240 protein-coding genes, 2 tRNA genes, 2 pseudogenes and 1 riboswitch (2 of these 245 cut by a window edge) are annotated in these 220,269 nt (G+C 66.3%); of the genes and pseudogenes, 142 read left to right on the top strand and 102 right to left on the bottom strand.

The window, feature by feature from the left end:
* From ppc to EV283_RS06240, 3 genes are all read right to left on the bottom strand, one after another.
* A protein-coding gene (ppc, locus tag EV283_RS06250; RefSeq protein ID WP_130323525.1) for a phosphoenolpyruvate carboxylase crosses the window boundary here: on the bottom strand, positions 1–677 show its start. 1,999 nt of this gene lie to the left of the window's left edge; 677 of the gene's 2,676 nt are visible here — the first part of the coding sequence; it begins with the start codon at positions 675–677; the stop codon falls past the left edge of the window.
* A gap of 90 nt (positions 678–767) precedes the next feature.
* Positions 768–1,160, bottom strand: a complete 393-nt coding sequence (locus EV283_RS06245) for an EF-hand domain-containing protein (RefSeq protein ID WP_130323523.1) — start codon at positions 1,158–1,160, stop codon at positions 768–770.
* 25 nt (positions 1,161–1,185) lie between these two features.
* A complete protein-coding gene (locus EV283_RS06240) occupies positions 1,186–1,752 on the bottom strand; it encodes an HNH endonuclease (RefSeq protein ID WP_056418900.1) in 567 nt (188 codons plus the stop codon).
* An 89-nt stretch (positions 1,753–1,841) separates the two neighbouring features.
* Here EV283_RS06240 and gluQRS point away from each other — a divergent pair, with 89 nt between their 5' ends.
* Positions 1,842–2,666 carry a tRNA glutamyl-Q(34) synthetase GluQRS gene (gene gluQRS / locus EV283_RS06235; protein WP_130323521.1) on the top strand — a complete coding sequence of 275 codons (825 nt, stop codon included), beginning with the start codon at positions 1,842–1,844 and terminating at the stop codon, positions 2,664–2,666.
* Positions 2,667–2,691: 25 nt separating this feature from the next.
* Here the strand turns inward: gluQRS and EV283_RS06230 are convergent, their stop codons facing one another.
* The gene (locus EV283_RS06230) at positions 2,692–3,042 is read right to left on the bottom strand and encodes a DUF3147 family protein (RefSeq protein WP_130323519.1); all 351 of its coding nucleotides are present in this window, start codon (positions 3,040–3,042) and stop codon (positions 2,692–2,694) included.
* Positions 3,043–3,125: 83 nt separating this feature from the next.
* Between EV283_RS06230 and EV283_RS06225 the strand changes: the two genes are divergently transcribed.
* The 4 genes from EV283_RS06225 (at position 3,126) to egtD (ending at position 6,385) form a co-directional block, all read left to right on the top strand.
* Positions 3,126–3,356 (top strand): twin transmembrane helix small protein, encoded by a 231-nt coding sequence (locus EV283_RS06225; RefSeq protein WP_130323517.1) that lies wholly within the window; start codon positions 3,126–3,128, stop codon positions 3,354–3,356.
* Positions 3,357–3,500: 144 nt separating this feature from the next.
* Positions 3,501–4,085 carry a cob(I)yrinic acid a,c-diamide adenosyltransferase gene (locus EV283_RS06220; protein WP_130323515.1) on the top strand — a complete coding sequence of 195 codons (585 nt, stop codon included), beginning with the start codon at positions 3,501–3,503 and terminating at the stop codon, positions 4,083–4,085.
* A 54-nt stretch (positions 4,086–4,139) separates the two neighbouring features.
* On the top strand, positions 4,140–5,408 hold the full coding sequence (gene egtB / locus EV283_RS06215) for an ergothioneine biosynthesis protein EgtB (RefSeq protein WP_130323513.1): 1,269 nt from the start codon (positions 4,140–4,142) through the stop codon (positions 5,406–5,408).
* Positions 5,408–6,385: an L-histidine N(alpha)-methyltransferase gene (egtD, locus tag EV283_RS06210; RefSeq protein ID WP_130323511.1), complete on the top strand. Its 978-nt coding sequence runs from the start codon at positions 5,408–5,410 to the stop codon at positions 6,383–6,385. Before egtB ends, egtD begins: the two co-directional genes overlap by 1 nt.
* A gap of 44 nt (positions 6,386–6,429) precedes the next feature.
* Here the strand turns inward: egtD and EV283_RS06205 are convergent, their stop codons facing one another.
* Positions 6,430–7,146: a hypothetical protein gene (locus EV283_RS06205; RefSeq protein WP_130323509.1), complete on the bottom strand. Its 717-nt coding sequence runs from the start codon at positions 7,144–7,146 to the stop codon at positions 6,430–6,432.
* Between the two features lie 194 nt (positions 7,147–7,340).
* Positions 7,341–8,489 carry a DUF1176 domain-containing protein gene (locus EV283_RS06200; RefSeq protein WP_130323507.1) on the bottom strand — a complete coding sequence of 383 codons (1,149 nt, stop codon included), beginning with the start codon at positions 8,487–8,489 and terminating at the stop codon, positions 7,341–7,343.
* 71 nt (positions 8,490–8,560) lie between these two features.
* On the opposite strand from EV283_RS06200, the gene EV283_RS06195 reads away from it, so the two are divergent.
* The 3 genes from EV283_RS06195 (at position 8,561) to EV283_RS06185 (ending at position 11,000) form a co-directional block, all read left to right on the top strand.
* A complete protein-coding gene (locus tag EV283_RS06195) occupies positions 8,561–9,442 on the top strand; it encodes a 3-hydroxyacyl-CoA dehydrogenase NAD-binding domain-containing protein (RefSeq protein WP_130323505.1) in 882 nt (293 codons plus the stop codon).
* Between the two features lie 879 nt (positions 9,443–10,321).
* Positions 10,322–10,630 carry a hypothetical protein gene (locus tag EV283_RS06190; RefSeq protein WP_130323503.1) on the top strand — a complete coding sequence of 103 codons (309 nt, stop codon included), beginning with the start codon at positions 10,322–10,324 and terminating at the stop codon, positions 10,628–10,630.
* A 145-nt stretch (positions 10,631–10,775) separates the two neighbouring features.
* The gene (locus tag EV283_RS06185) at positions 10,776–11,000 is read left to right on the top strand and encodes a hypothetical protein (RefSeq protein ID WP_130323501.1); all 225 of its coding nucleotides are present in this window, start codon (positions 10,776–10,778) and stop codon (positions 10,998–11,000) included.
* Between the two features lie 76 nt (positions 11,001–11,076).
* On the opposite strand, the gene EV283_RS06180 is transcribed toward EV283_RS06185, so the two are convergent.
* Positions 11,077–11,613: an energy transducer TonB gene (locus tag EV283_RS06180; protein ID WP_207223040.1), complete on the bottom strand. Its 537-nt coding sequence runs from the start codon at positions 11,611–11,613 to the stop codon at positions 11,077–11,079.
* A 365-nt stretch (positions 11,614–11,978) separates the two neighbouring features.
* Here EV283_RS06180 and EV283_RS06175 point away from each other — a divergent pair, with 365 nt between their 5' ends.
* The 19 genes from EV283_RS06175 to EV283_RS06090 all read left to right on the top strand — a co-directional run bounded on the left by EV283_RS06175 (position 11,979) and on the right by EV283_RS06090 (position 27,621).
* Entirely contained in the window at positions 11,979–12,653 is a 675-nt protein-coding gene (locus tag EV283_RS06175) for a hypothetical protein (protein ID WP_130323497.1), read from the top strand.
* Positions 12,650–13,987, top strand: a complete 1,338-nt coding sequence (locus tag EV283_RS06170) for a terminase family protein (protein ID WP_130323495.1) — start codon at positions 12,650–12,652, stop codon at positions 13,985–13,987. The genes EV283_RS06175 and EV283_RS06170 overlap by 4 nt, the downstream gene beginning before the upstream one ends.
* Before the next feature lie 113 nt (positions 13,988–14,100).
* Entirely contained in the window at positions 14,101–15,222 is a 1,122-nt protein-coding gene (locus tag EV283_RS06165; protein WP_130323493.1) for a phage portal protein, read from the top strand.
* On the top strand, positions 15,222–15,527 hold the full coding sequence (locus EV283_RS06160; protein WP_207223039.1) for a DUF6127 family protein: 306 nt from the start codon (positions 15,222–15,224) through the stop codon (positions 15,525–15,527). The genes EV283_RS06165 and EV283_RS06160 overlap by 1 nt, the downstream gene beginning before the upstream one ends.
* Complete coding sequence (locus tag EV283_RS06155; protein WP_130323984.1) at positions 15,527–15,952, top strand: HK97 family phage prohead protease; 426 nt, start codon at positions 15,527–15,529, stop codon at positions 15,950–15,952. Before EV283_RS06160 ends, EV283_RS06155 begins: the two co-directional genes overlap by 1 nt.
* A gap of 289 nt (positions 15,953–16,241) precedes the next feature.
* Positions 16,242–17,243 carry a phage major capsid protein gene (locus EV283_RS06150; protein WP_130323488.1) on the top strand — a complete coding sequence of 334 codons (1,002 nt, stop codon included), beginning with the start codon at positions 16,242–16,244 and terminating at the stop codon, positions 17,241–17,243.
* A 124-nt stretch (positions 17,244–17,367) separates the two neighbouring features.
* Entirely contained in the window at positions 17,368–17,928 is a 561-nt protein-coding gene (locus EV283_RS06145; RefSeq protein ID WP_130323486.1) for a hypothetical protein, read from the top strand.
* Positions 17,925–18,308: a DUF3168 domain-containing protein gene (locus EV283_RS06140; protein ID WP_130323484.1), complete on the top strand. Its 384-nt coding sequence runs from the start codon at positions 17,925–17,927 to the stop codon at positions 18,306–18,308. The genes EV283_RS06145 and EV283_RS06140 overlap by 4 nt, the downstream gene beginning before the upstream one ends.
* Positions 18,309–18,346: 38 nt before the next feature.
* A complete protein-coding gene (locus EV283_RS06135; RefSeq protein ID WP_130323482.1) occupies positions 18,347–18,754 on the top strand; it encodes a phage major tail protein, TP901-1 family in 408 nt (135 codons plus the stop codon).
* A gap of 143 nt (positions 18,755–18,897) precedes the next feature.
* Positions 18,898–19,212, top strand: a complete 315-nt coding sequence (locus EV283_RS06130; protein WP_130323480.1) for a gene transfer agent family protein — start codon at positions 18,898–18,900, stop codon at positions 19,210–19,212.
* Positions 19,209–19,400, top strand: a complete 192-nt coding sequence (locus tag EV283_RS06125) for a phage tail assembly chaperone (protein WP_130323478.1) — start codon at positions 19,209–19,211, stop codon at positions 19,398–19,400. Before EV283_RS06130 ends, EV283_RS06125 begins: the two co-directional genes overlap by 4 nt.
* Positions 19,390–19,938, top strand: a complete 549-nt coding sequence (locus EV283_RS06120) for a tail tape measure protein (RefSeq protein WP_207223057.1) — start codon at positions 19,390–19,392, stop codon at positions 19,936–19,938. The genes EV283_RS06125 and EV283_RS06120 overlap by 11 nt, the downstream gene beginning before the upstream one ends.
* Before the next feature lie 117 nt (positions 19,939–20,055).
* Complete coding sequence (locus EV283_RS06115) at positions 20,056–22,329, top strand: DUF2460 domain-containing protein (RefSeq protein WP_130323474.1); 2,274 nt, start codon at positions 20,056–20,058, stop codon at positions 22,327–22,329.
* Positions 22,330–22,524: 195 nt separating this feature from the next.
* Complete coding sequence (locus EV283_RS06110) at positions 22,525–23,328, top strand: DUF2163 domain-containing protein (protein ID WP_130323472.1); 804 nt, start codon at positions 22,525–22,527, stop codon at positions 23,326–23,328.
* A gap of 20 nt (positions 23,329–23,348) precedes the next feature.
* Entirely contained in the window at positions 23,349–23,696 is a 348-nt protein-coding gene (locus EV283_RS06105; protein WP_242615806.1) for a C40 family peptidase, read from the top strand.
* A gap of 1 nt (position 23,697) precedes the next feature.
* Positions 23,698–23,916 (top strand): hypothetical protein, encoded by a 219-nt coding sequence (locus EV283_RS19395; protein WP_242615805.1) that lies wholly within the window; start codon positions 23,698–23,700, stop codon positions 23,914–23,916.
* Positions 23,917–24,006: 90 nt separating this feature from the next.
* Positions 24,007–25,854 carry a phage tail protein gene (locus EV283_RS06100; protein WP_242615804.1) on the top strand — a complete coding sequence of 616 codons (1,848 nt, stop codon included), beginning with the start codon at positions 24,007–24,009 and terminating at the stop codon, positions 25,852–25,854.
* A gap of 22 nt (positions 25,855–25,876) precedes the next feature.
* Positions 25,877–26,380, top strand: a complete 504-nt coding sequence (locus EV283_RS06095) for a DUF2793 domain-containing protein (RefSeq protein WP_130323468.1) — start codon at positions 25,877–25,879, stop codon at positions 26,378–26,380.
* A 119-nt stretch (positions 26,381–26,499) separates the two neighbouring features.
* Positions 26,500–27,621, top strand: a complete 1,122-nt coding sequence (locus EV283_RS06090; protein WP_130323466.1) for an OmpA family protein — start codon at positions 26,500–26,502, stop codon at positions 27,619–27,621.
* A gap of 397 nt (positions 27,622–28,018) precedes the next feature.
* Here EV283_RS06090 and EV283_RS06085 read toward each other — a convergent pair whose 3' ends face one another.
* Positions 28,019–28,762: a folate-binding protein gene (locus tag EV283_RS06085; protein ID WP_242615803.1), complete on the bottom strand. Its 744-nt coding sequence runs from the start codon at positions 28,760–28,762 to the stop codon at positions 28,019–28,021.
* A gap of 81 nt (positions 28,763–28,843) precedes the next feature.
* Here EV283_RS06085 and pyrC point away from each other — a divergent pair, with 81 nt between their 5' ends.
* Positions 28,844–29,881 (top strand): dihydroorotase, encoded by a 1,038-nt coding sequence (pyrC, locus tag EV283_RS06080; RefSeq protein ID WP_130323464.1) that lies wholly within the window; start codon positions 28,844–28,846, stop codon positions 29,879–29,881.
* A gap of 146 nt (positions 29,882–30,027) precedes the next feature.
* Here pyrC and EV283_RS06075 read toward each other — a convergent pair whose 3' ends face one another.
* Complete coding sequence (locus EV283_RS06075; protein WP_130323462.1) at positions 30,028–30,372, bottom strand: hypothetical protein; 345 nt, start codon at positions 30,370–30,372, stop codon at positions 30,028–30,030.
* A 155-nt stretch (positions 30,373–30,527) separates the two neighbouring features.
* On the opposite strand from EV283_RS06075, the gene EV283_RS06070 reads away from it, so the two are divergent.
* From EV283_RS06070 to EV283_RS06030, 9 genes and pseudogenes are all read left to right on the top strand, one after another.
* Positions 30,528–33,020 (top strand): helicase-related protein, encoded by a 2,493-nt coding sequence (locus EV283_RS06070; RefSeq protein ID WP_130323460.1) that lies wholly within the window; start codon positions 30,528–30,530, stop codon positions 33,018–33,020.
* Positions 33,013–33,276 (top strand): annotated as a pseudogene (locus EV283_RS06065) (S4 domain-containing protein); the annotation flags it as partial. The gene EV283_RS06070 and the pseudogene EV283_RS06065, both read left to right, overlap by 8 nt.
* A gap of 285 nt (positions 33,277–33,561) precedes the next feature.
* Positions 33,562–33,903: a ferredoxin FdxA gene (fdxA, locus tag EV283_RS06060; protein ID WP_031393648.1), complete on the top strand. Its 342-nt coding sequence runs from the start codon at positions 33,562–33,564 to the stop codon at positions 33,901–33,903.
* 206 nt (positions 33,904–34,109) lie between these two features.
* Positions 34,110–34,643 (top strand): CarD family transcriptional regulator, encoded by a 534-nt coding sequence (locus EV283_RS06055; RefSeq protein WP_056018441.1) that lies wholly within the window; start codon positions 34,110–34,112, stop codon positions 34,641–34,643.
* A gap of 324 nt (positions 34,644–34,967) precedes the next feature.
* Positions 34,968–35,279, top strand: coding sequence for a hypothetical protein (locus EV283_RS06050; RefSeq protein WP_055882210.1), 312 nt, complete (start codon positions 34,968–34,970; stop codon positions 35,277–35,279).
* 56 nt (positions 35,280–35,335) lie between these two features.
* The gene (locus tag EV283_RS06045; RefSeq protein WP_242615802.1) at positions 35,336–36,106 is read left to right on the top strand and encodes a hypothetical protein; all 771 of its coding nucleotides are present in this window, start codon (positions 35,336–35,338) and stop codon (positions 36,104–36,106) included.
* Positions 36,107–36,133: 27 nt separating this feature from the next.
* Positions 36,134–36,484 carry a Rap1a/Tai family immunity protein gene (locus EV283_RS06040; protein WP_130323458.1) on the top strand — a complete coding sequence of 117 codons (351 nt, stop codon included), beginning with the start codon at positions 36,134–36,136 and terminating at the stop codon, positions 36,482–36,484.
* Between the two features lie 133 nt (positions 36,485–36,617).
* Positions 36,618–37,349, top strand: coding sequence for a head GIN domain-containing protein (locus EV283_RS06035; RefSeq protein WP_130323456.1), 732 nt, complete (start codon positions 36,618–36,620; stop codon positions 37,347–37,349).
* Between the two features lie 36 nt (positions 37,350–37,385).
* A complete protein-coding gene (locus EV283_RS06030) occupies positions 37,386–38,108 on the top strand; it encodes a DUF2807 domain-containing protein (protein WP_130323454.1) in 723 nt (240 codons plus the stop codon).
* Positions 38,109–38,127: 19 nt separating this feature from the next.
* Here EV283_RS06030 and EV283_RS06025 read toward each other — a convergent pair whose 3' ends face one another.
* On the bottom strand, positions 38,128–38,532 hold the full coding sequence (locus EV283_RS06025) for a DUF1489 domain-containing protein (RefSeq protein WP_056418834.1): 405 nt from the start codon (positions 38,530–38,532) through the stop codon (positions 38,128–38,130).
* Between the two features lie 31 nt (positions 38,533–38,563).
* Positions 38,564–39,973 (bottom strand): magnesium transporter, encoded by a 1,410-nt coding sequence (gene mgtE / locus EV283_RS06020; RefSeq protein WP_130323452.1) that lies wholly within the window; start codon positions 39,971–39,973, stop codon positions 38,564–38,566.
* A 108-nt stretch (positions 39,974–40,081) separates the two neighbouring features.
* Between mgtE and EV283_RS06015 the strand changes: the two genes are divergently transcribed.
* Complete coding sequence (locus tag EV283_RS06015; RefSeq protein ID WP_056418828.1) at positions 40,082–40,540, top strand: peptidylprolyl isomerase; 459 nt, start codon at positions 40,082–40,084, stop codon at positions 40,538–40,540.
* Positions 40,541–40,828: 288 nt separating this feature from the next.
* On the opposite strand, the gene EV283_RS06010 is transcribed toward EV283_RS06015, so the two are convergent.
* Positions 40,829–41,713 (bottom strand): LysR substrate-binding domain-containing protein, encoded by an 885-nt coding sequence (locus EV283_RS06010; protein WP_056418825.1) that lies wholly within the window; start codon positions 41,711–41,713, stop codon positions 40,829–40,831.
* 266 nt (positions 41,714–41,979) lie between these two features.
* Here EV283_RS06010 and EV283_RS06005 point away from each other — a divergent pair, with 266 nt between their 5' ends.
* Positions 41,980–44,253, top strand: a complete 2,274-nt coding sequence (locus EV283_RS06005) for a CDC48 family AAA ATPase (protein ID WP_130323450.1) — start codon at positions 41,980–41,982, stop codon at positions 44,251–44,253.
* Positions 44,254–44,298: 45 nt separating this feature from the next.
* Here EV283_RS06005 and EV283_RS06000 read toward each other — a convergent pair whose 3' ends face one another.
* From EV283_RS06000 to EV283_RS05985, 4 genes are all read right to left on the bottom strand, one after another.
* On the bottom strand, positions 44,299–44,928 hold the full coding sequence (locus EV283_RS06000; protein ID WP_130323448.1) for a response regulator: 630 nt from the start codon (positions 44,926–44,928) through the stop codon (positions 44,299–44,301).
* On the bottom strand, positions 44,918–46,357 hold the full coding sequence (locus tag EV283_RS05995; RefSeq protein ID WP_130323446.1) for an ATP-binding protein: 1,440 nt from the start codon (positions 46,355–46,357) through the stop codon (positions 44,918–44,920). The genes EV283_RS06000 and EV283_RS05995 overlap by 11 nt, the downstream gene beginning before the upstream one ends.
* Before the next feature lie 276 nt (positions 46,358–46,633).
* Positions 46,634–47,959 carry an MFS transporter gene (locus EV283_RS05990; RefSeq protein ID WP_130323444.1) on the bottom strand — a complete coding sequence of 442 codons (1,326 nt, stop codon included), beginning with the start codon at positions 47,957–47,959 and terminating at the stop codon, positions 46,634–46,636.
* Positions 47,956–48,216 carry an antibiotic biosynthesis monooxygenase gene (locus tag EV283_RS05985; protein ID WP_347400204.1) on the bottom strand — a complete coding sequence of 87 codons (261 nt, stop codon included), beginning with the start codon at positions 48,214–48,216 and terminating at the stop codon, positions 47,956–47,958. Before EV283_RS05985 ends, EV283_RS05990 begins: the two co-directional genes overlap by 4 nt.
* Before the next feature lie 243 nt (positions 48,217–48,459).
* Between EV283_RS05985 and EV283_RS05980 the strand changes: the two genes are divergently transcribed.
* Entirely contained in the window at positions 48,460–49,074 is a 615-nt protein-coding gene (locus EV283_RS05980) for a methyltransferase (RefSeq protein ID WP_130323440.1), read from the top strand.
* Positions 49,075–49,265: 191 nt separating this feature from the next.
* Here the strand turns inward: EV283_RS05980 and EV283_RS05975 are convergent, their stop codons facing one another.
* Positions 49,266–50,426 (bottom strand): phosphatidylserine/phosphatidylglycerophosphate/cardiolipin synthase family protein, encoded by a 1,161-nt coding sequence (locus EV283_RS05975; RefSeq protein WP_130323438.1) that lies wholly within the window; start codon positions 50,424–50,426, stop codon positions 49,266–49,268.
* A gap of 119 nt (positions 50,427–50,545) precedes the next feature.
* Between EV283_RS05975 and rpoZ the strand changes: the two genes are divergently transcribed.
* Positions 50,546–50,890 carry a DNA-directed RNA polymerase subunit omega gene (gene rpoZ / locus EV283_RS05970; protein ID WP_055882033.1) on the top strand — a complete coding sequence of 115 codons (345 nt, stop codon included), beginning with the start codon at positions 50,546–50,548 and terminating at the stop codon, positions 50,888–50,890.
* A gap of 433 nt (positions 50,891–51,323) precedes the next feature.
* Here the strand turns inward: rpoZ and EV283_RS05965 are convergent, their stop codons facing one another.
* Positions 51,324–51,995, bottom strand: a complete 672-nt coding sequence (locus tag EV283_RS05965; RefSeq protein ID WP_130323436.1) for an RlmE family RNA methyltransferase — start codon at positions 51,993–51,995, stop codon at positions 51,324–51,326.
* Positions 51,992–53,047, bottom strand: a complete 1,056-nt coding sequence (locus EV283_RS05960) for a Ppx/GppA phosphatase family protein (RefSeq protein WP_130323434.1) — start codon at positions 53,045–53,047, stop codon at positions 51,992–51,994. The genes EV283_RS05965 and EV283_RS05960 overlap by 4 nt, the downstream gene beginning before the upstream one ends.
* Positions 53,048–53,233: 186 nt before the next feature.
* Here EV283_RS05960 and EV283_RS05955 point away from each other — a divergent pair.
* The 8 genes from EV283_RS05955 (at position 53,234) to EV283_RS05920 (ending at position 58,890) form a co-directional block, all read left to right on the top strand.
* A tRNA-Gln gene (locus EV283_RS05955) sits at positions 53,234–53,307 on the top strand.
* Positions 53,308–53,823: 516 nt separating this feature from the next.
* On the top strand, positions 53,824–54,189 hold the full coding sequence (locus tag EV283_RS05950) for a hypothetical protein (protein ID WP_242615801.1): 366 nt from the start codon (positions 53,824–53,826) through the stop codon (positions 54,187–54,189).
* Between the two features lie 65 nt (positions 54,190–54,254).
* Positions 54,255–55,667: a mechanosensitive ion channel gene (locus EV283_RS05945; protein WP_130323425.1), complete on the top strand. Its 1,413-nt coding sequence runs from the start codon at positions 54,255–54,257 to the stop codon at positions 55,665–55,667.
* Between the two features lie 34 nt (positions 55,668–55,701).
* Complete coding sequence (locus EV283_RS05940; RefSeq protein WP_130323423.1) at positions 55,702–55,986, top strand: CsbD family protein; 285 nt, start codon at positions 55,702–55,704, stop codon at positions 55,984–55,986.
* A 234-nt stretch (positions 55,987–56,220) separates the two neighbouring features.
* Positions 56,221–56,742: a hypothetical protein gene (locus tag EV283_RS19080; RefSeq protein ID WP_165391698.1), complete on the top strand. Its 522-nt coding sequence runs from the start codon at positions 56,221–56,223 to the stop codon at positions 56,740–56,742.
* A gap of 4 nt (positions 56,743–56,746) precedes the next feature.
* Entirely contained in the window at positions 56,747–57,187 is a 441-nt protein-coding gene (locus EV283_RS05930) for a YetF domain-containing protein (protein ID WP_165391697.1), read from the top strand.
* A 181-nt stretch (positions 57,188–57,368) separates the two neighbouring features.
* Complete coding sequence (locus EV283_RS05925; protein ID WP_130323417.1) at positions 57,369–57,881, top strand: hypothetical protein; 513 nt, start codon at positions 57,369–57,371, stop codon at positions 57,879–57,881.
* Positions 57,882–57,915: 34 nt separating this feature from the next.
* On the top strand, positions 57,916–58,890 hold the full coding sequence (locus EV283_RS05920; protein WP_207223038.1) for a DMT family transporter: 975 nt from the start codon (positions 57,916–57,918) through the stop codon (positions 58,888–58,890).
* Positions 58,891–58,947: 57 nt separating this feature from the next.
* On the opposite strand, the gene EV283_RS05915 is transcribed toward EV283_RS05920, so the two are convergent.
* Positions 58,948–59,481, bottom strand: a complete 534-nt coding sequence (locus EV283_RS05915) for a MarR family transcriptional regulator (protein ID WP_347400203.1) — start codon at positions 59,479–59,481, stop codon at positions 58,948–58,950.
* Between the two features lie 232 nt (positions 59,482–59,713).
* Here EV283_RS05915 and EV283_RS19390 point away from each other — a divergent pair.
* Positions 59,714–59,848 (top strand): annotated as a pseudogene (locus EV283_RS19390) (recombinase family protein); the annotation flags it as partial.
* Positions 59,849–59,904: 56 nt separating this feature from the next.
* Here EV283_RS19390 and EV283_RS05905 read toward each other — a convergent pair.
* From EV283_RS05905 to EV283_RS05885, 5 genes are all read right to left on the bottom strand, one after another.
* Positions 59,905–60,375 (bottom strand): hypothetical protein, encoded by a 471-nt coding sequence (locus EV283_RS05905; RefSeq protein WP_130323415.1) that lies wholly within the window; start codon positions 60,373–60,375, stop codon positions 59,905–59,907.
* 55 nt (positions 60,376–60,430) lie between these two features.
* Positions 60,431–60,886 (bottom strand): hypothetical protein, encoded by a 456-nt coding sequence (locus tag EV283_RS05900; RefSeq protein ID WP_130323413.1) that lies wholly within the window; start codon positions 60,884–60,886, stop codon positions 60,431–60,433.
* Positions 60,887–60,907: 21 nt separating this feature from the next.
* Positions 60,908–61,255: a hypothetical protein gene (locus EV283_RS05895; RefSeq protein WP_130323411.1), complete on the bottom strand. Its 348-nt coding sequence runs from the start codon at positions 61,253–61,255 to the stop codon at positions 60,908–60,910.
* Between the two features lie 34 nt (positions 61,256–61,289).
* Entirely contained in the window at positions 61,290–61,829 is a 540-nt protein-coding gene (locus EV283_RS05890) for a helix-turn-helix transcriptional regulator (RefSeq protein WP_130323409.1), read from the bottom strand.
* Positions 61,830–62,119: 290 nt separating this feature from the next.
* A complete protein-coding gene (locus tag EV283_RS05885) occupies positions 62,120–62,698 on the bottom strand; it encodes a TlpA disulfide reductase family protein (RefSeq protein WP_242615800.1) in 579 nt (192 codons plus the stop codon).
* A 67-nt stretch (positions 62,699–62,765) separates the two neighbouring features.
* Between EV283_RS05885 and argH the strand changes: the two genes are divergently transcribed.
* Genes argH through EV283_RS05860 form a run of 5 tightly spaced genes read left to right on the top strand, consistent with a single transcriptional unit; the run spans position 62,766 to position 67,411 of the window.
* Positions 62,766–64,148 carry an argininosuccinate lyase gene (gene argH / locus EV283_RS05880; protein ID WP_130323972.1) on the top strand — a complete coding sequence of 461 codons (1,383 nt, stop codon included), beginning with the start codon at positions 62,766–62,768 and terminating at the stop codon, positions 64,146–64,148.
* Positions 64,145–64,387, top strand: a complete 243-nt coding sequence (locus EV283_RS05875) for a hypothetical protein (protein ID WP_130323405.1) — start codon at positions 64,145–64,147, stop codon at positions 64,385–64,387. Before argH ends, EV283_RS05875 begins: the two co-directional genes overlap by 4 nt.
* Before the next feature lie 11 nt (positions 64,388–64,398).
* Positions 64,399–65,661 (top strand): diaminopimelate decarboxylase, encoded by a 1,263-nt coding sequence (lysA, locus tag EV283_RS05870; RefSeq protein WP_130323404.1) that lies wholly within the window; start codon positions 64,399–64,401, stop codon positions 65,659–65,661.
* The gene (locus EV283_RS05865) at positions 65,658–66,461 is read left to right on the top strand and encodes a bifunctional precorrin-2 dehydrogenase/sirohydrochlorin ferrochelatase (protein WP_242615799.1); all 804 of its coding nucleotides are present in this window, start codon (positions 65,658–65,660) and stop codon (positions 66,459–66,461) included. Before lysA ends, EV283_RS05865 begins: the two co-directional genes overlap by 4 nt.
* Positions 66,458–67,411, top strand: coding sequence for a CorA family divalent cation transporter (locus tag EV283_RS05860; protein ID WP_130323400.1), 954 nt, complete (start codon positions 66,458–66,460; stop codon positions 67,409–67,411). Before EV283_RS05865 ends, EV283_RS05860 begins: the two co-directional genes overlap by 4 nt.
* A gap of 3 nt (positions 67,412–67,414) precedes the next feature.
* Here EV283_RS05860 and EV283_RS05855 read toward each other — a convergent pair whose 3' ends face one another.
* From EV283_RS05855 to EV283_RS05770, 18 genes are all read right to left on the bottom strand, one after another.
* The gene (locus EV283_RS05855) at positions 67,415–67,813 is read right to left on the bottom strand and encodes a flagellar protein FliS (RefSeq protein WP_056412994.1); all 399 of its coding nucleotides are present in this window, start codon (positions 67,811–67,813) and stop codon (positions 67,415–67,417) included.
* Positions 67,810–69,255 carry a flagellar filament capping protein FliD gene (gene fliD / locus EV283_RS05850; RefSeq protein WP_130323398.1) on the bottom strand — a complete coding sequence of 482 codons (1,446 nt, stop codon included), beginning with the start codon at positions 69,253–69,255 and terminating at the stop codon, positions 67,810–67,812. The genes EV283_RS05855 and fliD overlap by 4 nt, the downstream gene beginning before the upstream one ends.
* A 57-nt stretch (positions 69,256–69,312) precedes the next feature.
* Positions 69,313–70,455: a flagellar type III secretion system protein FlhB gene (locus EV283_RS05845; RefSeq protein ID WP_130323396.1), complete on the bottom strand. Its 1,143-nt coding sequence runs from the start codon at positions 70,453–70,455 to the stop codon at positions 69,313–69,315.
* 15 nt (positions 70,456–70,470) lie between these two features.
* A complete protein-coding gene (gene fliR, locus EV283_RS05840) occupies positions 70,471–71,244 on the bottom strand; it encodes a flagellar biosynthetic protein FliR (protein WP_130323394.1) in 774 nt (257 codons plus the stop codon).
* 241 nt (positions 71,245–71,485) lie between these two features.
* Positions 71,486–71,755 (bottom strand): flagellar biosynthesis protein FliQ, encoded by a 270-nt coding sequence (fliQ, locus tag EV283_RS05835; RefSeq protein WP_055874447.1) that lies wholly within the window; start codon positions 71,753–71,755, stop codon positions 71,486–71,488.
* Positions 71,756–71,909: 154 nt separating this feature from the next.
* Entirely contained in the window at positions 71,910–72,860 is a 951-nt protein-coding gene (fliP, locus tag EV283_RS05830) for a flagellar type III secretion system pore protein FliP (protein WP_130323392.1), read from the bottom strand.
* Positions 72,857–73,111, bottom strand: a complete 255-nt coding sequence (locus EV283_RS05825) for a flagellar biosynthetic protein FliO (protein ID WP_055874442.1) — start codon at positions 73,109–73,111, stop codon at positions 72,857–72,859. The genes fliP and EV283_RS05825 overlap by 4 nt, the downstream gene beginning before the upstream one ends.
* Positions 73,112–73,116: 5 nt before the next feature.
* A complete protein-coding gene (fliN, locus tag EV283_RS05820; RefSeq protein WP_056054132.1) occupies positions 73,117–73,407 on the bottom strand; it encodes a flagellar motor switch protein FliN in 291 nt (96 codons plus the stop codon).
* Positions 73,404–74,366, bottom strand: a complete 963-nt coding sequence (locus tag EV283_RS05815) for a flagellar motor switch protein FliM (protein ID WP_056412982.1) — start codon at positions 74,364–74,366, stop codon at positions 73,404–73,406. The genes fliN and EV283_RS05815 overlap by 4 nt, the downstream gene beginning before the upstream one ends.
* A gap of 3 nt (positions 74,367–74,369) precedes the next feature.
* Complete coding sequence (locus EV283_RS05810) at positions 74,370–74,996, bottom strand: flagellar basal body-associated FliL family protein (protein WP_130323390.1); 627 nt, start codon at positions 74,994–74,996, stop codon at positions 74,370–74,372.
* A 15-nt stretch (positions 74,997–75,011) separates the two neighbouring features.
* Positions 75,012–76,871 (bottom strand): flagellar hook-length control protein FliK, encoded by a 1,860-nt coding sequence (locus EV283_RS05805; RefSeq protein ID WP_130323388.1) that lies wholly within the window; start codon positions 76,869–76,871, stop codon positions 75,012–75,014.
* A 47-nt stretch (positions 76,872–76,918) separates the two neighbouring features.
* On the bottom strand, positions 76,919–77,338 hold the full coding sequence (locus EV283_RS05800) for a hypothetical protein (protein ID WP_130323386.1): 420 nt from the start codon (positions 77,336–77,338) through the stop codon (positions 76,919–76,921).
* Between the two features lies 1 nt (position 77,339).
* The gene (locus tag EV283_RS05795; RefSeq protein WP_130323384.1) at positions 77,340–78,665 is read right to left on the bottom strand and encodes a FliI/YscN family ATPase; all 1,326 of its coding nucleotides are present in this window, start codon (positions 78,663–78,665) and stop codon (positions 77,340–77,342) included.
* Positions 78,665–79,423 (bottom strand): FliH/SctL family protein, encoded by a 759-nt coding sequence (locus tag EV283_RS05790; RefSeq protein WP_056412968.1) that lies wholly within the window; start codon positions 79,421–79,423, stop codon positions 78,665–78,667. Before EV283_RS05790 ends, EV283_RS05795 begins: the two co-directional genes overlap by 1 nt.
* Positions 79,416–80,426: a flagellar motor switch protein FliG gene (gene fliG / locus EV283_RS05785; protein WP_130323382.1), complete on the bottom strand. Its 1,011-nt coding sequence runs from the start codon at positions 80,424–80,426 to the stop codon at positions 79,416–79,418. The genes EV283_RS05790 and fliG overlap by 8 nt, the downstream gene beginning before the upstream one ends.
* The gene (gene fliF / locus EV283_RS05780) at positions 80,423–82,096 is read right to left on the bottom strand and encodes a flagellar basal-body MS-ring/collar protein FliF (RefSeq protein WP_130323380.1); all 1,674 of its coding nucleotides are present in this window, start codon (positions 82,094–82,096) and stop codon (positions 80,423–80,425) included. Before fliF ends, fliG begins: the two co-directional genes overlap by 4 nt.
* 1 nt (position 82,097) lies before the next feature.
* On the bottom strand, positions 82,098–82,460 hold the full coding sequence (gene fliE, locus EV283_RS05775; protein WP_056412962.1) for a flagellar hook-basal body complex protein FliE: 363 nt from the start codon (positions 82,458–82,460) through the stop codon (positions 82,098–82,100).
* Positions 82,457–83,764 carry a sigma 54-interacting transcriptional regulator gene (locus tag EV283_RS05770; protein WP_130323378.1) on the bottom strand — a complete coding sequence of 436 codons (1,308 nt, stop codon included), beginning with the start codon at positions 83,762–83,764 and terminating at the stop codon, positions 82,457–82,459. Before EV283_RS05770 ends, fliE begins: the two co-directional genes overlap by 4 nt.
* Before the next feature lie 272 nt (positions 83,765–84,036).
* On the opposite strand from EV283_RS05770, the gene EV283_RS05765 reads away from it, so the two are divergent.
* From EV283_RS05765 to EV283_RS05755, 3 genes are all read left to right on the top strand, one after another.
* A complete protein-coding gene (locus EV283_RS05765; RefSeq protein ID WP_130323376.1) occupies positions 84,037–84,909 on the top strand; it encodes a flagellin in 873 nt (290 codons plus the stop codon).
* 304 nt (positions 84,910–85,213) lie between these two features.
* Entirely contained in the window at positions 85,214–86,086 is an 873-nt protein-coding gene (locus EV283_RS05760; protein WP_130323374.1) for a flagellin, read from the top strand.
* Between the two features lie 175 nt (positions 86,087–86,261).
* Positions 86,262–87,053 carry a DUF72 domain-containing protein gene (locus EV283_RS05755; protein ID WP_207223037.1) on the top strand — a complete coding sequence of 264 codons (792 nt, stop codon included), beginning with the start codon at positions 86,262–86,264 and terminating at the stop codon, positions 87,051–87,053.
* 63 nt (positions 87,054–87,116) lie between these two features.
* Here EV283_RS05755 and EV283_RS19075 read toward each other — a convergent pair whose 3' ends face one another.
* The 4 genes from EV283_RS19075 to hemC all read right to left on the bottom strand — a co-directional run bounded on the left by EV283_RS19075 (position 87,117) and on the right by hemC (position 89,991).
* Positions 87,117–87,269: a hypothetical protein gene (locus tag EV283_RS19075; RefSeq protein WP_156359533.1), complete on the bottom strand. Its 153-nt coding sequence runs from the start codon at positions 87,267–87,269 to the stop codon at positions 87,117–87,119.
* 158 nt (positions 87,270–87,427) lie between these two features.
* Positions 87,428–88,363, bottom strand: coding sequence for a hypothetical protein (locus EV283_RS05750; RefSeq protein ID WP_130323372.1), 936 nt, complete (start codon positions 88,361–88,363; stop codon positions 87,428–87,430).
* Between the two features lie 18 nt (positions 88,364–88,381).
* Positions 88,382–89,089, bottom strand: coding sequence for a uroporphyrinogen-III synthase (locus EV283_RS05745; protein ID WP_130323370.1), 708 nt, complete (start codon positions 89,087–89,089; stop codon positions 88,382–88,384).
* Positions 89,086–89,991, bottom strand: a complete 906-nt coding sequence (gene hemC, locus EV283_RS05740) for a hydroxymethylbilane synthase (RefSeq protein WP_130323368.1) — start codon at positions 89,989–89,991, stop codon at positions 89,086–89,088. Before hemC ends, EV283_RS05745 begins: the two co-directional genes overlap by 4 nt.
* Positions 89,992–90,051: 60 nt before the next feature.
* Here hemC and tsaD point away from each other — a divergent pair, with 60 nt between their 5' ends.
* Positions 90,052–91,170, top strand: coding sequence for a tRNA (adenosine(37)-N6)-threonylcarbamoyltransferase complex transferase subunit TsaD (gene tsaD / locus EV283_RS05735; RefSeq protein WP_130323365.1), 1,119 nt, complete (start codon positions 90,052–90,054; stop codon positions 91,168–91,170).
* Positions 91,167–92,144: an NAD(P)H-dependent glycerol-3-phosphate dehydrogenase gene (locus EV283_RS05730; RefSeq protein WP_130323363.1), complete on the top strand. Its 978-nt coding sequence runs from the start codon at positions 91,167–91,169 to the stop codon at positions 92,142–92,144. Before tsaD ends, EV283_RS05730 begins: the two co-directional genes overlap by 4 nt.
* 141 nt (positions 92,145–92,285) lie before the next feature.
* On the opposite strand, the gene EV283_RS05725 is transcribed toward EV283_RS05730, so the two are convergent.
* Positions 92,286–94,115, bottom strand: coding sequence for an AsmA family protein (locus EV283_RS05725; protein WP_242615798.1), 1,830 nt, complete (start codon positions 94,113–94,115; stop codon positions 92,286–92,288).
* Positions 94,116–94,354: 239 nt separating this feature from the next.
* The gene (locus tag EV283_RS05720; protein ID WP_082445075.1) at positions 94,355–94,513 is read right to left on the bottom strand and encodes a DUF1674 domain-containing protein; all 159 of its coding nucleotides are present in this window, start codon (positions 94,511–94,513) and stop codon (positions 94,355–94,357) included.
* Positions 94,514–94,619: 106 nt separating this feature from the next.
* Between EV283_RS05720 and EV283_RS05715 the strand changes: the two genes are divergently transcribed.
* From EV283_RS05715 to EV283_RS05690, 6 genes are all read left to right on the top strand, one after another.
* Entirely contained in the window at positions 94,620–95,909 is a 1,290-nt protein-coding gene (locus EV283_RS05715; RefSeq protein ID WP_130323359.1) for a transcription antitermination factor NusB, read from the top strand.
* A 167-nt stretch (positions 95,910–96,076) separates the two neighbouring features.
* The gene (gene rpe, locus EV283_RS05710) at positions 96,077–96,736 is read left to right on the top strand and encodes a ribulose-phosphate 3-epimerase (RefSeq protein ID WP_165391696.1); all 660 of its coding nucleotides are present in this window, start codon (positions 96,077–96,079) and stop codon (positions 96,734–96,736) included.
* Entirely contained in the window at positions 96,733–98,481 is a 1,749-nt protein-coding gene (locus tag EV283_RS05705; protein ID WP_242615797.1) for a heparinase II/III family protein, read from the top strand. Before rpe ends, EV283_RS05705 begins: the two co-directional genes overlap by 4 nt.
* Before the next feature lie 186 nt (positions 98,482–98,667).
* The gene (purH, locus tag EV283_RS05700; protein WP_130323355.1) at positions 98,668–100,230 is read left to right on the top strand and encodes a bifunctional phosphoribosylaminoimidazolecarboxamide formyltransferase/IMP cyclohydrolase; all 1,563 of its coding nucleotides are present in this window, start codon (positions 98,668–98,670) and stop codon (positions 100,228–100,230) included.
* A 295-nt stretch (positions 100,231–100,525) separates the two neighbouring features.
* Positions 100,526–100,864 (top strand): P-II family nitrogen regulator, encoded by a 339-nt coding sequence (locus EV283_RS05695; protein WP_056053652.1) that lies wholly within the window; start codon positions 100,526–100,528, stop codon positions 100,862–100,864.
* Between the two features lie 26 nt (positions 100,865–100,890).
* Positions 100,891–102,240 (top strand): ammonium transporter, encoded by a 1,350-nt coding sequence (locus EV283_RS05690; RefSeq protein WP_130323966.1) that lies wholly within the window; start codon positions 100,891–100,893, stop codon positions 102,238–102,240.
* Between the two features lie 499 nt (positions 102,241–102,739).
* Here EV283_RS05690 and EV283_RS05685 read toward each other — a convergent pair whose 3' ends face one another.
* The 3 genes from EV283_RS05685 to recQ are packed head-to-tail and all read right to left on the bottom strand — an operon-like array spanning position 102,740 to position 105,329.
* Positions 102,740–103,138 (bottom strand): hypothetical protein, encoded by a 399-nt coding sequence (locus tag EV283_RS05685; RefSeq protein ID WP_130323353.1) that lies wholly within the window; start codon positions 103,136–103,138, stop codon positions 102,740–102,742.
* Positions 103,135–103,563, bottom strand: a complete 429-nt coding sequence (locus EV283_RS05680; protein ID WP_056412914.1) for a TIGR01244 family sulfur transferase — start codon at positions 103,561–103,563, stop codon at positions 103,135–103,137. The genes EV283_RS05685 and EV283_RS05680 overlap by 4 nt, the downstream gene beginning before the upstream one ends.
* Positions 103,560–105,329 carry a DNA helicase RecQ gene (recQ, locus tag EV283_RS05675; protein ID WP_107956517.1) on the bottom strand — a complete coding sequence of 590 codons (1,770 nt, stop codon included), beginning with the start codon at positions 105,327–105,329 and terminating at the stop codon, positions 103,560–103,562. The genes EV283_RS05680 and recQ overlap by 4 nt, the downstream gene beginning before the upstream one ends.
* An 89-nt stretch (positions 105,330–105,418) precedes the next feature.
* Here recQ and EV283_RS05670 point away from each other — a divergent pair, with 89 nt between their 5' ends.
* Positions 105,419–106,327 (top strand): hypothetical protein, encoded by a 909-nt coding sequence (locus tag EV283_RS05670; RefSeq protein WP_130323351.1) that lies wholly within the window; start codon positions 105,419–105,421, stop codon positions 106,325–106,327.
* 83 nt (positions 106,328–106,410) lie between these two features.
* Here the strand turns inward: EV283_RS05670 and EV283_RS05665 are convergent, their stop codons facing one another.
* A complete protein-coding gene (locus EV283_RS05665) occupies positions 106,411–108,240 on the bottom strand; it encodes an ABC transporter ATP-binding protein/permease (protein WP_130323349.1) in 1,830 nt (609 codons plus the stop codon).
* 121 nt (positions 108,241–108,361) lie between these two features.
* Here EV283_RS05665 and EV283_RS05660 point away from each other — a divergent pair, with 121 nt between their 5' ends.
* Positions 108,362–108,592 (top strand): hypothetical protein, encoded by a 231-nt coding sequence (locus tag EV283_RS05660; RefSeq protein ID WP_130323347.1) that lies wholly within the window; start codon positions 108,362–108,364, stop codon positions 108,590–108,592.
* Between the two features lie 20 nt (positions 108,593–108,612).
* Here EV283_RS05660 and EV283_RS05655 read toward each other — a convergent pair whose 3' ends face one another.
* The 4 genes from EV283_RS05655 to crtY form a co-directional block, all read right to left on the bottom strand.
* Positions 108,613–109,563, bottom strand: a complete 951-nt coding sequence (locus tag EV283_RS05655) for a phytoene/squalene synthase family protein (RefSeq protein WP_130323345.1) — start codon at positions 109,561–109,563, stop codon at positions 108,613–108,615.
* A gap of 151 nt (positions 109,564–109,714) precedes the next feature.
* Positions 109,715–110,296 carry a TIGR00730 family Rossman fold protein gene (locus EV283_RS05650; RefSeq protein WP_130323343.1) on the bottom strand — a complete coding sequence of 194 codons (582 nt, stop codon included), beginning with the start codon at positions 110,294–110,296 and terminating at the stop codon, positions 109,715–109,717.
* A 188-nt stretch (positions 110,297–110,484) separates the two neighbouring features.
* Complete coding sequence (locus EV283_RS05645) at positions 110,485–111,963, bottom strand: phytoene desaturase (RefSeq protein ID WP_130323341.1); 1,479 nt, start codon at positions 111,961–111,963, stop codon at positions 110,485–110,487.
* A complete protein-coding gene (gene crtY / locus EV283_RS05640) occupies positions 111,960–113,126 on the bottom strand; it encodes a lycopene beta-cyclase CrtY (protein WP_130323339.1) in 1,167 nt (388 codons plus the stop codon). Before crtY ends, EV283_RS05645 begins: the two co-directional genes overlap by 4 nt.
* A 302-nt stretch (positions 113,127–113,428) precedes the next feature.
* Between crtY and EV283_RS05635 the strand changes: the two genes are divergently transcribed.
* A complete protein-coding gene (locus EV283_RS05635; RefSeq protein WP_130323337.1) occupies positions 113,429–113,986 on the top strand; it encodes a GNAT family N-acetyltransferase in 558 nt (185 codons plus the stop codon).
* Here EV283_RS05635 and EV283_RS19070 read toward each other — a convergent pair.
* Entirely contained in the window at positions 113,970–114,146 is a 177-nt protein-coding gene (locus EV283_RS19070) for a hypothetical protein (RefSeq protein ID WP_156359531.1), read from the bottom strand. The two genes, EV283_RS05635 and EV283_RS19070, sit on opposite strands and share 17 nt — an antisense overlap.
* A 177-nt stretch (positions 114,147–114,323) precedes the next feature.
* Here EV283_RS19070 and EV283_RS05630 point away from each other — a divergent pair, with 177 nt between their 5' ends.
* From EV283_RS05630 to thiC, 7 genes are all read left to right on the top strand, one after another.
* Positions 114,324–115,124, top strand: coding sequence for a sterol desaturase family protein (locus EV283_RS05630; protein WP_130323335.1), 801 nt, complete (start codon positions 114,324–114,326; stop codon positions 115,122–115,124).
* Complete coding sequence (locus tag EV283_RS05625) at positions 115,063–115,479, top strand: DUF2141 domain-containing protein (protein ID WP_347400202.1); 417 nt, start codon at positions 115,063–115,065, stop codon at positions 115,477–115,479. The genes EV283_RS05630 and EV283_RS05625 overlap by 62 nt, the downstream gene beginning before the upstream one ends.
* A 69-nt stretch (positions 115,480–115,548) precedes the next feature.
* Positions 115,549–116,412: a MipA/OmpV family protein gene (locus EV283_RS05620; RefSeq protein ID WP_130323331.1), complete on the top strand. Its 864-nt coding sequence runs from the start codon at positions 115,549–115,551 to the stop codon at positions 116,410–116,412.
* A 370-nt stretch (positions 116,413–116,782) separates the two neighbouring features.
* Positions 116,783–117,802, top strand: a complete 1,020-nt coding sequence (locus EV283_RS05615) for a ferritin-like domain-containing protein (RefSeq protein ID WP_130323329.1) — start codon at positions 116,783–116,785, stop codon at positions 117,800–117,802.
* Between the two features lie 50 nt (positions 117,803–117,852).
* On the top strand, positions 117,853–118,881 hold the full coding sequence (locus EV283_RS05610; RefSeq protein WP_056412872.1) for a ferritin-like domain-containing protein: 1,029 nt from the start codon (positions 117,853–117,855) through the stop codon (positions 118,879–118,881).
* A gap of 85 nt (positions 118,882–118,966) precedes the next feature.
* Positions 118,967–119,839, top strand: coding sequence for an outer membrane beta-barrel protein (locus EV283_RS05605; RefSeq protein ID WP_242615796.1), 873 nt, complete (start codon positions 118,967–118,969; stop codon positions 119,837–119,839).
* A gap of 116 nt (positions 119,840–119,955) precedes the next feature.
* Positions 119,956–120,101: riboswitch (TPP riboswitch) on the top strand.
* Positions 120,102–120,139: 38 nt separating this feature from the next.
* Positions 120,140–122,068: a phosphomethylpyrimidine synthase ThiC gene (gene thiC / locus EV283_RS05600; RefSeq protein ID WP_130323327.1), complete on the top strand. Its 1,929-nt coding sequence runs from the start codon at positions 120,140–120,142 to the stop codon at positions 122,066–122,068.
* Positions 122,069–122,124: 56 nt separating this feature from the next.
* Here thiC and dprA read toward each other — a convergent pair whose 3' ends face one another.
* On the bottom strand, positions 122,125–123,216 hold the full coding sequence (gene dprA, locus EV283_RS05595; RefSeq protein WP_242615795.1) for a DNA-processing protein DprA: 1,092 nt from the start codon (positions 123,214–123,216) through the stop codon (positions 122,125–122,127).
* The gene (gene plsY / locus EV283_RS05590) at positions 123,209–123,802 is read right to left on the bottom strand and encodes a glycerol-3-phosphate 1-O-acyltransferase PlsY (protein WP_130323323.1); all 594 of its coding nucleotides are present in this window, start codon (positions 123,800–123,802) and stop codon (positions 123,209–123,211) included. Before plsY ends, dprA begins: the two co-directional genes overlap by 8 nt.
* A gap of 143 nt (positions 123,803–123,945) precedes the next feature.
* Here plsY and murI point away from each other — a divergent pair, with 143 nt between their 5' ends.
* Together murI and hemA are read left to right on the top strand one after the other, a co-directional pair.
* Positions 123,946–124,734 carry a glutamate racemase gene (gene murI, locus EV283_RS05585; protein WP_130323321.1) on the top strand — a complete coding sequence of 263 codons (789 nt, stop codon included), beginning with the start codon at positions 123,946–123,948 and terminating at the stop codon, positions 124,732–124,734.
* A 136-nt stretch (positions 124,735–124,870) separates the two neighbouring features.
* A complete protein-coding gene (gene hemA, locus EV283_RS05580) occupies positions 124,871–126,133 on the top strand; it encodes a 5-aminolevulinate synthase (RefSeq protein WP_130323319.1) in 1,263 nt (420 codons plus the stop codon).
* A gap of 3 nt (positions 126,134–126,136) precedes the next feature.
* Here hemA and EV283_RS05575 read toward each other — a convergent pair whose 3' ends face one another.
* From EV283_RS05575 to EV283_RS05555, 5 genes are read right to left on the bottom strand one after another with little or no spacing between them, the layout of a single operon-like run.
* Complete coding sequence (locus EV283_RS05575; RefSeq protein WP_130323317.1) at positions 126,137–126,709, bottom strand: Uma2 family endonuclease; 573 nt, start codon at positions 126,707–126,709, stop codon at positions 126,137–126,139.
* 31 nt (positions 126,710–126,740) lie between these two features.
* The gene (locus EV283_RS05570; protein WP_130323315.1) at positions 126,741–127,217 is read right to left on the bottom strand and encodes a DUF3429 domain-containing protein; all 477 of its coding nucleotides are present in this window, start codon (positions 127,215–127,217) and stop codon (positions 126,741–126,743) included.
* Positions 127,217–127,915: an anti-sigma factor gene (locus EV283_RS05565; protein WP_242615794.1), complete on the bottom strand. Its 699-nt coding sequence runs from the start codon at positions 127,913–127,915 to the stop codon at positions 127,217–127,219. Before EV283_RS05565 ends, EV283_RS05570 begins: the two co-directional genes overlap by 1 nt.
* Positions 127,908–128,477 carry a sigma-70 family RNA polymerase sigma factor gene (locus tag EV283_RS05560; RefSeq protein ID WP_130323311.1) on the bottom strand — a complete coding sequence of 190 codons (570 nt, stop codon included), beginning with the start codon at positions 128,475–128,477 and terminating at the stop codon, positions 127,908–127,910. The genes EV283_RS05565 and EV283_RS05560 overlap by 8 nt, the downstream gene beginning before the upstream one ends.
* Before the next feature lie 10 nt (positions 128,478–128,487).
* Complete coding sequence (locus EV283_RS05555; protein ID WP_242615793.1) at positions 128,488–128,955, bottom strand: hypothetical protein; 468 nt, start codon at positions 128,953–128,955, stop codon at positions 128,488–128,490.
* A gap of 110 nt (positions 128,956–129,065) precedes the next feature.
* On the opposite strand from EV283_RS05555, the gene rpiB reads away from it, so the two are divergent.
* The 5 genes from rpiB to EV283_RS05530 all read left to right on the top strand — a co-directional run bounded on the left by rpiB (position 129,066) and on the right by EV283_RS05530 (position 132,789).
* A complete protein-coding gene (gene rpiB / locus EV283_RS05550) occupies positions 129,066–129,500 on the top strand; it encodes a ribose 5-phosphate isomerase B (RefSeq protein WP_130323307.1) in 435 nt (144 codons plus the stop codon).
* Positions 129,497–130,807, top strand: a complete 1,311-nt coding sequence (gene glyA / locus EV283_RS05545; protein WP_130323305.1) for a serine hydroxymethyltransferase — start codon at positions 129,497–129,499, stop codon at positions 130,805–130,807. Before rpiB ends, glyA begins: the two co-directional genes overlap by 4 nt.
* Before the next feature lie 5 nt (positions 130,808–130,812).
* Complete coding sequence (locus EV283_RS05540; protein ID WP_130323303.1) at positions 130,813–130,992, top strand: hypothetical protein; 180 nt, start codon at positions 130,813–130,815, stop codon at positions 130,990–130,992.
* Complete coding sequence (nrdR, locus tag EV283_RS05535; RefSeq protein ID WP_056412833.1) at positions 130,993–131,457, top strand: transcriptional regulator NrdR; 465 nt, start codon at positions 130,993–130,995, stop codon at positions 131,455–131,457.
* Between the two features lie 195 nt (positions 131,458–131,652).
* Positions 131,653–132,789: a TrmH family RNA methyltransferase gene (locus EV283_RS05530; RefSeq protein WP_130323301.1), complete on the top strand. Its 1,137-nt coding sequence runs from the start codon at positions 131,653–131,655 to the stop codon at positions 132,787–132,789.
* A gap of 121 nt (positions 132,790–132,910) precedes the next feature.
* On the opposite strand, the gene EV283_RS05525 is transcribed toward EV283_RS05530, so the two are convergent.
* Positions 132,911–133,210 carry a chorismate mutase gene (locus EV283_RS05525; protein WP_130323299.1) on the bottom strand — a complete coding sequence of 100 codons (300 nt, stop codon included), beginning with the start codon at positions 133,208–133,210 and terminating at the stop codon, positions 132,911–132,913.
* A 193-nt stretch (positions 133,211–133,403) separates the two neighbouring features.
* Between EV283_RS05525 and rpsD the strand changes: the two genes are divergently transcribed.
* The 3 genes from rpsD to EV283_RS05510 all read left to right on the top strand — a co-directional run bounded on the left by rpsD (position 133,404) and on the right by EV283_RS05510 (position 136,758).
* On the top strand, positions 133,404–134,018 hold the full coding sequence (rpsD, locus tag EV283_RS05520) for a 30S ribosomal protein S4 (RefSeq protein WP_056017869.1): 615 nt from the start codon (positions 133,404–133,406) through the stop codon (positions 134,016–134,018).
* A 130-nt stretch (positions 134,019–134,148) separates the two neighbouring features.
* Positions 134,149–135,780: a M28 family peptidase gene (locus EV283_RS05515; protein ID WP_130323297.1), complete on the top strand. Its 1,632-nt coding sequence runs from the start codon at positions 134,149–134,151 to the stop codon at positions 135,778–135,780.
* Complete coding sequence (locus EV283_RS05510; protein ID WP_130323295.1) at positions 135,781–136,758, top strand: agmatine deiminase family protein; 978 nt, start codon at positions 135,781–135,783, stop codon at positions 136,756–136,758.
* Positions 136,759–136,933: 175 nt separating this feature from the next.
* Here the strand turns inward: EV283_RS05510 and EV283_RS05505 are convergent, their stop codons facing one another.
* The 8 genes from EV283_RS05505 to EV283_RS05475 all read right to left on the bottom strand — a co-directional run bounded on the left by EV283_RS05505 (position 136,934) and on the right by EV283_RS05475 (position 143,013).
* Positions 136,934–137,803 (bottom strand): class I SAM-dependent methyltransferase, encoded by an 870-nt coding sequence (locus tag EV283_RS05505; protein WP_130323293.1) that lies wholly within the window; start codon positions 137,801–137,803, stop codon positions 136,934–136,936.
* Positions 137,800–139,200 (bottom strand): threonine synthase, encoded by a 1,401-nt coding sequence (gene thrC / locus EV283_RS05500; RefSeq protein ID WP_130323291.1) that lies wholly within the window; start codon positions 139,198–139,200, stop codon positions 137,800–137,802. The genes EV283_RS05505 and thrC overlap by 4 nt, the downstream gene beginning before the upstream one ends.
* Positions 139,201–139,210: 10 nt before the next feature.
* Complete coding sequence (locus tag EV283_RS05495) at positions 139,211–139,843, bottom strand: SURF1 family cytochrome oxidase biogenesis protein (protein WP_347400201.1); 633 nt, start codon at positions 139,841–139,843, stop codon at positions 139,211–139,213.
* Complete coding sequence (locus EV283_RS05490; protein ID WP_130323289.1) at positions 139,840–140,223, bottom strand: DUF983 domain-containing protein; 384 nt, start codon at positions 140,221–140,223, stop codon at positions 139,840–139,842. The genes EV283_RS05495 and EV283_RS05490 overlap by 4 nt, the downstream gene beginning before the upstream one ends.
* A 240-nt stretch (positions 140,224–140,463) precedes the next feature.
* Complete coding sequence (locus tag EV283_RS05485; protein WP_130323287.1) at positions 140,464–141,390, bottom strand: cytochrome c oxidase subunit 3; 927 nt, start codon at positions 141,388–141,390, stop codon at positions 140,464–140,466.
* A gap of 29 nt (positions 141,391–141,419) precedes the next feature.
* Positions 141,420–141,971 carry a cytochrome c oxidase assembly protein gene (locus EV283_RS05480; protein ID WP_130323285.1) on the bottom strand — a complete coding sequence of 184 codons (552 nt, stop codon included), beginning with the start codon at positions 141,969–141,971 and terminating at the stop codon, positions 141,420–141,422.
* Positions 141,971–142,117 carry a hypothetical protein gene (locus tag EV283_RS19065; protein ID WP_165391695.1) on the bottom strand — a complete coding sequence of 49 codons (147 nt, stop codon included), beginning with the start codon at positions 142,115–142,117 and terminating at the stop codon, positions 141,971–141,973. The genes EV283_RS05480 and EV283_RS19065 overlap by 1 nt, the downstream gene beginning before the upstream one ends.
* A complete protein-coding gene (locus EV283_RS05475; RefSeq protein ID WP_130323283.1) occupies positions 142,114–143,013 on the bottom strand; it encodes a heme o synthase in 900 nt (299 codons plus the stop codon). The genes EV283_RS19065 and EV283_RS05475 overlap by 4 nt, the downstream gene beginning before the upstream one ends.
* Positions 143,014–143,585: 572 nt before the next feature.
* Between EV283_RS05475 and EV283_RS05470 the strand changes: the two genes are divergently transcribed.
* Positions 143,586–144,287, top strand: coding sequence for a hypothetical protein (locus tag EV283_RS05470; protein WP_130323281.1), 702 nt, complete (start codon positions 143,586–143,588; stop codon positions 144,285–144,287).
* Between the two features lie 147 nt (positions 144,288–144,434).
* Here the strand turns inward: EV283_RS05470 and ctaD are convergent, their stop codons facing one another.
* Positions 144,435–146,099: a cytochrome c oxidase subunit I gene (gene ctaD / locus EV283_RS05465; RefSeq protein ID WP_130323279.1), complete on the bottom strand. Its 1,665-nt coding sequence runs from the start codon at positions 146,097–146,099 to the stop codon at positions 144,435–144,437.
* A gap of 1 nt (position 146,100) precedes the next feature.
* Entirely contained in the window at positions 146,101–147,252 is a 1,152-nt protein-coding gene (coxB, locus tag EV283_RS05460) for a cytochrome c oxidase subunit II (protein WP_242615792.1), read from the bottom strand.
* Between the two features lie 345 nt (positions 147,253–147,597).
* Between coxB and pyrE the strand changes: the two genes are divergently transcribed.
* From pyrE to EV283_RS05435, 5 genes are all read left to right on the top strand, one after another.
* On the top strand, positions 147,598–148,182 hold the full coding sequence (gene pyrE / locus EV283_RS05455) for an orotate phosphoribosyltransferase (RefSeq protein WP_130323277.1): 585 nt from the start codon (positions 147,598–147,600) through the stop codon (positions 148,180–148,182).
* Complete coding sequence (locus EV283_RS05450; RefSeq protein WP_130323275.1) at positions 148,179–148,919, top strand: pyridoxine 5'-phosphate synthase; 741 nt, start codon at positions 148,179–148,181, stop codon at positions 148,917–148,919. The genes pyrE and EV283_RS05450 overlap by 4 nt, the downstream gene beginning before the upstream one ends.
* 135 nt (positions 148,920–149,054) lie before the next feature.
* The gene (acpS, locus tag EV283_RS05445) at positions 149,055–149,480 is read left to right on the top strand and encodes a holo-ACP synthase (protein ID WP_130323273.1); all 426 of its coding nucleotides are present in this window, start codon (positions 149,055–149,057) and stop codon (positions 149,478–149,480) included.
* Entirely contained in the window at positions 149,477–150,460 is a 984-nt protein-coding gene (lepB, locus tag EV283_RS05440) for a signal peptidase I (protein ID WP_130323271.1), read from the top strand. The genes acpS and lepB overlap by 4 nt, the downstream gene beginning before the upstream one ends.
* 1 nt (position 150,461) lies before the next feature.
* Positions 150,462–151,523: an AI-2E family transporter gene (locus EV283_RS05435; RefSeq protein WP_130323269.1), complete on the top strand. Its 1,062-nt coding sequence runs from the start codon at positions 150,462–150,464 to the stop codon at positions 151,521–151,523.
* Here EV283_RS05435 and EV283_RS05430 read toward each other — a convergent pair.
* The gene (locus EV283_RS05430; protein WP_130323267.1) at positions 151,513–152,577 is read right to left on the bottom strand and encodes a glycosyltransferase; all 1,065 of its coding nucleotides are present in this window, start codon (positions 152,575–152,577) and stop codon (positions 151,513–151,515) included. The two genes, EV283_RS05435 and EV283_RS05430, sit on opposite strands and share 11 nt — an antisense overlap.
* A 159-nt stretch (positions 152,578–152,736) precedes the next feature.
* Here EV283_RS05430 and EV283_RS05425 point away from each other — a divergent pair, with 159 nt between their 5' ends.
* Genes EV283_RS05425 through EV283_RS05415 form a run of 3 tightly spaced genes read left to right on the top strand, consistent with a single transcriptional unit; the run spans position 152,737 to position 155,371 of the window.
* Positions 152,737–153,660 (top strand): hypothetical protein, encoded by a 924-nt coding sequence (locus EV283_RS05425; protein WP_107956554.1) that lies wholly within the window; start codon positions 152,737–152,739, stop codon positions 153,658–153,660.
* The gene (locus EV283_RS05420) at positions 153,657–154,187 is read left to right on the top strand and encodes a DUF2141 domain-containing protein (RefSeq protein ID WP_130323265.1); all 531 of its coding nucleotides are present in this window, start codon (positions 153,657–153,659) and stop codon (positions 154,185–154,187) included. The genes EV283_RS05425 and EV283_RS05420 overlap by 4 nt, the downstream gene beginning before the upstream one ends.
* A complete protein-coding gene (locus EV283_RS05415) occupies positions 154,187–155,371 on the top strand; it encodes a glycosyltransferase (RefSeq protein ID WP_130323263.1) in 1,185 nt (394 codons plus the stop codon). The genes EV283_RS05420 and EV283_RS05415 overlap by 1 nt, the downstream gene beginning before the upstream one ends.
* On the opposite strand, the gene EV283_RS05410 is transcribed toward EV283_RS05415, so the two are convergent.
* Entirely contained in the window at positions 155,313–156,824 is a 1,512-nt protein-coding gene (locus EV283_RS05410; protein ID WP_242615791.1) for a glycosyltransferase family 39 protein, read from the bottom strand. The two genes, EV283_RS05415 and EV283_RS05410, sit on opposite strands and share 59 nt — an antisense overlap.
* 149 nt (positions 156,825–156,973) lie before the next feature.
* Positions 156,974–157,714, bottom strand: coding sequence for a bifunctional 2-polyprenyl-6-hydroxyphenol methylase/3-demethylubiquinol 3-O-methyltransferase UbiG (gene ubiG, locus EV283_RS05405; RefSeq protein ID WP_130323261.1), 741 nt, complete (start codon positions 157,712–157,714; stop codon positions 156,974–156,976).
* A gap of 52 nt (positions 157,715–157,766) precedes the next feature.
* Between ubiG and EV283_RS05400 the strand changes: the two genes are divergently transcribed.
* The 9 genes from EV283_RS05400 (at position 157,767) to pal (ending at position 166,454) form a co-directional block, all read left to right on the top strand.
* A complete protein-coding gene (locus EV283_RS05400; RefSeq protein WP_130323259.1) occupies positions 157,767–159,020 on the top strand; it encodes an aspartate kinase in 1,254 nt (417 codons plus the stop codon).
* A gap of 198 nt (positions 159,021–159,218) precedes the next feature.
* Entirely contained in the window at positions 159,219–160,238 is a 1,020-nt protein-coding gene (locus tag EV283_RS05395; protein WP_130323257.1) for a nitronate monooxygenase, read from the top strand.
* A 315-nt stretch (positions 160,239–160,553) separates the two neighbouring features.
* A complete protein-coding gene (locus EV283_RS05390; RefSeq protein WP_130323255.1) occupies positions 160,554–161,312 on the top strand; it encodes a hypothetical protein in 759 nt (252 codons plus the stop codon).
* A gap of 111 nt (positions 161,313–161,423) precedes the next feature.
* The gene (locus EV283_RS05385; RefSeq protein ID WP_107956560.1) at positions 161,424–161,882 is read left to right on the top strand and encodes a YbgC/FadM family acyl-CoA thioesterase; all 459 of its coding nucleotides are present in this window, start codon (positions 161,424–161,426) and stop codon (positions 161,880–161,882) included.
* Positions 161,879–162,571 (top strand): protein TolQ, encoded by a 693-nt coding sequence (tolQ, locus tag EV283_RS05380; RefSeq protein WP_056412755.1) that lies wholly within the window; start codon positions 161,879–161,881, stop codon positions 162,569–162,571. The genes EV283_RS05385 and tolQ overlap by 4 nt, the downstream gene beginning before the upstream one ends.
* A gap of 183 nt (positions 162,572–162,754) precedes the next feature.
* Entirely contained in the window at positions 162,755–163,192 is a 438-nt protein-coding gene (gene tolR / locus EV283_RS05375) for a protein TolR (protein ID WP_055882060.1), read from the top strand.
* Positions 163,193–163,205: 13 nt separating this feature from the next.
* Entirely contained in the window at positions 163,206–164,279 is a 1,074-nt protein-coding gene (locus tag EV283_RS05370) for a cell envelope biogenesis protein TolA (protein ID WP_130323254.1), read from the top strand.
* Positions 164,280–164,458: 179 nt separating this feature from the next.
* On the top strand, positions 164,459–165,874 hold the full coding sequence (tolB, locus tag EV283_RS05365; RefSeq protein WP_242615790.1) for a Tol-Pal system beta propeller repeat protein TolB: 1,416 nt from the start codon (positions 164,459–164,461) through the stop codon (positions 165,872–165,874).
* Positions 165,875–165,926: 52 nt separating this feature from the next.
* Positions 165,927–166,454 (top strand): peptidoglycan-associated lipoprotein Pal, encoded by a 528-nt coding sequence (gene pal, locus EV283_RS05360; protein WP_056412750.1) that lies wholly within the window; start codon positions 165,927–165,929, stop codon positions 166,452–166,454.
* Between the two features lie 184 nt (positions 166,455–166,638).
* On the opposite strand, the gene EV283_RS05355 is transcribed toward pal, so the two are convergent.
* From EV283_RS05355 to EV283_RS05340, 4 genes are all read right to left on the bottom strand, one after another.
* Positions 166,639–167,502: a S1/P1 nuclease gene (locus EV283_RS05355; protein ID WP_130323252.1), complete on the bottom strand. Its 864-nt coding sequence runs from the start codon at positions 167,500–167,502 to the stop codon at positions 166,639–166,641.
* Complete coding sequence (locus EV283_RS05350) at positions 167,499–168,419, bottom strand: isoaspartyl peptidase/L-asparaginase (protein WP_130323250.1); 921 nt, start codon at positions 168,417–168,419, stop codon at positions 167,499–167,501. The genes EV283_RS05355 and EV283_RS05350 overlap by 4 nt, the downstream gene beginning before the upstream one ends.
* Complete coding sequence (locus EV283_RS05345) at positions 168,416–169,555, bottom strand: acyltransferase family protein (RefSeq protein ID WP_130323248.1); 1,140 nt, start codon at positions 169,553–169,555, stop codon at positions 168,416–168,418. Before EV283_RS05345 ends, EV283_RS05350 begins: the two co-directional genes overlap by 4 nt.
* 108 nt (positions 169,556–169,663) lie before the next feature.
* Positions 169,664–170,185 carry a DUF1993 domain-containing protein gene (locus tag EV283_RS05340; protein ID WP_130323246.1) on the bottom strand — a complete coding sequence of 174 codons (522 nt, stop codon included), beginning with the start codon at positions 170,183–170,185 and terminating at the stop codon, positions 169,664–169,666.
* 129 nt (positions 170,186–170,314) lie between these two features.
* On the opposite strand from EV283_RS05340, the gene ispG reads away from it, so the two are divergent.
* Genes ispG through EV283_RS05315 form a run of 5 tightly spaced genes read left to right on the top strand, consistent with a single transcriptional unit; the run spans position 170,315 to position 173,521 of the window.
* Positions 170,315–171,454: a flavodoxin-dependent (E)-4-hydroxy-3-methylbut-2-enyl-diphosphate synthase gene (ispG, locus tag EV283_RS05335; RefSeq protein WP_130323244.1), complete on the top strand. Its 1,140-nt coding sequence runs from the start codon at positions 170,315–170,317 to the stop codon at positions 171,452–171,454.
* Between the two features lie 36 nt (positions 171,455–171,490).
* A complete protein-coding gene (locus tag EV283_RS05330; protein WP_130323242.1) occupies positions 171,491–171,775 on the top strand; it encodes an AbrB/MazE/SpoVT family DNA-binding domain-containing protein in 285 nt (94 codons plus the stop codon).
* Positions 171,772–172,152: a type II toxin-antitoxin system VapC family toxin gene (locus EV283_RS05325; RefSeq protein ID WP_130323240.1), complete on the top strand. Its 381-nt coding sequence runs from the start codon at positions 171,772–171,774 to the stop codon at positions 172,150–172,152. The genes EV283_RS05330 and EV283_RS05325 overlap by 4 nt, the downstream gene beginning before the upstream one ends.
* Positions 172,149–173,048 carry a DMT family transporter gene (locus EV283_RS05320; RefSeq protein WP_130323238.1) on the top strand — a complete coding sequence of 300 codons (900 nt, stop codon included), beginning with the start codon at positions 172,149–172,151 and terminating at the stop codon, positions 173,046–173,048. The genes EV283_RS05325 and EV283_RS05320 overlap by 4 nt, the downstream gene beginning before the upstream one ends.
* Positions 173,045–173,521 carry a GNAT family N-acetyltransferase gene (locus EV283_RS05315; protein WP_130323236.1) on the top strand — a complete coding sequence of 159 codons (477 nt, stop codon included), beginning with the start codon at positions 173,045–173,047 and terminating at the stop codon, positions 173,519–173,521. Before EV283_RS05320 ends, EV283_RS05315 begins: the two co-directional genes overlap by 4 nt.
* A gap of 46 nt (positions 173,522–173,567) precedes the next feature.
* On the opposite strand, the gene ppa is transcribed toward EV283_RS05315, so the two are convergent.
* The 3 genes from ppa to EV283_RS05300 form a co-directional block, all read right to left on the bottom strand.
* Positions 173,568–174,146, bottom strand: coding sequence for an inorganic diphosphatase (ppa, locus tag EV283_RS05310; protein WP_055875064.1), 579 nt, complete (start codon positions 174,144–174,146; stop codon positions 173,568–173,570).
* Between the two features lie 75 nt (positions 174,147–174,221).
* Positions 174,222–176,093 carry a M61 family metallopeptidase gene (locus EV283_RS05305; protein WP_207223056.1) on the bottom strand — a complete coding sequence of 624 codons (1,872 nt, stop codon included), beginning with the start codon at positions 176,091–176,093 and terminating at the stop codon, positions 174,222–174,224.
* Positions 176,094–176,268: 175 nt separating this feature from the next.
* Positions 176,269–177,204, bottom strand: coding sequence for a DUF808 domain-containing protein (locus EV283_RS05300; RefSeq protein ID WP_130323232.1), 936 nt, complete (start codon positions 177,202–177,204; stop codon positions 176,269–176,271).
* 133 nt (positions 177,205–177,337) lie between these two features.
* On the opposite strand from EV283_RS05300, the gene EV283_RS05295 reads away from it, so the two are divergent.
* The 5 genes from EV283_RS05295 (at position 177,338) to EV283_RS05275 (ending at position 184,091) form a co-directional block, all read left to right on the top strand.
* Complete coding sequence (locus tag EV283_RS05295; protein ID WP_242615789.1) at positions 177,338–178,363, top strand: adenosine deaminase; 1,026 nt, start codon at positions 177,338–177,340, stop codon at positions 178,361–178,363.
* Positions 178,360–179,340: a bile acid:sodium symporter family protein gene (locus tag EV283_RS05290; protein WP_130323230.1), complete on the top strand. Its 981-nt coding sequence runs from the start codon at positions 178,360–178,362 to the stop codon at positions 179,338–179,340. The genes EV283_RS05295 and EV283_RS05290 overlap by 4 nt, the downstream gene beginning before the upstream one ends.
* 46 nt (positions 179,341–179,386) lie before the next feature.
* Complete coding sequence (locus EV283_RS05285) at positions 179,387–181,576, top strand: histidine kinase dimerization/phosphoacceptor domain -containing protein (RefSeq protein WP_242615788.1); 2,190 nt, start codon at positions 179,387–179,389, stop codon at positions 181,574–181,576.
* Positions 181,577–181,691: 115 nt separating this feature from the next.
* On the top strand, positions 181,692–182,807 hold the full coding sequence (locus EV283_RS05280) for an alpha/beta hydrolase (RefSeq protein WP_242615787.1): 1,116 nt from the start codon (positions 181,692–181,694) through the stop codon (positions 182,805–182,807).
* Between the two features lie 105 nt (positions 182,808–182,912).
* Positions 182,913–184,091, top strand: a complete 1,179-nt coding sequence (locus tag EV283_RS05275) for an MFS transporter (RefSeq protein ID WP_130323228.1) — start codon at positions 182,913–182,915, stop codon at positions 184,089–184,091.
* Between the two features lie 222 nt (positions 184,092–184,313).
* Here the strand turns inward: EV283_RS05275 and EV283_RS05270 are convergent, their stop codons facing one another.
* Complete coding sequence (locus tag EV283_RS05270) at positions 184,314–185,645, bottom strand: MFS transporter (RefSeq protein ID WP_056412707.1); 1,332 nt, start codon at positions 185,643–185,645, stop codon at positions 184,314–184,316.
* 276 nt (positions 185,646–185,921) lie between these two features.
* Here EV283_RS05270 and EV283_RS05265 point away from each other — a divergent pair, with 276 nt between their 5' ends.
* The 11 genes from EV283_RS05265 (at position 185,922) to EV283_RS05215 (ending at position 196,093) form a co-directional block, all read left to right on the top strand.
* Positions 185,922–187,073 (top strand): ubiquinol oxidase subunit II, encoded by a 1,152-nt coding sequence (locus tag EV283_RS05265; RefSeq protein ID WP_207223055.1) that lies wholly within the window; start codon positions 185,922–185,924, stop codon positions 187,071–187,073.
* Positions 187,074–187,082: 9 nt separating this feature from the next.
* Positions 187,083–189,083, top strand: coding sequence for a cytochrome o ubiquinol oxidase subunit I (gene cyoB / locus EV283_RS05260; protein ID WP_130323224.1), 2,001 nt, complete (start codon positions 187,083–187,085; stop codon positions 189,081–189,083).
* Between the two features lie 4 nt (positions 189,084–189,087).
* Entirely contained in the window at positions 189,088–189,726 is a 639-nt protein-coding gene (gene cyoC / locus EV283_RS05255; RefSeq protein ID WP_242615786.1) for a cytochrome o ubiquinol oxidase subunit III, read from the top strand.
* Entirely contained in the window at positions 189,723–190,115 is a 393-nt protein-coding gene (cyoD, locus tag EV283_RS05250) for a cytochrome o ubiquinol oxidase subunit IV (RefSeq protein ID WP_130323222.1), read from the top strand. Before cyoC ends, cyoD begins: the two co-directional genes overlap by 4 nt.
* Positions 190,115–190,837: an SURF1 family protein gene (locus tag EV283_RS05245; RefSeq protein WP_130323220.1), complete on the top strand. Its 723-nt coding sequence runs from the start codon at positions 190,115–190,117 to the stop codon at positions 190,835–190,837. Before cyoD ends, EV283_RS05245 begins: the two co-directional genes overlap by 1 nt.
* Positions 190,834–192,147, top strand: coding sequence for an ATP-binding protein (locus EV283_RS05240; RefSeq protein WP_130323218.1), 1,314 nt, complete (start codon positions 190,834–190,836; stop codon positions 192,145–192,147). Before EV283_RS05245 ends, EV283_RS05240 begins: the two co-directional genes overlap by 4 nt.
* An 8-nt stretch (positions 192,148–192,155) precedes the next feature.
* Positions 192,156–192,689, top strand: a complete 534-nt coding sequence (locus EV283_RS05235; protein ID WP_056490014.1) for a response regulator transcription factor — start codon at positions 192,156–192,158, stop codon at positions 192,687–192,689.
* Between the two features lie 36 nt (positions 192,690–192,725).
* The gene (locus EV283_RS05230; RefSeq protein ID WP_130323216.1) at positions 192,726–193,784 is read left to right on the top strand and encodes a spore photoproduct lyase family protein; all 1,059 of its coding nucleotides are present in this window, start codon (positions 192,726–192,728) and stop codon (positions 193,782–193,784) included.
* A 76-nt stretch (positions 193,785–193,860) separates the two neighbouring features.
* On the top strand, positions 193,861–194,655 hold the full coding sequence (locus EV283_RS05225; protein ID WP_130323214.1) for a class III extradiol ring-cleavage dioxygenase: 795 nt from the start codon (positions 193,861–193,863) through the stop codon (positions 194,653–194,655).
* 9 nt (positions 194,656–194,664) lie between these two features.
* Positions 194,665–195,237, top strand: coding sequence for an NAD(P)H-dependent oxidoreductase (locus EV283_RS05220; RefSeq protein ID WP_130323212.1), 573 nt, complete (start codon positions 194,665–194,667; stop codon positions 195,235–195,237).
* A gap of 1 nt (position 195,238) precedes the next feature.
* Positions 195,239–196,093 carry a pirin family protein gene (locus EV283_RS05215; protein ID WP_130323210.1) on the top strand — a complete coding sequence of 285 codons (855 nt, stop codon included), beginning with the start codon at positions 195,239–195,241 and terminating at the stop codon, positions 196,091–196,093.
* Here EV283_RS05215 and EV283_RS05210 read toward each other — a convergent pair.
* On the bottom strand, positions 196,090–196,956 hold the full coding sequence (locus tag EV283_RS05210) for a peptidylprolyl isomerase (RefSeq protein ID WP_130323208.1): 867 nt from the start codon (positions 196,954–196,956) through the stop codon (positions 196,090–196,092). The two genes, EV283_RS05215 and EV283_RS05210, sit on opposite strands and share 4 nt — an antisense overlap.
* 88 nt (positions 196,957–197,044) lie before the next feature.
* Here EV283_RS05210 and EV283_RS05205 point away from each other — a divergent pair.
* From EV283_RS05205 to EV283_RS05165, 7 genes are all read left to right on the top strand, one after another.
* Positions 197,045–197,135, top strand: a tRNA-Ser gene (locus tag EV283_RS05205).
* Between the two features lie 406 nt (positions 197,136–197,541).
* The gene (locus EV283_RS05195) at positions 197,542–198,159 is read left to right on the top strand and encodes a hypothetical protein (RefSeq protein ID WP_130323204.1); all 618 of its coding nucleotides are present in this window, start codon (positions 197,542–197,544) and stop codon (positions 198,157–198,159) included.
* Positions 198,159–198,446 carry a hypothetical protein gene (locus EV283_RS05190; RefSeq protein ID WP_130323202.1) on the top strand — a complete coding sequence of 96 codons (288 nt, stop codon included), beginning with the start codon at positions 198,159–198,161 and terminating at the stop codon, positions 198,444–198,446. Before EV283_RS05195 ends, EV283_RS05190 begins: the two co-directional genes overlap by 1 nt.
* Positions 198,443–198,880, top strand: coding sequence for a hypothetical protein (locus EV283_RS05185; RefSeq protein WP_130323200.1), 438 nt, complete (start codon positions 198,443–198,445; stop codon positions 198,878–198,880). The genes EV283_RS05190 and EV283_RS05185 overlap by 4 nt, the downstream gene beginning before the upstream one ends.
* Before the next feature lie 279 nt (positions 198,881–199,159).
* Positions 199,160–199,861, top strand: a complete 702-nt coding sequence (locus EV283_RS05175) for a hypothetical protein (RefSeq protein WP_130323196.1) — start codon at positions 199,160–199,162, stop codon at positions 199,859–199,861.
* 167 nt (positions 199,862–200,028) lie between these two features.
* Entirely contained in the window at positions 200,029–201,909 is a 1,881-nt protein-coding gene (locus EV283_RS05170) for an AAA family ATPase (protein WP_165391694.1), read from the top strand.
* Between the two features lie 748 nt (positions 201,910–202,657).
* Positions 202,658–203,002 (top strand): hypothetical protein, encoded by a 345-nt coding sequence (locus tag EV283_RS05165; protein ID WP_130323192.1) that lies wholly within the window; start codon positions 202,658–202,660, stop codon positions 203,000–203,002.
* Between the two features lie 233 nt (positions 203,003–203,235).
* On the opposite strand, the gene EV283_RS05160 is transcribed toward EV283_RS05165, so the two are convergent.
* The 3 genes from EV283_RS05160 to EV283_RS05150 all read right to left on the bottom strand — a co-directional run bounded on the left by EV283_RS05160 (position 203,236) and on the right by EV283_RS05150 (position 204,656).
* Positions 203,236–203,775: a hypothetical protein gene (locus EV283_RS05160; protein WP_130323190.1), complete on the bottom strand. Its 540-nt coding sequence runs from the start codon at positions 203,773–203,775 to the stop codon at positions 203,236–203,238.
* A gap of 372 nt (positions 203,776–204,147) precedes the next feature.
* Positions 204,148–204,351: a hypothetical protein gene (locus tag EV283_RS05155; RefSeq protein WP_130323188.1), complete on the bottom strand. Its 204-nt coding sequence runs from the start codon at positions 204,349–204,351 to the stop codon at positions 204,148–204,150.
* Positions 204,352–204,380: 29 nt separating this feature from the next.
* A complete protein-coding gene (locus EV283_RS05150; RefSeq protein ID WP_207223034.1) occupies positions 204,381–204,656 on the bottom strand; it encodes a hypothetical protein in 276 nt (91 codons plus the stop codon).
* Between the two features lie 489 nt (positions 204,657–205,145).
* On the opposite strand from EV283_RS05150, the gene EV283_RS05145 reads away from it, so the two are divergent.
* The 4 genes from EV283_RS05145 to EV283_RS05130 all read left to right on the top strand — a co-directional run bounded on the left by EV283_RS05145 (position 205,146) and on the right by EV283_RS05130 (position 207,843).
* Positions 205,146–205,733, top strand: coding sequence for a hypothetical protein (locus EV283_RS05145; protein ID WP_130323186.1), 588 nt, complete (start codon positions 205,146–205,148; stop codon positions 205,731–205,733).
* A gap of 387 nt (positions 205,734–206,120) precedes the next feature.
* A complete protein-coding gene (locus EV283_RS05140; RefSeq protein ID WP_130323184.1) occupies positions 206,121–206,822 on the top strand; it encodes a hypothetical protein in 702 nt (233 codons plus the stop codon).
* A gap of 13 nt (positions 206,823–206,835) precedes the next feature.
* Positions 206,836–207,411, top strand: coding sequence for a hypothetical protein (locus EV283_RS05135; protein WP_130323182.1), 576 nt, complete (start codon positions 206,836–206,838; stop codon positions 207,409–207,411).
* A gap of 33 nt (positions 207,412–207,444) precedes the next feature.
* Positions 207,445–207,843, top strand: coding sequence for a phage tail protein (locus tag EV283_RS05130; protein ID WP_130323180.1), 399 nt, complete (start codon positions 207,445–207,447; stop codon positions 207,841–207,843).
* Here the strand turns inward: EV283_RS05130 and EV283_RS19060 are convergent.
* Positions 207,840–207,977, bottom strand: coding sequence for a hypothetical protein (locus tag EV283_RS19060; protein ID WP_165391693.1), 138 nt, complete (start codon positions 207,975–207,977; stop codon positions 207,840–207,842). The two genes, EV283_RS05130 and EV283_RS19060, sit on opposite strands and share 4 nt — an antisense overlap.
* Before the next feature lie 85 nt (positions 207,978–208,062).
* Positions 208,063–208,269, bottom strand: coding sequence for a hypothetical protein (locus tag EV283_RS05125; RefSeq protein WP_130323178.1), 207 nt, complete (start codon positions 208,267–208,269; stop codon positions 208,063–208,065).
* Between the two features lie 173 nt (positions 208,270–208,442).
* On the opposite strand from EV283_RS05125, the gene EV283_RS05120 reads away from it, so the two are divergent.
* Together EV283_RS05120 and EV283_RS05115 are read left to right on the top strand one after the other, a co-directional pair.
* Positions 208,443–209,681, top strand: a complete 1,239-nt coding sequence (locus EV283_RS05120) for an ATP-binding protein (RefSeq protein ID WP_130323176.1) — start codon at positions 208,443–208,445, stop codon at positions 209,679–209,681.
* A 176-nt stretch (positions 209,682–209,857) separates the two neighbouring features.
* On the top strand, positions 209,858–210,049 hold the full coding sequence (locus EV283_RS05115) for a hypothetical protein (RefSeq protein WP_130323174.1): 192 nt from the start codon (positions 209,858–209,860) through the stop codon (positions 210,047–210,049).
* A 531-nt stretch (positions 210,050–210,580) separates the two neighbouring features.
* Here EV283_RS05115 and EV283_RS19385 read toward each other — a convergent pair.
* The 3 genes from EV283_RS19385 to EV283_RS05095 all read right to left on the bottom strand — a co-directional run bounded on the left by EV283_RS19385 (position 210,581) and on the right by EV283_RS05095 (position 211,776).
* Complete coding sequence (locus tag EV283_RS19385; protein ID WP_242615785.1) at positions 210,581–210,922, bottom strand: hypothetical protein; 342 nt, start codon at positions 210,920–210,922, stop codon at positions 210,581–210,583.
* Between the two features lie 35 nt (positions 210,923–210,957).
* Entirely contained in the window at positions 210,958–211,353 is a 396-nt protein-coding gene (locus EV283_RS05100) for a hypothetical protein (RefSeq protein WP_130323170.1), read from the bottom strand.
* 198 nt (positions 211,354–211,551) lie between these two features.
* Positions 211,552–211,776: a YozE family protein gene (locus EV283_RS05095; protein WP_130323168.1), complete on the bottom strand. Its 225-nt coding sequence runs from the start codon at positions 211,774–211,776 to the stop codon at positions 211,552–211,554.
* A gap of 135 nt (positions 211,777–211,911) precedes the next feature.
* On the opposite strand from EV283_RS05095, the gene EV283_RS05090 reads away from it, so the two are divergent.
* Genes EV283_RS05090 through EV283_RS05075 form a run of 4 tightly spaced genes read left to right on the top strand, consistent with a single transcriptional unit; the run spans position 211,912 to position 214,421 of the window.
* Entirely contained in the window at positions 211,912–212,115 is a 204-nt protein-coding gene (locus tag EV283_RS05090) for a hypothetical protein (RefSeq protein WP_130323166.1), read from the top strand.
* A 3-nt stretch (positions 212,116–212,118) separates the two neighbouring features.
* Complete coding sequence (umuD, locus tag EV283_RS05085; RefSeq protein ID WP_207223033.1) at positions 212,119–212,595, top strand: translesion error-prone DNA polymerase V autoproteolytic subunit; 477 nt, start codon at positions 212,119–212,121, stop codon at positions 212,593–212,595.
* A complete protein-coding gene (locus EV283_RS05080) occupies positions 212,592–213,860 on the top strand; it encodes a Y-family DNA polymerase (RefSeq protein WP_130323164.1) in 1,269 nt (422 codons plus the stop codon). The genes umuD and EV283_RS05080 overlap by 4 nt, the downstream gene beginning before the upstream one ends.
* A gap of 36 nt (positions 213,861–213,896) precedes the next feature.
* A complete protein-coding gene (locus tag EV283_RS05075; RefSeq protein WP_207223032.1) occupies positions 213,897–214,421 on the top strand; it encodes a type II toxin-antitoxin system antitoxin SocA domain-containing protein in 525 nt (174 codons plus the stop codon).
* A 468-nt stretch (positions 214,422–214,889) separates the two neighbouring features.
* On the opposite strand, the gene EV283_RS05065 is transcribed toward EV283_RS05075, so the two are convergent.
* The 6 genes from EV283_RS05065 to EV283_RS19310 form a co-directional block, all read right to left on the bottom strand.
* Positions 214,890–215,081: a hypothetical protein gene (locus tag EV283_RS05065; protein ID WP_130323162.1), complete on the bottom strand. Its 192-nt coding sequence runs from the start codon at positions 215,079–215,081 to the stop codon at positions 214,890–214,892.
* Between the two features lie 320 nt (positions 215,082–215,401).
* Positions 215,402–215,692 (bottom strand): hypothetical protein, encoded by a 291-nt coding sequence (locus EV283_RS05060; protein WP_130323160.1) that lies wholly within the window; start codon positions 215,690–215,692, stop codon positions 215,402–215,404.
* 591 nt (positions 215,693–216,283) lie between these two features.
* A complete protein-coding gene (locus EV283_RS05055; RefSeq protein ID WP_130323158.1) occupies positions 216,284–217,180 on the bottom strand; it encodes a flagellin in 897 nt (298 codons plus the stop codon).
* 185 nt (positions 217,181–217,365) lie between these two features.
* The gene (locus EV283_RS05050; RefSeq protein ID WP_207223031.1) at positions 217,366–217,935 is read right to left on the bottom strand and encodes a hypothetical protein; all 570 of its coding nucleotides are present in this window, start codon (positions 217,933–217,935) and stop codon (positions 217,366–217,368) included.
* 210 nt (positions 217,936–218,145) lie between these two features.
* Positions 218,146–219,339, bottom strand: a complete 1,194-nt coding sequence (locus EV283_RS05045; RefSeq protein ID WP_130323156.1) for a site-specific integrase — start codon at positions 219,337–219,339, stop codon at positions 218,146–218,148.
* Positions 219,340–219,622: 283 nt separating this feature from the next.
* Positions 219,623–220,269: the 3' portion of a nuclease gene (locus EV283_RS19310; protein WP_207223030.1), read on the bottom strand. It continues 343 nt past the right edge of the window; 647 of the gene's 990 nt are visible here — the last part of the coding sequence; the start codon falls outside the window, past its right edge; its stop codon occupies positions 219,623–219,625.

Here is a 220,269-nt window from a genome sequence, read left to right as displayed (position 1 = left end):
GCGCGGTCCCAGCGCTGGTAGAGCGCGGGGAGCGCGGGGAGGAACACGTCGCGCAGGTAGCTAAGCGCGGTGTCGACCTCGTCGGTGACGTAGAGCCGGTCGCGGCGCAGCACGCGAGTCTGCCAGAGGAGAGCGATCTGGCGGAGGATGGCGTCGTCGACGCTGTCGCCATCGGGCGTCGTGTCGCGGCCGAGATCGCGCAAGGCCATCAGCTCGGCGATGCGGTTGCGGTGGTCGATCATGCTCTTGCGCCGGACTTCGGTCGGGTGCGCGGTGAGCACGGGCGCGATCAGCGCGTGGTCGAGCAGCGTGCGGATTTGCGCGCGCGAGATGCCCTCGGATTCGAGCTGGGCAATGGCAGAGGCTAGGTCGGCGCCGTCCTCTGCGGCGATTCCCTGGCGGTCCTCGGCGAGATTGGCGAGCATCGAGAACAGCATGAAGCCGCGGACGAAATCGAGCGTCTCGTCAAGGCTGAGCTTTTCGAGGCTGAGATCGACCGCGCGATCGTCGCCAGGCTTGCCTTCGGAGGCGTCGCGGTGGCGCTCGACCGAGGCCTTGCGGATCGTTTCGGTGGCCTCGAACAGGCGCTCGCCGCCATAGGCGCGGATGACGTCCCCGAGCAGTTTGCCGAGGAAGCGGATGTCGGAATTGTTCGCGATTGCGGGAAGGCTGGCCATGATTCCCTGCTGCGCTGCGGCAGGGATCAGGTCAACCTCGCACGGTAGATTTGTCGTGCAGACGTGCCGCTGCACGACAGATAATTTCGCCTATTGGCGCTTGCGCGACTCCGCACGCTCTTCGGATGTCACGGTGCCGTCGCGGTTCAGGTCCATCCGGTCGAACCAGGCGAGCGTGCCTTCGCTCCACTCGATCGCGGTAATGACGCCGTCCTTGTTCCGGTCGAACGCCTTGATGCGCGCGTTGGGCGAGGGCAGCTCGTCCTTGGTGACGCGATCATCGGCGTTGCGATCGAGCGTGCGGAAGCGGCGTTCCATGCTGGCGCCGAAATCGAGCCGTGACGTCACCGACGGCGGCACGAAGCCCACCGCATTGGCATCGGCCTGGGCCCGCTGCGCATCCTTGTCGCCACAGGCAGACAGCAGTGCGCTCGACAGTATTAGTCCTGTCGCAGCAAAAGCTGCTCCGAGTCCGATCCGCATAGTATCTCCCGTTGATGAAAAGCCCTCAGGCTTCGAGCTCAACGTCCCAATACAGCCAGTCGTGCCATGTGTCGTGCAGGTAGTTGGGCGGGAAGCTGCGGCCGTGTTCCTGCAGATGCCAGTTGGTCGGGCGGATCGGTTCGATATGGAGCGGCATCGCCGCCTGTCTGGGCGTGCGCCCGCCCTTTTTGAGGTTGCAGGGCGAGCAGGCGGTGACGACGTTCTCCCAGGTGGTACGGCCGCCTTGCGCGCGCGGTACGACATGGTCGAAGGTGAGATCGCGCAACTTGCCGCAATATTGGCAGGTGAACCGGTCGCGCAGGAACAGGTTGAAGCGGGTAAAGGCGGGAAATTGCGACGGTCGGACGAACTGCTTGAGCGCGATCACCGAGGGCAGTTTCAGCGCGAAATTGGCGCTGCGGACTTCGCGTTCATAGGTGGCGACGATGTCGACACGATCGAGGAACACCGCCTTGATCGCGGTTTGCCACGGCCAGACGCTGAGGGGATAGTAAGAAAGCGGCGTGTAATCGGCATTCAGCACGAGCGCCGGACAACCATCCGGGTGGCGTATCAGGTCGGGGTGAAACACGGCTCCTCCCACTCAGGCTTCGCGAAACGCCCTATGGACGACAGCGATGACAAGGACATGACAGCACGGCGCATGGCGTCAGGTCAAGCATCGTGACCGTTATCACGCGGTTCGCGCCCAGCCCGACGGGGCGGCTGCACGAGGGCCATGCGGTGTCGGCGATCCGCGCGCACGACTTTGCGCGCGATCGCGGCGGGCAGTTCGTGCTGCGGATCGAGGATATCGACGGGACGCGGAGCCGGCCCGAATTGGTCGACGGCATTATCGAGGATCTGGCGTGGCTCGGGCTGCGCTGGGATGCACTGGTGTTCCAGTCGGCGCGGCTGGCGACCTACGAGGCGGCGCTGGAAACGCTGAAGACACGGGGGCTGGTCTATCCGTGTTTCTGCACGCGCGCCGAGATCGCGGCGAGCGCGTCGGCGCCGCAGGGCGACGTCGGGCCCGCCTATCCGGGGACGTGCCGGGGGCTTTCGGCCGAGGCGATCGCCGCACGGACGGACGCGCGGTGCTGGCGGCTGGATATGGGCAAGGCGCTGGCGGAAACGGGCACGCTGACGTGGCATGATGCGGCGGCTGGCCGCGTCGTCGCCGATCCGATGCCGCAGGGGGACGTGGTGCTGGCGCGCAAGGATGCGCCGGCGAGCTATCACCTCGCGGTGACGATCGACGATGCCGCGCAAGGCGTGACCGACGTGGTGCGCGGGGTGGATCTGTTCGCGGCGACGCACGTCCACCGAGTGTTGCAGGCGCTGCTCGGGTTGCCGGTGCCGGCTTATCATCACCATCCGCTGGTGGTGGATGCAGAAGGACGGCGGCTGGCGAAGCGGGACGGGGCGCCGTCGCTGGCGGCGATGCGCGCGGCCGGAGAGGACGGGCTGGCGCTCGCGGCTCGGGTGCGCAACCGACTGCTGTAGCAACGCCGCGGGGGCGGTTATGTCGCTACAGCTGGATCCCGAGGCGTGGCGCGGCCCAAGTCATTGCCGCGTAGAGCCCGATCGTCAGCATGCAGCCCGCGAGCAGCGACAGCCAGAACGGTGCGCCGTGGCGGAGCATCGCCGGGATCAGCAGGAACATCGGCAGCGAAGGCAGCACGTACCAGAAGGTGGCACCGGCGTGCGCGGCCATCGTTCGCGGGTCCGGCTTGTCGTGCCAGAGCCAGATCATGCCAAGGACCGAGACCAGAGGCAGCGAGGCGACCAGCGCGCCGACGCCGGGATAGCGCTTGGCGATCTCCGATGCCGCAGCGATCAGCACGCCCGAAATCATGGCTTTCAGCGTCAGGTATAACATAGGGTATTTGCGCGCATCATGCGGTCCTTCACAATATGCTACGCGGCATTGCTAGCGTTGGCGCGCGCGCTTACATTCGATCCATGAACACTTTCCTCGTCATCCTCCTGATCGCGGCCATGATCGCGACCGTCGTGGCTCTGGTGCGGGGCGTCGTGTCGTTCCTGCAGGAGGGCAGCGCGCAGGTCCGCGACGGCAACGGGCCAAGCGCCGCGTCGCTGAAATCGAATCGGATGATGCAGCAGCGGATCTTCTTCCAGGCGCTCGCGATCCTGATCGTGGTGGTGATCCTGTTTGCTGCCGGGCGTAACTGAGGCACTCTTTCCTTTGCTCATCCCCTCCTAGTCGTTCCGGCTTTCGTTGGAATGGCGAGGAGGGTGCAGTAGCTTCGACCGCGGCATGGCTCGAACCGAAGACCCGGCGGTCCTCCAAATCGATCGCACTGAAGGAACCGACCGGTGGTCAAGCTCAACACGATTTACACGCGCACGGGTGATGCCGGGACGACCGGTCTGGTCGACGGGTCTCGCGTGTCGAAGGCCAGCGCGCTGATCCAGGCGATCGGCGACGTCGATGAGGCGAACTCCGCGATCGGCGTGGCGGCGGTCGCGTTGGGGGAACATCCGTTGGCCGCCGCGCTCGCGCGGATCCAGAACGACCTGTTCGATCTCGGCGCGGATCTAGCGACGCCCGCCAGCGAGGGGGCGGACGATGACGCGTTCGCGCCGTCCGAGATGGTGTTGCGGATCGTCCCGTCGCAGGTCGCGCGGCTGGAGCGCGAGATCGATGCGATGAACGATCACCTCGCGCCGCTTCGCAGCTTCATCCTGCCTGGTGGATCGCCGCAGGCGGCAGCGCTGCATTTGGCCCGCGCGATCACGCGGCGCGCCGAGCGATCCGCCGTCGCGGTGGAGTCGCGGCTGAATCCGGCGGCATTAGCGTATGTTAACAGGCTGTCTGATTTCCTGTTTGTTGCATCGCGGGCGGTGAACCAAAATGGGGCCGGCGACGTTCTATGGCAACCGGGGGCTATGCGCGACTAGGTGTGCGCCTCCGTTCGAGCGCTGCGCGGAAAGTGCCGGATAGAAGGAAAGCCGATGCCGGATCCCGTTCGCTCCACAGTGTCCCCGTCGCAGCAGTCCGAATTAGCGGGCCGCTTTGCCAAGGTTCGTGCGCTGTCGCTGGACCTGGCCGCGCCACTGTCGGATGCGGATGCGACGGTGCAGTCGATGGCCGATGCGTCGCCGACGAAATGGCATCTGGCGCATACAACCTGGTTTTTCGAAACGTTCGTCCTGCGCGATCATGTCGCGGGTTACGCGCTGCACGACGATCGTTTCCCGTTCCTGTTCAATAGCTATTACGAGGCCGAGGGCCGTCGGCATGCGCGCGATCGGCGCGGGATGGTGACCCGGCCGTCGCTGGACGAGGTGCGGGCGTATCGCGCGCATGTCGACGCGGCGGTGCTGGCGGCGCTCCCGGACCTGTCCGCGGACGCGCACGCGTTGGTCGCGCTCGGCTGTCATCATGAGGAGCAGCACCAGGAATTGCTGGTGACGGACATCCTCCACATGTTTTCGGAGAATCCGCTCGAGCCTGCGATGTGGCCGGCGGCGCGTAAGGTGCCGGTCGAAATGCCGGGCGCGATCGGCTGGATCGCGAAGGATGGCGGGATCGTCGAGGTTGGGCATCGGGGCGACGGGTTCGCGTTCGATTGCGAAGGGCCGCGGCATCAAGCGCTGCTGGCACCGCATGCGATCGCGGACCGGACGGTGACGAACGGCGAATGGGCCGCGTTCATCGCGGACGGCGGCTATACCGAGGCGCGGTACTGGCTGGCGGACGGTTGGGCGTGGGTGAAGGCCGAGGGCATCGTCGCGCCGCTCTATTGGGAAGAAGGCGAGTCGGGCTGGACCCGGTTTGGGCTGGACGGGCGTCGCGCGATCGATCCGGCGGCGCCGGTGACGCATGTCAGCTTTTTCGAGGCGGATGCGTATGCGGCCTGGGCCGGCGCGCGCTTGCCGACCGAGTTCGAATGGGAGGCGGCGGCAGCCTCGCACGATGCGAGCGGTGGCAACCAGATGGATGTCGCAGGCCCCGTCGAGCCACGGCCATCGACCGGTGGTCCGGGGTTCTTCGGCGATGTCTGGGAATGGACCGGCAGCGCGTATCGGCCCTATCCGGGGTTTGTCGCGGCGGCGGGTGCAGTCGGCGAATATAACGGCAAGTTCATGACGTCGCAGTTCATCCTGCGCGGTGGCAGTTGTGCCACCCCGCGCGGCCATGCGCGCGCAAGTTATCGCAATTTCTTCTATCCGCACCAACGGTGGCAGTTCACCGGCGTGCGCCTGGCGAAAGATATCTGATGTTGAAGCCTGAGATCGAGGACGGCCAGCAGACGCTCGCCGACCCGCAATTCCGTGCGGACGTGCTGGACGGGCTGGCGCGGCGGCCGCGTGCGATCCCGGCGCGGTGGTTCTACGACCGGCGCGGATCGGAACTGTTCGAGGCGATCACCGACCTGCCCGAATATTATCCGACTCGGACCGAGCGTTCGATCCTCGAGACGGCGTGCCCCGAGGTGGCGGCGATCGCCGGCGCGGGGCGGGCAGTCGTCGAGTTCGGCTCCGGATCGTCGACCAAGACCCCGATCCTGCTCGATGCGGTGGCGCCGTCCGTCTATGTGCCGATCGACATTTCGGGCGACTTCCTGCGCGAATCGTCGAAGGCGCTGGGCCAGCAATTCCCCGATCTGCTGGTGCTGCCGTTCGAGGCGGATTTCATGCGGCCGCTCAGCCTTCCCAAGACGATCGCCGACACGCCGAAATTGGGGTTCTTTCCGGGGTCGACGATCGGCAACATGATCCCGCTGATGGCGGTCGACCTGTTGCGCGCGATGCGCAGTTCGCTCGGCGTTGGCGCAATGCTGTTGATCGGGATGGACCGGATCAAGGGCGCGGACGTGCTGGTGCCGGCCTATGACGATGCACAGGGCGTGACGGCGGCGTTCAACATGAATTTGCTCGAGCGGATCAACCGCGAACTGGGCGGCGACATCCCGCTCGACGCGTTTGCGCATAAGGCGGTGTGGAACGACGATCGCGCGCGCGTGGAGATGCATCTAGAGGCGGTGCGGGACGTCGCTTTCACAGTCGACGGGCGGTCATTCGAAATGTCTGCAAGTGACACTATTCACACGGAGAATTCGCACAAATATGGTGCGCGGGATGCGCGGATCTTGTTGCGGTCGGGGGGGTGGACGCCGGTGGCGGAGTGGACCGACCCCGAAGGGCTGTTCGGTGTGTATCTCGCCGAGGCGCAGGTGGAGCGGCCGGCGCCGTAAGCAAGGGGTGCCTCGTGGCAGGGGCTACGAGGCACCGATGACGCTCAGGCCTTGTCGATCCGGAAGCTGAACAGGTGCCGCTCGCCGTTTATCTCGACCGCGAGGACGACCATCTCGCCGACCTTCGGCTTGTTCACCTTCGAGCAGACGATCCGCCCGCCATACCCGCTCTCCGGATCGAGCGTGGTGGTCTGGACATACTCATCGTTGAGCATTTCCAGGGTCTTGTTCAAGCCGATCTGGCTGAGCGCGATCGCACCACCGCCAGCGGCGACGGTTGCAAGCTGCCCATCGCTCAGGCCGGGGCGATCGATAACCGTCCGATAGATGCGCCCGCCCGGTGCGTACGTCGTCACGGTCGTATTATTGTCCTGAGCCGCCGCAGCCGCCCCGGCGAGCATTGCATAGCCGATCTGCGACCACATTGCCCGCTTCTTGGTCTTGGATTCCACCTGCTCCTTAGTGAAGACGGATAGCGTTTCCTGCGCGTAGGAGAACGACATGTTCTCGACGCCAATGTTGATGGGTGATTTCGACTTGTTGTATACCGCGACGCGGAACGTCAGGCTTCCATGATCGAGGCCAGGAAGCGGAACGACACGTACGGCGGCCTGCTGATCGGCAAGATCTTCCTCGATCGTTGGAACGCCGCGATCGAAGCGAACGATTTGAGCAGACGTCGGCGCCGGCTTGATTTCTAGTTTGGCGAACGCAGGCGTCGCCGTCAGCGCGAACGCGCTGAAAATAACAAGATACTTCATTATGCCCCCATAAAACGCGGATCCCCATCCGCGTCTGGCGGCACTACCATAGCGTATTGAACGCCATCAACGTAGCAAGACTTACAAAATCTTGATCCATTTCGAGTTTAACTCGGGGGAGACTTTTGGAGGCATGGGGGATTTAGGAGATCGCGATTGCCAGCAGCGCGACAATAGCTTGTGTCCCTTGGCCGTCAGCGCACCACCCTAGTGCGCCAGGTGGTGATGTAGTCGATGTTGCCGCGGCATTCGCCCATGTCGGCTTGCTCGGACAGGCGGAAGCGGGTGCCGTCCCAGACGAAGCTCTGGTGCGAGCCGCAGTCGCCGAGGCCGCGGCCCTTGGCGTAGCTGGTGAGGACGCCGTTCTCGAACGCGCCGTTGACGACGCTCTGGACGGGCGTGCCCGAGTCCGCGCCGGTCGCGTCGAAGCCCGCGGGCGCGTCGGTGCGGGCGGGGGTGACGACGGCGCCCTCGACGATGAACAGCGCGCCGATCAGATTATACGCGCCGGTCGAGCAGGGGAGGAGCACGAGCGACTTGCCGTCGCCGAGCGCGTGGACCTCGGGCGCGAACAGCGTTGGGTCCCCGCCACCCTCGGCGCCACCGAGATCGCACTCGCCGCGCTTGCGCATCGTCGCGATCTGCGCGGGGGTGAGGCTGGAGGCGGCGCCGCCGGGGGTGATCGCGGCGATGACGGGGAGGGCCGGGGTGGGCGCACGCGACGGGGCGGGGCCTTTCGCGACGATCGCGTCGACGCTGCCCGCGCGGCCCTGTTGCGCGTCGATGTAGCGCAGCGCGGCGGCGGCGCCCTTCAGCGACAGCGTGGCGAGCGTGCCGCCTTTCGCGTCGAGGATCGCGAGCGACGCGGCGTTGGCCATCCGCGCGGCGAGCGTGGCGGCGTCGTGCAGCGCCACGGGCTTGCCGTCGACGGCGAAGCTGGCGGGCGGGCGCGTGGTGGCGGCCTCGTCGTTGCGGGTCTCCAGCGCGAGCGAGACCGTGCCGCCGCCGCGCGCCACGGCGCCGGGTTCGCGCATCAGGTTCAGCGTTATCATGTCCTCGCTAAGCCCCTGCTCGGGGAGCAGCGAGGCGAGCGTGCAGCGCAGCGTGGTGTCGCAGCCGACGGTCCAGTCGGCGAAGGTCTTCAGCGTGCCGGGCGTCGGACTGGCGTGCGAATCGGTTGCGGGCGCGGGCGGGCGCGGCGTGGCGGGGGTTGCCCTTGGTCCGGGCCCGGGCTCCGGCACGGATTTCTGCGCGGATTGCGGCGTGGGCTGGCTTGGCGAGCAGGCCATCAGCGGCAGCACGAGGGCGGCGGCCAGCGCGGAAAAGATCGGTTTGCACGACATGGCCACAGCCTAGCGCGGTGGCAGCGCAGGGAAAAGCCGCTAGGGAGGGCGCAACAAAGCAGGAGAGAGACATGAGCGGGACCGGGCAGACGATCGGCGTGATCGGCGCAGGGCAGATGGGCGCGGGGATCGCGCAGGTGTCGGCACAGGCTGGCTTCCACGTGCTGCTGGCGGACGTATCGCTGGAGCAGGCCGAAAAGGGCAAGGCGGGGATCGCCAAGGCGCTCGCGCGGCTGGTCGAGAAGGAAAAGATCGGGTCGGACGCGCGTGACGGCGCGCTCGCGCTGATCGAGCCGGTCGCCAGCGTGGCGGACATGGGCGACTGCGCCATCGTCGTCGAGGCGGCGACCGAGCGCGAGGCCGTCAAGCGCGCGATCTTCGCCGAGGTCGGCAAGGTGCTCGGGCCGGACGCGATCCTGGCGTCGAACACGTCGTCGATCCCGATCACGCGGCTGGCGCAGGCGGCCCCCGATCCGGCGCGGTTCATGGGCGTGCATTTCTTCAATCCGGTGCCGGTGATGCGGCCGATCGAGCTGATCCGCGGCCTCGCGACGTCGGACGCGACGGTGGCGGCGGTCGAGGCTTATGCCGAGCGCCTCGGCAAGCAGGTGGTGCACGCCAACGACGCGCCGGGCTTCATCGTCAACCGCGTGCTGATGCCGATGATCAACGAGGCGTGCTTTGCGCTCGGCGAAGGCGTGGCGAGCGTGCGCGACATCGATCTTGCCTGCCAGCTGGGGCTGAACCATCCGATGGGGCCGCTGACGCTGGCGGATTTCATCGGGCTGGACACGTGCCTGGAGATCACGCGCGTGCTGTTCGAAGGGACGGGCGATCCCAAGTTCCGGCCCGCGCCGGTGCTGGTGAAATATGTCGAGGCCGGTTGGTTCGGGCGCAAGACCAAGCGCGGGTTTTACGACTATTCGGGCGCGGAGCCCGTGCCGACGCGGTGAGGGAGGGGCGGATGTGTCGGGGGGGGGGGGCGACACAAACGCCCACATGCGGTCGTTCGATGATCTTCAAGCATCCACCGATTGCAGACATTAGTTTATGCTGGCAGTCTTACTGGATGACGTGGAAACGAATTAGTCTTGCCACTTTGCTGGGCACTATTGCTCTCCCCACGGGCTTCTACCCAATGAAGGTGGCTCTGACTGAGTGGTACTTGCATACCGCTCCTAACGACGGGCTGTCCGGATTAGGGGTACTCGCAGGAAGTCTTTATTTCGCTCTGGCTTGCGGACTTGTGACTTTCGGAATCGTTCTGAGCCTACGCCGTCAGCGTCCATAGCGTCCGTACTGTCCATTTCGTTTTTGCCCAAACGCGGTCGTCAGAAGTTATTGAACTTACCTTTGAGCAACATCCACCAACCGATAGAGGGGGGATAGCGCGACCAACCACAAAGCGAGCGTCGCCCAGAGGTGATCGCCGTTTTGATTTAAAAGGACATCGGAAATCGACCCGGTCCATCCTGCGAAGAAAGCTACGGGGTACCAGGCCAAAACGGTCCACGCAGCTACGACTCCGCCACCTAGGATTCGGCTCGTACGTGTTTTGTCTCGACCCATCCTATGACGTTAGCATTCGAATGTCATTTTACGAACTCAGTCGTCCCAAAAGCCGTCGGTCCGCTTGCCACCACCAAGGGACGTTCGCGCCCCCTTTGGCGGCATCCTGAACGAATGGCTGATTACCGCAAGCGCGGCCCGAAAGCGGCCGTTCCGCTATCCTCTCCATTCCGGACATTCCGATTACGCCCAATCTCGGCCACTCATGGCCCCCGCTGCCGTTACCAATTGCGGACATTGCTAAATTGGCTACCTTGTTCCCTATGCCAGCCGCCCGTCCACAGGCCGCGCCGATCGCTCCGCTTCCTCTGACTGGGGAAGAAGCGAGGTTCATCAGCGAAACGATTCGGCGGTTTCTCGGCGATGACGTCGTGCTGCGTAATTTCAGCGGAAACCCTGAATGTATTGCCATTCATGTGGAAACTGACCGGGAGGTCAGCATGGAAAAGTATGACTGCCTCGGCGTACTAATGACTCGAATAGATCGCCCGATAGGGATCATGGTAACGCGGCGCGGAACGCGAGTTCGCGGCACTGCCAAGCTCGCCTATCGGCAGGGCATCATCATTTAATCGTCTGCTTTAAGCAGCGTTCAGCCAAAAGCAGCCTTTCCGCTTCCCTCTCCATCTCGGCCATTCCGCGGTTGCCCACAAGCGGCCACAAGACGCATAATTCGATGCCGTGCTACGATGCCGACGGCGGAGGGGAGTGCGGACGGTGAAGACACCAGATGACTTGATCGAGTGGGCGAACGAGCAGCGCGAAGAGGCTTTGCGACAGGTCGATCTCTTCAGTACCGGCGGCGTGAAGGCGCAGCTCGTCATGCCGGATGGAACGACGCACGACATTACTGCCGGGGTGCTTTCGCATCAGAAAGCGAACATAGACGCTTTCACGCATCTCGTGTCGGCGTTGAAGAGTTTATGTCCGCTTTTCTCATAGCAGCGGACAGTGCGAGACCCTAGTCTTTGGATATGTGCGAAGCGGTAGCGTGGTCGGGTAAGCGTTCTCGCCCTTCTCATTCTCCCGGCAGGAATCCCGGGCGCATATTCCGGGTCTCTTCCTGGGCATGGAGATATTGCATCTGCCACTGCGCGCGCGTCAGGCAGATGCGCGTGCTGGCGATGAGCGAACCCGTGGTCGCCTGCGGGCGGCAGATCTTGCGGTTCGGATCCGCCGATTTCGTATTGAGCGCCAGCGTTGTGGCGGGCTTGGCGATCGGGCCCTTATAGTCCTTCGGCAGCGCCCAGATGACCTGGCCTTGCTGGCGCGTCACCACGCCGCCGCCATTGGGCGCGAGCCAGGGCTTCATCTTCAGATGGGTAATGAGGAGGTCGCACGTCGCCTCGTCCAGCGCGGGAAAGCCGCTGCTCTTCGATACCGCGCAGGACCGTAGCCGACCTTGCCGGTCGGTCGTGACGTCGATGCCGACGGTGCCCTGTTCGCCTCGTGCGAGCGAGCCGCGCGGGTAATTGGCGAACTGGATTTCGCCGTTGGTTCGCCGGGTTACCTCCTGCGGAGTCTCCTGTGCACTTGCGGCGCCGGCTAGCAGCACCAGGGCAAATAGAGCTGGGATCCTTTGCATGCTAACCCCTGTCTTTGTCACAAGCTGGTTCGAGCTGTTGGGAGTATGTCTTGTCAGCCCTTCGGTACAGGTGTGATTCTTACTGTCGAATACTACTCAAAACTGCGGCCTCTCTCAAGTGTAGCGCATGTGGTGGGGGAGATCGCTTGCAGGCGTAGGGTTGCAGTGACGGTCTATGAACCATATCGGTTAAAAAGCTTGACATCGTCACGCTCGTTTTGTACACAACAGGAACGCTGAAGCATTGCGAGTCGGGCCGGGACGGTCGGGGTGGGAGCCTCGGGTGTCGCCGGCCCTTTTGCGGTCTGGCGGGTCCTGTCGGGGGGAGAGCGGGGATGGTGCGGCTGGTGGCGGGGGAGAAACGGATCGTGCAGTGCGCCGCGGTGCGCAAGGACGGCTGGACCAAGGCGCGGCGCGCCGGGTTCTTCGCGATGCTGAGCGCGACGTGCAACGTGCGCGCCTCCGCCGCGGCGATGGGGATGACCGATTGCGGCGCCTATTATCTGCGGCGGCGCGATCCGGTGTTCGCGGCGCAGTGGCAGGAGGCGCTGGCGGAGGGCTATGGCCGGCTCGAACAGGGGTTGATGGCGCTCGCGCTCGAGGGGATCGACCCGTCGCCCGCGATCGAGGCAGGGATCGCGCAGGCGCGCGATGCGACGTGCGCGCATGCGAAGACCGAAGGGTTCGGCGCGGCGCGGCGGAAGGCCGCCTCGGATGCGCGCGCGGTTGAGGGGGCGAGGGATGCGGTGGTGCCCGATGCTGGCGGGGGCGCGCGGTCGGCGGGTATCACGTCGGTCGATCTGGCGTTGCGGTTGCTGGCGCGGAATGCGGACCGGGTCGCGGGGACGGCGGGCGGGCGTGGGCGGAAAGCGCGTGCGTCGGCGGAGGAGACCGATGCGGCGCTGATCAAGCACCTCGACGCGCTGGCGAAGCGGATCGCGGCGGCGGAGGTTAAGCGGGTGGGGGGCAAGGTGATCGAGCATGATGCGCACGACGAGCCTTCGGCATGAGCGAGGCGGGTGGTCGTGATCCGGTGGCGGAGCTTGCGCTGTTGCCGCGGAGCCGGGCGGACTGGGTGCTGGGCGCGCTGACCACGGCGCAGCGGCGCGAGCTGCAGGAGCGCTGGGCGGTGTGGGCGCATCCGGGGCAGCATATCGGGGCGGGATCGGCGGGGGCGGACTGGCGGATCTGGGTGATCCTGGCGGGGCGCGGGTTCGGCAAGACTCGCGCCGGGGCGGAATGGGTCAGCCAGATCGCGCGGGACAATCCGGGCGCGCGGATCGCGCTGGTGGGGGCGACCAGCGAGGATGTGCGGCGGGTGATGATCGAGGGCGAGAGCGGGTTGCTCGCGGTCGCGCGCGACGACGAGGATCCGGTCTGGCGGTCGGGCGCGGGCGAGCTGCGCTTTGCGAACGGGGCGCTGGCGTCGGCCTATTCGGCGGAGGCGCCGCAGAGCCTGCGGGGGCCCGAGCATCATGTCGCGTGGTGCGACGAGGTGGCGAAATGGCGCAACGGTGATGCGACATGGGACAATCTGATGATGGGGCTGCGGCTGGGGACGCTGCCGCGGATCGTGGTGACGACGACGCCGCGGCCTGTGGCGCTGCTGCGGCGCATCCTGGCGCTGCCGGGGGTGGTGCGCTCGCAGGGGCGGACTCGCGACAATGTGCATCTGCCCGCGAGCTTCGTCGAGGCGGTCACCGCGAGCTATGCGGGCACCCGGCTGGGGCGGCAGGAGCTGGACGGCGAGCTGATCGAGGATGTCGCGGGGGCGTTGTGGACGCGGGACCTGCTTGAATCGCGGCGGGTGGCGTGCGCGCCGGCGGTGGCGCGCGTCGTGGTTGGGGTGGATCCGCCCGCGGGCAGCGTGACCGGCGGGCCGGGCGATGCGTGCGGGATCGTTGCGGTGGCGTTGGGCGGCGACGGCTTTGGCTATGTGCTCGAGGATGCGAGCGTGGCGGGGGCCAGCCCCGAGGGCTGGGCGCGCGCGGTGGCCGAGTGCGCGGCGCGGCACGGCGCGGACCGGGTGATCGCGGAGGCGAACCAGGGGGGCAAGATGGTGGCGAGCGTGCTGGCCGGCGCCGACCGCGCGATGCCGGTGCGGCTGGTGCATGCGTCGCTCGGCAAGACCGCGCGGGCCGAGCCGGTGGCGGCGTTGTACGAGTGCGGCCGCGCGTGGCACGTGGGCGCGTTCCCGGCGCTGGAGGACGAGCTGTGCGGGCTGATCGCAGGTGGCGGCTATGAGGGGCCGGGGCGGTCGCCGGATCGCGCGGATGCGCTGGTGTGGGCGATGACCGAGGTGATGCTGGGGCCGCGGGCAAAGGTTTCGGTGCGGGTTTTGTAGGGCGTTTCGGGGCGGATCGTCCGAGCCTCACCGCCCCTCACCCTCCCCCGCGCAAGCGCGCGTGGGCCCCTCCCTCTCCCCGGCGGGGAGAGGGGACGTTTCAGGAGAGCGACATGAAATTGTTCGGGTGGAAATCCGGGCGCGATGAGTCGCGTCCGGTGTTGTCGCGGTCGGCCACTGGCGTGGTCGGGGGCGCGGCGTTTGGGGAGTGGCCGCGCAGCTACGAGGCGCAGGTGCGCGAGGCGTATCTCGACAATCCGATCGCGCAGCGCGCGGTCAAGCTGGTGGTGGAGGGCCTGGGGAGCGCGCCGATCGTCGCGTCGGACCCGGCGTTGCTGGCGCTGGCGATGGCGCGGTCGGCGGGGCAGACGCTGATCGAGACGGTGGCGGCGCACCTGATGCTGCACGGAAACGCGTATGTGCAGGTGCTGCGCGACGTCGAGGGCGGCGCGGCCGAACTCTATGCGCTGCGTCCCGAGCGGGTGAGCGTCGAGCCCGATGCGGGCGGGTGGCCGGCGGCCTACCGGTACCGCGTCGGCGAGCGGGTGACCCGGCTGCACGCCGATCCGGTGCGGCCCGAGGTGATCCACCTGAAGACCTTCAACCCGGTTGACGATCATTATGGCCTGGGGTGCCTGGGCGCGGCGTCGGGCGCGGTGGCGATCCACAATGCGGCGTCGCGGTGGAACAAGGCGCTGCTCGACAATGCGGCGCGGCCGTCGGGGGCACTGATGTACGATGCGAAGGATGGCGCGACTCTGTCGACCGAGCAGTTCGAGCGGCTGCGGAGCGAGCTGGAGGCGAGCTTTGCCGGGGCGGGCAATGCCGGGCGGCCGATGCTGCTGGAGGGCGGCCTGCGCTGGCAGACGCTGAGCCTGACGCCCGCGGACATGGATTTCATGGGGACCAAGGCGGCGGCGGCGCGCGAGATCGCGCTGGCGTTCGGGGTGCCGCCGATGCTGCTCGGGCTGCCGGGGGACGCGGCCTATGCGAATTACCGCGAGGCCAACCGCGCGCTGTGGCGGCTCGCGATCCTGCCGCTGGCGACCGCGGTGCTCGGCGGGATCGCGCAGGGGCTGCAGGGCTGGTTCGAGGCGGCGACGCTGGCGGTCGATCTCGACCGGGTGCCCGCGCTCGCGGAGGACCGCGCGCGGCTTTGGGGGATGGTGAGCGGGGCTGCGTTTCTCAGCGATGCGGAGAAGCGCGCGCTCCTCGAGATACAGGAGGCGACGTGATGGATGGGGCGGTGTTGGCGCAGTTGATGCGGCAGGGGGCGGAGCGCGGGGTGGACCTGGTGACGCTGCGCGCGATCGCCGAGGAGGCGGGCGAGCTGGGCGCGGCGCGCGCGCTGGCGCGGGTGGCGCTGAGCGACGAGCGCGCGCGGGAGGACGTCGCGGAGCTGCGCGAGCTGCTGGCGGCGTGGCGCGATGCGAAGCGGTCGGCGTGGAAGGCGGTGATGGGGTGGATCGCGCGGCTGGCGATGGCGCTGCTGCTGGCGGGGCTGGCGGTGAAGCTGGGGTTTGCCGCGTGGCTGAAGTGATCCCTCGATATGCCGTCTCGACAGGCTCGACAGCTACTCGGGACGAACGGGGAGGGGGCGCGGTCGCGTTCGCGGGCTATGCCGCGGTGTTCGATGTCGTCGACCGGGCGGGGGACGTGATGCGGCGGGGGGCCTTTGCCGATGCGCGCGTGGTGCCGCTGTTGTGGCAGCATCGCGGGGGCGCGGTGGGGACGCTGTCGCTGGTCGGCGAGGATGCGCGCGGGTTGCGGGTCGAGGGGGTGGTCGCGGATCTTGAGCTTGCCCGGCTGGTGCGGTCTGGGGGGGTGGCCGGGCTGTCGGTGGGGTATCGGGCGACGTCGGTGCGGCAGGGGGCTCGGCGGGAGCTGCTTGCGGTGGTGCTGGTGGAGGTGAGTTTGGTGGCGGTGCCGATGCAGGCTTTGGCGCGGGTCGAGGTGGTGCCTTAGCGACGTGCCCTCATCCTCCCACGACTTCGCCGCGGGCCCCTCCCTCTCCCCTGAAGGGAGAGGGGTAGGGGGGCTTGTCCCTCTCCCCGGAGGGGAGAGGGAAGGAGGCGCCGTAGGCGACGGGAGGGTGAGGGGTTTTGGGGGGCGCGTTCCTAGCCTCACGCCCCTCACCCTCCCACGTGCAAGCGCACGTGGGCCCCTCCCTCTCCCCGGAGGGGAGAGGGGTTTTTGGCAGTTTCTTGAGGCGTCCTGCGGGGCGCCTTTTTTCGTTTCTGTGGAGGAGATCGACATGGGTGTTGTGGACCGGCCGGTATTGGAGGGGGTGGCACCCCTGGGCGTGAATGCGGCGTTTGCGGGGTTCGTGCGGACTGGCGCGACGCTGGAGATGAAGGCGTTTACCGGGGTGACGGGGGATGCGGGCGGCTTTGCGGTGCCGCGCGAGATCGATGCGCAGATCGATACGTTGCTCAAAGGGATCTCGCCGCTGCGCGCGCTCGCCAACGTCGTGAAGGTGGGCAGCGCCGGGTATCGCAAGCTGGTGACCACGGGCGGCACGCCATCGGGCTGGGCGGCGGAAAATGCCGCGCGACCCGAGACGGCATCGCCGGTGTTCGTCGAGATCGCGCCGCCGACGGGCGAGCTGTACGCCAATCCCTCGGCGAGCCAGGCGATGCTCGACGATGCCGCGTTCGATGTCGAGGCATGGCTGGCGGGCGAGATCGCGATGGAGTTCGCCAAGGCGGAGGGCGCGGCGTTCGTGTCCGGATCGGGGGTGGCGCGGCCCAAGGGGTTCCTGACGTCCGCGACCGCGACGACCGCTGACGGCGTGCGCGCGTTCGGGACTCTGCAATATCTGGCGAGCGGCACCGCGGGCGACTTTTCGGCCAATCCGCAGGAGCGGCTGATCGATCTGGTCCAGTCGTTGCGCGGACCCTATCGGCAGGGCGCGAGCTTCGTGATGAATGCGGCGACGCTGGCGCGGATCCGCAAGTTCAAGACGACCGATGGCGCGTTCGTCTGGGCGCCGAGCCTGGCGGCGGGGCAGCCGGCGACGCTGCTCGGCTATCCGGTGGTCGAGGCCGAGGACATGCCCGATATCGCGGCGAACGCGCTGGCGATCGCGTTCGGCAACTTCAAGGCGGGCTACCTCATCACCGAGCGCGCCGAGACCGGGATCCTGCGCGATCCCTATTCGAACAAGCCGTTCGTCAGCTTCTACGCGACCAAGCGGGTCGGCGGGTGCGTGACGAATTCCGAGGCGATCAAGCTGATGAAGTTCTCGGTGGCGTGATCGGCGGGGGGGTGAGGGGTTTGGGGCGGGGCGTTCCTGGCCTCACGCCCCTCTCCCTCCCACGCGCAAGGGCGCGCGGGCCCCTCCCTCTCCCCGGAGGGGCGAGGGAAAGAGGAGAAGTTCGATGGGTGGGTCGGCGATTTCTGCCGGGGTGATCGCTGAGGTGGTCGTCGCGGCGCGGGCTTTGTTGCGCGTGGAGACGGGGGAAGACGCGGTGCTGTCGCGGTTGGCGCAGACGGCGGTGCTGCTGGCGGAGGCGTTTCTGGGGGCGGCGGTGATCGTGCGGCCGTTCGAGGATGTCGTGACCAATGCTGCCGGGTGGCAGCGGCTGATGGTGGCCCCGGTCAGCGTGATTGCCGGGGTGACCGGGTTGCCGGCGGAGGGCGCGCCGTTCGTGCTGGGGGTCGGCGCCTATGCGGTCGATATCGACGCGGATGGCGTCGGGTGGGTGCGGGTGATCGCGGCGGGCTCTGCGGGGCGGGTGGCGGTGGCGTATTCTGCCGGGCTGGCGGCGAGTTTCGAGGCGGTCCCGGCGCCGATCGCGCAGGGCGTGGCGATGCTGGTCGCGCATCTGTTCGATCACCGCGAGAGCGATGTCGCGCCGCCCGCGGCGATCGCGGCGCTGTGGCGGCCCTATCGGCGGATGCGGCTGGGGCCGGCGATCCACCTGGGGGTGTCGGCATGAGCGCGCGGGGCGTGCTGCAGGCGGCGATCGTCGCGCGGTTGACCGCGGTGCTGGACGTAAGCGTGTTCGATGCGCCGCCGGCGCGTGGTGGGCTGCCTTATGCGGTGGTCGACGAGCCGGTGCTGTCGGACTGGAGCACCAAGAGCTGGAGCGGGCGCGAGGGGCGGGTGGTGCTGACGCTGCACGATGGCGGCGAGCGGCCGGTACGGCTGCGCGGGCTGCTGGCGGCGGCGGAGGACGGGCTGGACGGGCTTCCCGCCGACCTGGGCGAGGGGTGGCGGGTGGTGCGGCTGGCGCTGGTGCGGTCGCGCGTGCTGCGGGTCGGCGATCGGTGGCGCGGGACGAGCGAGTTGCTGGTGCGGATGTACCGCGAGAGTTGAGCGTTTCGGTGGGACACGGGCTTTGAAAAGGGGCTGACATGGCGGTGGAGAAGGGGAGTGCGTTCCTGCTGAAGGTGGGGAACGGCGCGGCGACGCTGGTCTATGCCACGGTCGCCGGGCTGCGGACGACGCAGATGTCGGTGAACGGCGAGGCGATCGTCGTCACGACGAAGGATTCGGGCGGGTGGCGGCAATTGCTGTCGGGCGCGGGGGTGCGCAGCGTGTCGGTGTCGGGCGCGGGGGTGTTCACCGGCTCGGCGGCGGAGCTGCGCGTGAAGGCCAGCGCGCTGAGCGGCGTGCTCGACGATTATCGGCTGGCGTTCGAGGGCGGCGATACGATGACGGGCAAGTTCCTGGTGTCGCGGCTCGACTATGCCGGGGATTTCAACGGGGAGCGATCCTACACGCTGAGCCTGGAGAGTTCGGGGGCGGTGGTGGTGGCTTAGCGGGGCGCGTTTTTTGAGGGGGGCGTGTGCTGGGGTTGGCGTTGCGCGCGTTGCGCGCCTCACGCCCCTCACCCTCCCACGTGCAAGCGCGCGCGGGCCCCTCCCTCTCCCCGTGGGGGCGAGGGAATCAGGAAGGACATTTTATGACGGATCTGGCGAATGCGGTTCGGGGGGAGGCGTCCCTTCGGGTCGCGGGGGAGAGGCTTGTCCTGCGGCCGAGCTTTGCCGCGCTGGTGGCGGCGGAGGGGGAACTGGGGTCGTTGTTCGCGCTGGTGGAGCGTGCGGCGGAGGGCAATCTCGGGATCGGCGAGATGGTAGGGCTGTTCTGGCATTGCCTGCACGCAGCCCCCGAGGGGATCACGCGCGATCGGCTCGGCGAGGCGGTGGTGGAGGCGGGGCTGGCCGCGGCGACGCCGGTGCTGCGCGTGCTGCTGCGGCAGATCCTGGCGGGGACGTGACGTTCTGCGACAGCGCCGCGCGGCTGGCGGGGTTTGCGGGGGCGGTGCTGGGGTGGACGCCCGAGTTGTTCTGGGGCGCGACGCCCGCGGAATTGGCGGCGATCGTCGGCGCGTTGGTGGGGGACGTGACGGTCCCGCCCGATGCGTCGACGATCGCGCGGTTGAGGGGGGCTTTTCCTGATGGATGATCTGGACACCGCGCTGGTGAGCGTGCGGGCGGACACGACGGGCTTTGCGCGCGACGTGGCGGCGATGCGCGGCGAGCTGGAGGACGTGCTGGGCGCGGGGGCCGAGCGTGCGGCGCTGCGGCTGGAGGCGGGGCTGCTGCGCGCGGTGCGCTCGGGCAAGCTGGGGTTCGAGGAGCTGAAGGGGGTCGCGCTGTCGGCGCTGGATGCGATCGCGGCGGCGGCGCTGAAGGCGGGGGTGCAGTCGGTACTCAGCGGCGGGGGCGTGAGTGGCGCGCTGGCGGGGCTGGTTGGCGGGTTGCCGGGGCGGGCGACCGGTGGGCCGGTGTCGCCGGGGCGCGCCTATGTCGTGGGCGAGCGCGGGCCGGAGATGTTCGTGCCGTCGAGCAGCGGGCGGGTCGAGACGGGGGGCGGCGGCGGCGTTCGCGAGGTGCGGGTGGCGATCACGGTGCATGCTGGCGGGGGGAGCGCGCCGGGGGTGCTGGCGCAGTCGGGGCGGCAGGTGGCGCGGGCGGTGAAGGCGGCGTTGGCGGTCGGGTAGGGGGGGAGGGCTTGGCGCGGGTTTCGAGCCTCGTGCCCTCACCCTCCCACGCGCAAGGGCGCGCGGGCCCCTCCCTCTCCCCGGAGGGAGAGGGGAAGTTACAGGTAGGAGGCGGTGATGGCGCAGTGGCTGTGTTCGGCGCGGACGGTGCAGGTCGAGGGGGTGGTGTCCCGGTTCGATCCGCGGTTCTGGACGGTGGATTTTCCGCGGCCGATGATGGCGTGCGTCGTCTCCACCGCGCCGGATGCGCTGCGGGTGGATGCGGTGTTCTACAAGGCGGACGATCTTGCGGGCGTGATCTGGGCGGCGGAGGACCGGTTCGATCATCCTTTGCTCGCATACGAGACGTCGCGGGATTTTCGCGCGTGCCGGCTGCGGTTTCGGTGGCGGTCGGGTGGGGTGATGGCGCTGGATGCGATCAATGGCCCGACGCTGACGATCGAGGCGCGCGACGAAGCGGGGGTCGCGCGGTCCTGGTATGTGCGGCTGTGGAATTATGCGGTGGGGTCGCCCGAGGATGCGGTCGTGTCGCTCGATTTCGGCGCGATGGTCGGCGGGTTCGACCTGCCCGAGGACGGCGATCCGGTGTGGGCGGGGGATATCGACCGGATGTTCGTGTCGGTGGTGCCGCCCGACTATTCGGGGGCGGACGTGCCGCTGGCCGCGCCGCGCGAGGGGTGGGTCGAGTGGACCGGTATCGTCTGCGAGGGGGCGGGCGCGGTGCTGGCGATCGGCGATACCGTCGTGCCCGAGCACGGGTTCCGGATCGCGGGCGGGTATGACGACAGCTATAACCTGACGCCCGCGCGGTTGCTGCGTACCGCGCTGCATCTCGGCTATCGCGGGAGCATCACGCATTATGTCGGGATGAGCCATTATTTCCGGCTCGAGCAGGTGGGCGGCGGGTTCTACGTGTCGGCGGCGGGGGGCGTGCTGAACGCGGCCTGCGCGGCGTGGCATCGCGATTTCGCGGCGCGCGCGGGCGTGCTTGGCTATGCCGTGATCTGGTCGCTGAGCTACGAGCTGTTCGACGCGCATTGCTGGAACGACTGGAAGCAGCGCGCGGCGGACGGCGCGCCGGCGCTGACCGGTTGGGAGCCGCCATCGACGCTGCTGTCGCCCGCGCATGGCGGGGCGATGGCGTATCTGCAGGCGGTGGCGCGCGCGTTCCTAGGGATCGCGGTGGCGGCGGGGCTGGCGCCGAGGTTCCAAGTGGGCGAGCCGTGGTGGTGGATCATGCCCGACGGGCGGCCCTGTCTTTATGACGCGAGCGCGGTGGCGGCGTTCGCGCCGGTGGCGATTGGGAGCATCGCGGGGCCGAAGACGCCGGCAAGGATTGCGACGCTGGATGCGGCGGGCGCGTGCCTAGCTGCGTCGACCGCGGCGCTGGTGGCGGCGGCGCGCGCGCAGGCGCCGGGCTGCGTCACGCATCTGCTGACCTATCTGCCGACCGTGCTGGATGCGGCCGCGCCCGAGGCCAAGCGCGCGAACATGCCGCTGGGATGGGCGAGCCCGGCGTTCGACGTGCTGCAGCTGGAGGATTACGACTGGGTGACCGCGGGCGATTCCGCATCGTCTGCCGAGGGGGTGGCGATGGCGTTCGCGCGGCTCGGCTATCCGGTCGACCGGCAGCATTACCTGTCCGGGTTCGTGTTGCGGCCCGATCAGGCGGCGCAGTGGGGGCTGATCGAGGCGGCGGCCGAGGCGGCGCGCGCGCGCGGCGTGGCGGAGACCTTCCTGTGGGCGCTGCCCCAGGTGATGCGCGACGGGTTCGTGCATTTCGATACGATGGGAGACGAGGCCGTGGATGCGTTCGACGACGTGCTGTTCCCGCTCGAGCTGGGGCGCGAGGCCGAGGTGGCGCCGGGATTTTCGACCACGATCCTGACGAGTGCCGGGGGGCGCGAGGCGCGCAATGCGGGCTGGGCGGAGGCGCGGACCTCGTACGACGTCGGGCCGGGACTGCGCAGCGAGGCGGATATCGGCGTGCTGCTCGCGTTCTTCCGTGCGCGGATGGGCGCGGCGCGGGGGTTCCGGTTGCGCGACCCGTTCGACTTTGCCGCGGCGGGCGAGGTCGTGGGGGTCGGCGACGGCGTGGCGCGGCGGTTCGCGCTGGTGAAATCCTATGGCGCGGCCGAGCGGCGGATCACGCGGCCGGTCGCGGGAAGCGTCGTGGTGGCGGTGGACGGCATCGCCACGTCGGCGTTCTCGGTCGAGGCGGGCGGCTGGGTGGTGCTGGACGTGGCGCCGGCCGTCGGCGCTGTGGTGACCGCGGGGTTCACGTTCGATGTGCCGGTGCGGTTTGCCGAGGATCGGTTGAGCGTGGCGCGGGCGACGTTTTTGGCGGGGATGGCGGCTTCGGTGCCGTTGATCGAGGTGCGTGAGGGGTGATGCGGCGCGTGGGGTGCGCGTTCCGAGCCTCACGCCCCTCACCCTCCCACGCGCAAGGGCGCGTGGGCCCCTCCCTCTTCCCGTGGGGGAGAGGGGGTCTTGGGGTGCGCGTTCCGAGCCTCTTGCCCTCACCCTCCCACGCGCAAGGGCGCGTGGGCCCCTCCCTCTCCCCTGGGGGGAGAGGGGTTTTAGGAGATGGCGATGTTTCTTGAGGGTGAGCGTGCGACGGTTGCGCTGTGCTGGCGGATCGAGCGGCGTGACGGGGTGACGGTGGGGCTGACCGCGCATGATCGCGACCTGGTGGTGGCGGGGCTGGTGCACCGGGCGGCGCCGGGGATGACTCCATCGGCGATCCAGCGGTCGGACGGGCTGGAGGCGGATACGATGGACGTCGCGGGGGCGCTGACCTCGGCCGTGATCGGTGAGCGCGACCTGCTTGGGGGGCGGTGGGATGGGGCGCGGGTGGTGCTGTTCGCAGTGGACTGGACCGACCCCGGCGCGCGCGTCGCGCTGGGCGAGGGGATCATCGGCGCGGTCGAGCTGGGGGAGGCGGGGTTCACCGCCGAGCTGCGCGGGTCAAGCGCGGCGCTGGAGCGGCCGGTGGTGGAGGCGACGTCGCCGGAATGTCGCGCGGAGCTGGGCGATCGGCGGTGCCGGGTGGCGATGGCGGCGCGGCGCAGGTTCGCGCGGGTGGTCGCGTGTGCGGGCGCGCGGGTGACGCTCGATGCCAGCGCGGCGGGACTTGGCGGCGGGCTGTTGCGCTGGTTCGCCGGCGCGAATTGCGGGCTGGAAAGTGCCGTTGCGCGAGGGGACGGGATGACGGTTACGTTGCGCGCGGCGCCTGCGTTCGTGGTCGAGGCGGGCGTGCTGGTCGAGCTGGTCGAGGGGTGTGACAAGAGCCTGGCGACGTGCGCGGGGCGGTTTGGCAACGCGGTGAATTTTCGCGGGGAGCCGCATCTGCCGGGGATCGACCTGCTCACGCGGTATCCCGGCGCGTGAGTGCGGTGGCGGATGCTGCGTTGCGGGCCGTTGGCACGCGGTTTCGGCTGCATGGGCGGGGGGCGGACGGACTCGATTGCGTCGGGCTGGTCGCGCTCGCGCTGCGGGCGGGCGGTTACGCGGGCGCGGTGCCGACCGGATATGGCCTGCGCGGCGGCGACTGGGGGGTGCTTGACCGGGTGCTGGTGCGCGTGGGGACCGCGGCGCCCGGCGACGTGCTGCTGATGGCGACGGGGCCGGGGCAGGGGCATCTCGGGATCCGGACGGCGGCGGGGTTCGTGCATGCCGATGCGGCGCTGCGGCGCGTGGTGGAGCGACCGGGGCTGCCGCCCTGGCCGCTGATCGGGGTCTGGCGGATGGGGGTGTGACATGGCGACCTTGGTACTGACCGCGGTGGGGAGCGCGGTGGGCGGGCCGATCGGCGGCGCGATCGGCGCGCTGATCGGGCAGGCGGTGGATCACACGGTGTTCGCGCCGGCGCGGCGGGAGGGGCCGAGGCTGGTCGAGCTGGCGGTGCAGACATCCTCCTATGGCAGCCAGATCCCCAAGCTGTTCGGGACGATGCGCGTGGCGGGGACGGTGATCTGAGCGACCGACCTGATCGAATCCCGCGCGACGTCCCGGTCGGGCAAGGGGCAGCCGAGCGTCTCGACCTATTCCTATGCGGCGTCGTTCGCGGTGCTGCTGTCGGCGCGCGCGGTGCTGGGGGTGGGGCGAATCTGGGCGGAGGGCAAGCTGCTGCGCGGGGCGGCGGGCGACTTCAAGACTTCGACGGGGTTCCGGTTGCATCTGGGCGGCGAGGACCAGGCGGTCGACCCGCTGATCGCGTCGGCGGAGGGCGCGGCGACGCCCGCCTATCGGGGATCGGCCTATGCGGTGTTCGAGATGTTGCAGCTGGCGGATTTCGGCAACCGGATCCCGTCGCTGACGTTCGAGGTGATCGCCGACGACGGAATAGTACTGGTGTCGACGATAGCCCGCGCGCTGGCGGCGGAGGTGTCGGGGACGACGGCGCTGGCGGTGGGCGGGTTTGCTGCGGCCGGCGGGAGCGTCGGCGCGGTGCTGGCGATGCTGGGGGAGGCCGGCGGGGCCTGGTTTGCGCCATCGGGTGCGGGGCTGGTGATGCGCGATGCGGCTGCGGCGACCGTCGTGGTGGCCGATGAGGGGTTTGCGGCGTCGGGGAAGACGGGTGGCCGGCGGGCGCGTGCGGTGGCGGCAATCGAGACGGTGCCGCGGACGGTGAGCGTCGGCTATTATGATGCGGCGCGCGATTACCAGGCGGGCGTGCAGCGCGCGCGTCGGCCGGGGGCGGGCCTGCGCGACGTATCGGTCGAGGTGCCCGCGGTGCTGGAGGCGGGGGCGGCCAAGACGGTGGCGGAGGCGATGCTGGCGCGGGCCGAAGCCGGGCGCGTGCGCAGGACGCTCGCGGCTGGGTTTGCGGCGATGGGAATAGCGCCCGGTGCCTGCGTGAGCATCGCGGGGGAGAGCGGCGTCTGGCGGGTGGCGGATAGCAGCATCGAGGGGATGGTGACGACGCTCGGGCTGGTGCCGCTGGTACCCGCGTCGCTGCCCGCCAGCGCGACGAGCGGGCGCGTGTCGGGCGCGGTCGATGCGGTGATCGGCGCGACGATCCTGCACGCATTCGAGGTGGCGGGGCTGGACGATGCGGCGTTGAGCGCGCCGCGGATGACGGTGGTCGCCGCCGGCACGGGCACGGGCGCGGCGTGGCGGCAGGCGGCGCTGCTCTACAGCATCGACGACGGGGTGAGCTGGGTCGCGGCGGGGGCGACGGCGGCGCCCGCGGTGCTGGGGACGATCGCGGTGGTGGCGCCGGGACCGCCGACGACGCTGGTCGATCTGCGCGGCGCGTTCGAGGTGATCCTGGCGCAGGCCGACATGGAGCTGCGCGATGCGGATGCCGCGGCGCTCGACCGCGGCGTCAACCTGGCGTTGCTGGGCGACGAGCTGGTGCAGTTCGGGCGGGCGGAACCGCTGGGGGCTACGCGGTGGCGGTTGAGCGAGTTGCTGCGCGGGCGGCGGGGGAGCGAGGCGGCGGCGGGCGCGCAGGCGATCGGCGACCGGTTCGTGCTGATCGAGGCGGATGCGGCGCGGACGTTCGACCTGCCGGTGTCGGTACTGGGTCGGACGGTGCGGGTGATGGCGTCGGGGGTGGGCGACTCGACGCCGGCCGAGACGCGGTGCCTGATGGCGGGTGCATCGGTGGTGCCGCCGTCGCCGGTGCATCTGGTGTGCGCGGGCGAGGCGGACGGGAGTGCGACGGTGCGCTGGACCCGGCGCAGCCGGGCGGGGTGGCGGTGGATCGACGGAGTCGACTCGCCGCTTGCCGAGGAAAGTGAGGCCTACCGGGTGACCGTCTCGACGCCGGCGGGCACGCGCGACGTCGAGGTCGCCGCGCCGATGGTGTCGGTGAGCGCGGCCGAGCGGGCGGAAGGTGCTGTCGTGACGGTGCGGCAGCGCGGCGTGTTCGGCGAGTCGCTGGCGGCGGACCTGATCGTACCGGCGTGATTCACCAACGGGGGAACGAATTATGAGCGACGAACGCACATCGCGGCTGGCATTGCCGTTGCTGCAGCCTGGCCAGGCGCAGAAGGAAACGACTCACAACGAGGCGCTCGCGCTGCTCGACCTGACGGTACAGGCGAGCGTGCTGACCGCGGGAACCAATACGCCGCCGGGCGCGCCGGTCGCGGGGAACGCCTGGATCGTCGGCACCGCGCCGACCGGCGGCTGGACCGGGCAGGCGCGGGCGATCGCGGGGTGGACGAGTGGCGGGTGGCGGTTCGTCGCCCCGCGCGAGGGGATGACGGTGTGGAGCATCGCCGACGGGCAGCCGATGCGGTTCGGCGGGGGCGCGTGGACGCTGGGCGTGCTGGCCGGGACTCGCGTGTCGATCGGCGGAGTCGACGTGGTCGGCGCGCGGCGTGCGGCGATTCCCGACCCGACCGGCGGCACCGTCGTCGATAGCCAGGCGCGGGCCGCAATTGGCGCCATATTGGGCACTTTACGGGGTCACGGGCTGATTGGCGGCTGAAACACCCCAAAAACTGTGTCGTTCCAGCAACACCTCTAACTTTTGTCAGCTTGCGTGGAAACAAGCCCGAGGATAGGGAGTTTGCGATGTCCGTGTGACACTCATGAAAGGGGATTAGTATGCGGAAGCTTGCCGTCGTTCTGGCACTCGCCTCCACCGCACTCGCCACTCCCGCCCTCGCCCGCGACAAGTCGTGGTACGTAGGCGTCGAAGGCGGTGCGATGATCGTTGAAGACATCGACTATGATATCGGCGCATTGAACAATGCCGGTTCGGTCGATCATGACTATGGTTACGATGTCGACGCCGTAATGGGCTACGACTTTGGCGGTTTCCGCCTCGAAACCGAAGTCGGCTACCGCAAGGCAACCGTGGACGGCTATTCGTCGACCACGACCACGCCGGTATTCGGCGCAACCGGCGTCCGCGGCAACGCAAACGCTGGTAACTACGACTATGCTGGTGGTTCGTCGTCGGCGCTCAGCTTCATGCTGAACGGCCTTCTGGACTTCGGTCCGGACGATGGCATCCAGGGCTTTGTCGGCGGTGGTGTCGGTGTTGCTCGCGTCAAGGCGCAGTACGCACTCAACAACAACGGCGACTTCCTGAACGACTCGGACACCGTGTTCGCGTATCAGGGCCTGGCCGGTATCCGTGCACCGCTGACCGACCACATCGACGCAACGCTGAAGTATCGCTTCTTCAACGCTGAGAACGTCAAGCTGGTCGACGTTTCGAACCGCGTGTTCGACGGTCGTTATCGATCGCACAGCATCCTTGGTGGTGTGACGTACAACTTCGGCGAGCCGGCTGCACCTCCCCCGCCGCCGCCCCCGCCGCCGCCGCCGCCGCCTCCTCCCCCGCCGCCCCCGGCGCCGGTTGAAGTCGTCTGCTCGCCTGGTCCGTTCATCGTGTTCTTCGAATGGGACAAGTCGGACATCACGCCAGAGGCAGCGTCGATCCTCGACAACGCGATCACGCAGTACCAGTCGTGCGGCAACGCACAGGTCATGCTCGCAGGTCACGCGGACAAGTCGGGTTCGGCTTCGTACAACGTCGGTCTGTCGCAGCGCCGCGCAGATGGCGTGAAGGCATATCTGTCTTCGCATGCCATCCCGGACAGCGTGATTTCGACGGAAGCATTCGGCGAGAGCCGTCCGCGCGTCGAGACCGCCGATGGCGTTCGCGAAGTGCAGAACCGTCGCGTGGAAGTCACCTACGGTCCGGGTTCGGGCCAGTAAGACTTTCGCCAGTCGATCCTCGGATCGGCTACGGAATGAAGATCGGGGAGGTCGGTGCAAGCCGGCCTCCCTTTTCTTTTGTCTGCTGTCCGCGGCTTTTCGCGGGGGGAGCGTGCTGTGCGGCGGTGATGGGTTCGCGCAGAGGCGCGGAGGCGCGGAGACGGTCCGTTCGGGGGGAAGCACACCCGCCCTGCCGGCGGCATCGATTTTCCGAACCGTAGATGGGCTCACGTGAAGGCGCGAAGATAGCTTTGGCGGCGCGGCGTTGCCCGGCTTCCAGATATCGTGGAGCACTGGCGTGCGTGGTCGTGGATTGGATTCGGACGCTGGCGCGAGCGCACCATCTTTGCCCCTTCGCGCTTTCGCGTGATATCTACTTGTGGGCGAAGTGCAGCGGCTATGCCGCGCTTGGGTCGCTCTCTGCCAAAGCCGCGGCGAGCCAGGTCGGGATGAGCGCGTCGCCGAGCGCCTCGACGCGGCGGAGTTCGATCATCAGGGCGCGTTCGGGATAGGTGGTGCGGGTGCGGTTGCTCGGCTCGGTAAAGGGCGCGACGACGAGGCGGCGGTTGACCTTCGAACGGTGGTGCATCCTAGCAGTGTTCTCTTGCCCGACATAACAGCCCTTGGTGAAGCTGACGCCGCCCAGTTCGCGCGCGTTGCATTCGAGCCACAACGTCTCGCCCGCGCCGAGTTCGGCTACGCCTTCGCACACGCCGAGCGACAGGCGGTGCGTATGCCAGTCGGTCGCCGGTTCGCTCGCCGGGGCGAGCCAGCGCCTGCCGAGCGATGCAAGACGTGGGTCGGGAACGCCCCGGTCGCCGGTCGGGGACCAGTGGACTTTCGTGTCGTCCGGCTGGAGCGTTATCTTGCGGCGCAGGCGGTAGAGCGAGAGACGCTTCGTCAGTGCCTCGGCCTGCGTCGCCTCGGCGTCGATCAACACGTCGTCGCCGTCCGCCCAGAGGATGAAATCGAACAGCACCTTGCCTTGCGGCGACAGCAAAGCGGACCAGGCGGGCGCGTCGGGGGTTAGCAGCGCGGTGTCGGCGGTGACCAACCCCTGCAGGAAGCCGCGCACGTCTTCGCCTGCGACGCGGATCACGCTGCGGTCCGCGAGCATCGTTCCGGGAATATGCTGGTCCATCCCCACCACCTAGTGCGTGTGTCGCGATTTCCAAGCACCGCGCGTCTGGCGCCGCCGGCTGCGCGCCGATAGGAGGGCGGCATGACCGACCGCCTCACGATCCGCCGCCCCGACGACTGGCATGTCCACCTGCGCGATGGCGCGATGCTGGAGGCGGTGGCGCAGCATACCGCGCGGCAGTTCGCACGCGCGATCATCATGCCCAATCTGACGCCGCCAGTGACCTCGATCGAGGCGGCCACGGCGTATCGGCAGCGGATCATGGCGGCGCTTGGCGAGGGGGCGACCTTCACGCCGCTGATGACGTGCTATCTGACCGACGGTACCGATCCGGCCGAGCTCGAACGCGGCCATGCCGAGGGCGTGTTCACCGCGTGCAAGCTCTACCCCGCGCATGCGACGACCAATTCGGCGCACGGCGTCACCGACATCCGCGCGCTGACCGGGGTGCTGGAGACGATGCAGCGGATCGGCATGCCGCTGCTGATCCATGGCGAGGTGACCGACAAGTCGATCGACATCTTCGACCGCGAGGCGGTGTTCGTCGAGCGCGTGCTGACGCCGCTGGTGCGCGACTATCCGGGGCTGAAGATCGTGCTGGAGCATATCACGACCGCGGAGGCGGCGGCGTTCGTCGCCGAGGCGGACCACCCGATCGCGGCGACGATCACGCCGCAGCACCTGCTGATCAACCGCAACGCGCTGTTCGACGGGGGGCTGCGGCCGCACGCTTATTGCCTGCCGGTGCTCAAGCGCGAAAAGCACCGGCTTGCGGTGCGGCAGGCGGCGGTGTCGGGGTCGCCGCGGTTTTTCCTGGGGACGGACAGCGCGCCGCATGTCGTCGGCGCGAAGGAATCCGGCTGTGGTTGCGCGGGGATCTTCAACGCGCCGTTCGCGCTGGAGGCGTATGTGCGCGTGTTCGACGAGGAAGGCGCGCTCGACAAGTTCGAGGGGTTCGCCTCCGAGCATGGCGCGCGCTTCTACGGGCTGCCGCTCAATGAGGGCAGCATGACGCTGGTGCGCGACGATGTCGAAGTGCCCGCGTCGATCGGTACGGGCGAGACCGCGGTGGTGCCGTTTCTCGCCGGGACGAATGCCGGGTGGCGGTTCGAGGGGTAATCCGGGTCTGTCACCCTGCCCTCCTACCGGTCCTCCTAAGCCCTACCGTCATCCTGACTTTCGTCAGGATGACGGCGTGGGTCGTCGGGACGGCGGCGTGGGTTTCGGGGTGACGGCGCGGGGCGTCGGGGTGACTGTGTGGGTCGTCAGGACGGCGGCGTGTTGAGCCGGTCTAGCCACAAGCGCGCTTCCTTTTGTTCGCCGACCGCGCTGGCCTTGACCGGGCCGCGCGCGGCGAAGAAGTCGCGGTGGAGTGTGAACGGCTCCATCATCAGGCGCTCGCGCATTGCGGCGATGTCGGCGCCCATCTCGGCGAGCGAATCGATCGTCGGGGCGATCGCGGCGCGGACGCGGCGGTCCGTGCTGCGGTCGAACAGGCCGAGCGCACCCGCCGCGGTCTTTTCCAGCGCGGCGACGAGCGTGTCGCGGTATTCGGTTTCGAGGTCCTCACGCTGGGCGTCGAGACGGGCGAGGCGGTCGGGTTTTGCCATTCCCCCGACGTAGCGCGCCCGGCGGGGCGGTCAACGCATCTGGCGATGTCCGCGGGGAGCCACGCGCGCCGAGTAGCGCCAATCGGGCGACCGCCGATCAGGCAATTGCGTACAGGTCATTGCACCGGCGCGGTTTACCCCCGATGTTGTCTGTCATGAGCGACGACGCGTCCGGTGGTATCACCGCGGTCCTGGGGCCGACCAACACGGGCAAGACGCACCTCGCGATCGAGCGGATGTGCGCACATTCCAGCGGGATGATCGGTTTTCCGCTACGATTGCTGGCGCGCGAAGTGTATGACCGCGTCGTCGCGATCAAGGGGGCGAACCGCGTCGCGCTGGTCACCGGCGAGGAGAAGATCGTCCCGCCCGATGCGCGCTGGTTCCTGTGCACCGCGGAATCGATGCCCGACCGCGACGTTGCCTTTGTCGGTCTCGACGAAGCGCAGCTCGGCGCGGATCCCGAGCGCGGCCATGTCTTCACCGACCGCTTGCTGCGCGCGCGCGGCAGAGAGGAGACGATGATCCTGGGGTCGGAGGCGTTGCGGCCGATGATCAAGGCGCTGGTGCCCAAGGCGGAGATCGTCAACCGGCCGCGCTTTTCGACGCTGACCTATGCAGGCGCCAAGAAGATCAGCCGGTTGCCCAAGCGATCGGCGATCGTCGCCTTCTCGGCCGAGGAAGTCTATGCGGTCGCCGAGATGCTGCGGCGGCTGCGCGGCGGCGCTGCGGTCGTCATGGGTGCGCTATCGCCGCGGACGCGCAATGCGCAGGTCGCGATGTTCCAGGCGGGCGAGGTCGATTATCTGGTCGCCACCGACGCGATCGGGATGGGGCTCAACATGGACGTCGCGCATGTCGCGTTCGCCAGCCTCAACAAGTTCGACGGCAAGCGGCAGCGGCGCCTGACGGTGGCGGAGATGGCGCAGATTGCGGGGCGCGCGGGGCGGCACCAGCGCGACGGCACGTTCGGCGCGCTGTCCGATGACGGGCCGGGCGCGTTCCTGCCCGAAGAGGTGCTGGCGATCGAGGAGCACCGGTTTCCGCGGCTCGAGAATCTGTACTGGCGGCAGGGCGCGCCCGACTTCGCGAGCATCGACGCGCTGGTCGCGAGCCTCGAGGCGCGCCCGCCCGCGGGTGTGTTGCGCGCCGCGCCGCAGTCACTCGATCTCGGCGTGCTCAAGCGGCTTGCCGAGGAAGGCTGGGTGCGCGAGCGCGCGCGACATCCGGCGATGGTCGCGCGGTTGTGGGCGGCGTGCGGCGTGCCCGATTTCCGCAAGGTGGGCCTCGATCCGCATGCGCGCTTCGTCTCGCGGGTGTTCGGGCATCTGAGCGAGGGGCGCGGGCATATTCCGCACCAGTGGTTCGCCGACGAGATCGCGCGGCTCGATACGGTCGCAGGCGACGTGCCGGTAATCGCGGGGCGGATCGCGGCGACGCGGATCTGGGCGTATATCGCGCAGCGTGCGGACTGGCTGGCCGAGCCGACCTTGTGGGCGGCGCGGACCGCGGCGCTCGAGGAGAGGCTGTCGGATGCGCTGCATGCCAGCCTGACTCAGCGCTTCGTCGACAAGCGCACGACCGCGCTGATGCGGCAGATCGGCGCGGATGCGGGGGCGCTGCCCGTGGTGATTGGGCCCGAGGGCGAGGTGATGGTCGAGGATCATCCGATCGGCCGGCTCGACGGGTTCCGATTCACCGTGGCGGCGGATGCGCGCGCGAGCGACAAAAGGCTGCTGCTCGCGGCGGCGGAAAAGCGCCTGACGGGCGAGCGATCGCGGCGCGGGCAGGCGCTGGTCGATGCGGCCGATGCCGATATCGCGCTCGACGATGCCGCGCAGATCGTCTGGGCGGGGCATCCGGTGGCGAAGCTGGGGGCGGGGCCATCGTTTGCGCGGCCCAGGCTGATCCTCGATCGGTCGCTCGACTGTCTCGACAAAGCGGCGCGCGAGCGGATCGAGGCGCGGCTGGTGCGGTGGCTCGCGACGATGCTCAAGCGGCGGGTGGCGGTGCTGGTCGAGCTTGCCGAGACGAGCCGCGACGCGACCGCGACGCCAGCGTTGCGCGCGGTGGCGAGCGCGATCGAGGAGGCCGGCGGGATCCTGCCGCGGCTGCCGATGCGGCTGGCGCTCGACGCGATCGATCCCGACGCGCGCAAGCGGCTGCGCAAGACCGGCATCACGATCGGCGCGCTCGACCTGTTCGATGCGCGGTTGCTCAAGCCCGAATCGGCGCGCTGGCGGCGGGTGCTGGCGGCGGCGCGGGGGGGCGTGATCGCGGCGCCACGCGACGGGGCGACCGTGCTCGCGCGCGGCAGCGACGGCGCGACGCTCGATGCGGGGTTCCGCCCGCTCGGGCTGCAGGCGGTGCGGGTCGACCTGATCGAGCGGATCGCGCGCGCCGCGCATGATTCGCGGCAGGGGCGCACGCCGTTCGCGCCCGATCCGGCGCTGGCCACCTCGATCGGGGTCGATCCGGCGTCGCTCGAGCGGTTGATGGCCGAACTCGGGTTCAAGGCGCTGGCGGGCGACACGCCGCGCTGGGTGTGGCGCGGGCGTCCGCCGGCGCGCCCGGCGCCGCCGGTGGCGATCGATCCGTCGCGGCAGAACGCGTTTGCCGGGCTTGCCGCACTGGTTCGCCATGGGTGAAGGCGCGATGCGGATCGACCGGTTCCTGTGGTTCGTGCGGCTCGCCAAGACCCGCAGCGCGGCGCAGGCGATCGCCGAGAAGGGGCGCCTGCGCATCGACGGGCGTCCGATCGACCGGGCGCATTGCCCGGTGCGGATCGGCAACGTGCTGACCTTTGCGGCGTACGACCAGGTTCGCGTCATTCGTGTGGAGGCACTGCCGACGCGCCGCGGACCGGCTCCGGAGGCGCAGGCCTGCTATCAGGATCTGGTCGCGGGCAGCACGCCTGCCGGGGCGGTGCGCGATCCTGCGCAGGGAATGCTGGACGCGGACATCCGTCATCCTGACGAAAGTCAGGACCCAGAGCCAAGCCGGGCAGCCCTTCGCAACTCTGGGTCCTGACTTTCGTCAGGATGACGGTGGAGGGGGGGGAGGATTTAGGGGACGGGAAAGCTTGATAACGTCTCGCAGAAGGCTTGCTATGATTGACGCGAGGGGCAGGCGGGCATAGTCGCTGCCGCATTCGTCGCCGGAAAGGAATCCGGCCCAGGAGTTCTCATAATGACCTACGTCGTCACCGACGCCTGCATCCGCTGCAAGTACATGGACTGCGTGGAAGTGTGCCCGGTCGATTGCTTCTACGAGGGCGAGAACATGCTGGTGATCAATCCCAGCGAGTGCATCGATTGCGGCGTGTGCGAGCCGGAATGCCCCGCCGAAGCGATCCTGCCCGACACCGAGAGCGGGCTTGAGCAGTGGCTCGAGCTCAACACGACTTTCTCGGCGCAATGGCCCAACGTCACGCGCAACGACAACCAGACACCCCCCGACGCGGATGCGATGAAGGGCGTCGAGGGCAAGTTCGACAAATATTTCTCGCCGGAACCCGGTGCAGGCGACTGATATCGCATACGAATTGCCGGATGGGGCAAGCCGACTGCCATGTTCGGCTGGTAATTTTGTTGCAAAGCTGCTATTCGGGTCCGTGACGGGTGCGATGACGATAGTCGTGCGCCTGGCGTGAGTTAGACCTATCCCTCCCCCCGATGCAGCAGCGACGAGCCCTTCGTCGAGGCGTCGCGTGGAGGCCTGATCCGGAAAGGCCCCAAATGGCTGCCAAGGCACTGTCCTTCGATGTCGGTGATTTCGTCGTTTATCCAAAGCACGGGGTCGGCCGTGTGATCGAGCTCCAGCGCTCGGAAATCGCCGGCATGACACTGGAACTCTACGTCCTGCGGTTCGAGAAGGAGCGCATGACTCTCCGCGTGCCGACCAACAAGGCCGAAAGCGTCGGCATGCGCAAGCTGTCGTCGGACAAGACGATGCGCGAGGCGATGGACACGCTCAAGGGCAAGCCCAAGGTCAAGCGCACCATGTGGTCGCGCCGTGCGCAGGAATATGAGGCGAAGATCAATTCGGGCGACCTGGTGTCGATCGCCGAAGTGGTCCGCGACCTGTTCCGTGCCGACGACCAGCCCGAGCAGAGCTATTCCGAGCGCCAGATCTTCGAAGGCGCGACCAGCCGGCTCGCACGCGAACTGGCCGCGATGGAAGAGATTGACGAGCCCAAGGCGCAGGAGAAGATCCTCGACATCCTTCGCGCGGCGGCTGCGATCTACAATAAGGACAAGGTGCCGGCGTAACGCCCGGGCATCTTGCCGAGACGAAAGGGGCGGTCCTGCGGGGCCGCCCTTTTTCGTTGTGCGCGGCTTTTAGAAGCAGTGGCGCGGGCCGGGGTGGCATATTCAAGTATATGTTCGACTCGGCGAGTCGAGAACTGCTTATCTGAACCTAAGCTTGCTATAGGCAAAGAAAGCAACTGCCAGACTCGTTGCACCTGCAATGCTGTCCTAGATACCGGTGCCGACCAACTCTCACCGCACGGTACGAACGTCTCGCCGGATATCGATTGTCATTCCGCCGACTCTCCGCTGACTGACGCCATCCAGTTTTGGAAGGATAAGTTTATGCGTTCGAATCTCCCGAAATACCCGACGGTTGCCCTGATCCTGATCGCCGGGATCGGTCTGAGTGGCTGCGCCACCAAGGGCTTCGTCCGTGAGCAGATCGCCGTGGTCAACACGCGCATCGACGGCCTGGACGGCCAGCTGCGGACCGTCGAGGGCACGTCGGGCCAGGCGCTTGCCCAGGCCCAGGCTGCTGCCGGCCAGTCGCAACAGAACGGCCAGCGGATCGACCAGATCAACAGCCGCGTCGATGGCCTCGACCAGCAGATGCAGATGCAGGCCAAGCAGCGCCAGCGCAAGCCGCGCGGCTAAGCCATCATCGCGAACGCCTGCATCGACGGACGGCCCGGCCGGACATCCGCATCGTGATGTCCGCCGGGGTGTCCCGTCGCGCGTGTCGTACAGGCTTCGGCCTGGCGCTATCGCTTGCCCTCGTCGCGCCGCAAGTGGCGTCGGCGGGGGCGGGCACCGTTACTGCTGCGACCAAGTCGCGCAAAGCCAAGCCGGGCGTGCAGCCAAAGCGTGCGCGCGCCAAGGCCGCCAAGGTTGTGGCGCCGCCGCTGGTGTTGCCGCGGCAATCGGAGCCGGCGAGCCGCATGATCGCCTGGATCGCGGCCGAGCATGACAATGGCGGGCTGCCTTATGTCGTGATCGACAAGCAGGCGGCGTCGTTGCTGCTCTTCAGTGGCAAGGGCGACTTCATGGGCGTGACACCCGTCCTGCTCGGCGTCGGCATCGGCGACGACTCCTCGCCGGGCATCGGCGCCAAGGACCTGGCCGATATCGGTCCGGCCGAGCGGACGACGCCCGCGGGGCGGTTCGTCGCGAAGTTCGGGCGCGCCTTTGGTCGGCAGCGCGTGATCTGGGTCGATTATTCGAACTCGGTGGCGCTGCATGCGGTGATCACCACGCACAAGAGCGAGCACCGGGTCGAACGGCTGTTGTCGCCGTCGCCCGACGACAACCGGATCAGTTTCGGCTGCATCAACGTCGGCACCAAATTCTATACCGGCACGCTGACGCCGACGTTCCAGAAGAAGGGCGGCGTCGTCTACATCCTGCCCGACACGAAATCGCTCGACGACGTGTTCCCACGCGTGCGCCTGCTGCCCTATGTCAGTGCCGCCGTCGCGCGCTGAAGTGCGGTCCGGCGCGAAGGGAAAACGATGATCCTGCTGATGTTTGCCGCACTTACCGCGGCCGATCGAGCCCCTAAACGCGTGGCCGATCGACCGGTGGTGGTGAGTTCGCTCACGACCCAACAGCTGCTCGAATTCTGCCAGGGCAAGGACAGCGATCCGAACGCGAATTTCTGCACCGGGTACATCCTCGGCGAGTTCGACGCACTGTCGCTGGCGGGCGACATCTGTCCGTTGCCGGCCAGTGTCTCGAACATCAAGGTCGCGGCCACCGTGCGCAGCTATCTGCGCGCGCGGGCCAAGAAGACGGGCACCGGTGCGCCGTCCTTCGTCGTGCGCGATGCGCTGCGCGACGCCTATCCGTGCAAGCGCAAATAGCGCGACGATCGGTCCTGGCATCACGCCGCTGACCGGGGCGTATCGCCACCATCCCCTGTAATCCTCGCGCGCAAATCCGCTTGGCACCGCTTCCGATCAGGTGTATTGTTCTAGCAACACACAGGAGGATGCGATGAACTTTCTTGCGCTTGGGCTGATCATTCCTCTCGCGGCCTGCTCGTTCGGCTGGGACAGCGACTCGGAAGGGTCGGGTGTCGCCGCCTTGGGGTCGGGCACCACGCGCACCTTCCAGATCGCCGATTTCGACCAGATCGACCTGCGCGGCTCGGACGATGTCGACGTTCGCGTCGGCACGGGCTTCTCGGTCCGCGCGGAGGGGCCGACCGAGCAGCTCGACCGGCTGCGTATCGCGCGCGACGGCGCGACGCTCGACATCGGCCGCAAGAACGGGACGGGGTTCGGCTGGAGCAAGGGGCCCAAGGTCAAGGTGTACGTCACGCTGCCGCGGCTGAGCGAGGCGACCGTCTCCGGCTCGGGCAACATGGCGGTCGACCGGGTCGAGGGCAGCGCGTTCGAGGGCGGGATCGCGGGCTCGGGCAATCTGACGATCGCCGCGGTGCAGGTGGATGCGGCGAAGTTCTCGATCGCGGGTTCGGGCACCGCGCGCGCCAGCGGCACCGCGCGCGACCTGAACGTCGAGATTGCGGGCTCGGGCGACGTCGATGGCACGCGGCTGCAGGCGAAGTCCGCCAAGGTCGAGATCGCAGGCTCGGGCAGCGTCCGCGCGGTCGTCGACGGCCCTGCCAAGGTCGACATGATGGGGTCGGGCGATGTCGACCTCGGCCCACGCTCGCGCTGCACGATCTCCAAGATGGGCTCGGGCAGCGTGCGCTGCGGGAGCTGACTTGCGCGATGCGGCGGGAGCGGCGACGGTGCGGGCATGAGATATCTGCTCGCGCCGTTGCTGCTCCTGTCCTCGCCGGCGTTCGCACAGCCCTCCACCGCAAGCCGGACCGAGTCGGTCGGCAGCTTCGACCGGGTGCGGGTCGAGGGGCCGTTCGAGGTCCGTGTCACGATCGGCTCGCCGCGTGCGACGATCACCGGCGATTCCCGTGCGACTCAGGGGGTGGCGGTGCGGGTCGACGGTACGACGCTGTCGGTACGCAAAGGTGCGGGTGGCTGGGGCGAACAGCCGCGGGGTGAGCAGGGACGGGGGACAGGACCGATCGTGATCACGCTGTCGACGCCCGGGCTGACTTCGGCCAGCGTCGCGGCGGGTGGACGGCTGACGATCGCCAGGATGCGCGGCATGCGGGTCGACGTGACGGTCAGCGGAAATGGCAGCCTGTCGGTTGCTGCCGCGGATACCGACCAGTTGAATGCGACGCTGATCGGCACGGGCCAGATGACGCTCGCGGGTCGTGCGGCGCGGGCGCGGCTGGTGACGAGCGGGCCGGGCGCGATCGACGCATCGGCGCTGGCGGTCAACGACCTGACCGTCCATCTCGACGGGGTCGGCGAGACGAAGGCGGCGGCGCGCTACACCGCGCAGGTGACGAACAGCGGGTTGGGGACGGTGACGGTCACCGGCGCTGCGAAATGCCGGGTGGATGCCGCGGCGGGCGGCCCGGTCGTGTGCGGGAAAGCGGGCGCGCCTTCCTGAGACCAGACAGGCGCGCCGCTCAGATCAGCGCGAGTTCGGCCAGTTTCGTCATCAGCGCAGGCGGCATCACGTCGAGCCCGCTTGCATCGCCGCCCAGATCGAGCGGGGCGTCGGCGTCTTCGAGATAGCGCCAGCCCTGATGCGCGCGCTTGGGGCGGGCCTGGACGAGTACGAGCTTGGGATCGATATGGATCGCGACTCGCCCACCCTCCGCCTCGCCGAAGCCGAGGATCGGCGAGCGCGCGATCAGCTGGTGCTTCAGGATCCAGAACATCGAGCCCTGCCCGGCCACCTCCTCGTGCCGCTTGGGCAGGTAGCGCGTCGTCAGGAACACCGGCCCCTCCTCACCGCGCAGCCGGAGTCGCTCGGCGAGATGGTCGACGCTGTCCGCGCCGAACGCGACTTTAGTGAGGTGAAGCGGCATGTCGCTGGAAATGGGCCTTAAACCGCGCCGATCAACCGTGCAGGCCCCATAAGGACGCGAGGCCGAGGAACGAGAAGAACCCCATGGTGTCGGTCATCGTCGTCACGAACACCGCCGACGACACCGCGGGATCGATCCGGAACTTGTCGAGCGTCACCGGCACCAGCACGCCGCTAAGCCCCGCGACGATGTTGTTGGTCAGCATCGCTGCGGCGATCACGATTGACAGATTGGGGTTGTGGAAGATCACATAGGTGCCGAAGCCGATCAGCGTCCCCAGCATCACGCCGTTCGCGGCGGCGATGCGAAATTCGCGGCCGATCATCCGCGCGGTATTCGAACTCGTCAGCTGGTTGGTCGCCAGCGCACGCACCACCACCGCGAGCGTCTGCGTCCCCGCATTGCCGCCCATCCCCGAGACGATCGGCATCAGCACCGCGAGCAGCGCGAAGCTCGCGATCGTCCCCTGGAACAGCCCGACGACCGACGACGCGACCATCGCGGTGCCCAGATTGACCACCAGCCAGGTGAACCGCGTGCGCACGGTCAGCCGGATCGGCTCGTTGATGTCGCCGTCGCCCGCGCCTGCCAGACGCAGCGTATCCTCGCCCGCCTCTTCGGAAATGATGTGGACGATGTCGTCGACCGTGATCATGCCCACCAGCCGGCCGCCATGATCGACCACCGCGGCGGAGATCAGCGCGTATTTCTGGAAGCGCAGCGCGACCTCTTCCTGGTCCATGTCGACCGGGATCAGCGTCTGTTCGCGCTTCATCACGTCGGCGATCGCGATCCCGCGCGGCGTGCGCAGCATCCACGACAGCTGGCACGTGCCGATCGGCTTGTGCGCAGGGTCAACGACGAAGATTTCCCAGAAATCGGTCGTCAGCTCCTCATGGCCGCGCAGATAATCGATCGCGTCGCCCACCGTCCAATGCTCGGGGACAGCGATCAGCTCGCGCTGCATCAGGCGGCCGGCGGACTCCTCGGCGTAGCTCAGCGCCTCCTCGATTGCGGCGCGATCGTCGGGATCGAGCGCGCGCAGCACCGCGCGCTGCTCGTCCTCGCCCATGTCCTCGATGATCGCGACCGCGTCGTCGGTATCGAGCTCGGACGCCAGATCGGCGACCTGGTGCGGCTCGAGTGCGTCGATCAGATCCTCGCGGACGTAATCGTTCATCTCGGCGAACACGTCGCCGCCGAGCAGGTCGGTGACCGCACGCGCGAGCGCGGCGCGATCCTCCTGCGGGGTCAGCTCGAACAGATCGGCGATGTCGGCGGGGTGGAGCGGCTCGACCAGCGCGCGCGCGGCCTCGTCGTCGCCATCCTCGACCGCGTCGAGCACCGCGCGGACGAATTCGGGCCGCAGATGATCGTCGCGATCGAGCTGCGTTTCGGGTTGGGTGTCGGTTTCGACCTCGGGAAGCTCGAGTTCGCTCATGGCTGCCTCCCTTAAAAGATATGCGCTTGGGCCCTAACGCGGCGCGCGTGCATTTGCCAGTCGGAGTGCGGCTCCCTATCTGCGCCTCATCAATTCAGGAGAACATGAATGGCTGACACCCCCGAAACGCTCACGCTGACCCTCGACGGCGGCGACGTCACGATCAAGTTCCGCCCCGATCTCGCGCCCAAGCATGTCGAGCGGATTGCCGAGCTGGCGAACGAAGGCTTTTACGACGGCGTGCCCTTCCACCGCGTGATCCCGGGCTTCATGGCGCAGGGCGGTGACGGTGGTCGCGGCGACGGCACCGGCGGGTCGAGCAAGCCCAACCTCAAGGCGGAATTCTCGGCCGAGCCGCATGTCCGCGGCGTGTGCTCGATGGCCCGCACCAACCAGCCCGACACGGCGAACTCGCAGTTCTTCATCGTGTTCGACGACGCGCGCTTCCTCGACAAGCAGTACACCGTGTGGGGCGAAGTCACCGACGGCATGGACCTGATCGACGCGCTCCCCAAGGGCGAGCCGCCGCGCGCACCGGGCAAGATCGTCAAGGCCCGCGCAGCCTGAGCTGAAGGCTGCACCGGCGCAGCAAAGGCTGCGTCGGAGACAGCCGAAGCCGGCCGGCGGAGCAACGCTCCGTCCGACGGCGCGGCTTAGCCGCGACGCGCTTGGGGTTTGGAGCGTGTCGCGGTTGCTGTGTTATCTTTCCTCCAACCCACCACCACCATCAACCCAAACCCCACCCGTCATCCCAGCGAACGCTGGGATCTCCCGGTTCGAGCCGCGCCCCTTCCCAACGGGGAGACCCCAGCTTTCGCTGGGGTGACGTGCTGCGGGCTAGGGACGAAGTAGCGGTCAGACTTCGGCCAAGGTCCGGATCAGCCAATCGTGGAACAGCTTGACCGGCTTGGTCTGCAGCGCGCGTGGACGGCAGACGAACCAGTAGCTGTACGGGCTCTCGACCTCGATATCGAACAGCCGCACCAGCCGCGGATCGTTGGCGTCGGCGAAATGGCTCGCGTGCATGAACGCGACGCCCAGGCCCTGCGCGGCGGCCTCGAGCATCAGCGCACCCGAATCGAAATGATCGATCGCCAGCGGCTCGATTTCGTCGAGCCCGGCCGCCGTCCGCCACGCCGTGAACGTATCCGTCATGTCGCGGTGCACGAGCGCGGTCAGCGTCGCGAGCTGTTCGGGACGCGTGACCGGGTCGGCACGCTCGAGCAGGCTACGCGCGCCGATCACATAGACCGAGTTTCGATCGAGCCGCCGCGCATAAAGCGACGGATCGATCTCGCGCGACAAGGCGATCACCGCATCGAGCCCATCGCCGAGCCGCGACACCAGATGCGCGGCGGTATCGATGTCGAGATGGAGCTCGGGATGCGTGGTCCGCAACTCGCCGAGCCGCGGGAAGAGCTTCTGCGATGCATAGAGCGGCAGGATCCCGAGCCGTAGCCGCAGCACCTCGGTGGTGCTCGTCAGCGATTCGACCGCATCCGATAGCGAGTCGAGCACCGGCGCGATCTGCGCGAGCAGCCGCTCGCCATCCGCGTTGAGCACCATCGCCTGATGCCGGCGCGCGAACAGCGGCTTGGCGATGAAGCGCTCGAGGCTTTGCACGCGCCGGCTGAGCGCGGGCGCGGACAGCGCCAGATCCTCGGCCGCGGCCTTGATTGACCCCAGCCGCGCGACCTGCACGAACGCCTCGATAGCCCCCAATGGCGGCAGCCTGCGCATGATTCCTCTTTCGACTCGACTAGGTGTGACGATGACCGCTGAACGCATTCAGACATACGATTGCAGTTAGCGCAATCGTAGCTGATCCCTTCGCACTTGCAACATCAACCGTCCCGACGCAAAAAGACCTCGCCTTTCAGGCATCCTCTCCTAAAAACTTTCATGGGCTGGCCTTCATTGGCCGGCCCTTTTTTTGTGTTTTCAAGTCCTCGAACCATCGGAACCGGCGCCCTATCTCGGGCGCTAGGAATGCGAATGGAGTCGATATGGCCGATAGCGAAATCCCCACGCGGAAAATTCAGGTCGCCAATGCGCGGCCCGAGGATAGCGGTCGCGGGCTAGCGCACCTTCCCCGTGCGCTGATGGCGACGCTGGGCATTGGCGAGGGCGACGTGATCGAAATCCTCGGCAAGCAGAACACGCCCGCGCGCGCCGTCGGGCCGTATCCAGAAGATGAAGGCCTCGACATCCTCCGCATCGACGGGTTGCAGCGCGCAAACGCCGGTGTCGGCTCGGGCGATTTCGTCGAGGTGCGCAAGGCCGAGTCGAAGCCCGCGACGCGAGTCGTCTTCGCGCCTGCACAGCAGAATCTCCGCCTCCAGGGGTCTACCAACGCACTCAAGCGCACGTTCCTCGGCCGGCCGATCTGCCAGGGCGATATCGTCGCAACCGCGGGGCATCAGCGAGTCGGCAACATGCCGCCGGGCGTCCAGCAGTTCATGAATGCGCCGGCCTATGCGTTGCAGGAAATCCGCCTCGCGGTGATCGCCGCCAGCCCCAAGGGCGTGGTGCATATCGACGAGAATACCGAGATCGAGCTGCGCTCCGAGTACGAGGAGCCGCAGGCCGCGCGTCGTGCCGACGTCACCTACGACGATATCGGCGGCATGGCGCAGACGATCGACCAGCTGCGCGAGATGGTCGAACTGCCGCTGCGCTATCCCGAACTGTTCCAGCGCCTCGGCGTCGATCCGCCCAAGGGCGTTTTGCTGCATGGCCCGCCCGGCACCGGCAAGACGCGGCTCGCGCGCGCCGTCGCCAACGAATCGGATGCGCAGTTCTTCCTGATCAACGGTCCCGAGATCATGGGCTCGGCCTATGGCGAGTCCGAATCGCGCCTCCGCGAGGTATTCGAGGAAGCCGCGAAGTCCGCGCCGTCGATCGTCTTTATCGACGAGATCGATTCGATCGCGCCCAAGCGCGGCCAGGTGTCTGGCGAGGCGGAGAAGCGCCTCGTCGCGCAGCTGCTGACGTTGATGGACGGCATCGAATCGCGCGCGAACCTCGTCGTGATCGCCGCTACCAACCGGCCCGAGGCGATCGACGAGGCGCTGCGGCGTCCCGGCCGGTTCGACCGCGAGATCGTCGTCGGCGTCCCCGACGAACGCGGCCGCCGCGAGATTCTGGGCATCCACGCACGCGGCATGCCGCTCGGCGACCGGGTCGACCTCGATGAGCTTGCGCGCACGACCTATGGCTTCGTCGGCGCCGACCTCGCCGCGCTCGCGCGTGAGGCAGCGATCGAGGCGGTCCGGCGGATCATGCCGCGGCTCAATCTCGAGGAGCGGACGATCCCGCCCGAGGTGCTCGACGAATTGTCGGTCACGCGCGAGGATTTCCTCGGTGCGCTCAAACGCGTCCAGCCATCGGCGATGCGCGAAGTCATGGTGCAGGCGCCGACCGTGCGCTGGGCCGATGTCGGCGGTCTCGACGATGCGCAGATGCGGTTGAAGGAGGGCGTCGAACTGCCGCTCAAGAACCCCGATGCGTTCCGCCGGCTGGGCATCCGGCCCGCCAAGGGTTTCCTGCTCTACGGTCCGCCCGGCACCGGCAAGACGCTGCTGGCCAAGGCGGTCGCGCGCGAGGCGGAGGCGAACTTCATCGCCACCAAATCGTCCGACCTGTTGAGCAAATGGTATGGCGAGAGCGAGCAGCAGATCACGCGGCTGTTCCAGCGCGCGCGTCAGGTCGCGCCGTGCGTGATCTTCATCGACGAGCTCGATTCGCTGGTGCCCGCGCGGGGCAGCGGTGCGGGCGAGCCGCAGGTGACCGAGCGCGTCGTCAACACGATCCTGGCCGAGATGGACGGGCTGGAGGAGCTGCAATCGGTCGTCGTTATCGGTGCGACCAACCGGCCGAACCTGATCGACCCGGCGTTGCTGCGGCCGGGGCGGTTCGACGAGCTCGTCTATGTCGGCGTTCCCGACAAGGCCGGGCGTCGGCGGATCCTGGGCATCCAGACCGAGAAGATGCCGCTGGCGAGCGACGTCGATCTCGACCGGCTGGCAGAGCGGACTGACCGCTTCAGCGGCGCGGATCTGGAGGATGTCGTCCGCCGCGCCGGCCTGGTCGCGTTGCGGCGGTCGATCGACTCGACCGACGTGACGATGGCGGACTTCGATGGTGCACTGAAGGAGTCGCGCGCAAGCGTCACCCCGGAGACCGAGCGCGAGTACGAGCAGATGGCCGCGCGGCTGAAGCAGGACGCCACGGCGATCCAGCCGCTGGGCTTTGCGTTCCCCAGCAAGACTGAAGACTGACGGTGTCCCCCCTCTCCCAGCCGGGAGAGGGGGGGCATGCCGGCGCTATTCGTCCGGGTTGGTGACGCCGAGGTCCGTGAAGGAGAGGCGGCCGGCGCCCGCCTGCAGCCCGAAGCGGATCAGTTGAGCGGTGCTGCTGGCGCCGGTCTTTTTCAGCAGCTTGGTGCGATAGGTCTCGACGGTGCGCGGGCTGATGTCGAGCTCGCGCGCGATCTCCTTGCTGGTCAGGCCGGAGACCACGAGTTCCAGCACCTGACGTTCGCGAAACGGGAGTTCCTCGGCAAGGACGTCGGTCTGGTGGAGCGGCGGCCAGCACCGCGCGGACGCGATCGCGCTCAGGATCGTCGAGGCCTCGAACGGCTTTTCGATAAAGTCGATCGCGCCCGCGCGCATGGCTTCGACCGCGAGGGGAATGTCCGCGTGCCCGGCAATCATGATCACGGGATCGGTGCGGCCGCGTTTGACCACCGTGCGCGTGACTTCGATCCCCGAGATCCCGGGCATCATGACGTCGCAGATAAGGATCCCGGGCGGCAACTGATCGAGCGCATCGAGAAACAGCTCGCCACAGCCGAACGATCGCGCGGGCACCCCATCGGTCGAGAGCAGCAGCGAGAGCGAGCGGCACATCTCGGGTTCGTCGTCGATGATGTAGACGGGGCGTTCAGGCAGCATGCGTCGTGCCTCCTATCGCTGTGTGCGGCACGGTGAACAGGAATCGCGCACCGCCCAATTCCGTGTCGTCGTCGCACCAGATACGCCCGCCATGCCCCTCGATGATCGTCCGGCAGAGCGCGAGGCCGATGCCGACCCCGTCGGTCTTGGTCGACTGGAAGGGGGCGAAGACGTCGTGCCGAAGCTTTGGGGGAAGGCCCGGGCCGCTGTCTTCGACGGCGAAGGTCGCATCCCCCGTCGCAGTGCGCCAAGCCTGGAGGCGGATCCGCCGATCGTCGCACCCGCGCAGCGCATCGGCGGCGTTGATGACGAGGTTGAGAATGACCTGTTGAAGCTGGATCGCATCCGCCGACACGTCGAAATCGACATGGGACAGATCGGTCTGGAGCTCGGCACGAACGCCCTTGGCGGCGAGTGCCGCCAGTTTCGCAGACTCTTCGAGCAAGGTGCGGACATCGACCTGCTGCAGGACGGGAGGCTTGCGGCCGATGAAGTTGCGCAGCCGCTTCAGCATCGTCGCGGCGCGAAACGCATGCGCCAGCGTATCGTCGATCGCTTCGCGCGCGGCGGCAAGGTCCGGCGTGTCGGCGGCCAGCACCGCACGCGCTACGCCCGCATAATTGGCGATGATGGTCAGCGGTTGGTTGAGTTCGTGCGCGATCGACGATCCGAGTTGCCCCAGCGCGGTCGCGCGGGAGATCTGGTACAGCTCGCGTTGCGCCATGGCGAGCCGTTCGGAGGACAGGACGGCCTTGGTCTCGTCGCGGACATAGACGATCCTGAAGCGGTGCGTACCGATCAGCAGCGACGTGTCGCGAATATCGAGGCGCAACCGCTTTGCGCTGGGCAGGACGACCGTGTGAAGCGCGTTCGTCTTGAGCGCGTGCGTCGGAACGAGCTGTTCGAGCCGCTCCCCCATGAACGCTTCGCGCGGTCGCTCGAACAGGCTGCATGCGGCCTCGTTGGCATCGACGATATCGCCCGACGAATCGATGATGAGCATGACCGCGGGCGAACCATCGAAGATGATCCGAAGGATGCGCTCGCGTCGGCAGGCGTTGATCGCGGCATATTGTTCGCGACGCCGCAATCGCTTCATCGTTTCGCCGCCGATCGAAACAATGACGCAGAACAGCGATACGAGCGCGACACTGCGCGGGTTGACCAGCGCATGGCTCCATTCCGCGATGAGCATCGTGCCGGCGAGCGACAGCACCGCTGCGACAAGGCCCGCGATCAGGCCGCGTCGTGCGGCGTTGGCGATGACGGCGGCAACACAGAACAGGAATGGCAGGTTCACAGCGACCAGGGTGTGCGCCAGCCAGGTCGCGCTGAGCGCGGCAACGCCCGAGGCCGCCGCTACCAACCACCCCGTTTCGGGATCGGCGAGCGCGGCGTCATCGTCGATCATCTCCCAGAAGCGCTGCATTGCCCACCTTAATCCATTTCGGATCTATTCTGTGCTTAACGCGCGGTTAGTCAATAACGTCGGCGGGCCGAGTCATGTCTAAAACGTTCAGATTTGGGGCAAACGAAAAAGTTCGATGGGCGCGCGGCCAGGACAATCCCCTCATTTTGGGGGAATACGGACGTGATTATTGACTTTGGTTAAGTCATGGGCCGCGATTGAAGCCTCCAATACTGTGCATATAAACAAGCGTGCGCGGTGTTGCTTGCTGCTCGGCCCGACCCGCGCGGCTACGGGCTAGGCGTCCCTGGCGTCCTTGAGCGCGACATAGGCATAGCCGATCATCACGACACACGCCGCGCCCGCGACCAGATAGGGCAGCGAATGCTGCGCCTCGTACAGACCGACGCCGATCGACGGCCCCAACACAAAGCTCGCGCCGTTGATCGACGTCACCTTGCCCGCGACCGAGCCCTGCGCATTCGCGCCGACCGCGAGCGAGGAGCCGGCAGTGAAGCCGGGTCGCGTGAAGCCGAAGCCGAGGCTGGCCAGCGCATAGGCGGTCGCGATCGTGTAGAGCGACGTTGCGATTCCGGTCAGCGCGGTGCCGACTGCGGCGAGCACCAGCCCGGTCAGCACCAATTGCCGCGGCGTCATGTTGAGCCGCGGGATGATTCCCCATTGCGCGAGCAACGCCGCCCCCGCGCCCATCATCAGGACGATACCGGTCGGCTCGAGCGCCAGCGCCGGCGCGAGGTGGAGGCGGTCGATCACGAGGAAGCCGATCGCCTGCCCCGTCATTGCCTGCGCGTGGCCCATCACCAGCCCGGCGATCATCCACGCACGGATGCGCGGATCGGTGTAGCCGACATGCTCGACATGCGACCCCGTCGCGGCGGCAACCGAGGCCCCGGTCGGCGCGCCGCCGATCGAGGGATAGGCGGAGCTTGCGCCGTGCGTCTCGTGCGGGGGCACGATCTTGTCGTCGGGGAGCATCCGCCGCACCGTGATCCACACCGCAACCCCGAACACCGCGAACAGGAAGGCGGGTCCGGCGAGCCCGATCTCGACCCCGCCGATCGAGCCGAGGATCAGATACGGCGCGATCGCTGGGCCAAGGATGGTGCCGAGGCCGAACGCGGAGGCGAGCAAGGTCAGCGCCTTGGTCCGTTCCTCGCGAGTTGTCTCGCCCGCGACCAGTGCCTGCACCGCGGGTGGCGCGGCGGCGCCGAACGTCCCGTAGATCAGCCGTCCGCCGATAAAGCACAGGAACGCCGCGGTGCCGCCGATCCAGGCGTTGATCCCGGCGAGCAGGAACACGCCGCACAATGCGAGCGAGACGCTGAACCCGCCGACGCCGAGCAGGATCATCGCGCGCCGGCCGTGGCGATCCGATCGATTTGCCCAGAACGGCGCGGCGATCACCCACAGCAGCGCGGAGACCGAGAATGCCGCCGCGACCGCGCTGTCGGCGACGCCCAGCGATCGCCCGAGCGCGGGCAGCACCGACTGCAACGCGGTGTTCCCCGCCGCGATCGTCAGCATCACGAGGAACATCAGCGCGAATCGCCGGTCGATCTTCGGTGTATCGGTAGTGGGCCCTTCGGCCGACATTCCGGTCATGATCGCGCCCAGGCATAGGCGCGCTCGACCCGTGCGACGGTCACCGTATAGCGATCGTACCAGAGCACGCGGCCCCGGTCGCGAATCGCGGCGTGGTCGGGATGGTCGCGCCAGGCGAGCGCGGCGTCGTCGTCCGCCCAGTAGCTGACGGTGATGCCCATGCCGTCCGCCTCGCGCGCGCTGTCGACTCCGCGATAGCCCGGCTGTGCCGCGGCAAGCGCGTCCATCGCCGCGGCGGCGTCTGCGTAACCGGTCATGTCCGCATCGTTACGGAACGACACGAAAACGACGGCGACCTGTCCTGTCCGATCGTCCTGCATGACCGGTGTTTAGGGTAAGCGCGGCGCTTGGCAAATCCGCAGAACCGATTGGCGAACCATGACATCCGGTGCGGTTCGTCGCCCGATGCAACCCGCAGCCCTTGAAACGCGTTCGGAATTCGTGCGACGGGAGGGCCAAAGCCTCGCCAACGTGCGGGACCCCTGACCGTAAGGAACGCGATGCCCAGTTCGACCACCGCCACCCGGCGTGCACGCAGCCGACCCGCCGGCGTGCCGTCCCCGTGGCAGATGTTCTTTTCAGGGTTCCTGAAACATCCGGTCATGGTCGGATCGATCGTGCCCTCGTCGGACAAGCTGATCCGCAAGATGCTCGACCCGGTCGACTGGGCGAACTGCAAGCTGTTCGTCGAATATGGCCCGGGCGTCGGCACCTTCTGCCGTCCGATCCTCGACCGTATGGCGCCCGACGCCAAGCTGGTGGTGATCGATACCAACCCCGAGTTCATCCAGTATCTGCGGCACACGATCACCGATCCGCGTTTCTTCGCGGTGCTCGGTTCGGCCGATGCGGTCGAGACGATCGTTGCCGATCACGGCTTCGAAAAGGCCGATTACGTGCTGTCGGGTCTGCCCTTCTCGACGCTGCCCCCCGGCGTCGGTCCGGCGATTGCGACCGCGACGCATGCGGTGCTGCGCAGCGGCGGTGCGTTCCTGGTCTATCAGTTCTCGCCCAAGGTGAAGGACTTCCTCACGCCGCATTTCGAGTCGATCGATCACGACATGGAGTGGTGGAACGTGCCGCCGGCGCAGCTCTACTGGGCCTGGAAGGACTGACGCAGCCGCGGCCACGCCCGCGACGGTGCGCAAAGCGCAGCGTCAGGCCCGGCCGGCGGGTCGGCTAGAATAGTCGAACCCGTCCGACGGCGGCTTTGCCGTCGGCGCTGCTATTGCTCGAAGTTCGGCTGTCATCCTGACGAAAGCCGGGATGGCGTAGGGGGGCGGAAGTCCTTCGACTCCGACCGCCCTTATTCGTCGATCCCGAAGTTCAGCCCGCGCGACAGGCTCGGGTCGACCACCGCGACGGCGAAATAGGCCGTGAGCTGCTTGATCCGCTGCACCCAGCCGGTGTTCGCGCGGTAGAGTGCGGCGGTCACTTCGGTCGACTTGGCGATTTCGCCGTCGACATAGCGGCGGACATGCGCGGCGAACGCGGCATCCTCGATCCGCAGCATCAGCTCCATGTTGATGAACAGGCTGCGCATGTCGAAATTGGCCGAGCCGATATGGACCGCATCGTCGATCACGTAGAGCTTGGTGTGGAGCTTGGTCGGCTGATATTCGAACAGGCGTACGCCCTTGCGCAGCAGCCCTGCATAGGTGAACCGCGCGGCGGCGATCGTCGCGTTGTTGTCCGATTTGCTGGCGGTGACGATGCGGACTTCGGCCTGTCGCCGGCCGGCCTTGTCGAGGCGCCGCAGCAAGGTGGGGCTCGGCGTGAAATAGCCCGCGATCACGTCGATCCGCCGACCGCGCCGCATGTCGTCGCGCACCGCGCGCGCCCAGGGGGACAGCTTGCGGGTCGGTCCGCCGATCAGCCAGCGTGTCGCGCCGCGCGTCTCGCTCCAGTGCGACAGCGCGGCGTTCAGTTTGCGCAGCTTGCCCTTGGGTTCGTGGATCCAGTCCTTCAGCGCATCGAAATAGCCGGCGAGCCGCCCCGCCGCCGGCCCTTCGACGAGCAGGCCGAGATCGCGCCAGGCCTGGTCGGCGGCGGTCCCGAAATAATCGTCCTCGATGTTGAAGCCGCCGATGATGATCCGGGCTTCGTCGGCGAGCGCGAGCTTCTGGTGGTTGCGCAGCAGGTAGCGGCGGCCGAACCGCGCGGAGAAGCGGCATACCGAAATGCCGGCGGCTTCGAGCGGTTCGAAAAAGGCATGTGGCGCGTCGTCGCTGCCGAAGCCGTCGACGATCAGCGCGACCGCGACACCGCGGCTTGCGGCGGCGATCAGCGCGGCGTTGACGCGTTTGCCGGACTCGTCGTCGGCATAGATATAGTAGAGCACGCGCAACGACCGCTCGGCGCCATCGATCAGCGCCAGCACCGCGTCGAGCCGCCGGGGGCCGGTGTCGAGCAGGGTCATCTGGTTGCCGTCGACGGCAAAGGTCGGCTGGTCTGCGGGATCGTCCATGACGGCTGTGATGACCACGCGGCGGCGGCGGTGGCAACCCGCGGCGGATTTCTTGACTTTGCAGGCCATCGCCCGTAGGCGACGCATTCTCATTCTATCGTTGTTACGAAGGAAGCCGCATGGCGCGCGTTACCGTCGAGGATTGTGTCGACAAGATCCCCAACCGGTTCGACCTGGTGTTGTTCGCGGCCCAGCGTGCGCGCCAGATCTCGGGCGGCGCCGAACTGACGCTCGACCGCGACCGCGACAAGAACCCGGTCGTCGCGCTGCGCGAGATCGCCGACGAGAACGTCAAGCCGGCGCATCTCAAGGAACAGGTCATCCAGGGCCTGCAGAAGGTTCGCGTCGACGACGACGACGAGGTCGATGCCGTCGGCAGCCTGGCTGCGTCGGCCGAGGCGCTCCGCCTGACTGCCGCTGCACCGCCGCGGAACCAGAATCTGGGTGCGGACTACGAAGGTTGAGGCAGCGGGATTAGCGAAAGCTAATCCGCGGCTCGGCCGAAACCCGGCCGGCGGGCATCGCCCGACCGACGACGCGGCTTTGCCGCCGCGCGCGAAATAGAGAGAGCCCGTGGACCCATGTCCGCGGGCTTTTTCTATTCCCTCTCCCTGAAGGGGAGAGGGAAGGGGCCCGCGGCGCTTGCCGTGGGAAGGGTGAGGGCACGCGTGGGATGGTCCGGCTCCCTCGTCATTCCCGCGGAGGCGGGAACCCATATTGGCTAGCCTCTCGTAGATCGCGACCGCCTAAGGATATGGATCCCCGCCTTCGCGGGGAAACATGCTTGCTAATGTCGTGCCGAGTATCACCCTGAGGCAGACCGCCGCGGCAAAGCCGCGTCGTCAGTCGTCGCTGCGCGACGCTGGCCGGGCTGTCGACTAGTCCGAAATAGCTATGCTATTTCGGGTCTCGGCCTTTAAACCCCTGCGCCACCACGAACCACTCGACCGAGCCCTTCCGGCTCGCCGGCGGCTTGGCATGCTTCACGGTCTTGAAGTTCCGCTTCATCTCCGCGACCAGCTCGGAGTCCGCACCGCCGGCGAACACCTTCGATACGAATGTGCCACCCGGCTCGAGCACTTCGCACGCAAAGTGCAGCGCCGTCTCCACTAGCGCCATCGTCCGGAGCGCATCGGTCTGCGGATGGCCGACGGTGTTCGCGGCCATGTCCGACAACACCAGGTCGGGCGCGCCGCCCAGCGCTTCGATCAGCTTGCCGGGGGCGGCATCGTCGAGGAAGTCCATCTCGAAGATCGTCACGCCGTCGATCGGATCGACCGGGAGCAGATCGATCCCGACCACCGCCGCCTTGGGAATCCGCCGACGGATCACCTGCGCCCAGCCGCCCGGCGCGATCCCCAGATCGACCACGCGCTTGCATCCGCGGATCAATTCAAACCGCTCGTCGAGCTCGATCAGCTTGTATGCGGCGCGGCTGCGATAGCCGTCGGCCTTGGCGCGCTTCACATAAGGGTCGTTCAACTGGCGTTCGAGCCAGCGAGTCGACTGCGCAGTGCGCTTGCGCGCGGTGAGGACGCGGACATGCCCGCCGGAGCCACCCCGGCTCATGCCGCGACGCTCGATGCTTTGCCGGGCTTGCCACCGGGGCGGGGTGCCCCCATCAGCCGGCGCAAGATCCCCTCGCGAATACCGCGGTCGGCGATGCCGAGCCGTTCGGCGGGCCACAAATCCATGATCGTCTCCAGAATGGCACAGCCCGCGACCACCAGGTCGGCGCGCTCGTTGCCGATGCACGGCAGCTTGGCGCGCTCCGTGATCGACATATGGGAAAGGTCGGCGCTGATCCGCCGCATCGCCGACGCCGGCACGATCAGCCCGTCGACCACCGAGCGGTCGTAATGGCTGAGCCCGAGATGCACGCTGCCCAGCGTCGTCACCGTGCCGCTGGTGCCGAGCAGCCGCGGCCGCGCGATATTGCGCGGCAGCCGTGCGGCGAACCCTGCAAAACTGTCCGCGACGACGCTGCGCATCCGCGCATAGGCGGCGCGACGACCGGCCTCGCCTTCGCCGCCGCCGGCATGTTCGGTCAGCGACACCACGCCCCACGGCGCCGAATGCCAGTCGAGCACGGTTGGGATCGGCGTTGAGGTATCGACCAGCACGAGTTCGGTCGATCCACCGCCGATATCGAACACGAGCGCGGGGTCCTCGCCGGGCTCGATCAGCGCGTGGCAACCGAGCACGGCGAGTCTCGCCTCTTCCTCGGCGGAAATGATGTCGAGATGGATGCCCGTCTCGGCCAGCGCGCGCGCGATGAACGCGGGGCCATTCGACGCCTGCCGGCACGCCTCGGTCGCGACCGACCGCGCCAGCGTGACGTTGCGGCGCTGCAGCTTGTCCGAACACACGCGGAGCGCCGCGATCGTGCGTTCGATCGCCGCGTCGCTCAGCTCACCGGTCGAGGCCAGCCCTTCGCCGAGCCGGACGATTCGCGAGAACGCGTCGATCACCGCGAATCCGCCCGCCTGCGGTCGCGCGATCAGCAATCTGCAATTGTTGGTGCCGAGATCGAGCGCGGCAAAAGCCTGCGCATCGGCCCACCGCCCACGACTGGGTCGGTTCGCCGCCGGACGGGCAGGACTACCCTGCCGGAACGGCATTCGGGCGGAAACATCCCCCATCGCCGTAAAACTCGCTATCTATATCTGCCGCCGCGGGAAAATACCCGCCCGGTGCTTGGACACGAATGTAGCGCAGCGGCGCGATTACGCAAGCGACGCGGCACATCGGCAACATCTTGGGCGTTGACAGCGGCAAACCGCCCGACTAGAGCCCGCCCTCGCTGATGCCCCGTCGTCTAATGGTAAGACTGCGGTTTCTGATACCGCCTATTGAGGTTCGAATCCTCACGGGGCATCCAGCGCTTTATCCTTTTTCCGCAAAGCAGAGTTCCGTGGAAGCGGCACAGTCGCTGCGCGTCGGCGTATTGAGGCTTGGCGCTCTCCGGTTGCGAACCGCTTTCCGCAGGCGCGGGTGGTCGGGAACGTGTGAAGCTTCCTGAGCGGTCAGGGAATGCGCCTGCCTGACGGGCGTGAGCCATGAGGGTATCAAACCCCCGGCATCGATCGGCAGCCCGGCAACCGCGCTTATGACGCAGCGGGTGTGGAGTAGCATCGTCACAGGGCTGCACGCGCGACAGATAGCTCCAGGCGCGTGCTGCTCGAAAAGCTTGTCGTTTCAATACAACGTGCACGCTGAGTCCGACGGCGCGATCCGCCTCGATACGGCCAAAATGCCCCGAAACTAGTACTTATCCACCTGATATTCGGGCGATTATACCAGAAACCTTTTAACGCATCGGCTGGTTTTGCGCTCGGGATCATCGGATCATGAGCCATTCCGGCGTGATTATGACCCCAGGAAACAGGGGCATTTTATGATGCAGGATCGTAATTTCAGGAAGACCGCAGGCATGGCCGTTGTCGGCATCGCGACGCTCTCGCTCGCGGCATGCGTCAATCCGTCAGCGAAGATCGCGACCTCGCTCGAAGGCTATGGCTTCCAGCCCGCCCAGTCGCAGTGCGTCGGCGATCGGCTCGAGGCCAACCTGTCGCTCGGCCAGCTCCAGCAGCTCGGGCGCGCGGCCAAGGCCTCGCGCGAGGGCGACACGACGCCGGGCCGCCTGACGGCAAGCGACTTTATCCGCGTGTCCGGGCAGGTGAAGGATCCCAAGGTGCCGCTCGAAGTCGGCAAGGCCGCAGCCGCCTGCGGCATTCTCACCGATCCGGCATCGCCGCTCTGATCGAGACGCTTCGTCATCATTGGATTCAGCCCGTCTCGGGCTTCGAGGACTAAATCATGTAAGACGTGACGTACGCGGGCGATACGGTGGTATCGAATACCCGCGATTTTGGGGCGCAAGCCTGGAGCTATGTCGAGATTTGGACGCCGCGGATCATCGCCGCGTTGATCATCCTGGTCATCGGCTGGGCGATCGCCCGCGCTGTAAAATGGGGCGTGGCGAAGCTGGTCAACAAGACGCCGCTCGCGATCCATGCCAACGAGCCGAACGCAAACCCGCGCAACCCGACCACGATCGGTGCGCAGGTCGGCGATGCCGCCTATTGGGTAGTCCTCCTGATCGCGCTGTTCCTCGCGACGCAGCCGCTTGGGCTCACCGGCGCAACCGGTCCGCTCGGCGACATGCTGCGGGGCTTCGGTACGGCCGTGCCGCGGATCATCGGTGCCGCGCTGATCTTCTTCCTCGGCTATGTCCTCGCCAAGGTCGCCAAGAAGGCGGTCGAGGCGGTTATTACGGCGAGCCATGTCGAGCGCTTCTCGGCGCATGTCGGCGGGACCACGCCGACCGACCCGACGATGTTGCCGCGTACCATCGGCGGCATCGTGTTCGCGCTGATCATCATTCCGGTCTCGATCGCGGCGCTCGATACGCTCAACATCGCGGCGATCTCGCAGCCCGCGACAGCCATGCTGCGCATCATCCTCGATGCCATTCCGCACGTCATCGCCGCCGGCATGATCCTCGCGGTGGCGTATGTCATCGCCAAGTTCGCATCGCGCCTGCTGACGCAGTTCCTGGCCACGACCGGGTTTGACCGGACGATCGGTTCGATCGGCATCTTCGGCAACACGGAAAGCCGCGAGCTCGGCACCGCCGCTCCGTCGTTCGTGCCATCGAAGACGGTCGGCACCGGCGCGTTTGTCGCGATCCTGATCTTCGGCCTGATGGAAGCCTTCCGCCAGCTGAACTTCGCCTATGGCTCGCAGATCATGGCCGAGGTGCTGGCGCTGTTTGGCCAGGTCGTGTTCGGGGCGATCATCATCTTCGCATCGGTCGTGATCGCGCGGTTCGTGGCGCACGCGATCGCGCGCAGCGGCGACCAGGGCACGCGCGTCGCAGCGCCCGTAGTGCGGACCGCCATCATCGTGCTCGGCACGGCGATCGGCTTGCGCTTCATGGGCCTGGCCGATGACATCATCAACTTGGCGTTCGGGTTGTTGCTCGGTGCGATCGCGGTGGCCTTTGCGCTGGCGTTCGGTCTCGGCGGTCGCGACGCGGCCGGCAACGCCGTCAAGCGGATGCTCGACGGGGTCGAGCCGACCGACGGCACGCCGAACCCGAGCAAGGGTGGCGAAGGCGGCCGTACAGCGATGGCGCCTGCGAACGAGGCTTCGATCGATCGTCAGGCCGACAGCAATTTCGCCCGTCGAGACGATCGTGACGAGACGCGGGACTCAATCGACCGCCCCCTGATCTAACTTTCTCTTCCCTGTAGAAACAAAGGAAACACCCATGAATACCGATACCCTCACTGGTGCGGCCACCAACGTCAGCGGCAAGGTCAAGGAGACGTTGGGCAGCGCAGTCGGCGACACGTCGCTGCAGAGCGAAGGCGCCGCAGACCAGCTCGGCGGCACCATCCAAAAGACGGTTGGGCAGGCCAAGGACGTGGTCGAGGACACTATCCAACCGCTAATCGACTATGTCCGGCAGTTCTCGAAGGAGCGTCCCTTCACCGCTGCGGCAGTAGCTGGCGTGCTGGGCATCCCGGTAATCAACACCCTGCGCGGCAAATAAGCCGCCAAACCTGACGCTCAAGGCGGGCGGGGTGGCAATGGGCTGCCCCGCTCGTCGTTTTTTAGTTGGTGGCGGCATTTTGCCACGATCGGCATGATGTTCTCCCAAATCGAAAAGCAGTCCGTCCGCGCTCGGCGTCGCTGGATAGCGCCTGGACAAAACGTATAACGTGTTCAGTTCTCAGGAACTTCCGCTTCGGCCACGCCTTGTGCCCTGGAGATTGAGCGGGGCTACATGAAGATCATTCACGACGACCCGCCCATGCCAGAGGAAATCGAGAACGGGTTTTACCCGCGCTTCGAGAATGGCTGGCGCCATGCCGAGGTCATCGGCCGGTGCCTGATGGTCGTCTTCATTGCCGGTTGCGTGGGCGGTTTGCTTGGTCCGGGCTTGTTCAGCGAGCGGCATGCGCAGAACCACGACGCCTCTCTCGCGGCGGATTACGACGCTGTCGTAAGGGCTGGTGCGCCAACGACAATCAAGCTCGAAACGCGTGTTCCGCCAGGCGGCGATCAGGTCGCCGTGACGATGTCACGCGACTTGGTGGATGATCTGGGCCTTAGTAGCATCACCCCGGCCCCGCAGCGGTGGCAGGCCGGAAACCATAACGTCCGCATCACCTTTCCAGTTGTCGCGGGTCAGAAGCGTGCGTTTATCCTGCTGTCCGGCTCTCCGAGCTTTCACGGTGGCCACACGTTCTGGGTCCATCTCGACGCCGGGGAAACGCTATCCTGGTCGCAGTTCGGAGTGCCGTAAGCTTATGCAAACCGTATTCAAGGCAGCACTCGCCTATCTCGTGGTGACGATCGTTCTGCGGATCATCGGACGCCGTACCGCCAGCCAGCAGGCACCCATGGACATGGTGGTCCTGTTTCTTTTTGGTGGCCTCAGTGTCAGCGCCGTCCTGGGTGAGGATCATTCGTTTTTCGGCGCGATGAGCGCGCTGTTTACCGTGGGCATGATGCACGTCGCGGTATCGTGGCTGAAAATCCGGTTTGTCTGGCTGGAACGTTTGCTCGACGGAACACCTATCGTCGTGTTGCATGACGGTCGGTGGACAGAGCAAGCCATGCGGCGTTTGCGGCTGCAACAAGCCGACATCCGGACAGCAGCGAGGCAGCGTGGTCTTGATGACATGGAGCAGGTTAAAGTTGCCATTGTCGAGCGGGACGGCACGATATCGATAATAGAAAAAGACTAGGGAGGCCTGTCAATAATGGTAAGTTTACGTACCCTATTATTTGTTACGGCGGGTTGCTAAATAGGTTTAGAGCATTCTCTATTATGCCGATACTCTATTTAAAATATTGTTCATGATGAAACGGGCCAATGCTCGTGATGTTACAGGTTAACCGAATTAGCGGTGATACCATAGCGAGCGCATGATGAGCAAAGATATAGAACTGAACGGCACGGTCGAAGACGTATTCGGCCATCGCTTTACGATTACGGCCGACGATAAGAAGTACCTCGTAGACCTGGGCCTGCAGGGCGATGGCGGTGTAATGGTCGAAACGGGCCAATCCGTGTCGGTAAAGGGTGATGAGAAGCCCGGCGAGTTCAAGGCAACCAGCCTTCGCGTCGGCGACGCTGACTGGCTCGAGATCAAGCACAAGGATCATGCCCCCAAGCCTGACGATAAGGGCAGCGAGACCAAGGCTCATGGCGCCAAATCCGGGCGCGACGATGTCGGCGAAGAGAGCAGTGGCGCTGACAAGGAGCAAGGGCCCAGCGACGATCACGTCACCAAGACGCTGACCGACGAGGGCTATACCGACCTTGGTGAGCGGACACGCAAGCCGAAGCACGTAGAGGTGATCGCGTCGAAGGACGGCAAGCGACACAAGGCCCATGTCCACAAGGACGGCGTGAAGAAGGCCGAACCTGCCGACTAAGCGATCTCCCCACCCCCCCGGCATCGCCCGGGGGGTGGCCGATATAATTCCTGCTCCTGACCATGCCGAGGCTGCCATGCTCGCTCTTACCTACCCCCTGATTGTCCTCAGCGGCATATTCCAAGCGATGGGGGCAGCGCTCAGTGGGTTGCTACGGCAGAAACTGGTGAACCCGTGGCTGGCAGCGTTCGTGGCATTCCTGCCCATCCTGCTGGTTCTGACGCTGTGCGTGCTCGCAATGCCCTTCCCCCTGCCCGAAGCGAACAGCTTTGCGAAAATCCACTGGTACGATGCCTTTGGCGGCGTGGCGGGATCGGCGGCGGTGCTCGCGGGTCTTTTGCTGGTGCAAAAGATCGGCTCTGGTCCGTTGAACGGGCTGACCGTTACCGGCAATATCCTCGCATCGCTCGCGCTCGACTGTTTTGGGTTGCTCGGCCTTCCGGCGGGTGGCTTTCGGCCGTTACCCTGGATTGGTGGTGCGGTCATGATTGTGGGCGTAATCGCGATCACACTCGGCGCCGGCAAAAAGGACGACGACGAGGAGGACAAAGGCATTGTTGGAAAGCTGCTCTTCCCGTTCATTTTGGTATGCGGCGCGCTGCAGGCGGTCGGGGCCGCGCTGAACGCGGAATTGCGTCAAGCGGTGACCAATCCCTGGCTTGCTGCCGACCTTTCGTTCGTCCCGGTCGCTTCGCTCTTTCTGCTGATATTCATCCTTCGCCCTATGCCACTGCCGACGCGCGACGACGTGGCTTCGGTGAAATGGTGGATGCCGACCGCAGGGCTCGTGGGCGCACTGGCCGTGTTTACCGGACTCCTGTTTATCGACAAGGTGGGCGCGGGCGTCTTCAATGGCCTTCTGATCACGGCCAACCTCATCACCGCGGTCGTCCTCGATCATTTTGGCTGGTTCGGTCTACCCAAAACACCGACCACCAAGCTTCGCCTGGCTGGCTTGGTAGTGACGGTAATCGGCATTCTGTTGATCAGCGTCGGCAAAGGCGGCTGAAGTGCGTCATGGCAAGTCGGCGAAAGAGTGAAACACTGATCTCGATGCGAGGTGGCATTAAGCCGCTTCCGCTTTCAGAGGCTGCTGATTGAAGGCGGTGAAATTTTCATGTGCTGAAGGGCTCATGAGATGCTGCATGAGAGTCCAGTATCCCTCGACCGCCGTCTTGCCAGCTGCATCATAGGCTCGCGCCATATTTTCGTGCAATTCGTTGAAGAGCGCCTTTTCAAGTTCCAGACCTTTTGATGTCAGGAAGACGAGTCTGGTGCGACGATCTCGCTCACCGGGGCGCAATTCAACCATGTCCTTTTCAATCAGGTCCTTCATTATACGCCCCAAAGACTGTTTGGTTATGCCAAGAAATGACAGGATCTGGCCGACTTTGCCGCCTGGATATCTTGAAACGATGTACAGAACCCGGTGATGAGCGCGGCCAAGCCCCTGCGCAGCCAATGCCGCGTCGGCATGGGTGAGATGGGATTTATGCGCGAACATCAGCAAATCCATGCCCCCACGGATCGCCTCGGTTCGGAGATATTGGACAGGCGGCGGAGAAATGATTCTAGACATTTCAAAGGTATAGCGGATCAAGCCCCTGCCGCAATGTAAGAGCGGCGGCGATCACCGAGCGCAACTGCTTGTCGCCGAGGCCAAACAGCCATCCCGCGGTGTGCGGAGCCTGTTCGGCAAGGTGAAGACGCGACCGGTTCCTTAGGAGCTGCGTAATATGCCCCTTCTCGATTTGAAACGTAAAGCGGGAAACCGGTCCCACCGATCCGGCTCACGATCACAGGCGGGGGTTGTTCTCTTGAAACCTGATCCCGTCCATACCGACAAGGCATCCGGCGCGCGCGGTGGTAAGCCGGGGCTGAGAGCCTGTCTCGACGATTTGAACGCAGGCGACACGCTTATCGTGGGAAAACTTGACCGGCTTGGACGCTCGCTACCGCACCTGTTAGAGCACGATCTGTTCTCGCCTGGGAGGGCAAGTTTTCGTGTCGAAGGACACGCTCCCTAAATTTCCTGCAGGAAGTGCAGCATCATCGTCAGCGCGTCGTCGGTCAGGCCGAGCGAGCGGCGGGACAGTGGTTCGCTTTGCGGCCAGCAGGTGATCAGCCCCCGATGCTCGAGCGTGAGCAGCCAACGCCGGATCGTGATCTCGGACAGTCCGGTGGCGGCGCGCACCGCGTCGATCGTCAGCGGTGCTCCCTCCTCATAGGCGACGAACAGCGCGAGCAGGATGTCCCATGCGGGATCCTGGAACAGCGTCTGGACCGACGCGAAGGCGGTCGATCGCGCCTGCTGCTGATGCATCAAGGCGCGTGCACGATCGAGTTCGGGGGGTGAGGACGGATCGGCGTCCGCTTGGGAGCCGACGCCGCGAGCACTCGTTTCAGGCGGCATCTGCGGTGGCGTGGTCTCCGCCGGTACGGCGTTGGGCGAGGCGGGCTCGGTCGGGTAGCGCAGGCGAAGGGGGGCGCTCATCGGCGTCGTTCCATATATTGAAGGCGGTGTGGGTTTCGTGACCGCAGGGGCGGAGTCAGGGTGATTTCGACACGCTTGACCAGTCCGGGTCGCAACCATAGGACCAGCGGCGCCTGCGGTGGCGCTCGGTGCCGACGATCAGCACGGCGAGCATCGGGTAGGCGATCTTGCTGATCGCGGCGGCGTACATCCAGGGCACCAGCGTCGGATCATAGGCCCGCACGCCGTGGATCGTGATCGCCAGCAAATGCAGCGCGCTGATCCAGATCGGCCAGAACCGGTTCGCGAACATCGCGACCGCAACGAGCCCGGCGAGCAAGGCGAGATCGACCGACAGCAACGCGCCGTCGACCGACCGGAAGGCGGGCCGCGCCGAGAACGCCAGCCCGCTCGACACGATCGCCGCGAGCAGGAACGCGGCCGCGACGAGTCGTTCGGGCCGCCCGCCATGGCGAAACGCGAACCAGCACGTCGCCAGCGCGATGACGTAATAGACCAGGACGTGGATCATGCCGCGCGCGCCGGAGTCGTGTCAGGCCGCCGCGGCGACGATCGAGAGATGGCTGGTGTCCGCACCGGTGAAGAATGCCTGATCCGGTTTGGGCAGGCCATCACCGAAACCGACGAACTTGCCGATCCGTTCGGCGCTGCGGTGCGCGGCGATCACATGCCCCTGCGCCTGCGCGATCGCGGCCATCGCGCCGCCGAGCTCCTGGACGACGGGCTGGGCGATACGGGGGGTGACGCCCGCGGTGCTGCCAAAGGTGGCGCTGGCGACGGCGAGGTGCGAGCAGATCGCAAAGGCCTCGGCCAGTTGGGCTTCGAGCCGGTTCAGCAGGAGGCCGATCTCGGTGCCGGTCGTTGCAAGCTGCGTGTCCATGGACGTGTCCGCCGGGGGCGGCCTTCTCGATCGGTTATCCAGACAGGTGTCCCAGCCGTTCGATCAGGTCGGCGAGCACCTTGAGACCGCTTGCGAGCATGCCGAAACCGACCGCAAGGATCACTGCGATGGCCGGTATCCAGAGCAGGCGGAGCGCGACCGGAAGGTCGTTGCTGCGCTGCCCCTTGCGCCTGATCGGAAGCAGCCCTGCGAGCGAGCCCATGCTGTTCGCACGGGTATCGCGGGATGCGTTCGGTTCGGCGACCGGCTGGCCGATCTGTGTCATCGGTGGCGGCGGCGCGGCCACCCATGGAGATTGCCCCCCTGATTGCCCGGGGGCGGCGCCCATGGTCTCCGATAGCGGGTCGGCGCGTTCGTGCCGGGCGAGCATGCGCGCCGCATCGCCGCGATCAGTCGCGCCCAGGATGCGGACCGCCTCTGCGATGTAGCCGTCGACGGTGCCCGGCGCGATGCCGAGATCCGCGGCGATCTGCTTGGTCTTGCGCAACGCGGCCACGCCGCGCAGCACGTCGCGGTGCCGGTTCGACAATCGATCGATGCGGGGTTCTTCCATCTCGTCCCCCTTTCACCGGGCCGGCGTCGTCACGGGCGCCAAAGCATGCCTGGTCCTACCGGGCCAGTACCCGCGCGGGCAACCACCTGCGGCGAGCGCATATGGCCGCGTCGGGCCCGACGGTACGCGCATGGCCGCGTCTTCCAACTCGGCTCATCGCATTTGGATCATTCTTTGCCCGTTCTGCAGTTTTTCGCACGGTCATGCGTTAGGACAGTTGTGCCGGCCCGCCATCAACCTTTGGCTCGTCACCAAGGCGGGTCGGCACAATCTCCAGCGTTGTTCGCGCCTTACGATGCCTCGGCGATCAGCTTGGCAGCCGCGGGCGTGTTCCATTCATACCCGCCGGTCATCCGCCAGACTTCCTTGCCCGCCGAATCGTACAGGATCGTGGTCGGCAGGTTCGCCTGATAGGCGAGGCTGAGCCCGAGCTTGGGATCGAGATAGGGCTTGAGCGTCGTGAACGACTTTGACGCGAAGAACGGGGTCACCTTCTCCGCGCCCTGCAGGTCCTGGCTGACCGCGATGACCTGAACCTTGCCGGCGAGCGACTTGGCGGCGGCGTCGAGCGTCGGCATCTCGGCGACGCACGGCGCGCACCATGTCGCCCACAGGTTCAGCAGCAGCGGCTTGCCCTTGAACGAGGCGAGCGTCACCGGTTTGCCGTCTGGCGCGGTGAACGCGACGGTCGGGCCGGTCTCGCCCTTGTGGCTGCGGTCGAGCTTTTCGGTGCTGGCCGAGGGGCCGGTGGCTTCGTCGGGGGCAGGGCCGGGCGCGACCTCGTCGGCAGACGCTGTATTTGCCGCGGCGACGTTTGCTTGCTCCGGCGCGGGCGATTTCCTATCGCAGCCGGCGACCAGCAGGCCCATTCCAACCAGACAGATGATTGGGCGCGACGTGAACACAGGACGCAAGACCATGGACGGTTCCAATTCGATGTGGGGTGGGCGGTTCGCCGAGGGCCCGGCGGCGGTCATGCGCGAGATAAACGCCTCCATTCCCTTCGACAAGCGGCTCTGGCAGCAGGATATTGCGGGCTCCAAGGCGCATGTCGCGATGCTCGGCAAGCAGGGCATCGTTTCGGCCGAGGACGCCGCGACGATCTCGGCCGGGCTCGACACGGTGGCGGCGCATTATGCGGCGAACGGCGTCGAGGAGGATCTGGTCCTCGAGGATATCCATATGCAGACCGAAGCGCGGCTCGCCGAGGCGATCGGCCCCGTCGCCGGGCGGCTGCACACCGCGCGGTCGCGCAACGACCAGGTCGCGACCGACTTCCGGCTGTGGGTGCGCGATGCGATCGACCAGGCGCTGGCGGCGCTCGCCGGCTTCCAGGCTGCGCTGCTCACGCGCGCCGAAGAGCATGCTGCGAGCGTCATGCCCGGCTTCACGCATCTCCAGTCCGCGCAGCCCGTGACGCTGGGGCATCACCTGATGGCGTATCATGCGATGATTTCGCGCGACGTTGGGCGGTTCGCGGATGCTCGCGCACGGATGAACCGGTCGCCGCTCGGCTCGGCCGCGCTGGCGGGGACGGGGTTTCCGATCGACCGTGAGATGACCGCCGCCGCGCTCGGCTTCGACGGACCGATGACCAATTCGCTCGACGGGGTCAGCGACCGCGATTTCGCGATCGAATTCCTCACCGCGGCGACGCAGACGTCGCTGCATCTGTCCCGGCTCGCCGAGGAGTTCGTGCTGTGGGCGTCGCAGCCGTTCGGATTCGTCGCGCTCAGCGATCAATGGTCGACCGGCAGCTCGATCATGCCGCAGAAGCGCAACCCTGATGCGGCCGAGCTGGTGCGCGGGCATGCCGGGCGGATCCTCGGCTGCATGACCGCGCTGATGGTGACGATGAAGGGCCTGCCGCTCGCCTATTCGAAGGACATGCAGGACGACAAGCCGCCGGTGTTCGAGGCGCACGACCTGCTCGCGCTGTCGATCGCGGCGATGACCGGGATGGTCGAGAGCGCGACGTTCCGCACCGATCGGATGCGCGGGCTGGCCGAGTCGGGCTTTGCGACCGCGACCGATCTCGCCGACTGGCTGGTGCGCGAGGCCGGGCTGCCGTTCCGCGAGGCGCATCATGTCACCGGGCGTGCGGTGAAGCTCGCGGAGGAGCGCAAAATCGCGCTCGATGCGCTACCGATCGAGGACCTGAAGGCAATCGATGCGCGGATCGACGAACGCGTGTACGGCGTGCTCTCGGTCGACGCGTCGGTCGCCAGCCGGACCAGCTTTGGCGGCACCGCGCCCGACAATGTGCGCGCCGCAATCCGCGCGGCGCGCACCGAGACGGCGGGGGGAGAAACGGCATGAAACGGTTACTCGCACTTACGGGGTTGGCGCTGGCCTTGTCCGGCTGCGGCGCGGCGGACGGGTTGGTGCCCGCGGAGGGCAAGACTCTCCCGGTCGCGCCTTATGGTGCCAAGACCCAGCCGACCGCCGCGCAGCTGCTCACGCCCACCACGCAGCAACGCCCGCAGCGCAGCGATGAGCTGCTGACAAAGTCCGACGAGCGTCGCAGCGACGAATTCGACCTGCCGCCTCCCAATTGAAGACCTGATCCATGAACCATTTCGCCTATCGTGACGGTGTGATGCACGCCGAGGACGTCGCCCTGCCGGCGATCGCCGAGGCCGTCGGTACCCCCGTCTATGTCTATTCGACCGCCACCTTCCGCCGCCATGCACAGGTATTCCGCGATGCGCTGAAGCCTGCGGGCCGAGTCCATCTGGCCTATGCGATCAAGGCGAACCCCAACGTTGCGGTGCTGCGCGTGCTGGCCGACGAGGGCTATGGCGCCGACGTCGTCTCCGCGGGCGAGATGCAGCGTGCGCTGGCGGCGGGTATTCCCGCGTCGGACATCGTGTTCTCGGGCGTCGGCAAGACGCGGCGCGAGCTGGCGCAGGCGCTCGATGCCGGGATCGGCCAGTTCAATCTCGAGCTGGAGGAAGAAGGCGAGGTCCTCGCCGCACTCGCCCACGCGCGCGGCGAACGCGCACCCGCGGTGCTGCGCGTGAACCCCGACGTGGACGCAGGCACGCACGCGAAAATCTCGACCGGGCGCAAGGAGAACAAGTTCGGCGTTGCGATCGACCAGGCGATCGCGATGTTCGACCGGTTGTCGAAGCATGACGGGCTCGACCTGCGCGGTGTCGCGATCCACATCGGCAGCCAGCTCGCCGACCTCGCCCCGCTGGAAGCCGCCTATGCGCGGATCGGAGAGCTGGTCGCCGAACTGCGCGCTGCCGGACACACGATCAGCCGCGTCGATCTGGGCGGCGGCCTCGGCGTGCCGTACAAGCCCGGGGACGTGCTGCCGAGCCCGGCCGACTATGGCGCGATGGTCGCCCGCGCGACCGCCGATTGGGACGTCGAACTGATGTTCGAGCCGGGCCGCGTGATCGCGGGCAATGCGGGCGTGTTGCTGACCGAGGTGATCTGGGTGAAGCCGGGCGTCGTGAACCCGTATGTGATCGTCGATGCGGCGATGAACGATCTCGCGCGCGTCGCGATGTACGATGCGTATCACGACTTCGTCGCGGTCGCGCCGACCGGCGAGCGGATGACCGCCAACATCGCCGGGCCGGTGTGCGAGACCGGCGACACGTTCGCGATGGGGCGCGATATCGACGTCGTGAAGTCGGGCGACCTGGGCGTGTTCCGCACCGCGGGCGCGTATGGCGCGACGATGGCGTCGACCTATAACAGCCGTGCGCTGGTGCCCGAAGTGCTGGTCGATGGCGACCGGTTCGCGGTGGTTGCCGACCGGATCCAGCCCGAGACGATCCTGGCCGCCGAGCGCGTGCCGGAATGGCTCAAGCGGTGAATCCCCCGCCGCTGTCGCCGCCACCGCCACCGCTCCAGAGCCTGCCGCTGTTCGTGCGGCTGGCGGGGCGCCCGGTGATCCTGCTGGGGGAAGGCGAGGCGGCGGATGCGAAGCGGCGGTTGCTCGACCGCGCGGGCGCCGATGTGGTCGGCGAGGATGCCACAGCCTCGCTCGCGATCGTCGCGATCGACGAAGAGGACGAGGCGCTGGCGGCGGTCGCGCGGCTGAAGGCGCGCGGGATATTGGTCAATGCGGTCGACCGCTCGGCGCTGTGCGACTTCACGCTGCCCGCGATCGTCGACCGCGCGCCGGTGTTGATCGCGATCGGGACGAGCGGCGTGTCGGCCGGGCTTGCCGCGGGGTTGCGGCAACGGCTCGAGGCGCTGGTGCCGGGCGATCTGGGTAAACTAGCGCTGGCCTTGCAGGCGGCGCGCAGCGCGTTGCGCAAGCGTTGGCCCGACATGGGCGAGCGCCGCCGCGCACTGGCGACCGCGATGGCGGCGGGCGGGCTGCTCGATCCACTGTCGCCGACGCATGATGTCGATGCGTGGCTGGCGCCGACGGGCGCGCCTGCTGCGACGCGCGATGTGGCGATCACGCTGGTGCTGCTGTCCGATGATCCCGAGGACCTGACGTTGCGACAGGCGCGCGCGCTGGCGAGTGCCGACCGCGTCTATCATGGCCCCGACGCTCCTGCGGCGATCCTCGACCGGGCGCGTGCCGATGCCGCGCGGCTGTGCGCACCGATGCCCGCCGATCCCGGTACCGGGCTGTCGATCGAGATCGAGATGGCGCGGTGAGCGGGTTCGGGTTTCGCATTATCGACGGCAAGGCTGCGTGGATCGACGTGCAGGACGCGCTGGGCTGTACCGCGGACCTTGTCTGGGTGCATCTGTCGACCACCGCCGAGCATGCGCAGACCTGGCTGCGCGACGAGGCCAAGCTGCTCGACTATGTCGTCGACGCGCTGACCGCGACCGAGACCCGGCCGCGCTGCGAGGCGGTTGGCGACGGCGCATTCCTCAATCTGCGCGGGCGATCGAAGGAGGAACTCGACACCTCCGATCTGCTCGCCTCGGTGCGGATCTGGGCGGTGAAGGGGCGGGTCTTCTCGGTCACGCGCAAACCGCTGATCGCGGTCGCCGAGGTCGAGAAGATGGTCGAGCGCGGCGAGGTCCGCGATCCGGGCGACCTGATCGCGGCGTTCGCGACCGCGATCACCGCCGACCTCGATCCCGACGTGGCGACGCTCGGCGACGAGCTCGACGATTGCGAGGAGCAGCTCGACGCCAACCGCGTGTTCGAACTGCGCCGCGCGGTCAGCAAGGTGCGCGTGGCGGCGATCGGCTATAAACGTTTCCTCAGCCCGCAACGCGCCGCGCTGGAGAAGCTGGCGGCGTTGCCCGGCGACTGGCTCGCCGACGACGATCGCCTCCATCTCGCGGCGGCGGCGGATCGCGCCGCGCGGATGGCGGAGGAGCTCGAATCGATCCGCGAACGCGCGGCGCTGATCCATGAGACGCTGACCGATATGCGCGCGGAGCAGATCGACAGTCGCTCGCTGATCATCTCGATCGCCGCGATGGTGTTCCTGCCGCTCACGTTCCTCACGGGGCTGTACGGCATGAACGTCAAGGGGCTGCCCTATGCGGAGGAGCCCTGGGCGTTCGACGCGATCGCGGCGGCCTGCGTGGTGATCGCGGTGGGGGTCGTGGCGTATTTCACGATGCGCCACTGGTTCCGCCGCTAGCGGTCAGGCGGCGCTGGCGGTCCGCCAGGCCTGGGCGATCTCGTCGAGCATGTCGGCGGAGTCGCGGAACGGCTTGGGGTCATGGCCGAGCGAGGCGTTGATGACGGTCTTGCGTGCGCCGCCGTACAGCCGGGCGAGCGTCTCGGAGACCTGCCCGCCTTTTTCGAAATCGAGGCCGGCCTCGAGCGCGAACAGGATCGCGGTGGCGCGCGTGATCCGCTCGCTCTTGACCGCGAACTTGCGCTTTTCGCACGCCCAGGCGGCGGCGCGCAGCGCGGCGACGAGTTCCTTGTAGAGCAGCTGCACGAGCGCCGGGCCGTCCGCGGTCGCGGTGCGGCCGACCGCGTCGATCTGGCGATAGGTAGCGAACGGGTCGCGCGCGAGCGTGGAGGCGTAGGTCACGAGGTCTTGTTCCACTGGGCGATCTGGCCGGTGAGGAAGGTCTGCGTCGATTTATACGCCGACACGCGCGAGTTCATGCTGGCATATTGCTGCGTCAGGCGCGTGGTGAGCTGCGCGGTCTGGTCGGTGACCTTGTCCTGCTGCTTGGTCACGTCCGACTGCGCCGCGGTGTAGCGCACGGTCGAAGCGCCGAGCCCGGTCAGCGTGCTGGTCGCACTGGTGGTCAGCGCGGTCAGCGCCGCGGACAGGCCGAGCGCGTTGGTGCCCGACGGCGCGAACATCGATTCGATCGTGTCGGGATAGGCGGCAAGCTGCTTGGCGAGCAGCGTGCTGTCGACGCGCAGCGTGCCGTCGGTGTTGGTCGCGACGCCCAGCTCCGACAGCGTCCGCGGGAGACCGGCGACCGCGCCGCCGACCAGCGGCTTCGAGGTCAGCGCCTTGAGCGAACTCAGCAGCGACTTGGCCGCCGGATCGGCGCGCAGGTTGCCGGTGATCGGATCGGTCTGCGCGGTGACCGTCGCGAGGACTTCGTTATAGGTCGTGACGACGTCGTTCACCGCCTGCGTCAGCGCGTCGGTCGGCGCGGTGCTGGTCAGCGACACGGGGACGGTCGACACCGCGTTCAGCTGCAGCGTCACGCCCGAGACGAGATCGCTGACGGTGTTGCCGGGGCGCTCGACGGCGATCCCGTCGACGGTGATCTGCGCATTCTGCGCGGTCGAGACCAGGCTCGTCTTGGTCGCGGTGCCGCCGATGTCGAGCGCGTCGTTGTTTGCACCCTTCAAAGTGAACGCGTTGTCGCTGCCGGTCGCGCCCTTGACCGACAGGAACGCGCGTCCCTGCGCATCGGTGACGACGGAAGCGGTGACGCCCTTCTTCGACGCGTTGATGCCCGCCGCGATCGCATCGATGCTGCCATCGCCGATATCGATCGCGACGTTTTCGCCGGTGCCGATCTTGAGCGTCAGCGCGCCGGTGCCGAGCGAGGTCGCGCGATCGGCGGCGGCGACGGGGGTGTTGGTGCGCGCGACCTGGCCGGTGGCGAGGCGCGTGACGGTGACGCTGGCGGACAGGCCCGAGAGCTTTGCGCCCGACTGCGCGGTGGCGGACAGGACGGCGGCGTTCGAGCTGGTCGGCTGGGTCTGCAAGCTGCCACCCTTCACCAGATTGGCGAGCGCGGTGGAGAAACCGGTCATCGTGCTCTTGAGCGAGGCGACGCCCGAGATCTGCGACGTGAGCGTGTCCGACTTGGATTTCAGCGCGGCGGTGCGCGCGGCGAACTGCGCCTCGACGAGCGAGGTGACCAGCGTGCCGGTATCGACGCCCGAGCCTGCGCTGAGCCCGGTCAGCAGCGCCTGCGTCGCAGCGTTGACCGCGCTCTGGGCGGTCGGCGTGGGGGTCGGAGTCGGCGTGGCCGTCGTGCTGCTGGTCGATGTTACCATGGCAAATTCCCTGCACGTGCGCGCGCATCTGTAAGAACGACCGTTCGCGGCCGATCTTTAGGCCTGTTTCATGCCGTTTTCGTCGAATCGTGCGTCCTTGGGTACGGTGACGAACGGCTGGACGCCCGCGGCCGTACCGCCGGCCGCGGCGTTCAGCCCGAACACGAAGGCGAGCACCGTCGCGATCGCCATGTACAGGTCGTCGCGAACCTCCTGGTTTTCCTTGCTCGTGTAATAGATCGCACGCGCCAGCATCGGATATTCGAGCACGGGGACCCGGCCCTCCGCGGCGAGTTCGCGGATCGCCAGTGCGGTCGCGCCGCGGCCTTTGGCTACGACTACGGGCACCTGGTCCTTGCCGCGATCATAGCGGAGGGCGACGGCGAAGTGGGTCGGGTTGGTCAGCACGACATGCGCCTCCGCGACCGATTTGCGTAAGCCCCCGCTCGCCATCGCGCGCATCTTCGCGCGCATCTGGCCCTTCGCCTCGCCATTGCCCTCGGTCGACTTGTGTTCGTCCTTCACCTCCTGCTTCGACATCCGCATCTTGCCGAGGCGGCGGATGATCTGGATCGGCAGGTCGATGCCCGCGATCGCGCACAGCCCGAACGCCATCGCGATCAGGATGCCCTTGAAAATCCCGCCGAGCGTCGACAGCGCCTGGTTGAGATCCGCGGACGAGGCGAGCCCCATCGTCGAATGCGCCGCGTTCCACAGCATCCAGCCGCCGATCGTACCGAGCAGGATCACCTTCAGCAGCGACTTGCCGAGCTCGATCCAGCCATTCGCGCCGAAGATCCGCTTGAGCCCCGCAGCGGGATCGACGCGGCTGTATTTGGGCGCGAGCAGACCGCCGTTGAAGCCGAGCGACCCGAGCCCCGCCTGGCTCAGGATCGCCGCGCCGATGCTGACGATGAACAAGGTGACGAGCGAGGGGGCGAGCTTGCCGCCCGCTTCCATCAGTGGGCGCCAGGGGGAGAAATCCTCGACATCGGCATGCGTGAACTGGAAGCTCGAGCTCATGATCGCCTTGCACGCGGCGATCAGCGTCGGGCCGGCGTAGATCAGCCAGGCGACGCCGGCGAGCATGCTGAGCGCAGTGGCGAAGTCGCGCGACTTGAGGATGTCGCCCTTCTCGACCGCATCCTTCTTGCGCTTGGCGGTTGGGGCTTCGGTTTTTTCGCCCGAATCCTCAGACATGGGCACCCTCCCACATCAGCCGAGCACCAGGTTTTCGGTGGCGGACAGGCCTTCGCGGACGATGACGAGCATGTAATCGCCCATCGTCGGGAACGCGATCGCCAGCGTGATAACGCCGACCGCGAGGCTGGCGGGCAGGCCGACCGCGAACAGGTTGAGCGAGGGCGCGGCGCGGCTCAGCATGCCGACGACGATGTTGAGGCAGAGCAGCAGGAAGCCGACCGGGAGCGCGAGCAGCAGTCCGGCGAGAAACGCATAGCCGCCGAAGAACGCGATCGCCTTCAGCCGCTCGACGCCGATCCACGCGCCGCCGGGCGGGAGCACCTCATAGCTCTTCACGATCATGTCGATCAGGATCAGGTGGCCGTCGACCGACAGGAACAGCAACGTCAGCATGATCGAGAAGAACTGGCCGAGCGCGGGCGACGACTTGCCGTTCTGCGGGTCGATCGACGAGGCGAAGCCGAGCCCCATCGCGCCGCCGATGACCTCGGCGGCGATGACGGGTGCTGCGAACGCGATCTGTAGGACGAAGCCGAGCGCCAGGCCGACGAGCGCCTCGGCGGCGGCGGACAGCACGGTGGTCACCGAGAAGATGCTCGCCGGCGGCACGATCGGATGGACCGCGAGCACGAGGAAGCCGATCGCCCCCGACAGCGTGACGCGCACGGTCAGCGGCACCGCGACCGCCCCGAACACGGGCGCGGCGATGAACGTCGCGCCGATGCGGATCATCACGAACACGAGCGCCCAGAGTTGCGGCTCTATGGAGAGCCCGAAGCCCAACACGACTAAATCCCCCTCCCGCTTGCGGGAGGGGTCAGGGGAGGGCGCGACGTACGTACTGGCGTCCGGTTGGTGGTGCACGCCCCTCCCCCGACCCCTCCCGCAAGCGGGAGGGGAGTAGAAGGGACGGCCGCGTGTTCGGCGTGCCAGCGCCGCGGCAAAGCCGCGTCGTCGGTCCTTGGCTGTGCCAAGGCCGGCCGGGCTTGCGCTAAGTGCGCGGACGTCGCCGCGCTGGCGCTGCGCCTCACTTCACGAGATCCGGAATACGCTCGAAGATCCCGATCGTGAAATCGCTCAGCAACCCGAGGATCAGGCTCCCGAAGATCAGGATCGACACCGCGACCACGACCAGCTTCGGCACGAACGACAGCGTCTGTTCGTTGATCGACGTCGCCGCCTGGATCATGCCCAGGATCAGCCCCGCGAGCAGCGCCGGGATCAGGATCGGCGCGCTGGCGAGTGCCAGCACCCACATCGTCTGGTTGGCGACGGTCAGGAAATATTGCGCGTCCATCGCTTATAAAACTGCCGTTCGTGCTGAGCGAAGTCGAAGCACATGAGTCTCAAGCCCTTCGACTACCGCCCTTGGCGGTAGTTCATCCTGAGCGCCTGCCTTGCAGGCAGCCGAAGGGCTCAGGGCGAACGGGCGGGTGGTGCGGTCCATCGCCTCAGGTCGCGAACGAGTTGGCGAGGCTGCCCATCGTCAGCGCCCAACCGTCGACGAGCACGAACAGGAGGAGCTTGAACGGCATCGAGATGATCGTCGGTGACAACATCGCCATGCCGAGCGACATCAGCACGGTCGCGACGACGAGGTCGATGACGATGAACGGCAGGAAGATCAGGAAGCCGATCTGGAACGCGGTCTTGAGTTCCGACGTGACGAAGGCGGGCAGCAGGACCGAGAAGGGAATGTCGGTGGACGACGCGTACGGGCCGGACTTGGCGATCTGCGCGAACATCGTCACGTCCTTGATCCGCGTCTGCTTCACCATGAACGCGTGGAGCGGGACGCCCGCGGTGGTGATCATCTGCGTGCCCGCCAGCTGCCCGGCGGCATAGGGCTGGATCGCGGTCGTGTTGATCTGGCTGATCGTCGGCGCCATGATGAAGAACGACAGGAACAGCGACAGGCCGAGCAGCACCTGGTTCGGCGGCGTCTGCTGGAGCCCGAGCGCCTGGCGCAGGATCGCGAGCACGATGATGATCCGCGTGAAGCTGGTCATCATCAGCAGGATGCCCGGCAGGACCGTGAGCAGCCCCATGATGATGAGGACTTGCAGCGACAGCGACAGCGAGCCGCTCTGGCCGGTATTGCCCGCGGCCTGTCCGCCGAGCTGGCCGAGCGCGCGATCGACCGCGTCGCCGACTGCGGGGTTGGTCGGGGCGGGGACGGCTTGGGCGAAGGCGGGCATGGCTAGGAAGAGGGCCAGGAGAAGGGCGAGCCCTATCCAGACCAAGCTGTTTCCTCGCGAACGCGGGGATCCAGGGTTACGGAGCGCACCGTTCGTGGTTCCTGAATTCCCGCGTTCGCGGGAAAACGGGGAGGATTTCGACGCGGCAAACAAGGCCGGACCCGAGCCCTTGCGGGTAACCGTCGGACGAACAGCGGCGGTCATGCGTCGACCTTGTCGATCAAATGCACGCCGCCACGACCGACCGAGACGAGCAGCCGGCGGCCCTCGAAATCGATCACCGCGAGGCGCAGGCCCGGCGAAATCATCATCGTTTCCTTGACGCCGATCAGCCGGGTCGACGGCTTGCCCGGCATCCGGCTCTCGAACTTGCGCCACAGATACAGGCAGCCGAACATGAGGCCGCACACCAGTGGCAGCAGGATGACGAGCTTGAGGATATAGGTCCAGAGCATCGAAATCAGCCGCGCTTGTCGGGCGACACGAGTTCGGTCATCCGCACGCCGAAGCGCTCGCCGACCGTGACGACTTCGCCGCGACCGATCAGCGTGCCGTTGACGAACACGTCGAGCAGTTCGTTGGCCTGGCGATCGAGCTCGATCACGCTGGATTCGCCGAGTGCCAGCAGTTCGCGCAGCGTCAGGCTGGTCGAGCCGATCTCGACGGTCAGCTTGACGTCGACATCCTGGAGCAGCCGGAAATTGGCGGCCACGGCGGCGTCCACTGGAAAGCCTCCGGTCATGTCGTTCATGCTGCAAATCCTTCGTCGAAACGGGTAATCGAGGTGAGCTGGATGGCGGCAAAGCCATTGGACGTGCCGACCGTGCCGCAGCCGAGCCGGTTGTTGCCGACCATCACCGGCACGTCGCCCGAGATGGTGATCGGGATCACGTCGCCGGGTTTAAGGTCCATCAGCATCGTCAGCTTGACGACCGGTTCGGCGAGGACCGAGCGGATCGGGAAGCGCACGTTCATGGCGGCGCGGGTCAGCTCGTTGCGCCACGCCGGATCGGGCTCGGCCGACTTGCCGACGACCTTGGCGGTCAGCGACGGCGCGTGCGGCTTCAGCGCGGAGACGGGGTAGACGAGGTCGAGGAACACCGGCTTGGCGTTCCCCGCGGCGATGCCGAAGCGCGTGACAATCATCGCGTCCTCGCCATCGAGATCGGCGATCATCGCCGGGTTCACCTCGACGCGGGTCGGCTGGAAATCGAACCGTGCCATCGGCTCCCACGCGGTCTTGAGCGGGGTCGCGATCATCTGGCCGATCCGCGCGACCATCGCCTCGGCGGCGGGCGAGAATTCGCTCGGCAGGACGTGCGGCGCGGCACCGGTGCCGCCGAAGAACATGTCGAGCATCTCGAGCACGAACTTGCCGTCCATGATGCACAGTGCCTGTGCCATGCCCGGCGTCATGATCAGCGGCAGCCACGCGGTCAGCGCATCGCTGCGCTCGGCGCGGTAATCGGTGAAGCGCTGGACGACCAAAGGCTCGGCCCAGCAGCGGACCTCCTGGCGCAGCAGCGGCTCGAACACCCCGCGCAAACCGCGTGCGAACCGGGCGGAGAGATGCTGCAACGTATGCAGGTCGCCGAACGGATTGAGCTTGGCCCCGCCGAGCACGCCCTGATGCAGCACGCCCTGTTTGGGGGCGGTGGAGCGATCCCGGTCGCGCCGTTCGCGCGTCTTTGCTGAGCCCTCGTTAACCATGCCTCACTGAACGACGAAACTGGTAAAGTAAACGTTACCGATGCCGCCGAATCCTTCCTTCTGCTTGAGCGTATCGTTGATCGCCTTGGCGAGACGGACCTGCAATTGGCGCTTGCCCTCGCTGCTCATCACCTGCTCTTCGGTGGTGTCGCCGAGCGCCATCAGGATGGCCGAGCGGACCGCGATGTCGTTGGTCTTCAGGTTGGTGATGACGGTGTCGTCATACGGCGTCGAGATCGCGACGCCGACCTGGACGAAGTGCGCCGAGTCCTGGAGATTCGAGGTGAAATCCTTCTCCAGTGGGTAGTAGGTGGAGGCGTATTTGTCGCCGCCCTCGCCTGCGGGGGGCTTCATCCCGTGGTTTTCGGGCGCAGCCTCCTCGCCGCCGTGACCGCCGCCTTCGCCGCCCTCGGTGGCATGTTTCTGTTCGCTCTTGGGGACGAGCTTGGGCTTGCCGTCATCGGCCGCCGCCGCGTGACCGCCGCCAAGCAGCCCAGCGTTCGACGCGTAGACGCCGGCGCCGACGCCGCCGCCGACCAGCACCAGCAGCGCCACGCCGCCGATCAGGATCGTCTTCATCTTGCCCTTTTTCTTGGGCGCTGCATCTGCGGTATCGGTCTTCTCAGCCATGTCGGATCCTTCGGTTCAGGCGATTCGGATGTCTTCGGGCGCGGCGACGATTGTCGCGGACGCCGAAGGGGACGGGGTGCGGCCCGGCGCTTGCGGCGTGGCGTGCGCGCGCGGCTGGCCGTTGCCGGCGCTGTTGCCGGGGCCGCCGCTGTCGCCGAGCCCGGCGCTGTCACCGAGCCCGCCTTGGCCGAGCTTAAGCCCGCGCGCTTCGGCCAGCTCGACAAGCCGGGGTTGCGCCTCCTGGAGCAAGGCCCGCGTCGCGCCCTGCTCGGCGTGGAAGTGAACATGGACGGTGTCGCCGTCCTGCTTCAGCGAGACGTCGATCGCGCCGAGCACGTCGGGGACCAGGCGGATCCGCGTGTCGCCCGCGTCGGCGGCGTCGCGCAGTATCTCGATCCGCTCGATCATCGCGTGTGGCCACCGCTCCTGCCGCATGTCGAGCGGGGCCTGTTGCGCCGCCGCGGTCGCGATCGCCGGGGCCGATACGGGCGTGCCGGCGGTCGGCGAGATCATGCTGGGGTCGGCGGCGTCACGATCGTCGCGGGGCTTGGTCGCAGCGCGGATCGCGGCGCCGAACACCTGGCTTGCCGACGCGACGGTACCCGGCTGCGGCTGGACCGCGGCGGGCATCGGCACGGCGAGCGCGACGGGCGTGGTCGCCCCGGTCGAGACCCAGCGCGGCGTGGAGATCGGGGTGTCGGGGCTGACCGGCAGTGCGGTCGCTTCGCGCTGCTGGGGCAAGCCAGCCGTGGCCGGACGAGCCGTTTCTCCGGTTCCAGCGAGGGGCGGGGCGACGGCTGGCGGTGTCGCCGGGGCGGGCATCGTCGGCTCGGCAGCCATAGCGGCTGGCGCGGTGCCGATAGGTGGCATTGGGTCGAGCGGCAGTCGCGTATCGCCGGTCTGCGGCGGCGTGGGCTGCCGAACGAACGGCGTTCGCGGGGCGGCATTGCCGGTCGCGGGAGGGCGCTTGGCATCGGCTTGCCCTGCGACAGGCAGGGCACGCGTGGGCGATACCCCCGGGGCCGGGACTGGCGGCGTCTCGATGGGGCTGGCCGCGACGGTAGCCGTAGCGGTTGGCCGAAGCGGGGCGGGGCTGTCGGGGAGCGTTTGGCCGAGTGTGACCGCAGGCTCCACACCCCGATCGGCGCCCGGCGCCGGCGCGGGTGTTTCGGCGGTCTGCGGCTTGGCTTCGGCCAGCGCGGGGAGGGATGGTGACGGCACGGCGGGCGCTGCCACGATTGCCGCGCTATCGTCCGGTTTGACCGTATCGACGATGGCCACGGAGGGGATCGGCGAGGCGGGGGCGGCGGTCGAGAGTATGACCGGCATGTCCACGGGCATGGCGACGCTTGGGGCCGCGTCGTCCGTATCGGCCTCGCTCGTATCTGCTTCGGTCGTACCGGTGCCGTTCGCTGCGCTCTGGTCCTTCGCGCGGGCGCCGCGGGTCGGGCCGACGAACGGGGTCGGCCGGGCGATGCGGGCGACCGGGGTGGCGATGGCGGCAGGGTCCGCGGTACCGACCGGCGGATCGGCGTCGACCGCGTCTGGGGTCAGTGCGTTTGCCGGGAGCAGCGGCGATTTCTGCGCGGCAACCGCTAAAGCGGGCGCTTGCGGCGCGATTTCGGGCTGCCATGCTGCCGGCGGGTCACCGGCGGGCATCGCGATCGGCAAGACGTTGCCGGCGGCGGCGGCGTTCTGCAGGGCTGTCGCATCGGGCTTGGCCGCCAGCAAGGGCAGGACGGGAGCCAGCGCAGCATCGGGGGTCTGCGCCTGCGCGAAGGTGCCTGCGAAATCGATCGCCCCCCGTCCGCCCTGTACGGCCGGCGAGCGTGTCTGCGCGGGTAGAACGGGGGACAGGGAGGCGGTCAGGATCATGCAGGATACTCGTTCGGGCGCGCGGCGCCCGGCCGCATGCCGCACCCTCAGCAAGGATCGTGCCGAACCTTTCGGAAGACGGGAGACTCTTCCATCGCGCGGATCGCTTTCAGCACCGCATCGGCATCCGCGCGCGCGAGAAGCTTCTCGACCGCGGTCTGGTCGCGCTTGGCGGCGCGGGTGGCCTCGGCGGCGCGCTCGACATGCTGCTCGGCCGCCTGGACGCGTGCGACGGCGGCGTTGGCGGATTGCTGGAGGCGCTCGCGGTAATGCGCGGCGGCACCGAGCGACACCGCGACCCGAGTCTCGTTGATCGGCGCGACCGCTTCGGCGAGCAGCGCGATACGCCCGGACAGCGCCTGTTCGCTCGCGAACTTGTCGTGCGCGCGCGCCTCGTCGGCGCGCGTCAGCCCGAGTTGGAGCGTGCGGACGCGGTGGATGCGCGCGAGCGTCTTGCCACGCGCCATCTCAGCCGCCGAACACGCCGGTCAGCTCGGCAACCGCATCGGCGAGCGAGACAGTCTCGTCGGCGTCCTGGCGGATATATTCCATCACCGCCGGGTGGCACGCGATCGCCGCGTCGATCGCCGGATCCGCACCGTGGCGATAGGCGCCCATCAGCACCAGATCGCGATTCTCCTCATAGGTGGCGAGGTGGCGGCGCAGCGTCCGCGCGGCCCTGGCATGGGGTGCGTCGACGATGTCGGTCATCACACGGCTGACCGACGGGCCGATGTCGATCGCGGGATAGACGCCGCGTTCGGCGAGATGGCGGTTGAGGACGATGTGGCCGTCGAGGATCGAGCGCGCCGAATCAACCACCGGATCATTGCCGTCATCGCCGTCCGCAAGCACCGTGTAGATCGCGGTGATCGACCCGCCGCTATGGACGTCGACGCCGGCGCGCTCGATCAGGTTGGGCAGCATCGCGATCGCCGAGGGCGGATAGCCACGCGCGGAGGCGGGCTCGCCGAGCGCGAGGCCGATCTCGCGACCGGCATGCGCGACCCGGGTCAGCGAATCCATGATCAGCAGGACCTTCTTGCCCTCGTCGCGGAAGGACTCGGCGATCGCATGCGCACGCAGCGCGCCGCGGATCCGCAGCACCGGCGAGTGATTGGCCGGCACCGCGACGACGACCGAGCGCGCACGCGCGGCGCCCGCGACCTTGGTTTCGAGAAAGTCGGCGACTTCGCGGCTGCGCTCGCCGATCAACCCGATGACGATCACGTCGGCCTGCGCGGCGCGGACGATCATGCCGAGCAGCACCGACTTGCCGACGCCCGAGCCCGCCATGATGCCGACGCGCTGGCCCTGGCCGATCGTCAGCAGCCCGTTGATCGCGCGGACGCCGACGTCGAGCGGTTCGCGCACGCGCCCGCGATCGAGCGGCGACTGGAGTTTCCCCGCGAGCGGCCAGCGGCCTGCGCCGCGGATCGGGCCAAGCCCGTCGATCGGCTTGCCCGCGCCATCGACCACGCGGCCGAGCATGGCGGCGCCCACTTCGGCTTCGCCCGGCGCGCCGATCGGCTTGACCGGCGCGCGCGGGAGAAGCGCGGCGGGCCCGCCGAGGTTCATCATCAACGTGCGGCCGTTGCGGAAGCCGATCACCTCCGCCTCGACGCTCGCCGCGCCTTCGCCGACCTGGCAGACGGTGCCGACCGGCAGCGTCAGCCCGACGGCTTCCATCAACAGCCCGTCGAACGAGGCAAGACGGCCCGAGACTTTGGGCTTGGCGACGAAATCGGTGTTGGAGAGGGTTTCGAGATAATCGGCGGTAAAGCGATTGAGCATCAGCGGGGCACCGGCACGCGGTCGATCGCCTGCGCCAATTGGTCGAGCCACAATTCGGGGCCGTCCTCGACTATCGTCGAGGCGCTTTCGAGCACGAAGCTGCCGCGCGCGACGCCCGGATCGCCGGCGGCGAAGATCGATTTCGGCAAGCGGCCTTCGAGCAGCGCGACGTCGTCGGGATGCACGCGGAGCAGCGCGGATTCAGCGCTGTCGGCAAGCAGTTCGGCGGCGTTCTCGATCCGGCCGGCAAGCACGTCGGGCGCGATGCCGACTTCGCCGACCACCTTGGACACGAGGAACAGGACGGTCTGGCGGAGCTGTCCGGCGATGCGCTCGCGGTCGATCCGATCGGCGCCCAGCGCAGAGGCGAGATCGCCGAGCAACGTCGCGTCACGCGCCGCTGCATCGCGCGCGGCCGTAGCCGCGGCGGCGAGCCCTTCCTCGTAGCCCGCGGCATGGGCAGCCGCGAGCGGATCGATGAACGACGATTCGCTGACCGGATCGAGCGGATCCCAACCGGCGGTCGGGTTCGCGTTCTTGTCCGCCGGACTGAAGTGGCGCGGCGTGCCGGTATCGGCCGCGGCGTCGCGGACGGATTCGGCGGTGAACGCCTGGCCGAAATCATTGGCAGGCCGGACCGTCGCGCGCGCGCGAATATCCGCGGCGGCGAAACCCGATGGCGGCGCGAACGCACTGGCGAGGACGTTGGCGCTGGTGGTGTGGCGCGACGCGAAGCCGGCTGTGAACCCGTTAGACATAATCGTCCTCGCCTCCGCCCATCTGGATCGTGCCGTCCTTCGCAAGGCCGCGCGCGATCGCGATCATCGCCTTCTGCGCCTCGAGCACTTCGGCGAGCTTCATCGGCCCGCGTGCTTCCATCTCGTCGCGGATGCCGTCGGCGGCGCGCGCCGACATGCAGCCGAGGAAACGGTTGCGGATCGTCTCGTCGACGCCCTTGAGCGACTTGGTCAGGATCTCGCTGTCGACGTTGCGGATCAGCGTACCCAGATTCTTGTCGTCGAGGTCGAGCAGGTTGTCGAAGATGAACATCGCCTCCTCGATCGCCTTGGCGACGTCGCGGTCGATCTTGAACAGCTTCGGCATCACGCGCTGTTCGGTCGCCTTGCGCGCGCCCGAGAGGATCTTGGCGGCTTCGCGCGTGCCGCCGAGCGTGACGCCGGCGCCGGCCGACGCGGTGCTGGTGCGGTTGGCGAGCAGGGTACGCAGCGTCTCGACCGCCTCGGGCGTGATCGGGCCGAGCCGCGCGATCCGGTGGAGGATGTCGGGCTGCACGGCGTCGGGCAGCAGTTCGAGCACCTGGCCGCCGATCGACGCGTCGAGGTTTGCGATCAGGACCGCGGCGATCTGCGGATGCTCCTTCTCGATCATCGCGGCGATCTCGGTCGCGTCGAGCCAGTCGAGCAGCTCGAGTTCGCACGCGGCCTCGGGCGGGGTGATCCGCGCGAGCACGCTCTCCGCCTTTTCGGGGCCCAGCGCGCGGTTCATCACCGCCTCGATCTGCGGGCGCGGGTCGAACCCGATCGCGGTGCGCTCGCGTGCGCGGCCGACGAAATCGTCGAGCACGTCCTCGACCTCCTGCTCGGACACGTCGGCGACCTTGAACATCGCCGCGCCGAGCTGGCGGACCTCCTCGGGCTCGAGCTTCTGGAGGATGGCCGCGGCCTCCTCCTCGCCGACGAGCATCATCAGCACCGCGGCGCGCTCGACGCCGGTATAGGTACGCAGCGCGACCTCGCTCACTTCGCGTCCGCCTTGATCATGTCGCGGACCGCGAGCGCCGCGCGCGTCGGATTGTCGCGCGTGAAGCCGCGGACCGCGCCGATCCGGTCGTCATAGCCGCGCGTATTCTCGAGCTGGTCGAGGCTGACGGGGGCGGCGACGGTCATGCCGTCCTGATCCGCCGCACCGATCGGCTGGCCGAGCGCGGGGCGCGTGCCGGCGTCCTCGCGCTTCTTCATCAGCGCCTTGGCGATCGGGCGGACGCCGAGCAGCAGCACGAGCAGCGCGATCAGGATCGCGGTGCCGTTGCGGGCGAGCACCGGCAGCCACGCATTGTCGTACCAGGCGGGCCCCGCCGCCGCGTCGGTGGCGCCTGCGAACTTGCGGCTGATGACGGTGACGTTGTCGTTGCGCGCCTGGTCGAAGCCGACCGCGCTCTTCACGAGATCGGTGATCTGGTTGATCTCCATCGCGGTGCGGCGAGTCTTGTCCGGATCGCGCAGGAGGACGGCGACCGACAGCCGCTTGACGCCGCCGGGCGTGGCGCGCGTGACCGACACTTCGCGGCCAAGGTCATAGGCGCGTTGATACTGGTCGGACTGCTTCATCGCGTCGGGTGCCGGGCCGCCGGCGACGGGCTGCGCGGCGGGCGTGCCGGGGTTGCCGGTCGCGGCCTGCGGTGTGGACAGCGTGCTGGCAGGCGGCGGCGTGTTGCTGAGCGCACCCGGGATCCCGCCGGGCGCCGCTGCGCCGCCGTCCTTCTGGTTGCCGGTCCAGTTGCCCGTCTCGGCGCGCAGGACGCCCTGCTTCTCATAGCTTTCGCGCGTCGCCTGGCTCTCGTCGAGATTGACGTCGGCCTGCACCTCCGCGGTGAAGTTGCCCGCGCCCACGAGCGGGGTGAGCAGCGCGATCAGCTGCGTGCGGTACTTGTCCTCGATCCGGCGCTGGATATCGATCCGCGCGTCGCTAGCCGCGCCCGCGCCATCGCTGCCGCCGGCCTTGGTGAGCAGTGCGCCCATCTGGTCGACGATCGTCACCGATTCGGGCTTCATGCCGGGCACCGACGAGGCGACGAGGTTGATGATCGAGGCGACCTGCGCCTCGCTCAGCGAACGCCCGCCCTGGAGCTTCAGGATCACCGACGCGGATGGCGCGGCGTTGTCACGGACGAACACCGAGGCTTCGGGCATGGCGAGGTGCACGCGCGCCTCGGCGACCGCATCGATCTCCTCGATCGACTTCGCCATCTCGGACTCGCGCGCCTGGCGAAGGCGTTCGCCCTCGACCGCACGGCTGACGCCCATCGGAAGCTGGTCGAGAATCGCATAGCCGCCCGGCGCCGCCTTGGGCAGGCCCTGGCCCGCCAGCAGCATCTTGGCGCGGCTGTAATCGTCCTCGCCGACGGTGAGCGCGCCGGTGCCCTCGTCGATATGACTCTTGATGTTGGCGGTGGTCAGCGCGGAGGTGACCGCGGCCTTGTCGGAATCGGGCAGGCCGCTGAACAGCGTCTTCTGCGTCGGCGTCGACAGGCTCATCCATGCCAGCGCGGCGGCGGCGATCAGGCCGACCATCAGCGCCATCGGCAGCGAGCGGCGAACCGCCGGCTGTGCGAACACGCCCTTGATCTGCTGGAGGGGGTTGGCGAACCGTTCGGCGCCGCCCGGCGAAGTGGGGATGAGTGCGGTGCTCATGTCAGACCGGCATGCTCATGATATCCTTGTAGGCGGACAACAGCTTGTTGCGGACCTGCAACGTCGCCTCGAACCCGACCGACGCCTGCTGGCGGGCGAGCATCACTTTCGCGATGTCGACCGTCTCGCCGCGCTCATAGCTTTCGCTGAGCTTGGCGGCCTGGGTCTGGCCATCGTTGACGCTTTTCAGCGCGGTTTCCATCGTGTCGGCAAAGCTGGTCGGCTTGACCGTCTCGGTCGGCGCTACGGTGCCGCTCGCCCCGGCGCGCGACAGCGCCTGGTTGCGTTCGAGGATCTGCGAGCGCAGCGCCATGACGCGGTCGACGCTCATCGCGCCGCCGCCGATGCCCGAGACGCCGCTCATGCCGAGGCCGCCCAGTTATGGACGTTGCCGATATCGTCGCCCTGCTCACGCGCCTTGGCGAGGCGATAGCGCAGCGTGCGTTCGGAAATGCCGAGGCGCTTGGCGGTCTCGATCCGGCTGCCGTTGCAGGCCTTGAGCGTCTCGCGGATCGCGGCGAACTCGCTCATCTGGACGATGTTGCCCAGGGTCCCGGGGGGCGTTTCCGGCTCCGCTGCAACCGGCGTGATGGGCGTGACTACCGCGGTACGCTGAAACGTCATCGACACCGGGCGGTCGAACACGATGTGGTTCGCCTCGATCGTGTCGCCGCCGCAGAACAGCAGCGCGCGCTGGATCACGTTTTCCAGTTCGCGGACGTTGCCGGGCCAGTCGTGCTGCATCAGCTGCTCGATCGCCGCATGGCTGGGCCAGGGGATGGCGTTACGCGTGCCGGCGTGACGCAGGATCAGCGTGGCGGCGAGCGCAGGGATATCCTGCGGGCGTTCGGCCAGCGACTTCGTCGTGAGCGGGAACACCGCGAGGCGGTAATAGAGATCGGCGCGGAACCGGCCCGCGGCGACTTCGGCGTGCAGGTCGCGGTTGGCGCAGGCGATCACGCGGACGTCGATCGGCTGCGGCACCGATGCGCCGAGCGGCACGACCTCGCGCTCCTGCAACACGCGGAGGAGTTTCGCCTGCAGCTGGAGCGGCATCTCGGCGATCTCGTCGAGCAGGATCGTGCCGCCGTTTGCCGCGCGGAAGAAGCCGTCGCCCCCCGACGACGCGCCGGTAAACGCACCCTTCTGGTGGCCGAACAGCAGCGCCTCGAGCATCGATTCGGGGAGGGCTGCGCAGTTGATCGCGATGAACGGCTTGTCCTTGCGTGCCGACCCATTGTGGATCGCGCGGGCGAGCACTTCCTTGCCGGTGCCGGTCGGGCCGTTGATGAGGACGGTGATGTCGGCGGCGGCAACGCGTTCGGCCAGTGCCAGCAACGCGAGCGATTCGGGGTCCGCGGCAGTCGGCATGTCGGGGCCGCCGATCAAGGCGCGCGCGAACCCGTTGCCGACTGCGGTGTCTTCCGCGGCAAAGCTGATCCGGGCGGGCGCGCCGTCGCGCGACGGGGTCACCTGGCGGCCTTCGCAGCCGATCACGACGGTGCGGGCAGGGGCGACGACGCCTTCGCCTTCGACGACCAGAAACAGATCGTTCGGGCCCGGCTGCGCCGTTTCGAACGAGCCTACGGCAAATCCCTGCGCCCGAAGCGACGAGACCAGCGCATATTTCCGCGAAGTGACTGCGGCCGATGGAAAAATAGAACGCATTGAGTTCCCCCTGAACGATTCGGGGAATGCGCCATTGGTGGTAAATTTGCGGTTAAACGGTGCCGGCATGCGGCAGATTATTTCCGGGCGCGTCCGCGTGGACACATGCGGACGCGTCTACGCGCGCGCGTAGGAGGGCGCGCACCGGGGGCGCTCGCAGGTGATGCGATTTTTTCCGCTAAAGTTCGCGACGAGGCGGCCGTTACCCCCTGTGACGGATCGGCACTTCGCCATGGGGGCGGCGCGGATCGTCGAAGATCACGGAGATTCTCATGACTGTCATCGGTACCAACATCTCGGCACTGCGCGCGACCAACGCCTCGACCAAGGCCTCGAACATGCTGGCCACGTCGATGGAGCGCCTGTCGACCGGCAAGCGCATCAATTCGGCCAAGGACGATGCCGCCGGTCTGGCGATCTCGTCGTCGATGACGTCGCAGATCAAGGGCATGAACCAAGGCGTCCGCAACGCGAACGACGGCATCTCGATGGCGCAGACCGCCGAGGGCGCACTTGACGAGGTCAGCAACAACCTGCAGCGCATGCGCGAGCTCGAAGTCCAGAAGAGCAATGGCACCTATTCGGCGAGCGATATTGCAAATATCAAAACTGAGCAGGACGCGCTGGCGAAGCAGATCACGAACGTGCTGACCAACACCAAGTTCAATGGCGTGGACCTGTTCGGCGGTACGGCCGGCAACGGGGGGGCGGTCAAGATCCAGGCAGGTGCCAACGCCACTGACTCGATCGACCTGAACCTTGGGACCGATCTCAAGGCAGCGTATGTGCCGGCCACCACGGGCGCGAATGCTGCGCCGGCGAGTGGAGGGATTGGGACCGTCGTGACCGGTTCGACCGCTGCTGCGAGCAGCACCACCATCCTTGCGGACTACGACAACGCGTTGGCGACTGTCTCGAACCGCCGCGCATCGCTCGGCGCGTCGCAGAACCAGCTGCAGTCGGCGGTCAACAACCTGACCTCGAACGCGACCAACCTTTCGGACGCCAAGAGCCGTATCGAAGACACCGACTTCTCGGCTGAAACGACCGCGCTCGCCAAGGCGCAGATCCTCAGCCAGGCATCGACCGCGATGCTCAGCCAGGCCAACCAGAGCCAGCAGGGCGTTCTGAAGCTGCTCGGCTGATCCGGTTCGGTGCCGGCACCGCCCCCCTAGGGTGACGGCGCCGATCGAGCCGATGACGCGTACGCGCTTTTCCGCGCTACGTTCAGGATCGAGAGATGCGAACCCCGGCGACCCAAGGTCGTCGGGGTTTATTCGTTCTGGCTGACAAGAAAACTCCGGCAAGATTGTGTAAGCCAAAGAAAAAAGCGGCAATATATGGCCGGTTTTATTTAAGTCCGGCGGGATCCTGCCGTTACTTATTATGGCGGCACGGCCCTTCGCCACGGGGGCGGCGGGGATCGCTGCAAATTACTGGAGTTTTACAATGTCTGTCATCGGCACCAATGTTTCCGCACTGCGCGCGACCAACGCTTCGACCAAGGCCTCGAACATGCTGGCCACGTCGATGGAGCGCCTGTCGACCGGCAAGCGCATCAATTCGGCCAAGGACGATGCCGCCGGCCTCGCCATCTCGTCGTCGATGACGTCGCAGATCAAGGGTATGAACCAGGGCGTCCGCAACGCGAACGATGGCATCTCGATGGCGCAGACCGCCGAGGGCGCGCTCGACGAGGTCAGCAATAACCTGCAGCGCATGCGCGAGCTTGAGGTTCAGAAGAGCAACGGCACTTATTCGGATGCCGACAAGGCAAACATCAAGACCGAGCAGGACGCCTTGGCCAAGCAGATCAACAATGTTCTGACGAACACCACGTTTAACGGTGTGGCATTGTTCGCCGGTAAGACGGGAACGCCGGCTGATGCGAAGATCGTCAAAATTCAGGCCGGTGCGAACAGCAGCGATGCGATTAACCTGGACCTCGGCTCCAGCCTCAGTGCGGTGGCCGCCGGTACGGTTGATGCGCCGACTGGTGGTGTCGGTTCGGTGGTCGACGTGACCACGACGCCAGGCTCTGTCGCCGCTTCAGGAGATTTGGCAGCATACGACAAGGCATTGTCTGTAGTATCGAACCGTCGCGCATCGCTCGGTGCCTCGCAGAACCAGTTGCAGTCGGCGGTCAACAACCTGACCTCGAACGCGACCAACCTGTCGGACGCCAAGAGCCGCATCGAGGACACCGACTTCTCGTCGGAAACGACCGCACTCGCCAAGGCGCAGATCCTGAGCCAGGCATCGACCGCGATGCTGAGCCAGGCCAACCAGAGCCAGCAGAGCGTCCTGAAGCTGCTTCAGTAATCCGAGCACCGGCATTGGCATCGCCCCCCAAGGGTGCCGATGCCGGTCGGATCCGCCCGCGCCTGTCGCGAGCGGTACGAAACCCCGGCGGCTTCGGCCGTCGGGGTTTTCTGTTTGGGACGGGCTGCCGATGAGAAATCGCCAAGCGCGGCATCACCGCGCTATAGTCCACCGCATGACCATCCGAATCGGCATTGGCGGCTGGACCTACGCGCCGTGGCGGGGGACCTTCTATCCCGAGAAATGGCCGCAGACGCGCGAGCTGGACTATGCCGCGGCGCGCGTCACCGCGATCGAGATCAACGGCACCTATTATAGTAGCCACAAGCCTGCGACGTTCGCGTCCTGGGCCAAGGCTGTGCCCGATGGCTTCGTCTTCGCCCTCAAGGCGTCGCGCTATTGCACGAACCGCAAGGTGCTGGCGGACGCTGGCGAGTCGATCGCCAGGTTTACCGGACAGGGCATCGTCGAGCTGGGTGACCGTCTCGGGCCGATCCTGTGGCAGTTCATGGCGACCAAGCGGTTCGATCCCGGGGATTTCGGTGCGTTTCTCAAACTCTTGCCCGCCAGCCAGGATGGTCTTGCGCTACGCCACGCGATCCAGGTCCGGCACGAGAGTTTCGCGGTGCCCGAATTCATCGCAATGTGCCGGGACGCGGGCGTCACGATCGCGTTTGCGCAATCGGCCGAATACCCCGCGATTGCCGATGTTACCGGCGACTTCGTCTATGTGCGGCTGGAAGATGCCGAGGAGCGGTTCGTCGCGGGCTATGCGCCCATCGCGCTCGATGCATGGGGGGCGAGAGCGAAGACTTGGTCGGCGGGTGGGCACCCAGAAGGCCTGCCTTATGTCGAGGACGTCGTTCCGCCGGATCGCACTCGCGATACGTTCGTCTTCGTCATCAACGGCGCCAAAGTGCGCGCACCCCACGCAGCAATGGCGTTGATCGAACGCATCACACCCTGACCGCGAGAGGACCGGGACGGGTCCGATAGGGTGGTGCACGAGAGGTGCGGTCGAGCGGCGCGGTCAGGCCTTGCCTAGGAGGATCGCGGCGATCTGCTCTCTGTACAGACCGGCAAGGCTCAAATGCATCTCCATCACCTGTGCGGTCAGCGCCAGCGCGGCGAGCTGGAGATGACGCCCATGCCAGAGTTCGAGATCCTTCGGGGAGCGGGGCATGAACTGCATCATGTGCCCAGTTTGGGGGCATCGGGTTAAATTAACGCTATTATGTCAGTAGTATGATCACAATCTAGATCAATATATCAGTCGGAATGGGTGTATCGGACACGGGCAGAATGCCTGATCCCCCGAGACCAATCGCGCCCGTAGGCGGTCTATATGCCGGCTGCGTCGTCCGGCGTCGCGGTTTCCACGACCGGCGCGGGGATGACCACCGGAGCCGGCTGGGGTTGGCCGGCCTGTCCGATCAGCGCGGTGTTCTCGATCACGTCGAGCGCCTGGCGTGCCACGACGTACCGGCGGGCGGCGCTCATCCAGTTGCCGGCCTGTGCCGCACCCGGCAAGCGCGCTACCTCGGCGCGGGCGGCTTCGACCTGGCCGGCTTCGAGCAACCGGCGCGCGCGGGCGAGGCGATCGGTCGGCATCGGCGAGGGGGTGCCGGCTTTGCGCAGGACCACGAGCGAATCGATCTGATGTTGCAGCGTGTCGAGCCAGCCATCGCCGGTCGACGCAGTGATGTCGGGCGCGATCGTGTCGAGGCCCTGGCGCAGATCCTCGAGCGTCACCGGCTGGCGTGCGGCTTGGATCAGCGTAGTCGTCGCGCGCGGCTGCGCCTGGGCGAACCGCAACCGCAACTGTTCCTCGAGATAGCCGAGCCCGACCCCGCGATCGAGCGCACGGCGCGCAGCGAATGCCACCATCAGCCCTTCGGCGCGCGTCGCCTGTCCGCCGGCCGCGGTGGCATCGGTGGTGATCGTCGCGGTGCGCGCCTCGAGCGCGGTCAATTGCGCCGCCAGCGTTGCTTCGCGCGTCGCCAGAACGGCGGTATCGACCGGCGCGGCGGCCTGTGGCTGACCATCGGGGCCGAGCGGCTGCGACGGAATATAGCCTGCATTGCCCGCGGCAGCCTTCTGTCCGGCAGCGGTCGATGCGGCATTCGTCGCGCGGAAGGTGGCGAACCAGGGCAGCGTCCGGACCGCATAGCCCATCAGGCCGAGCCCGGCGATGAAGGCGAGACTGACCAGCGCCAGGATGACGCCCATTCTGGGTCCGCGTGCCCGTGGGCGGTCGGTCGGCACGTAGTCAGTCATGGCGTGCTTATCTCCGCCCTAGCCACGCTGGTCAATCGCGCGCGTGCTCGCACGTGCAGCAGCGCATGCGACGACCGCAGCGTCGGTCGGTTGCGGGGCGATCGCGACGTCTCGCCAACCCGCGCCGGCGGCATCGCCGACCGCTTGGCTGATCGCGACGAGCGCGATCCGCGCACGCGCCGCTCCGCTCGCATCGACCAGTGCGGCCAGCCGCGTCGCGGCGCGTGTCGAATGGAGCAGTATCGCGCAATCCTCGAACGACCGTGCAACCGCGTCGTCGAGTGGCACGGTATTGCTGGCATAGACGGTGATTGGCTCGACTGCGCGATCCCGGTCCTCTGCCTCACCTGTGGCCGCGCGGTCGCGGCCGGTGAGATGCAGCAATCGGGCAAAACCGTTGTCCTGTGCCAGCGCGACGGCCGCTCGCCCGTCCGCGTTGCCGGTGAGCGCAACGCCGAACCCGGCCGCGCGTGCCGCCGCCGCCGTCGTCTCGCCAACCGCGACGACGGGCAAGTGTTTCAACGCCTCGACCCCGATACCCGCGTGGCGAACCGCGTTCGCGCTCGTCAGCAACAGCGCGTCGAACCGGGCGGGATCGGGCGTGGGCCAGTCGACGGGCACGACCGCGAACAGCGGGATCTGGCGCACGTCCATGCCCAGCGCCCGCAGCGCGGTGGCGGTGCGCGTGTTGCCGGGCTCCGGCCGCAGCACCACGACCGGCGTCATGCGGAGAATAATCGTCTCACGCTGGCCGGTGCACGTGCGAGCAGATCCTCCGCGAGCGCGGTGCCAAGATCGTCGTCGACCGTCCCCTCGATCGATCCCGCGACGTCGCACGCGCCATCCTCGGCGATCAGCTCGGCGCGGAGCGTCAGCGTCTCGCCCGCGAGCGACGCCAGCGCCGCGACCGGCGAGTGACAGTCCGCGCCGAGCCGCGCGAGCAGCGCACGCTCGGTCAGCACGCACAGGCTCGTATCGCGGTGGTCGATCGCCGCGACGATCCCGCCCGCCGCGCTCCCGGCGAGCACCTCGATCCCGACCGCCCCCTGCGCGGGCGCGGGCAGCATCACGTCGGTCGGGATCGCATGGCCGTCGTCGCGCCCGAGCCGGTCGAGCCCGGCGGCCGCCAGCAGGGTTGCGTCCATCTCGCCGCTCGCCACCCGACCGAGCCGCGTATCGACGTTGCCGCGGATCAGCACGATCTCCAGGTCGGGCCGCAGCCGCAGCATCTGCGCGCGGCGTCGCGGCGAACTCGTGCCGATCACCGCGCCCTGGCGCAGGTCGGACAGCGTCTCCGCACCGATCAGCCGGTCGCGCACGTCGGCGCGCGGCAGCATTGCCGCGATCGACAGCGTGGCGGGGCGGATCGTCTCGACATCCTTCATCGAATGCACCGCGCAATCGATGTCGCCATCGTGCAGCGCGCGATCGAGTTCCTTGGTCCACAGCGCCTTGCCGCCGATCTCGGCCAGCGCGCGATCCTGTACGCGGTCGCCGGTGGTTCGGATCACGACGATCTCGACGGCGTCGGGCCACCAGCCATGCGCCGCACACAGCGCGTCGCGCACCATGGCTGCCTGGGTGAGAGCGAGCGGCGAGCCGCGCGTACCGAGCCGAAAACGAGTCATCCGCGTGCCATGCAGAAAGGGCAGGGCTTCGACAAGCGCCGGCGGGCACGATAGGACGCAGTGATGATCATTCTCGGCATCGAATCCTCCTGCGACGAAACCGCCGCCGCGCTAGTCACCGGCGACCGGCAGGTCCTCGCGCACCGGCTGCTCGGACAGGAGGCCGCGCACGCCCCGTTCGGCGGTGTCGTCCCCGAAATCGCCGCGCGCGCGCATGTCGAGGCGCTCGAGCCGCTGATCGTCGCGGCGTTGGCCGACGCGGGGCTCAAGCTGGCCGACGTCGATGCGATCGCCGCGACCGCCGGGCCGGGCTTGATCGGCGGCGTCATGGTCGGGCTCGTCACGGGCAAGGCGCTCGCGCACGCCGCGGGCAAGCCGTTGATCGCGGTGAACCATCTCGAAGGCCATGCACTCTCGCCGCGGTTGTCCGACCCCGATCTCGAATTCCCGTACCTGCTGCTGCTCGTCTCCGGTGGCCATTGCCAGTTGCTGCTGGTCGAAGGCGTCGGCGCGTACCGGCGGTTGGCGACGACGATCGACGATGCGGCAGGCGAGGCGTTCGACAAGACCGCCAAGCTGCTTGGGTTGGGCTTTCCTGGCGGCCCCGCGGTCGAACGCGCCGCCGCGCTTGGCGACCCGAAGGCGGTCCCGCTGCCACGCCCGCTGAAAGGCTCGGCCGAACCGCATTTCTCGTTCGCCGGTCTGAAGAGCGCGGTCGCGCGCGTCGTCGGGCAGTATTCGCCCGAGGATCTCGCTGCCTCGTTCCAGGCCGCGGTGGTCGACTGTCTGATCGATCGCACGACCAAGGCGCTTGAAAAACTGCCGTTCGTGTCGAGCGAAGTCGAGACACACCCGCGCGGCGACTTCTCGACTTCGCTCGAAGCGAACGGGGGTAGGGATGGCCCACACACCCGCCGCCCCACCGCGCTCGTCGTCGCCGGCGGCGTCGCGGCCAACACCGCGGTGCGTGGCGCGTTGCAGGCGCTCGCCAGCGCGCACGGCCTCCGCTTCGTCGCGCCGCCTTTGTGGCTGTGCACCGACAACGCCGCGATGATCGGCTGGGCGGGTGCCGAGCGGTTCGCGGCCGGCCTCACCGATCCGCTCGACGTCGCCGCGCGCCCGCGCTGGCCGCTCGATCCCAACGCCGAAGCGGTACGTGGCGCAGGAGTGAAGGCATGAAGATTGGGGTCATTGGCGGCGGCGCCTGGGGCACCGCGCTCGCGCAGGTCGCGGCGCATGAAGGGCGCGACGTGATACTCTGGGCGCGCGAACCCGCGGTCGTCGACTCGATCAACGCGACCCATGAGAATGTACTGTTCCTGGCGGGTGTCGCGCTCTCGCCGACGATCCGCGCGACGGACGACCTCGCCGTGCTCGCTGGTATGGACGCGATTCTCGTCGTCGCGCCGGCACAGCATGTCGGCAGCGTCCTCGCCGCCGCGCCGGTCGGCCGCATCCCGCTCGTGCTGTGCGCCAAGGGGATCGAGGCCGGCAGCAAGCGGCTCGTCGGCGAAGTCGCGCGCGCGGTGCATCCCGACGCGCCGATCGCGGTCCTCTCAGGTCCCACCTTCGCTCACGAAGTCGCTGCGGGATTGCCCACCGCGGTGACGCTGGCGTGCGAGGATGCCGAGCTAGGCGACCGTCTCGCGACGCGTCTCGCTGCGCGTCATTTCCGTACTTACGCCTCGACCGACGTCGCGGGCGCGGAGATCGGCGGCGCAGTGAAGAATGTCCTCGCGATCGGCTGTGGTGTCGTCGAGGGCGCAGGCCTCGGCCAGAACGCGCGTGCGGCGCTGATCGCGCGCGGGTTCGCCGAGATGACGCGGTTCGGCCTCGCCCGCGGCGCGCGCGCGGAAACGCTCGCCGGGCTGTCGGGGCTGGGCGACCTCGTGCTCACCTGCTCCTCGACCAGTTCGCGCAACTTCTCGCTCGGCGTCGGTTTAGGGAAAGGCGACTCTGCCGAGATTTTGCTCGCCGACCGCCGCACCGTCGCAGAAGGTGCCTTCACCGCCCCCGTCCTCCGCGAAGCCGCCCGCGACGCGCGCGTCGACATGCCGATCACCGAAGCCGTCTGCCGCCTGCTGGAAGGCGCCCCCGTCAGCGACGTGATCGGCGACCTGCTCGCGCGGCCGTTGAAAGGCGAAGCGGGCTGATCCGGCGGTAACCCAATCCTCCCCCGCCAGGGGGAGGTGGCGCGAAGCGACGGAGGGGGAGGACACGGAACCGACGTGTCGCCTACCTCCCCCTCCGTCTGGCAAGTGCCAGACACCTCCCCCTGGCGGGGGAGGATCAGGTTATCGCAGCACCCGCGCCGCTAGCCCCGAACAATCCGCATCCCCGGCGACCGGACCCTGCTTCCCCGTGATCGCCCGCCCGATCGCCTTGAAGATATTCCCGACCGACTTCACCTCGGGCGGAATCGTCACATGCGGCCGCTCGATCGTCCCCGTCATGTAGGCCGACCCCGGCAACCGCAGCAGCGCATGCTGTTTGGGCGTGCCGGTCAGCCGGATGTCGAGCGTCTCGCCGGGAAACACCACGCTCCCCTGGCCGCGCAACTGGCTGGCGGTCGTGTCGACGATCATCGGATTGACCCGTCCGCGCCCGCGCGTCACGTCGAGCTTGAGCACCACGCAGCGCAGACCCGCGCGCTCGCCATCCTTCGCCAGCAACGCGCGCGCCGCATCGAATCCGAGCGCCGCCGCGATCCCCTGCGGCAAGTGTCCGTCGCGCGCGACGAACCCGATCGTGCCGTTCGATCGCCCGACCGCCGCACGGATCGTCTCGCCGGGTCCCTTCAGCCGCACGCGCGCGCTGACGTTGCCGCTGAAATCGCCGCCGCCGCCCGCGATGTCCTGCACGCTGCTGCCGCGCAGCCGGAGGTCGATATCGACGCTCGGCACCTTGCGGTCGCCGCGCTGGTCGACGGTCACGCGTCCGGTGACGTTACCATGCGGCAGCCGTGCGACGAGATCGCTGAGCGTCAGCAGCTGGTGGTCGATCGCCAGCACGCCCTTGGCGGACAGGATCGGCGAGGCGCCCTTGCCGCTGACGATCCGGCCGATCCGAAACCCCATCCGCGCATCGGTGGTGTCGATCTTGCCGATATCGATCCGCGTGTTGGGCACCAGCCGCGGCCCGATCGCGCGTTCCAGCGCGGCGCCCTCGGCCTTGCCCTGGTCCGACGCCAGATCGCCGAAGTCGAACTGGCGCGAGACGATGTCGCCATCGACCTTGCTGCGGCCCGCCTGCTTGTCGACCGTGACGTGGCCGGTGAAATCCGAGCGCCCGACCACGCCCTTGAGCTCCGTCACCGTCCATTTCGGCTGGTCGTGACGGACATGCGCGCTGAACGACACCGGTTGCGTCCGGAACAGACCCGCCTCGATCACCGCGTCGATCAGCTTGAGATCGGTCGCGCGCGCGGTCACGTCGAGGCTCATCGCGTCGGTATCGAGCGGCGTGTCCATCCGGCCCTTGGCGCTGATCGACAGCGCATCGCCATCGATCGACGCGGTGAACGGCCAGGGCTTGCCCTGGAATTTCGCCACCGAAGGCCCCGCGACCGCGATCCGGACGGCCGCGCCGCGGATCGTGCCGCTGCCGGCCGCGCGGATCCCGTGCACCGGATCCGACACGAACCGCGCCGCGGCAAAGCGGTCCTGCTTGTCGTCGCGATACGTGATCACGCTGTCGCTGATCGTCAGCGCGTCGAAATCGGTCGAACTCCCGCCGCTTTTGGGCTTGCCCGGCCGCTCCCAATTGGTCCGGCCATGCTTGTCGCGCACCAGCACGAGCCGCAGCCCGCGCGCCTTCACGTCGCGCGGTCCGAACGCGCCCTTGAGCAGCGCGAGCCCGGAAAACGTCGCCTCGGCTTCGCGCAACCGCACGAAATCGCCCTTGCCGGCCCAGTCGGCCTGCGGGATTCGCACGTCGGTGATGCGGATCGTCGGGTTGAACCCGAACGTATCGACTCGCTCGATTCCGCCGATCGTCACCGGCCGCCCGAACCGCGCGGTAAGCTGCCGCTGGATCACGCCCCTGAGCGACCCCCAGGGAAAGGCGGCGAGCCCCAACAGCCCCAGCACGAGCACGCCCGCAATGACGATGCCGGTGATTTTCACCCAGCGTTTTTCGAATAATCCCCTCATCTTACCGCGACGCGCCGAGCGGGCATTCGTTCCGCCTGCGTCAGGACCGCTGCCGCAGATTTACCTCGCCTACCACCCCGGCGAAGGCCGGGGTCCAGTTGGAAAACGTCGCTAACGCAGGAGTACGCTCCGTTACGGCGACCTCTCCAACTGGACCCCGGCCTCCGCCGGGGTGGTATCTAGCTCTGCCGGCGTCGCAGTATCCAAAGCCCTCAGAAATCGATCGCCATGCCCTTCAGCTCCCAGTCGCCATAGCGCGTGGGATCGCGTGGTTCGGGGTCCTTGTCGGGCACGATCGGCTCGGGTTTGGGCACCGGCGTGGTCTTTGCGAGATATTCGGGTGGCTTCACATGATCGGGGCGCTGGCCCATCGCGGCTCTCCGGATTTGCGTGTTGGCGTCGTAACCGCCACATGGGGCGCGCCGCGCGATTTTGCCATAACAGCCGCGCGTGCGATCCGAACGCGAAGGACCTTTGATGCCTGACTACACCCACGCCCCCGAGCCGCTCGGCGTCCCCACCCGCCGTGCAGCCCTCCGCCTGCTCGACGCCGTGCTGCGTCGGGGCGAGTCGCTCGAATCCGCATTGCCCGCCGCGACCCGCGCGATCCACGGCCCCGATCGTGGCCTCGCGCATGCGATCGCCGCCGAGACGCTGCGCCGGCTGCCCGATCTCGACGCGATGATCGATTCGGTTACCAAGACCAACCTGCCCGACGATGCGAAGGCGCGGATGGCGCTGCGCATCGCGCTTGTCCAGGTGCTGATCCTCGGCACGCCGTCGCACGCCGCGATCTCGACCGTGTTGCCGCTGGTCGACGGCGGCCCGCGCAAACTCGTCCACGGCGTCTTCGGCACGCTGTTCCGCGCCAACATGCTTCTCCCCGAAGTCCCGACACTGCCCGCCCCCGTCGACCTGCGCTGGGAAGCCGCGTGGGGCGAAGAGATGGTCGACGCCGCCGGCCGCGCGATCGCCCAGGTACCGCCGCTCGACCTGACGATCGCCGACCCGTCCGAAACCGAAGGCTGGCGCGAGAAGCTGGGCGGCGAAAGCTTCATGCCCGGCCATCTGCGTCTCGGCGACCACGACTCGGTCCCCGACATGGCCGGGTTCGGCGACGGCGCCTGGTGGGTGCAGGACATCGCCGCCTCGCTCCCCGCACGGCTGCTCGGCAAGGCGCCGTCAGAGGGTGGGGGCCACGTCCTCGATCTGTGCGCGGCGCCCGGCGGCAAGACGCTGCAGCTCGCTGCGGCCGGCTGGACCGTCACCTCGGTCGACAATTCGCAGAGCCGGATCAAGCGCCTGCGCGAAAACCTGTATCGCACGCACCTGAAGTCGGAGGTCGTCAACGCCGACATCCTCGAATGGGCGCCGACCGAGCCCGCCGACGCGATCCTGATCGACGCGCCGTGCAGCGCGACGGGCATCTTCCGCCGCCACCCCGATGTGCTCCACCGCGTTCGCCCCTCGATTATCGCCGAGACCGCGGCGTTGCAGGCACAGATTTTCGCGCGCGCGGCGGACTGGGTGAAGCCCGGCGGCACGCTCGTCTACGCGACCTGCTCGCTCGAGCCGTCGGAAGGTGAGGCACAGCTCGACGCGTTCCTCACGGCGCGGAGCGACTACACGATCGTGCCGGTCGAGCAGTCCGAACTCCCCGCCGGCATCACACCGACCGAAGCCGGCACGATCCGCACGCTCCCCGGCATGCTGGCAGACCAGGGGGGCTGCGACGGCTTCTTCATCGCCCGCCTGAAGCGCAGCTAACCAATCCTCCCCCGCCAGGGGGGAGGTGGCTGGCATTTGCCAGACGGAGGGGGAGGACAGGGCAACCGCTGTTCCGTTTCCGCCCCTCCGTCATCTGCGGTGCCACCTCCCCCTGGCGCGGGAGGATAGAAGGCCTTCGCACCAACCGAATCCCGCGCTAGGACACAATGATGCAGCCCGTCCGTATCGCTCCCTCGATCCTCTCCGCCGATTTTGCCAAGCTCGGCGAGGAAGTGCGCGCCATCGACGCCGCCGGCGCCGACTGGATCCATATCGACGTGATGGACGGCCATTTCGTCCCCAACATCTCGTTCGGTCCCGCGGTCATGAAGTCGGTGCGCGGCGTGACCACCAAGCCGTTCGACGTCCACCTGATGATCTCGCCCGTCGACGCCTATCTCGACGCGTTCGCAGACGCCGGTGCCGACTGCATCACCGTGCATTACGAGGCCGGCCCGCACATTCACCGCTCGCTCCAGCACATCAAGAGCCTCGGCAAGCGCGCCGGCATCGTGATCTGCCCCGGCACCCCCGCCAAGATGCTCGACTACCTGATGGACATGGTCGACCTCGTGCTGGTGATGAGCGTCAACCCGGGCTTTGGCGGGCAGAGCTTCATCCCGAGCCAGCTCAAGAAGATCTCGGCGATCCGCACTATGATCGAAAAGAGCGGTCGCGCGATCGATCTCGAGGTCGATGGCGGCGTCGATGCCGAATGGGCCAAGCGCTGTATCGAGGCGGGCGCCGACGCGCTCGTCGCGGGCACCTCGGTCTTCCGCGGCGGCCCGGATCATTATGCCGCCAACATCGCCGCGTTGCGGGGGTGAACGAACCGCACGATCTGACGCGCGATGTCGTGACCGATCCCGCGCCCGACGGGATCGACGAAGGTCGTCGCCTGATCCGCCTCGGCGGCGACAAGGGGCTGTCGCTCGCCGACCGCCTTGCCGAGCGCTTCCACCGGCTGACGTGGCGCACCCCGCTGCACACGCTGCGGCTCAAGGGGCGCTACCCGCTCAAGCTGATCGCGGTCCCCGACGACCCCATCCTCGGCGACATCCCGCGCGGCACGATGCTGCTGGAGGGCGTGCTCTCGTTCCGCGGCGAAGCGCGCGATATCGAGACGCTCGATTTGGCCAAGCCGCTCCCCAAACCCTTTGCCGAGTATCTGCAGAGTTTCGCGTGGCTGCGCGACCTGTCGACCGTCGCGACCCGATCGCGCGGCGCGCCGATCGCCGAATATCTCATGGGCCTCTGGCTGACCGCGCACGCCGACACGCAGGGCGGGATCGCGTGGCGCCCGGACATGTGGGGCAGGCGGATCCTCGCCTGGACCGCGCACGCGCCGCTGATCCTGTCGTCGTCCGACCAGATCTACCGCTCGAAGGTGCTCAACGCGCTCGCCAAGGGCGCGCTCCACCTCGATCGTACCGCCGACAAGGCCCCCGCGGGCGCCCCGCGCATCGCCGCATGGTGCGGGGTCGTCGCCGCCGGCCTTCTCATCCCCGGCGGCGAACCCCGCCAGGCGTTCGGTGAAGCCGGGCTGCTGCGTGCGCTCGGGACCGGTCTGTTCGACGACGGCGGCTCGGTCTCGCGCAGCCCGGCGATGCTGCTCGATTCGATCCAGCTGCTGACGTTGCTCCAGGAAAGCTATGCTGCGCGCGGCGCCGAATTGCCCGAGACGGTGGCGGTCACGCTCACCCGGATGGTCGCGGCGCTGCTGGGCGTCGCGCACGCCGATCGCGGGTTGTCGAGCTGGCAGGGCGGCGGTCCGTCGAGCGAAACGCAGGTCGCCGCGGTGATCGAGGCCAGCGGCGTCCGCACCCGCCCGTTACGCCAGGCACGTGACTGGGGCTATCAACGCCTCGCCGCCGGCACCGCGGTGCTGATCGTCGACGCGGCTCCGCCGCCGATCGCGCGACTCGTCGAGGGCGGTTGCGCGTCTACGCTCGCGTTCGAATTCTCGGACGGCCCGGCGCGGATCGTCGTCAACTGCGGCGGCGCACGCGCGGGCATCGCGCAACTCCCGCCCGCGATGGTCGAAGGCCTGCGCTCGACCGCGGCGCATTCGACGCTGACGATCGCCGACAGCAACTCGACTGCGATCCTGACCGACGGCACACTCGGCCGCGGCGTCGGCGAGGTCGAACTCAGCCGCCAGGAATCGGAGGCCGCGAGCCGCATCGAGGCGAGCCACGACGGCTATGTCCGCCGCTGGGGCTTCCTCCACCGCCGCCAGCTGATGCTGACCGGCGACGGTCGCGAACTGCGCGGCGAGGACGCGCTGCTCCCGCAGGGCCGCAAGCGCCGCGTCGGCCTGTCGCTGTTCGCGATCCGCTTTCATTTGGGCGAAGGCGTGCAGGTGTCGCCGACTGCCGACGGTTTGGGTGCGATCCTCCGCCTGCCGGGTGGTGCGCTCTGGCAGTTCCGCTGCCGCGGCGGCGCGCTGGTGGTCGAGGACAGCGTCTGGATCGACGCCGACGGCCGCCCTGTCGCGACGCAACAGCTGATGATCACGGGTGAGGCGGCGGCCGGTGGCGCGAGCGTGAGCTGGGCGCTGAAGAAGGCCTGACGGTCACCGCATCATCCCCCACGCCTGTCATCCTGACGAAAGTCAGGATCCAGGATACCAAACGACCGCGCCCGTGGCTCTGGGTCCTGACTTTCGTCAGGATGACGTAGGGAGGGCAGGCCCCCCTGTTCCCCAACGGCAACCGACGCTAAGGCCCGCCGCACGGCGACTCCACGAAAGACCCTCATGACCAGCATCCCGATCAAGCGCGCGCTCCTGTCCGTCTCCGACAAGACCGGGATCGTCGATCTCGGCACAGCGCTGGCCAGCCACGGCGTCGAACTCGTCTCCACCGGCGGCACCGCCACCGCACTCCGCGCCGCGGGTCTCACCGTGCGCGACGTGAGCGAACTCACCGGCTTCCCCGAGATGATGGATGGCCGCGTCAAGACGCTTCACCCGATGGTGCATGGCGGCCTGCTCGCGGTCCGCGACGACGCCGGCCACGCCGCCTCGATGGCCGAACACGCGATCGGCGCGATCGATCTCGTGATCGTCAACCTCTACCCGTTCGAAGCCACCGTCGCGAAGGGCGCAGACCGCGACACCGTGATCGAGAATATCGACATCGGCGGCCCCAGCATGGTCCGCTCGGCCGCCAAGAACCACGCCTATGTCGCGATCGTCACCGACCCCGCCGACTATGCGCTCGTGTCGGGGGGCACCACCACGCTCGACGACCGCAAGAAGCTCGCCGCGAAGGCCTTCGCCACCACCGCCGCCTATGACTCGGCGATAGCGACGTGGTTCGGCACCGTCGACCAGGCCGAGGAATTCCCCGCCACCTTGCCGATCACGCTCAAGCGCGGCGACAGTCTGCGCTACGGCGAGAACCCGCACCAGTCCGCCGCCTTCTATACGGCGACGGGCAGCGTCCGCGGCATCGGTCAGGCGCGCCAGCTCCAGGGCAAGGCGCTCAGCTACAACAACCTCAACGACGCCGACGCCGCGCTCGAACTCATCGCCGAGTTCCGCGACGCCGACCCCTCGGTCGTCATCGTCAAGCACGCCAACCCCTGCGGCGTCGCCACCGCGTCGACGCTCGCCGAAGCCTATGCCGCCGCGTTCGCCTGCGACACCGTCTCCGCATTCGGCGGCATCATCGCCGTCAACCGTACGCTCGACGCCGAGACCGCGCGCGCGATCACCGGCATCTTCACCGAAGTCGTCGTCGCCCCCGATGCAGACGAGGACGCGATCGCGCTGTTCGCCGCCAAGAAGAACCTCCGCCTGTTACTCACCGGCGAGCTCCCCGATCCCGCGCGCACCGGCCTCACCGCCAAGTCGATCGCGGGCGGCTGGCTCGTACAGGGCCGCGACAACGGCACCCCCGGCGACCTCACCGTCGTCACCAAGCGCCAGCCGACCGAGCAGGAACTGATCGACTGCCGCTTCGCCTGGACCGTCGCCAAGCACACCAAGTCGAACGCGATCGTCTATGCCAAGGACGGCAGCACGGCGGGCATCGGCGCGGGCCAGATGAACCGCCTCGAATCCGCGCGCATCGCGGCCTGGAAGGCGAAGGACGCCGCGGACAAGGCCGGCTGGTCCACCCCGCGCACGATCGGCTCCGCGGTCGCCTCCGACGCGTTCTTCCCGTTCGCCGACGGCCTGCTCGCCGCGGTCGAGGCAGGCGCCACGGCAGTGATCCAGCCCGGCGGCTCGATCCGCGACGCCGACGTTATCGCCGCCGCGGACGAGGCAGGCCTCGCGATGGTCTTCACCGGCATGCGCCACTTCCGCCACTGAGGGAGGCGCGGGGCGGCACCCGCCGCCGCCTCACCCCCCGTCGTCATGCCGGGCTCGTTCCGGCATCCACCGCGCCGCGTCCTCGCCGGTGCTTGGTGTGCGGAACCGTGGATGCCGGAACGAGCCCGGCATGACGAAGGCGTGACTGCCCATAAAACAGGCACGCTCGCCGCACTGCACAAGTTTTAACCCTAAATCGCCCGCTGCTCGCCTTCTGAGCACCCCTCACCCCTCCGCACCAAAACTGGCACGTACATTGCGAAGCGCTTCCCAAGACAACTGGGGAAGGGGCGCGATGAAACTCGTCATTGCCATCATCAAGCCGTTCAAGCTCGACGAGGTGCGCGAAGCGCTCACCACGATCGGCGTGGCGGGCATGACGGTCACCGAGGTCAAGGGGTTCGGCCGGCAGAAGGGCCAGACCGAGATCTATCGGGGGGCCGAATACAGCACCAACATGGTGCCCAAGATCAAGATCGAGGTGGTCTGCGCCGCCAGCCTGTCCGACCGCGTGGTCGAGGCGATCCAGGCCTCGGCGAACACCGGCGCGATCGGCGACGGCAAGATCTTCGTGCTCGACGTGGGGCAGGCGGTGCGCATCCGCACCGGCGAAACCGACGATTCAGCCCTGTGACAATGAACGACTGGAGGGGGGACATGATGAAGCATGATATGAAGACGGCCGCCGCCGCGGTCCTCGGGTTCGGCGCGGCGATGATCGCCGCCGCCCCCGCCTGGGCGCAGGACGTCGCCGCACCTGCCGTGGCGCCCGTGGTGGCGACCGTGAACAAGGGCGACACCGCCTGGATGATGACGTCGACGCTGCTGGTATTGATGATGATCGTCCCCGGCCTCGCGCTGTTCTACGGCGGCCTCACCCGCGCCAAGAACATGCTGTCCACGATGACCCAGATCGGCGCGGTCGCGTGTCTCGCGATGCTGCTCTGGGTCATGTACGGCTACACGATGGCGTTCGGTGATGGTGGCGGCGAGTATATCTCGGGCTTCGGCAAGGCGCTGCTCCGCGGCATCACGCCCGATTCCACCGCGGCGACCTTCACCGCAGGCGTCGCGATCCCCGAATATGTCTTCATCTGCTTCCAGATGACGTTCGCCGCGATCACCATTGCGCTCGTGCTCGGCTCGGTCGTCGAGCGGATGAAGTTCTCGGCCGTGATGGTGTTCGCCATCGTCTGGCTGACGATCGTCTATTTCCCGATCGCGCACATGGTGTGGGCATCGGGCGGCAAGTTCTTCAAGATGGGCGCGCTCGATTTCGCCGGCGGCACCGTCGTCCACGTCAACGCCGGCGTCTCGGCGCTGGTCGCAGCGCTCATCCTCGGCAAGCGGATCGGCTATCCCGCCGAGCGCATGGCGCCGCACTCGCTGACGATGACGGGGATCGGCACCGGGCTGCTCTGGGTGGGCTGGTTCGGCTTCAACGCCGGGTCGGCGCTCGAGGCGAACGGCTCTGCAGGGCTCGCGATGCTCAACACCTTCGTCGCCACCGCGGCTGCCGGGCTTGCCTGGATGCTGATCGAGCGCGTCAACGGCCACAAGGGTTCGGCACTCGGCTTCTGCTCGGGTATCATCGCCGGGCTCGTCGCGGTCACGCCGGCAGCGGGCAATTCAGGCCCGTTCGGCGCGATCATCCTTGGCGCGGTTGCCTCGGTGGTCTGCTATTACGCGGTGACGTTCCTCAAGCCGAAGCTCGGCTATGACGATGCGCTCGACGCGTTCGGCATCCACGGCATCGGCGGCATGATCGGCGCGATCGGCACCGGCATCGTCTACGCCCCGTCGCTGGGCGGCCCCGGCAAGCCCGATTTCGACATGGGCCACCAGCTTTTCGTCCAGGTCGCCGCTGTTGCTACCACGATCGTCTGGGCGGCGATCGGCACCGTGATCGCGATCTATGTCGCCAAGGCGCTGACCGGCCTGCGCGTCTCGCCCGAAGTCGAAACCGAAGGTCTCGACATCGGCGAGCACGGCGAGCGCGCCTACAACTGATCGCCAACACCAATCGGTAGCGGGCCGGACGAGCCCGCACCCACGACGTTCCTCCTGCGGACAACCTTGGCTCGGTATGGCAACATACCGGGCCATTTTTTTAGTCGATCGAAGGGGTACTTCGATCGCGTTCGAGGAGGGGGGCGCCTTGAACGTTCTCCCTTGAGAGCGGGCGTTCAAGGCTAGGCAAAGCTACAAGAGTCAAATCCCCCTTCCGCTTGCGGGAGGGGTTAGGGGAGGGGCCGACGTACGTACTGGCGTCCGGTCCATGGGGCTAACCCCTCCCCCGACCCCTCCCGCAAGCGGAAGGGGAGCAGAAGAGTGCCATTTCGACTCTGTTCGCCGCTTATGTCCTAAGCGCCGGTACCCCCCCCCCCGCGAAGGCCGGGGCCCAGTTGGGAAGGTCTCAGTAACGACGTGCCGCGTTCCGTTAGCGCCGTTTCCCGACTGGACCCCGGCCTCCGCCGGGGAGGAACGCGTCAGCCGTCAGCGAACCGCGTCAGACCCGCACGCTCTTGGGCGCCAACCGGCGGATGTCGAGCACGTCGACCTGTGCGAGCATCACCGCACCGAGCGCCCGGTCGCCGGTCTCGACCAGTATCCCGTCCTGAGTCGCACGCACGGTGCGCCAGCTCACCTCGCGCACAGCCAGCCGCTTGCCGATCCGCCGGACCGCCGCCACTCGCCCGTCGGCCGCGATCGCGAGGGCGCCCTGGCCATCCGCCCCGACGACCGCGCCGGCCACCGCAAAGCCCGGAAGCTGCGCCTGCGCGGCATCCGCCGCTTCTTCGGGCGTCTCGATCTTAACGACGCGCCGCATCCGCACGACGACCCAGACCAGCCCCGCGAGCAGCAGCACCACGACGGCCACGATGCCGCCGACGATCGCAGGTGTCATCGCGGCCCTGCGAGCGCGTCCAGCATCGGGCGAATACCGCGCAGGTCGTACCCGGCGTCCTCGGCCTGGGCGAGCAGCAAATTGGGGTTGCGTCCCTGCTTCGCCGCCGCCAGTGCCCACAAATTGCAGCTTCGCGTGCCCGACCGGCAATAGGCCAGCACGGGGCCCTTCGACTCCACCAGCGCCGTGGTCATCGCGTCGATCTGCGGATGCGAGAAGCCCGCATGCGTCACCGGAATAGAGAAATAGGCCAGACCGGCCGCCTCTGCCGCCGCACGAATCGAATCGCCCGAAGGCTGGCCCGCATCCTCGTCGTCGGGGCGGTTGTTGACGATCGTCTTGAAGCCCGCCGCGGCGATGTCCGCGACCTGTTCGACCGCGATCTGCGGTGCGACCGAAATGCTTTCGTTGATGTGCCGGATCATGCGGACTCGCGGATAACTGCCAGAAAGGCATCTCCATAGGCGTCGAGTTTGCGCGCGCCAATGCCCGACAGCACGGCGAGCGCGGCGCGCGATGCGGGCCGCTGCGCTGCCATGTCACGCAGCACCGAATCGTGGAAGATCACATACGGCGGAACGCCCGCTTCCTTCGCCAGATCGCGCCGACGGATGCGCAGCGCCTCGAACAGCGGATCGTCGACCGGGTTCGGCACCGCGCCCGCCGCAGCCTTGCGCCGCCGCTCGCGCTTTGGCGGCACGATCACCGACAATGCGGCCTCGCCCTTCAGAATCGCCTTCGCCGCCGGACCGAATTCGAGGCCGCCATGCGGATTTGTCCGCAGCGCATCCTTCAGCATCAGCGCGCGCGACACGGGTTTGAGCAACGCCACCTCGTCGCCCTCGACAATCCCGTAGACCGACAGCGCCTCATGCCCGTTCATCAAACTGCGCTCCGACGACACGCCGGTCAGGATGCCCTCGATGTAACCGACGCCGAACATCTGCCCGGTGCGGAACACCGCCGACAGGAATTTCCGCGCGGTCTCGGTCGCGTCGACCGCGTCGACATTGCCGAGGCAATTGTCGCAATTCCCGCAATCCTCGAGCCGCTCCTCGCCGAAATGCTTGAGCAGGATTCGCCGCCGGCACCCCGCGGTCTCGACCAGTCCGCCCATCGCGGTCAGCCGCTGGCGTTCGCCCGCCTGCCGCTCGGGCTCGACCTCGCCGATCCGCTGGCGCGCGCGCGCGAAATCCTCGGCACCCCAGAACAGATGCGCGATCGCCGGATCGCCGTCGCGGCCTGCGCGGCCGGTCTCCTGATAATAGGCCTCGATCGATTTTGGCAGCCCGGCATGGGCTACGAACCGCACGTCGGGCTTGTCGATCCCCATCCCGAACGCGACCGTGGCGCAGATCACCATGTCCTCGCTCGCGACGAAATCCGCCTGGTTCTTTGCGCGCACCTGCGGATCGAGCCCGGCATGATACGCCCGCGTCGGCCGTCCGCTGCGCCCCAGCGCCTCGGCGAGCTTCTCGGTCGCCGCGCGCGTCTGCGCATAGACGATCCCCGGCCCCGGGATCTTCTCGAGGATGTCGGCGATCTGCCGGTTGACGTTGTCGCGCGCCGAGATCGCATAGCGGATGTTCGGCCGGTCGAACCCCGACACGATCAGTCCCTCGCGCGAGATCCCCAGCTGTTCGAGGATATCCGCGCGCGTATGGGCATCCGCGGTCGCGGTCAGCGCCAGCCGCGGCACGTCGGGAAAGCTGTCGAGCAGCGGTCGCAGCAACCGGTAGTCGGGGCGGAAGTCGTGCCCCCATTCGCTGACGCAGTGCGCCTCGTCGATCGCGAACAGCGAGAGCTTCGCCTGCGACAACAGATTGCGGAAGCTCTCGTTCGACGCCCGCTCGGGCGCGACGTACAGCAGGTCGAGATCGCCTGCGCGGAACCGCGCGATCGTCTCCTCGCGATTGGTATCAACCGAGGTCAATGTCGCCGCCTTGATCCCCACCGCGGTCGCCGCGCGCAACTGGTCGTGCATCAGCGCGATCAGCGGCGAGACGACGACGCATGTCCCCTCGAGCATCGTCGCGGGCAGCTGGTAGCAGAGCGACTTGCCCGCACCGGTCGGCATCACCGCCAGCGTCCGCTGCCCCGCGAGCACACGGTCGACGACATCGCGCTGCACGCCACGAAAATCAGGAAAGCCGAAGATGCGCTGGAGATCGGGAAGGGGGTCGAGTGCCATTGCCTCGGACCTAGGGTTCGTTCACCCTCGCCGCAATGGATGATCCGCGTGGGCGAGCATTCGCGACGGGATCACCGGCGGGAAATCCTATGCCGACGGCCCATACCATGTTCGCCGCGATCCTGGCGCTATGCGCGCTGACCGGCGCGGCGACGCCGGCGCGCGAACGCGTCATCGACGGCAACGGCATCGTGGACTCGACCATCGCTGGTGCGGCGGGCCGCATCCGCATCGAACCCTCGGGCACCGGAATGCCGTTGATCACCACCGCCTTTGCCGAGCGGGCGTCGCTGAAATCGGGGATGCTGTCATTCAGTTACGCGGTCGGCACCGAACGCGTCCACGGCAGGACGGGGGTTGGTTCGATCGACCTCGGCACCGGCCCGTCCAAACATCGCATTGGCTGGACTGCGATCCCCTACACGCCCGCTGCCGATGGCGTGGTGGGGCCGGGCGGGGTATCCGAAGACATTGTTCGGTTTGTCCTGCATCCACCGGTTCCCGGCGAGCGCATGGCAACGTTGCCGATGACCGACCAGGGTGGCCTGGCAGGCGGCTGGGGCGAATTATATGCGCAGATCGATCTTGGCGGCCAGCCGCTGCGAGTCCGTTTCGACCCGTATCACGCACGCACGCTCGCCACGGCCAGCGCCGCCGTCCGCATCGCGGCCGCGCAGGGTGGTACGCTGCAGGGCGCGGTCGAAAAGGTCGAGATCGCGTTCGGCATCGAGCGCCCGGTCCGTACGATGACGCTCGCCCGCGGCCTGGTCATCGGTCCGTTGCAGTTCGCCACGCTGGGTGATCGCACCGCCGACTATGGCTCCACCGCAGGCCTCGCCGATGCTGCCGCGCCGATCGACCCGGACGAGGTCGTCGTCACCGCAAAATCCAAAAAGCCAGGGCGCGATCGGCTCTCGATCGGCGCGGACCTGCTCGCGCGCTGTTCCAGCATCGTCTTCGACAAACCGGCTAAGCAAATCCGCCTGACCTGCGGATAAAGGCAACTCGGTCGAGATCGGGCCAGTGTGTTTAGGAAGCGCGGGGCCAAAACCCGGCCACGCGCGAGGTCTGCGCGCGGCGCTTATTCCGCTGCCAGGGCCCCGTCATCGTCCCCGGCACGCTCCTGCGCCTGCCGGTTCCACATCTCCGCATAGACTCCGTCCGCGCGCAGTAGTTCGCCATGCGTGCCCTTTTCGACGATCCGCCCTGCCTCCAGCACGACGATCTGGTCCGCATGGACCACGGTCGACAGCCGATGCGCGATCACGATCGTGGTGCGGCCGCGCTCGATCGCTTCGAGCGTGTCGAGGATATCCGCCTCGGTACGGCTGTCGAGCGCCGACGTTGCCTCGTCGAGGATCAGGATCGGCGGGTTCTTGAGCAAAGTGCGCGCGATCGCGACGCGCTGCTTCTCACCGCCCGACAGCTTTAGGCCGCGTTCGCCGACGCGCGTCGCATAACCCAAAGGTTGGCGTTCGATGAACCCGGCGATCGCGGCGCCCTTCGCCGCCGCCTCGACCTCGGGCATCTCGGCGCCCTCGCGGCCATAGGCGATGTTGTACCCGATCGTGTCGTTGAACAGCACGGTGTCCTGCGGCACGATCCCGATCGCAGCGCGAAGCGACGCCTGGCGGACCTGTGCGATGTCCTGGTCGTCGACGGTGATCCGTCCGCCCGTCAGGTCGTAGAACCGGTATAGCAGCCGCGCGAGCGTCGACTTGCCCGCGCCCGATGGCCCGACCACCGCGAGCGTCGATCCTGCCGGTACGTCGAGTTCTAGGTCGCGCAGGATCGGCCGGCCTGCGTCATAGCCGAACGAGACATTCTCGAAGCGGACACGGCCCGCGCTTACCGTCAGCGCGGGCGCCTCGGCGACGTCGACGACGGAGGCGGGCGTATCGATCAGGTCGAACATCGCTGCCATGTCGAGCGCACCCTGCCGGATCGTGCGATACACCATCCCCAGCAGGTCGAGCGGCCGGAACAGCTGCGCGAGCAGCGTCGACACGAACACCACGTCGCCCGCGGATGCGAGCCCGCGGCTCCACCGCCACACGACGAAGCCCATCCCGCCCGCGAGCATCAGGTTGGTGATCAGCGCCTGGCCGAGGTTCAGCCACGCGAGCGAATTCTCGCTTTTCACCGCGGCCTCGGAATAGGCGGTGATGCCCTCGTCGTAGCGCCTGGCCTCGCGCTCTTCCGCGCCGAAATATTTGACGGTCTCGAAGTTCAGCAGCGAGTCCACCGCATGCGCGACCGCGCCGGTATCGAGGTCGTTCATACGTGCGCGCAGCGCGTTGCGCCAGTCGGTCACCATCCGCGTGAAGGCGATATAGCCTACCACCATCACGACGGTCGCGATCACCAGCGGCCAGCCGAACTTGGTCCAGAACAGCCCCAGCACCAGCACGAGTTCGAACACCGTCGGCGCGATGTTGAACAGCAGGAAATAGAGCATCGTGTCGATGCTCTTGGTTCCACGCTCTACGACCTTGGTGACCGCGCCGGTGCGCCTGGACAGGTGGAAATCGAGGCTCAGCGCATGCAGATGGCGGAACACCTGCGCGGCAAGGCGCCGCGACGCATCCTGCCCGACGCGCTCGAACACTGCGTTGCGCAGATTGTCGAATAGCGTCGTCCCGAACCGCGACGCGGCGTAGCCCACCACCAGCAGCACGACGAGCGTCAGCGCGCCGCGATCATTCCCCGCCATTCTGTCGACCGCATATTTCAGCGTGAACGCCGCGCCGAACACCTGCACCAGCTTCGACGCGATGACGAGCAGCATCGCGACGACGATCCGCGCCTTCAGCTTGGGCTGCCCCGCCGGCCACAGGAATGGCAGGAAGCGGCGGAGCGTCGGCAGCAACGGCTGGTCCGCGCGGGTGGAGGTGTAGGTGTCAGGGGGCATTGCTGGTCAGGATGTAGGCGCGGTCAAGCCCCGGCGAAAGCGGTTGGGGGAACAATCCTGCCACTTCGTCGCTTTTCCTACCGTGTCCAACGCCGGGCGCCGCGATCCACTGGAGAATGAAATGGAACCGCTGTTCTACGTCATGGCCATCATGGGCTGCGGTGACGGCAACATCAACTGCACCGAGGCGCGGGTGATCCCGGCACGCTATGAGACGATGGCGCAGTGCCGTGCGGCACTCCCCGATCAGCTCGCGCAAAATACCGATGTGCCCTATCCGATGATCGGCGCGAATTGCCGCGCGCAGGGTCGGTACATGGCGAAGGTCGGCAAGGCGAAGTCGCAGGGCTGAACGCTCTATCGGTCGCCGTCCTAGCCTTTGGGACGGGTCCACAAACGTGGATCGCGCGGTTGCCGCGGATATAGCTTCTCGCGACCAGCGGCCTCTCGCGCCGCGGTGACGATGAACCCAAGCTTTTGCATCCCGGACGTAGTCACACGATGATCCCAGGCGTGCTCTCCGCGCGCTGCCACGGTCCGTCCGATCGCGCCATAGATCCCCGCAGCCGAGAGCACCGCCCAGGCCGAGCGGAACGATAGCGAGGGGGTTCCTTGGCGAGCGCTAGCCTCGAACGCTGAGGCGCGATCGGCCATCCGCTTCGACAGTACCGCAAGCCGCGAGCGGAAGGGCGGCTTCATGTGCTGGCCCGGCGGAAAGTCCATTTCTACCAGCCATTCGATCGGCAGGTAGCAGCGCCCGACGCGATCATCCTCTTCGATGTCGCGTGCGATATTGGCGAGCTGGAATGCCATGCCGAGGTCGCAGGCGCGGTCGAGCGTGTCGTCGTCGTCGGGATCGACTCCCATCACTACCGCCATCATGCAGCCGACGACGCCCGCGACATGGTAGCAATAGCGATACAGGTCGTTCTCGGAGCGCGGTCGCCAATCCTCGGCATCGAGCGCGAAGCCTGCGACGAGATCGCGCGCGAACCGCTTGGGCATACGCGTCTCCGCCGCGACGATGCGTAGCGCGTCGAAGGCGGGCTCGCCGACGACTTCGCCCGCCAGCGCTTGCTCGGTCATCGCCGAGAGTGCTGCGAGCCGTTCCGGCGCGTCGTGGACCACGGTCATGCCGTGGCCGTGATCCTGCCCGTCGGCGATATCGTCGCAGCGCCGGCACCAGGCGTAGAGAAGCCACGCCCGCTCTCGCGTGGGCTTGTCGAATAACAGGCTGGCGGCGGCGAAGCTCTTCGATCCGCGGGCGATGGATTCGTGCGCGGTAGCGACGATCGCCTCGCGCGAGGGGGCGGGGTGACTCATCCGCGCACGTCTGTTTTTACCACCCCGGCGGATGCTGGGGCCCAAGTGGAAAGGTGGCAGTAACGACGCGCAACGCTCACCAATGCATGTCCCCCAATTGGGCCCTGGCCTTCGCCGGGGTGGAGCAGGGCAGTGAGAGACTCGAAAACGTTCACAGATCCGACGCGTTCATCCGGACGATCGGCTGGGTCGGCACATGCTCCGCCATCCGGTCGAGCAGTACGTCGAGCGTATCTGCGACGATCAACAGGTCGCGGTGCTGCGGGCGCAGGAAGCCGACCTCGCCCATCTTGTCCCAGAACGCGATCAGGTGATCGTAATAGCCCGCAGTGTTGAGCAATCCGACCGGATCCGCATGATAGCCGAGCTGCGCCCAGCTGAGCGCCTCCCACAATTCGTCCATCGTGCCCGTCCCGCCGGGGATCGTCACGAACCCGTCGGACAGGTCGGTGAACATCTGCTTGCGCTGGTGCATGCCCTGCACGACGTGGAGTTCGGTGAGCCCGCGATGCGCGACCTCGGCATCGACCAGCGCCTGTGGGATGACGCCGATCACCTCGCCGCCGCCTTCCAGCGCGCCATCGGCGATCGCGCCCATCAGGCCCGTCCGGCCACCGCCATAGACGAGGCCGATCCCGCGCTCGGCCAGCGTCCGACCCAGCGCGCGCGCGCCTTCGATATAGAGGGGATCAGCCGGCGTCGCCGAGCCGCAATATACAGCAAGTCTCTTCATCGTGCCTCGCTAGGGGAAGCGCGCTGGGTGCGGCAAGAAAAGAATGGGTTCACGCGGAGGCGCGGAGGTGTTTCGTTCCGGACAGCGCTCACGCTGTCTTCATCCGCGTTCCGCACTCCGTTGGAGACACGGTCGCTCCGCGACAAGCGCGCCATCTCCGCGTCTCCGCGCCTCCGCGTGAACAGACCTTATTTCTCGCCTTCGAGCATCAACCGTGCGGTCGCTTTCGCACTCCCCACGACCCCTGGAATCCCAGCCCCCGGATGCGTGCCCGCGCCGACGAAGAACAGGTTCGGGATATGCTCGTCGCGGTTGTGTACGCGGAAATAGGCGCTCTGCGTCAGCACGGGCTCGAGCGAAAACGCCGAGCCCAGATGCGCGTTCAGGTCCTGCGCGAAATCCTTCGGTGCGTAGCTGAACTTGGTCACGATCCGATCGTGGATATCGGGGATCAGCCGCCGCCCGATTTCGTCGAGGATGCGCTTTTCGAGGATCGGCGCGATCTCGTCCCAGTCGACCGGGAACTTGCCCATGTGCGGCACCGGCGCCAGCGCATAGAAGGTCGAATGTCCCTCCGGCGCCAGCGAAGGATCGGTGACGGTCGGATGATGGAGGTACAGCGAGAAATCCTCGCTCAGCACGCCATGGTCGTAAATGTCCTCGAGCAGCCCCTTATAGCGCGGCCCGAACAGGATCATGTGGTGCGGGATGCCTGGCCAGGTGCCCTTGATCCCGAAATGCACCACGAACAGCGACGGCGAATATTTCTTCCGCTCAAGCGACCCGGTCTTGCGCTTGGCGCTGCGCGACGTCGCCAGCAGGTCGCGATAGGTGTGCATGATGTCGCTGTTCGCCGCGATCGCATCCGCCTGACCCGACCAGCCGCTGGCGGTCGTCACGCCGGTCGCGCGGTCGCCGAGGGTCTCGATCGCGGTGACCGGATCGTCGAGCCGGAGCACGCCGCCGAGCCGCTCGAACTGGGTTACCAGCGCGGCGACCAGCCGGTTGGTGCCGCCGCGCGCGAACCACACGCCGCCATCGCGCTCGAGCTTGTGGATCAGCGCATAAATCGCGCTGGTCGTCATCGGGTTGCCGCCGACCAGCAGCGTGTGGAACGAGAGCGCCTCGCGCAGCTTCTCCGATTTCACATAGCTGGACACGATCGAATAGACCGACCGCCACGCCTGGTATTTCGCGAGCGCGGGCGCGGCCTTGATCATCGATCCGAAGTCGAGGAACGCGACGTGGCCGAGCTTCTCATAGCCCTCGTGGAAGACGCCCGCCGAATAGGCGAGGAACTTCTCGTAGCCCGCCCAGTCGCCGGGATGTAGCTTCTCGATCTCGGCGCGCATCTGCACGTCGTCGTTGGTATAATCGAAATTCGTGCCGTCGGGCCAGTTGAGGCGGTAGAAGGGCAGCACCGGATCGAGCGTCACGTCCTCGCTCATGTCGCGCCCGGTCAGCGCCCACAATTCGCGCAGGCAATCCGGATCGGTGATGACGGTCGGCCCCGCATCGAAGGTGAAGCCGTCGCGTTCCCAATAATAGCCACGGCCGCCCGGCTTGTCGCGGCTCTCGACGATTGTCGTCTGCACGCCTGCGGATTGCAGCCGGATCGCGAGTGCCAGCCCGCCGAAACCTGCGCCGATGACTATTGCGGTCTTCATGATGACATACTGCCTGCGATGGCGCGGACGGCGCGCACAATGGGGACGGGGGGCTTGCCGGTCAGGACCCGCGCCTTGTCGGAGAGGGTCGAGCGTCCGGCGTAGAAACGGCCAATAAGCGGCGGTGAGAGGCGATAGAAGCGTTCGAGGATACGATAGCGTTCCTCGGGCTCTGCGGCGCGAAACAACATCGTGTCGAGCATCCGGTAGAAACCGCGGCTTTTCCACGTCGCGCGCGCCATCGCATGCGTCGCGTCGTGCAGCTTGGCACCCGAGAAATCGCTGAGGCCCGCTAGCATCGCGGCGGTCCGCACGGCATCGGGCAGCGAATAGCCGGTGGTCGGGTGGAACATGCCCGCGCGCATCCCGGCCTTGGCGACGCGTGCGCCGCCCGATCGCCAATAGGCCTCGAAATCGCCCCCCATCGCGACCGGCAGTACGCCCGATTCATGCCGCGCCGCCTGCGCCACGCGCCAGCCGCGCGCGTCGGCATAGTCATGGATGCGCGCGGTAAGCGCCTCGACGTCGAGATCGGGCGTGTCGCTGTAATAGGTGTCCTCGACGAACATCCGGTCGGCCGCCAGCGGGAGGCAATAGACGAAGCGATAGCCGTCGATCTGCGGCACGGTCGCGTCCATGACGATCGGCACCGGGCTCTCGTGTGGCGCGTCGAGCACCAGTTCGCGCCCGACGAATTTCTGCCACGCCAGATCGAGCAGCGACAGGTCGCCTGGCCCGCGCGCGTCGATCACGCCGGTCGCCTCGATCCGGTCGCCGTCGGCCAGCACCACCGCGGTGGCACTCGCGCCCGATACCTTGCGGCCCAGCATCAAGGCGTGCGGCGGCAGGACTCGGCGCACCTCGCGGTCGAGCCGCTCGCTCTCGATCGAATAATAGGTCGCGTCGATCGTCCGCGCGTGTGCGGGAAAGCGGACGTCATAGGCGGGCCATGCATGCACGACGAGCGGTGCGACGAGCCAGCGATCAGCTTGCGCGACGTCGCTGCCGAAGAACGACCAGAGGTGATTGCCGCCGACGACGCGCGCGGAGTCGATCAGTCGCACGTCGAGCGCGGGGTGCCTGGCCTTGAGCGCCAGCGCGATCATCCCGCCGGCCAAACCCGCGCCAACGATCGCGACGTCGCAGGAGATCGTCGATGCCATGCCTCCGACTAGCGCAAACGGCGGGACACGAAAACAGCCTTTCCCAAGCAATCTTGAACGAAGGCAACCTGCGTTGCCGGGCTCGCCCATGATCCTCCCCCGCCAGGGGGAGGTGGCTGGCGCTTGCCAGACGGAGGGGGCGGAAAGGGAAACCTGGGTTTCGTGCCCTCCCCCTCCGTCACCTTCGGCGACACCTCCCCCTGGCGGGGGAGGATTGAAGGCTGCGATCGGGGCGTCTTCGCCGTGGAACGCGGAGGGCGGGGGTGCTCCCCTTTCCCTGCCGATGGCGGTATCGTGCGGCGATGCAGACGTCGCCCTCCGCCCCCATGCTCACTACCGCTCGGCTGACGCTGACCGGCCACACCGCGTCCGACCTCGAGGATTGCGCCGCCATGTGGTCCGACCCGCGCGTCTATGCGATGATCGGCGGCCAGCCGCGATCGCGCGAGGACGTCTGGATCCGCCTTCTGCGTGCGATCGGCCAGTGGACGCTGTTCGGCTACGGCACCTGGGTCGCGCGCGATACGGCGGGCCGGCTGATCGGTGAGCTCGGCCTGATGGAGACGCGCCGCGCGATCACGCCGTCGATCGACGCTGCGCCCGAAATCGGCTGGACGCTGACCGGCGACGCGCACGGCCAAGGCTACGCCTCGGAGGCACTCGCTGCGATCCTCGCCTGGACCGACGCGCGAATCCCCAGGACGACCTGCATCATCGATCCCGCCAACGCCGCGTCGATCCGCCTTGCGGACCGGCTCGGCTATCGGCTGCGCACGACGGGTATCTACCGCGATGCGCCGATCCTGATCCTCGATCGTGCCGCGGGTTCGGCGGGCGCCGGGGTCAGCGCTGCGCGGTGACGACCGGTTTCTGCACCGCTCCGATGGGCATCGGATCGCCTGCCCGATCATAGAACGCCATCAGGACCAGCCCCAGGGCCAGGATGCTGCCGGCGATCGCATAGATCAGCCCCTTATGGTCCTTACCCGTATCCCCGCGCGCGGCGTTGTGGTTTGCCATGCATCACTCTCCGATTTGGCAGGTCATCCTGCTCTGGAGGGGAGGCTATCAGGTTTCGGTGCACTGCATAGAGGCTATTGCAACGCCGAGCTATTCTCCCCGTGACGCTGTCGATCTCCGCATCAGCCCGCCGAACACCCGTTACCCGACAGGGCAAAACCTCCTATACGCCGTGGCATGTGGCCCGCCATTCTTCTCTCCGCGATCGTGATGACCGCGATCGTCGGTGTCCGGTATCTGATCGTGTCGGGCGCGTTCGCCGCGGTGACGCGGGCGCGGCATCCCGGGCTCTATCGCGGGCTCGACGCGCAGATGCGGCGCGAGATCTGGTGGAGCATCGCGTCGGCCGCGATCTACGGCGTTCCCGCGGGGGTGGTCGCCTGGGGCTGGCAGCATCGCGGCTGGACTCAGGTCTATACCGATGTCCATACGTATTCGGTCTGGTATCTGCCGGTGTCCGTGCTCGCCTTCATGGTCGCGCACGACACCTGGTTCTACTGGACGCATCGCTGGATGCATCGGCCCAAGCCGTTCAAGCTGGCGCACGCGGTGCATCATGCCAGCCGCCCGCCGACCGCTTGGGCGGCGATGGCGTTTCACCCGATCGAGGCGATCACCGGCGCTGTGGTAATTCCGCTACTGGTGTTCGTCATTCCGATCCATGTCGGCGCGCTGGGTCTGGTACTCACGATCATGACCGTTATGGGTGTGACCAATCACATGGGGTGGGAGGTTTTCCCGCGGTTCATGTGGCGGGGCGCACTGGGCGGCTGGCTGATCACGGCGAGCCATCATCAGCGTCATCACGAACAATACGGGTGCAACTATGGCCTATATTTCCGCTTCTGGGATCGGCTCTGCGGCACCGACAACGGGCTCGGCGACTTTGCCAAGGCGCATGCAAAGGCTGCCGCTCGTGGCGGTCGCGGCGGTGACCTGGGCGATGCTGGCCGCGGCGGCCCCCGTCACGCGGCTTGACGTCGAGGTCGACAATCTCCGGTCGGCCAAGGGCATGATCCGGATCTGCCTCACCGCCGATCCGGACAATTTTCCGGCCTGTATCGACGATGCCAACGCGCTGACCCGCTCGGTGCCTGCCAGCGTCAGGACCACCAGCTTTCCGGGCCTGCCGCAGCGCGGCTATGCGCTGGCGATCATCCATGACGAGAACAGCAATTCCAAGCTCGACACGATCGCGGGCATCCCGCGCGAGGGCTATGGCTTCTCGCGCAACGCCGCGGTCCGCTTCGGTCCGCCGCGCTTTTCGGCGGCCCGGTTCATGGTCGCCGGTGATGCCGAATTGCAACAGGTGAAAATGCGTTACATGTTCTGATCGTGCGTAACGGACCGAAAACGATTTCACCGCGTTGCAACGTGGAACGTTTTTGTCCGGAGCATTTCCTTGCGCGCATTCACTCTCTTTACGTCTGCCGCAATCGCGGCACTTGCGATCGCCGCCCCTGCGCTGGCGCAGACCGATCCCAATCCGTCGCCGACGATCACCGATCCCAAGGACAACAACCGCGTGACGGTCGCGCTTGGCGTGGTGTCGATGCCCGATTACGAAGGCGCGGACAGCAATTCCTTCACCCCCGCGGGCGCCTTTGTCGGCACCGTGCGCGGGCATGACTTCTTCCTCCGCGGCACGCAGTTGTATTTCAACCTGATCCCGAACACGGGTGAGGTCGGCACCAATTTCGAGCTCGGCGTGATCGGCGGCGTCCGCCGCGACCGCACCGGCGACATCGACAACCGCCAGGTCCGCGCGCTCGGCAAGATCGATACCGCCTACGAGCTGGGCGGCTATGTCGGCGTCGCCCGGACCGGTGTCATCACCAGCGACTATGACACGCTCACTGCGCGCGTCGCCTATGTCCATGACGTTTCCGGCACGTACGACAGCTATGTCATCACGCCGCAGGTGAACTACACCACGCCGCTGTCGGTTCGCACGCTCGTCTCGCTCGGCGTCTCCGCGGACTATGCCGGCAAGGGCTTCGGCCGCACCTACGCGGCGGTGACGCCGATCGGCACGCTGGCCAGCGGGCTGCGCACCTACGACGTTAACGACAGCGGCTTTCGTCGCGTCAACGCATCGCTGTTCGTCGTGCAGAGCCTGTCGGGCGATCTTCGCCACGGTTTTGGTATCGGCGCGGGCGTGCTCTACGGCCGCATGGTCGGCAAGTACAAGGACAGCCCGATCGTCGCCGATGTCGGCGATGCCGACCAGTGGCTGGGCGCACTGGGCCTGACCTACACCTTCTAACACTTGCATAGTCTGGACCTCGGCTAGCGTTGAGGTCGGAAGCCTTCCCCATCGGTTCGCCCGATGGGGAAGGGCGGTTCTACTCCGCGTCAGGTCGCTGCTCGAGCGCGACGCGCTGACCCCCGTCGAGGGGGGCGCGTACCCCGCAGACATGGTCTGCAACACACCGTAAAATTATTTCATGGCGACCCCTTGAAGCGTGCGTCCAGAATCCGATGGCGGACGTTCCTCACCATGGACGGCATTTTTTTGCCCGCAATAGAGCGCTTTACGGGCTGGGCCTTCTTGAAGGGTCCGGCTTATATCGGTCCAGATTGTTCGATTGTTCTAAAAACTCCGACGTCTGCAACTACAAGGGGAGGACCCTGATATGACCGAGAGCGTGCACCTGATCGAAGCCCTCGATGCCCGCAAAGAGCGACGCAGCGAACGGCGTGATTTCTTCAAGAACGCGCTCGGCGCGGCTGCGATTACCGCGGCCGGTGCGACCGCCTTGTCCTTTTCCAGCTCGGCGGCGGCGCAGACCATCACCGATGCGGACGTTCTGAATTTCGCGCTCAACCTCGAATATCTCGAGGCGCAATTCTATTCCTACGCCGCCTATGGCACGGGTCTCGACAACAGCCTGCTGTCCGGCACCGGTACGCAGGGTGCGGTCCGCGGCGGTCGCCAGGTGACCTTCACCGATCCGGTCGTCCGCCAATATGCGCGCGAAATCGCGCAGGACGAGATCGCCCACGTCAAGTTCCTCCGCACCGCGCTCGGCAGCTCCGCCGTCTCGCAGCCGGTGATCGACGTCAGCGTATCGGCCACCAGCGCCTTCTCGACCGCGGCGCAGGCGGCAGGCCTCGTCCCCGCCGGCACCGCGTTCGATCCCTATGCGTCGGACGAAGCGTTCCTGCTCGGCGCGTTCATCTTCGAGGACGTCGGCGTGACCGCCTACAAGGGCGCCGCCCCGCTGCTGACCAGCAAGGCGTATCTGGAAGCCGCGGCCGGCCTGCTCGCGGTCGAGGCGTATCACGCGGCGATCGTCCGCACGACGCTGTACGGAAAGGGCATCGCGACCCCGTCGCTGCGCACCTCGGCCGACGCCATCTCGCGTGCCCGCGACAGCCTCGACGGCGGCGGCGCGAACACGACGATCTTCGGCACCAACGATCTCGACCAGGGCATTTCGTCGTACAGCGCGACACCGATCAACCTGGCGAGCACGCAGGCCGCAGTGACCGTGTCGAACATTGTTCCGCTCGACAGCAACGGCGTCGCGTACAGCCGCTCGGCCAGCCAGGTGCTCAACATCGTGTACCTCAACAGCGGTGCAGCGTCGGCGGGCGGTTTCTTCCCGAGCGGCATGAACGGCAACATCAGGACGAGCACCGCGGCGGGCTGATCGCATCAGCCTAGCCCACCGCTTTTCTTCGCTATTCAGGGGATACCCCAATGACCGATCTCAATACCAAGCTCGAAATATTCGACGCGATCGCCACGCGCCGCAACGAGCGCCGCAGCTTCCTTCGTTTCGCCGGTGGCTCGGCGATCGCACTCGGCGGTGCGACGCTTCTCTCCGCCTGCGGCAGCGATGATTCCGATCTCGCCCCGTCGCCGACGCCGTCGCCGACTCCGACGGCTGCGCTGAATGATGCGGACGTGCTGAACTTCGCACTCAACCTCGAATATCTCGAGGCACAATTCTATGCCTATGCGGCGTTCGGCGTCGGGCTCAATGCGAGCCTGCTGACCGGGACCGGCACGCAGGGTGGGGTCACGGGCGGTGCGCAGGTACCGTTCTCCGACACTGTCGTGCGCGAATATGCTCGCGAGATCGCGATCGACGAGGTCGCGCACGTCGCGTTCCTGCGGTCCGCGCTCGGCACCGCCGCCGTGGCGCAGCCTGCACTCGACATCTCGGCCGGCACCGCCGCCGCGCCGGGTGCGTTTACCTCTGCTGCGCGTGCGGCTGGCGTCATCGGTGCGACGGGTGTGTTCAACCCCTATGCCGACGACAACAGCTTCCTGCTGGGGGCATATATCTTCGAGGACGTCGGCGTTTCGGCCTATAAGGGCGCTTCGCCGCTGATCGCGAACAAGACGTATCTGGAAGCTGCCGCCGGCATTCTCGCTGCCGAGGCCTATCACGCCGGTCTTATCCGGACGATCCTGTTTCGCAAGGGCCTGACCACACCTTCGCTGGTCACAGGCGCCAACCAGATCAGCGACGCGCGCGACAGCCTTGACGGTACCGTCACGAACACGTCGACGGGCGTGATCGGCGACGACGATCAGGGCATCACCGGATCGGATGCGACGATGTCGAACATCGTGCCCACCGACGCCAACGGGCTCGCCTACAGCCGTTCGACCGGCCAGGTGCTCAACATCGTCTATCTCAACAAGACGGCCGTCTCGATGGGCGGGTTCTTCCCGGCCGGTGTCAACGGGAACATCAAGACGAGTGCCGCCAACGCCTGATCGGCCTGCGCAACCGAAACAGAAACAGAAACCTTGGGTCGCGGCGAGCATTGGGAGCGCCGCGACCCTTGTTTGGGGAACGACCATGACTCACTTCACGAAACTTACGATGCTCGCCGGTCTCGCCACCGCGGGCATTTTTGCCGTTCCGGCGCACGCGCAGGACATGACGACCGACGACAAGCCGTTCTCGGGTCTGTATATCGGTGCTGCCGGCGGTTACGACGTCCAGCCTAACGACGTCGGCTCGTCGATCCTGTTCGACCGCAACGGCGACGGTAACTTCAGCGACAGCGTCAACACCATCACCGGCGCCAACGCCTTCTCGCCCGGCTTCTGCAATGGCTCGGCGCGGACCGCCGTCCCGGCTTACGGGTGCCGCAACGACGATGATGGCTGGTCCTATTACGGTCGCGCGGGCTTCGACGTGCAGAGCGGTCCGTTCGTGGTCGGCCTGGTCGGCGAATTCGGCAAGGCCGAGATCACCGACAGCGTCGCCGCCTTCTCGACCACGCCCGCCAGCTACACGATGGCGCGCAAGCTGAAGTGGGAAGGCTCGGTCCGCGCACGCGCCGGTCTCGCCGCCCGCAACACGCTGTTCTACGCCACCGGCGGCGCCGGCTATGCCAAGATCGACAATCTGTTCTTCACCACGAACACCGCCAACGCGTTCGCGGCCACCGGCTCGAACAAGCGCTGGGGCTATGTCGGCGGCGGCGGCATCGAGCAGAAGCTGACCAAGAACATCTCGATCGGCATGGAATACACCTATCACCAGTATAAGGACGACGACGCGCGCGTCCTCGTCACGGCCGGTACCGCGCTTGCGGGCAGCCCGGTCCTGTTGGCGAACAACCCGTTCGTGCTGGCGCCCAACACCAGCGGCACCACGTTCCGCCGCAGCGACGAGAATTTCCGCTGGCACAGCCTGCGCGGGACGGTGGCGTTCCGGTTCTGACGTGAGGGTCAGCCCCCGGCACAGTGGCTGACGACGACTGGTCGACAGGAAGGACCGCTACCCGATCCAGGTGGCGGTCCTTTTTGCGTTGCGTACCAAACCCGTGCCCCTATGCTTGACCCACCCCGGGGGAGCGCTGCCGGGTTTCCATCAAATGCGAATTTGCTGGGCACCCCACCGCGCTTGAGAGGAAGGCAGGAGCCTTCGACCCGCTGAACCTGATCCGGTTGATACCGGCGGAGGGAGGGAGCGGTCGCTACAGAACCGCAGCCTTGCTCCGACACCTTTAGGAGCAAGCGCATGGCCGACGTCGACACGCATTTCCCCCAGCCCGCAGCACAGATCGGCGTCACCACCGGCCCGATCCGCGGCTCGCGGAAAATCCACGTCGCAGTGCCGACCAGCCCCGACGTCCGAGTCGCGATGCGCGAGATCGTCCTCGACCCGAGCTGTTTCGAGCCTCCCCTGCGGGTCTACGACACCAGCGGCCCGTACACTGACCCGCGCGCCACGATCGACATCGACGCGGGCCTGCCGCAACTCCGCCGCGCCTGGATCGAAGCGCGTGGCGACGTCGAGAGCTATGACGCGCGCGAAGTCCGTCCCGAGGATAATGGCCAGCTCGGCCCCGACCGCTCGGGCGGCGTCCCGCAATTCCCCGGCAGCATCAAGCGTCCCTTGCGTGCGAAGCCCGGCGCCAATGTCAGCCAGATGCATTACGCGCGGCGTGGCATCATCACCCCCGAGATGGAATATGTCGCCACCCGCGAGAATCTCGGCCGCGCGATGCTCAAGGACTATAAGCGCGACGGAGAGAGCTTCGGCGCGAGCATCCCCGACTTCGTCACCCCCGAATTCGTCCGCGACGAGATTGCGCGGGGCCGCGCGATCATCCCCAACAACATCAACCACCCCGAATCCGAACCGATGGCGATCGGCCGCAACTTCCTGGTCAAGATCAACGCCAATATCGGCAATTCGGCGGTCGCATCGAACGTCGCGGCCGAGGTCGACAAGCTCGTCTGGTCGATCCGCTGGGGTGCCGACACGGTGATGGACCTCAGCACCGGTCGCAACATCCACGACACGCGCGAATGGATCCTGCGCAACTCGCCCGTCCCGATCGGCACGGTGCCGATCTACCAGGCGCTCGAAAAGGTCGGCGGCGTCGCCGAGGACCTGACTTGGGAGATCTTCCGCGACACGCTGATCGAGCAGGCCGAGCAGGGCGTCGATTACTTCACGATCCACGCTGGCGTCCGCCTCGCCTATATCCCGATGACCGCCAAGCGCGTCACCGGCATCGTCAGCCGCGGTGGCTCGATCATGGCGAAATGGTGCCTCAGCCACCACAAGGAGAGCTTCCTCTACGAGCGCTTCGACGAGATCACCGAGATCATGAAGGCGTATGACATCGCCTATTCGCTCGGCGACGGCCTGCGCCCCGGCTCGATCGCCGACGCCAACGACGAAGCGCAGTTCAGCGAACTCTACACGCTCGGCGAACTCACGCATCGTGCGTGGAAGAGCGACGTGCAGGTCATGATCGAAGGCCCCGGCCATGTGCCGATGCACAAGATCAAGGAGAATATGGACAAGCAGCTCGAGGTCTGTGGCGAGGCGCCCTTCTATACGCTCGGGCCGCTTACCACCGATATCGCGCCGGGTTACGACCATATCACCAGCGGCATCGGTGCCGCGATGATCGGCTGGTACGGCACCGCGATGCTTTGCTACGTCACGCCCAAGGAGCATCTCGGGCTTCCCGACCGCGACGACGTGAAGGTCGGCGTCGTCACCTACAAGCTGGCCGCGCATGCCGCCGATCTGGCAAAGGGCCACCCGGCCGCGCAGATGCGCGACGATGCGCTGTCGCGCGCGCGGTTCGAATTCCGCTGGCGCGATCAGTTCAACCTGAGCCTCGATCCCGACACGGCCGAACAGTATCACGACCAGACGCTCCCCGCGGAGGGCGCCAAGACCGCGCATTTCTGCTCGATGTGCGGGCCCAAATTCTGCTCGATGAAGATCACGCAGGAGGTGCGCGATTTCGCCGCCAAGCAGAATAGCCCGGCGGACATGTTCCTGGCGGCGGATGTCACCGCGGCCGATGCCGACCGCGCCAAGTTCGCGACCAGCGCGACCGTGGCCGATGCCGAGCAGGGCATGGCCGATATGAGCGAGAAGTTTCGTGCGAAGGGCAGCGAGATCTATCTGCCGGCCGAATAACGCAAAGCCGCAGCCCGGCTATCCTCCCCTTGGCGGGGGAGGATAGCGTCTCGCGGTCAGGCGAGACTGACGCGTCCGCCGGCGTGACGCTCGAGGCGGCCGGCGAGTTCGAGTTCGAGCAGCACGGTGTGGACGACCGCCGGGCTCTCGCGCGACTGGCGAATGAGCTCGTCGATCGTCACGGGGACGGGGCCGAGCAGGTCGGCGATCCGGCGGCGGTCGGCGTCGCTCGCGTCCTGCGGCGGCGTCGCGGCAAAGGCGTCGATCGGCGAGCGGACGGAACGGGGATCGAACGGGCGGATCTGTTCGAGGATGTCGGCGGCCGATTGTACTAACGTGGCGCCCTCGCGGATCAGCAGGTTGCAGCCTTGCGCGCGCGGGTCGAGCGGGCTGCCGGGGACGGCCATGACTTCGCGCCCCGATTCGTTGGCGAGCCGCGCGGTGATGAGCGACCCGGATTTGGAGACAGCCTCGACCACGACCGTGCCGATCGCAAGGCCTGCGATGATGCGGTTGCGCGAGGGGAAGTTGCGCGCCTTGGGTTCGGTACCGGGGGGCTGTTCGGCGAGAAGGAGCCCGCCGGTCGCGATCCGCTCCTGCAGGGCGGTATTGTCGGGCGGATAGGCGATGTCGATCCCGCTGGCGATGACCCCGATCGTCGCGCCATCGGAGCCGGCACCCAGCGCGCCGATATGCGCCGCCGTGTCGATGCCGCGCGCGAGGCCAGAGACGATAGTCGTGCCCTCTTCCGCCAGCTGGAGCGCGAGCTGGCGCGCGAAACGGCAGGCGGCGGCCGATGCGTTGCGCGCGCCGACCATTGCGACGCAGGGGCGGGCCGCGTGCGCAATATCGCCGCGGAAGATCAGCGCCGGGGGGGCGGTTTCGATCTCGGCGAGGAGACGCGGATAGTCCGGGTCGTCGAGGAACAGGTAGCGCGCGCCGAGCCTGGCGGTGGCGGCGATTTCGCGTTCGGCGACGGAGACGTCGGCGATCCGGGGACTGCGCCCGCCGCCGCGTTGGGCAAGCATCGGGAGCGCGGCGATGGCGGCCTCTGCACTGCCGAAACGGGCGATGAGCTGGCGATAGGTGACCGGTCCGATCCCGGTCGTGCGGATGAGCCGGAGACGGGAGACCGTCGGGTCAGTCACTCTTTTGCCGGTTGGTGCCGATCCGCGGCTCGGTGCCGGAGAAGAGCCGCTCGACATTCTCGCGATGCTTCCACAACACGATCAGCGCGAGCGCGAGGAGCAGCAGGACAAGGTCGAACCGACCAAACAATGCCGCCGCGAACGGTGCGCTGAGTGCGGCGGTCATGCCGGCGACCGACGATATACGCAGCCCCGCGAGCAGGCCGAGCCAGACGACCGCATAGACGAGCCCCAGCGGCCAGTAGAGCGCGACGACGATCCCCATGAGCGTGGCGACGCCCTTGCCGCCCTTGAACCTGAGCCAGACGGGGTAGCAATGGCCGATGAACGCACCGGCGGCGGCCAGCAGTGCGTTGCCGGGGAAGAGCGACGCGACGAGCAGGACGGCCACCGCCCCCTTGGCCATGTCGAGCAGCAACGTGGCGGCGGCGAGGCCCTTGCGACCGGTGCGCAGGACGTTGGTAGCGCCGATATTGCCCGAGCCGATCGTGCGCAGATCGCCCGCGCCGCCGAGCCGAGTCAAAATGACGCCGAACGGGATCGAGCCGAGCAGATAGCTGAGCACGAGCGATAGCGTGGGCGCCACCCAGAGAATTTCCGTCTGCAAGCATGTCCCCCGTTCTGGCCGCGCTTATAAACGAGTCGTGGCGGACGGCAAATGGCCTCGATCGGCGGCCGATCGCACGGCGGGTCTGGTTCAGACGCGCCAATCCGTCCTAAGGCGCGGGGATGGACACGCGCCCCATCCTGTTCTTCGATTCCGGTGTCGGCGGATTGTCGATCGTCGGACCCGCGCGCGCGGCGCTGCCTGAGGCGCCGTTCGTCTACGCCGCCGACTCGGCCGGTTTTCCGTACGGCACCAAGAGCGAGGCGGAGATCGCGGCGCGCGTGCCGGTGTTGCTGGGGCGGCTGGCGGAGCGGTACCGGCCGCGGTTGATCGTGATCGCCTGCAACACTGCCTCGACGATCGCCTTGCCCGTGGTACGCGCGGCGCTCGACCTGCCGGTTGTAGGAACGGTGCCGGCGATCAAGCCCGCCGCCGCATTGTCGGTCACGCGGACGATCGGCGTGCTGGGGACCGAGGCGACGGTGCGGCAGGCCTATGTCGACGATCTCGCGGCGAGGTTCGCTGGCGATTGCACGGTGCTGCGCTACGGATCGGCGGCGCTGGTCGAGATGGCAGAGGCCAAGCTGCACGGGCGGGCGGTGGCGCCGGAGCGCTATGCCGCGGTGCTCAACGGCTTGTTCTCGCAGCCCGGCGGCGACTCGATCGACGTGATCGTCAACGCGTGCACGCATTTCCCGCTGGTCGAGGCCGAGCTTGCGGTGGCGGCGCCCGGCGTGCGGTTCGTCGACGGCGGTCCCGGGATCGCGCGGCGGATCGTTCACTTGATGCAGGACGAAACCTGGTCCGGCGCGGGCGAGGGCATCGCCGTCTTCACGCGGTTGGGCGACGAGGAACGCGCGCTAGGACCGGCGCTGGCGGCGCGCGGGTTTGGCGAGATCGAGCAGCTTTAGGCGACGGCCTGGGACAATGTGGCACCTTGCTTCGCGGGCGCATCGTGGCAATGTGCTGCCAGGACGAGGAAAGCGATCACCGTAAGAGCGGTATTGCGCTGGAACTGAGTGAAAGTGAGGCGTAGTGCCCAAGGCCATGATTATCGCAGGCAAAACGGCAACGGACGGCAGTACCGGTCCGCGAGTCGATTATTCGCGCGTCTTTACGCAGGCGATCGACCGGTTGCATGCCGAGGGGCGCTACCGCGTGTTCATCGACATCCTCCGCAACAAGGGCGCGTTTCCGAACGCGCGCTGTTTCGCGGGGCATAACGGTCCGAAGCCGATCACCGTCTGGTGCTCGAACGATTACCTCGCAATGGGCCAGCATCCCAAGGTGATCGCGGCGATGGAAGAGGCGCTTCACGACGTCGGCGCAGGCTCGGGCGGCACGCGCAACATCGGCGGCAACACGCATTACCATGTCGATCTGGAGGGCGAACTTGCCGACCTGCACGGCAAGGAAGCCGCGTTGCTGTTCACCAGCGGGTACGTTTCGAACGAGGCGACGCTGGCGACGCTGGCGAAGGTCCTGCCGGGCTGCATCATCTTTTCGGACGAGCTGAACCACGCGTCGATGATCGCGGGCATCCGCAATTCGGGCTGCGAGAAGCGCGTGTTCCGCCACAACGACCTCGCGCATCTCGAAGAGCTGCTCGCCGCGGAAGGCCCGGCGGTGCCGAAACTGATCGCGTTCGAAAGCGTGTATTCGATGGAGGGCGACATCGCGCCGATTTCCGCGATGTGCGATCTCGCCGACCGGTACAACGCGCTGACCTATTGCGACGAAGTCCATGCGGTCGGGATGTACGGCGCGCGGGGCGGCGGCATTTCGGAACGCGACGACGTCGCGCACCGGATCACGATCCTGGAAGGGACGCTGGGCAAGGCTTTCGGCGTGATGGGCGGCTATATCGCCGCCGATCGCACGATCGTCGACGTGATCCGCAGTTATGCGCCGGGGTTCATCTTCACGACCTCGCTGTCACCGGTGCTCGTCGCGGGCGTGCTGGCGAGCGTGCGGCATCTGAAGGCGTCGAGCGTCGAGCGTGACGGGCAGCAGGCCGCAGCGGCGATGCTGAAGGCGATGCTCAAGGACGCCGGGCTGCCGGTGATGATCGGCGACACGCATATCGTGCCGCTGATGGTGGGCGATCCGGTCAAGGCGAAGAAGATCAGCGACGTACTGCTCGCCGAGTACGGCGTGTACGTGCAGCCGATCAACTACCCGACCGTGCCGCGCGGGACCGAGCGGCTGCGGTTCACCCCGGGGCCTGCGCATACCGAGGCGATGATGCGCGAACTGACCGATGCGCTGGTGGAAATCTGGAGCCGGCTGGACCTGCGCAAGGCGGCGTGAGACTCAGTCGACGACGATAGCGATGTTCAAGTCGGGGATCGCGATAGGCTGGCCGAACGGGATCAGTCGTCCGTCCTCGTAATCGCCAGCGCGGGGCTTGGCCATCACGTGCGTGCGACGCGCGTCGATGTCGACGACCCAATAATGCGGTACGAACGCCTCGGCGTAATCGCGCCGCTTGGCGCCGAGATCGAGCGCGAGGCTGGTATCGGCGATCTCCACGGCGAGGAACAGCGCGACGCGGTCGAAAAACGTCGCGCGGAGATCAGGATCGCGAAGCACAGCCACATCCGGTTCGCGCAGCGTGTCGCCGGTCAGGCGGACGGTCGGCTCCTGCCCGACGATCCATTCGCTGCCAAGCGCCACGAAGGCGGATTGCAGCCGCAGGAAGGCGATACGTTGCGCGTTCCAATGCGGTACGTTGGCCGGCGACATCCGCATAATCTCCCCGTTGACCAGTTCGACTTTGCCCACCCAGTCGGCGATCGGCGGATGACGGACGAGTTCCATGAACTCGGCGGTGGTGAATCGCGCGGGCCCGGAAGCCAGCTGGGTGATGTGCTCAGCGACGCTCATAGCGTCGATATAGCATCTCCGCGCACCTGCGTCACAGTATAGCCGCTAGTACCGTCAGGAGGCCCAACCCGAGTGACAGCGGTACGCGCAACGCCATCCAGCCGGGCGGTGCGATGCCGTCGCGGACGAGCGCGCGGTCGACGAGCAGCGCGGCGATCAGGCTGATGCCGAGCACCACCAGCGAGGGGCCGGGCCAGCGCAGGCCGACCATCCAGGGCCACGCCGTGCCGAGCGCAATCAGCGAAGGGGCGACGCTGGCGAACCAGAGCCAGCGGGGCGGCGATTCGGTGCGCGCCGCCAGGCCCCACCACAGGCCGCCGAGGAAGCTCAGGATGATCGCGGCATAGGCGTAGGCGATCGCGAGTGCGGAGAACCGGCTTTGCGGATCGCCGCTCAGCAACAGCGCGACCGCGCCGAGTTGCGGGAGCAGACCGCTCAGGCCGAGCAGGCGCGCGAGCGGCGGGATGCCGCCGGTCGCGGGCCCACTATACGGCGGTCGCACGGACATCAGACGCGCGCGACCACGCCGGTCGCGACGACCGGACCGGTCGGCAGCCCGGTCGGCGAGCCGCCGAGCGGTTCGACCGAGATCGCGAGCGTCGCGCCGGGGGCGATGCGACCGCGGTCGACGCCCTTCGGTGCCAGCGCGGTCGGACGGCTCGACAACAGACCGAGCGAATGCGGCACGCCGTCGCCGCCGATCACCCAGAGCTGCGCGACGCGGGCATCCGGAACGTCGGGGCCCGCTGCGACGCGCAGCGCACCGTTCGCAGGATCGTAGACCGCGGCGACGGGCGACTTCGCATCGCCGAGCATCGCGACGAGCACGCTGGTCGCGCGCGCGACGGGGATCGGTTGTGAGACGGGCACGGTCGGTTCGGGGCGGACCATGACGAACAGCAGCAGCGATGCGGCGATCGCACTGGTGACGGCGGCCAGCGCGGGCCAGGCAAAGCGGCTGGCCGTGGTAGACGTTGGACCGTCGAGGCTGGCTTCGATCCGCGCGGCGAGATGCGGCGGGGCCGCGTGCTCTCGCCAGAGATCGAACAACACGGCGAAACGCGACCGCCACCATTCGACCTGGGCCGCAAAACCGGGTTCGGCGAGGACTCGACGAAGCGCTGCGCCGCGCTCTTCGCCGTCGAGCAACCCGAGCGCGAGTTCGGCGGCGGCGACGTCTTCGGGGATGGTGTCGGGATCAGCCACCGAGGCAATCCTTCAGGCGGGCGAGGCCGCGGCGGACCCAGCTCTTCATCGTGCCCAGCGGCACCGCGCGCTTGATCGCCAGTTCGGCGTAGGTGATGCCGTCGAAGAAGGCGGTGCGGATCGCGTCGCGCTGCTGCGGTTCGAGACCGTCGAGGCATTCGATCAGTTCGCGCGACGATTCGCTCGCCAGCATCCCCGCCTCGGCGCCTTCGCCGGGATCGGCGATGTCGGGCGCGTCGTCGAGCGGGCTCGTGCGGCGGACGCCCTGCGCGCGCTGCCAGTCGATGGCGCGGTTGCGCGCGATCGTCGCCAACCAGGTTATCGGGCTCGCGCGGCCGGGTTCCCAGGCCCCGGCGCGTTTCCAGATCGTGAGATAGACCTCGTGCAGCACATCCTCCGCGGCTTGGGCGTTGCCGCAGATACGGTGCGTGATGCCGAAAAGCTTCGCGCTGGTCAGCGAATAGAGCTCGCGAAACGCATCGCGGTCCTCTTGCCCGGTGCGCAGCAGCACTTCGGAGAGGTGCGCGCGCGCGGCATCGGCGTTGAGATGTGTGATAGGCACAGTTGGGAGCCTAGCGGCTAAGTCCGTCGCGGCAATAGCCTTCGCCGGGCTTGACGGTGAGGCAGTCGGTTTTTCCCGCCAAATATTTCAAACCGGTCGCAGCGCCGTCTGTCGGACGCAGCGTTTCGCGTAGGCCGTTGCGATCGAACGTGATCGTGTCGCCGGCCGCGGCTCCGTCGAAACTGCCCCTGTTGTCGAGATCCCATTGCATCGTGAGCGTGTAACGGCCGGGCGCGCCGGCGGGCGTGGGGGCGGGGGCGCCGGCGCCGGCGGGCGTGGGGGCGGGGGCGATGTCGAGGACCATGCCCTCGACGCCGATCCAGCGGCCGGCATAATCGGGCGCGGGCTTCGGCTTGGGCGTTGCCACCTTGCGTTCGACCGATCCGACAGACGTCATGGTGCCGTCGCTGCTGGTGTCGGGCGCAGGGCCGGAGCAGCCGGTCAGCGCGAGCATTGCCAGCAGGGTCAGGGGTTTCATGGGCGATCTCCTCATCCACCGTCTACCACGGTTGCGAACAGGTGTGGCAAATCCCGGCTCGGCTCGGTAAAGGGCTGGGCACCCGATCCCCCGTCACAGGATTACGCCAGGTGCGCATCGCCATCGCGTCCGATCACGCCGCCGTTTCGTTGAAAGCGGTGCTTGCCGCGTGGCTGCGCGAGGCAGGGCACGACGTGCTCGATCTCGGCCCCGAAGGCACCGCCAGCGTCGATTATCCCGATTACGGGTACACGCTCGCCTCGGCGATCGCCGATGGCAGCGCCGAGCGCGGCATCGCGCTGTGCGGGTCTGGCATCGGCATCTCGATTGCCGCGAACCGCAATCCCGCCTGCCGCTGCGCGCTCGTCGCCGAGCCGCTGTCGGCGAGCCTTGCGCGCATCCATAACGACGCCAACGCCATCGCGATGGGCGCCCGCCTGATCGGCGAGGAAATGGCCAAGGCCTGCGTCGAAGCCTTCCTGACCGCCGATTTCGCCGGCGGCCGTCATCAACTCCGTGTCGACAAGCTAAAGGTCCCCGCATGAGCACCCAGCCCAATACGCTCCATGACGTCCAGCCGGACGGCTTCTTCACCCGCGGCCTCGCCGCTGCCGATGCCGCCGTCTTCGCCGGCGTCGAGGCCGAGCTCGAGCGCGAGCAGACGCAGATCGAGCTGATCGCGTCCGAGAACATCGTCTCGAAGGCGGTGCTCGAGGCGCAGGGCTCGGTGTTCACCAACAAATATGCGGAAGGCTATCCGGGCAAGCGCTATTACCAGGGCTGCGCGCCGTCGGACACGGTCGAGACGCTCGCGATCGAGCGCGCCAAGCAGATCTTCGGCTGCGGGTTCGTCAACGTGCAGCCGCATTCGGGCGCGCAGGCGAACGGCGCGGTGATGCTCGCGCTGGTGAAGCCGGGCGACACGATCCTCGGCATGAGCCTCGATGCCGGCGGCCACCTCACGCACGGCGCCAAGCCCGCGCAGTCGGGCAAGTGGTTCAACGCGATCCAGTACGGCGTCGATGCGACCACGCACCTGATCGATTACGACGCGGTCGAGGCGCTAGCGGTCGAGCATCAGCCGAAACTGATCATCGCGGGCGGTTCGGCCTATCCGCGCGTCATCGACTTCGCGCGCTTCCGGGCGATCGCGGACAAGGTCGGCGCGTATTTCATGGTCGACATGGCGCATTTCGCCGGCATCGTCGCCGCCGGGCTGCACCCGACGCCGTTCGGCCACGCGCATGTCGTGACGACGACCACGCACAAGACGCTGCGTGGTCCCCGCGGCGGCATGATCATGACGAATGACGAGGCCATCGCGAAAAAGATCAACTCGGCGGTGTTCCCGGGTCTCCAGGGCGGGCCGCTGATGCACGTGATCGCAGCGAAGGCGGTTGCGTTCGGCGAGGCGCTCCAGCCCGACTTCAAGAGCTATATCGCCGCCGTCGTCGAGAATGCGAAGGTCTTGGCCGCAACGCTCAAGGAGCGCGGTTCGGACGTCGTTTCGGGCGGCACCGACACGCATCTGGCGTTGATCGACCTCACCCCGCTCGGCATCACCGGCCGCGATGCGGACGAGGCGCTCGAGCGCGCGGGGATCACCTGCAACAAGAACGGCATCCCCAACGACCCGTTGCCGCCGATGAAGACCAGCGGCATCCGCGTCGGCAGCCCTGCGGGCACCACGCGCGGCTTCGGTCCGGCCGAATTCCGCGAGATCGGCAACATGGTCGCCGACGTGCTGGACGGGCTCGCGAAAAAGGGCGAGCATGGGGACCCGGAGGTCGAGGCGGACGTTCGGACGCGTGTTCGCACGCTGTGCGCACGCTTCCCGATCTATCAAGGATGATGAGCATGTCGAAGATCGACCAAATCCAGAACGACATCAAGGCGACCCCCGGCCTCGGCAAGAGCATGGCCAAGTGGAGCGCGCTCGGCGCGGTCGTGGCGATCCCGGTGCCGGTGATCGGCCCGATCTTCGGTGCGCTCGCAGGCGCGGGCTACGCCTACTACAAGGGCAAGAAGAAGGTCTGAATGCGCTGCCCTTTTTGCGGACATGAAGACAGCCAGGTAAAGGACAGCCGCCCCACCGAAGACGGGGCGGCGATCCGGCGCCGGCGCCAGTGCGAGGGCTGCGCGGCGCGTTTCACGACGTTCGAACGCATCCAGCTGCGCGAACTGTTCGTGTTGAAGAGCGAGGGGCGCAGGGAGCCGTTCGACCGGGAGAAGCTGCTCCGGTCTTTGTCGATTGCGACGCGGAAACGGGCGATCGAGGCGGGGCGGATCGACAAGCTCGTGAGCGGAATCCAGCGGCGGCTCGAGACGCTGGGCGAGAACGACGTGACGTCGAAGCGGATCGGCGAAATGGTGATGGACGGGCTCAAGGGGCTCGATTCGGTCGCGTATATCCGGTTTGCGAGCGTGTATCGGGATTTCAGCGAGGCGAAGGACTTCGAGGCGTTTGCCGGGAGTGTCGAGGAGGTCGGGCGGGCGGAGTGATCCGGGCGTCGGTTGGGCCCCTGGCGAGGGGCCCTTCGACTTCGCTCAGGGCGAACGGAATGGGGCACGGTCCTGCGACCCACTTGGTCCCGAGAATCAGCGCGCTCGTGGAGACGCGCAGGATCCCCACCCCGTTCGTCCTGAGCGAAGTCGAAGGACTTGTTTGACCACCACGCCACCGCGTAAGCCCCCGCCATGACATTCTGGGCCTATATGGTGCGCTGCGCCGACGACAGTTATTACACCGGACACACCGACGACCTCGAGCGCCGGGTGGGCCAGCATAACCTTGGCGAGGTCGCGGGCTACACGCAGACGCGCCGCCCGGTGACGCTGATGTGGAGCCAGGACTTCCCGTCCCGACAGGAAGCGATGGCGGCGGAATTCCAGGTCAAGGGCTGGTCGCGGCGTAAGAAGGAAGCGCTCTCCCGCGGTGACTGGGCGGATCTGCACGATGCGGCGATCCCCCCGCGGGAGCGGGCCCTTCGACTTCGCTCAGGGCGAACGGAGGGGGGGGAGGACGCCTCACCACCAGCCACTGTTGGTGAAACACTCCCCCCGCCCGTTCGTGCAGAGCGAAGTCGAAGCACCTTGGCGGACGTAACCCCACCCCCGGTGATCGTCCTCGTCCGCCCCCAGCTCGGCGAAAACATCGGCAAGGCCGCGCGCGCGATGCTCAATTTCGGGCTGGTCGAGATGCGCCTCGTCTCCCCGCGCGACGGCTGGCCCAATCCCTCCGCGGGCCCCGCCGCGAGTGGCGCGGGCATCGTGCTCCAGAATGCGCAGGTCTATGATAGCGTCGCGGCCGCCACTGCGGACTGCGCGCAGGTGTTCGCCACCACGGTGCGCAAGCGGGGCGTGACCAAGCCCGTCGTCACCCCCGAACAGGCCGCGACCGAGATCCATGCTGCGCCAGGCCGCTCCGCGATCCTGTTCGGACCGGAACGCTCCGGGCTTGAAACCGATGACGTCGCGGTCGCGCGGACGATCATCACGGTGCCGATCAATCCGGAGTTCGGGTCGCTCAACCTTGCCCAGGCGGTGATTCTGGTTGCGTATGAGTGGTCGAAGGGGCTGACCGCGGAGCGCGAGCTGAGCCAGCCGTCGATCAACCCGATCATGCCGCCCGCGCCGCAGGAGGAGCTCGACGGGATGATCGGGCAGCTCGATACGATGCTGATGGGGGCGGGGTTCTTCTATCCGCCGGACAAGATCCAGACGACTCGGCGGACGCTGCGCACGCTGCTGACCAAGCCTGGCTGGTCGAGCCAGGAGATCCGGACGATGCGCGGCGTGCTGTCGTCGCTGGCGGGGAAGAAGCCGCGGGTTTGAGCTATGTCATCCCGGGCTCGACCCAGGATTCAGAGCCGCAGAGCGCGGCGTTTGTGGCTCTGGATCCTGGATCAAGTCCAGGATGACGGGAGCGGGGCGGCGGCGTCCTCCGCAGCCCGTCTCAGCGCCGGTCGAACGCCGCCAGTTCATACGCGATCGACGCCTCGACCAGCCCTTCCCACAGATCCGCGATCGCTTCATCCGGCAACCCCAGCCGCGCGGCCTCGGCACGCGCATTCTCGATCACCTGTGTCTTGCGCGCTTCGTCGCGCACATGCCCCCGCTCAGGTTTGATGCGGGCGGCGGCGTCCATATAGGCGAAGCGCCGCGCCAGGAGTGCGACGAGCTCGCGGTCGAGCGCGTCGACGCCCGCGCGGACCTCGGTCATGATGGTGCAGTCGGGTCCGGATAGGATGGTCATGCCGCCTCTTGCCGAGCGGCCCGCAGCCTGTCCAGCTTGACTCTGGCGGGCGCGGCGTCTAGGCGCCCGCCTTCGCAATGGCCCTGCACCCCGGTGAAGCGGTGGCCCTGCCTTGTCCGGACCCTTGGGTCATAACGACGACCAGCAGAGCGATACCGGGACCAACGTTGTTTGCATTTGCAAAGGTTATATTATGTCGAAGCGTCAAAGCGCGAAGTACAAACTCGATCGCCGTATGGGCGAGAACATCTGGGGTCGTCCCAAGTCGCCGGTCAACAAGCGCGAATACGGCCCGGGCCAGCACGGCCAGCGCCGCAAGGGCAAGGTCAGCGATTTCGGCATCCAGCTGCGCGCCAAGCAGAAGCTCAAGGGCTACTACGGCGACGTGACCGAGAAGCAGTTCCGCGCGTGCTACCATGAGGCGGCTCGTCTGAAGGGCGATACCTCGCAGAACCTGATCGGCCTGCTCGAGCAGCGTCTCGACATGATCGTCTACCGCGCCAAGTTCGCGCCGACGATTTTCGCAGCGCGCCAGATCGTTTCGCACGGCCACATCCGCGTCAACGGCGTGAAGTGCAACATCGCATCGCGTCGCTGCTTCGTCGGCGACGAGATCACGCTGGGTTCGAAGGCGCAGGAAATGGCGCTGGTGATGGAAGCACAGAGCCTCGCCGAGCGCGAAATCCCCGATTACGTCGCTCCCGATGGTGCGGCCAAGGTTACCTTCACGCGCGTCCCGACGCTCGACGAAGTGCCTTACCCGGTGAAGATGGAGCCGAACCTGGTCGTCGAGTTCTACTCGCGCTGATCTTTCGGTCCGATCGATACGAGGAAAAGGGCGGTCCTGCGGGGCCGCCCTTTTTCGTTGCGGCGTTTCGCTGCGTGGACAGGCGCGCGTACCGCTGCCAGAACCCGCGCAACTCATTGGGGAAATGACCATGCGCGCTGCCATCCTGTCTCTGTTGCTGCTCGGGACCGCCGCGTCCGCGCAAACGACCCCGGCGATCTCGGTCGAGACGCTCAAGACCGTCACGCAGGTGCTGTCGTCGGATGCGTATGAAGGCCGTGCACCGACGACGCCCGCGGAGGCCAAGACGGTCGCGTATATCGTCGAGCGGATGAAGGCGGCGGGGCTCAAGCCCGGCAACAAGGGCCAGTGGACGCAGGACGTGCCGATGGTACAGATCACCGCGGGCAACGTGCAGCCCTATGTCTTTTCCGGCGGCAAGACGCCCGTCAGCCTGAACTTCCGCACCGACATGGTTGCGGGCACCTACCGCGTCGTGCCGAAGGTGTCGGTCGCGAACAGCGACGTCGTGTTCGTTGGCTACGGCATCACCGCGCCCGAAAAGGGCTGGGACGATTATGCGGGCACCGACGTGAAGGGCAAGACCGTCGTCATCCTCATCAACGACGCCGACTGGCAGACGATGTCGCGTGAGGGGCCGTTTGAGGGCCGCGCGATGACCTGGTACGGGCGCTGGCCGTACAAGTTCGAGAACGCCGCCAAGCATGGCGCCGCGGCGGCGATCATCGTCCATGATACCGAGCCGGCGGCCTACCCCTGGGCGGTGGTGCAGTCGTCCTGGACCGGGCCGCAGCTCGAGCTGGACGAGAAGGGCGATCATCTCGACCAGTCGCAGATCGTCGGCTGGATGCAGAAGGCGTCCGCCGAGCGCGTGTTCGCGAGCGCGGGTAAGGATTACGCGACGCTGGCAGCGGCGGCGAAGGTGAAGGGGTTCAAGGCAGTCCCGCTCGGGCTGAAGCTGTCGGGCGGGTTCACCAACACAATTAAGCGCCAGGCGTCGAAGAACGTCATCGGCGTGTTGCCGGGCACGACTGCGCCGAACGATTACGTGCTGTACTCCGCGCATTGGGATCATCTCGGCCGCTGCGACGCGGTCGATGGCGACGATATCTGCAACGGTGCGGCGGACAATGCGACGGGTATCGCCGGGCTGGTCGCGCTGGCCGAGGCGCAGGTGAAGGCGGGGCCCGCCAAGCGCTCGATCGCGTTCCTCGCGGTGACGGCGGAGGAATCGGGGCTGCTCGGATCGCGCTATTATGCCGAGCATCCGATCTATCCGCTCGCGCACACCGTGGGTGGCGTGAACATGGACGTGCTGAACGTCGACGGGCGCGCGAAGGATTTCGTGCTGGCCGGCGCGGGCAAGTCGGAGATCGAGGATCTGGTGAAGCCGTTCGTCGCCGCCGAGGGCCGCGTGATCGGGGTCGAGGCGAACCCTGAGCGCGGCGGCTATTACCGGTCGGATCATTTCAGCTTCGCCAAGCTGGGCGTGCCGATGCTCGACGGCGGCAGCGGCGAGGATCTGGTCGTCGGCGGGACCGCGGCGGGGCATGCCGCGCGCGAGGACTATGTCGCGCACCGCTATCACAAGCCGGCCGACGAATATGACGCCAAATGGGATTGGTCGGGCGCGGTCGAGGATCTGGGGATCTATTACGGGCTTGGGCGCAAGCTCGCGGACGATACCAGTCTGTGGCCGAACTGGTATAAGACCGCCGAATTCCGCGGCATTCGTGACCGCGATCGTGCAGGAGCCAAGTAAGTGACCACGACTACCGCCGTCTCTACGCCAGCCGAATGGGCGCACCACAAGGCCGTCTGGATCGGCTTTCCGAGCCATGCGGACCTGTGGCTGGACGATCTGGAGCCCGCGCGCGACGAGGTCGTCGCGTTTGCCAAGGCGGTGCATGCCGAGGGCCGCGGTGAGACGGTGATCCTGGTCGCGGCGGATGCCGGGTCGGCGACCACCGCCAAGCGGCTCGCGCCGTTCGCGGAGGTCGTGGTCGAGCCGTTCGGCGACATCTGGCTGCGCGATACCGCGCCGATCATCGTCGCCGACGGTAGCGCGCGCGATTTCCAGTTCAACGGCTGGGGCGGGAAATACGACCTGCCGGGTGACGACACGATCGGGCAGCGGCTGGCGGAGAGCCGTCACAAGCGCGTCGAGCCGTGTGAATGGGTCCTCGAAGGCGGCGCGATCGATGGCGACGGCACCGGGACGGTCGTCACGACCCAGCAGTGCCTGCTCAACCGCAACCGCAATCCGTCGTTGAACAAGGAAGAGATCGAGGCGCGGCTGGCGTCGGATCTCGGCTACACGCGCGTCGTCTGGCTGGGGGACGGGTTGGTCAACGATCATACCGACGGGCATGTCGACAACCTTGCGCGGTTCGTCGGCGAGGGACGTGTGGCGATCCCGCAGGCGGCCGACAACGATCCCAACTGGCAGGTGTATCAGAACGCCGCGCGTGATGCTGCGGCCGCCGGGCTGGAGGTCGTGACGATCCCGTCGCCGGGCCGCGTGCTGCGCGACGAGGAGGTCGTGCCGGCGAGCTACATGAACTTCTATATCGGCAACGCCGCGGTGGTGGTGCCGCTGTACGGGGCCGAGAACGACCAGGCGGCGGTGGTGGCGATCCAGGCGCTGTTCCCGGACCGCGAGGTCGTCGGGCAGCGCGCGGATCATATCCTGACGGGCGGCGGCAGCTTCCACTGCATCTCGCAGCAGATCCCGGGGTAAGTCCGTCTGCCGTGATGGGTGATACCCTTTAAACCAACCACCACCCCGGCGAAGGCCGGGGTCCAGTTGGAAAGGTCGCAGTAACGCCGCGTTGCGCGTCGTCAGCACCGTCTCCCAACGGGACCCCGGCCTTCGCCGGGGTGGTTACGATGTAGTGGCAGGTCGCACGCGGGAGCTAGCGGCTCCAGCGGGCCCAGATCGCGGTCGGCAGCGTCAGGCCGCGCGCTTCCTCGCGGACGCCGAGTTCGCCCACTTCGACCTTGCCGGGCAAATCCGCGAACACCTGGTTGAGCAATTCGCCGATCGCCAGCGCGGACATCCGCACCGCGTAGACCGTCAGGAACAGGAAACGCGAATTCTCGTCGAGCAGCTTGCGGCAGTCGGCGATGAGCTTGGGGAGGTCTTCCTCGAGACGCCACACCTCACCCTCCGGCCCGCGACCATATTTGGGCGGATCGAGCAGGATGCCGTCGTACCGGCGCCCGCGGCGCACTTCGCGCGCGACGAACTTCGCTGCGTCGTCGGTCATCCAGCGGATCGGCGCGTCGGCCATGCCCGACAGCTTGGCGTTGGCCTTGGCCGCCTCCACCGACTTTTTCGACGCATCGACGTGGACCATGCGGACGCCCTTGGTCGCCATCGCCAGCGTGCCGACGCCGGTATAGCCGAACAGGTTCATGCACTCGGGACTGTCGAGCCCCGCTACGCGTTCGCGCATCCAGCTCCACACCGGCGCCATGTCGGGGAAGAAGCCGAGATGGCGGAACGGGGTGGTCTGCGCGGTGTAGGACACCTCGTTCCACTTGAGCGTCCAGCCCTCGCGGGGGACGGGTTCCGAAAATTCCCAACGGCCGCCGCCATCCTCGTCGGAGCCGGGGACGAATTCGCCCTGCGCCTTCCAGTCGGTCGAGGCGGGCGCCCACATCGCCTGCGGTTCGGGGCGAATGAAGCGGAAGCGGCCATAGCGTTCGAGCTTCTTGCCGTGCCCTGAGTCGATCAGGCCGTAATCGGGCCAGGGTTCGCCGATAAGTGTGTGCAGCTTCATGCCGACGGCCTCGCCCGCTCGGTGATATAGGCGGTGATCGCCTCGAACGTCGCGGGCAGCGTCGCGTAGCGCTCCTCGCGATCGAACAGGTCGCCGACGCGCGCGGGCAGCGAGGGCCGGACGCCGGTGGCGCGCTCGACCGCATCGCCGAACTTGGCGGGGTGCGCCGTGGCGAGCGTCACGACCGGCACGCCGGCGGGCACGTCGATGCGCAACGCGGCGGCGAGCCCGATCGCGGTGTGCGGATCGATGACCTGCCCCGCATGCTCGTGCGCCCAGCGCATGGCGAGCGTCATGTCGTCGAGGTCGACGCGGTCGCTCTGGAAGAGCGCCGCGGCCCCTTCGGACTGCGCGTTGGTGAGGCGCATCGCACCCGAGGATTCGAAGCCCGCCATCTGCGTTGCCAACGCCGCGCCATCACGGCTACCAAGATCGAACAACAGGCGTTCGAAGTTCGAGCTCACCTGGATATCCATCGACGGGGTCGGGGTCTGCTGGACGCCACCCTTCGAATAATCGCCGGTGCTGAGCGCGCGGTGGAGGATATCGTTGACGTTGGTCGCGACGACCAGCTTGGCGACGGGGAGGCCCATCTTCGCCGCGACATAGCCTGCGAACACGTCGCCGAAATTGCCCGTGGGGACTGCGAACGCCACCTCGCGATCGGGCGCGCCGAGGCGGACCGCGGCGTAGAAGAAATACACCACCTGCGCCATCAGCCGGGCCCAGTTGATCGAGTTCACCGCGGACAGCGCGAACTTGGTCGAGAAGGCGCGATCGTTGAACATCGCCTTCACGAGCGCCTGCGCGTCGTCGAAGCTGCCTTCGATCGCGATGTTGTAGACGTTGGGGCTGAGCACTGTGGTCATCTGGCGGCGCTGCACGTCGGAGATGCGGCCGACGGGGTGGAGCATGAAGATGTCGATGCCCTCGCGCCCTGCGACCGCGTCGATCGCCGCCGAGCCGGTGTCGCCGCTGGTCGCGCCGACGATCGTCAGGCGCTTGTCCGTGCCCGCAAGGAAGCGTTCGAAGAAGAGCCCCAGCAGCTGGAGCGCGACGTCCTTGAACGCAAGCGTCGGGCCGTGGAACAGCTCGAGCAGCCACTGGTCGTGGTCGAGCTGGACCAGCGGCACGACCGCGGCGTGCGAGAAGCGGCCATAGGCCTCGTCGCAGAGTGCCTTCAGTTCCTCGCGGGTCATGGCGTCGCCGACGAACGGCGCCATCACCGCGACCGCGGTGTCGACATAGGAGAGGTCGGCGAGGGCCACGATCTCGTCGCGGGTCATCGTCGGCCAGGCCTCGGGCAGGTACAGGCCGCCGTCGGAGGCGAGGCCGGCGAGCGTCGCGGCTTCGAAATCGAGGACGGGGGCGGAACCGCGGGTGCTGATGTAACGCATGGCCAGCCGGTTAGCGGGACGAGGCTTTCGACACAAGGTTGCGCCGCTTGGCTATCGCAAGGACATAAATGATCGCGGCGATCGCGGCAAAAAAGAACCACTGGCCGGCGTACGCGAGGTGATTGTTCGGGACCGACGCGATGTCGGGTCGGCCGTTGGGGCTGAGCCCGGCTTGCGGGGTGTCCGCGACCAGCATGAGGCGCTGCGGCGTATGATCGAACAGCGATCCGATCAGCGAGCGGCCGTCGGGCGCGTGGCTGATGAACCCCGAGACTTCGCCGCCCGCCCAGGCGATCTTCGCCATCGGATCGCGCGTGGTGCCGAGCTGGACGATCATGCCGGGTCCTTCGGCGCCAGTCCGGCACTGCGCGATCGCGCGGAAGCCCGATTTGCCCGCGCCGGCGAGCGTGATGGCGGTGGGCTGGAGGCAGAGGCCCGACGCGCGGCGGAACAGGAGCGTCTCGTCGGGAAGGCGCGGGAACGCCATGGGCGGCTTGGCGGGGTTGGCGACGAGCTGCGCGAGGAACGCTTCCTTTTTCGGGAGGCGATCGAGCAATTGCCACAGGCCGAGGCCGATCATCGCCGCGATCGCAAGCGTGACGAGGATCGTCGGGATGACGGGAATACGCGAAGGACGGGTCACGGTTCGATTCTGCCCTCGCGCGCGGCGTTGCGATATTCGGCGGACATCAACGCACCCTTTGCGGCGCGCAGCGACAGGATCACGCCGCCCGCGGTGAAGGGGATCCAGATCAGCATGTGGAGCCAGAGCGGGGGATGAACCTTGAGTTCCAGCGTGATCGCAAGCGCGACGACAAGTGCGCCCAAGATCAGCGTCAGGAATGCGGCGGGGCCGTCGCCGACGTTGAACTTGGAGAAGTCGAGACCGCAGTTCGGGCAGCGGTCGGCGAAGTTGGACCATTTCGCGAAGAGGGTGGGCTTGCCGCAGCGCGGGCACAGGCCCTTGAGCGCGACCTGCGCGATCGTGGGGGCGGTGGCGAGCGGGTAGGGGTCTTGCGTCATGCTGTCAGATCTCCCTTCGCTTGTATCCCCGCGAAGGCGGGGACCCAGACTGGGCTCCCGCCTTCGCGGGAGAACAAGGGGCGGGAGGGGCGGGTGGCCCCCCGCCATCATTACCTTCTACCCCGGCGAAGGCCGGGGCCCAATTGGGAGACGTTGCTAACGCAAGACAGCTTTTCGTTACTGCGACCTTCCCAATTGGGCCCCGGCCTTCACCGGGGTGGTGCAAGATACCGTAAAAGCTCAACCGCCGTGGACGGGGGCGCCCCAGCCGCCCCAGACATAGACGGTGACGAACAGGAACAGCCACACGACATCGACGAAATGCCAGTACCACGCCGCCGCCTCGAAGCCGAAATGCTGGCGCGGGGTGAAGTCGCCGCGATAGGCGCGCACCAGGCAGACGATCAGGAAGATCGTGCCGATCAGGACATGGAAGCCGTGGAAGCCGGTCGCCATGAAGAATGCCGCGCCATAGTTGATTCCCTTGAACGGGAACGGCGCGTGGACATACTCATACGCCTGGATCGAACTGAACAGCACGCCGAGGATCACGGTGAGCCACAGCCCCTTGAGAACGCCATCGCGGTTGCCGACGCCGATCAGGCCCCAGGCGCCGGTCTTCTCGCCGCCGCGCTGATTGTGGATCAGCGCATGGTGCGCCCAGGTCACGGTGGTGCCCGAGGTGAGCAAGATCAGCGTGTTGAGCAGCGGCAGTTCGAACGGGTTGATGACCGTCAGGCCCTTGGGCGGCCACTGCGCGATCATCGCCGCGCCGCCTTCGACCGCGCGCGTCACGCTGCCATCGGCATAGGTCATCGCGGTTGGGAACAGCGAGAAGTCGAAGAACGCCCAGAACCAGCCGACGAAGAACATCACCTCGGAGGCGATGAACAGGATCATGCCATAGCGGAAGTGAAGCTGGACGACGGGGGTATGATCGCCCGCATGGGCTTCCTTGATGACCTGCGCCCACCAGCTGTAGAAGGTGAAAAGCAGCCCGGCGAGGCCGATGAAGAAGATCCAGCCGCCGCCATTGGGCTTGTCGATATGGCCGCCGTGCATCCACATGATACCGCCGACCGCCATGATCAGCGCGGACATCGATCCGACCAACGGCCAAACGCTGGGTGGCAGGATATGATAATCGTGGTTCTTAGCGCCGGCCATGGAACTCCCCTATTCTCTTTGCGCCCGTCCTAGCTTGCGTTTTTCGCGGAATCCACCGGGTAAAACGTATAGCTTAGCGTGATCGTCTGGATATCGGCTGCGTCCGGGTCGCTCAGGATCTTGGGATCGACGAAAAAGATCACCGGCATCCGAGCGGTCTCGCCGGGCTTGAGCGTCTGCTGCGTGAAGCAGAAACACTGGATCTTGGTGAAATACTTGCCCGCCTGCGCAGGCTGGACATTGAACGTCGCGGTGCCGGTAAGAGGCTTTGTCGAGGTGTTCGTCGCGGTGAAGAACGCCATGTCGCGCGCGCCGATCGCGATCGTGTCCGAGCGATTCTCGGGCGCGAACTTCCACGGCAGCTTGGGGCTGACATTGGTGTCAAAATCGACCCGGATCTGGTGATCGACCGCGCCGGGGGCGACCAGCCCGCGCTGCGTGGTGCCGTTGAGGCCGGTGACCGAACAGAACAAGCGGTAGAGCGGTACGCTCGCCCAGGCGAGCCCGGTCATGAAACAGATGAACAGCACCGCGAGTGCCGCGGTGCGATTGGTGCGCGACATGGCCTTCCAGCCGGCCATCAGTGCGGCATGCCCGCGCGGATCTTGGCGATCGAGACAGCGAAGATCAGGATGACGAACGCGCCGAGCAGCAGCGCCATCACGCGCGCCCGCCCGCGCTGGCGGCTGCGGATCAGGTCGGCCTGGTTGGGCTCCAATGGCGTCATGCGAACCACCGGTCGACGACCAGCGCGCCGAACATCACGAACAGATACAGGATCGAGTATTTGAACAAGGCCTTCTCCGGTTTCATCGCATCGTCGGCATGCGTGGTGCGTTTGGCAACCCTGACGGCGAGCAGCGCGAACCAGCCGGTCAGCAGCACCGCCGCGATGCCGTAGATCGGCCCCGTCAGCCCGAGCGGCCAGGGCAGGATCGCGACCGCGGCCATCGGGATGGTGTAGAGGCCGATCTGCGTCCGCGTGGTGCGCTCACCCGAGACGACCGGGAGCATTGGCACGCCGGCGGCGGCGTAATCGCTCTTCATGAACAGCGCGAGTGCCCAGAAATGCGGTGGCGTCCACAGGAACACGAACAGGAACAGCAAGACAGGTAGCAGCGCGATGTCGCCGGTCGCCGCAGCCCAGCCGATCAGCGGCGGAAAAGCGCCCGCGGCACCGCCGATGACAATGTTCTGCGGCGTGCGACGCTTGAGCCAGACGGTGTAGACCAGCACGTAGAACAGGATCGAGACGGTCAGGATCGCGGCGGCGACCAGGTTCACCGCGACGCCCATGAACAGCACCGAGAATGCGCCGAGCCCGACGCCGAAATGGAGTGCAGCCTGGCGGTCCATCCGGCCATCGGGGAGCGGACGCTTCGCTGTGCGGCGCATCACCGCATCGATATCCGATTCATACCACTGGTTGAGCGCGCCGGCGGCGCCTGCGCCCAGGGCAATGCACAGGATCGCGGTGAAGCCGATCACCGGATGCACGCCAACGGGCGCGGCGAGCATGCCGCACAGTCCGGTGAAGACGACGAGCGTCATCACGCGCGGCTTCGTCAGCGCAAGGAAATCGCGCCAATGCGCCGGTGGAAGAAGGGGGGTGGCAGGAGTCATGGTTCGGGTACGCTATACCCTTTCGATGGCCTTGGGGAAAGCCATGCATGGTCGTCTCGGAAGCCGCGTTGTCCGACTTCGTAAGGCGGAGTTGGCGAGATCTAAGTGCGAAAGCCGAAGTAGAAAGTTGGCCTTCAAAGTGGATCAATCTTCGATCTAGTGTCTCGCGGTAGAGTGGTAAATAATAGGTAAGACGATACTAGCATCGTAATTATTGAGTCGCGGAGTGATATATACAAGGGTTGGGTATGAAAAGGATAGGGGCGGCTATCGCGGTCGGTCTGATAGTGGCCGGGTGCAGCGTCGGGGCGAGATACTGTCCAAATTCGGTAGGATTCCAGTATTCGTCTGCTGCGCTGCAAAAGCCACCCCCGCCGCCTCCGCCCGAAAAGACGGCATCAGCGTCGCCACTACCTGAGCCAAAATCAGATTCTCCGCCCACATTGTCGCTGGACCCGCCGCTAGCGCCTATGCCGCCTAGCACGTCAGGAGGATACGCTTTGGGCGGAGGTGGAGCGGTTGGGATCACCCGCCGACACGCGTCCTATGTCAATTGGCGTTCGACCAATGCCATGATGGCTATCGGTCGCTCGGGGCGGGTCAATCTCCCTGCCGATGAAAGCGGATATTGCGCGCTGGCGGGCACCGTAATGACCATTGGCGCGTGTAAGGCCTATGGGGATCAGCCGGACTCTGTGGTCGGCACGGCTAGTTTGTCAGCTCCAACGTCGATGTATCGTGGGGAGGCTGGGACTGTTCGCTTCGCCGTCGTTGCTGGCGAGCAGGACCCTGCGGCGAACGATCTCGTCGATTCGACTGACGCGAAAACCGTACCGGTCAAAAACGTCAGATTTGGAAGGATCATGGAGGCGCGGTTCTATGGTGAGGGATTCGAGATTGCACCGTCCGACGCTGTGAGGATTGACGCCGAAGAGACCGGGGAGGCCTTGTGGCAGTGGACGATCGTTCCGGTACGCGCGCTACGTCATAAACTTCGGATCGAGGGTTGGGTGCTGCGTCGAAACGGGGAGGGTAGGCTCGTGCGGGCACGGCCGATCCACCACCCGGACATCATCGTCGACGTGCCGATCCGCTGGTTTCCCGACTGGGTTCACGACCTGATGGACGACTCGCTTTCATGGTTTGCCGATGGGGCAAACTGGCTGAAGGCGTTGAGCGGGCTCGTAACCGCGTTGGCAGTATTGTGGGGCGGGTTCCGCGCGTTCCGCGGTGGACTGGGTCCCGGTGGGGCCGTCGAGACCGCAAAACGTTAAGCGGGAAGAACTGAACTCGAACGAAAAACGCCCCGGGTTTCCCCGAGGCGTTCTTTGTCTTGGCTGGCCCCGACACGGGAGCAAGTCCCGTGTCGTCGGACGCGGCGTTGCCGCGCCGGCCGGGGGCCTGAGGGCCCTTGTCCGCCTTCAGTCGATCTTCGGCAGCGTCTCGAACTGGTGGTATGGCGGCGGCGAGGAGATCGTCCACTCGAGCGTCGTCGCGCCGTCGCCCCACGGGTTGTCGCCCGCCGGCTTGCCCGCGATCATCGACCAGATCAGGTTGACGAAGAACACCACCATGCCCGCAGCCATGATCATGTAGCCGACCGAGGCGACCGTGTTCCAATGCTCATACTGCGGCGTGTAGTCCGGGATGCGGCGCGGCATACCCTGCAGGCCGAGGAAGTGCATCGGGAAGAACATCACGTTCACGCCGATGAAGAACACCCAGAAGTGCAGCTGGCCGAGGAACTCGTTGTACATCTTCCCCGACATTTTCGGGAACCAGTAATAGAAGCCCGCGAACAGCGAGAACACCGCGCCGAGGCTTAGCACATAGTGGAAATGTGCCACCACATAGTACGTGTCCTGCATGTAGTCGTCGATGCCGCCATTGGCGAGCACGACGCCGGTCACGCCGCCGACGGTGAACATGAAGATGAACCCGATCGACCACACCATCGGCGTCTTGAAGGTGAGCGAGCCGCCCCACATCGTCGCGATCCACGAGAAGATCTTGATGCCGGTCGGCACCGCGATGACCATCGTCGCGGCGGTGAAGTACATCTTGGTGTTCACCGACAGGCCGGTGGTGAACATGTGGTGCGCCCACACGACGAACCCGACGACGCCGATCGCGACCATGGCATAGGCCATGCCGAGATAGCCGAAGACGGGCTTGCGGCTGAACGTCGAGATGATCTGGCTGACGATGCCGAAGCCCGGCAGGATCATGATGTAGACTTCGGGGTGGCCGAAGAACCAGAACAGATGCTGGTAGAGGACGGGATCGCCGCCGCCGGCCGGATCGAAGAACGTCGTGCCAAAGTTGCGATCGGTCAGCAGCATCGTGATCGCGGCCGCGAGGACCGGGAGCGCGAGCAGCAGCAGGAACGCGGTGACGAGCATCGACCACACGAACAGCGGCATTTTGTGCAGCGTCATGCCCGGCGCGCGCATGTTGAAGATCGTGGTGATGAAGTTGATCGCACCGAGGATCGACGAGGCACCCGCGAGATGGAGCGCGAGGATCGCCATGTCGGTCGACGGCCCGGGCTCGCCGTACGTCGAGAGCGGGGCGTAGAGCGTCCAGCCATTACCCGCACCGCCGAAGAACGGCGAGGCGAGCAGCAGCGTGAAGGCGGGGATCAGCAGCCAGAACGACACGTTGTTCATGCGCGGGAACGCCATGTCGGGCGCACCAATCATGATCGGCACGAACCAGTTGCCGAAGCCACCGACCATCGCCGGCATGACCATGAAGAACACCATGATCAGCCCGTGCGCAGTGATGAGCACGTTCCAGAGGTGAAGTGATTCATCGAGGCTGGCAGGGCCGCCATGAAGCATCGTCGCCCAGCCCTGGAGATATTGGATGCCGGGATGCGCGAGCTCGGCGCGCATGAGCCCCGAGACCGAGCCGCCTATGATCCCCGCGACGATCGCGAAGATCAGGTAGAGCGTGCCGATGTCCTTGTGGTTGGTCGACATGAACCACCGCGCGAAGAAGCCCGGCTTGTGATCGGTGTCGTGATGATGGTCATGCGCGTCGTGCGAAACGAACGCCGACGGGTTGAGAGCGGTGTCGGTCATCTTACTGTCCCGCGTTGCCGGCGCCGGCCGGGTTTGAGGTGGCGCCCTGCGTCGTCGCGGGGGCTGCGGTGGTGACGTTCTCGACAGGGCCGATGGCGTTGGCGGTTTCCGCGGCCTCCTCGACCTTCGCCGCGGAGCCATCGGCGCCAGGCTGCGGGATCACCTTGTCGGAGGCCTTGCCGGGCGTCGGCATCGTGCCGCCCTTGGCACGGACCCAGGCAGCGTATTCGGCAGGCGGAACGGCCTCGACCGCGATCGGCATATAGCCGTGGCGCGCGCCGCACAGTTCCGAGCACTGACCGAAATACAGGCCGGGCTTGTCGATCGTGAAGCTCGTCTCGTTCAGGCGGCCGGGGATCGCGTCGAGCTTGATCCAGAACGCCGGGACCGCCCAGCTGTGGATCACGTCGTTCGACGTCGTGATCAGGCGGATCGGCACGCCGACGGGGAGGACGATGCGGTTGTCGGTGGCGAGCAGCTTGGGGCCGTCGGCATCGGTGCGCGGACGCTCGCCGGCGGCGACGTCAGCCTTTTCTTTCAGCATGTTGGCGGTGATCTCGAAGCCGCCATTGTCCGGATACTGGTAGGTCCAATACCATTGATTGCCGATCGCCTTGAGCGTGACGGCACCCGACGGCGCCGGCTTGAACTGCGCCTGGAGCAGCCCGATCGAGGGGACTGCGATCAGGACGAGGATTACGACCGGCGCGAGCGTCCAGAGAATCTCGATCGCGGTGTTGTGGCTGGTCTTCGACGCGACCGGGTTGCGCGCCTTGCGATAGCGGAACGACACCCAGAACAGCAGTGCGAGGACGAACAGCGAGATGATCGTGATCGTCGGCACCAGGATCGAATTGTGCATCCAGTGCGCGAACTGGCCGTTCTTGGTGACCTGAGGCTGAAGCCCGTACAGACCGTTGGTCGGCTGGCCGATCATCGGCTTGACCGTCATCGCCGGCGCACCATCCATCGCCAGCTCGGGGCTGGATGGGTTGGCGGTGGGCGTCGCGGCGGCGGTCGTCGGTGCGGTGTTCGAGACACCGCCAGGTGCCGCGGCGGCCTGAGGTGCTGGTGTAGCAGTCGGTGTGCTTGCAGGCTGGGCCGCATGCCCGGCGACACCACCGAGACTCGCCAGTGCGAGCCCCGCTGCCATCGCAAATCCTCTCATCCCCATCTTGCGCATCGTTTTTCTTGACCCCGGTTTATAGCGAACCCGATATCCCGGACGCGCGGATGTCTGCTTATCATTTGGGAAGAGCTATACCCAGCGGGGGCGCTTGCCTCAAGCTTTGTCTCCAACCATCGTCCTGCAACCCGCCGTCATCCTGACGAAAGTCAGGACCCAAGGGTACCGAGCGCACCATACTTGGCCCTGGATCTGACTTTCGTCAGCACGCCGGGTGGGGTGACGTGTGATGCCCGAAGCGTCGGTAGTCGTTGCGTGCGGTTTCGCGCGCTCGTATCAGCGCGCGCAGACCTTTTGGAGCGATGACCCGCGATGACCGAAGACGACGTGCTCGCCGAATTCCGCGCTGCCGAAGCGTTGCTGGAAGGGCATTTCATCCTGTCCTCGGGGCTGCGCAGTTCGCGCTACCTGCAATGCGCGCGGGTTTTGATGGATCCCGCGCGCGGCGCGCGGCTGTCCGAGGCACTGGTGGCGTCGATCCCGGACGCGCTGCGATCGCAGATCGGCGCGGTGGTATCGCCGGCGATGGGCGGCGTGATCGCGGGGCATGAGATGGCGCGCGCGCTGGGCGTCGAGGCGATGTTCCTCGAGCGGCCCGACGGCGTGTTCGAACTGCGCCGCGGGTTCCGTCTCGCGCCGGGGCAGAAGGTGCTAATGATGGAGGACGTCGTCACCACCGGGCTGTCGTCGCGCGAGGCGATCGCCGCGATCGGTCGCGCGGGTGGCGTGACGGTCGCGGCGGCGGCTTTGGTCGATCGCTCGAACGGAACGGCGGATCTGGGCGTGCCGTTCTTCCCGCTGATCCGGCTCGATGTGCCGACCTATCCGGCGGATGCCTTGCCCGCCGAGCTCGCGGCGATCCCGGCGATCAAGCCGGGCAGCAGGGCGGCGGCATGAGCCCCCTCGGCACCGAGCATCTCCGCCTGGGCGTGAACATCGATCACGTCGCCACGGTGCGCAATGCGCGCGGGGCGGGGTATCCCGATCCGGTGCGCGCGGCGCTGGTCGCGGCGGCGGCGGGGGCGGACGGAATTACCGCGCATCTGCGCGAGGATCGCCGGCACATCACCGACGACGACATCGCGCGGTTGTCGGCCGAGCTGGCGATCCCGCTCAACCTCGAGATGGCGGCGACCGACGAGATGCTCGGCATCGCGCTGCGTCACAAGCCGCACGCGGCGTGCATCGTGCCCGAAAAGCGCGAGGAGTTGACGACCGAGGGCGGGCTCGACGTCGCTGGGCATTATGATCGGATGGCGCGGCTGGTCGACGCGCTGGCGGGGGCGGGCATCCGCGTGTCGCTCTTCATCGAGCCCGATGCGCGCCAGATCGAGGCGGCGGTGCGGCTCAAGGTGCCGGTGGTCGAACTGCACACCGGCTTATACGCCGAACTGTCGGGCGAGTCGCGGACGGCGGAGCTGCGGCGGCTGACCGACGCGGCGGCGCTGGCGGCGAAGAACGGCATCGAGGTGCATGCGGGGCACGGGCTCACCTACGACAATGTCGCGCCGATCGCGGCGATCCGTCAGGTTCGCGAGTTGAATATCGGGCATTTCCTGGTGGGTGAGGCGCTGTTCGTCGGGCTCGGCGAGGCGGTTCGGCTGATGCGCGAGGCTATGGATGCGGCGCGGTAGTCCTCCCCGGAACGGGGAGGGGGACCATGCGCAGCATGGGGGAGGGGGCCCACTGCGGGCGTATCGTTCGTGGAGCCCCCCCTCCACCCCGCCGCTTCGCGTCGCGGTCCCCCTCCCCGTGCCGGGGAGGATTTCGTGATTATCGGGCTCGGTTCCGACCTGTGTAATATCGAGCGGATCACGGCGTCGCTGCAGCGGTTCGGCGAGCGGTTCGAGCAGCGGGTGTTTACCGATGTCGAGCGCGCGAAGGCGGCGCGGCGGCCGTTCACCAAGGCCGGGACGCTCGCCAAGCGGTTCGCGGCGAAGGAAGCGTTTTCGAAGGCGGTCGGGACCGGGTTTCGCGCGGGCGTGTTCATGCGCGACATCGGCGTGGTCAACGCAGCGAGCGGCGCGCCGACGCTGGCGCTAACCGGGGGCGCCAAAGCGAGGCTTGACGCGCTGACCCCCGAAGGCCACGCCGCACGCGTGCATCTGACGATGACGGATGATTACCCCTGGGCGCAGGCCTTTGTGATCATCGAAGCTATACCTCTGATATCTCAAGTAGATATGAATCGATGAAGGACGCGGCGTTGGACGGCAACGAGTTCCCAGACAAGCCCCTCGCGCAGCAGACGGCGACGGGTGACACCGTCGCTCCGACGGCCACCGCACCGGACACACCCCGCCGTCGCGGCACCGACTGGTGGGGCGAGGTGAAGGGGATCTTCTGGCTGATCCTGGTCGTGCTCGGCTTCCACAGCTTCATCGCCAAACCCTTCTACATCCCGAGCGAATCGATGCTGCCGGGGCTTCGGATCGGCGACCGGCTGGTGGTGACCAAGTTCACCTATGGCTGGTCGTTCGTGTCGCCGACGATCCCGAACCCGGTCGCGATCTTCAAGGGCGTCGTGCTGCGCCAGCAGGAAGACAGCTGGAGCGTGTCGCTGCCGTTCATGCATGGCCGCCTGTTCGGATCGCTGCCGACGCGCGGCGACGTGGTGATCGTGACGCCGCCGGGGACGCATAACGACTATATCAAGCGCGTGATCGGCCTGCCCGGCGACAAGCTCGCGGTGCGTGGCGGAATCGTGTTCCTCAACGGCGTCGCGGTGAAGCGTGGGCCCCTCCACGACACGCTGATCCCGGTCGACACCAACAGCCCGTGCAGCGAGATCGACTATCCCGGCGCGCGCGAGACGCTGCCCGATGGCCGCCAGATGTGCCGCCTGCCGACCTATACCGAGACGCTGCCCAACGGCCGCCGCTACGAGACGATCGATCTCGAATCCGACAGCCAGGGCGACAATTTCGCGGAAGTGACGATCCCGGCGAACCACGTCTTCCTGATGGGCGACAATCGCGATCGCTCCGCCGACAGCCGGTTCGCGCTGAGCCAGCTCGGGCTGGGTGGGCCGGTGCCGTACGAGAATCTCGGCGGCCGTGCGGAGTTCATCACCTTCAGCCTCGACGGCGACGCGACCTTCAATCCGCTGACCTGGTGGGGATCGTTGCGCTCGGATCGTGCCGGCACCTCGCTGCATCCTGCCAAGGCGAACTGAGATGGCCGAGACCGAGACCGTCGACGCGCTGAGCCCGGTCGAGATGCGCGATCCGTTCCTGCGCAAGGAGCTTAAACGCGCGATGATCTGGCTCGGGCTCGCCTGCGGGATTGCGCTGTTGATCGTGCTGGTGCAGCCGTTGCTGATCATCTTTGCGGGCGTGGTTTTCGCGGCCCTGCTCGATGGCGGTGTGCGGCTGCTCGGGCGGGTGCTGCCGATCGGACGCGGGTGGCGGTTGCTGATCGTCGTGGTGCTGACGTTCGCGTTCCTTGTGGGCACATTCATCCTGACCGGCGTGCAGGTGACCGAACAGGTGACGCAGCTGCGCTCGACGCTGGAGATGCAGGCGAACCGCTTCACCGGCTATCTGACGTCGCAGGGGCTGATGCCGGGCGCATCGGACGTCAACGGGATCGTCAAGGAGGCGCTCGGCTCGGTCGGGCGCGTGACGTCATGGGTCGGCACCGCGATCGGTGCGATCACGAGCATGTTCATGATCCTGATCCTGGGGCTGTTCATCGCGATGGATCCGGGCACCTATTCGCGCGGGCTGCAGTGGATGGTGCCGGTCGACCTGCGCGCCGAATTCGCCAGGACGCTGGTCAAGATGGGCGAGACGTTGCGGCGGCTGCTTGCCGGGCGCCTGCTCGGCATGGCGGTCGAGGGTGTCGCGAGCGGGATCGCGCTCGCGATCGGCGGCGTGCCGATGGCGATGTTGCTCGGCATCATTGCCGGTATCCTGGCGTTCATTCCCAATGTCGGCGCGATCGTGACGGGCGTGCTGATGGTCGCGGTCGGGTTCAGCGCGGGCGTCGACACGGGATACTGGGCGATCGGCACGTATTTGATCGTCCAGACGATCGACGGCTATGTGATCGTGCCGATGGTGGCCAAGCGCACCGTCGACCTGCCGCCGGCCCTGACGCTTGGCGCGCAGATCCTGGCGAGCGCGCTGTTCGGGATATTGGGGCTGGCGCTGGCCGACCCGATGACCGCGATGATCAAGACTGCGCTCGAGCGCCGATCGGAGCGGGAGGAAGAGAAGGCCGAGGCTACCGCCTGACGAGCTGATCGAACAGCGCGAGGTAGCGGTCGGCAGAGTCCGCTCCCGGTTGCGGGACCGGGTCTGGTCGCTGCGCGGTAGGGCTGAGCCAGGTATCCAACGCCGCGACCAGACCCGCGGCATCGTCCCGCGCGACGATCGTCCCCCGATCGGAGCGGTCGATGATTTCCGCCACCGCGGTGCTGGAGTCGGTCGAGACGACGGGCGTTCCGACCGACAGCGCCTCGCGCAGTACGCCGGGCGCACCTTCATACTCCGACGTCAGCGCCAGCACGTGCGCGCGCGCCATGACCGGCAGCGGATCGCCGCTATGGCCGAGCAGCAGGACGCGGTCCGGCAGATCGAGCGCGCGGATCTGCGCCTCGATCGCGCTGCGCATCCCCCCTTCGCCGAGGATGACGAGCGGCACAGTCCGGTCCGCCAGCAGCGGCAGCGCGGCGATCAGCCGGTCCCAGCGCTTTTGCGGTTCGAGCCGGCCGACGCCGAGAATGTAGCGCGGCGGGAGATCGGGCAGCGCGGCGGGGATCGGCACCGCCGGCGGGTTCGGGATGACGCTGGTCCGCCCGACCATGTGCGTCGCGCGCGCGGCCTCGTCCGCCGTGGCCGGGGTCATCGCGACGAGGTGATCGAGGAAGCGCCCGTGACCCGCGAGCCAGAGCTGGTGCGCGGCGTGCATCACCCGGCCGTGATCGGCGCGCGCGGGCGCGTTGGACATCTTGGCGACGATCGGCGGGCAATGTCGCCCGAGCCGCAGCCGGGTCCATGCGGCGATCCCGGTATAGAAATTGCCGGGGCAGAAGATGACGTCGGGCGCGAGACGCCGTACGACACCGGGCAGCGCAAGCAACCGCGAGGGCGTGACGATCTCCAGCCCGTCGGGGAGTTCGGCCGCCAGGGGCCCGTCGATCGTCTCGATCGCCAGCGTCACGCGACGCCCCGCCGCCAGCCAGCCGCGCGCGAGGCGCAGTTGCGCACGTTCGACGCCGCCACCGCGCAGATCCTCCGCATAGGTCATGATGTGCCGTGCGGTCGGCGATCCGATCAGGGCTGACATATCGCGGTCATCATAATGCGCGATGGATAAAGCGGAGATCGCGACCGATTGAAACCGACTTTGCGTGCACCTGTGTTGCCGGGCGGCTATTATGTCCGACCGCCAGCGTCGAAACGGCTTTAAGGGCAATGGCTTGAGGAACGACGAGTGAGTACGCGCATGGCGAAGACAAGCGAGCCCGAGGGCTATGCGGAGATCGCGCGCGTCGGGCTCGAGCCGCTCAAGACGCTGGGCAGCCGTTGGCCCGCGATCATCGGTGCGGTGCTGACGGTGGCGATGATCGTCGGGCTGGGCCGCGAACTGCTCGGGCATGGGCTGGCCGGGCTGTCGCGCTCGGTCCCGCAGGATCCGCGTTTTTATCTGTGCTTCGGGTTGCTCTACATGTCGCCGCCGACCGGTGACTATGTGATCTTTCGCCGGTTGTGGGGCATCCCGCTTGGCGGCCTCGTCGCGCTGATCAAGAAGCGGATCGCGAACGAAGTCGTGTTCGGTTATTCGGGCGACGCGTATTTCTATGCCTGGGCGCGGGCCAAGGCGCGGATGGTGGCATCGCCGTTCGGCGCGGTGAAGGACGTCACGATCCTGTCGGCGATCGCGGGGAACGCGATCACGCTTCTGCTGGTGGCGATCGCGCTGCCGCTCGGCCGGCATCTGCTGACGCACGACCAGTTCCGGACGGTGCTCGGCTCGGCGGCGGTGACGCTGGCGATCTCGCTGCCGTTCCTGATCTTCTCGCGCCGCGTGTTCTCGCTGCCGCGCGCCAAGCTGTGGTGGGTGTTCGGGATCCACTGCATCCGGCTGCTGTGCGGATCGGTGCTGATCGCGTTTGCATGGCATTTCGCGCTGCCGGGCGTGCCGGTGGGGATGTGGCTGTTCCTCGCCGCCGGGCGATTGCTCGTGTCGCGGCTGCCGCTGGTGCCCAACAAGGACCTGCTGTTCGCCAACGCCGCGATTTTGCTGATCGGGCAGGATCAGGCGTTGTCGGAGCTGATCGCGTTCACCGCCGCGCTGACGTTGGTGGTGCATGTCGCGCTGATCATCCTGTTCGGCATCCATGCCGCGCTGACGCGGTTGCGCGCATGATCCGCGGGTGTGTTGCGCTGGCCGCGATCGTCGGGCTTTCGGGATCGGCCGGGGCGCAGGTGCTCGGCAGCGACGCGGCCGCGTGCCGGCCCGGCGCCGCCATGGACGGGGGCCCGGCGATCGCGGTCGAGATCACCGGGCTGAAGGATCGCACCGGCGAACTGAAGCTCGAACTCTATCCCGGCAACGAAGCGGATTTCCTGAAGGGCGACCGCGTGCTGATCGCAGCGGGCAAGACGTTTCGCCGGGTGGTCGTGCCGACGCCGGCGACAGGGTCGATGACGATGTGCATCCGGGCACCGCGGCCGGGCCGCTATGCCCTGTTGCTGACGCATAATCGCGACGGGAAGAACAAGTTCAGTTTCTGGACCGACGGCGCCGGGTTTGCGAGCAACGTGAAGCTCGGCCGGTCGCGGCCCAAGGTGGAGCAGGCGCTGGTCGAGGTCGGCGCGGGGGTGACGACCGTGCGGATCACTGCGCAGTATCTGCGCGGGCTCGGCGGCTTTGGACCGATCGGACCGCACTGATGCGGATCGTCGATGTCAACGAGTTCTACTCGCCGACCGGGGGCGGCGTGCGGACCTATGTTGACCGGAAGATGGGGATCATGGCGGATATGGGCCATGAACTGATCGTCGTCGCGCCGGGCAGGGAGCACCGCGTCGAGGAGCGGCCGGGCGGCGGGCGGATCCTGTATCTCAAATCGCCGGGAATGCCGTTCGATCGCAATTACGGTTTGTTCTGGGACGAGCGCGCGATCCACCGCGTTCTCGACGATCTCGATCCCGACGTGGTCGAGTGCTGCTCGCCGTGGCGGCCGGCGTGGTTCGTCGGCGACTGGCAGGGGCGCGCTGTAAAGTCCTTCTTCATGCACAACGACAATATCGCGGCCTATGCGCAGCGCTGGTTCGCGGGTGTGGCGAGCCACGACCAGATCGAGCGCGGGTTCGGTTGGTACAGCCGGTACATGAGCCGCTTCCTCGAGAAATATGATGTCGTCGTAACCAACGGCCCGGCGCTCGAGAAGCGATTGCGCGCGCGCGGCGTGAGGATCGACGCGGCGATGCCGCTGGGGATCGAGCGCGGGCATTTCTCGCCCGAGCTGCGCGACACGCGGTTGCGCGCGGCGCTGCTGCGGCAATGCGGGTTGCCCGAGGAGGGGATGCTGTTGCTCGGGCTCGGGCGGCATCACGGCGAGAAGCGCTGGCCGCTGGTGGTCGATGCGGTCGCGCGGGCGGGGGCGACTCTGCCGGTCGGACTGGTGCTGATCGGGACGGGCGCGCAGAGCAAGGCGATCGCGCGGCGGATCGGCGGATCGCCGCATATCCGGATGTTCGCGCCGGTCTATGATCGCGAGCGGCTCGCGCGGATCATGGCGAGTTGCGATGCGCTGATCCATGGATCGGAAGCCGAACCGTTCGGACTGGTCGCGTCGGAGGCGATGGCGTCGGGGCTGCCGCTGATCGTGCCCGATACGGGCGGGTGCGCGGAGGTGGCGGACCGCCATGCCAGCGAGCTGTACGCGGCGCGCGATGCTGAGAGCGCGGCGGCGGCAATCGGCCGTTTGTTCGCGCGCGATCGCATTTTGCTGCAGCGCGCGGCGGCGGTGGCGGCGCGGCATGTCCGCAGCGACCGCGAGCATGCGGTCGAGCTCATGGACTATTATGCGGGACTGGTCGCGGCGAAGCAGGGCGTGCGACGTACAGCGTGAAGCGGGTGCCGGGTACCGGTAGTGCTTGGTATCCGCGGCGGATCGCATAGGCGGCGAGCAGCGCGTCGATCCGGTCGTCGCCGCTGCTCCACGCGCCTTCGCCGCCGGTCAGGATCGCGCGCGGATCGCCGAGAAGACCGAGTCGCGCGTGCGAGACGAGGTGGAGTCGGCGTTCCTGCCGGGCATCGAGCAGCGCCGTACTGCGAAAATAAAAGGGGCCGGGGGCGAAGCGCGGGTCGATCGCCATTCCGGGGAGGAATTGTGGGGAGAGCGTTGCCACCCGGCCGGTGACGTGCGCGCGGTCCAGCGTCGCGCGCACCGCGGTGGCGGTCCGCAGCGCGTCGCGCATCGGGACGCCGCCGTTCGCCACGGCCTCGACGGTCGGGGCGAGGCCGGCGCAGGCGAAGACGATTACGGCGATTTGCATTGCCTTGCCGGGCGGGTGCGCGTGCCAGACCAGCGCCAGGCGCACGAACAGGGCGGGCAACATCGGCAGCAGATATTGGCGCCATGTCGGCACCGGTGTGAGCGCTGCGATCAGGCCGGCGAGGATCAGCAGGTCGAAAATCAGGTGCCCGCGGTGGCGCCTGCCCGTGGTGGCGACGATCGCCAGCAGGGCGGGGCCGAGCGCGAGGAACTTGAGCGTGTCGATGAGCTTTGCCGCGGTCGACAGCTTCCAGGGGCGCGCCTGATACCATTCGGTCGGCGCCTGACCTGGAAAGCCGAGCACGCCGAACAGGAAGGCTTCGGGGGCCTGGAGGAACAACGCGCCTGTGAGTGCCGCGAAGGGGAGCGCGCCGAGCAGCGTCCACCAGGGGCGGCGGTCGGCGCGGAACAGAGTCCAGAGGCCGTAGGCGAGCGCGGGCAGCGCATAGGAGATCTTGGCGGCGGCGGCAGCGGCGAGCAGTGCGCCGATCACGAGCGCGTCGCGGCGGCGCGCTTGCTCGCGTGCGGTTCTGACGATGGCGGGGAGCGCGAGCGTGAGGCAGGCGGCGGGGAGCGCGTCGTTGCGCGCAGTGCCGATGCTGAAGAGCAGGATGTCGCAGGTGGCGAACAGCCCGGCTGCGATGGCGGCGGCGCGGGGGCCGGCGCCGCCGATTTGCGCGGCGCGGTGGACTGCGGCGATCGTGGCGAGCCCCAGCAGCGCATTGGCGATGCGGAGCGCCGGCCAGGTCCACGCGCCGGCGAGCAGCGCGAGGGGGGCCAAGAGATAGGGCTGGAGCGGCGTCTGGAGGTAGGCGAAGTCGCGATAGGGGATGAAGCCGTGCGCGGTCAGCAGCGTGGCGGCGACATATTGGCTCTCGTCATGGTCGACCGGGCGGAGGAGGGCGAGGGTGACGAACAGGATCGCCAGCGCTGCGAGTAGCGGAAGGGTGTTCGCCCGCGAAAGCGGGTGTCCAGGCTGGGCACCCGCCTTCGCAGGTGAACATGCTTGGGGAGGGGGGGGCTCCATCACTCAGTCCCACCCCGGCGGAGGCCGGGGCCCAATTGGGGGACGGTCATGATTAGGGACGTCGCTTCGTTACCAGGGCCTTCCCAATTGGGCCCCGGCCTTCGCCGGGGTGGTGGCGAAAGTCGGGGGGGCGGCATGTGGGGCACGAGTCAGGCTTTTACGGCGGTCAGGAAGTAATCGAGGCTGGTCGAATCGCTCAGCGCGAACCCGGTCGCCGGCGAGAAGCTCAGCCCGCGTGTGTCCGTCACGCGGAGCCCCGCGTCCTTCAGCAACGCGGTCAGTTCCTCGGGCGTCAGAAACTTGTTCCAGTCGTGCGTGCCCTTGGGAATCGTGCCGGTGCCCTCCGCCAGCGTGATCATCGCGAGCCGCGACAACGGCGTGCGGTTGGGCGTCGACAGGATCAGCAGGCCGCCGTCCGCCAGCACGCGCGCGAGACCATGGACGAAGCCGGCAGGGTCGCTGACATGCTCGATCACCTCGAGGCTGGTGACGAGATCGAACTGGCCGACGAGCCCTTCGACGCCGCCCGCGCGATAGTCGATCGCCAGACCGCTCTGCGCTGCATGAATTTCCGCCACCCCGATATTCTCGGGCGCGGCGTCAATCCCCGTCACCGCCGCGCCGAGCCGGGCGAGCGGTTCGCAGAGCAATCCGGCGCCGCAGCCGACGTCGAGCGCGGTCTTGCCCGCCAACGGCGTGAAGCTCGACCCGTCGCCACCCCAATGCGCGTCGACCTGCTCGCGGATATAGCGCAGCCGCGGCGGGTTCAGCTTGTGGAGCGGCGCGGACGAGCCCTTGGGGTCCCACCAGTCCTTTGCCATCGTGCCGAAATGCGCGGCCTCGCGCGGATCGATTGTTGCGCCGTTTACGGTGTCACTTGCCAGTATCATGCGCGCTACCTATCAGGGCCGCCGCTTCGACCCAAAGGGATTTGCGCAGTTCATGGCCCGTATCGTGATGAAATTCGGCGGCACGTCGATGGCCGGGATCGAGCGTATCCGCAACGTCGCCGCGCGCGTGAAGCGCGAAGTCGATGCGGGCAACCAGGTCGCGGTCGTCGTCTCGGCGATGGCGGGCGAGACCGACCGGCTGGTCGGCTTCTGCCGCGAGGCGTCGTCGCTGTACGATGCGAAGGAATATGACGTCGTCGTCTCGGCCGGCGAGCAAATCACGAGCGGGCTGCTCGCGATCGCTTTGCAGGCCGCCGGCTGCAAGGCGCGGTCGTGGCTCGGCTGGCAGCTGCCGATCAACACCTCGGACGCGCATGGCTCGGCGCGGATCGGCGAGATCGACACGGTCGCACTCGATGCGAGCCTTGCAGACGGTGTCGTCGCGGTCATTCCTGGGTTCCAGGGCGTTGCGGACGGCCAGCGCGTTACCACGCTCGGTCGCGGCGGGTCGGATACGTCGGCGGTCGCGATGGCGGCGGCGATGAAGGCGGATCGCTGCGACATCTATACCGACGTCGATGGCGTCTACACGACGGATCCCCGGATCGTCCCTCGCGCGCGCAAGCTCGGCAAGGTGACGTATGAAGAGATGCTGGAACTCGCCAGCGTCGGTGCCAAGGTGCTGCAGACCCGGTCTGTTGGCCTGGCGATGAAAGAGAATGTGCGCGTGCGCGTGCTGTCTTCCTTCGAAGACGGCGACACCAATGACGGTCACCGCGGCACGTTGATCGTGGGCGAAGAGGAAATCGACGATATGGAACGCCAGCTCATCACCGGCATCGCGCACGACAAGAACGAGGCGAAGATCACACTGACCCAGGTCAGCGATCGCCCCGGCTCGGTCGCGGCGATCTTCGCGCCGCTCGCGGACGGCGGGATCAACGTCGACATGATCGTCCAGAACGTGGCGCATTCGACCGGCTCGACCGACGTCACCTTCACCGTGCCCGCCGCGGACCTCGCGCGCTCGCTCGATATCCTCGACAAGGCGAAGGACGCGATCGGCTATGCGACGATCGTCCACGACACGCGCGTTGCCAAGGTCTCGGTGGTCGGCGTCGGCATGCGCAGCCATGCGGGTGTCGCCTCGACGATGTTCACGACGCTCGGCGAACGCGGGATCAACATCCAGGCGATCGCGACGTCGGAAATCAAGGTCAGCGTGCTGATCGAAGAGGATTACACCGAACTCGCAGTGCGCGTGCTGCACACCGCGTACGGTCTCGACGCCGAGGATGCGGCTTGAAGCCTGACGCCGTCACCCCCGCTTACCCCGCCCCGTCACCCCAGCGGAAGCTGGGGTCTCCTGCGGCAAGGGCGCGCGGTATCACCGGGAGATCCCAGCTTTCGCTGGGATGACGAATGTGGTTGGGATGACCGACAGGTTTGCAAAGACCGGCAGATATACGAACACCGGCAGAGCTGCGACGATAGGGATGGATGCATGACGATCGGTACTGAGCGGCTCCAACGCCGGATGGCGCGCGGCGCGGAATTCCTCGGGTCCGAGGTCGCCATCCTCGGCGGTGCGATGTCGTGGGTGTCCGAGCGGCATCTCGTCTCGGCGATCTCGAACGCCGGCGGGTTTGGCGTGATCGCGTGCGGCGCGATGACGCCCGCGCTGCTCGATACCGAGATCGCGGCGACCAAGGCGCTAACGGACAAGCCGTTCGGCGTGAACCTGATCACGATGCACCCCGATCTGTTCGAGCTGATCGCGGTGTGCGCCAAGCACAAGGTCGGCCATGTCGTGCTCGCCGGTGGCCTGCCGCCCAAGGGCAGCATCGAGGCGATCAAGGAAACCGGCGCGAAACTGATCGCGTTCTCGCCCGCGCTGGCGCTCGCCAAGAAGCTGATCCGCAGCGGCGTCGACGCGCTGGTGATCGAGGGCATGGAAGCCGGCGGCCATATCGGCCCGGTCTCGACCAGCGTGCTCGCGCAGGAAATGCTGCCCGAGATCGCCGATCAGGTGCCGGTGTTCGTCGCGGGCGGGATCGGCCGCGGCGAAGCGATTGCGGGCTATCTCGACATGGGCGCGGCGGGCGTCCAGCTCGGCACGTTGTTCGTGTGCGCGACCGAATCGATCGCGCATGCCAATTTCAAGAAGGCGTTCATCCGCGCGTCGGCACGCGATGCGATCGCCAGCGTGCAGATCGATGCGCGGCTTCCGGTGATCCCGGTTCGCGCGCTGAAGAATGCGTCGAGCGAGCTGTTCACCGCCAAGCAGCGTGAGGTTGCCGGGCATCTCGACGGCGGCCGCGTGGAAATGGCCGAGGCGCAGTTGCAGATCGAGCATTACTGGGCAGGCGCGCTGCGCCGCGCAGTGATCGACGGCGATGTCGAGCATGGCTCGGTGATGGCGGGCCAGTCGGTCGGCATGGTCAAGCGCGAGGAGCCGGTCGCGGATATTATCGCTGGACTGATGGCGCAGGCCGCGTCGGCGCTGGAAGCGCGCGCGGTCTGACTACCGATCCTCCTTCTGGCGGGGGAGGATTAGAAGATCATCACGCGGCCATGCCCCTCCACTACCACCCCGGCGAAGGCCGGGGTCCAATTGGGGGACGTCACTGAAGGAAGTCGCGCTTCGTTACCGCAACCTCTCCAATTGGGCCCCGGCCTCCGCCGGGGTGGTAGTGATCCGGGACCCCGCGAGCCCCCGGCCCAGCACGGCCCCAACCCCGCCCGCTCTCCACTCGCCGCAAACCGCGTACGGCTTACGCCTCGTTAACCTTATGCGTGGCAAAGAGTGTCCGGTCGGGGGACGTTACGAGGTGTTGTGATGAGTCGTCGGTTTGCGTTGCTGTCCGTTACCGCGCTTGGCCTGCTGGCCGGCTGCGCCCAGAAGCCTCGGACCGTGGCGGCGGTCGCGCCGCCCGTCATCATGGTGCCTGTGCCCGCGCCGGTGATGCCGAAGGGCGCGTCGCCCACCATCGTCATTCCGGTCGCGCTCGCCGACGGCACCTACCCTACGCCGAATCGCAACCTGACGACCGCCGCCAAGGTCTGGCATCTGCGCGCAGCGCTCAACGTCGCCGCGCTTGCGTGTCGCGGGCCGCAGGAACTGGTGATCGTCGCAGGCTATAACGCGCTGCTGTCGGCGCAGAAGCCGGTGCTCGCCAAGGCCGAGGCGACCTATGCCAGCGAATACAAGTCGGGCGGCGGCGATTGGCAGGATCGCTACGACGATTCGATGACGCGGCTGTACAACTTCTTCTCGCAATCGCCCGCGCGCGACGACTTCTGCACGGCGGCGAATACGGTTCTCGCGCAGAGCGCAGGCGTTTCGGCCGAGGCGCTGCCCGCCTTCGCCGCGCAGAACCTGCCCGTCCTCGAGCGGCCATTCACCGATTTCTACCGCGCGGTCGATGCGTGGCGCGGTCGCGCCGTACCGCGGCCGGTCCAGCCCGTGATGGCCGCGCGTCAATATGCGTCGAACACGCCGGTCCAGCCGATCACGCAGGCGCGCCTCCAGCCGGTCTCGCAGCCGGTGCCGCCCGCGCAGCCCCGGCTGAAGCTCGACGCCAGCGTCTTCCAGTAAGTCGGCGGAAATCCTCCCCCCGCTTTCCGGGGAGGATAGTATCGCCCCGTATCGCGACGATGTGCAGCAAAGCTTGGCTTCCCTGCAAAGACTGGGTTAACAGCCGCGGGAATGGCTGAGGTTTCAGATCGTCCGGCGGAAGGCCGCTTCGAAGGGCGCGAGCACCGGTTTCCGGTGCGCGTCTATTTCGAGGACACCGATCTGTCGGGCGCGGTCTATCACGCCAATTATCTGCGCTACATGGAGCGTGCGCGCTCGGACATGCTGCGGCTCGGCGGGATCGACCAGCGCGCGGCGTTCGAGGCGGGCGAAGGCTCCTATGCGATCGCGAATCTGGCGATCCGTTATGCCGCACCGGCCCGGCTCGACGACGCGTTGATCGTCGTCTCGCGGATGACGCAGGTGCGTGCAGCCGGGGTCGCCATTCATCAAAGAGTCATGCGCGACGGGCTTGTCTTGGCCGAGGCGGACGTGGTGGCGGCATTGGTCGCCCCCAATGGCCGCCCGCGCCGCCAGCCGCGCGCCTGGATCGATATTTACGAACGCCTTGTCTGGCAGGGGGAAGCATGAATCCGGTGTTGACTATGGATAGCGCGACGCTGTCGCCGATCCACTTGTTCCTCCAGGCCGACTGGGTGGTGAAGGGCGTGATGATCGGGCTGCTGCTCGCCAGCATCTGGACCTGGGCGCTGATCGTCGCGTTCTGGCGGCGGATCGGCAAGACGCGCAAAGGCATGACCCGGTTCGAGCGCGATTTCTGGAAGGCCGAGGATATCGACGTCTTCTACAAGGCGGAGGGCGAGAGCGAGCTGCCGTCGGCGCGCGTGTTCGCGGCGGGCGTGACCGAATGGCGGCGCTCGACCGCGGGCGGCACGATCGACAAGAGCGGCACGCGCGAGCGGCTGGCGACCACGATGGGCGCCGCGGTCGCGGGCGAAATCGACAAGCTGTCGGACCGGCTGAACGTGCTCGCGACGGTCGGCTCGGTCGCGCCGTTCGTCGGGTTGTTCGGTACCGTCTGGGGGATCATGCGCAGCTTCACCAGCATCGCGGCGGCGCAGAACACGTCGCTGGCGGTGGTGGCGCCGGGCATCGCGGAGGCGCTGTTCGCGACCGCGATCGGACTGTTCGCGGCGATCCCCGCGGTGATTGCGTACAACCGGTTCAGCCACGGCATCAATCGGATCGAGGCGAGCCTCAACCGGTTCGCCGACGGCTTCCACACGACGCTGAGCCGCCAGCTGGACGGCTCGCGATGAGCGCGACGCAAATCCTCCCCGGCACGGGGAGGGGGACCGCGACGCGCAGCGGCGTGGTGGAGGGGGTTCTCCACGCAGCACAGTGTCTGTGGGACCAACTCCTCCACACACCGCAGTGTCTGACGCACGCCCCCACCACCAGCTTCGCTGGTCCCCCTCCCCGCGTGCGGGGAGGATTTTAGGATGGCGATGAACCTTCCTTCTTCCCGCGGGCGCGGTCGTCGCGCGCCGATGGCGGATATCAACGTCACGCCGCTGGTCGACGTGATGCTGGTGCTGCTGATCATCTTCATGGTGACCGCACCGCTGATGACCGCAGGCGTGCCGGTGAACCTGCCCGACGCGCGCGCCAAGGCGCTCGACCAGGAGCAGAAGCCCGTCGAGATCTCGATGGACGAGACCGGCGCGCTGTTCATCGACAAGGATCAGGTCACCGACGACGCGCTGCCGATCCGGCTCGCGTCGATCGCCGCCAGCCGTGCGGTCGGCGACGAGCCGCAGGTGTTGCTGCGCGCGGATCGGAAGCTCGATTATGGCCGCGTGATGCGCGTGATGGGTGAACTCAACCGCGCCGGGCTGAACCGGGTCGCGCTGGTGACCGTCGAGGGTAATCAGAACTGATGGCGCTCGGCTGATGGATCGCTCGGAGAAGATCGGCTTAGGCGTCGCGCTGGTCGGGCATGTCGTGCTGTTCGGCCTGTTGTCGGTCGGGTTTCTCGATGCGCCCGAACCGCCGAAGATCCAGCAGCAGCCGATCGACGTGAGTCTCGTCCCCGACTTCGCGCTCGAGGCGACCGCGCCGCAATCGACCGAAGCGCCCGCGCAGTCGATCGCGCCGGATGAGGGGGCGCCTGAGGATGCCGCGCCGCCGGCGCCAGAAGAGGCCGAGCCCGAGCCGCAGCCCGATCCGATCCCGCCTGCGCCGCAGCCCAAGCCCGCGCCACCCAAGCCGGCGCCCAAGCCGCAGCCGGCGCCCGAACCCGCGCCGAAACCGCAGCCCAAACCCAAGCCTGCGCCACCAAAGCTCGCTGCGAAGCCGGCGCCGGTCGCCAAGCCTGTCGTGAAGCCGCAGCCTAAGCCTGCGAAAGCGCCGCCCACCAAGTCTGCGCCCACGAAGGCTGCACCGGCTAAATCCGCTCCGACCAAGTCCGCGGCCAAGCCGAGTGCCGCGCCGGCCAAGACGTCCTCCACGTCGGGCAAGACGTCGTCTGCGTCGTCGGCCAAGCCCGCCAAGCCGTCCGCGACCAAGGGCAGCGGCTCGACCGCGGAGGCCAAGGCGTCGCGGCCGCGCGGCTCGCGGCTCGGCGACAATTTCCTGAAGGGGCTGTCGGCCGATCCGTCGCCGAGCAAGTCGGAAGCGCCCAAGGCGGCCAAGCTCGGCGCGCAGGCGGCGGCGAATATCGGATCGGCGATCCTCCGGCAGGTGCAGCCCTGCGCCAACCGTCAGGTCACGCCGGGGCCGGGCGCCGAGCGGATTCGCGTCACGATCAACCTGAAGCTCAACCGCGACGGCACGCTGAAGTCGCGGCCGACTATCAGCGGCCATGCCGGCGTCGACGACGACAACCGGCGCTATGTCGACCGCGTCGACGATCTGGCGATCGCGACCTTTGTCGGGTGCTCGCCGCTGCGCGGTTTGCCCGACGACCTGTATGATGTGCAGAATGGCTGGAGCAATTTCAGCCTGCGCTACAAACTTCCCGGCTGAGGATGTCCGTTATGACTCGATTCGATCTGGGTTTTCGCCCGTCACGCCAGCCGCTTCCAGTTGAGAAACTCCACCCCGGCGCAGGCCGGGGCCCAATTGGGAAGGCCAATGTAATGATGCGCAACGCGCCCTCAGCGGCGTCCCCCAATTGGGCCCCGGCCTTCGCCGGGGTGGGGGCTGTGTTGGGCAGACGTAAGGCTCGATCGATCCTCGCCTCGGTCGGTTTGCTGGCCTTTGTCTCGGGTGCCGCCTCCGCACAGGATGCTCCTGCACCCGCACCCCAGCAAGCGCCCGCCGATCCCGCCGCACCAGCCCCGGGGGGCGACCAGTCCGGCGGCCTCGTGGTCGACGTCACCGGCGGTATCTCCGCGCCGATGCCGATCGCGATCCCCGTCATGCCGACCGCCGCGGTCGTCTCGACGCCGGCGGGATCGACCGACGTGCTCGGCCGACAGCTCGCCGATATCGTCACCAACGATCTGCGCAATTCGGGGCTGTTCACGCCGCTCTCGCCCGGCCAGCTGCGCCCGATCACCTTCCCCGAAGTCACTGCGCCGGGGTTCGATTATTGGGGCAGCACGGGCGCGCAGGCGCTGGTGCAAGGCTTCATCCGCGCGAATGGCGACGGCAATCTGACGGTCGGCTGCTATCTGTACGACGTGTCGTCCAAGGCCGAATTGACGCGGACCGGGTTCGTCGTGCCGCCGTCCGACTGGCGTCGCGCAGGCCATAAATGCGCCGACATGGTCTATACCCGGCTGACCGGCGAAGGCGCGTATTTCGACAGCCGCGTCGTCTATGTGTCCGAGACGGGGCCCAAGGGGCGCCGGATCAAGCGGCTCGCGATCATGGACCAGGACGGCGCCAACCACCGCTTCCTGACCAACGGGCAGTCGATCGTGCTGACGCCGCGGTTCGCGCCGAACCAGCAGTCGATCGTCTATATGAGCTATCTCAACAATCGCCCGGCAATCTATGTCTACGATATCGGCTCGGGCAAGCAGCGGCTGGTCGTCGCGAACGCCAACCTGACCTTTGCGCCGCGCTTCTCGCCCGACGGCCGCAACATCCTGTTCTCGATGGCGCAGGGTGGCAATACCGACGTGTACCGCGTGTCGTCGCAAGGGGGCACGCCGCAGCGGCTGACGAATTCGCCGGGGATCGATACCGGCGGCAGCTATTCGCCCGACGGCTCGAAAATCGTGTTCGAGAGCGATCGCTCGGGCGGGCAGCAGATCTACGTGATGAACGCCGACGGATCGAACCAGCAGCGGATCAGCTTCGGCGGCGGGCGCTATGCGACGCCGGTATGGAGCCCGCGCGGCGACCTGATCGCGTTCACCAAGCTCGGCGGCGGGTTCCGGATCGGGATCATGAGCCCCAGCGGCGGCGGCGAGAAGCTGCTGACCAACGACTGGCAGGACGAGGGGCCGAGCTGGTCTCCGAACGGGCGCGTGATCAACTTCTATCGCTCGGGACGCGGCAGCGGCGGCAAGGCGGATCTCTGGTCGGTCGACCTGACGGGCGTCAACGAGCGCAAGATCCCGACGCCGCTCGACGGCTCGGATCCGGCCTGGGGCCCGCTGCGGCCCTAAACCTGCTATGGGGGCATAACGGGGAAACGTGATTTTCTACGGGAGACTATCTATGTCGAAGCTTTCCAACATCTTGCTCGCGTGCACCGCGCTGATCGCCGTGTCCGGCTGTGCCAAGAAGCGCCCCGCGGTGCTGCCGCCTGCACCGGTCGACAATAGCGGTTCGGTCGATCCCAATGCGGGCATGAACAACGGCAATGTCGGCGGCGCGATCGTCCCTGGGTCGGATGCCGATTTCCAGCGCTCGGTCAGCTCGAACACGGTGAACTTCGCGCTCGACATGTACGACATCGATCCGACCGCGCGCGCGATCCTCGACAGCCAGGCGCAGTGGCTGGCGAAGTTCCCGAACCAGCGGATCACGATCGAAGGCCATGCGGACGAGCGCGGCACGCGCGAATACAACCTGGCGCTCGGCGATCGTCGTGCGAACGCGACGAAGAACTATTTGGCGGCGCGCGGCGTGTCGTCGTCGCGGATGACGACGATCAGCTATGGCAAGGAACGCCCGGTCGCGATGGGCTCGGACGACCAGAGCTGGGCGGCGAACCGCCGCGCGGTTACGGTGGTGTTGAACTGAGGGCAATTTGCCGCGTGTGCTGACAAGGCGATCGCCTTGCCAGCACGCGCGGCAAATATTCCGTCATCTTGACGAAAGTCAGGATCCAGAGCCATGAAGGGCGACGCCCGTTACTCTGGATCCTGACTTTCGTCAGGATGACGAGGCTTGGGTGTGGTTATCGTCCTCGCGTTTCGAGAATGCGTCAGCTGAGCGCCTTGTCGAGCAGTCTCGCCAGGCGGATGCCCCCGCGGCGGATCTCTTCGCGCGAGACCGGCACCATCTTCGCGATCGTCGCGTCGTCCATCTTCACCCGCGCAGGCACCGTGCCGCACGCGTCGCCGCCGAGTGCCGCCGCATAGGCGGTATGCGAGGCGTCCCAGCTCTCCCGGCTCCAGTCGACCACCGTCCCCGCGCCGATCTTCGCGCGCTCGGCCGCCGGATAGCGCCGTACCAACGAGGGCGGCGTCGAGATCGCGCGCTCGGCCAGCGGGCCATCCCAGATCGAATGCAGGTTGAATCGCGCGGGACCGTAGATGCCGTAGTCAGCCTTCACGTCGTTCCCGCCCTTGTCGTGGCGGTCGCCGGCGTGGAGCGGCTGATGGAGATCGCCGACGAAGTGGATCAGGAACGCCAGCGCCTGGACGCGGTCCTTCGGCGCGGTGCCGCGATCGCGCAGGAGTTTCACGTCGCGGTCGATCTGCGCCGAGACGCAGTCGCCGTCCTTGCACGCGGGCGTCAGGTCGAACGGCGCGCAGACGTCGGCGTCCTGGAAATGCCAGGTGTACGCAAAGCCGAAGCGCGACTTGCCGTCGGCGGTCTTGAGCGGCTTGATGCAGTCCGCCCAGACGCTCGCCTGCTCGATCGTGCCCGCGGGGCATTCGGGCGTATCGAGCAACGCCTGTTGCGCGAGTAGCCGGCGGATCGCGGCCTTGGTCTTCGGCGTGACGTTGGCATAGGCGATCTGCGCGACGGTCTGGTGACCATATTCCCAGAACGCGGCGGCGGGGGAGGCGAGGCCGGTAACGGCCAGCGCGGACGATGCCGCGGCGAGGATAAAGCGCTTCATGTCGGCTCGTTAGCGTAGATCGCAACGATCCGGCTACCCGCGGACGATGCCGTGCCGCGATACATGCCAACGGTGTTGAAGCCCCATGCCATGTCCCCGTCGGGCCCCGCGACGATCACCCCGCCGGTGCCGCCGAGCGCCTTCACTTCGGCCAGCACCGCGTCGGCGGCGACTTGCAGCGATTCGCCCGAGAGGCGGACGCGCGCGGCGATCTCATGGCCGACGCCGACGCGGAGGAAGAACTCGCCCGAGCCGGTGCACGAGACCGCGCAGGCGCGATCGTCGGCGAAGGTGCCCGCGCCGATGACGGGCGAATCGCCGATCCGGCCCCAGCGCTTGCCGGTCACGCCGCCGGTCGAGGTGGCGGCGGCGACATGGCCGTGCGCGTCGCACGCAACCGCGCCGACCGTGCCGTATTTCATGTCGACGTCGAACCCGCCGCCATCGGCCTGGAACTCGGCGAACTGGCGCGTGCGCTCGGGCGTGGCGAACCAGTCCGCCCCCGCCTGTTCGAGCCCGTGTTCGCGCGAAAAGGCGTCGGCGCCAGCACCCGCGAGAAAGACGTGCCGGCCATCGTCGAGAATCGCGCGCGCGAGGCCGACCGGGTTGCGCGTGGCGGTCGCCGCCGCGACGGCCCCCGCGGCGCGCGTGCGCCCGTCCATGATCGCGGCGTCGAGCTCGAGCGTGCCGTCATGCGTGAACACCGCGCCGCGTCCCGAATTGAAGTGGAGGTCGTCCTCCAGCACGCGGACCGCGGCCTCGACCGCGTCGACCGCGCTGCCGCCGTCCGCCAGCACCGCCGACCCCGCGTCGAGCGCCTGCGACAGCCCGGCGCGCGCACCCGCGTCCTGGTCGGGCGAGACCATCTCGCTGTCGAGTTTGCCGGCGCCGCCGTGGATAACGAGAGTCCAGGTCATGCTGAGTCTTTCGAGGGGAGGGCGCGCAGGCCGATGAGCGGACGGAGCGGCGCGATGCCGCGGCCGATACGGTAGAAGGCGATGCAGCCGACGATCGTCGCGGCGAGCAGGCAGGCGAACTCCGCCCAGCCGGGCAATCCAGCGGGGAGCAGCGCGTACATGACGAGCACGATGATCGTCTGATGGATGAGGTAGAACGGGAACACCGCCTCGGTCAGCACCGGGCGCCAGCGATGGTCGCGGTTCCAGTGGCGTTCGGCTATCCCGATCAGCGCGACGATCGCGCCCCATTGCTCGAGCGCGTGCGCGACGCCGTAGGGCGTATAGACCCAACGCGGCGTGACGACATCCGCGGGCCAGCGAAGCTCGACGCCGATGACGCAGAGATAGCCGATCACCGCGGCGATCGCGCCCGTCTTCCACCAGCGCCCAATCGCCGCCATCGCCGGTTCGGAGCGCGCTAGGCCGAAGCCGAACAGGAAGGCGGGAAAATAGGTGACGTGCGCGATCCAGTCGCCCCATAGCGCCTGGGTCTCGCCGACCATGCGCAACCACCAGGCATGGACGAACACGAGCCAGGCGATCGGCACGACAAGCACTGCCCAGCCGCCGAAAATCCGGTCGAACGCGCTTTGCAGCGCGTCGCCCCGCACGACCAACACCGCGATCGTCAGCAGCGCCGTATAGACCCAGAGATAGACCACGAACCAAAGGTGGTTCCACGTCGGCAGCGACAGCCCGGCGAGCTTGCCGAAGCGGAAATAGTCGTGGGCCCAGAACGTCAGATAGCTACCGGCATAGCCATGCTTGGTGACCAGCTCGACCCAGGGTTGCGGCGGCACGATCACCGCGATGCCGAACAGCAAAGGCACGAGCAGCCGGTAGCAGCGATTGGCGAAGAACGCGCCCGCGCCACGCGACCGGTTCAGCAGCGCGCGGCTGGCATAGCCCGAGACGACGAACAGCAGCATCAGCCGCCACGCGTTGCTCGCCAGCATCGGCAGCCGCACCCAGTCCTCGACATGGAGCGACTTCACATGGAAGTTCCACGGCACGAAGACCATGCCGATATGGTAGAGGATCAGCAGCGCGAACGCGCCGATCCGCAGCCAGTCCATGCCGTAATGCCGGGTCATCGCAGCGCCCTAGGGGGCGGGGGGCAGTGTCGCAAGCGCGGGACGGGTGAGGGGGTGGTCTACAATCCTCCCCCGCCAGGGGAAGGAGGCGTGATGCGTTCGGTCCGCTCACCCCTTCATGCGCGGCATGCCCATGAAGTCGCGCTTGCCGAGCGGTACGCCCTGCGCGCGCAGGATCGCGTACGCCGTCGTGGCGTGGAAATAGAAATTGGGCTGCGAGAACGACAGCAGGAAGTTCGCGCCGGTGAATGGCATCACGAACGTGCCGAATTCGAACTTCGTGTCGTTTTCCGCAAGCACGTCGAACGTCTCGCGGTCGATCGCCTCGAGCGTTGCGATCGCACCGCGCAGGAGCGTGTGGAGCCCGGCGAAATCGGTCGGCCAGGGCGACATATCGGGTGAAAAGGTCCCGCAGCGCACGCCTTCGATCCCCCCGACCGAGTGGACCGCGCACGATTTCACCTGGTAGCCGAACGGCAGCATGTCGTCGGCCAGCTTCGCATTGATCAGCGCGGCGGGGTCTATACCGCGCTCGGCGGCGAACGCCTCGGCCTTGTCGAGCAGCGCATCGACCGCGCGGAGGATCTGCAGGTTCGACGGGATCGTCGCATCGTAGAGGGACAGCGTCATCGACGGGACTCCTGGCAGGACAAGGGTGGGCGTGCGCAACTTATGGCTTACGTTCGCGATCGCCGCCAGCGATGTTCCGTTCCGCGGCGCGGGACGCTATATAGCGATGCGAACCCACGAGGAATCTTCATGTCCCTTCGTCCCTGGCGCGATATCACCCGCCGCACGAGCCGCCAGATCATGGTCGGCAACGTCCCCGTCGGCGGCGACGCGCCCGTCACCGTGCAGACGATGACCAACACGCCGACCGACGACGTCAAGGCGACGGTCGACCAGATCCGCCGCAGCGAAGAGGCGGGCGTCGACATCATCCGCGTCAGCTGCCCCGACGTCGAATCGACCACCGCGCTGAAACAGATCGTCCGCGCCAGCCGCGTGCCGATCGTCGCGGACATCCATTTCCACTACAAGCGCGCGCTCGAAGCGGCGGACGCGGGTGCTGCGTGCCTGCGCATCAACCCGGGCAATATCGGCTCGGCGAGCCGCGTGAAGGAAGTCGTCGACGCGGCCAAGTCCAACGGCTGCGCGATCCGCATCGGCGTCAACGGCGGCAGCCTCGAGCGGCATCTGCTCGAGAAATATGGCGAGCCGTGCCCCGATGCGCTGGTCGAGTCGGCGATGGATCATATCAAGCTGTTGCAGGACCATGACTTTCACGAGTTCAAGGTCGCGGTGAAGGCCTCCGACCTGTTCCTCGCGGTGGCGGCGTATCAGCAGCTTGCCGAACAGGTCGATTGCCCGCTGCATCTCGGCATCACCGAAGCGGGCGGGTTCGTCGGCGGCACGGTGAAGTCAGCGATCGGGATGGGCAGCCTGCTCTGGTACGGGATCGGCGACACGATTCGCGTCTCGCTCTCTGCCGAGCCCGAGGAGGAAGTCCGCGTCGGGTTCGAGATCCTCAAGGCGCTGGGCATCCGCAACCGCGGCGTCCGCGTCGTCTCGTGCCCGTCCTGCGCGCGGCAGGGCTTCGATGTGATCCGCACCGTCCAGGCGCTCGAGGAGCGGTTGCAGCATATCCGCACGCCGATGTCGCTGTCGGTGCTCGGCTGCGTCGTCAACGGCCCTGGCGAAGCGCGTGAAACCGATATCGGGATCACCGGCGGCGGCAACGGCAAGCACATGGTGTATCTGTCGGGCGTCACCGACCACCACGTCCAGGACGCCGACATGGTCGATCACATCGTCAAGCTGGTCGAGGCCAAGGCGGCGGAGATCGAGGCTGCGGATGCGGCGGTTGCGGCGCTGGTGCCGGAGATGGCGGCGGAATAGGCGGCATGGTAGGGTGCCTCCTCGCTGGAGGTAACCATGACCTATCACGCTAAAGTCGTCAGTGGGCAGATCGTCCTGCCCCTCGAACTGCGCCGCGATGCGGGGATCGAAGATGGCGATTCGCTGGTCATCGAGATTAATCCGGATGGCGGACTGTCGATGAAGACCTACGCGCAGGTCGTACGCGAGGTGCAGTCCGAGTTCCGATCGATGGCGCAGACAGCCGATCGTAATCTGGTCGATGAACTTTTGGCGGAACGTCGCGCCGCAGCGGCCCGCGAGACCGAGATCGAGGACTGGCGGACGCGGCACACCGCGTGACCGTCGTTTTCGATGCGTCGACCGTATTGGCGATCCTGAAGAACGAGACTGGCGCGGACGTCGTGATCGAGCATGCGCGGGGCGCGATGCTGTCCAGCGTGAATCTGGTCGAGGTCCGCAGCAAGCTGTTCGAGATCGTGTCGGACGTCGACGCGGTGATCGCGAACCTCGACCGAATCGAGATCGTCATCATGCCCTTCCCCGCGACCCAGGCCAAGATCGCGGCGGACCTTTGGCCTGTCGTCAAAGGCAAGAACGTGTCGATCGCCGATCGGGTCTGCCTGGCGCTGGCAATAGATCAGGCGGCGACCTTATGGACCGGTGACACGGATTGGGTGACGCTCGGGCTTGATCTGGATATCCGCCTTTTCCGATGACCTATCGCACTGTTTCTCCCGCCTTGGCCTTCGCCGTGGCCGCGCTTGGCATCGGGCTGTTCTCGATGATGGATGCGGTGATGAAGTCGCTCGTGCTCGCGATCGGGGTCTATAACGCGCTGCTGTGGCGGCAGATGGTGAGCGTCGGGCTGGGGGCGGTCGCGTGGAAGCTCGGCAGGAGCGGGCGGCCGTCGGCGCGCGCGCTCAAGCTGCACTGCGCGCGCGGGTTGGTGACGACGGCGATGGCGGTGCTGTTCTTCTGGGGACTCGCGCGGGTGCCGATGGCGCAGGCGATTTCGCTGACCTACATCGCGCCGATCCTTGCGCTGTTGCTCGCGGCGGTGACGCTGGGCGAGCGAGTCGGGTGGAAGACGGTCGTCGCGTCGATCGCTGCGCTGGGCGGCGTAGTGGTCGTGATGATCGGGCAGGGACGCGAGGTGCCCGGGCCCGAGACGTTGCTCGGCACGCTCTCGATCCTCGGCTCGGCGGTGCTGTATGCGGTGAACCTGGTAATCGCGCGGTTGCAGAGCCAGGCGGCACGGCCGGGGGAGATCGCGTTCTTCCAGGCGCTCGTCATCACCGCGACGCTCGCGCTGGCGGCACCCTGGCTCGCGGTGGTGCCCGAGGCGGCGTCATGGCCCAAGCTGGTGCTCGCCGCGGGGCTGGCGACCGCGTCGTTGTGGCTGCTCGGCTGGGCCTATGCGCACGGTGACACGGGATTTCTCGCGACCACCGAATACACCTCGTTCGTCTATGCCGCGGGCCTGGGTTTCCTGGTGTTCGGCGAGCGGGTATCGCCCTTTACGCTGGCGGGCGCGGCGATCATCGTCGTCGCGTGCCTGTACGCGGCGCGGCGGCGTGACATCGCGCAAACATCGATCGAGGCTACCGTATGACGCTTATCCGTTCCGCCACCCGCGCCGATGTCGGCACGATCCTGCGCTTCGTGCGCGAGCTCGCTGCGTTCGAGCGCGAGCCGGATGCGGTCGAAGCGACCGAGCCGATGCTGGCGGAGGCGCTGTTCGGCGACCGGCCGGCGGCGGAGGCGCTGATCGCGGAGAGCACGGACGGCCCGCTCGGGTTCGCGTTGTTCTTCCACAACTTCTCGACCTGGACGGGCAAGCGCGGGCTGTATCTTGAGGATCTGTACGTGACGCCCGATGCGCGCGGGCAGGGGGTCGGGGGTGCGCTGTTGGCGCATCTTGCCGGCATCGCGCTCGATCGCGGCTGCGCGCGGTTCGAATGGTCGGTGCTCGACTGGAATGCCGATGCGATCGCCTTTTATCGCAAGGTCGGTGCGGTCGGGATGGAGGATTGGACGATCCAGCGGATGTCCGGGGAGGCTCTCGTACGGCTGGCGGGGCGGTAAAGCCCGACCGTCACCCCGGAACAGGTCCGGGGTGACGGGGAATCGCTTACCGACCGGCGGTTTCGTCCGCGTCCATCGGCTCTTCGCCCTTGGCCTTTTCGGCTTCGTAGCGCTCGATCGCCTCGATCGTGACGCGCTTGGCCTCGTCGGCGTCGCCCCACTTGCCGACCCGGACCCACTTCTTCTTCTCAAGGTCCTTATAGTGGGTGAAGAAATGCTCGATCTGCTCGAACACGATCTCGGGCATGTCGGCGCGTTCGCCGATATTGGCGTAATAAGGGAACACCGAATCGACGGGGACGCAGACGAGCTTCTCATCGCCGCCAGCCTCGTCCTCGAGGTTGAGCACCGCGATCGGGCGCGCGCGGACGACGCAGCCCGGGATGAACGGCGAGCGCGCGATCACGAGCGCGTCGAGCGGATCGCCATCGGGGCTCAGCGTGTGCGGCACGAAGCCATAGTTCGCCGGATAGCGCATCGGGGTGTGCAGGATACGGTCGACGAACAGCGCGCCCGAGGCCTTGTCGAACTCGTACTTCACGGGCTCGCCGCCGGTCGGGACTTCGATGATGACGTTCAGGTCTTCGGGCGGGTTCTTGCCGGTCGGGATGAGATCGATACGCATGGCGGTCCTTTCGATAAGACGATGCCGGCGCTCCACGGTCTGGAGAGCGGCCGGCACCGTTGAACTATTTGCTGGTCAGCGCGGCATCAGCAGCCTGTCCAGCCCGCCGTCACCATTACCCACCTTCTGCAGTCGCGGATAGCGCGGGCCGTCATGGTAATCGAGCGTGATATCGCGAAAACGGTCGTTGTTCTTCACAGTGAGCCGGATCGGCTCCTTGGTGCCCTTGGCCGCCAGGATCGCCGCCTTGATGCGGTCCGACGAATAGGCCTCGCTGTTGACCGCCTCGATCTCGGTACCGACGTCGAGACCGGCCTTGAACGCGGGGCTGTCCCAGATCGACGATGTCACGACGCCGTCCTTGTTGATCACCATGCCCAGCGAATAGCTGACATCGGTGCCGCGCGTCTTTTCGACCTGCTTGAGATACGGGCTCTGCTCGGGGCCGTAGACCAGCTTGTAGCCGTTCATCGCGAAGCCGTTGATCGGCGCGGGCTTGCCCGTCTCGGTCAGGCGCGTGTTGAGGAACGTCGCCCAGTCATACGGCACGATGCCGTCGAGCGTCTTGGCGACGTCGGCAAAGGTGTAGGTGAGCTCGCCATAATCGCCGTCGCGAACGCCGAAAAAGGCTCGCGCGAAATCGTCGATCGACTTGGTCCCGCCCGACTTCTGGCGGAGCATCGCGTCGACCTCCATCCAGACCATCAGCCCCTCGTTGTAATAATCCTCCGAGCGCTGCCAGCTGGTCCAGCCCTTGGGCTTGCGCGCCGAGATCACCGGATCGTTGGTCGTGTCGATCAGCGGGCGCCATTCGCGACCCTTCGCGCTGTCATAGATGCCGAGGATCGAGGCATAGCCATCGAGCGTGTCCTGCTTGCTGACGAGGCCCGAGCGCGCCTGGAGGACATAGCCCCAGAACTGCGTCTGCCCCTCATACACCCACAAGAGCGAATCGCGCATCGGCGTGCGGAAATCGGGCGTCCACAGGTCGGCGCCGCGGCGGAACTTGCCGTCCCAGCTATGCGTGTATTCGTGCGGCAGCAGGTTGCGCGCGGCCGAGGTCGTATCCCAGTCGGTGAAATAACCGGGACGGACGCCGTTCTCCGAGCTGCGATGATGCTCGAGGCCGATGCCGCCGAGCTGATCGGTGATCGACAGCAGGAATTCGTAGCGATCATAATGCTGCGCGCCGAACGTCTTGACCGCCTGGTCGACGAGCCGCTTGTGCGCGTCGATCTGCTCGGGCTTGGCAGCGAGCTGGTCTGGGCTGTCGGCGAAGACGTTGAGATCGACGCGGGGGGAGAGCGGCCAGACCTTGCCATATTTGCCCGCGAGCGTCGGCGAATCGACCAGGATCTCGTAGTTGGTCGTGTCGTAGCTGTAGGTCGAGCCCGACACCTTGGCGGGCACCGCGCCCGCGGCGGTCCAGCCCGCCGGATAGGTCGCGGTCATCTTGATCGGGATCTGGCGCGTGTAATAGCCGGCGGGATAGAGGCTGACGAGGTTCGGCTCCAGGCTGACCATCGTCGGCGTCATCACGATGCGGCCCTGGTCGCCCTTGGTCGCGGAGATGAACTGGAATTCGGCGACCAGCGTCTTGGCGCCCGCGGGGACGTCGATGTGGAACGCGAAGACGTCGACCGGATCGCGCGTCCAGGGGACGATCTTGCCGTTCGCGCGGATCACGAGGCCGGCGAGCTTCTCGATCTCGCCGCGGGGGCTGTGCGCGCCGGGGAGCCATTTCGGATAGAGCAGCGCCATCGGGCCGGACTTGGCGACCGGGATCGTCTCCTTCACGCGGAAGATGCCGCGCTCGGTATCGGTCGCGTCGACGTCGAGCAGCAGCGTGCCGGGATAGGGGGTGTCGACCGCGTCGGGGATCGTGTCGACGAACGGGATCGGCTGCGGTGCAGTATTGCCGGCGGGGACCTGCGCGAAGGCGGGCATGGCCGCAGGAAGTGCAGACGCGAGCAGGGATGCGACGAGAAGCTTGCGGATCAAGGAAGGGCCTTCCGGCTGAGAGACGATGTTACAAGGTGTAATCGTCAGAAAGGCCAGCCGTCCAGTCCTTTACCGGGGTCGTGCGGCTAGGCCCGACCCGCGGTCATCACGGTCCTGCGTTTCAGTGCGCCTTGGGCTTTTTCACCGCGTGCAGACCCAGCGCGATCGCGCCGCCGAGGATGAGCCCGACGATGCCGGAGAAGAACGCATTCAGCGCCCAGTTCACAGCGCCCTGCGCGAACGGCACCGCGTGCGACGCGGCCTCCGCGGTGTCGTGGATCCAGTGCGGAATCGTCGTGAAGCCGAACTCCTCGATCCCGTGGACGATGATCTGCCCGCCGACCCAGACCATCGCGGCGGTGCCGATCACCGACAGCGCGGACATGACGAGCGGCATGCCCTTCACCAGCCCGCGGCCGAGCGCCTGCACCGGCGCGCTGCTGCGCTGCGCGAGGTGGAGCCCGATATCGTCCATCTTCACGATCAGCGCGACCACGCCATACACCGCGATCGTGATGACGATGCCGACCAGCGCGAGCACGATCGCCTGCTCCCAGATCGGCTTGGTCGCGACGTCCGACAGCGCGATCACCATGATTTCCGCCGACAGGATGAAGTCGGTGCGGATCGCGCCCGAGACCTTCTGGTCCTCCAGCGCCTTCGCGTCGGTCGGGACGTCGACCTCTTCCTCGGCATGACCGCCGCCGACCGCCTCTAGGATCTTCTCCGCACCTTCGAAGCAGAGGTAGGTGCCGCCGATCATCAGCAACGGCGTCAACAACCACGGCGCGAACGCGCTCAGCGCAAGTGCCGCGGGGAGGATGAAGACCAGCTTGTTGCGGAACGAGCCCAGCGCGATCTTCCAGATCATCGGCAGTTCGCGCTTGGGCTCGAACCCGACCATGTAGCGCGGCGTCACCGCGGCATCGTCGACCACCACGCCGATCGCCTTGCTGCCGGCCTTGCCGGTGGCCGCTGCGACATCGTCGAGGCTCGCGGCGGCGAGCTTGGTGATCCCGGCAATGTCGTCGAGCAGTGCGACCAGTCCTGTGGGCATCGAGGGTGTCCTTAGCGTGGGGTTGCGCGCTCGGTAACGTGACAGGATTGTCATGCAACGGCTTTCGCACTTGCGGTAGTGCGTGGCGCGCGGAATGGTTGCAGCCAACGCCCCCAAAGCGACAGGATCCGATATGACCCCACCCTTTATGAACGGCGACTTCATCACGAACCTGCCCAAGGCCGAACTCCACCTTCATATCGAGGGCAGCCTCGAGCCCGAACTGATGTTCGCGCTGGCCGAGCGCAACAAGGTCGCGATCCCGTTCAAGAGCGTCGAGGACGTCCGCGCCGCGTACAGCTTCACCAATCTCCAGACCTTTCTCGACATCTATTATGCCGGCGCCGCGGTGCTGCAGACCGAGGAGGATTTCCGCGATCTGGCGGTCGCCTATTTCGACCGGGTCGCACAGGATGGCGTGATCCATGCCGAGATCTTCTTCGATCCGCAGACTCACACGCATCGCGGCATTCCGTTCGACGTGGTCGCGCGCGGGCTGTTCGCCGGGATCGACGAGGCGCAGGCCAAGCACGGCATGAGCGTCGGGCTGATCATGAGCTTCCTGCGGCATCTCGACGAGGAGGATGCGTTCAAGACGTTCGCGCAGGCCGAGCCGTGGCTCGACCAGTTCATCGGCGTCGGGCTCGATTCGTCCGAGGTCGGCCATCCGCCGTCGAAGTTCGCGCGCGTGTTCGCGGCGGCGGGGGATGCCGGGCTGATGCTGTGCGCGCATGCCGGCGAGGAGGGGCCGCCCGCGTATATTCACGAGGCGCTCGACATCCTGCAGGTGGACAGGATCGACCATGGCAATCGCGCGCTCGAGGATCCGACTTTGGTCGCCCGGCTGGCGCGCGACGCGATGACGCTGACGGTGTGCCCGTTGTCCAACGTCGCGTTGCGCAACGTCGACCGGCTGGAGAATCATCCGATCGACCGGATGCTCGATCTTGGCCTGCGCGCGACGATCCATTCGGACGATCCGGCCTATTTCGGCGGCTATATCGGCGAGAATTTCCGGCAGACCGCGCGCGCCCGCAATCTCTCGCGCGATCAGGTCGTCACGCTCGCACGGAACAGCTTCCTCGGCAGCTTTCTCGACGACGATTCGCTCAGCGGTCATCTCGCGACATTGGATGCGTACGTCAAAGCGCACGCATGATCGCCCGCTTCCTCGCGGTCTTCGAGCCGTTCATCCTGATGCTGCTCGGTACCGTGGTGCTGGCGAGCCTGCTGCCCGCCCGCGGCGAGATGGCGACGATCGTCGGCTATGCGGCGGACATCGGCATCGTCCTGTTGTTCTTCCTGCACGGCGCCAAATTGTCGCGCGATGCGATCCTGTCGGGCTTGCGCAACTGGAAGCTGCATCTGGCGGTGCTGGCGGTGACGTTCGTCGCGTTCCCGCTGTTCGGGCTCGGGCTCTCCGCGCTCCCGTTCGTCACCGGGCCGCTGGCGGCGGGGCTGTTGTTCCTGACCCTGCTGCCGTCGACCGTGCAGTCGTCGATCGCGTTCACCGCGATCGCGCGCGGCAATGTCGCGGCGGCGGTGTGCAGCGCGTCCTTCTCCAACCTGCTCGGCATCCTGGTCACGCCCGCGCTGGTCGCGTTGCTGATGCGCACCGCGGGCAGCGCCGGGATCTCGATCGAGGGCGTCGAGAAAATCGTCGTGCAACTGCTCGTACCGTTCGTCGCCGGGCACCTGCTGCGGCCGTGGATCGGCGCGTGGGTGACGCGGCGCAAGGCGATGCTCACCATCGTCGATCGCGGATCGATCCTGCTGGTGGTCTACAGCGCGTTCGGTGCCGCGGTGGTCGAGGGGCTGTGGAGCAGATTGTCGCTCGGCGACCTGATCCTGATCGGGCTGCTGTGCGTCGCGCTGCTCGCCTTCGTGCTGGCGCTGACCTTCGCGGTGGCCCGCCTGATGAAGCTGCCGCGCGAGGATGCGATCGTGCTGCAATTCTGCGGGTCGAAGAAGAGCCTGGCGTCGGGCGTGCCGATGGCCGGCGTGCTGTTCCCGCCCGCGCAGGTCGGCGTGATCCTGCTCCCGCTGATGCTGTTCCACCAGCTGCAATTGGTCGCCTGCGCGGTGATCGCACGCCGCTATGCCGAGTCCGCACCAGCCGATATTGCCGCAGATTAATGCCGTAAGCGGTTGCAGGTATTTGCTTTGTTCCGCCGGGGACGGCATGGTCGGCGCTCTTGAGGAGAGTTTCACCTACATGAGCGCGTCGAGCGATACTGCCAGTTCTGCCGGGGACGTGGGGCTGGACCTGACCGCGTGCGACCGCGAGCCGATCCATATTCCCGGTGCGATCCAGCCGCACGGCCTGCTGCTCGTCGCCGATGCCGCGACTCTCGCGATCGTCGCGGGCGCGGGCGATCTCGAAACGCGGCTGGCCCCCGACTGGCTGGGCCGCGATCTGTCGGCAGTGCTGGCGCAGGACGTCGCCGCGACTCTGTCGGCGGATGAGCCGATCGCCGGTGTCGCGATCGCCGGGGTGCCGGTCACTGGCCCAACCGAACGGTTCGACGTCACGATCCACCGCGGCGCGGTCCATGTGATCGTCGAGCTCGAACCCGTCGAGGCCGAGCCGATGACCGCGGCCGGCATGCTCGGCCGTCTCAACGCGATGGCGATGACGTTCGAGCGCGCGAGCAACCTGCAGACGCTGTGTGAGCGCGCGGCGACTGCGTTCCGGCAACTGACCGGCTTCGACCGGGTGATGGTCTATCGCTTCCTCGACGACGAGGCGGGCCGCGTGATGGCGGAGGACAAGGTTGCGGGCCTCGGCACATTCCTCAACCATCATTTCCCCGCGTCGGACATCCCCCGGCAGGCGCGCGCGCTGTACGTGCGCAACCGGACCCGGACGATCCCGACGATCGCCTATGCGCCCGCGGTGCTGCGGCCGGCCGGGTTCGAGACGCTCGATCTGAGCGACGTGGCACTGCGCAGCGTCTCGCCGATCCATTTGCGGTACCTCGCCAACATGGGGGTCGCGGCGTCGGCGTCGATCTCGATCGTCAAGGATGGGCTGCTATGGGGCATGATCGCCTGCCACCACGGTACGCCGCGCGCGCTGACCCCCGATATCCGCGCGGCATCGGCGACTCTGGCCGGCGGCCTCGCGCGGCAGATCCGTGCGAAGGAAGAGGCCGAGACGTATCGCGAGCGGTTGCGGCTGCGCGCGGCGGAGGATGCGATCCTGCCCAAGCTGGCGACCGACCCGGCACCGCGCACGATCGTCACGACTTTGCGCGACGAGCTGCGCATGCTGATGGACGGTGATGGCTTTGCCTTCGTCCAGGACCATTTCGTCGATACCGACGGCGCCTGCCCCCCTGACGACGATATTCGCGATCTTGCGGAATGGGCGCGGACGCGCGGCGGGATCGAGCCGTTCGCGACGCATGAACTCGAATCGCTCTATCCGCCCGCCCGTGCCTATCGCGCGCGCGCCAGTGGCGTGCTCGCGCTGGCGCTGGTCGACGAGGGCGCGATGCTGTTGTGGTTTCGCGCCGAGCATATCGAGGAGGTCGAATGGGCCGGCAACCCGCACAAGGCGGTGTCGGTCGACCCGAATGCGGTGCTGACGCCCCGGACCTCGTTCGAATCCTGGACTCAGGCGGTCAGCGGGCGTTCGCGCCGCTGGACTCGCGAGGAGATCGAGGCCGCGCACCGGCTGCGCCGCGGATTCCACGATGCGCATATCAATCAGCGGTTGCGGCTGCTCAATGCCGACCTGCAACGCACGCTCGCCGACAAGGACGCGTTGATCGCGCAGAAGGACGTCCTGATGAAGGAGGTCAATCACCGCGTGCAGAACAGCCTCCAGCTGGTCGCGGCGTTCCTGTCGCTCCAGGCCAAATCGTCCGACGATGCCAAGGTGAAGGAGCACCTCGCTGAGGCGCAGGCCAGGCTTTCGGCGGTCGCGCTGGTCCATCGTCGGTTGTACCGTGACGACCAGGTCGAGTCGGTCGATCTCTCGCGCTATGTCGAGGAGCTGGCGGGCGACATGAAGACGTCGCTCGGCGAGGAATGGGCGGCGCAGATGACGCTCGATCTCGCCCCGGTGCTCGTCGCCACCGATCTGGCGGTCAATATCGGGCTGGTGCTGACCGAGCTCGTCATCAACGCGAGCAAATATGCCTATGCCGGCCGCCCCGGCCCGATCGACATCATGCTCGAACAGCATCGCAATCGGCTGCGCCTCGTCGTGGCCGATTCGGGTCGCGGCAAATCGGGGAGCCGGGTCGGGTTCGGTAGCCGGATGATGACTGCGATCGTCGCGGGGCTGTCCGGGACAATCGAGCATGATGACAACATGCCCGGCCTCCGCGTGATCCTGACCGTGCCGATCGACGAGCGAGTCTGACCTAGCTTTGGGAAAAACCGTTGCATGTCGGTCGGTTACGGCCGCGGTTTGGAACGGATGACGCGGCACGGGGTTGATGCGGCGAGTGGGGCACTCGTAACAGGAAATCTACCGCATGATCCGTTTTTCACCGCGCGCATCGCTGATCGCGATCGCAGCCATGAGCGTCGCCGTATCGAGCAGCGCACTCGCGCAATCCGCCCGGTCGGCCGATGCCGCGCCGCCACCGCCGCCGCCGGCGATGGCGATGCAGCCCGCCAAGGCTGCGCCCGACATGCAGACCGTGCTCGACCAGCTCGCCGCACTCGGTGGCAAGCCGATCGAGACTCTTACCCCTGCCGTTGCGCGGACCCAGCCTTCGGCCGCCGATGCCGCCAAGCAGGTGATGGTCAAGCACGGCCTGTCGGCCACCCCCGATGCGACCGTGACGACCCAGGACATTCCTTACGGCAGCGACGCGCAGCAGTTCGCGCGCGTCTACAAGCCGGTGGCCCTGGCGAACGCAAAGAACCTGCCGGTGATCGTCTATTATCACGGTGGCGGCTGGGTGATCGCAACGGTTGATACCTATGACGCGGCACCGCGCCTGCTCGCCAAGCAGCTCGGCGCGATCGTCGTCTCGGTGGAATACCGCCATGCGCCCGAGTTCAAGTTCCCCGCGCAGCATGACGATGCGGCCGCCGCCTATCGCTGGACGCTGCAGAATGCCGCATCCTGGGGTGGTGATCCGCGCAAGATCGCAGTTGCCGGCGAGAGCGCAGGCGGCAACCTCGCGGTCGCGACCGCGATCTACGCGCGCGACAATCGCCTGACCACGCCGCTGCACATCGTGTCGGTCTATCCGATCGCCAACAGCAGCATGACGCTGCCGTCGCGGATGGATTCGGCGAATGCGAAGCCGCTGAACGGCGCGATGCTCAAGTGGTTCGGCCATTATTACCAGACGACGCCTGCCGATGCGCAGGATCCGCGGCTGAACCTGGTCAGGGCGAACCTGCGCGGCCTGCCGCCGACGACGATCATCAACGCGCAGATCGATCCGCTGCGCTCCGATGGCGAAACGCTCGCCGCGGCGATGCGCAAGGCTGGTGATCGTGTCGAACAGCGGACCTTCCCCGGCGTGACCCACGAGTTCTTCGGCATGGGGATGGTCGTGCGCGGCGCGCAGGACGCCAACACGCTGGCGATTGCACGGCTGAAGGCAGCGTTCGCTGCTGCACCGCGGCGTTAAGCGATCGATAATCAGGGGGGGCGGGGCGTTCAGGCGACCGCGCCCCCTTCTATTAAACGCGCGCCTGACCTTGAAGCATCATGCTGCACTTGCGAAGTGTGCGGTATGACAGACAGTTACGGACCGACAACGGTCAATCCCCGCCTGGCGCTGCTCGCGCTGGCGGTCGGTGGTTTCGCGATCGGCACCACGGAGTTCGCGGCGATGAGCCTGTTGCCGCAATTCGCGCGGGGGCTTGGCATCGACGAGCCGACCGCCGGGCACGTGATCAGCGCCTATGCGCTGGGCGTGGTGGTCGGTGCCCCGATGATCGCGGTGCTGGCGGCAAAGATCGAGCGGCGCGTGCTGCTGATCGGCTTGATGACGTTTCTCGGGATCGCCAACGGGCTGTCCGCACTTGCGCCGACCTATCACCTGATGCTGCTGGCGAGATTCCTGAGCGGGTTGCCGCATGGTGCCTATTTCGGCGTCGGCTCGCTGGTCGCGGCGTCGATGGTGCCGCGTGGGAAGCGGTCGCGTGCGGTGTCGCGGATGATGCTTGGGCTGACGATCGCGACGATCGCGGGGGTGCCGCTCGCCAACGGCATCGGGCAGTGGTTCGGCTGGCGCTGGGGGTTCGGGATCGTCGCGATCATCGCCGCAGTGACGGTAGCGATGCTGGTCCGGTTCGCGCCGATCCTGCGGCCCGCCAAGGACGCGAGCCCGCTCGGCGAGCTGGCGGCGCTGCGCAACGGGCAGGTGTGGCTGACGCTGGCGATCGGCGCGGTCGGCTTTGGCGGCATCTTCTGCGTCTATACCTATCTCGCCTCGACTCTGACCGAGGTGACGGGCGTATCGTCCGCCTTCACCCCCGTCGCGTTCGCGCTGTTCGGCGTCGGGATGACGATCGGTACGCTGGTCTGCGCCAAGGCGGCCGACGTCGCGCTGATGCCCGCGGCGGGGATCACCTTGCTGTTCGGGGCGGGCGCGCTCGCACTCTATGCACCCGCGGCGCCGCATCTGTGGGCGATCCTGCCGGTGGTGCTGCTGATCGGGTGCGGGGGAGGGTTGTCGACGATCCTCCAGACCCGGCTGATGGATGTCGCGGAGGAGGCGCAGACCTTGGCGGCGGCTCTGAACCACTCGGCGTTCAACACCGCGAACGCGATCGGGCCTTGGCTCGGCGGGCTGGCGATTGCGGGTGGGTTCGGGTTGCCCTCGACCGGCTGGGTCGGGACCGCGCTGGCGCTGGGCGGGTTTGCGATCTGGGCGCTGTCGTGGGCGCTGGATCGCCGGCGGGCCTGAGCGCGTCTACGGTTACTTTAGCGTTCGCCGGCTGACGGCTCTGCTGCTGTCATCCCAGCGAACGCTGGGATCTCCCCGTTCTGGGTCGCGGCGTCCGCCAACAGGAATACCCCAGCTTTCGCTGGAGCGACGATTATATCGGTAACTCAAGGTATTCCAGAATAAGGCCACCCCGGCTTTCGACGGGGTGGTGCCCTTTGGGGAGTCTGTCAGTTTGTCAGATCAGCGCGCGATGTCGCGCTTGGCGAGCTGCTTGTTCAGACCCAGCGCGACCAGCGTGAACACCGCACCCGAGAACAAGTAGGCGCCGCTTGCCGCGAGACCCAGCTTGCTCGTCAGCAGCAGCGCCGCCAGCGGGGCAAAGCCCGCGCCGAACAGCCATGCCAGATCGGTCGTCAGCGCCGACCCCGTATAGCGATGCTGCGGGCTGAGCGTCGAGGCGATCGCACCCGAGGACTGGCCGAACGACAGGCCGAACAGCACAAAGCCGATCCCCATGAACAGGCGCTCGCCAACATCGCCGCCACCCAGCAACGACGGGGCCGCGATCGCGAACAGTGCGATCAGGACCGCGATCGTCCCCAGCATCGTGCGACGGCCGAACCGGTCCGCGAGCAGGCCCGATACGAGCATCGCACCGATCCCGATCACAGCGCCGATCACTTCGACCACGAGGAAGCGCGCCGGCGCCTCGCGCGTGAACAGCACGACCCATGACAGCGGGAACACCGTCACCATGTGGAACAGCGCGAAGCTGGCGAGCGGCACGAACGAGCCGAGCCAGATCGCCTTCCACTGCGACTGCACGGTCTCGACGACCGGCGCAGGCTCGAGCTCGCGCTTGGCGTACATCTCTTCGAATTCGGGGGTCACCACCAGGCGGAGGCGGGCGAACAGCGCGACGACGTTGATCGCGAACGCCACGAAGAACGGATAGCGCCAGCCCCAGGCGAAGAAATCCTCGTTGGGCAGCGCCGCGACGAAGAACGCGAACAGACCGCTGGCGACCAGCAGGCCGATCGGCGCACCCAGCTGCGGCAGCATCGCATACCAGCCGCGATGCTTCTCGGGCGAGTTGAGCGACAGGAGCGACGCTAGGCCGTCCCATGCGCCGCCGAGCGCGATGCCCTGGCCGATGCGCAGCAGGGCGAGGATCGCGACCGACCAGTTGCCCGCCGACTCGTAGCTGGGGATGAACCCCATCGCGACGGTGGAAGTGCCGAGCAGGAAGATCGAGATCGTCAGCTTGACGCTGCGGCCATAGGCGCGATCGACCGCGATGAAGATGATCGTGCCGATCGGGCGGGCGAAGAACGCCAGCGCGAACACCGCGAACGAATAGAGCGTGCCCTGCAACCGATCGACATACGGGAACACCAAAGTCGGGAACACGAGCACCGAGGCGATCGCGAACACGAAGAAATCGAAGAATTCCGAGGTGCGGCCGATCACCACGCCGATCGCGATCACGCCTGGTGTGACGTGTTCGCCGTCGCTGTGGATACTGCGAGCATCGGCTTCGAAGCTCGTCTCGGGGACTGTGTTTGCACTCATTCTTCAACTCGCTCTTCAGGGCGCGAACCCGATCATACGCCGTTCCGGCGGATGCGGGCAGGGGTAATCTATGCTATCCCTCGTGATGATAGATCCATGCCGATGTTGCAGTGCAGCGCCCATTGGACAAATTGTCCACTGTAGCGCAGCGCAACCCAGGCGTAGGGGAACCGGATGACCGTCGTGACACAGCTTTCCCGCTCCAAAATTTCGGCCCGAAAATGGTTGGCGGCCCTGCCGTTGGCGCTGCTTACCAGCGGTTGCGACTGGGTGGTGATGTCGCCGTCCGGCGATATCGCAGTGCAACAGCGCGATCTCGTCCTGATCTCGACCGGGCTGATGCTGCTGATCATCATTCCAGTGATCGCGATGACGCTGTTCTTCGCGTTCCGCTATCGCCAGTCGAACAAGGCCGCCAAGTACGAGCCCAACTGGGATCACTCGGTCGGCCTCGAGCTGCTTATCTGGGGCATCCCGCTGCTGATCATCATCGCGCTCGGCGCGCTGACTTGGACCAGCACGCATCTGCTCGATCCGTACCGTCCGCTCGGCCGGATCAAGCCCGACACGCCGACGCTGGCGAACAACCTGCCGGTCGGCAACCTGGTCGACAAGCAGCAGGCAGGCAACGGGCCTAATGGCGCGGGCAGGCCGCTCGAGGTGCAGGTCGTCGCGCTCGATTGGAAGTGGCTGTTCATCTATCCCGAATACGGCATCGCCACGGTCAACGAGCTGGCTGCGCCGGTCGATCGTCCGATCCGTTTCCAGATGACGTCGTCGTCGGTGATGAACGCGTTCTACATCCCGGCGCTCGCGGGCATGATCTACACGATGCCCGGCATGCAGACGACGCTGAACGCGGTCATTAACAAGCCCGGCAATTACGAGGGCTTCTCGTCCAACTATAGCGGCGCTGGCTTCTCGGGCATGCGCTTCCGCTTCCACGGCGTAAGCGACGCGGGCTTCCAGGCCTGGGTCAACCGCGTCAAGCAGGGCGGCGCCAAGGCCAGCGGCGGGCTGAACCGCGCAAGCTATCTCCAACTGGAGAAGCCGAGCGAGAAGGTACCGGTGCGCTATTACAATGCGGTCGCGCCGGACATGTTCAAGCTGGTAGTCGAACAGTGCGTCCAGCCAGGTAAGGTCTGCATGTCGCAGATGATGCACGGCGGAAAAAGCGGGGGGGACTCGCACGCCGGCATGGCGATGCCGGGCGTCAATGGCGGCAAGGGCCCGCAGGATTCGTCCGAGCGGGTCGAAGGCGCCTTGATGAAGGACGCCGACGAGAAGGGTAGCGGCAATCACTGGACCGCACCCGCCGACATAAAACGGGACGGCGCGAACAGCGCGCCGGGCTCGCAGTCCAACCGCAATCATACGATGTTGTCCCCCTCCACCATGCCGGGCACGCGCCCCGTCGCGAACGGCTAGAGAACCATCATGAACGACACTCTGTTGAAGACAATCTTCGGCCGCCTGACCCTGGAGTCGCTGCCGCTGCACGAACCGATCGTCGTCGCCACCTTTGCGATGGTGGCGATCGGTGGCCTTGGGCTCGTTGCCGCGCTGACCTATTTCAAGGTTTGGGGCTATCTGTGGAACCAGTGGTTCACCAGCGTCGATCACAAGAAGATCGGCATCATGTACATCATCCTGGCGATCGTCATGCTGCTGCGCGGGTTCTCCGACGCGATCATGATGCGCGCGCAGCAGGCGATGGCGTTTAATGGCTCCGAGGGCTATCTGACCGCGCATCACTATGACCAGGTCTTCACCGCGCACGGCGTGATCATGATCTTCTTCGTGGCGATGCCGTTGGTCACGGGCCTGATGAACTATGTCGTCCCGCTCCAGATTGGTGCGCGCGACGTGTCGTTCCCGTTTCTCAACAATTTCAGCTTCTGGATGACCGCGGCGGGTGCCGTGATCGTCATGATGTCGCTGTTCATCGGTGAGTTCGCGCGGACCGGCTGGCTCGCGATGCCGCCACTCTCGGGGTTGGCGTATTCGCCCGATGTTGGTGTCGATTACTATATCTGGGCGCTGCAGATCGCGGGCATCGGGACGTTGTTGTCCGGCGTCAATCTGGTCGCGACCATCGTCAAGATGCGCGCGCCCGGCATGACCATGATGAAGATGCCGATCTTCACCTGGACGTCGCTGTGCACCAACATCCTGATCGTCGCCGCCTTCCCGGTGCTGACCGCGGTTCTCGCGATGCTGTCGCTCGACCGTTACATCGGCACCGCGTTCTTTACGAACGACTCGGGCGGCAACCCGATGATGTACGTCAACCTGATCTGGATCTGGGGTCACCCGGAGGTCTACATCCTGGTCCTGCCGGCGTTCGGCATCTTCTCGGAGGTCACCTCGACCTTCTCGGGCAAGCGCCTCTTCGGCTACAGCTCGATGGTCTATGCGACGCTCGTCATTACGATCCTCGCCTATCTCGTCTGGCTGCACCACTTCTTCACGATGGGGTCAGGCGCGAGCGTGAACTCGTTCTTCGGCATCACCACGATGATCATCTCGATCCCGACAGGGGCCAAGATCTTCAACTGGCTGTTCACGATGTACAAGGGCCGGATCCGGTTCGAACTGCCGATGATGTGGACGATCGCCTTCATGGTGACCTTCACGATCGGCGGCATGACCGGCGTCCTGCTCGCGGTGCCGCCTGCCGACTTCGTGCTGCACAACTCGCTGTTCCTGGTCGCGCATTTCCATAACGTGATCATCGGCGGCACGCTGTTCGGCATGTTCGCGGGGATCAACTACTGGTTCCCGAAGGCGTTCGGCTTCAAGCTGGACGAGACCTGGGGCAAGATCTCGTTCTGGTGCTGGGTGTCGGGCTTCTACTTCGCCTTCATGCCGCTCTACGTGCTCGGCCTGATGGGCGTGACCCGCCGCATGCGCTACTTCGACGATCCGAACCTGCAGATCTGGTTCGTCATCGCCGCCTTTGGTGCAGCGCTGATCGCCGCGGGTATCGGTGCCTTCCTGATGCAGATCTTCGTCAGCATCCGGAACCGCGAGAAGCTGGCCGACCTGACGGGCGATCCGTGGAACGGCCGTACGCTGGAGTGGGCGACCTCGTCGCCGCCGCCGGAGTATAACTTCGCGTTCACGCCGATCGTCCACGATCTGGATGCCTGGTACGACATGAAGGATCGCAAGCACGCACGGCCTGTGACCGGGTTCAAGGCGATCCACATGCCAAGCGGCACCGGCACGGGCGTCGTGCTCGCCGGGCTCAGCGTGGCGTTCGGGTTCGCGATGATCTGGTACATCTGGTGGCTCGCAGGGTTGGCGCTCGCCGGCATCTTCGGCACGACGATCTTCCACACCTTCAACTACAAGCGCGACTATCACATCCCGGTCGAGGACGTGATCGCCAGCGAGGACGCGCGCACCCGCCAGCTCGCGATCCAGGGAGCCTGACGCGATGTCCGCAATACCCATGAAAGACGGTCTGAACGAGACCAAGCCGGTCTCGTTCTACGACCTGGACGAGCACGAACATCCCGATGGCGGCAGCACGATGCTGGGCTTCTGGATGTACCTGATGAGCGATTGCCTCATCTTCGCGGTGCTGTTCGCGGCCTACGCCGTGCTCGGCAACAGCTATGCCGGCGGTCCCAGCCCGAAGGAAATCTTCGAGCTGCCGCTGGTGGCGGTGAACACCGCGATGCTGCTGTTCTCGTCGATCACCTACGGCTTCGCGATGCTGTCGATGGAGGAAGGTCGCCAGCGCGTCATGCAGATGTGGCTGGTGTTCACGGGGCTGTTCGGCCTCGCGTTCCTGTCGATCGAAATGTACGAGTTCGCCAACCTCATCCATGAGGGCGCAGGGCCGACGCGCAGCGCCTTCCTGTCGTCGTTCTTCACGCTGGTCGGCACGCACGGCCTGCACGTCACGATGGGCCTGATCTGGCTCGTCACGCTGATGGTGCAGGTGCAGAAGCACGGCCTGATCGCCGCGAACAAGCGTCGCCTGATGTGCCTGAGCATGTTCTGGCATTTCCTTGACGTCATCTGGATCGGCGTCTTCACCTTCGTCTATCTGATGGGCACCCTACGATGAGCGACCCCCACGCACACACGCATGACGCGCATGCGGATCACGGCCATGGCGATCACGGCGATCATGTCTCGCACGGTACGCGCGGCAGCTATCTCAAGGGGTTCTTCCTCTCGGTCATCCTGACCGCGATCCCCTTCTGGGCGGTGATGACCGGCGCGTTCAAGGATCCGTCGACCGCCGCGCTGGTCGTGATGGTGTTCGCGGTCGCGCAGATCATCGTCCACATGATCTACTTCCTGCACATGAGCGGCAAGTCGGAGGGCGGCTGGACGATGATGGCGCTGATCTTCACGATTATCCTCGTCGTTATCACGCTCAGCGGATCGATCTGGGTGATGTACCACATGAACACGAACATGATGCCGATGCAGGCCGCGGCAGACATGTGATGAACGCGCGACCGGGCCCTGCCGTCTATGTCGCAGGCCTGGTCGCGCTGCTGCTGTTCGCCGGGTTCATGGCGCTCGGCATCTGGCAGATCGAGCGCCGTGCCTGGAAGCTCGAGCTGATCAAACAGGTCGGGGCACGCGCGCATGCCGCGCCCGCGCCCCCACAGGGCCCCGCCTTCTGGGGCGCGATCACCGCCCCCACCGATGCGTATCGTCGCATCCGGCTCGACGGCACGCTCGACAATACGCGCGAGACTCTGGTCCGCGCCGCCACCGCGCTCGGCAGCGGCTATTGGGTCGTCACGCCGCTGCGTACCACGCAGGGCTTCACCGTCCTCGTCAACCGCGGCTATGTCTCGCCCGAGCAACGCGACGCGCATGCCAAGCCGACGGGTCCGGTCACGATCACCGGTTATCTCCGCATCACCGAGCCAGGTGGCGGTTTTCTCCGCAACAACGACCCGGCCACCGACAAATGGTATTCGCGCGACGTCGCCGCGATCGCCGCGGCCCGCGGGCTGACCAACGTCGCGCCCTATTTCGTCGACGCGGACAAGTCGGGCACCGCCGCCCCCATCGGTGGCCAGACGATCATCGCCTTCCCGAACAACCACCTCGTCTACATGCTGACCTGGTTCGCGCTCGCCGCGATGACGATCGTCGCGTTCGTCGTGTTCGTGCGCCAAGATGTGCGCAAGCGGCGCGGGGCGGTCGACGCATGACCTCCGCGGGCGCGCGCCAGGGCTGGCAACGCTGGCTGGCGATCGCCACCGCGCGCACCGACGCGACCGGCAATGCGAACATGCGCCAGCTCGTGACGCTGCGCTGGATCGCGGTGGCCGGCCAGTTCGTCACGATCCTGTTCGCGCGTTTCGGGCTCGGCTTCGATCTCCCACTCGTGCCGATGATGGCCGCGCTCGCCGCCGCCGTCGGGCTGAACCTCGCCAGCATGCCGCTGTACGGCTGGCGCAAGGGGGCGAACATCCAGCTGCTGCTCGCGCTGCTGTTCGACGTCGGCCTGCTGTCGACTCAGCTCTATCTCGCCGGCGGCGCGACCAATCCGTTCATTTCGCTCTATCTGCTCCACGTCGTGCTTGGCGCAGTCCTGCTCGATCGCTGGTCGAGTTGGGCGATCGTCGCGGTCACCGCGGGCTGTTTCGGGGTGCTCACGCTCTATTATCACCCGCTGATCCTGCCGCCCAACTACAGCGGCGAGTATTTCATCCTTTACACGATCGGCTCGCTGCTTTGTTTCATGCTGATCGCGACGCTGCTGATGCTGTTCATGACCCGCATCACGGGCAACCTGCGCGCGCGCGACACGCGGCTCGCCGATCTGCGCCAGCAGGCCGCGGAGGAGGATCATATCGTCCGCATGGGCCTGCTCGCGTCGGGCGCCGCGCACGAGCTCGGCACGCCACTCGCCTCGATCGCGGTCATCCTCGCCGACTGGCGCCGCATGCCGACGCTCGCGCAGGACGCCGACCTCCAGGCCGAGATCGTCGAGATGCAGTCCGAGGTGCAGCGCTGCAAGGCGATCGTCACCGGCATCCTGCTGTCCGCGGGCGAGGCGCGCGGCGAGGCGCCCGAGATCATGCCGCTCCACCAGTTCCTCGACGCGATCGTCGACGAGTGGCGCGCGGTGCACCCGTCGGTCGATTTCGACTATACCACGCGCGTCGGCGACGATCCGCAGGTCGTCTCCGACCCCGCACTCAAACAGGTGATCGCCAACGTGCTCGACAATGCCGCCGAAGCCTCGCCGCACTGGGTCGCGTTCCGCGGCGAACGCAGCGACGGCAACCTCGCGCTGATCGTCCGCGACCGCGGTCCCGGTTTCAGCCGGGAGCGGCTCGCAAGCTTCGGCAAGCCCTATCAATCGAGCAAGCGCGAGCCCGGCCACGGCCTCGGCCTGTTCCTGGCGGTCAACGTCATGCGCAAGCTGGGCGGCGGCGTGTCCGTGGTGAACTGCGAGGACGGCGGTGCGGAAGTCACGATCCGCATGCCGCTCTCCGCGATCGCCCTGTCATGACCGACGTCGTGACAGAGCCTAAATTGCTCGCGATCGTCGAGGATGACGAGACGTTCGCCCGCACGCTCCGCCGCTCGTTCGAACGCCGCGGCTATGAGGTGATGCAGGCGGCCAGCCACGAGGAACTGGTCGAGCAACTGGCGGAGCGCACGCCGCGCTACGCGGTCGTCGACCTGAAGCTCGGCGGCGCGTCGGGTCTCGTCTGCGTGCAGACGCTCCACGCGCATGACCCGGAGATCCTTGTCGTCGTCCTCACCGGCTTTGCGAGCATCGCCACCGCGGTCGAGGCGATCAAGCTCGGCGCGTCGCACTATCTCGTGAAACCCTCGAACACCGACGACATCGAGGCCGCGTTCGATCGCACCGAGGGCAGCGTCGATACCGAACTGTCCGAGCGCCCGACCTCGATCAAGACGCTCGAATGGGAGCGGATCCACACCACGCTCGCCGAAACCGACTTCAACATCTCGGAAACCGCGCGCCGCCTCGGCATGCATCGCCGTACGCTCGCGCGGAAACTCGAGAAGCGCCCCGTCAAATAGCGGCAACGCATCGGCGGTGGCCGGCGTTGTCCCCCGATGCGCTCCCCCAAACTCTGGCAACCCCGCCGCCTGCTGGCGACCCCGTCCGCGCTGACCTGGGATCACGGCGCCGGGATCGTGTCCCGCGCCACCGCGCTGGGCGTACCCGTCACGACGCTGCCGAGCGACCGCCTCAAGCTCGACCTCCCCGACGACTCGCGCGGCGCCTATGCCGAAGCCAAGGCCACGCTGGCGCTGGTCGTCGCGCCGCCGTCCAAACGCAAGCTTCAGCCGATCGCGCCCAGCGCAGACTGGCGGATCGACCTCGCCGAGGGCTGCCCGGCGCATTGCGGCTATTGCTACCTCGCCGGCTCGTTGAAGGGCCCGCCGATCACGCGCGTCTACGCGAACCTGCCCGAGATCCTCGCCGAACTCCCGGCGCATCTGGGGCAGGGCACCGTCACCTCACGCTCGACCGCGCGCGCACACGAGGGGACGACGTTCGAGGCCTCCTGCTACACCGACCCGCTCGGCATCGAGCATGTCACCGGATCGCTGTCCGCGCTGATCGCGCATTTCGGCACGTGGGAGGCCGACGTGCAACTCCGTTTCACCACCAAGTTCGATGCGGTCGAACCGTTGCTGGATCTCGATCACCGCGGCCGCACCCGGATGCGCGCGTCGATCAACCCCGCCGCCTATGCCCGCTTCGAAGGCGGCACGAGCCCCGTCGCCGCGCGGTTGGTGGCGCTGCGCCGAATGGCGGACGCGGGCTACAGGATCGGCCTGACGGTTGCGCCGATCATCGCTGCGGAGGGATGGCGCGAGGCGTATGGCGACTTGCTGGCGGAGGCGGGCCGGGTGCTCGCCGACATCCCCGACGTGACGATCGAGCTGATCACCCACCGCTATACCCCCGGATCGAAGGCGGTGCTCGAAACCTGGTATCCTGGCTCGTCGCTCGATCTCAGCATGGCGAACCGCACCGAGAAGCGCACCAAGTTCGGCTCGGTCAAATATGTCTATGACGCGGACACGATGCGCGCGCTCCGCAGCTTTTTCCAGGACGAGATCGCGGCGAAGCTTCCGCAGGCGCGCATTCTCTACTGGACCTGATGCGCACGCCAACCGGCAACGCAGCGTTGCCATTCGCGCCCTTCCGATCGCGCCGGGGCTCGCTTACGTCCCGACTATGACAAACATCCGCCAGCCGACGCTGTTCATCCCGCACGGTGGCGGGCCCTGCTTCTTCATGGACGACCCGGCGGGCAACTGGACCGGCATGGCCGCGTATCTCCGGTCGATCGCCGCCTCGCTGCCGGAAAAGCCCAAGGCGATCCTGATCGTTTCCGGCCATTGGGAAACCCGCGGTTTCGCCTTCACCGGTGCCGCCACCCCGCCGCTGATCTTCGATTACGGTGGCTTCCCCGCGCATACCTATGAGATCCGCTACGACTCGCCCGGCGATCCCGCTTTGGCCGCGCGGGCCGTCGATCTGCTGCACGGTGCTGGCCTGACCGCGACCATCGATCCGACGCGCGGGCTGGATCACGGCGTCTTCATTCCGATGAAGGTTGCGTTCCCCGATGCCGACATCCCGGTCGTCGAGATGTCGGTCGATCGCGATCTCGACCCCGCGCTCCACGCCGCCGCCGGCCGTGCGCTCGCCCCCTTGCGCGACGACGGCGTCCTGATCGTCGGCTCGGGCATGAGCTTCCACAACATGCGCGGCTATGGCGACCCGCGCTTCACCGCGCCTTCCGAGGCCTTCGACCAATGGCTCACCGCCGCGGTCGAGGCCGACCCGACCGCCCGCGCCGCAGCGCTTGACCGTTGGGCCGAAGCCCCCGCCGGCCGCCTCTCGCACCCCCGCGAGGAGCATCTGCTACCACTGATGGTCGCCGCCGCCGCGTCCGACCAACCCGGCACGCAGGTCTATAGCGAACGCGTCCTGCAAACCGCCATCTCCGGCTATCGCTTCAACTAAGGAAATTCGATGTCCTCTCCCGTGCTACTCGCTTTGTCCGGCAGCCTGCGTCGCGGCTCGTACAACGGCGCGATCCTTGCCACGCTTGGCGAAGCGGTCGCCGACAAGGCCTCGCTCACGATCTTCGCGCTCAACGACGTCCCGCTCTACGACCAGGACGCCGATACCGACACGCCCCCCGAAGCGGTTGCGGCCTTGCGCGCGGCGATCGGCACGGCCGACGGGATCGTCATCGCCTCCCCCGAATACAACCACGGCATGTCCGGCGTCCTAAAGAACGCGCTCGACTGGGCCTCGCGCCCGCACGGCAAGGCGACGCTGACGGGCAAGCCGGTCTTCACGCTCACCTCTTCGCCAGGCGCAGTCGGCGGCGCGCGCGCGCATGCCCAGCTGAACGAGACGCTGGCCTCGATCGGCGCCAGGGTCGTCCTGCGTCCCCAGGCCGTCGTCGGCGCGGTGCATGAGAAGATCGTCGACGGCAGCCTGACCGACCAGCGCACGCTCGACTTCCTCGTCGCCGGTATAGACGACCTGCTCGCCGACATCGCCCGCCCCACCGCCGCCGATCGCGAGGCGTCCTGATATGCGCCAGGTCCTCCGCCAATACCCCGCCCAGCGCGACGACATCGCCGATCTCGTCACCCGGCGTCCGCTGCCGGGGCCGGGCCTGCCGCAGGTCGACCCGTTCCTGTTCCTCAACCATCACGGGCCCCAGACCTATCGCCCCGGTAACTCAGGTCTCCCCTTCGGTCCTCACCCGCACCGCGGGTTCGAGACGGTGAGCTTCATCCTCGAGGGCGAGATGGCGCATCTCGACAGCGGCGGCCATGAGAGCGTGATCCGCGCGGGTGGCATCCAGTGGATGACCGCAGGCTCGGGCCTGATCCACGCCGAGATATCGCCTGCATCGTTCAAGCGCGACGGCGGCCAGCTCGAAATCCTGCAGCTCTGGGTGAACCTTCCCGGCCGGCTCAAGATGACCAAGCCTGCTTATACCGGCCTCCAGCGCGAGGACATTCCCGCGATTACCGTCGAAGGGGGCGTCGTGAACCTGATTTCGGGCGCGTTCGGCGAGACGAAGGGCCCGATCGAGTCGCTGACCGATGTCGCGATGATGACGGTCACGCTCGAGGCGGGGGGCCATGTCGACCTGCCCGCACCAGCCGGTCGCGCGGTCTTCTTCTACGTCGTCGCCGGCTTACCCTCCGCCAACGGTACGCCCGTGAAGCCGCACTACCTCGCCACGTTTGCGATGGACGGCGACACGATCGCGGTCACCGCGCAAGCGCCCGCCACGATCCTCTACGGACACGCCGATCCGATCGGCGAACCCGTCGTGTCGCACGGCCCCTTCGTCATGACCACGCGCGAGGAGATCGGGCGCGCGATCGAGGATTATAATGCGGGCCTGTTCGGCACGCCGCCCGTCATCCGCTAGGGCGCCTTGCGCACCGGGGGCAGCGCGGCACAGATGTCCGCGCCGCCCGCCGGCACCGTGAAGAACGGCCCCGACCGGTTCTCGCGCGAGGCGATCCAGGCGATGAACCGCGGATTGTCCGCGCGGCGATACTCGAAATGCGGTCGCGCGGCGGCGGGGAGGGCGCTGGCGAGCCGCGCGGACACGATCGGGCTGCGCTCGCCGGCGGTCGTGTAGAACCCCAGATCGCCGGTCCCGCGCGGCAGCGACGACAGCCACTCGATCCCGTCGATCACGCGCCCGACGACCGCGATGTTGCGGTCGAGCGCGCGCGGCGAATGGCCGATCACGGTATAGAGCTCCGCGCCGCTGCCCGTGCTCGGCGCCAGATCGCGCGCGACCCCGACCATCCCATAGCAATGCGGCAGCCACTCGGTCGCGCCGTTGCCGGCGAGCGGCCAGCCGTCGCGACTATACCCCGCCCATTCAGCATAGGGATCGCGTTGCGCCAGCCGCGCCACCGTCGTCGGCCCGGCATGCGAATATTCGGCGGGCGGGGTCTCGACGACACCCGCGGCCAATGGCTTCTTCTCGGTCGCATCGCCCCATTGCGCGACATAATTGTCCTGCAACCGGTACACGCTGGTCCCCGCATCCCACCACCGCGCGGCGGCAAGCTTGCGGATATTGGCCACATGCACCGGCGCATACCGGCTCGCGAGTCGAACAGTGAAGCTGTGTCCATTTGCCAGCGTGAACACGAGCAACTCGTCGTCCGGCACCGCGACCCAGTCGGCCGGCAACGGATCCGAGGGGAGCGCCGCGGCGGCGGGTGGGGCCGAAACGGCTTGCGCGAGCGCGGCGGCGAGGAGGAAATTCAACATGCCCAAAGACTGCCCGAGCGCGTCCGCACACGCAATCGCTTGCGCACACGCGAAACCCGCACTAGCAGACCCCCTTCCAGAGCAATGCGGAGCGGTGGCCGAGTGGTCGAAGGCGCTCGCCTGGAAAGTGAGTATACGTCAAAAGCGTATCGAGGGTTCGAATCCCTCCCGCTCCGCCACAAACCATTGATTTTAGACGACTTTTCTAGAATTCGGGGGTTGCGTCCTAAGCGGCGTCCTAATTGCGGAATCCGTTGCAGGCGGATGTAATCGGACGCCGAGGGACGGCGTTTGCGTCGGCTCTACGCTTCGACTGAGAGCGCGCGATCCAAGATGAGCCGAATCGCCTCCGGACGCGAAGGTCTGGGTTCCGGTTGTGCTGCACACCAGGCGTCGAGCGCGGCGAGCTGTGCTGGGTAAAGCCGAACCCCAACAGGTGGGCTGATGCCAGTAGATGGGCGGCCGCGCGATTTTCGGTTATCGGATATTGACGTCATTATCGTTAACCGTTAACCAGAAAACGAGCCGGGAGGAAGCGTCAACTTCCTTCCGGCTCTTATCAAAACCGTTCGTACGAGGAACGCCATGACAATCACCGGTATATCGGGAGCGGATCGCCGCGCCCAGCCTATTTCGACGCCCTCAAGTGCCGCCCTGGCTCGCACTATTTATGAGATGCTGAGCGACAGCGAGCATGCGGCGGACACGATCGCTGCTATCGCCAGTGCCGCAGAGATCCAACTTTACGAGGTCGAACGCAGCGCAGACGCCCAGGTGGCGATGTGGCTGGACCGCCAGATGAGCGACACGCACCATCTTCTGCGCTTAATGCGAAGCCAGGCCTTGGCTCTCGCCGAGGTCGTCTCGAACGCCAACGTTGTGTGCTGCCCGCAATCTGAAGACTCGCGCACTGCCTCCCCAACCGCGGCAGAAACGATCCGGCCGCGCACTCGCACGCCCGGCGTCTTGCGGCGTTGTCTCCGCGCGATCGAGCCCTGGTATGACTGGGATCGCATCAACATTGCTCGCCTCGACGCCCAGGAGCGCGATTTTTCGGATGAGAGTGAAGGCGAGGCCTATCGCTTCTCGCTGCAATGGCTCGGCGTCCACGTTTCTATCCAGACTGGTCGGGTTCCGCCAAAGGTTAGCCCTGACAAGGTAGCCGCTAACAAACGCAACGAGACCGCGGGAGGTGTGAGGTGATGCTCACGCCCCATCCCGCCCCTAAACCCTCGGTCCTGATCTTCTCGGCATCACCCGCCGAGACGCGCGCTCAAGCCCTCTCATGCCAAGGGACCGTCGACTACATCACTGCGCTCGTCGGCGCGGTGCGGTTGACGCTCGATGAGCTGCACGGCGATGTGCCGGCGGCGCGCAAAAGCTTTAATCAGGCGATGAGCTTGCTCAATCTGCTCGATAATCAGGCCGCCGCCGCCTTGGCCACGCTCGAGAACATCAAGATCTCGGCGCGATCGGAGATGGTCCAGTGACGCAGACCATATCAATCGCGGGCACGCCGCTCTACTTCCCCACCTCGCTAGCCACCGGCGTCGATGGGGTGATCGTGCCAATGTCGCCTGAAAGCTTTGTGGAGCTGGCCAGCCGGGTCGCACCGGACGGCGCGCTGCTATTCGCGAAGCGGCTCATCGGGGCGGCTAGAAAGTACCACCGGGAGCTTCGCTATGCCGCGATCAACCGTCAGCGCGTGCAACTGGCGAAGCTGTGCCTAGATCGCGCGCTCGGCGACGCGCCGGACATCGTCACGGAGTTGCGGGCGGCACGTGAGACGATCGCGGCGGAGCGCGACGCGTTCGTTGATACCGGGGGCGGGCGGGACCGGCTAGACCCCTATGCCGTTCCGTTCGTCGAGCGGCTGGATCGCCAGCTTGCTCGGATCGATGCAGCGTTGAGTTCTACCAGCTAAATCGGTCCGGGTGTGTTGCCAGACCATATCGCCATTCGAAGTGGCTATGTTGCTCTACGGTAAGCCCCCAAAGATTCCCCATCGACGGACCAAATCGAGGGTTTAACCAATGGAAATGAACACCGGCCAGCTTGCCGCTGAACTGAGCGTTACGAGGGTGACGTTGTGGAATTGGCAGCGATCAGGCGCGATCCCCGCGCCAACCCGCCGAGGGCGGCAGACTGTCTATTCCCCCGCGGCCGTTGAGATCGCACGATCGCTTATCGGAGGGGTAAACTGATGGCCCTGTTCGACTCAATCGCTACGAAGACCATCGACGCCCTTCCGCGTGCTCGAGCGAACGCGGAGACCGCACGCCAGCGCTTACAGGCTCACGATGCCAGCAAACCGTCTGGCGAGGACGCGGAAGTCTCCTACCTCTGGGGTCGGGATCGAACCGAGATGATCCTAAAAATCGAGGCTGCCGACGAGGCGGTCAAATTCCACGAAAGGAAGGCTGCTGCGGCGGAGAAGGAGATCGCAGAGCGCGCGGCGGCGGCCGAGGTTCGGTCGATCGAGAAGGCGGCTATCTCCGACGAAAAACTCATCCGGGAGGCCGATGCGCTTTCGATCAAGCTGGCTGCCAAGCTTGCCGAGATCGAGGCCAGTCGGCAGCGCACGTCCGAGTACAATGCCCGTCGCGGGGACCGCCCTCATGTTCTGGATGCAGAGGAGCGTCTTCGCCAGGTTCCCGGCGAACTGTACCCCGGCCAATTCTCCGACGACACCGTATGGGTCGATAAGGGCGGCAACGTGGTCAAGCAGCACGTTTACGACACTGCGTACGGCAAATGGATCAATAACCCGGCGGCGGTCAAACAGACGGTCGTAAGAAATCAGTTGGTCGGGGAGGTGCAACTTCCCCCTACGATGCCCACGCGCCTGGCGGATGCGATCAAGCTCGTTGATCTGCAGGGCAAAACTCTATGGCCAACGCCCTAACGAAAACGGCGGGAAGCCTCACCAAGCTCCCCGCCGCCGAATTCTAGTCTCTCTCTCTTAACGACGAACCCGCCAGCCGCCACAGCTGGCACCCGGAAAGCCCATGTCCGCACCCCGCCACCAACGGCCGCGAGCCATGTTCGAAAGTTTCCCGTATGTTGAATACTATGATTGCTGCCAGCCGTGCGGCAGCGTTTAATAGCGATCCCCGCCGTCTAAAACGTGTCGTGGCATATGCTGCGATCGCCGGCCGTAACGGCGAAAGCTACTCAAGCGTGGAAATAGCGCTCGATGGTGATCCGACATGGTGGGACCGGGCGCCGGTGGCCGCGCGGCGCGCTTCCGTTCTGGCGGAACAGGCGTGCCGGGACGCCTTCCGCGCCGGGCAGCTGGAATGTGCCCGGGCGGCGATGATCGCGCATATCGAGGTAAGCGAGGCGCCTCGTGCCGAACATCTGATCAATGTTGCCGCGCGCGCTACACGTCGTAACGACGGGGGAGCGTCAGCCATGTTGGTCGGAAACGATCTCGTCAAATTAATTGCGCAAGCAATGGGACCGGATGCGGTCAACGATCTCTACGCGGATCTTACGGATGTTGCGGACGAGGCGCTATCCGCGTTTAACTATCAAGTCATGGTCCCGGAAGAATATGTGGACGCATTACGGGACGCCGAACGGCATGCAGCGACGATTCTAGGTCGAGCAAGGATCAAGCCGACGCTGGCTGAATTGGCCGAGTCAATCGCCAGGGCAGAGCCGCTAATCGATAGCGGGGAAGCACGCGATATTGCGGAGCGGGCCATTAATCGGAGCCAGCGGAAAAGTGATGTTGCAAACGTGAGCAAGGGCCCCGTGGCGGATCCGATCGACAGCGCTACGCCAATTGCGGTGGGGCGTCCGCCGCTTGATCTGAGCGACCCGGCTGCTTGGCTCAACCCGCCGAAGCATTTGTTCGGGACGCTTGCGCATACCGATTTTGATCCCGCCGCCGAAACGGCTCCGCCGACCTGGCTCGCAAAGGGATTGCTCCCCCGCGTCGGTATTGGCCTCTTGTTTGGCGAGTCCGGTGCGGGAAAAAGCTTCGCGGCGGTCCATGCCGCGTTGTCGATCGCGTGGGGGTTGCCGCTGTTCGGTTCGAAAACGAAAACCGGCGGAGTCCTCTACATAGCCGCCGAGGGCGGGACGAGCGTGAACAGGCGTCTTGCCGCGGCAGACCGAGCAATGGCGACTGCAGTCGCGTCAGCCAACGCCAACCGTTCAGCAGGGTCGGCTCCGCTGAGCCGCGCGCCGATCCGTGTTGTTCACGAGACACCAGATCTTTCGCGCGACGGGAAGGCTGATCCGCTGATCCGCACCATCAAGCAAGCCGAAGCCGACTTCGCCGCCGCAGGCGTTCGATTGGCGCTCGTGATCGTCGACACCTGGCATGCTGCCATGGGCGGCGGGGATGAGAACTCCGCAGCGGATGCCGGGCATGCCTTAAAACCGCTTATCGCAGAGTCTGAACGTGGCGGCTTTTTGACCCTGATTGTTCATCACCCGGGCAAGGACGTTGATCGTGGATCTCGCGGCTCCAACGCGCTGCCGGCGGCGGCTGACGCCATTATCGCGGTTACCGTGCCAGGCTATGGGGGGCCTGTGGCCAAGCCCGCATCAGCGGTGCGTCGGGCAACGGTTACGAAGATGCGTGACGGTGATGCCGGTATGACGTTCGATTACAACCTGACGGTTGTACCGATGGGCATCGACGAGGACGGTGAGACTGTCTCGACGTGCGTCGTTGAACCGGTTGAGTCGCCCAAGCTTGTCGGGGAGATCGCCAAAGTCTCGACTCGACACTTCATGGAGGCATTGCGTGAAGCGGTTGCTGGGGGCGGCGGGTCACGTGCCACCACGGGCGAGGTTAAACTTCGGTTTTACTCAAAGCGGGGTGACGCTTCGAAGGACGCTAAAAAACGAGCTTGGGAGCGCGCTCTTGAAGAGGCGCTAGGCGAAGGGCTGGCTGAATCAGACGAGCACGAACTTGCGCTATGGCTGCCACGATGACCCTTCAGGGAGCACATGCGGTCGTCGACGAGGTCGAACGAGCGTAGCGGCGCGGCGATGCGCTACTCAAGCGGCGCGCTGACACACGAATGGGTGAGGTGCGTGGTTGGCTGGTTAGTGAAGCTCCGCGATTCGGACAGCTATTGATGCGCCAAGGTGCCTTGGAGTTGATCACCGGATTGTGCACCCCACATCATTGTCATGGTGAACGGTGGTGAACGGCTATGAGCGCTTATGGAGCCAAAACGCTATTGACGGCTCGGTCAACAATGAGCATCACGCGAGCGAAGCAGATTTCCAGGCGCTGGATACGAAGCTTCACCCGGAGCGTTCTACATAACAGTAACCCGTTTTTTACGGCGGATCGCATACAGCGGCGGTTCAGTGTGAAAGCGTCATGTCGTGGAAACGGTTTCCTAAGGACCACAATGGGCAGAAACGCCATGTATTTTAACCCGAAGCATTCCGTAGCATTCGCTCGCACGGCCCCGCCTTTGCAGCCGAATTATCAGGACGAGCTTACGGACGACCATGCGTCAGCTATTCGCAAGGCAGCCGACCCAGACGGGAAGCGCGCAGCAGCGCGCAATCCACTCTATAATCCAGGCTGGTAACGCTGCCTGGATCATTCTTCCCTGCGTCGACTCTGCCGGCACCCTACGACATCGTATGGTGCCGGTTTCCGTTTCTGCCGGACGTAGGTCCCGGATTGTATGCTCGGCCGGGGCTCGTTCGCAACGTCGCGATCTTGGAAGACGGTACGGCGGATGTCGAGGTCGTCTACGGGACGACAAAACTCAAGCTGCTTGAGCGCAAGGATGACTTCTTCATAACGAAGATGTCGGAGATGGTGGCTTGCGGCCTCGACCGCGCGACCAGGTTCGACTTGGACAAAATTTTCTGGCTGCCATGGTCGTCGGATTGGTTCGAGCCATTACATGGTGGCAGCTCACCGGTTATCGGCACGCTGACCGCACATTCTATCAAGATGCTGCAAATTACCGTATCGCTGCGCCAGGCCAGGAAGGCTGAGGCGGAGATCGAACCCGAGTTGAAGCTTGGCAAGCCGACTGGAGCCGGCGAGCAAAGCTAATCTGCTTGGCGACCCGGCACGCTTGCAAGGGACGCTGATGCTCAACGCAGACAAGCGGCAGTAGGATGCGGAAAACCCTGCGCCGCTGGCCATGCGGGTACGTGCGTGACCGGCGCGAAAGCCTTGCTTGAATCTGCGAGCGGTCGGATCAGTCTGAGCGGATCGGCAGCGCCGGTGATGACAGCGGCCATCGCTACCGTGCAGTAACGATCGCACTTGACCGCGCCAGTGCGCTATGCGCCGTTGCAGTGCTCGCCTCTCAGAAACTCCAACGCATCGAAGCAGCCGGTCTTCGCTTCGTCAATCGTAGCGAACCGCTTTTTGCCCCACCTGTGGCCAAGTTCCGTCGGGCCTTTCGCCCCAACTTGGAACGAGCCGTCTGCCTTCCGAGCGATCATCAGATGGTAGCCGTCGATGCGAAGGAATGGGGTATCGTTGGTTCGGGACGTCCTCCAGCCCTTCCGTTTGGCAAAATGCTCCCGTCGACTCGAGCGCGACCGCATGCGCCGTTCGCGATCGTCAGCGGCGGCGCGATCCTCCGACATATGCGCAGAACAAACGCATCCGCAATCGAGCTGGTCCGGCCATTCGGGATGGATCATAACATGCACAAACCGGACCTGCGTGGTTTCGCACATGTCGCACGCGATTAATCCACCTTCGCCGTTCTCCTCGACGGCATCGTATTCAGAAAGGCACATCCAGCCTTTATGCGGGACGCCAGGCTGAGCCCATTTGCCCCAGCGGCGAGTAATTGCGGCTTCTTCGTCCATCACGCCCCCGTGTCAAAAACCCTTATTTACTGGCTGACGATGGCGCATGATCGCTCTTTCGGCAAACTCCGGATCCTTGCTGAAGCCGTGAGCGATCCGAACATTCGTCTAGATCCAAAACACGTCAATGTTCGCCCCAATGTTCGGCCTTTCCGAACATCGATCGAACATCAAGAATGGCGAAAAACTGGCACTTTTGTTTCAAATGTTCGCCAATGTTCGGCCGATGTTCGCTCCAATGTCCGGGGGCGAACATGCGAACACACCCCTATAAGGGGTGTGTGATGTTCGGCCTCCATGTTCGGATTGCCGGGCGGCGCGGCGGTGGCCTGACTGAGATTAGAATTAGCTATACACCGCCGGTAACGTTGATCAGGCGCGATCGCGCAGATGTGTGATCAGATCGGCGCGCTGCATTGTCGATGAGATACAGTACGGGATGATCGCAATCCCAAGAGCCAGGGCGGCGCCAGCGGCCTCTTGAGGGGCGCCTGCCGCGGTGCTCTCTGTAGCAAAGAGCACGACTGCTGCTAGGATGGCGGCCACGTAGGTTACGCCCTGCATAATCGTCGTCATGTTTCCCCCCGGTTCGGCTTTTTCATAATTCAGGCGAACGCTTGGTCGCGCTGGCAATAACGGCAAACACGGGCCTCATCGCGGATCATTTCCGCGCATGCCGGGCATTTCTTCAGGCCCTCTTGCTCCGCCCGATGATCGAGCTCGCGTCGATCAGCCTTGATGATGAGTGAATGCGGGAAAGCGATGATCCAGAGCATGGCTCCGTAGATCCACCATCCAAGGAAGCTCCGTCCTTTTCCGCTCGCAATGAAAGCCGGCAGAAGGCCGATAACGGCCGCAACAATCAGAAATCCCACGCTCATCCCCCAAGTCCGGCATCCCCATGCCGTCGGAGGAGGAATAGTCAGCTCTTGATCGATGTCGATGGGACGGCTTCGAAGGATTGATCGAAATTCGATCTATTCTCGTCGCCACCGAAACAAGCGCGATCCTCAAACCATAAGCGACCATGATCGCGGCCATGGTCACTTCAACAAATCACCCGGCTCGCCAAGCGGCTCTGAAGGCCGGTGAGAAGCGCTTCACCGGCTTGCCGTGTGGCGAGCATCCCGCCGCTCAGCGATGGGTCTCGTCGGGCAACTGTGTGACGTGCTCGGGCATTCGGTCGCGTAACCAGTATCGGCCGAAGGTGCCGCGAGAGCGGATAGGCACACACCCGGCGCGCATAGCCGCACAAGCCGCCGGCGCGCGTACGTGGACCGGCCCGGCATGCCGGCAAGGGCATATCGAGCGGTACACGAACAATGCGGCGTGCGCGGTATGTATGCGCGCCCGAAATGGAAGGGCGGCTCATGCTTGATCTCAACGTCTCACTCGACGCGCGCGAGCTCACCAAGTTTCGGCGTCTGTTGACCGCGTCGCGCACGGAGGCGGCCAAAGCGCTGACATTTACCGCACAGAAGGCTCACGGTGCTTGGCGCGCGGAGAACACCAAGTTCCACCGGCGCAATACCTGGTTGGACAAAGGCGTCCGGATCAGGCCGGCAACCCCAGGTAATCTGATCGCGCAGGTCGGCACGATCGATAAGTTCTTCTCCCGGCACGTTCGGGGCATGGCCGATCCCAAGAAGGGCCGGCTGTTCGTGCCGATCTACGACGACATCGCTGAGGTCCCGACACACCGTCGCCTGCGTGCGATGCTGCGCAGGATGTCCGGGACGCAGCGAAAACCATTCATCTTAAAGGATGGGGGACAGACCTTCCTTGCTAGACGGTTTGGGAAGGCTCGAGGCGACCTCAAGCTTCTTGGCAAAATCCAGAACGGCGCGCACATCGATCCACGCTTTGACGCTCAGGGTGTCGTGGAGAGCGCCGTACGACGTAACTTCGGGCCCGTGTACGAGCGCCTGCTCCTGAGTTGGTCAGCACGGCAGGGATGACGCGGGGTAGTGCAGGGGTGGGCGTTGCTCGTGCGAGCGGTGGCCATCCCGCATGATCAGACCACCATCAGTAATGACGCAACAATGTTGCGTCAGTGTGTATCAATACATCTCAAAAAAGTTAGGTTCTTCCACACCCGGTGGCCCCCGCGGGTGACGCGCAATCGCGAACCTCCGCTAGATCAAACACTAAAAACCAACTTGTTTTCACAAGATCCGAAAAAATTGCGAAAAATTGAGGATCTGCCCTTTGTTTCGGTCTCAAAAAGCGAAAGCGATAAAGCGGATTGAGATTTTTCGGTTGTTGTTCCAAGTCGTGCCGTTCGCGAACAGCAGAGATACTGAAACAGCCCTGCAGATCCGCCGGTTTCCGCGCACTTTCTGCCTATGCAGATCATTCAAACCACCGTTCCAGCGCATCGGCAAGTTATAAAATCTGCGGTTGGTGCGCGGGTTTCTAAAATCACTGTACCGGCGCGAGCGCATCCGCTGGCGAAGCTAGTTTTCGCAGAAATGAAACGCCAAGGTAAAACGTATCAAGATGCAGAATGGGAGAGCGGCGTCCTCGTAACTACCATTAAGGCCTGGAGAACTCACTCCCGACCTAGCTTAGAAACTATCGAGGCGTGTTTGGGTTTTCTTGGTTGGTCGCTGGTGCCCGTGCCTAGAATGAAGAGGCTACCAGAGAGTCTTCAAGAAAAACTTGAAGATATTGCTGAAAACTGGAGGCTCGAAGAGCCGGTGCTTAGCGAGCTTTTATCAATCTGCTGCAAGGCGCCAACGATCGCAAGGACCGGCCGAATGATCGGGCGTGTGCGACTACGTAGCCCGGTCAGCCATGCAACAGAAATAGCGGTCTCCCGCACCGACGGTACCGGCGATGACGACATCGCCGAAAGCACCGGGTTTACACGGGAGCAAGTCGCAGATCTCGACCCGTCTGACCGCGCCGCCATTCTCCACGAAATGGGGCGCAAGTCAGCGTTGCCGAAAATTGCACCGACCCATGCCGGCATCACGCCGGCCAGCGCGCTCAAGGCGGCCGCGGCGGCATCCGTCGGCAATGCTCCCCTCACTAGCCCAAATTAAAAGGCTTTCTACGATGACCGACGTCAAATCCCTACTGGCCGAAGCGGCCAAGATCGAAGCTCAGGCAGAGGCAATTCTGAACGCAACGATCGATGCCGCGCACGCGGCCGGCACGCTCGATTTTCGAAATCGGCTTTTGCAATGCAATCGCTCCGCCCCTCTCTTTCGCCGCGTGAAGGAGCTTCGAGCGGAAGCCGCGGGCGGCCATTCCGAACAGGCTCCGGTGGCGACTGCGACGCTGGCGCCCTCTACGCCGAAAGCGTCTACAGTAGATCGGGTTGCAGGTCTCCGCAGCATCGCCGCGGCGAACGGTACGTCGGCCGCCGATCTTCAGGCTGCAATCGACGGGAATGTTTCGATCGAAAGCTTCGCACTCTCGCAGGCCGAAGTGGCGACCGCGATCTGCGCGGCTCGTGCGAGAGATCATGATATTGACAGCCTCGTCGCTAGGGTCGTCGGCTCCGATCAGCCGCACCCGTACGCAAACGTAAAAGCGCTACGCGATACCGATCCGATCGCGCCGCTGCCCCCCGCAAGCGCGATGACAGACAGCGTCGAGGCACTCGCCGCCCGCATTATCGCTGCCTGACCATAGCAACGCTTTCGATGAGGGACCCACAACATGACTGAGTCGCGCGTGATGATGGCGCTCGGCGCCTTCCGATTTTCGGTATCGACCGCCGCCTACCAATCACTTCAGCGCACGACTACTTGGCGTTGGGTCGCTGTCGAGCGCGTAGGCGCCCGACCGGTTCAGCAGTTCATCGGACCGGGGGAGGATACCATCAGTTTAGACGGTACGATTTACCCGGCTTATGCTGGCGGGTTCGGGCAAGTTGACGCGATGAGAGCCGAGGCCGACAAGGGCAAGATGCTCATGTTCGTGGATGGCACCGGCCTCGTCTGGGGTGATTTTTGCATCACAGAGGTTTCCGAGACCCAGACGGTGTTCTTCTCGAATGGGCAGCCGAGAAAAATCGAGTTTCGCCTGTCGCTGACCCGATTTGGAGCGAAGGACTAGCTCCACTCGTCGGCCGCGCTGGTCGGCGCGATCGAGGGCAACGTCGCCGACAACGATCGCCAGGCCGAATATCTGTGGACGCTGCGCGCGGTGCGGGACACCGGCAGCGAGGGGATCCTGGAATCGACCCTCATGAAGATGGTCCGCGGTCGGTGGGACAAGCGCCGCCACGACGAGCCCGAAGTTCGTCGAAGACTACGACGCGGTATCAATATCGGATCAGCGATCTTCGTCCTTGATGTCAATTTTCCGGACCGCCGACCAGGGGTAGGCCGATGTTGCATTACCGCGCAATGCCACGATTCCGATCTCGTCGACTGCGAGGAGGGTGGTCGAAAAGGTTCCGGCGTTCTCCGCCCGCAAACGCAAAGTCACTGTAATGCCATTCTCCCGTCCGGCGAGTAGGCTCTGTAAATAATCAATCATCTTCTTTCCTTAGCTAAATCGAGTGATCCAGACATGCTCCGAACCAGCCAACAAGCCCGCAGCCCCGACGTCAACCCGACGTTAATGCGTCGGATCGTTCAAATGGTACAAGGTATGGGCCGAAGGCGTGTGCTGCCCTATGCACGGAGCACCCGATATGGAGCGCCGATTCGATGGCCGTTGCGAATAAGAAACCCACCGACGTATTTACGCCTCGTGCGGCCCAAGTGAACGACAGCATGTACGTGCATCGTCCAAAGCTCGAAGAGCGCCTGATTGATGCGATCGATTCCAACAAGTACATCGTCATTCATGGCGAAAGCGGCAACGGTAAGACTTGGCTCTATAAGCGGGTGTTTGCTGCGAACAATATTCACTATGACGTAGTCAACCTGTCCAATGCTCTGGTTGCTGGCTCGCTTGATGCTGCATTCAGGCAAAAATTAGGCGAGATGGGCTACTCGCAGATGGTCACGCAAGAGACAAATACGACCGTCGGAATACGGCCTATGGGGATGGGCGCGGAAACCGCGATGAAGACCTCTCAACAATTTCCGCTCAAAAGTGGGTTCAATGCCCTTCTTGAGCGCGTGGCTTACCGGGCAGCGGGCAGGAAAGGTGTTTTGGTCCTCGACAATTTCGAGTCAATTATCGGTGACGAAGATTCGCTAAAACAACTAGGTGCGCTGATCATTTCTGCCGACGATGAATCTACGGCCGCGCATGGCGTACAGGTCGTAATAGTAGGTGTGCCCGGGAATCTGAAGGAAACCATCACCAGGCTTACGAACGCAGCGCCAGTGGCGAACCGCTTGACGGAAATCCCCGAGGTGGCTCGAATGAGCGAAGCTGAGGCGCATGATTTGATCAAACGCGGTTTTATTGACGAACTGGGCTTGAACATTGACCAGTCAATCACGCAATCGCTTTATACGCAGATTGCGTGGATGACGGATCGGATCGCCCAACATATTCACGAACTTGGCTTGATCGTTTCGCAACGAGCGCGGCGGAATGGCGACCTCATCACTCAACAAGTGTTGGATGACGCTGTCGCGACATGGGTAGAGGATTCACTGTCGAGCGATCTCGCGGTGATAGAAACGTCCATGAATGCACGCGAGACCCGCGCCGGTCGTAAGAATCAAGTTTTGTACGCGATGGGCCAGTGTAAAACGGAAGATTTCAAATACAGCGAAATAGAAACGATCGTGCGCGATACATTCTCGATTACAGACACTCAGCTAAGCGTATCTCGCATCTTGACCGAGTTCGGTGAGGCCGCCAATCCGATTATCCGGCGAACGCCGAAGGCTGATGCTTGGCGCTTTGTGTCGCCCAAGCTTAAAATGGCAATTCGGACTAAACTTCACATCACGCCCGACGGCAAGGTCGACCTACAGTCTTCCTGACCTGCCAGCTGGCGGTTGTGCCTTCAAGTGTCTCCCAACGAACACTCGTCAGGATTGCCGCCGCAACGACCTGGCGGCCTTTAGCCGTGACACCCGGCCGAGCGTCTCGTTACCGCTGTTGCGCAGCGTCGCGATGAGCATAGTCTGCCATGCGAACGACTCGCCTGGAGATGCATATGCTGAAGATCGCACTATCCGCATTCGCCGTCATGATGCTCGCGGCGTCGCCAGTCGCGGCAGCGCCGTGTCGGGACGCAAAGGGCAAGTTCATCAAATGCGCGACCGCCGCTCCTAAAAAGCCGGTCCGCTGCAAGGACGCCAAGGGCAAGTTCGCAAAATGCGGCTCTGCGGGCGGCAAGGCAGCATGATGCGCTTCGGCATCGCGGCGGCGGTTCTGGCAGGGTTGGCGATGGTCGCAGCGCCCGCCGAGGCAAGCCGGCGATCATATTCGTCGCGTTCGTACGCGCCTCGCGCCTCGTACGGCGGCGGGCACCATACAAGCAGCCATGGCGGGCATTACTCGGGCAGCTACAGCGGCTCGAGCCACCGCGGCGGATCCTATCGTAACGCCCGGACCTCGAACCGGTACGGCCGACATAAATAATGCGGCGGGGCGGTCGTGCCGGCCGCCCCCAACCCATGGCCTATAGTCGATAGTCTATCCTTCGGTTTTCGACTTCCGCCATTGGCGGAGCGCAGTGTCATACGCTCGACGCTCGTCCTCAACGGCAGTTTCAGCCTCCCCAATCTCGTCTGATTTCTGTTTTTCCAGTTCTCGCCGCTCGCGGTCTAGTTTCGCCTCCCGATCCGCCAAGGCCTTCATTCTGGCGTCGTAATCTCTGCTCACTGTTTCCAGCTGGGACTTCGCCGCCTCGAGTTTGGTGCTGCTCGGCTTTGGTTTAGGGGTAGGCTTTACGCGCGGCCAGCTTCGATTTGCCCGACTGTCCAGACGCAGCGGCGCTCTCCGAGGTGTCTTCCCGCCACGACCGCGGCTCAGGATCAGGCATGTCCTTGATCTGTTCGGCCGTAGTGCCGCGGGAGTGCTTTATGACCACGCCCGGCGACGCCAAGGGTTCGGCAGTCAATGCCGGGTCTGTGACGATCTCCGCTATGCCGCGCGCAAAGAGGTCCTTGTCACTTCCCCATGCCGCCAGAGCCGCCTTCTGACTGGGCGCGGCGACGTAGGCGTCGTTAAAGCCCGCAGCCGTCCGATACACTTTCAACTTTTGCGCACGGGCCATGCTGACCGATACAGCGCGATAGGGAAGAGTGGTAGTTAGCGGCAGTCACCCATGCGATACTGCCGCCAATACCGATCCCACCGCACGGCCGCGCCGGAAGCGATCGCGGCACACGACAGCGACCGGCCGCCAGGTAGCGTGCACCGAGCGACGACGCGGCTGTAGCTCTTACCGGTCGCTTCACATTGCAGCGTCTGACGAAGGACGAGGCGCTCGACGATCTGCTGGCTGCGCTTCGCCGCGGCATTGTTGCAGCGATAGTTCGCCCGTCGTGGGTCTGCCGCCCGGCACGGTGGGGCACTTTCGAAGTCCGGCGCCTGTACGCCCGCGATCCGCACTTTGATTCCATTCAAGCACCAAATCGGACCGTCGCCGTCATGCACGCGCGTGACCGTGCAGGAGAAGGCCATCACAGGAGGAAGGGCGATCATCGAGGTGCCCGCCGCATCAGTGCTTCGTCCGGCTGGCGTCAGCCATGGCATTCAGGCAGTCGGCGAGAACTTCCCATTGCCGGAATTGCTCGCGCTTATCCGCTGGCGTCTTCTGCATACCGGACGCCACGATCTCGCAGGCGCCCCTCTGTCCGTAATCCGCCATTAGGGCGAATACCTGCTCCCACGGGCTTTGCATTATGCCGACAACCAGTCTGACTCGGCGTCATCAACCGCGGCGAACATGTCGCCCTCCGCCTGCATGGCGCTGAGATGCTTACGCACAGTTTCAGGGTCTCCGTTGCGTGGGAAACGGCGATCGGCGACTGCGCCGGCTGCAAGCTGCCCGACAAGGTCGCTCCGGTCGTCCTGCGTCATCAGCCACAGACCAAATGCGGGTCTTGGCTCGTCGTGATCGGTCATTGTCTGGTCCCTCGAATCGCTGGTGCTGCCATCGCATCAGATTGATGTTCTTGCAATGTTCTTGCAAATCAATCGTCAGTGCGCCTAGCTAGGAGCACGCCAAAACCGGCGACTCGATACTGACGGAGCATAGAAATGCAGCACGATCTGCGGCTGAGAGCGGCTGCCCGCGCGATATACGACAACGTCTATCCGGCTGTGGACCCTGCCCCGTTCAGCTTCGAGGAGGCCGAACGGTTCGGGACCGTGGAGTACCGGCAAGCCGTCGGCGCTGCTCAAGACGCACGGTCCGCCCTAGCTGCGCAAGACGACCAACTCCTCTTCGCCGCGATCCTTTAGACCGTGTCTCCAACAAATCGAGATCGCCTGGTCGTCGTCCCGCTGCACCGTCGGGATGATGCGCTGCGGCTTCACGACGTCCCGTTCGCACTGGTGCCGTTTGAAGTGTCGCTTTTCCTTGTCCACACGCAGGCTGGGTTTCCGTCGCCCGCGCAGGACGACATGCAGGAGCCGATCGACCTGGGTGCATGGCTCGTCGAGCATCCGGCCGCCAGCTACATCATGCGGGTGGATGGCCAATCGATGTCTGGCGCCGGAATCAACGACGGCGATTTGATCGTCGTGAACCGCGCCAAAAAACCAAGGGCGGGTTCGATCGTTGTGGCACTGGTGCATGGCGACCGTACGCTGAAGCGATTGCGCCTACACGAAGGCCGGCATTGGCTCGTGCCCGAGGCTGAAGGGTTCGCTAACATCTTGGTCGACGAGCACGTCGAGATCTGGGGAACGGTCGTCGGCGTCGCGCGCAAGATGGCATGAGCACTCCGATCGCCCTCATCGACTGCAACAACTATTACGTCTCTTGCGAGCGCGCTTTCGACGCTAGCCTGGTCGGCGTGCCAGTCATCGTGTTGTCGAACAACGACGGCTGCGCGATCGCCCGATCTGCGGAAGCGAAGGCGCTTGGGATCAAGATGGGCGATCCGATCCACCATTTGCGCGACAAGGTCCGGCAACACGGAATTCAGGTTCGGTCATCGAACTATGCTCTGTACGGAGACATGCAGCGCCGGGTGATCGCCGCCTGCGAGTCCTTCGCCCGCGACTTCGAGATTTACTCGATCGATGAGACGTTCCTGGATCTCGCAGGGTTCGAGGGCCGCGATCTCGTCGCCCACGCCAATGCAATGCGGACGCAGGTCCAGCTATGGACAACGATCCCTACCTGCGTCGGCATCGCCGAGACAAAGACGTTGGCGAAGCTGGCGAACGCCGCGGCCAAGAAAGACCCACAATTCGCCGGGGTGGCTGATCTTCGTGACGACGACGTGCGACGGGATGTGATGCATGCCTTCGCTGTCGGTGACGTGTGGGGCGTTGGCGGCGCCACGGCGCGCAAACTTACCGATCTCGGGTTTCACACCGCCGGGGCGCTTTGCGACATGCCGATGAAGCAGGCCCGCGCCGTCGGGACGGTCGTCCTTGAACGGCTGGTTAGCGAGTTGCGCGGCGTTCCGTCCAACGCGGTCGAGGCAGTGGAGCCGCGGCGGAAGGGCATGGCCGTGACTCGATCGTTTGGTACGCCCATCTGCGACTTCGAGCGCATGATGGGCGCGCTATCGCAATACGCGCTTCGCGCCGGGGAGAAGTTGCGATCTCATGGGCTAGTCGCTGCGCGGCTTACGGCGTTCTTCCACACCAATAAACATAAGCCTGACCGACCACAGTACGGTGCATCGCGAATGGTGACTCTACATCCGATGACGAACGACAGCCTCGAGCTGATCGCTGCGGCTCGGCGTGCCGCCGAGAAGGCGTGGCGCGATGGCTACGCTTACACGAAGGCCGGCATCATGCTCGACGATCTGCTACCCGAAGACCAGCGGCCGCGCACGCTGTTCGAAGAGGATACGGCCAAGCGGGACCGGCTGATGGGGGCGCTTGATGCGATCAATGGCAAGTTTGGGACGTGGACAGCGGTGACGGCGTCGCAGGGGTTCAAGCGCGAATGGAAAATGCGGTCGGAGATGAGGTCGCCGGCGTGGACGACCGACATAGCGCAGGTGCCGACGGTTCGAGCATGAGCGCCACCGAATTCAACTCGTCAGAAGGAATCTCTCATGGTAAAACAGCGGATGTCCAATAGCCAAACGATCGCACCGCCGGTCTACGACCCTAAAGACATCGCGAAGTTTTTTCTCGCGCAGCAGGATGAGGATGCCGGAGATTTGATCTCCAACCTTAAGTTGCAGAAGCTCTGCTATTATGCGCAGGGCTTAGCGTTAGCGACTCGCGGGGTCCCAATGTTTGATGAGCCTGTTGAAGCTTGGCTTCACGGGCCCGTAATTCCATGCCTTTATCGCGAGTACCGGGACTATGGCAGTGCGCCAATCCCAGCGCCGACAGGTTTCGACCTTGAGGCAATTGCGCCTGCGGACCGCATGATACTCGAGGACGTGCATACATTTTACGGTCAATTTTCAGCATGGCGCCTTCGCCAGATGACACATGACGAGTCCCCTTGGCGCAATGCTTACGAGGCGGATGCTAATCATGAAATTACACAGGGCGCTTTGCTTGCACATTTTGCTGGCGAAGTGGACGAAGCATACCGGGCAAAGTATGGCAAAATTTCAAACTACTAAGGCTACTAAGCCGGCGTTTAATAAGAACGCGTCCGAGCCCGCCAAACCAGCTCCGACCAACATGCAGCGTCCAATTTTCTCCTTCGAGTACATGAAGGAGGGGGGAGGCTACAGTGTCGAGTGCTGTGAGCAGGAAGACCGGTCGCAGTTCGCGCTTCGGCTTCATAAGCTAGGCCGGATGACGTGGGCCGAGATTGGAAACGCACCCCGGCACGGCCTTGGGACTGAGAAAATTGCGCGAAGCAGTATGTCGGTCGCGCTACCGCCTGTCGTCACCCAAGATACGAACCTGCTTGCGATCCGGTTCTCAGGCAAAAAGCCTATGATTGGGTTTCGCGATGGTCGGGTATTTCATGTCTTATTTCTTGACAAAGATTTTACTGCATATGGGCATTAGAATGGTGGCCGGGAGCAGATTGCTGTACCCGGTAGACTATCGACCGGCTCCGTGAGCCGTCATGGGATTGGTCAATATAGCCGGTCCGACGTCAGCACGTCATCGTATTCGCCAGTCATCCACGGAACGTGATCGTTTGGCCGCAGGATCGTGATTGCCGCCTTCGGATGTATCGGCGCAACCAGTTCGTTCCCATCGAGCGTCTTCATCGTCAAATGGCGGTGGTCGCCGACCTGTCGGTAAAAGCCAGCGATTGCAGTCACGGGCTATCCCGTTGCCTCAAACCACACCCCTCCCCCTTGATCGGCTTCTTACCGTCGGCTAGCGCGCCTGCCTTAACGCACCTGCTGACGACGGAATCATTCCGCATCGAAGCTCTCAGCGTCATCGGCGCTGGGCGCTATGCCCCGTGCTGACAGCGTCTCGCGCAGCTGACGCTGGATCGTCGAACCGATCAGATGGCCATGAACGCCGTCATACCCTTCAGCGTATAATCGCCGACGGATTTCCACGACAGAGTGGCACGCCCCTGTTCGGGCGAGCTGAAATGCACGCTCGACCGTGCTCGTACTCGGCTCGTTGCTCATTGCGCTGTACCTCGGGAAAGGCGGCTAATACTACGGTCCGGCTCAAGAGATCGCCCGGCCGCCGAGGTCTGACCATCGACGTAGATCTCCCACAGGATCAAGCCGTCGGCGTCTGTCACTGAAACATTCCAAGGGCGAGAGCCCCAAAACACCTCGGGCGCGTCCTGCATCATTTGGCCGCAGGTCCGGATCGCCTCCCGACGCGCTTCCGCGTATCCTGGAAACTCCATCACCTCTTCGTCGGTGATCCGTACGTCGGTCTCAGTATGAAAATAGAAACGCGCCACGGCAGTTCTCCGGTTCACTGCCAACGTAGCTGTGACAACCTTAGTACAGTCCCATGCGATAGATCGCGCTGCGGCAGATCAGTACGAATTAACTATTTCTGGTCCGTTTCGAGTAAGATTGATCGTTAATGTCGAAAAGGCCCATCACCACACGATTGCCAGAGTTATGTTAGTGTTTTACGTTACAAGCCCTAGCCGAAGGCTGGCTCAACGTAGTACTCAATCCAAGTGGCATAGACTGTGGCGGTATGCGCCTGATGCATCGAGGTTCCGATGCCCCATTTCATCAAGCAGCGTTTCGGCAGCTAGGTCGCCCACATCGTCGTCGGTCTACTGATATGCAGCAAGAATCTCGTCATTGGTTGTGCAGGCCATAAGACCCTCCATTGAGACCTAAACGTATTGCCCTTTTCTGCGACCACCTATGCGGCGTCGTCCGAGGATTTTTCAACGACTGCAATGACGGTTAGCGAGTCGGTTTATCAACACATGGAAAGACCCCGGTAGCATTGGCTACCGGGGTTCACCGTCCGGATCACACGGACGGCGATAGTACGCGACCGCAAATTTGGGGGCTACGGCCGCGCAAACTCAACCAAGAAGCTTTAGCACGCTCTGCTGGCTTTGATTTGCCTGGCTTAGCATCGCGGTCGATGCCTGGCTCAGGATCTGTGCCTTGGCGAGCGCGGTGGTCTCCGCCGAGAAGTCGGTGTCTTCAATACGGCTCTTGGCGTCCGACAGGTTGGTCGCGTTCGAGGTCAAGTTGTTGACCGCGGACTGCAACTGATTCTGTGACGCACCGAGCGACGCGCGGCGGTTTGAGACGTTTGAGATGGCCTTGTCGTAATCGGCGAGACTGGTCGTTGACGATGCCACCGCAGCGGATCCGCTAACGACACCACCGATACCACCGGAAGCAGCAGTCCCCGTCAGGTTAGAGCCCAGGTCAAGCGAGATCGAGTCGGTCGCGTTGGCGCCCGCCTGAATCGAGACCTTGCCCGTGCCAGCCACCTCGGCGGTTACCACGGTGGTGCCGTCGGCAGCGTACACAGCTGGCTTTCCGCCAGCACTTCCATCGAACAACTTCACGCCGTTAAACGTTGTGTTGCCGAGAACGTTCGTGATCTGCTTGGCAAGGGCATCCTGCTCGGTCTTGATATTGGCAACGTCGCTTGCCGAATAAGTGCCGTTGGTCTTCTGAACCTCAAGTTCACGCATGCGCTGCAGGTTGTTCGTAACCTCGTCGAGCGCGCCCTCGGCAGTCTGTGCCATCGAGATGCCGTCGTTAGCGTTGCGGATGCCTTGGTTCATGCCTTTGATCTGCGACGTCATCGACGACGAGATCGCCAGGCCAGCCGCATCGTCCTTTGCCGAGTTGATGCGCTTTCCAGTCGACAAGCGCTCCATCGACGTTGAGAGAAGATTGGACGCCTTGGTTGATGCGTTCGTGGCGCGAAGTGCCGAAATGTTGGTACCGATGACGGTCATAATTGACTCCTGTTCTTCAACAATCCGCGCCGCCCCGTGGCGGAATGCCGATTTGTTGAAGGGAGTAACGACCAGTAATGCGAGACTTTAAGCGGCCACGACAAAATTCTGCAGGTGCGGCACGGTTGGCGCTAAGCCAGTCTGAGGCAAGGCAAGCGCGGGCAATCACACCCGCGCTCGCTCCGTCAGTTTTTCGCGGGTGCAGTGACGACCATCGGCGCAGACGTCGGAACGACGGAGACTGAAACGTCTTCGTCGATAAACGCGGTCACCGGGGCGCCCAGTGGAACTTCCGCGCTGGTACCGGTCATGAAAAAGCCCGCTACCGGGAGCAGCGCGACCGCGCCGACGACGCCAGCCGTTCCTGTGGTGCCCTTGTCGTCGATTGAGCCACTCATACGGATCTGCCGACCATTCGCACGGACGTATAGAACGCGCCCGTTGATGCGGCCGGACTTGCCCCACATGCCCTTGTTCCTGACTTCGGTGATCTCGCCCGTCGCAGGACTGCCAGCTGGGATCACGACGTTACCATCGATCATGACAGCCTCAGCAGTCTCCATCTGAAAGCGCTGCCCTACCTTTAGCTTCTTGCCCTTCGTGGTCAGCCCTTCAGCCATCTTCAGCGGGACTGAGGTTCCAGCACGAAGCGTTCCTGACGTGGTAGCGGCGGTCGCGACGGGCCCGGTCTGCGCCTGAGCGGCAGGCACAACGAAAGTAAGCGCGCACGCGAGCGCGCCGATTGTAAATTTCATAAGATGACCCCTCCTGATTCGGCCTCCCCAGGCCGATTCCACAAGCATCTTCTTCAAGTCCTTATCGGTCAACGAAAATTACATATTCAAAATGGATGTAATTATCTCAATCGACATCGCGATCATGTCTATTGTCGACTCAGGGTGTAACCTTTCTGCCTCGCAATGCCGGGCGTCACCCGGGAAGTCGAACTCCAGAGCAGAGCTGTCTCATTCAGCAAGATATGCCGCCCAATCCTGCATCAACTGCATTCGCCGCTTGATCGCCGTGCCGCGGCGGTAGGCGCGCTCTGCCTTGTTCTGGATCGTATGCGCGAGCGCCTGTTCAATGAGTTCGCGCGGGTATTCCGTCATGTCGCCGGCCCAATCGCGAAACGTCGATCGGAAACCGTGCGTGGTCGCGTGCCCGTATTCCATGCGCTTGAGCAACATCGCCATGGCCATGTTGGAGCGGGGCGCCCCTTTGATGCCAAAGACTATATCTGTGTCTTTGGGGGCCTCTGGCCTTACGGATTCGAGCAGGACGATCGCCGCGGTCGACAACGGCACGACGTGTTCCTCGCCGGCTTTCATGCGGTCTCCCGGAACGGTCCAAGTTCGATCGACCATGTCAATTTCGCCCCAAGTTGCGCCAAGCGCCTCGCCGGACCGGGCGGCCGTCAGGATCGTAAATTCGAGGCATCGGGCGCTTGCGGCGGCGCGCGACCGCAACGCCTTCATAAATGTGGGCGCGTCGGCATAGGGCAGGGCGGCGTGATGTCCACGCGCTAGCTTTGATTGCTTTGGAAGAAGAAGGGCCAGATGACCTCGCCAAGCCGCTGGGTTCATCGAGTCCCGTGGGCGGAGGCCGCGAGCCTTTGCGGCGTCGAGTACCTTCTCGATCCGGCCTCGCACACGCTTTGCTGTCTCCGCCTTGTTAAGCCAGATCGGCTTGAGGGCCGCCAGCACGTCGTCGGTTCCGACGTCGGCAATGGCCATCTTGCGGATCTCCGGCGCGTAGTCGCGGAGCGTGCTCCGCCACTGCTTTCTGTGAACGGCATTTTTCCAGCCGCCCTCAACGCTATCGAGATAGTCGTCAGCAAAATCGCCGAAGGTGACTACATCCAGTTTCGCCTCTGCCGGTGCTGGCGCCAGCTTTGCCGCGCGCTCAGCAATAGGATCGCGTCCCTCAACAATGGCGGCCCGAGCTTCGGCTGCAGCGGCGCGTGCCTTCGCTAGAGTAACATCGGCGACAGCGCCGAGCCCCATTTCCTTCCGTTTGCCGCCTTTGATCGAGACAAGTACCCAGCGCCGCGACCCGTCTTTAGTGATCCGGAGCCACAGGCCGCCGCCGTCGCCATACCAGCCGGGTTCCGTCGTCGCGGCGATCAACTTGACGTTCAATTTGTTGAGTGTGCGAGCCATTGGCGATCCCTTTGTGTCCGCCGTCCTATAGCATCCTAACCAGCGTCCTAATACCGGTCATGGTCGTTGGTGATAGTCAACGGACGTCAGCGGAAACAATAGAGCCGTTTGTTCATGTATATAAACGACTTATGACGAGAAGCGGCCGAAATATCCTGATTTAACAACGCAGGAAATACCCCGTTATACGGACTCCCGCTCCGCCACCCTGCGCTTCGATGGCGCTCAAGTCCTAAAGGTGAAGACCAGGGCGTCGTGCTTTTGCGGCAGTCACTCCCTCGGATCAGTCCGCCGCCGACCCCGTTTCGGCGTTGAAGCGGGGGTTCGCGAAATCGATCGGGGAGGGGCGTATCTCGGCGGGCGTGGTGGCGCTCTCGGTCCAGGCGCGGCAGAGCATGTCGCGGAGCATCGCCGCACCGGCGGTCGTCTGCGTGTAGACCAGTGCACGCACGTCTTTGTCGGTGAAATCGGCGAACCCGTTCCGCTTTTCGAGGCTGTAGACGCGTTCCATCTTGTCGCCGGAGTCGTCGAGAAAGGCGAGGATCGCGTCGAACATGTCCCCGTCGCGGTGCCCCGGCGCGCCGATCCGCGGCGTGATGTCGGATGCGGTCAGTTTCATCCCATCCACGAAGCGGCTCTCGAACCGGCCGTGGATCGATCGGTCGGTGGTGTAGCCCTTCGGATTGGGCCGACGCCAGCCATCGCTGTTGACCGAGTCGTGCAGAGGCTGCGCGCCGTCGCCGATATAATGGCCAAGGCGGATGACGTCGAAGCCGCAGTGCTGTTCGGCGAACGCGCTGTCGCGGCCAGCCTGCTTTGCAGCGCGAACGTCGCGCATGCAGACCACAATCCGCTCATAGGCCTCGATCGCGGCATAAGGCAGCGTCCCGGTCCAGCGCACGTTGGTGCGCGCCGCGGTGGCGGGATCGG

It is taken from the genome of Sphingomonas sp. BK036, from assembly GCF_004216825.1.
GTDB lineage: Bacteria > Pseudomonadota > Alphaproteobacteria > Sphingomonadales > Sphingomonadaceae > Sphingomonas.
Note: the sequence above shows the minus strand (reverse complement) of the source record. Positions and strands in the feature narration are given on the sequence as shown.

Coding starts and splice junctions, on each gene's coding strand:
- EV283_RS06245 (WP_130323523.1), bottom strand. CDS start 1,160: ATGCGGATCGGACTCGGAGCAGCTTTTGCTGCGACAGGACTAATACTG.
- EV283_RS06230 (WP_130323519.1), bottom strand. CDS start 3,042: ATGTTATACCTGACGCTGAAAGCCATGATTTCGGGCGTGCTGATCGCT.
- EV283_RS06225 (WP_130323517.1), top strand. CDS start 3,126: ATGAACACTTTCCTCGTCATCCTCCTGATCGCGGCCATGATCGCGACC.
- egtB (WP_130323513.1), top strand. CDS start 4,140: ATGCCGGATCCCGTTCGCTCCACAGTGTCCCCGTCGCAGCAGTCCGAA.
- egtD (WP_130323511.1), top strand. CDS start 5,408: ATGTTGAAGCCTGAGATCGAGGACGGCCAGCAGACGCTCGCCGACCCG.
- EV283_RS06205 (WP_130323509.1), bottom strand. CDS start 7,146: ATGAAGTATCTTGTTATTTTCAGCGCGTTCGCGCTGACGGCGACGCCT.
- EV283_RS06200 (WP_130323507.1), bottom strand. CDS start 8,489: ATGTCGTGCAAACCGATCTTTTCCGCGCTGGCCGCCGCCCTCGTGCTG.
- EV283_RS06195 (WP_130323505.1), top strand. CDS start 8,561: ATGAGCGGGACCGGGCAGACGATCGGCGTGATCGGCGCAGGGCAGATG.
- EV283_RS06190 (WP_130323503.1), top strand. CDS start 10,322: ATGCCAGCCGCCCGTCCACAGGCCGCGCCGATCGCTCCGCTTCCTCTG.
- EV283_RS06175 (WP_130323497.1), top strand. CDS start 11,979: ATGGTGCGGCTGGTGGCGGGGGAGAAACGGATCGTGCAGTGCGCCGCG.
- EV283_RS06170 (WP_130323495.1), top strand. CDS start 12,650: ATGAGCGAGGCGGGTGGTCGTGATCCGGTGGCGGAGCTTGCGCTGTTG.
- EV283_RS06165 (WP_130323493.1), top strand. CDS start 14,101: ATGAAATTGTTCGGGTGGAAATCCGGGCGCGATGAGTCGCGTCCGGTG.
- EV283_RS06160 (WP_207223039.1), top strand. CDS start 15,222: ATGGATGGGGCGGTGTTGGCGCAGTTGATGCGGCAGGGGGCGGAGCGC.
- EV283_RS06150 (WP_130323488.1), top strand. CDS start 16,242: ATGGGTGTTGTGGACCGGCCGGTATTGGAGGGGGTGGCACCCCTGGGC.
- EV283_RS06145 (WP_130323486.1), top strand. CDS start 17,368: ATGGGTGGGTCGGCGATTTCTGCCGGGGTGATCGCTGAGGTGGTCGTC.
- EV283_RS06140 (WP_130323484.1), top strand. CDS start 17,925: ATGAGCGCGCGGGGCGTGCTGCAGGCGGCGATCGTCGCGCGGTTGACC.
- EV283_RS06135 (WP_130323482.1), top strand. CDS start 18,347: ATGGCGGTGGAGAAGGGGAGTGCGTTCCTGCTGAAGGTGGGGAACGGC.
- EV283_RS06130 (WP_130323480.1), top strand. CDS start 18,898: ATGACGGATCTGGCGAATGCGGTTCGGGGGGAGGCGTCCCTTCGGGTC.
- EV283_RS06115 (WP_130323474.1), top strand. CDS start 20,056: ATGGCGCAGTGGCTGTGTTCGGCGCGGACGGTGCAGGTCGAGGGGGTG.
- EV283_RS06110 (WP_130323472.1), top strand. CDS start 22,525: ATGGCGATGTTTCTTGAGGGTGAGCGTGCGACGGTTGCGCTGTGCTGG.
- EV283_RS19395 (WP_242615805.1), top strand. CDS start 23,698: ATGGCGACCTTGGTACTGACCGCGGTGGGGAGCGCGGTGGGCGGGCCG.
- EV283_RS06095 (WP_130323468.1), top strand. CDS start 25,877: ATGAGCGACGAACGCACATCGCGGCTGGCATTGCCGTTGCTGCAGCCT.
- EV283_RS06090 (WP_130323466.1), top strand. CDS start 26,500: ATGCGGAAGCTTGCCGTCGTTCTGGCACTCGCCTCCACCGCACTCGCC.
- EV283_RS06085 (WP_242615803.1), bottom strand. CDS start 28,762: ATGGACCAGCATATTCCCGGAACGATGCTCGCGGACCGCAGCGTGATC.
- pyrC (WP_130323464.1), top strand. CDS start 28,844: ATGACCGACCGCCTCACGATCCGCCGCCCCGACGACTGGCATGTCCAC.
- EV283_RS06075 (WP_130323462.1), bottom strand. CDS start 30,372: ATGGCAAAACCCGACCGCCTCGCCCGTCTCGACGCCCAGCGTGAGGAC.
- EV283_RS06070 (WP_130323460.1), top strand. CDS start 30,528: ATGAGCGACGACGCGTCCGGTGGTATCACCGCGGTCCTGGGGCCGACC.
- fdxA (WP_031393648.1), top strand. CDS start 33,562: ATGACCTACGTCGTCACCGACGCCTGCATCCGCTGCAAGTACATGGAC.
- EV283_RS06055 (WP_056018441.1), top strand. CDS start 34,110: ATGGCTGCCAAGGCACTGTCCTTCGATGTCGGTGATTTCGTCGTTTAT.
- EV283_RS06050 (WP_055882210.1), top strand. CDS start 34,968: ATGCGTTCGAATCTCCCGAAATACCCGACGGTTGCCCTGATCCTGATC.
- EV283_RS06045 (WP_242615802.1), top strand. CDS start 35,336: ATGTCCGCCGGGGTGTCCCGTCGCGCGTGTCGTACAGGCTTCGGCCTG.
- EV283_RS06040 (WP_130323458.1), top strand. CDS start 36,134: ATGATCCTGCTGATGTTTGCCGCACTTACCGCGGCCGATCGAGCCCCT.
- EV283_RS06035 (WP_130323456.1), top strand. CDS start 36,618: ATGAACTTTCTTGCGCTTGGGCTGATCATTCCTCTCGCGGCCTGCTCG.
- EV283_RS06030 (WP_130323454.1), top strand. CDS start 37,386: ATGAGATATCTGCTCGCGCCGTTGCTGCTCCTGTCCTCGCCGGCGTTC.
- EV283_RS06025 (WP_056418834.1), bottom strand. CDS start 38,532: ATGCCGCTTCACCTCACTAAAGTCGCGTTCGGCGCGGACAGCGTCGAC.
- mgtE (WP_130323452.1), bottom strand. CDS start 39,973: ATGAGCGAACTCGAGCTTCCCGAGGTCGAAACCGACACCCAACCCGAA.
- EV283_RS06015 (WP_056418828.1), top strand. CDS start 40,082: ATGGCTGACACCCCCGAAACGCTCACGCTGACCCTCGACGGCGGCGAC.
- EV283_RS06010 (WP_056418825.1), bottom strand. CDS start 41,713: ATGCGCAGGCTGCCGCCATTGGGGGCTATCGAGGCGTTCGTGCAGGTC.
- EV283_RS06005 (WP_130323450.1), top strand. CDS start 41,980: ATGGCCGATAGCGAAATCCCCACGCGGAAAATTCAGGTCGCCAATGCG.
- EV283_RS06000 (WP_130323448.1), bottom strand. CDS start 44,928: ATGCTGCCTGAACGCCCCGTCTACATCATCGACGACGAACCCGAGATG.
- EV283_RS05995 (WP_130323446.1), bottom strand. CDS start 46,357: ATGCAGCGCTTCTGGGAGATGATCGACGATGACGCCGCGCTCGCCGAT.
- EV283_RS05990 (WP_130323444.1), bottom strand. CDS start 47,959: ATGACCGGAATGTCGGCCGAAGGGCCCACTACCGATACACCGAAGATC.
- EV283_RS05985 (WP_347400204.1), bottom strand. CDS start 48,216: ATGACCGGTTACGCAGACGCCGCCGCGGCGATGGACGCGCTTGCCGCG.
- EV283_RS05980 (WP_130323440.1), top strand. CDS start 48,460: ATGCCCAGTTCGACCACCGCCACCCGGCGTGCACGCAGCCGACCCGCC.
- EV283_RS05975 (WP_130323438.1), bottom strand. CDS start 50,426: ATGGACGATCCCGCAGACCAGCCGACCTTTGCCGTCGACGGCAACCAG.
- rpoZ (WP_055882033.1), top strand. CDS start 50,546: ATGGCGCGCGTTACCGTCGAGGATTGTGTCGACAAGATCCCCAACCGG.
- EV283_RS05965 (WP_130323436.1), bottom strand. CDS start 51,995: ATGAGCCGGGGTGGCTCCGGCGGGCATGTCCGCGTCCTCACCGCGCGC.
- EV283_RS05960 (WP_130323434.1), bottom strand. CDS start 53,047: ATGCCGTTCCGGCAGGGTAGTCCTGCCCGTCCGGCGGCGAACCGACCC.
- EV283_RS05950 (WP_242615801.1), top strand. CDS start 53,824: ATGATGCAGGATCGTAATTTCAGGAAGACCGCAGGCATGGCCGTTGTC.
- EV283_RS05940 (WP_130323423.1), top strand. CDS start 55,702: ATGAATACCGATACCCTCACTGGTGCGGCCACCAACGTCAGCGGCAAG.
- EV283_RS19080 (WP_165391698.1), top strand. CDS start 56,221: ATGAAGATCATTCACGACGACCCGCCCATGCCAGAGGAAATCGAGAAC.
- EV283_RS05930 (WP_165391697.1), top strand. CDS start 56,747: ATGCAAACCGTATTCAAGGCAGCACTCGCCTATCTCGTGGTGACGATC.
- EV283_RS05925 (WP_130323417.1), top strand. CDS start 57,369: ATGATGAGCAAAGATATAGAACTGAACGGCACGGTCGAAGACGTATTC.
- EV283_RS05905 (WP_130323415.1), bottom strand. CDS start 60,375: ATGAGCGCCCCCCTTCGCCTGCGCTACCCGACCGAGCCCGCCTCGCCC.
- EV283_RS05900 (WP_130323413.1), bottom strand. CDS start 60,886: ATGATCCACGTCCTGGTCTATTACGTCATCGCGCTGGCGACGTGCTGG.
- EV283_RS05895 (WP_130323411.1), bottom strand. CDS start 61,255: ATGGACACGCAGCTTGCAACGACCGGCACCGAGATCGGCCTCCTGCTG.
- EV283_RS05890 (WP_130323409.1), bottom strand. CDS start 61,829: ATGGAAGAACCCCGCATCGATCGATTGTCGAACCGGCACCGCGACGTG.
- EV283_RS05885 (WP_242615800.1), bottom strand. CDS start 62,698: ATGGGCCTGCTGGTCGCCGGCTGCGATAGGAAATCGCCCGCGCCGGAG.
- argH (WP_130323972.1), top strand. CDS start 62,766: ATGTGGGGTGGGCGGTTCGCCGAGGGCCCGGCGGCGGTCATGCGCGAG.
- EV283_RS05875 (WP_130323405.1), top strand. CDS start 64,145: ATGAAACGGTTACTCGCACTTACGGGGTTGGCGCTGGCCTTGTCCGGC.
- lysA (WP_130323404.1), top strand. CDS start 64,399: ATGAACCATTTCGCCTATCGTGACGGTGTGATGCACGCCGAGGACGTC.
- fliD (WP_130323398.1), bottom strand. CDS start 69,255: ATGGTAACATCGACCAGCAGCACGACGGCCACGCCGACTCCGACCCCC.
- EV283_RS05845 (WP_130323396.1), bottom strand. CDS start 70,455: ATGTCTGAGGATTCGGGCGAAAAAACCGAAGCCCCAACCGCCAAGCGC.
- fliQ (WP_055874447.1), bottom strand. CDS start 71,755: ATGGACGCGCAATATTTCCTGACCGTCGCCAACCAGACGATGTGGGTG.
- fliP (WP_130323392.1), bottom strand. CDS start 72,860: ATGACCGCCGCTGTTCGTCCGACGGTTACCCGCAAGGGCTCGGGTCCG.
- EV283_RS05825 (WP_055874442.1), bottom strand. CDS start 73,111: ATGCTCTGGACCTATATCCTCAAGCTCGTCATCCTGCTGCCACTGGTG.
- fliN (WP_056054132.1), bottom strand. CDS start 73,407: ATGAACGACATGACCGGAGGCTTTCCAGTGGACGCCGCCGTGGCCGCC.
- EV283_RS05815 (WP_056412982.1), bottom strand. CDS start 74,366: ATGGTTAACGAGGGCTCAGCAAAGACGCGCGAACGGCGCGACCGGGAT.
- EV283_RS05810 (WP_130323390.1), bottom strand. CDS start 74,996: ATGGCTGAGAAGACCGATACCGCAGATGCAGCGCCCAAGAAAAAGGGC.
- EV283_RS05805 (WP_130323388.1), bottom strand. CDS start 76,871: ATGATCCTGACCGCCTCCCTGTCCCCCGTTCTACCCGCGCAGACACGC.
- EV283_RS05800 (WP_130323386.1), bottom strand. CDS start 77,338: ATGGCGCGTGGCAAGACGCTCGCGCGCATCCACCGCGTCCGCACGCTC.
- EV283_RS05795 (WP_130323384.1), bottom strand. CDS start 78,665: ATGCTCAATCGCTTTACCGCCGATTATCTCGAAACCCTCTCCAACACC.
- EV283_RS05790 (WP_056412968.1), bottom strand. CDS start 79,423: ATGTCTAACGGGTTCACAGCCGGCTTCGCGTCGCGCCACACCACCAGC.
- fliF (WP_130323380.1), bottom strand. CDS start 82,096: ATGAGCACCGCACTCATCCCCACTTCGCCGGGCGGCGCCGAACGGTTC.
- fliE (WP_056412962.1), bottom strand. CDS start 82,460: ATGAGCGGCGTCTCGGGCATCGGCGGCGGCGCGATGAGCGTCGACCGC.
- EV283_RS05770 (WP_130323378.1), bottom strand. CDS start 83,764: ATGCGTTCTATTTTTCCATCGGCCGCAGTCACTTCGCGGAAATATGCG.
- EV283_RS05765 (WP_130323376.1), top strand. CDS start 84,037: ATGACTGTCATCGGTACCAACATCTCGGCACTGCGCGCGACCAACGCC.
- EV283_RS05760 (WP_130323374.1), top strand. CDS start 85,214: ATGTCTGTCATCGGCACCAATGTTTCCGCACTGCGCGCGACCAACGCT.
- EV283_RS05755 (WP_207223037.1), top strand. CDS start 86,262: ATGACCATCCGAATCGGCATTGGCGGCTGGACCTACGCGCCGTGGCGG.
- EV283_RS19075 (WP_156359533.1), bottom strand. CDS start 87,269: ATGCCCCGCTCCCCGAAGGATCTCGAACTCTGGCATGGGCGTCATCTC.
- EV283_RS05750 (WP_130323372.1), bottom strand. CDS start 88,363: ATGACTGACTACGTGCCGACCGACCGCCCACGGGCACGCGGACCCAGA.
- EV283_RS05745 (WP_130323370.1), bottom strand. CDS start 89,089: ATGACGCCGGTCGTGGTGCTGCGGCCGGAGCCCGGCAACACGCGCACC.
- hemC (WP_130323368.1), bottom strand. CDS start 89,991: ATGACTCGTTTTCGGCTCGGTACGCGCGGCTCGCCGCTCGCTCTCACC.
- EV283_RS05730 (WP_130323363.1), top strand. CDS start 91,167: ATGAAGATTGGGGTCATTGGCGGCGGCGCCTGGGGCACCGCGCTCGCG.
- EV283_RS05720 (WP_082445075.1), bottom strand. CDS start 94,513: ATGGGCCAGCGCCCCGATCATGTGAAGCCACCCGAATATCTCGCAAAG.
- EV283_RS05715 (WP_130323359.1), top strand. CDS start 94,620: ATGCCTGACTACACCCACGCCCCCGAGCCGCTCGGCGTCCCCACCCGC.
- rpe (WP_165391696.1), top strand. CDS start 96,077: ATGATGCAGCCCGTCCGTATCGCTCCCTCGATCCTCTCCGCCGATTTT.
- purH (WP_130323355.1), top strand. CDS start 98,668: ATGACCAGCATCCCGATCAAGCGCGCGCTCCTGTCCGTCTCCGACAAG.
- EV283_RS05695 (WP_056053652.1), top strand. CDS start 100,526: ATGAAACTCGTCATTGCCATCATCAAGCCGTTCAAGCTCGACGAGGTG.
- EV283_RS05690 (WP_130323966.1), top strand. CDS start 100,891: ATGAAGCATGATATGAAGACGGCCGCCGCCGCGGTCCTCGGGTTCGGC.
- EV283_RS05685 (WP_130323353.1), bottom strand. CDS start 103,138: ATGACACCTGCGATCGTCGGCGGCATCGTGGCCGTCGTGGTGCTGCTG.
- EV283_RS05680 (WP_056412914.1), bottom strand. CDS start 103,563: ATGATCCGGCACATCAACGAAAGCATTTCGGTCGCACCGCAGATCGCG.
- recQ (WP_107956517.1), bottom strand. CDS start 105,329: ATGGCACTCGACCCCCTTCCCGATCTCCAGCGCATCTTCGGCTTTCCT.
- EV283_RS05670 (WP_130323351.1), top strand. CDS start 105,419: ATGCCGACGGCCCATACCATGTTCGCCGCGATCCTGGCGCTATGCGCG.
- EV283_RS05665 (WP_130323349.1), bottom strand. CDS start 108,240: ATGCCCCCTGACACCTACACCTCCACCCGCGCGGACCAGCCGTTGCTG.
- EV283_RS05660 (WP_130323347.1), top strand. CDS start 108,362: ATGGAACCGCTGTTCTACGTCATGGCCATCATGGGCTGCGGTGACGGC.
- EV283_RS05655 (WP_130323345.1), bottom strand. CDS start 109,563: ATGAGTCACCCCGCCCCCTCGCGCGAGGCGATCGTCGCTACCGCGCAC.
- EV283_RS05650 (WP_130323343.1), bottom strand. CDS start 110,296: ATGAAGAGACTTGCTGTATATTGCGGCTCGGCGACGCCGGCTGATCCC.
- EV283_RS05645 (WP_130323341.1), bottom strand. CDS start 111,963: ATGAAGACCGCAATAGTCATCGGCGCAGGTTTCGGCGGGCTGGCACTC.
- crtY (WP_130323339.1), bottom strand. CDS start 113,126: ATGGCATCGACGATCTCCTGCGACGTCGCGATCGTTGGCGCGGGTTTG.
- EV283_RS05635 (WP_130323337.1), top strand. CDS start 113,429: ATGCAGACGTCGCCCTCCGCCCCCATGCTCACTACCGCTCGGCTGACG.
- EV283_RS19070 (WP_156359531.1), bottom strand. CDS start 114,146: ATGGCAAACCACAACGCCGCGCGCGGGGATACGGGTAAGGACCATAAG.
- EV283_RS05630 (WP_130323335.1), top strand. CDS start 114,324: ATGTGGCCCGCCATTCTTCTCTCCGCGATCGTGATGACCGCGATCGTC.
- EV283_RS05615 (WP_130323329.1), top strand. CDS start 116,783: ATGACCGAGAGCGTGCACCTGATCGAAGCCCTCGATGCCCGCAAAGAG.
- EV283_RS05610 (WP_056412872.1), top strand. CDS start 117,853: ATGACCGATCTCAATACCAAGCTCGAAATATTCGACGCGATCGCCACG.
- EV283_RS05605 (WP_242615796.1), top strand. CDS start 118,967: ATGACTCACTTCACGAAACTTACGATGCTCGCCGGTCTCGCCACCGCG.
- thiC (WP_130323327.1), top strand. CDS start 120,140: ATGGCCGACGTCGACACGCATTTCCCCCAGCCCGCAGCACAGATCGGC.
- murI (WP_130323321.1), top strand. CDS start 123,946: ATGGACACGCGCCCCATCCTGTTCTTCGATTCCGGTGTCGGCGGATTG.
- hemA (WP_130323319.1), top strand. CDS start 124,871: ATGATTATCGCAGGCAAAACGGCAACGGACGGCAGTACCGGTCCGCGA.
- EV283_RS05575 (WP_130323317.1), bottom strand. CDS start 126,709: ATGAGCGTCGCTGAGCACATCACCCAGCTGGCTTCCGGGCCCGCGCGA.
- EV283_RS05570 (WP_130323315.1), bottom strand. CDS start 127,217: ATGTCCGTGCGACCGCCGTATAGTGGGCCCGCGACCGGCGGCATCCCG.
- EV283_RS05555 (WP_242615793.1), bottom strand. CDS start 128,955: ATGAAACCCCTGACCCTGCTGGCAATGCTCGCGCTGACCGGCTGCTCC.
- glyA (WP_130323305.1), top strand. CDS start 129,497: ATGAGCACCCAGCCCAATACGCTCCATGACGTCCAGCCGGACGGCTTC.
- EV283_RS05540 (WP_130323303.1), top strand. CDS start 130,813: ATGTCGAAGATCGACCAAATCCAGAACGACATCAAGGCGACCCCCGGC.
- nrdR (WP_056412833.1), top strand. CDS start 130,993: ATGCGCTGCCCTTTTTGCGGACATGAAGACAGCCAGGTAAAGGACAGC.
- EV283_RS05530 (WP_130323301.1), top strand. CDS start 131,653: ATGACATTCTGGGCCTATATGGTGCGCTGCGCCGACGACAGTTATTAC.
- EV283_RS05525 (WP_130323299.1), bottom strand. CDS start 133,210: ATGACCATCCTATCCGGACCCGACTGCACCATCATGACCGAGGTCCGC.
- rpsD (WP_056017869.1), top strand. CDS start 133,404: ATGTCGAAGCGTCAAAGCGCGAAGTACAAACTCGATCGCCGTATGGGC.
- EV283_RS05515 (WP_130323297.1), top strand. CDS start 134,149: ATGCGCGCTGCCATCCTGTCTCTGTTGCTGCTCGGGACCGCCGCGTCC.
- EV283_RS05505 (WP_130323293.1), bottom strand. CDS start 137,803: ATGAAGCTGCACACACTTATCGGCGAACCCTGGCCCGATTACGGCCTG.
- thrC (WP_130323291.1), bottom strand. CDS start 139,200: ATGCGTTACATCAGCACCCGCGGTTCCGCCCCCGTCCTCGATTTCGAA.
- EV283_RS05490 (WP_130323289.1), bottom strand. CDS start 140,223: ATGACGCAAGACCCCTACCCGCTCGCCACCGCCCCCACGATCGCGCAG.
- EV283_RS05485 (WP_130323287.1), bottom strand. CDS start 141,390: ATGGCCGGCGCTAAGAACCACGATTATCATATCCTGCCACCCAGCGTT.
- EV283_RS05480 (WP_130323285.1), bottom strand. CDS start 141,971: ATGGCCGGCTGGAAGGCCATGTCGCGCACCAATCGCACCGCGGCACTC.
- EV283_RS19065 (WP_165391695.1), bottom strand. CDS start 142,117: ATGACGCCATTGGAGCCCAACCAGGCCGACCTGATCCGCAGCCGCCAG.
- EV283_RS05475 (WP_130323283.1), bottom strand. CDS start 143,013: ATGACTCCTGCCACCCCCCTTCTTCCACCGGCGCATTGGCGCGATTTC.
- EV283_RS05470 (WP_130323281.1), top strand. CDS start 143,586: ATGATGGCTATCGGTCGCTCGGGGCGGGTCAATCTCCCTGCCGATGAA.
- ctaD (WP_130323279.1), bottom strand. CDS start 146,099: ATGACCGACACCGCTCTCAACCCGTCGGCGTTCGTTTCGCACGACGCG.
- coxB (WP_242615792.1), bottom strand. CDS start 147,252: ATGGCAGCGGGGCTCGCACTGGCGAGTCTCGGTGGTGTCGCCGGGCAT.
- pyrE (WP_130323277.1), top strand. CDS start 147,598: ATGACCGAAGACGACGTGCTCGCCGAATTCCGCGCTGCCGAAGCGTTG.
- EV283_RS05450 (WP_130323275.1), top strand. CDS start 148,179: ATGAGCCCCCTCGGCACCGAGCATCTCCGCCTGGGCGTGAACATCGAT.
- lepB (WP_130323271.1), top strand. CDS start 149,477: ATGAAGGACGCGGCGTTGGACGGCAACGAGTTCCCAGACAAGCCCCTC.
- EV283_RS05435 (WP_130323269.1), top strand. CDS start 150,462: ATGGCCGAGACCGAGACCGTCGACGCGCTGAGCCCGGTCGAGATGCGC.
- EV283_RS05430 (WP_130323267.1), bottom strand. CDS start 152,577: ATGTCAGCCCTGATCGGATCGCCGACCGCACGGCACATCATGACCTAT.
- EV283_RS05425 (WP_107956554.1), top strand. CDS start 152,737: ATGGCGAAGACAAGCGAGCCCGAGGGCTATGCGGAGATCGCGCGCGTC.
- EV283_RS05420 (WP_130323265.1), top strand. CDS start 153,657: ATGATCCGCGGGTGTGTTGCGCTGGCCGCGATCGTCGGGCTTTCGGGA.
- EV283_RS05415 (WP_130323263.1), top strand. CDS start 154,187: ATGCGGATCGTCGATGTCAACGAGTTCTACTCGCCGACCGGGGGCGGC.
- EV283_RS05410 (WP_242615791.1), bottom strand. CDS start 156,824: ATGGAGCCCCCCCCTCCCCAAGCATGTTCACCTGCGAAGGCGGGTGCC.
- ubiG (WP_130323261.1), bottom strand. CDS start 157,714: ATGATACTGGCAAGTGACACCGTAAACGGCGCAACAATCGATCCGCGC.
- EV283_RS05400 (WP_130323259.1), top strand. CDS start 157,767: ATGGCCCGTATCGTGATGAAATTCGGCGGCACGTCGATGGCCGGGATC.
- EV283_RS05395 (WP_130323257.1), top strand. CDS start 159,219: ATGACGATCGGTACTGAGCGGCTCCAACGCCGGATGGCGCGCGGCGCG.
- EV283_RS05390 (WP_130323255.1), top strand. CDS start 160,554: ATGAGTCGTCGGTTTGCGTTGCTGTCCGTTACCGCGCTTGGCCTGCTG.
- EV283_RS05385 (WP_107956560.1), top strand. CDS start 161,424: ATGGCTGAGGTTTCAGATCGTCCGGCGGAAGGCCGCTTCGAAGGGCGC.
- tolQ (WP_056412755.1), top strand. CDS start 161,879: ATGAATCCGGTGTTGACTATGGATAGCGCGACGCTGTCGCCGATCCAC.
- tolR (WP_055882060.1), top strand. CDS start 162,755: ATGGCGATGAACCTTCCTTCTTCCCGCGGGCGCGGTCGTCGCGCGCCG.
- EV283_RS05370 (WP_130323254.1), top strand. CDS start 163,206: ATGGATCGCTCGGAGAAGATCGGCTTAGGCGTCGCGCTGGTCGGGCAT.
- pal (WP_056412750.1), top strand. CDS start 165,927: ATGTCGAAGCTTTCCAACATCTTGCTCGCGTGCACCGCGCTGATCGCC.
- EV283_RS05355 (WP_130323252.1), bottom strand. CDS start 167,502: ATGAAGCGCTTTATCCTCGCCGCGGCATCGTCCGCGCTGGCCGTTACC.
- EV283_RS05350 (WP_130323250.1), bottom strand. CDS start 168,419: ATGACCTGGACTCTCGTTATCCACGGCGGCGCCGGCAAACTCGACAGC.
- EV283_RS05345 (WP_130323248.1), bottom strand. CDS start 169,555: ATGACCCGGCATTACGGCATGGACTGGCTGCGGATCGGCGCGTTCGCG.
- EV283_RS05340 (WP_130323246.1), bottom strand. CDS start 170,185: ATGACGCTGTCCCTCTACGATGCGACGATCCCGTCGAACCTGCAGATC.
- ispG (WP_130323244.1), top strand. CDS start 170,315: ATGTCCCTTCGTCCCTGGCGCGATATCACCCGCCGCACGAGCCGCCAG.
- EV283_RS05330 (WP_130323242.1), top strand. CDS start 171,491: ATGACCTATCACGCTAAAGTCGTCAGTGGGCAGATCGTCCTGCCCCTC.
- EV283_RS05320 (WP_130323238.1), top strand. CDS start 172,149: ATGACCTATCGCACTGTTTCTCCCGCCTTGGCCTTCGCCGTGGCCGCG.
- EV283_RS05315 (WP_130323236.1), top strand. CDS start 173,045: ATGACGCTTATCCGTTCCGCCACCCGCGCCGATGTCGGCACGATCCTG.
- ppa (WP_055875064.1), bottom strand. CDS start 174,146: ATGCGTATCGATCTCATCCCGACCGGCAAGAACCCGCCCGAAGACCTG.
- EV283_RS05305 (WP_207223056.1), bottom strand. CDS start 176,093: ATGCCCGCCTTCGCGCAGGTCCCCGCCGGCAATACTGCACCGCAGCCG.
- EV283_RS05300 (WP_130323232.1), bottom strand. CDS start 177,204: ATGCCCACAGGACTGGTCGCACTGCTCGACGACATTGCCGGGATCACC.
- EV283_RS05295 (WP_242615789.1), top strand. CDS start 177,338: ATGACCCCACCCTTTATGAACGGCGACTTCATCACGAACCTGCCCAAG.
- EV283_RS05290 (WP_130323230.1), top strand. CDS start 178,360: ATGATCGCCCGCTTCCTCGCGGTCTTCGAGCCGTTCATCCTGATGCTG.
- EV283_RS05285 (WP_242615788.1), top strand. CDS start 179,387: ATGGTCGGCGCTCTTGAGGAGAGTTTCACCTACATGAGCGCGTCGAGC.
- EV283_RS05280 (WP_242615787.1), top strand. CDS start 181,692: ATGATCCGTTTTTCACCGCGCGCATCGCTGATCGCGATCGCAGCCATG.
- EV283_RS05275 (WP_130323228.1), top strand. CDS start 182,913: ATGACAGACAGTTACGGACCGACAACGGTCAATCCCCGCCTGGCGCTG.
- EV283_RS05270 (WP_056412707.1), bottom strand. CDS start 185,645: ATGAGTGCAAACACAGTCCCCGAGACGAGCTTCGAAGCCGATGCTCGC.
- EV283_RS05265 (WP_207223055.1), top strand. CDS start 185,922: ATGTCGCCGTCCGGCGATATCGCAGTGCAACAGCGCGATCTCGTCCTG.
- cyoB (WP_130323224.1), top strand. CDS start 187,083: ATGAACGACACTCTGTTGAAGACAATCTTCGGCCGCCTGACCCTGGAG.
- cyoC (WP_242615786.1), top strand. CDS start 189,088: ATGTCCGCAATACCCATGAAAGACGGTCTGAACGAGACCAAGCCGGTC.
- cyoD (WP_130323222.1), top strand. CDS start 189,723: ATGAGCGACCCCCACGCACACACGCATGACGCGCATGCGGATCACGGC.
- EV283_RS05245 (WP_130323220.1), top strand. CDS start 190,115: ATGAACGCGCGACCGGGCCCTGCCGTCTATGTCGCAGGCCTGGTCGCG.
- EV283_RS05240 (WP_130323218.1), top strand. CDS start 190,834: ATGACCTCCGCGGGCGCGCGCCAGGGCTGGCAACGCTGGCTGGCGATC.
- EV283_RS05230 (WP_130323216.1), top strand. CDS start 192,726: ATGCGCTCCCCCAAACTCTGGCAACCCCGCCGCCTGCTGGCGACCCCG.
- EV283_RS05225 (WP_130323214.1), top strand. CDS start 193,861: ATGACAAACATCCGCCAGCCGACGCTGTTCATCCCGCACGGTGGCGGG.
- EV283_RS05220 (WP_130323212.1), top strand. CDS start 194,665: ATGTCCTCTCCCGTGCTACTCGCTTTGTCCGGCAGCCTGCGTCGCGGC.
- EV283_RS05215 (WP_130323210.1), top strand. CDS start 195,239: ATGCGCCAGGTCCTCCGCCAATACCCCGCCCAGCGCGACGACATCGCC.
- EV283_RS05210 (WP_130323208.1), bottom strand. CDS start 196,956: ATGTTGAATTTCCTCCTCGCCGCCGCGCTCGCGCAAGCCGTTTCGGCC.
- EV283_RS05195 (WP_130323204.1), top strand. CDS start 197,542: ATGACAATCACCGGTATATCGGGAGCGGATCGCCGCGCCCAGCCTATT.
- EV283_RS05190 (WP_130323202.1), top strand. CDS start 198,159: ATGCTCACGCCCCATCCCGCCCCTAAACCCTCGGTCCTGATCTTCTCG.
- EV283_RS05175 (WP_130323196.1), top strand. CDS start 199,160: ATGGCCCTGTTCGACTCAATCGCTACGAAGACCATCGACGCCCTTCCG.
- EV283_RS05170 (WP_165391694.1), top strand. CDS start 200,029: ATGATTGCTGCCAGCCGTGCGGCAGCGTTTAATAGCGATCCCCGCCGT.
- EV283_RS05160 (WP_130323190.1), bottom strand. CDS start 203,775: ATGGACGAAGAAGCCGCAATTACTCGCCGCTGGGGCAAATGGGCTCAG.
- EV283_RS05155 (WP_130323188.1), bottom strand. CDS start 204,351: ATGACGACGATTATGCAGGGCGTAACCTACGTGGCCGCCATCCTAGCA.
- EV283_RS05150 (WP_207223034.1), bottom strand. CDS start 204,656: ATGAGCGTGGGATTTCTGATTGTTGCGGCCGTTATCGGCCTTCTGCCG.
- EV283_RS05145 (WP_130323186.1), top strand. CDS start 205,146: ATGCTTGATCTCAACGTCTCACTCGACGCGCGCGAGCTCACCAAGTTT.
- EV283_RS05140 (WP_130323184.1), top strand. CDS start 206,121: ATGCAGATCATTCAAACCACCGTTCCAGCGCATCGGCAAGTTATAAAA.
- EV283_RS05135 (WP_130323182.1), top strand. CDS start 206,836: ATGACCGACGTCAAATCCCTACTGGCCGAAGCGGCCAAGATCGAAGCT.
- EV283_RS05130 (WP_130323180.1), top strand. CDS start 207,445: ATGACTGAGTCGCGCGTGATGATGGCGCTCGGCGCCTTCCGATTTTCG.
- EV283_RS19060 (WP_165391693.1), bottom strand. CDS start 207,977: ATGAGGGTCGATTCCAGGATCCCCTCGCTGCCGGTGTCCCGCACCGCG.
- EV283_RS05125 (WP_130323178.1), bottom strand. CDS start 208,269: ATGATTGATTATTTACAGAGCCTACTCGCCGGACGGGAGAATGGCATT.
- EV283_RS05120 (WP_130323176.1), top strand. CDS start 208,443: ATGGCCGTTGCGAATAAGAAACCCACCGACGTATTTACGCCTCGTGCG.
- EV283_RS05115 (WP_130323174.1), top strand. CDS start 209,858: ATGCTGAAGATCGCACTATCCGCATTCGCCGTCATGATGCTCGCGGCG.
- EV283_RS19385 (WP_242615785.1), bottom strand. CDS start 210,922: ATGGCCCGTGCGCAAAAGTTGAAAGTGTATCGGACGGCTGCGGGCTTT.
- EV283_RS05100 (WP_130323170.1), bottom strand. CDS start 211,353: ATGATCGCCCTTCCTCCTGTGATGGCCTTCTCCTGCACGGTCACGCGC.
- EV283_RS05095 (WP_130323168.1), bottom strand. CDS start 211,776: ATGACCGATCACGACGAGCCAAGACCCGCATTTGGTCTGTGGCTGATG.
- EV283_RS05090 (WP_130323166.1), top strand. CDS start 211,912: ATGCAGCACGATCTGCGGCTGAGAGCGGCTGCCCGCGCGATATACGAC.
- EV283_RS05080 (WP_130323164.1), top strand. CDS start 212,592: ATGAGCACTCCGATCGCCCTCATCGACTGCAACAACTATTACGTCTCT.
- EV283_RS05075 (WP_207223032.1), top strand. CDS start 213,897: ATGGTAAAACAGCGGATGTCCAATAGCCAAACGATCGCACCGCCGGTC.
- EV283_RS05055 (WP_130323158.1), bottom strand. CDS start 217,180: ATGACCGTCATCGGTACCAACATTTCGGCACTTCGCGCCACGAACGCA.
- EV283_RS05050 (WP_207223031.1), bottom strand. CDS start 217,935: ATGAAATTTACAATCGGCGCGCTCGCGTGCGCGCTTACTTTCGTTGTG.
- EV283_RS05045 (WP_130323156.1), bottom strand. CDS start 219,339: ATGGCTCGCACACTCAACAAATTGAACGTCAAGTTGATCGCCGCGACG.